We start from the raw sequence: 230,686 nt of genomic DNA, 5'->3' as shown, positions 1-230,686 counted from the left end.
CTCTATCCGATAACTTTGGAAAAATTAACAAAAATGTTGCGGTGGCAAGGTTTTTTAGACGCGTATGATGTGCGACTTTACTGTACCATTTCTGTTCAAATTTAACCAATAAAACATGAAAAAGCATTTCATTTTTTCGTTGATCGGGATAACTCTTTCGATCTTTTCCGGATTTGGTCAAAATAACGGGCGCGTAGCAAATTTTTCATATGGCAATTATGATTCTCCGGATTTTGAATCGTATTCTTTTTGGGTAGGCAGTAATAAAAGATCTTCCATTGATTATACATACAGAACAAAAACAGGAGACATTAAGCATTTAAAGTTAAAATACGCGGGCATTGATGTGTCTGATGGTCAAAAAGCATTTAAAATCATCTTTCCCAACGGATTACTTTTATACATTACTCTATCCGCCGAAGAGACACTGATGGTCAAGAGTGCTGACGGGTCTTATTCTAAGCATTTTAAATGGCTTTATGAAGGTCCCATTAATGGAGTCGGTACTTGGTGTGAACCATGTACTCAAGATGGAAAAGAATCCGTTAAACTACTCAAGATGTATTATTTCAAATAAAATGCCATCAAAATAAAGCACTTTTTACAGGCAATTGGCCTACACACATCGGTTGGTCAGTCAGACTATTTTTGCAGGAACAAAAAGGAGTCGCATAATCCATGACAGTTTATATGCCTTTTAGTCCGCCAAGTGTTATAGAAATTTGATTTTCAGCATTTTACCGTTTACTAAATTGTTGCTTCTTGCTTTTGGTTTTTTTTCGAAATAGTATAAATTAGGTGCCGACCTATTTGCTCCTTTCAAAAAAGAGGACGTATCACATTGCCCTACACCCCTAAAATATACCATGAATCACAACGACGATACAATCAACGCCTTGGGGCTTATTATCACATTTTTGGGTAAAATCAACTCTGACCAGTGTCTTAATAAAGCTTACAATCAGGTCATTTTGAGAGAGGTAGCCAAAATCACCAAAGGCAATATCAACGAACTTATGACAGAAGTTGACAACTTACACGCTCAATATGTATTTGATTCCGAAAAGGTATTTTCCAGCATTGTAAAATCCATTGAAAATCCGGATGAGTTGGAATCCCGGTGGGAAAATCTTTTTTAAAATACCCTTAAAATGGCTACTTCTTCTTTGTATTCAAGAAGCAAAGTTCAGGAACTGACGTTTTAAGTTGCCAAGGAAAAGTTTTCGAGTTTTACAGGAAAGGTATTGGTCTAACAGTATGATGGCCGGTTGGGTTGCGAGCAGCCGCCGACCGCCGCACAGGAAACAGATCAAATGTGCAGAGGGTTGCTCACAACCCGACCGAACGTCCGTTAACCGGAAAACGCTGGTTTTTGTGCTTCTATAAGTCCTCACATTCGCCCCTTTTCCAAAACACATTATAAGGCGTAAATAGTTTTGTAAACCGAGGCCTGTTGCTTTAAAAACTGTCATCTATATACGGCTAAGTTAAAGAGTAACCGCACAATAAGTATCAATAATTTTCTCAAAGGTAAAAAGGCAGGTTTAGGACAATCTCCGGAGTACATCCTATATATAATAAAAAAATGAACCTGCGCAGTAAAACTACCCAGGTTCATACCCACTTTACCCTAACTTTAAATTTCTCATAAAAATACACTTTTGTAGACAAAAAACAAGTTTTTATCGACAAAATTAATAGATTTTTAATTCTTGTTATATAATAAATCTGTCATCTTTATGCTTGTGTATCATAAAAATGACAGATCATATAAGCCCAATAAATAAAAATCTTCAAAATCACGCTCATTGAGCATTAATAGCTGTAACGTACCATTCCCGGGGTCATTGCACAAAGAAGCGGGTCACTCACTTTTGTTTCCTGAGTGATCAATCGCCCTTTTGCATCATATGCCTTTTCGATCAATGCGATCTGTTTGCGGGTATCAGGCATGTGCTCACCAATTTGACGACGATTACCTGCAAAGGTGTGCTCGAAAATTCGAAGCATATTGTCTTTATCACCATACCAGGTTTCACGAGTCAATACATTATTTTTATACTCATACGTTGTCCGGCGATAAAGCTTATTGAAATCATCGTAATAATTCTGCCCTATTTTTTTTCCATCCTTAAATTCATAAGCGATTCGGCCGGTCAATACTTTTTGTTCCGGATTATGCCGATTAAAGTACGTCCGTTCCTCTTTCAGTACTCCTCCTGCATACTCATATTCCGATTCATCATAAGGTGCCCAACCGGTGCCATAAATACCATATCGTATTTTTCGCGTCAACTCTCCATTTCCGTTATAGGTATACTCAACATAAGCTCCCTGCTCAAGTGTTCCGGAAGCCAATCGGTTCATATAATTGACACGTACCAACTTTCCGGCAGCATTGTAAACATAATGCTCTTCACTGTAAGGTTTATCACAATCAACAGCGCTGCAATAGGAAATTTTAACCCATGAAGCTTCGTCATTGTAAGCCCTGAGCGCGGGTTCAATACTAAACTCAGCAGAATCATTTGATTGACAGGAAAAAAGCCACAGAAGAGCTAAGACCGGCAGATGTATAATTTTTCGCATGGGAATAAGAGATAGAGTTTATTCCCAGACTCTTTTTGTGAAGAAATGGTTGGAATTACTCCGCAAATTTTAACTTAATCTTCCACTTCCAGAATTCCTCCTTTGAGATGAAAGATATTTTTAGTCTGAAATTCTTCGGCACGGCAATAATCTTTGGCTGCTACACGAGAGCGAGTGCCATTGGTGCAGACTACGATGAGGGTTTGGTAAGGAAGCAATTCCGGGCGGCGCTCCCGAATATCGCCCAAAGGAATATTGATACCGCCAATGTTAAACTCTTCAAACTCCCAAGGCTCTCGTACATCCACTACAATGCTGCCGGGCTGCTTAGCCATCGTTTCAGCTTCTGAAAGCGATATGTCTTGATAGGTATTCAATTTGTTTTCGTTTTTCATTTTAACGCTGCCGCTTCATCCATTGCACGGTTGTTTCGACGATCTCAACGTTAAAATGACGGTTGGCATACGCTTTATACTTGCCTGATTTTTGCAATTGCGTAGCTTCATTAAAGGAAGACAACTGAATAAAATTGTGATCCGTTTCTTTTAATAATTTATAGGTACCTTGATCGGGACGCACTTCATTCACAATCCGGGCAATGTTCTGAGCCGACTCATGGTCAATGGCTTTGCCGTCAAACTCCCCGTACATGGCTAACGTCGGTACTGCCGTCTGTGCCCAGGCTTGGACAAGATTGTATTTTTGCAATTCCGAAAAATACGTTGACTGACGGCCGAAAAAGGTGCCTCGATAAAACGAAAGCGGATTTTCTTTAGAAGTCAATATTGCCTCATAGTCAGGCTCCTGAAGGAGTTCTGTTGGCGTCTTACCCTGCACCAACCATTCATACAGCAAGGGCGTCAACATACGGGTATTGACCTCTATTGATTGCAGAGATTCGTTGTACAGCATGGGTTGTTTGCGAAAAACGTCAAGCATATGCTCAAACCAGGGCTTTATCACAGCACCATACACCATAATTCCCAACGGTTTGGAACCGGATTGAGCTACTAACAGAGGCGCCATTGTTCCGCCCATCGAATGACCGAATAAAAAAACGCGGCTACTGTCAACAAATGAAAGTTCTTTGAACGACGAAAAGGCAGTACGAAAAGCCGCCATTTCTTCCTCAAAGTTCAGTCTGCTGCAATCTTTGGTCCCGGCACTCTCCCCTACTCCGGGCTTTTCAATTCTAAAAACGGCGTACCCGGCTTTTACCCATCCATCAACCAATTTTTTAACGGGAGAAAGTGAATCGTTCGCAAAATCAATAGAATTGCATTCCAGCCCCTGAATATAAAATACCGCAGGAAAACGGGTTTTTCCTGCCGGTTTATGAACGATGGAACGTAAATAACCGCGTTGATAAGGAACCTCACCGTAAATAACTTCTCCTTTGGTAGATTCTTTAGGGCCGGCTACTACAAATCCAACAGCGCGGCTTTTTTTTCTGTTTCGAATGTAGGTAATTGAAATCGGCTCCTGCTCAAACAACATTTTCTCTAAATTACGAAAATCAAACAGGTACAATGAATCAGTATCGTTAACGGAAACCAAAATATCGCCTGACTGAATACCCAATTGGGCTGCCGTAAAACCGGGCACAACATTTTTTACTAAGATTCCACGGCTGTCAGGTAAATGCTGCAAACTCATCAGGGAGTCGGTTGCTTCTGTATAAGCAATTCCCAAACTTCCTTTATGCCGAAGATGTTGCGCATTAGCGGCAAACACGCCAAAAAGAATCGTTAAAAATGTAAAGCCAATTTTAAAATGCATCGAATTTTAAAGTTAATTGTTGACTGCCCGGTATTTTTTGCCCCGACAATAAACAAATAAAATGACATTTTATTTACTACAAAGGTCGTGCCTGAAAGGTGATTTCGGAGAGCAGGCCCACTGCATTGAAACGCAATATTGCTTTTTGAGCCGCTGATTTTTGGGTAATGTCATTACAATGCACGCCTTTTTCTAAAAAGTAAACGTAGAATTTTTGGTCGCGGGAAGCTAATTGCTGAATATCCGGACGACCTAATGCATATCCTACCTCGTCGATGTGCTTCCCCAAAAATTCATTCTGAACCTTCACAAATTCTTTTTCAAGCCCTTTTCTGACGTCTTTACATCCCCCACGGTCACTTCTCCATTTCACTAAATCTAAATTTCCAATTTTTTCAGGGGCGGAAGAACAGGAAGTAATGGTAAAAAGGAGAAAAAAAGATAGGGCAGTATAATAGCTGTTTTTGTTCATAATAATCAAATTCTAACGATAAAGGTAGGCCTAAAGGCTTTCCTGATACAGTACCTGCACCAATACCTGACCCACGGCTTTGAGCGTATTGGCATCAATATTACGCATATCATCTTCGTGCGTGTGCCAATCATCAAAGAAGGTTTTTTGGGGATTATTAAGTTGAAGATGAATAATATCCACCATTGGAATTTTGGCGGTTTCGTTCACGGGCAAATGATCATCGGTAATGGCGGCACCGTCTTGCTCTACAAAGTAAGAACTGTAACCTAATTGGCTCGCCGTATTCCAGATCATGCGGGTGATCTCATTGGCATATTGGTTCGAAAAAGCTTCTTTTGGAAAAGTAGCACCTTTTGCCCCTACCATATCGAGCAAAACGCCAAAATATGCCGAATAACCGGCAATGTGCTTGTTGGACGCCCAGTACTGAGACCCGAGGCAAAAGCCCGTAAATTTATCTTTGGCGACGGCAGAATTCCCTCCGTCTTCTACATCAAAAAAGATCAGATCTACGCCGACGCTCGGTTTTTGGGCCGCCTGTTGAATTGTGCGCGCCAATTCAAGCAATACTCCTACCCCACTCGCACCGTCATTCGCGCCGTCGATGGCACCGGTTTTGTTGACGGGATCTTCATCAGCCACGGGACGGCTGTCCCAATGCGATGCCAACATGATTCGTTTGGTGGCTTGCGGATTAATACTCCCGATGATATTCCGAGCGTTCAGCTTACGTCCGTCATAATGAGTGGCGGTAAATTTTTGTTCTGTCACGGTACAACCCAGGCGCTTTAACTCTGCCACGAGGTAGTCGCCGCAAAGCGTATGAGCGGTAGAATTGGGCACGCGCGGCCCGAACTTAACCTGCTTTTCCACATAGGTGTAAGCAGAATCTCCACTAAAAGAGGGGGCTTTCACCATAGTTGCAGCAGTTTCACCGGTGGTTGTTTGTTCGGAAGAAGATTGGTTGGAATTACAGCTGACCAAAACAAAGATCAGCGCTGAAAAGTACAATCCTTTTTGGATTTTCTCCATAAAAATGCGTTTTTTAATTCAAAGCATTACGAAATTCCGATGCTTTTACATTGACTTTTTTATTCAGCATCAAATGTAAGCAAGAACCGCTAATCAATGAACGAAACCCAAAAGATTGGTTACCTGAAATACAATTTATATTTCAAGGCCGGCTTTTCAATAATATGCCAGGAAAACCATGCCAGCGGCAAAACCAGAATAAATGCAAGTAATATCTGTTGCAGAGGGGACATTTCGTTTCCCCAAAACGAAACGATCGTTTGTTGAATGGGGTAGGCATATATGTAAATACCGTAGGAATAATCGCCTCTGTCGCCAAAATGATTGAGCGGGCCTTTTATAAAGGCCAGATACATTACTATATACGAAAGACTGAAATAACGAACCCACATAATGGTTGCCAATGGAAGATATCCCGCATCCGCAATCAGATACGTCAACATCCAAGCCCCCAAAGCGGCCAGCGCCCACCAACCATTCAGCACAATTACATGTCGATAAACATAGAAAAGCATCCCTAACACAAAATAAATCCCGAAATCAATCAAATGGAAAATATTCAAATGTATAATCGGCAAAATTCGGTTGCTCTGAAGGGTTTCAAAGAAAAAACAATAACCAATAAAAAAAGCACAAAAGGCCAAAAGAAACCATTGCCACTTTGACCGAAACAAAAAGACGACAACAACCACAAGAAAATACATGGTAAACTCATAGGCCAAGGTCCAAAGTGAACCGTTGGCTCCGGAATGATTGTTATGCTCAAAAACACCGGGAAGCGTTACGTGTGTATGAGGATACAGTTTAAGATTATCAAAAAAAAGATATGTCTTAAGGTTAAGGAGATAATCAGCCAACGGAAGGGTCGTTGTAATGCTCCCTATAATAAAAGCCGTAAATATAAGTGCAACCAAAAGCCCGGGAAAAACCCTCAGCACACGTTTCATAAGATAAGAGAATGAAGAGACGCTGTTTATTCTGCTGTGTATCACACAATAACCACTAATAACAAAAAATATACATACCGCAATGTGGCCGGAGGGGAAAAGCCCCAAACTCCACTGTTCGATGATATCCTGACGACCATTAAGAGGATATACGTGTCCAATAATTACCAGCGATGCCGCAAGAAACCTTATAAAGTGAAAATTATTTGATTGCATTCTAACTTATTAAATATTACAATAAAAGGTTATACAATAAACGACTGCCGGCTAAAAGAGGACACAAATTAAACTCCATAAGGACTTATTCGCGAGCCCATGTACTAAAAAATCAAAAATATGCCTATTTGACCCTTTTTTTAGGCTTTGCCAATATACCTACTATTCATTGAAATATAAATTATAAATATATCAGGCATAAAATATTAATTTAAGACAACCATTTACGCCGTCCTTTTGAGGCATACTTTAAGGCATATTAAGAAAGACGGAAGAAAACTCACAGAGGTTGTCTGTGTAGTTGAAATGATCAAAAAAAAGCATCTGACTGCCCTTGTTAAGGCAGTCAGATGCTTTTTAGTTTTGCCGGAAAATACCGGCTACTTGGCTCTTGAGATTATATTATTTGATTTTATCATAAATCAAGTCCGCAATAGCCTTCATCCCTTTGTCGTTGGGATGCTTCGCAACTCCCGGGTCTGCAAATAAACCATAAGCGTAATTACTGTCATCTTTTCCAATTTCAATCAAATTCACCCAATCATATCCATTTTCATCCGCTACTTCTTTGAATACGGCGTTTGTATTGGGAAAACCTTGCCAAAAAACACTGGTAATTACCACCCTTGCAGAAGATTTCTGCTTAATCATATTTATAAACCTGATAAGAATTTCCTTGTAAGCTTTGTTTGCTTTTCCATCCTGCATTGGTATTTCCCAATCTTTCACATTTTCGCCAAAACGCAAGACAATCAAATCGGTTTCCTCAAAGGTAGACTGCCAAACGCTTTTTTGGAAATCAAAATCATAATTGTAGAAGTCGTTCTCAATGCGGGCTGTAGGAAATATTTTTACTTTGGTATCACTATAGTTAGCCTGAAGGTATCGTTCCAGTGTCGACTTGTAGTCTTTATCGGGTGCAGAGGCCGCCATTCCCCAATTCCCCGTCCACCCGATTGGTTCATAAGGTCCATGCTGTGTAAAACTGTTACCGATAAGCAGCACCTGCTTATAAAAAATTTGGTAGGTATGCTTCTGAATCTCGGAAGTAGACGTACCAAGCCTTGTTCGAACCGAAAGGACCCCTGATTTTTTCAGGGCTGCTTCGCTCCCTGTTCTCCAGACAGTATCAGAGTCCCACATATACTCAAAAGTCAATTGCGACAATGTATTGGCACTCTGAATATTTAACCCGACAGGTATATCAAATGAGATCACCGTTCCGAAGGGATATTGTCCACTTTGCAGGCTAATAAGAGGAACAGGCAGAACAAGTGGATTAGGCGGTAATACAAAATCTTTTCCAACTATTTTTATCGTAAGAGGTATACATTTAGTATTGCTGCAATCTACAGTTTGAGCAGATGCGTTGAGGTGTAACAGTAAAAACCAACCTACTATGCCTATCTTCACGAAGTGAACCATGTTTATGCTCAGATTACGTATCATATATTTAACTCCGAAATAGCCCCACAAAAAACATGCCAAATCATAAATATCCCTTATAATCTCTATTTTCTCAGGCAAGCCCCCAAGCTTTCCCTATGATAATAAATGACTTACAATCTATCCACGAGCAAATCATGTTTTGATACAGAACTAATTGGGATACTACTGTTTGATTATTTTAATTACTTTTTCGACAGTATCAGCTATCAGTACTTGAAGTAAATAGATATTTGGAGAAATTCCAACGGATGTCATATCTATATAGGCAACATTGTCCGTGATCGTTATTTCTTTGCTACTCAGAAGGGTTGTTTGCCCCGTTAAAGAAACCAATTTAAACCGGACAACATTTATATCCAACAAATCAGGAAGTTTGAGATTACACACTTCACTACAGGGATTTGGGTAGACCTGCCAATCGGTTAAAGGCTGAGCCGTTTGTATCTTAAACCGAATCGTTGTCGCGCTCACTTGCAACGAATCATTAAAAGCAGTTGCTTCCAACGTATAGGTCCCCGCAATAGGCGTGAATCCAGTTGTTTCATCAAACAGCGCAAACGGAAAACGTTGGGCTATCGTGATCTTTTGGTAAGGTCCAGTCAATTTGAGCTGTACTTTTTTGACGGGAGCTTCGCAATTTGCGTAAATCGTGATTTTATCCGGGACTGAGGATTGCAGCAATATATCTCCATTTGACAATGGCCTGATAAGCCGACGCTCCCCGGCTTTTCCGGCCTGAATCAACTCAAAATTGATGGTTGCATAACGCACGTCAATTTTAAAAACAGCATTGGTTGCTGTTTCATCATCATCAATAGCTCTGATAGTTACCGTATAGGTTCCTGCCTGTAGGGCTACCCCCGAAATTTCATTGTTTCGAAACGACAGCCAAGAAGGCAAATTAGGTGCTTCTATCCTATCTATATAGCCATTAGTATCATAAAAAAGTGAATCAGGTACTTTATAGGAGAATTTCTGAGTTGAAAACAGTTGCACATTCGGCAATGGATAGCGTAAAACGGGCGGTGAGTTTTGAGTTCCCTGTACATCAACTCTTATCACAAACGGAATTTCTACCGAGTCTCCTCCATTGTCATATGCACGAATACCTACCCGATAGTTACCTAATACAGTGGGAGTTCCCTGTAACTCAGTCCCTGTAAATGTAAGCCAAGAGGGTAAACCGGCCGCTCCTACTTTGATGATCTGGCCGTCGGGATCGCTGAAAAGATTTGGTGATATCTTAAACCGAAAGGCTTTATTTCGGGCAATGACCTTTTCGGGTAACTGTTGTTTTGCAATAGGAGGTTTATTGATGACCTTTACTTTAAAGGAAGTTTCAACAAACGCACTGTCGTCGTCATACGCACGAAGCGTTACGGTAAAGGTGCCCTGTTCCTGCGGATAGGCCGAAAACTCTTTGGATGTATAGGTCATCCAAGGTCGAAGGCCGCTTGCCTGTATTCGCACAATAACCCCATCAGGGTCATCGAAATGATCAGGTTGGAATTGATAGAACACCAATTGCTGTAAGTTAGCTTCAAAATCAGGGACAGGTCGCTTGACCACCGGTTTTATGTTGATGTTGGTTACTTTAAGATTAAAACTCATCGTCACCGTTGCTCCCTCGTCGTCAGTGGCCCGCAGAGTTATTTTATTATCTCCCAAAATATCAGGCACATTTCCCGACAGCACTCCGTTTGTCAACCCAAGCCATTGGGGCTTTTCAATGGCCTCTATTTTGACAATATCACCATCAGGATCTGTGAATGCATCTTTTGGCAAGGTATAGTTAAAAGGTTTTCGGGGTTTGCTTCCACGCTCGGCAATTTGATTGGTAACAATAGGCAAAACATTACTGCTGAGAGGTTTCCAATAATCTTCCAATAAAATGTCCTCTTTCAACTCAATATGAACAGGTCGAGGATTGGACCCCACTTTTTCCAGCCATCTTTTTTCCACATTTTTCATGGTGGAGTCAAGCGCCTCGGTAAGGGTGTAGGAAATGGTTTCCGAAGGTTTAATATCATTCAAGGGAGTACTTACCCAACGGTTGGCCATCTCCCGAATCATTTGCATAGCTCCGACCTCGGGCGAAGAAGCCACTAAAGTAACCACCTTGCTCCCATGCTCAAAACATTCATTAAATTGACGAGCCAACAAGTCAGACGGGGTTTGGGAAGTAAAAAACACTTCGTTGAGTATCCATTGATTAGGGCTGTTTGAACGTATAACATCCGTGACCCAGCGGTGATTATAATATGGATCATTATGTACTTTGGTTCCATCTGCTTTTTGGTCCAAACTTTTAAAAGCATAAGAGACTAACATGGCCGAAAAATCGGCCGTTACCGCTCCATATTCATTGACTATTCTGTATTGAGGGTTTATTTGCTTTATACCGGCAATCGTTTGGTCAATGTAATTTTTAAGCTGTGAATGAGAGAATATGTACCAATCTTTACCAGATTTGGTCTGATAGGCAGGATATGGATTATAGGCCGTGCGGGGAGGAAACAGCGTCTGAAAGGAGGTGTATTTGGTGCCCCAATGATAATTAAGTTTATTGATCCGTTTATACCGTTTTTCGGCCCATACCCTGAATGAATCCAGCGAAGAATCAGAGTAATCAAAGCCGGCAAGGTATTGTTTGCTGCCTTCAAAATTGGTTTCATGTGGGTACCCCAATTCCTGCGTCGATAAGTTACCAAAGGAAATATACAGAATTTTGCCTTGGTTTTGATACGTATTGTATCGCTGACAAACCTCTCTGATGAAGTTTTGGGACTTAGCAATGGTAGGTTGATGAGAAAAACTGAAACAGGTTCGATTATAGACTCCCGACATAGGTCGCCCCAAATCATCCTTCATGGTTTCTTTGGACGTCCAAAAGCCGTCCAACCGGTAGGAAAGCCGACCTACAATGATCCGTAATGCTATTTTTGCGTTTGTTTTTGCAATGTATTCGATCTGACGGTCATACTGACGCCAATCCGGGGGAGATGTATTGTCTTTATAAACTTCATCCCATTGTATGGTAATGGCCACAAGGTTGCAACCGTTATTGATCGAAGCTTCAATAAGATCCATCCCCGCCTCCGGCCTCGGATCCAGGTTTAACAATTGCAGACCAACGTACCTTTGAGAGTCAGTATTCTGCGCAAATACCGCAGTCATAAAGCAAAAACACCCTAAAAATACGATTGCTCTCCGCCATTTTGTATCGTTACACACGATACCTGATCTCCAACTCCACATGCTGTTTTTATTGTTTTAAAAGTTTAAATACCTCCCAGGAGGAATCATCTTTTTGTAATTTAAGAAAATAAAATCCAGGAGGAAGAGCCAAGTCCGTTAAATTTACGGAAAGAAGTTGGTTAGTCATGGAAGTGGCATTAAGCATAACAGGCAAGGTTTGTCCTGCTGTATTTACCAGTTGTATCTTTTGAACAGTGACCTTGTCAGGCAGTTTGACATTAACAAACTGATTGCAGGGATTGGGATATAAAGCCCAATCCGCCAATGGTATCGGTTGTTTAGTGACCGGGTCAGTAGCTATTATTTGAAAACGATAGGTTATGGAAGAGATCAACTCCTTTTGAAAATACGCATTTCCTTTTAACTGATACGAACCAACGACCGTTGGAAAGCCGCCATCGCCCTTAAAAAGTGAAAATGGAGAACTTTCAGATTGCGCCTTTTTCGCGTGGGTTCCCGAAAGTTGAAGTTCAAATTCATCAAAAACCGCGTCGCAGGAAGCGTAAATATTGAGCAGCGGCGGCAAGTCAGACGACGCCAGCAATTCTGCGTTTTGCAGCCGTTTGATCAAAAATCGCTCACCGGGCTTACCTGCCTGAATCAAATCAAACGATACCACCGGATAACTGACTGTAATGGTAAAAGTGGTTTGTACCACCGCATCTTCGTCATCGTAGGCACGTACTGTAACGAGATAAACGCCTACTGTATCTGCCAAGCCCCTTATTTCTTTCCTGCCGAACTGCGCCCATCCCGGCAGTCCTGTGACTTCCAATCGACTGATGAATCCATCAGGATCGGCAAAAGTATTCTCGGGTATCGTATAGGTAAATGGCTGTTTATATACTCCTTTGGCAGGAGGAATGGCTTGCTGTACCATCGGTACCCGGTTGGTTCGACCGGTAGTATCTACGATAATGGTAAAGTTCGTTTCGATGCTTGCGCCGTCATCATCTGTTGCCCGGAGGACCATTGTAAAGCTTCCTGTTTGGGTAGGAGTACCCGAAAATACATTATTTTTAAAGGTCAGCCAGGAAGGCAATCCACTGACCTCAACGTTTTCGATGACTCCATCAACATCGTTAAATACTTCCGCTTTCAGTCGGTAGGTGAAATTGGTATTTACCTTACTGAATTTAGTCGGCATCATATGCTGTACCAAAGGAGGCTGGTTGATCGACCCCTGAAGTGTATCGGTCAATAAATCCTCAACCATTCTTATATTGACAGGTTTTCGGTTTGACTCGTGCCCCGATCGGTTGATCCATTCTCCATACACCCCACCGCTGTAATACCCGAACTCTACCACCCGGGAAAGCATATAGCTCATCTGATCCGCAGGACTGACCTCTGTAAAAGGTTTTTTCAACCACTTCTCGGCCGTTTCCCGAATGATAGGGCGTACTAAGTCAAGGGATTCCTGAGTGGCAATGACCATACTGACCCAATTCGCACCGTGCTCAAAATTTTCATCAATTTGTTTGACAATCAGATCAGGGCTTTGCCCCTGTTTCAGTACAGGGAACACCTCATTTAATACCCACTGTCCGGGAAGTACATTGCTGCGTAACAAATCAGTGGAAAATCGGTGGTCATATTGCAGGTCGTCGTTAATTTTGACGCCGTCTGTCGTACGGTTCAGATCTCTGAAGGCCAACGTGCCGCAAAAAACGCTGATCTGGTCAAAAACGGAACCGAAATCGGTCATGACCCGGTAGGTGCTGTTTACTTCCTTAATGGTTTGGGTCGTTTGTTCCACAAATTGTTTGAAAACCGCATGACGGAAAACATACCAATCACGGCCAGATTGTCTCCAAAAAACCTGTTCGCGATACTTTAAGGAAACGGGCGGAGTTACTTCCTCAAAACTGTGGTATTCCGTTTCCCAAAAAATATTAAGGCGGGCAATTTTTTTGTACTTGCGTGTTAACCAGATCCGAAATTCGTTCTGCATCGCCGGCGAGTAATCGAATACTGTAGGATAATTCCAGCCCTCCGGGGCATTTTCATGATAATATGCTGCCTCCTGCGTAGGCGTTGTCGAAACCGATACCCACGAAATGATGCCCTGTTGCTGTAAATTATTATACCGTTGACACACTTCTTTGATAAATGCACGGGCTTTTTCGACCGAAGGTCGGTGAGCATAGCTGAAATAAGTGGCACTGTAGCCCGAAACCAGTGCCTGCCCCTGCTGATCGCGCTGTCGGTATTCATTTTCCCAAAAGCCCTGAATTCGGCTCACATGTCTACCTACTAAAATACGAATGGCGATTTTTACGCCCAGCTTTTGGGCTAGGTTGATCTGAGTGTCATATTTTCGCCAATCGGCCTGAGAGGTGGATGTGGTATAGACCTGATCCCAATAAATGGTTAAATGAACAGCATTACAGCCCGCTTTAACTCCTTCTTCAAGTAAATCAAGATCAACATCCAACGAACGGTTGGTATTTAACATCAAAACCGCCAAATACCTCTGTTCGGCATTAGCGGAAGTCGGGTGGGCAAATAATAGCGAAGCAATCCAAAAAGCCCACAAATATCCATGCTGCAACTGCTTCATTTAGTTTAAGTTAAAGAATCTTCAAAGGCAATAAAAAGAAAAAGTCAGCAGCTGGGCAACTTCCGGTCAATTGCGCAACTGCTAACCCTGCTATACTACTTCTTACTGTAATTAGATTGTTTTCTTACCCGTTATACGGAACGTATAGGTATAAGCCGCACCCGTGCTGTCTTTGTCGTTGGATACGTCTTCAATGGTGATCGCATTTTTACCAATGGTACCGATTTTAACGCCTGTATCCAGCATATCAAATTCACCCGAAGAGCCTTCGATTTTCTTTAATTCAATGCCGGTAAAAGCTGAATTGTTCTTCTGGGTCTGACCGTTTGACAATTTTGCCGTTTCCGTGAAAGTCACCGTCACCATATTCGAAGAAGTTTTAGCAACATCCAATACCGCATTTACTTCATAGCCTATACCCGTGCTGGTGGTTCCTTTCAGCGGGTAATTGGTTGTTTCGGCATACTCTGATGAGGCAGAAGCATATTTGATAGCTTCGGTAAGTTTATCCACCGTATAACTTCCAATGACTTGCTCGGCGGGTTCGGGTTCGGGCTCAGCTTTTGAACAACCTGCTAACATAGCAGTTGTAACAAATAAGGCGGCGTAGATGTATTTTTTCATTTCTCAAAAGTTTGTAGAGTGGTTTTCCGTATTAATAAACGTAACAAAGTATAAAATTAGTCAATTATTAGCAAATAAAATCACCCGAAAACGGTTATTTTTCTATGTCGGAGTCCAAGAAACGTCTGATTTTGAACAACTATACTGCCCCACTTTCTCATTCCCACGACTCACATCAGTCACTGCCAATAATCATATTGTGCATAGCGCGCTGCCTCATCGGCCACTTCTTTTCCCAAAAGTTTGCTGACCACATAATAAGACATATCAATTCCGGCCGATACGCCGGCCGAGAGAATTACATTGCCGTTATCTACATACCGAACACCTTCCACTACCTCAATGGCCGGAGAAATAGCTCGCAAAGCATCCAATGCCTTGAAATGGGTAGTTGCTTTTAGGCCTTCCAAAAGACCGGCATTTCCCAAGATCAATGCGCCTGTACAAACAGAAAGCAGTAATTCAACGTTGGAAGCATGCTTTTTTACCCATTCCAATACCACCGAATTGTCCATCTCACGGCGACTCCCAAAAGGTATACCTTCCGGCGAATAGCCACCGCCACCGGGAATAAGCAGAATCTCCGGTTGGGGGCAATTGTCCAACAAATAATCAGGAATAACCGTAAGTCCGTTGCGTGCCACAACGGGAGATTTTTCAGCCACAGTGTAGACATGAAAAGGCTTTTCGGAAAAGGTTCGCAATCCTGTTACGCTGAAAACCTCATAAGGGCCGGCAAAATCAAGTACTTCTACTTCATCAAATAAGAATATAGCTACATTACGAGTCATTGTTGGCGTATGGTTTTATTTGAAAATAGAATTATACTGACTTTCAATTTCTTGGTTCATCCTGTCGCATTTTATCAGCCTTGACCGTAGCCCTTCTGCCAAAGGTAATTAAAACAACACCTGTCAAGACAACGCCTGAAGCAATCAATGAACGGGTACTTAGCTTTTCATTGACAAAAATCCATCCCAAGATCATAGCAACGACAGGATTAACGTAGGCATAGGTTGCCGTCAGCGTAGGCGGTGCATGATGGAGTAACCAAACGTAGGCTGAATAACCGACAAAAGAACCCATTACGATTAAATACGCAACAGCTATGTACGTTTGTTCGGTCATATTTTTCAACGCTGAAAATCCATGAGGCTCCAGAAACAAGCTCATTATCAATGAAAAAACGCCTCCTCCGAGCATTTGAATAGCGGTGGTTTGCATTTGGGGAGGCATGTCTAAATAAGGAGACTGCAAAGAGCCCCACGCCCACGTGACCGAACCCACAAAGACAAAAAAGGCGGGCAATAAGGGAATTTCGCGTTGAGCCAAACCCTGAGTGGGATTTAATAAAATATACATCCCAACCAATCCAATTCCTAAACCAACCACCGTGAGCCACGACGGTTTTTGCTTGGCAAAAAAGTAATAATCCAATCCTACCATCCAGCCCGGCAGCGTAGCGACAAGCAGGGCCACAAGGCCCGTAGGCATAAAACCAATGGCATAGGCCACCGCGCAATTGCCCACTCCGCTTAGCAGCATCCCTATCCAAGCCGCCGAAAGCCATTGTTTGAATGTCGGAATGGAATAACCTCTCAGAAGAGTAAATATAAAAAAGAGGATTCCTCCCAGTAAAAATCGAATGGAATTGGTCAATAACGGCGGAAGAACTTCTATAGCATAGCGCACTCCCAAAAAAGTCGATCCCCAAATCACATATACAATGACCAGATTGACCCAGAGTTTAACAGAAGATGATTGTTGCATCGCGTAAAATTACCGGAAAGGGCCGAACCAATTGTTATTTTTCAGGAATATTGCGCACAGGCATTCGACTATGCTAGCTGTTTTTCATTCCAATAACGGCCAACATTCGCCCCGTTTGCCCTTTTTCCAATCGGTAGGAGAAATAATCGGCGTTGTGTGTAATGGTTGAATAAGGGGATATTTCTATCTGTGCCGCCGGAATCCCAAAATTTTCTAACTGGGCAGCATTGGCCCGTTTCAGATCCACTAAAAACTTTTTAGTGACCGCGTCAAACCGTTTGAATGTGTCGGGGAATTGCTCCGCTACCTCCTCTCCCACTTCAAAAGCGCATTCATCAATGCAGGTTCCCACGTAGGCATAACAATCGCCGGGAGCCGTGCCGTATTCCCCATGCATGGTTTCGAGGGTTTTATAGACCAGTTGCGACACCGTACCGCGCCAGCCGGCATGAACCGCACCAACCACTCCGCAACGCGCATCATAGATAAGTACGGGCGTACAATCGGCAACGGTAACGCCAACCATGATCTCAGGGACGTTGGTCACAAGGGCATCAAACCCTTCGGCTCTTCCGGGTTCGGTTACCAGTTGGATCGTGTCACCATGTACTTGATAAGAAGAGGCTAAGGTATTTTCGGAAACGCCCAGTTTTTCAAAGAAAAGTCGACGATTCTCGCGAACATTTTCGGGTTCATCGTTGGTATTTATCCCTAGGTTGAGGGAAGAAAAAGGGGCAACGCTCACCCCGCCATGTCGCTTACTTTCAGCGGCAACGAGGTTGGGAAAGCGTTGAAAAATAGTAGGAGAATGAAAACTTGATTGATTAGTTTCCTGCATTTTTTTGAATCTCTCTAATTTTTGCCTCTATAAATTCTTTATGCTTTTTGAATTCATTAGTTGTAATTGTTTGGATTTCAGCTTCAGTTAATAATTCAAGAAAGGCCTTTTTGTATTTACCAACTAAATAAATATTAGATTTAAAATAAACGTCAATCCGGGTTTCATAAACAAGTTCTTTAGTTTCAATTTGTTTAAAATCACTAAAAGAGCAAACAAATGACAAACTATCTATATTATTGCTTATCATCAATTTAATGTCTTTAATTCCTCCATTTGGCTCTGTTATAACAAGGCCTTGTATATCAACATCATAAGCAACTTGAAATAAATTTTCATTTAAAATTACCGCATAATTTATACTCCTATAAAATCGCCTAAATTTTTCACAGGCAATCATTAGCTCATTGAAAAGAATTTTCAATGAATGACTATATACTCCCCGTATTTCACCTCGGTTTTTAATACTTTTTATTTGCTCTATTTCACCCTTTAATTTTCTCTCAAGCAACGCCAATTCCTTATCTAAGTCATCAGGTTCTTCAACGCTTTCACCTTTTGCACCTCGAATCATTGTTTCCAATGAACGTACTGTATTCTGTGCAATATATTCAAAAAATGGCTCAAGAATTCCGGCATCAGCCTGTTGCAGTACTGAATAGTATGAAGCTTTATCCTCTGTTTTAATAATAATCGGAGGAAATCCATTTTGCATTAAAATCAGATTCATCAAAATCCGGGCAATACGACCATTTCCATCATCAAATGGGTGGATTCTAATAAATCTATAATGAAATTCTGCTGCTAATACGATAGGATTGAGATCATTATCTGCTTGTTTATTTCTAAGCCATACTATTAAATCGTACATTTTAGAAGGAGTTTCCTCAGGAGTAGCAAAACGAAAGATTTCGCCGGTTTTAGTCAATACATGGTTGGGAGTATTTTTATAACTACCCACTTGTATAAGTTTTTTCGTACGCTCACCTAATGAAGTAATAGCCTCAACTTCATAAGGCTCTTTTAATAAAAGTTTATGAAGTTGGCGAATAAAATTTTCAGTAACAGGAACTTCCTGATGAACCAATTCTTCAACCCACTTAATTGCTTCATTATGTCCGGTTATTTCAAAATGGTCTTTTAATGGCTTCCCCTGAGCTGTAATTCCAAATAAAATAAGCGCCTTCGTTTCGCCATAGGTAAGACTGTTTCCTTCGATTTTGTTAGAATGATAATTCCAATCCAATCGAAATTTATCCATTATTACCGCCTCTTTCTCTTTATTAATTGGACGTAGTTTATCCAATTCGGCTTTCAATTCGATGGCTTTTTTTAAGAATTCCATTTCCGGTTTTGATAGAACTGACAAGCAATTTCAAACGTTTTACACGCCCCAGCTTCCCGGGTCTTCACGCCATTTGTTCAGCGTAGTCAATTGACCTGATTCAATATAATCTAATTTAAGCGCTTCTTTAAGCAGACTGTCATAATCTGTTAAAGTTACCAATTGTACATTTTTCTGCTTGAAGTTTTCGTCAGCAAGCGAAAAGCCGTACGTGAAAATGGAGATCATTCCCAGCACATCGGCCCCTGCTTCGCGCAGCACATCAACCACTTTAAGTGAGCTTCCTCCCGTCGAGATCAAATCTTCCAATACTACTACTTTTTGACCTGCCAACACACGACCTTCTATTTGATTGCCCATGCCGTGTTTTTTGGGTTCGGGACGCACATAAGCATAAGGTAAATGCAATACATCGGCTACCAATGCCCCTTGGGCAATACCTGCGGTAGCAACACCTGCGATCAGTTCGGCCGCCGGAAAATTGCTTTTGATAGCACCCGCAAGTGAATTTTTGATATAGGTACGAACTTCAGGAAAAGATAATGAAAGACGATTATCACAATAAATGGGAGATTTCCAACCTGAACTCCACTGAAAAGGCTGCTCGGGGCGAAGTTGAATGGCTTCTATATTTAACAAATAAGCGGCGATTTGACGAGCTACATCCGGACGATTGGCGGCTACAGTTGTTTGCATGAACGATCTATGAATGGTTTTAAGTCCGCAAAACTACGCATAAAAAAAGAATGGTTGGAACTGCCAACCATTCTTTTAAACAACAGGAAAGTAAATTTAATACGTTAATGACTCACCATTACGGCCATTTTGGCGTGATTTACTACATCTTCCGCAATGCTTCCATAGATAAAATGCTGAAAACCCTTGCGTCCGTGCGTATACATCACAATAATATCTGCGTCCGCTTTTTCGGCGTACTTTAAGATCGCTTTTTCAATGGAATCGGCTTCGATAATTTCAAAGTGGTAAAAACTATACCCTAATTCAAAAACCCATTTTCCGACTCTCTCCCGTAATACATCCGCATCAAACAGCTTTGTACCATTGTCAACGTACACAAAATGAGGTTTTATTTTTGCCGTATCCAACAGCGTCGAAGAGGTTTTAAAAAATTCTTCGTTTTCAAAGTCAACAGCAAAAACAACATTTTGAAACTCACTTATCGGCGATTTTACCACCAATACAGGGCAGGAAGTTTTTCGTACAACGTGCTCGGCATTAGAACCTTTTGTCCACTCCTTCCAACCGCTTGCACCCGTAGATCCCATCACGACCAAATCGACTTTTTGTTTAGCTACCGAATCGGCCAGCGATTCTTCCGGTCTCACTACTTTCAATCGGAATTCGACATTCCGGCAGGTTGGCCTGTCAATCATATCTTTAAGTCTGTCTTTTGATTCTTGGGTCAGATAACGATAGTAATCTTCTTTATCTTCATAAAAATCATTGTCGATCATTGTATATTCCAACGTAGGAAAAATCAAGCGTTTGAGCAAAATAACAGTGGCATCGTGTTTTTGGGCAATCGCTACGGCCACCTCAAGTGCATACTCAGAAACATCGCTTAAATCAATAGGAACAAGAATATTTTTCATGGTTTGAATGGAGATGTTGGTTCATACCGAAATTTCCTTCCTTTCCACGTTTTAAAATATGATTATCGGCAGCTATGTTTGCTGATTAATGTCACTAAATAAACAATTAATCAAAGGTGAAGTCGTTAGGAGAGATACATTTTGGGTTTTGATTTTTTCCCATACAAGCACCTTCTTATTTTTTCAATCAAACCATCTTACATATTACTTATGGCAAATATTCTTTGGGCAGATGATGAAATAGATCTATTAAAACCACATATTTTATTTCTTACGGGCAAAGGCTATACCATTACTCCCGTCAACAGTGGCTCTGATGCACTTGATAAAGTAGAACACGAACGATTCGATGTCGTTTTTTTGGACGAAAATATGCCGGGTCTTTCGGGCCTTGAAACCTTGGCCCAAATAAAACAAATGCGTCCCAACCTTCCCGTGGTCATGATCACCAAAAGCGAAGAGGAACGTATCATGGAAGAGGCCATCGGTTCACGGATCGCCGACTACCTCATTAAGCCGCTTAATCCCAATCAGATCCTTCTTTCGGTCAAAAAAATCCTGGATAATAAGCGTTTGGTCAGCGAAAAGACCAACATCAGCTACATGCAGGAATTTCGGCAGTTGGCCATGCAATACCAAGACCGCATCGGCCATGCCGAGTGGGTTGAACTCTATAAAAAGTTGATATACTGGGAACTGGAACTTGAGAACACGCAGGACAAAAGCATGGAAGAGATTCTTTCCACCCAGAAAGAAGAAGCCAATAACAACTTCTGCAAGTTTGTATTGGACAACTACGAAGATTGGCTCAATGATCCCAATGCCGATAAACCTGTCTTATCTCACCAACTCATGAAGCGTAAAGTGTTCCCGCTCATGAAGCAGACCGAGCCGTTGTTTTTCATTTTGATCGATAATTTACGCTACGATCAATGGAAGGTGGTTGAACCCTTGTTGACCGAGTTTTTTACGGTCGAAGAAGAATCCTCTTACTATTCCATTTTGCCTACTACCACCGGCTTTGCCCGTAACTCGATCTTTGCGGGAATCATGCCCAGCGAGATTGAAAAGCAATACCCTAACTGGTGGGTAAACGATGAAAACACGCCCGAAGGGGAAGAAGGGCTTAACAAACACGAAGAGGACCTGTTGCGGAAACAATTTGAACGCAACCGAATGCAGGTGCGGTTTTCGTACAATAAGATCATTAATCAAAACCACGGAAAGGCGCTTGTTGATAACCTTCCCAACCTTTGGAAAAATCACCTGAACGTTATCGTTTTTAACTTTGTGGACATGCTCTCGCACGCCCGCACCGACATGATGATGATTAAGGAGTTAGCTCCTGATGAGGCCGCTTATCGCTCCATCACGCGGTCATGGTTTCAGCACTCTCCAATCATGGACTTTCTGCAACGCATCGCTGAGAAAAAAGGACGCATCATCATCACCACCGACCACGGCATGACGCGCGTTAAAAAACCCGTCAAGATCGTAGGCTACCGCGAAACCAATACTAACTTACGTTACAAGCAAGGGAAAAATTTAGGCTTTGACGACAACAATCATATTTATGTTTGTCGCCGCCCGGAACGTTTGTTTTTACCCAAACTCAATGTTTCAACCGCGTATGTTTTCACCTTGGGCGATTACTTTTTCGCCTATCCCAATAACTTCAACCAATACGTAAATATGTATCGCGACACGTTCCAGCACGGCGGTGTTTCGATTGAAGAAATGATTGTGCCGTTCGTGTTCCTTAAAGCCAGGTAAGTAACTATTCTTTCCAACACCATCAATGCGCAATGTTTGTAAGGACATTGCGCATTGATTTTAACTAATGGGTTCAAAAGCCCCGGAGAATGTAACTTCCACTAAGGTTTGGCTTTTCCGATTTTCACACACTATCAGACATAATCTTTTGTCATTTTTTTACTCTGTTCACCCTCAATCAATATTCCGGTACCTAAACCGGGTTTTCATGTGCATACTCCGTTTTGCACAAAGGTCACTCTACTGTTAAGTCTTTTCCCAAATATCTAAATGAATAAAGGAATTAAATGCTCGAATTTTATTCAGCAAAGTTCTCTTCTATAAGCTATTTAAGCAAAAAATCCACTATAAATCGATCCAACAGCTATAGCTCAAAGCTAACAGGTATCTGCAAAAGGATATACTTTTTTGATACTAATTGAGTCAGTGCACGTCTAAAGGAAAATTTAGATGTGTATAACCAATGAATGAAAATGGTATTTTAGAAGTTAAAACGACAAAAAAAGGCAAAAATGAAAGAGCTGTAGGGTTAGATTTAGTACGTGCGATTGCCATTTTATTGGTCGTTATTCACCATGGCTTTTTTATCTTCCCCGTTAATTTTATACCCCTTCCGGATGGTGTTGATATATTTTTTGTTTTGAGCGGCTTCCTGATCGGTGGTATTTTGATCAGGAATTTAGAGAAGCGAAAACAGTTTTCTATAACCGACTTAAAGCTGTTTTGGCTCAGACGTTGGTTCCGTACACTTCCTGCTTATTGGTTTATGTTGTCGCTTAATCTGGCGCTTTATTTCTTATTTAATCTCCAAAATCAGCCCATAAAAAGCGTCTTGAAACAAGTGCTTTTGGTAGATAAGTTATGGCAATACGCCCTCTTTATTCAAAATTTTTTCAGTATCCTGTCTTCGAGTTTTTTTTCAGAATCCTGGAGTTTGTCCGTCGAAGAATGGTTTTACTTATTCTTTCCTGTTGTTCTGTTCATTGCTTTAAAAAAAGGGCTTTCATCATCGGGAGCAATGTCATTATCTATCCTGATAATCATACTCTTACCGTTGGCTTTCCGGTTTCTTTTTTCCGATTTTACTGAAAAAGGGAATTGGCTATTAACAAGAATGGTCGTTATTATGCGCTTGGATGCCATTGGCTTCGGCATATCAGCGGCTTATATCAAAGCCTATCATCCCGGACTATGGTATAAAATGGGGGCTTCAAAACTCCCGATGCTCATCGGTATTCTCGTCTTTTACCTGAGTATTTATGTCATTTACACCGGTAGTGTCTACGCCCACTCCGTCGCTTTTGTAAATCTCTTCTTTTATCCGGTCACCGCTGTTTCTGTCATGCTCATGTTACCTGCGCTCAGCAAAATAACGATAAAGAATACCCTATTGAAGAAAGGAATAACTTTTATCAGCCTTATTTCTTATTCAATGTACCTGATTAATTTATCCGTTATTATAAAGATCATCAAGCATTTCGCTCCTGCCTCTATGACAGACACGGGCAAATTTATTGCGTATGTACTCTATTGGGTAAGTACGATCGGTTTCGCTACTCTTATGTATCATTACATTGAGTTGCCATTTTTGAAACTAAGAGACAGGTACTTCAGGGATACTTGATTTGCCTTTATCCTTTTCTTTAATTCTGGCCTGATTTATTGGTGTCAAAAAAAATAATCAAAACTCCACCCGATAATTCACTACCGGCACCATGCCCAATTGAAATTGCTGCACAACCTGACGCTGAAGAACGTCGTAATAACTGTACGCTTCGTTTTTGGTACCTGACAGATTCTGAATATCAATTGACCATGTACGTGTAAAGTGCGGTTTATTGCGTTTCCAAAAAATGCGTACGTCGGGGCGGAAGTAGTCTTTCAGTTTAATGGTATACAACTCGGTGGCTTTATAGACCGTTTGCCCCGAACTTCGTGAAGCATCCGGATCAATCGGTGAGTCGCGGTAGCCGCCCAGCCACAAGATACGCAGATTGACACCAAACGTACGGTTGGGGCGACGATGAAACTCTTTTCCTCCCGCCAAACTAAACGTATGATTTCCATTAAAACGTGTACTGCGCTCTATGCCATCCTGCCCTTTGTAGGTAGAATTATACAATGAACCCGTAATGAGTGCGTAGAAATTATTTTGCAAAAATCGTTGATACGTTACTTCAATGCCGTAGTTGCGGCCTGTTCCTTTGTTTACGAGTTCGGCATCGGTAAATCCTTCCAACAGATTCAACGCCGAGAAAGCAGGCAATACGCGATAACTCACCACCGGGTCATATTTGGCAATTGGAACATTGTACAAAGATTGATAATACACCTCAACCTTAAAAGAACCCAAAAGCGAAAGGTTCTGCTCAAAACCCGCTACAAAATGATGGGCTTTGGTAAAACCTAAACGAACATTGGGAAATACTTCATTTCGTTGATCCGAATTTTTAAGCGACAGATACGTTTGCGGCAACTGCAATTGGCTATGCAATCCGTAAGAAAAACTGAAGGCGGTGCGTTTGGTAGCGCTGAAACGCAATGACGCCCGTGGTTCGAGCGAGTTGGTTTGATTATACGTATACGACAAAAAATGAATGCCCGCCTGCAAGAGCAATCGTGGTGCCAAGCGGCCCGTGACCGACGCATAAGGCTGAATGATCATCCCTTCCGTACTGCCCAACGAAATGCCTCGGTTCTTTATGTTCACCGAATCTTTTTGGTAGGTAAGTATGATTCCTTCCTGTAATTGCCAGTTGGCATTTAACTTATGCGTCAAATTAGAACTGAGCGAATAGCGCGTTTTTTTGAAGGCATCCAATTGAACAAAAAAGCGGGTAAAGTTTGCTTTTGACAGCACATACCCTTCGCGGCGTGTTTCCAGCCCCGATACCGCCAATACTGTTCGCAGGGTGGAATTACGGCCCAGTTTCAATTGATGCGTAACGCCCAAAGCGCCCATGCGGTTTTTAAATTCAATGTCAAAGCCGTCTTTTTCAAATTTCCACAGTGAGGTATCGCGTTCTGCTTTAAAAACATTGCTGCTTACACCTCCCATCCCGAAAACCGTGAAATGCCCGGCTTTTTGCGTCGGGAAAGAAAGGTTGAATGAAATATCCTGAAAACGAATGTCTTCACCACCGAATTTTACACCCATCACCGCCAATAATCCCGTAAACGAATAACGGTAATTGACCAAGTATGACGACTTATTTTTGCGCGAAATCGGCCCTTCGGCCGACAAATCAATGCCTATTAAGCCCGCCTGTCCCGTAAATTCATGTTTTTGGTCGTTGCCTTTTCGTAAATGTACATCCATCACTCCGCCCAACACATTGCCATATTGAGAAGGAAAAGCACCCGTCATAAAGTCGGCACGCTCCATAAGTTGAGCGCTCAGAATGTTAGTCCCTCCGCCCGATTGGGTCGGACGGTCGCTGAATGTACCTGCATTGCTCAGGTGGTTGGGATTGACGATCTCAACGCCTTCCAGACGCCACTGTGTACCGGTAGGCGAATTTCCCCGAATGACCAAATTATTGGCTTGGTCGTTGGCAGCTACTACGCCCGGAAACGAAGTAGCTAAACGGGCCGGGTCAAAGAACGTAGCGGCATAGCGCAACGTCTGTTCAATGGTAATACTCTGAAGGCTTGTTTGCGACACCGGGCGCGCCGTCCGTACAATAGTTTCGGGAAGTTCTTTGATGGATTCCTTTAATGCTAAGTTAACGATCTTCTCTTTGCCCGCCTCTACCAGAATCTCGGGAAAAATACGCGTTTCATAATTGATGTGAGACGTTTGAATGGTATATCTTCCAAGTGGCACGTCGGCAAAACGAAAAATGCCGTTAGAGTCGGTCACGGTAATTGTTTGGGCCGTAAGCATGACCGTTACTCCTTTCAGCGGTCGGTTGTTATCAACGTCCGTTACCACACCTCTTACCGTTTGCGTGAGCGTTGTTTGTCCAAAAACAGCGTGGGTAAAAAACAAGAAAAAGCTCAAAATCAGGAGGTTGCTCTGCTTAACAAAAATCATAAAAGGAGTAGATGTATATTTCATCAAGATACTTACGTTGTTTAAGGCAAAAATGTAAACTTAGCATTAAAGAATTTAGTTATCAATCAAAGTCCGAAACGATGAATCTCAAAACCACCGAAGCAAAGCTGTACTACGCCCTGTACGATTTTTTCGAAGCGGAAGGGTTTCGATTGTTGATGGACAAAAAACAATTTCGCAAAAATACACCGGCGGGCTTCACAAACATTATTTTTTCGGTATCAGAATACGAAAAAGAAAATGATGCATGGGTGGAGGTCCATATCGGGTGCCGCAATGAGCAGGTAGAACAGATCGCTCAACAATTTTTAAACTCCAATTCGGTCGATTTTCGTTCGGACGCCAATACCCTCATTATCTCAACCGGTAAATATAATAACGTAAACTATTTCCGCTACAAAATCCAAAACGATGAAGATTTGGCAGATGCCTGCGAATCCATCCGAGAATTCATGCAGTCGTCGGGATTTAGCTTTTTATCCACCATTAACAGCGTGTCTGATATAGACAGTTTACTAAATCTTTTGCCTCATAAACCATCCAAATTCTTATATAATCAGGTCCATCGCTGTTATAAAGGCATCGTGGCTGCCAAGCTTAACAACAGTCCTCAACTTGAGCGCCTTACCGAAACGTATCGTCGTTACTTGGCAAAATTCGGCAATGAGGCCGAACGGCATAATTATGAACGTCTTGTTGCCTACCTGAATTATTACGGAAAAAACTGACAGAAGAATCTGTCTTACACTTTTCCTGACCAAAGTCACTTTCGCAGACTGACTATCCTCATACGTTGACGAACGCCTCGGGCGCACTTTTGGGGAAATACAAATACCCATTGTATGCCGCAATCCGTTTTATCAACCGTTAAAGTAAGCTGCTATCACTGCGGCGCCGACTGTGAAGATACCGTTATAATGCATGACGACAAGCCTTTTTGTTGTGAAGGCTGCAAGCTTGTGTATGAATTATTACAGGAAAACGAACTTTGCAGCTATTACGATTTCACCAAAAACCCCGGTGTTTCTCCCGATAAAAACTATTACGCCGGCAAATACGCTTACTTAGATCTTCCCGAAGTGCGTCAACGTATCATCCAATTTACGGATGGTCGCCAAACGCACATCAATTGGTACCTTCCTCAAATGCATTGCAGTTCGTGCGTCTATCTGCTCGAAAACCTCCACCGTTTGCAGGAAGGGGTTATTTCAGCCATTGTCAATTTCCCGGAAAAGCGCGTACGAGTCATTATCGACGACAAAAAAATAAAACTGAGCCAACTGGCCGAGTTGCTTACGTACATAGGCTACGAACCCTACATCAGTCTTCAGGACGTTGAATCCGATCAAAGCCCCAAAACCAATCGTACCCGTTTGTACAAGATCGGGATTTCAGGTTTTGCATTTGGTAATGTAATGATGATGAGTTTTCCCGATTATTTCGGATTGGGAGCTACTCAATCAGATCAGCATTTACAAACCATGTTCAGTCTCTTTAGTGTGGTATTGGCATTGCCGGTTTTCTTTTATGGAGCCTCAGATTTCTTCGTATCGGCGTGGAAATCCATTCGCAAACGCCATCTCAACATCGACGCGCCCATTGCTTTAGCCATTTTGGTCACGTTTGTGCGCAGCTTGTACGAGATCGGTACGCAAACGGGCGTTGGCTATTTAGACTCCATGACGGGTATTGTGTTTTTTATGCTGTTGGGACGTTATTTTCAGGACAAAACCTATTCCGTCATTTCTTTTGACCGCGATTATAAATCGTATTTCCCGGTAGCGGTAACAAAATTAGGAGAAAGCGAAAAGGAGAAAGGAAAAAGTGAGAAAGAATCAAAGACGAAAATCGCCGGTAAAGATTCAGTCCACCACTCATTGATCACAAACCTCCAAGTTTTAGTTACAGATTTACAACCCGGCGATCATATTTTGATTCGTAACAAAGAATTGATCCCGACAGATGCACGTCTGGTGAGCGAACGGGCCATGATTGATTACAGCTTTGTATCGGGAGAATCAGATCCTGTTGAGAAAACCCGTAACGAACTCATTTACGCGGGTGGGCGTCAGATCGGTGGCGCGATTGAGCTGGAAGTGACCAAACGCGTTTCACAAAGTTATTTGACCCAACTTTGGAATAAAGATGCTTTTACGCAGAACAATCACAAAAAACAACGCGACTTGGTAGAACAGATCAACCGCTATTTTACATGGGCGCTTTTGGTTATAGGTATTTCAGGACTAAGTTATTGGGCGTTGGCGGGAGACCTGCCGCGCGGCATCAATGCCATCACGACCATTTTGATCGTAGCCTGCCCATGTGCGTTACTGCTTTCCGATACGTTTACGAACGGGAATATTTTGGGAATGTTCGGGAAACATAAATTTTACCTCAAAAACGCAAAAGTAATCGAAAGCTTATCCGAGATTGACACGGTCGTTTTTGATAAAACAGGAACGCTTACCCTTTCGGATACGGGTCATATGCAATTTGTAGGAATGCCGCTTACACCTTTTCAACAACGCCTTGTACGCACAATGTGTGAACAGTCTTCGCATCCTTTGAGTCGGCTTATTGCCAAATCGTTGGGGATGATTCCCAAGGAAGCCGCACTCACCGATTTTCAGGAAATAGAAGGGAAAGGGATTATGGCACATCTTGGCGACAATTGCATCCTGAAATTGGGCTCCGCCGCTTTTGTTGGACTCTCGGAAGCGCCTGTGATTAGTTCCAACGCCCATAGCCGAGTCTATTTTTCGTTCGGAGGTCAGCAGGTAGGTTATTATGAGATTCACAGTCAATACCGCGAAAATCTCAGGGAAACCCTTCAGGCACTTAAAAATAAAAATTACCAAACATTTCTTTTATCGGGCGATAAACCGACGGATGTCGAATTGTTGGGAAATTTATTTAAGAATAAAACCCATTTATATTTTAATCAAAAGCCCGAAGATAAGTTGGCATTTATTCAACAACTGCAACGAAAAGGGCGCAAAGTGTTGATGGTCGGCGACGGTCTAAACGACGCCGGAGCCTTAGTTCAAAGCGATGTAGGCATCGCTGTTTCCGACAATGTCAACAATTTCTCCCCTGCCTGTGACGGTATTCTGGAAGGAAGCCACCTTTCGTATTTACCCCAATATGTCAGGCTAGCCAAAGCAGGCAGACGCATTGTTGTTCAGAGTTTTATCATTTCGGTAGTGTATAATATTATCGGGCTGAGCTTTGCCTTAACGGGCACATTGGCACCTGTTATTGCGGCGATTCTGATGCCGGCAAGTTCAATTTCTATCGTCTTGTATACCACTCTTGCAAGCCGAATTGCCACGGCACGGGCACTTTAACGCAACAACCGAACAGCGGCTAAATTGATAAGTGAATTGACCAGAAATGCCAGAAAAAACGACATCGCTACCGAAAATTCCTGAAGGAGAAACGCCTGTAAAAACAGGAACGTCGTAAACCCAACGAGCCCGATCATGATACCTCTCAAGATGGTGATGGTGGCATTACTGCCCTGTAAATAGTGCGTAAAAATGGCCAAAATGGAAGTAATGATCGGAAAAGGAGTCAGGATACCGCTCCACGTAGGCCCCAGTGCTTTGGCAAGAGTGGTAATGGCCAATACAAAAAGGGTTGCCACCAACATCCGGAAAGGGATATCATATTTGGGAGGTTTCGCCCGTTGGCGGGGCGTTGTTTCAATCGCCGGAACAGGATAAAAGCGCAACGCTGCCACAATGCTGAAAATAGCTACGCCATAAATACTCCACAATGACAGATGGAGCATATCAAGCAAAAGCGCTGTTACCACAAACATCGTGTAAGAGATCAGAAGTGTCGGCAACCAGTTGAGATACTTTGAAACCAAGGCATAACAGTAACAAAAACCAACCAACGACACCACGCCCGTCAGGATACCGGGAATAGCGTGTATTCCGAAGGCAGTTCCCTGTTCCAGAATAAAAAATACCAGAATCGGCCCGGCCACCCACGGCATACTGCCAATAATTCCCCCGACACTATTGCCCCATTTTCGACTCACGAGGGTGATCATCCCAATAACCATCGGCATCATGGTCAATTTAAAAAACAATATATTCATCTAACATCTATTCAATACCGGCAAAGGTACGCAGAGAATGCGCACAACGTCACGCTAACATTCTTTTTGTGCTTAAAATATGCCCTGATACGCAGCAAATGCATTTTTCCTCCTAAAGGATCAAATGAGTATCTCAACTTCTCTGCACATCGACAAACCTGACCAAAGTCACTTTCAACCCTGATTTCGCTCATCTTTATTGGAATCCCTCAAGGCTACTTTTGAGCAAGCCGTTCGGAAATGATACTTCTCACGTATGCCCGGCCAACGAAAAATTCAACCTCTATGAGCGCACTCATTCTCCTTCTCTCCGTCAGCCTGCTCGTCGCGATCGGATTTCTAACCGCCTTTGTGTGGTCGGTTCGAAAAGGCCAATACGACGACGATTACACGCCCTCCGTTCGAATTCTGTTCGACGACAAAGAAAATAATTCATCTCCTCAATCATAAACTCCTCAATTAAAAAGTATGGAACCAATTTCCAAAACGACCGCCACTGTTGAAATGGAAGAGTTCACCTACGATAATGTCATTGTACGGAACTTCGCCATTGCCTCTATCGTGTTTGGGATCGTCGGCATGTTGGTAGGTGTGCTAATTGCTTTTCAGTTAGCGTTTCCTGCCCTCAATTTTGACACCTCGTACACTACCTTTGGCAGATTACGACCATTGCACACCAACGCCGTCATTTTTGCCTTTGTGGGCAACGGCTTTTTCATGGGGCTTTATTATTCTGCCCCCCGCATTCTGAGAACTCCCATGTGGAGCCCCGTATTGAGCAAGATCAGCTTTTGGGGCTGGCAATTGATCATCGTAGCTGCCGCCATTACGCTTCCTCTCGGTCTTACTACCGGCAAAGAATACGCCGAACTGGAATGGCCGCTTGACATTGCCATCGCAATAGTTTGGGTAGCGGGATTGATCAATTTGATCATGACGATGGTCAACCGCCGTGTTCAGCATATTTATGCGGCCATATGGTTTTATTTGGCCTCTTTCGTGACCGTTGCCATGCTTCACGTGGTCAACAGCGTTGAGTTGCCTATTTCTTTGACCAAAAGTTATTCATGGTACGCCGGGGTGCAGGATGCGCTGGTTCAATGGTGGTATGGTCACAATGCCGTGGCATTTTTCCTGACCACTCCTTATTTGGGTTTAATGTATTATTTCCTGCCCAAAGCCGCCAATCGCCCCATTTATTCGTACCGCCTTTCGATCGTTCACTTCTGGTCGTTGATCTTTTTGTATATCTGGGCCGGTCCTCACCACTTATTGTATACCTCATTGCCTGATTGGGCGCAGTCGCTTGGAACGGTATTTTCCATTATGCTGATCGCGCCGTCTTGGGGAGGAATGATCAACGGGCTTTTTACCCTTCGCGGTGCGTGGGACAAAGTTCGGGAAGATGTTGTGTTAAAATTCATGGTGGTAGCCGTTACTGCCTACGGTATGGCGACGTTTGAAGGACCCATGCTTTCCCTCAAAAACGTGAACGCCATTGCCCACTATACCGACTGGATCGTTGCTCACGTACACGTAGGTGCCTTAGGGTGGAATGGTTTTATGACATTTGCCATCATGTACTGGTTGTTTCCACGTCTCTACGGACGGCCTTTGTATTCACTTAAACTCGCCAATTTTCACTTCTGGATCGGTACGTTGGGAATTATCTTCTACGCTGTTCCGATGTATTGGGCAGGTTGGACGCAGTCGTCGATGTGGAAAGAATTTACGGAAGAAGGTTTCTTAAAATACCCTAATTTCCTCGAAACCGTCACTCAGCTTGTTCCCTTTTATATATTACGCGGTTTTGGCGGTACTTTATACTTAGTCGGTTTCATTGTAGGGTCTTACAACCTTGCTATGACTGCCCTAAAAGGCAAACTTATCAAAAGCGAGAAAGCACGTTCCGCTTCATTGGCTTCCATCTGGCACCAACCCGCCAATGAGTTCTGGCACAGCCGTATTTTTGAACGTAAACCTGTATTACTCACCGTTATCGCGTTGGTGGCGGTCATCATTGGTGGCGTGATCGAATTGGTGCCTACTTTCATGGTAGAATCCAACGTTCCGACCATTGAAAGTGTAAAACCGTATTCACCGCTTGAATTGCAGGGACGCGACATTTACGTTCGTGAAGGATGTTATACCTGTCACTCTCAGATGGTTCGACCCTTCCGCAGTGAAACCGAACGCTACGGTGAATACTCAAAAGCGGGTGAATTTGTGTACGATCACCCTTTCCAATGGGGCTCAAAACGTACCGGCCCTGATCTGCACCGGGTAGGAGCAAAATACCCCGATTCGTGGCACTTCAATCACATGGAAGACCCCACCAGTATGTCACCGGGTTCTATCATGCCTAAATATCCCTGGTTGATTGAAAATGAGCTTGATCTGACCACCACCCCGGCGAAGATCAGCGCCATGCGTACGTTAGGCGTGCCTTACGAAGAAGGCTACGAAGACAAAGCTACGGAAGACGCGCGGGCACAAGCCAATCAAATTACGGCGGGCCTCAAAAAAGACGGTATCAAGACGAAGTCTGACAAAGAGATCATTGCGCTGATCGCTTACCTGCAACGGCTCGGAACCGACATCAAAGCCGCTCCATAAACAGGACTTCGGTTGATGCCCTCCATTGGGTTGTGAGCAACCCAACCGGCGGTTTTGAGAATCGCAGCGGCGCACCGCCCGCCTGCACGACACGTGAAGCAGGTTTTTCAAAACCTGCCCCGAGGTTGCTCACAACCTCGTTTTCAAAACTAAAGAGGTTGTGAGCAACCTCATTAACAAAATAGTTTACAACAATGAAATTCAGAAACTATCTCCAAACAATCGACGGAGTGGCCATCTATCCGCTCATTGGGCTGCTCATTTTTACCGGGATATTTATAGGTTTGATTTGGTACATTATCCGTATGGACAAACAAACCATCCAAAAGATGAGCAATATGCCGCTTGAAGACGGCACCGTTAAGAATATTATTTCAACGATCCTGCTCCTGTTTGTGACTTCCGGCGCTTTTGCCCAGACCGAAGCTCCCAAAGCCGGCAATAAAGAATTGGTAACCTACCTCATTCTGATGATCCTGTTGTTGGTCATTGTTGCGGTAGTGGCGGTATTGGTTCAGGTATTATTGCTGCTGCAAAAAATATCATCCAAAACCCAACCCGCCGACAGCGCAGTTTCGGAAGACTTGCGCGGCGACAAAGCACCGTTGTTCAGTGCGCGTTGGTGGCAGCGTTGGACCGGCTTCGGCGTTCAGCTTCAGGACGAGCAGCGTATCCTGATCACAGGCCATGATTATGACGGCATTCACGAGCTCGACAACCGTATGCCGCCCTGGTTGGCTTTTCTTTTTCAGGGAACCATTGTATTTGCCATTATTTATCTGATCATCTATCACATTGCCGGCGTAGGTGATCTGCCAATGGCCGAACTGGAAAAAGAAACATTGATTGTCGAAGCTAAAAAAGCGGCTTTTCTGGAAAAAGCGGCCGCGAAGATCAACGAAAACACTATTTCTCTGCTCTCAGATGCCAAAACAATTGATGAAGGAAAAGCCATTTTTGCCGCCAATTGCGCCGCTTGTCACGCCGCCGACGGTGGAGGTGCGGTAGGTCCCAACCTCACAGACGAATATTGGCTGCACGGCGGCGGCATTAAAAATGTCTTCAAAACCATCAAATACGGTGTTCCTCAAAAAGGGATGATCTCGTGGGAAAAGCAATTGAATCCGCTCAAAATGCAGCAGGTGGCAAGTTACATTCTTTCAATAAAAGGGTCCAAAACCGCCAATCCCAAAGCTCCGCAGGGGGATGTTTACGCCGAAACGCCGGCAAAATCAGATAGCACCGTTGCGCTCAAATAATACCCCGGGCAGAAGAATGCGGATACTCGCACCTTCTGCCTACCCATTCACTTTTGACATTCTCTCAACATGCAACCCCTTGATACACACCCCGATATTGATGAGTCATTTCGTGATAATTTTGCGGCGGTAGACAATACTACCGGCAAAAGAAACTGGTTTTTTCCACAAAAACCGACGGGCAAATGGCATACTCGTCGCGTGTGGTTTACAATCTTTCAACTCAGCGTTATGTTTGGCCTGCCTTTTATCAAGGTAAATGGTCAGCCTTTATTTCTCTTCAATATCTTAGAGCGTAAATTTATCATCTTCGGACTTTTTATCGGCCCTCAGGACTACTGGTTGTTTGGGTTGATGATGATCTCTTTCTTCGTTTTTATTGTCTTATTTACCACGGTATTTGGTCGGGTTTGGTGCGGATGGGCGTGCCCGCAAACGGTTTTTATGGAAATGGTTTTTCGTAAAATAGAATACCTGATCGAAGGCGATTGGAAAGCGCAACGTGCCTTAGAAAAAGCGCCGTTCAGCGGTGACAAAGTCATTAAACGTATTTTGAAATATGGGACTTTCTTAACGGTCTCTTTTCTGATTTCCAATCTGCTCCTAAGCTACTTTGTTGGTATCGACGAACTTGAAAAAATTATCATTGAGCCTATCTCTGAACACTTAACGCTGTTTCTGGGTATCTGGGCTTTTACGATTATTTTCTTTTTGAATTTCGCATGGCTGCGCGATCAGGCCTGTACCGTCGTGTGTCCGTATGGGCGGTTGCAGGGTGTATTGTTGGACAAAAATTCGGTTGTCATTGCCTACGATTACAAACGCGGCGAACCGCGCGAGAAATTGCATAAAGGCAAAGCACGCACCGCCGGTGATTGCATCAGTTGTTATCAGTGCGTCAACGTGTGCCCCACGGGCATTGACATTCGCAACGGCACTCAAATGGAATGCGTCAATTGCACTGCCTGCATTGATGCCTGCGACAATATCATGGACAAAGTGGGGCTGCCCAAAGGACTGATCCGCTTTGATTCCGAAAACAACATTGCAAGCGGCAAAAGCAAATTGATCACAACTCGGACCATTGCCTACGCGGTTGTTTTGACGGCTTTGTGGGTAGCTTTAGGATACGCCATTTTGACCAGAGATGACACCGAAACAACCATGTTGCGCGTGCCGGGCTCACGTTACATCGAAAATCCCGACGGCACCGTCAGTAATTTATATACTTTCAAACTGTTCAATAAAACCAACCACCCAATCAATCCCGAAATGCGACTTCTCTTTCCAAAAGGAACGTTGAAATTTGCGGGAATTCCAAATTTACACTTAGAAGGAGCAGGCATGGTGGAAGGATCGGTATTTATTACGATTCCCAAAACAGCAATTTCCAATCGTCGAACGGAGGTCAAATTGGCAGTGTACGCCAACAATGAAAAGTTGGAAGAGTTTAAAACCACGTTCATTGCTCCCGAAGAATAATGGTTCAGTAAATATAGTAAACAATGCCTTTACAGGCCCATAAAGGCATCCAACATCAAAAGCTCTTCTGGGTCAGGAGCAACAACTCGCAATGAAAATCTCTTGGGGTACCGGCATTGGGGCATTGTATGGCTCTTTTGTCCTGATGATATTGGTGATGGTGGGCATGAGCGTAGTCCAAAAAATTGATCTGGTGACGGATAAATACTACGAAGAAGAAATTCAGTATCAGGGTAAAATTGATAAAGTTAAAAACACCGGACAATTGGCCACTCCGCTTACGTGGGAAGTAGCCGAAACGGGCATTGAAGTCAACTATCCGGCCGATTTGAAAAACATCAGCGGCGTCATTTATTTCTATTGTCCTTCTGACAATCGTAAAGATTTCAAAGTGAAGATACAACCCAATTCGCAATTCAGTCAGCATATTCCAACGCAAACTGTTCGGGCAGGTCGTTACCGAATTCAATTCGATTGGCAGGCAAACGGCGTAGGTTATTGGAACGAAGGAATCCTTAATTTGTAAAAAATCATGCTGTACCTCGCATTTTCAATGGGCCTGATGAGCAGTCTTCACTGCGTGGGGATGTGCGGTCCCATTGCTTTGGCGTTGCCGATACATCACCGTTCAACGTTGGGAAAAATGCTCAGCATTCTGACCTACAATGCAGGGCGGGCTTTCACGTACAGCTTATTGGGAATGGTGTTGGGTTTAGTGGGTAGTGCTTTAGATTTTGGAGGTTTACAACGTGGGCTTTCCATCGGCACAGGGGTTATTTTGCTCGGCACCGTCGCCTATTCATCTCATTGGATTGAACAACTTGCAACTCCCCTGCCCTTCCAAAAAGGCGTGCAATGGGTCAAAAAAAAGCTTGGAGTTTTGCTTTCACATCGAAGTTTACCCGCGTTATTTCTGCTTGGTATGCTCAATGGTCTGCTGCCTTGCGGATTGGTATATATGGCTCTCATAAGTTCTATCGCAATGGGTAGCCCTTGGGAAAGTGGGCTATTCATGGTACTGTTTGGCGCAGGAACGATCCCTGCCATGAGTGCCGTGGCTTTTGTAAAAACATTTATCTCTCCTAACGTAAGAAACCAAGTCCGCCGACTCATGCCGGTCTTTGTAGCGGCAGTGGCTATTCTCCTCATTGTGCGTGGTTTCCAGTTTTCAGAAACGCCATTGACCCCAAAAGCAAATCACCAAATTCCACTTTGTCACGGTCGATAAATCATTGTGAGAAGTATAGTTATCCCACAGGTTTTTAACTGTTCCTGACTATTATCATATTTTACTCGGCCAAAGAAATCCATTTTTGATAAAGTAACTTTTCAGTATTGATCATGGATACTCATTTCTTACAAAAATATAATGTTCCGGGGCCTCGTTATACCAGCTATCCAACGGTACCTTATTGGGATAAAACTCCCGTGACAGAAGCGCGTTGGAAAGATTTGGTTAAAGATACCTTTGAGGTAAGCAACGCAAATGAAGGCATCAGCCTTTACATTCATTTGCCCTTCTGCGAAAGCCTTTGCACCTATTGTGGTTGCAATACCCGGATCACGGTCAATCATAAAGTAGAGCATCCTTACATTGATGCTTTGTTGAAAGAATGGCAACTATATACTGACTTTTTACCCGCCCGGCCTCAACTCCGCGAAATCCATTTAGGAGGCGGAACCCCGACTTTTTTCAGCCCCGAAAACTTAAAAAGACTTATCAACGGCTTACTTGATAAAGCCACTATTCACCCCCAATATGAGTTTGGTTTTGAAGCCCATCCCGCCAATACCACCGACGAGCATTTACAGGTACTTTATGACGCAGGTTTTCGGCGTATCAGCATTGGTGTACAGGACTTTAATCCTCAGGTCTTAGAACTTATCAATCGTCCGCAAACCTATCAACAGGTTAAACATCTCACCGAAAAAGCAAGAGAGATCGGCTATACTTCCGTCAATTATGACCTGGTGTACGGATTGCCTCAGCAACGCGTGTGTAGTGTGGCACAAACCATCAGTCAGGTGCTCCAATTGCGGCCCGATCGCATTGCTCTTTACAGTTATGCACACATTCCGTGGGTAAAACCGGGTCAACGAAAATTTACGGAAGAAGACCTGCCCGATGCCGCCAAAAAATTGGCCATTTACGATACCTGCCGGGGAGTTTTGGAAATGGCAGGTTATGTCAATATCGGCATGGATCATTTCGCCTTACCAACCGATGGCCTTTCTGAAGCAGTTCTGAAAAAACACCTTCACCGTAACTTTATGGGATATACTACCGGCCAAACCCATTTATTGGTCGGGCTTGGAGTATCAGCCATCAGCGATTGTTGGTGGGGCTATGCCCAAAATGAAAAAACCGTGGAGAAATACTACGAGCGGCTGGCTTCCAACGAAATTCCTTTGTTCAAAGGGCATATACTTACGCGTGAAGATTTGATTCTGAGACGCCATATCCAACGGTTGATGTGTCAATTCGAAACTACATGGCACGATCCCAAAGATCAATGTAAAGAATTATATGACGCCCTTGCAAGATTGGAGGAACCCGAAAAAGATGAATTGATCATCATCGAACCATACCATTTAGCCGTAACTGAAAAAGGGCGAAATTTCATACGAAACATCAGCATGGCTTTTGATGCCCGGCTTTGGAATGACCTCCCTCAAACGGCTATTTTCAGTCAGGTATTTTAAAAAACTATCCCACGATACGAATGTAGGTGGCTTTTTCTTTTTAACCACAAACATGTAACTATCAATACGTTAGCCAACCGGATACCTATTGTTATATATACCTGTTCATTTAACGCTTGCAAAAATCACAATAACCTCCGTATTTGGTATGTTAGAAGTATTTATTCAGCAAACCCAAGCGATGAGAAGACACGTCGAAATGTTAAATGCACTTTTTAAAAGTGCAACAGAGGGAATTATTGTGGTTGATTCATGGGGAGAAATTCAATTGGTAAACCCAAAGGCCCAGGAATTATTCGGTTACGAAGAAGGTGAACTGCTCGGCAAAAAAATTGAAACTCTAATTCCCCAACGTTATGCAAAAAAGCACGTTGATCACCGCATGAATTATGCCCAACAACCCAAAGCACGAAACATGGGGGGCAATTTTGATTTGCAAGCCAAGCGAAAAGATAATTCCGAGTTTCCGGTCGAAGTAAGTCTGAGTCCTTTCAGTACCAGTGACGGCGATTATATCGTCAGCTTCATTATTGATATTTCACTGCGCAAAAAACAGGAATTAGCCTTATTGGAAGCACACCACCAGATCCAAAACCTGAATACAGATCTGGAAGAACGTGTTCAGCAACGTACGCGCGAATTGGCCGAAGCGATGGACGAACTGGAGCAATCAAAACAGGAAGTAATGCGAGCCCTTGAAAAAGAGCGTCAACTCAACGACATGAAAACAAAGTTTGTGACCATTGCTTCGCACGAATTTCGTACGCCTTTGGCCACTATTTTGTCCTCTGCTTCTTTGATCGGGCGTTATATTTTCAGCGAAGAAAATGATAAACGTCAAAAACACGTACAACGCATCAAGTCAACGGTAAACAATTTGACTGAAATTCTCAACGACTTTTTATCGCTCGGAAAATTGGAAGAAGGGCAAATACGCAATGTGCCCGTTGTGTTCAATCTTCCGGAGTTCTGCAAAGAGTTGGTGGATGAATTGCGTTCCGTTTGCAAAGAAAATCAACAGCTTCATTATTTCCATGAAGGCATTGCGGAGGTAACCATTGACCGACATTTACTAAAAAATATCCTCATAAATCTTATTTCCAACGCCGCTAAATATTCAGAAAAAGATATATTTTTAAGAACAAAACGGAATGAATCGAAGATAATGATTGAAGTGCAGGATCAGGGTATCGGTATTCCTGAACAAGACCAGCCTCATGTGTTTGATCGTTTTTTTCGGGCGCATAATTCAGGTACGATTCAGGGAACAGGCTTGGGTCTTAATATTGTGTATAAATACGTTCAATTGATGCAAGGAGAAATCAAATTGGAAAGTAAACTGAATACCGGCACCCGTGTGTATCTTGAACTCCCCACCTAATAGCTGATGAAAACTATTCTTTTAATAGAAGACAATCCCGATATGCGGGACAATACGACCGAGATCCTTGAGTTGGCTCATTATAATGTACTCACGGCCGAAAATGGCAAACAGGGAATCAAATTGGCGCAGGAAACCGCCCCTGACCTCATCATCTGCGACATTATGATGCCTGAACTGGACGGATATGGAGTACTGCATTTACTTACGAAAGAACCTGCCACAGCGAGCATTCCTTTTATATTTTTAACCGCAAAAGCTGAAAAAAATGACTACCGAAAAGGAATGACGTTGGGTGCCGACGATTACCTGACCAAACCATACGATGATGTGGAGCTGTTGAGTGCCGTCGAAACCCGTTTGCGGAAAAACAATCTTTTAAAAGTTGAATATTCTCGTACAGAAGATGGCCTGAATCAATTTTTGAATGAAGTAAAATCGTTTGAATCACTTAAAAAACTGTCAGAAAACAAGAAAACGAAGCTATTCAAAAAACGGGAGATTATTTATTCGGAAGGAAATTATCCAAACGCCGTTTATTTTCTAAAAAGCGGCAAAATAAAGAACCTGAAAACCAACGAATTCGGTAAAGAGTACATCATCGAACTGCATAAACCGGGCGATTTTTTCGGTTATTTGGATCTATTGGAAAATGCTCCGTATCAAGATTCGGCAGTAACGCTTCAAGACAGTGAAATAGTCATTATTCCCAAAGATGAGTTTAACTCTTTGTTGTACAACAATCGGGATGTAGCCACCAAATTCATCAAAATCCTTTCCAATGAAGTCCGTGAGCGTGAAGAGCGCCTGCTGAAATTAGCCTATAATTCCGTACGCAAACGCGTGGCCGAATCACTCATTATGTTGGCCAATCGCTATCAGGAAGATAAGACCAAGCAGTTTGCCATTTCCATCACCCGCGAAGATCTTGCCAGTATTGTAGGGACTGCCACCGAAACTGTCATTCGTACCTTATCGGACTTTAAAGAAGAATCACTCATCGAAATGAAAGGCAGCCTTATTACTGTGTTGGACTATGATAAATTAGCCCGAATGCGAAATTAAAATACCTATAAACAACGTCGGCAAGGACTGCGCGTCTGCGGCTCAAAACCTTGCCGACGTTATCTTTCTCACCAATATTATTTCTACCCCAGCGCATCAACTTCGAGCACTGCCTGCTCCCAACCTTCGGTCGCTTTGTCTATTTTTTGCTTAGTATCCGCATATTGACGATTAATTTCAGCCAATTTGGTTGGATTACTATAAACCGTTTCGTCGGCCAATTTAGCTTCTAATTCTGCCTTACGTTTCTCCAATTCATCAATCTCTTTTTCCAGTTGATTCACTTTATTTTGGAGTTGTTTAAGCACTTGGCTATTTGAGTTCCCATTTCGCAGCGGAGTGGATTGAGTAACGGCAGCATTTTTCGAGCTTACCGCATTCATAGAGGCCAAAGTGGTCATTACAGCTTCTTTTCCTTTCGTCTCTTCCTCTTCACCTCTTTCTTCCTGCCACCATTCGTATTCCTGGTATGTACCCGGATATTCTTTTACTTCCCGATTTTCGATATACCAAATTTTGCTCGCAATCGCTTCTACAAAGAAACGGTCGTGAGAAACCACCACAAACGACCCCTCGTATTGACGCAACGCCTGAATCAGGATATTGACCGACTGCATATCCAAGTGGTTGGTAGGTTCATCAAGCAGCAGAAAGTTTGCTTCTGATACGAGTACTTTTGCCAATGCTACACGCGATTTTTCTCCTCCCGAAAGCACTTTGATCTTCTTAAATACGTCTTCTCCCGTAAACAGAAAACATCCCAAAATGGTACGACATTCGGTTTCACTCTTGCTCGGGTTGGCATATTTAAGCTCTTCCAAAATCGTATGCTCTACGTTCAACGACTCCAATTGGTGCTGCGCATAAAAGGTAAACAGCACATTATGGCCCAAACGTCGCTCGCCTTCAACGGGTTCAGTACCGGCAATCACCCGTAAAAGTGTTGATTTCCCTTTTCCGTTAGCTCCGATGAGGGCAATTTTGTCGCCCCGTTCCATTGCAATGCTGGTATCTCTCAGGATTTCTTTTTCACCGTAAGCTTTTGATACATCTTCGAGTTGAAGCACATGGCGGCCCGGCTGGGTCGTGAATTGGAACCGAAAGTGTACTTTCGCATTTTCATCCACCACCGCCTCTACCCGATCCATTCTGTCCAACATTTTGGCGCGGCTTTGGGCTTGCTTGGCTTTGGTAGCTTTAGCCTTAAAACGCTCAATAAACCGTTCGGTTTGACGGATTTTGGCCTGTTGGTTTTCGTAAGCGCCTTTTTGTATTTCGTTACGAAGGGATTTTTCTTCGATATAGTACGAATAATTGCCGCCGTAATAATTCAATTTCTGATTGCTCACTTCCACCATCGTATCGCAGACGTTATCCAAAAATTCACGGTCGTGAGAAACCACGATCACGGCATTTTCATAACTCTGAACGTATTTTTCAACCCACTTAATGGAAGGTAGATCCAAGTGGTTGGTTGGCTCATCGAGCATTAAAAGTGAGGGCTTTTGGAGTAGGAGTTTCGCCAACATTACCCGCATTCGCCATCCTCCTGAAAACTGCCGCAACGGTTTTTGCAGATCTAACGTAGAAAAACCAAGCCCTTCCAAAATCTCTTCGGCTTTTGATTGGATGGTATATCCGTCCAATGCTTCAAATTCTTCCTGTATGCGTGAGAGTCGGTCGACCAGTTTATCTTGGTAATTGACCTCCATTTCGTGAATAACGGCGTCCATTTGTCGTTGAAGTTCGTTTTCACGTTCGAAGGCCTGCATTGCTACCGACAGAATTGAGTCGTCGCTTTGGTAGGAAAGCAAATCCTGGTTCAAAAATCCGATGGTACAACCGCCTGATTTTGAAATATGTCCGGCGTCAGCCTGATAGTTTCCAACAATTAAATGCAATAAAGTAGACTTGCCCGTTCCGTTCAGGCCGATAAGGCCAATTTTATCTTTGGGCTTAATGTGAAGTGATGCGTTTTCATATAACGCTCGGTCGCCGAGGTAATACGATAAGTTTGTTATTGAAATCATGCCGCAAAGTTAGTGTATTTTTTGCCTCTTTGCCCGACAAGTTCACACCGAATGAGAGTGATTCTTTCCAAAATCATCTTCTATTTCCCCAAAAATGGCACGAGTGAAATGTTAAAAACCCTGTTTTTAAGAAAAGAAGGGCTTTAAGGACTGAAATACAATTAGGTTGGTAACCATTCGTTAACAGAATCCAAAGAAGTATCAGAGATTTTATATCTTTGTCTGTTAAGTATTATCGAATGCTGTTTCCGACTCCTCAAAATAAGGTTAAGTCATCGCCGTTGCGCAACTATACTGCGTTGGTGGTGAAAAATAACCCCGATATTCTGCATCAATTTACCATTCGTTGGTCGTTTTGGCTGTTCAATACACCACTGCATGTAAAGCATCAAAATGCAGCGGAAGTATACACTTTTATTCTAACCGACGCTGCGACCCAAACAGAAGCCTACGGCATTTTTCATTTGTTTATCCAAAATCAGGAGGGAGTCAGTCCGTATCAGGCGTCGTTTGGTTCGTTTGAGATCGCTGAGCGGGTCAGTCATTCTGAATTTGCCGAGTGGCTGATCGGGATTGAAGAATTTGCAAAAACATTGGGAATTTCCGGTCTGCATATCAAACATTATCCTACCTGCTATAATCCATCGCGAAGTACTTTTATACGACGAGGGCTCCTGAGGCGGGGTTTTGAGCTGCGCCAAAGCACAGAAAATCAATTCATTGCCGTTACTAACAGAAGTTTTGACGACAGCCTGCATACTTCCGAACGTCGCCGTTTGCGCAAATGCCTGCGTGCAGGTTTTCGCTTTGAAGAATGGCTGAATCCGCCCCCGAAAGAAGTATATGCCTTTATTGAACAAAATCGGCAACTGCTGGGCTATTCACTTTCATTCAGCTTTGAGCAATTACAACTGTGGCTGAACATATTTCCTGAATACTTTCGCGTTTTTTGCGTAAAAGACGGTGATACGTTGGCTTCCCTTTCCATCACGGTGCGCGTTGGAGAATCTACTTTATATAATTTTTGCCCTGCCGACAATTTAGACTATCGTACTTATAGCCCTGCAGTCTTGCTCAATAAAGGCTTATACAGCGAATGTCAATACAAAGGAATATCTATCTTGGATTTAGGGGTTTCGGTCAATGAAACGGGTGCCTCCAAACCCAGTTTGAAGCGGTTTAAAGAGAATTTAGGCGCAAAGAATTGTGAAAAATATTTTTTTTATAAGAAGTTGTGAAACCTATAAGGTCTGATTATCGACGATGTCAGACCTTATAGGTTTGGTTTGGATTTGGGCAAAAATTACTTAGCAGCAACTTTCCCCCAAGTATCTTTCAATCCCACGGTACGGTTAAATACCAATTGCTCATCGGTACTGTCTGCATCCAAACAGAAGTATCCTTTGCGCATAAATTGGAACTTCGCTCCTACCGCCGCTTCTTTCAGGGCAGGTTCGGCATAGGCCGTAATGATCTGCAATGAATTAGGGTTGAAATGATCTTTAAAATCGCCTTCGGCGGTTGCCAGATCTTCAACGCTGAAAAGCCGGTCATATTCCCGAATTTCGACCGGAAGTGCTTCATTTACAGATACCCAATGCAGCGTTCCTTTTACGTTGATGCCGGAAGTATCACTGCCGCTTTTGCTGTTTTCAATGTACGTGCAATGCAATTCTACCACATTTCCTTCTTCATCTTTCACAAAGCCATCGCACTTGATAATGTAGGCGCTTTTGAGGCGCACCATTTGGCCGGGCGCTAAACGGAAGTATTTCTTGGGTGCCACTTCCATAAAATCCTCTCGCTCAACATAAATCTCACGCCCGAAAGGTATTTCGCGCGTACCGCCGGTTGGGTCTTCGGGGTTATTTTCGCTGTGACAAATCTCGACCTGACCTTCCGGAAAATTGGTAATAATCACTTTGAGCGGATCGAGCACCACCATGCGGCGTTCGGCTACTTTGTTGAGGTGCTCGCGAACGCAAAACTCCAACAAGCTGACATCAATCAAATTATCACGACGTGCTACCCCGATACGGTCACAAAACTCACGAATAGATTCCGGCGTATATCCACGACGACGCAATCCTGAAATGGTCGGCATGCGCGGATCATCCCAACCTTTTACGTGCCCTTCATTGACCAATTGAAGGAGTTTTCGCTTGCTCATCACCGTATAAGTCAGGTTCAGGCGCGCAAACTCATATTGTTTTGACGGAAATATCTCTAAATTTTCAATGCACCAATCGTACAGATCGCGGTGAGGCACAAATTCCAATGTACAAATGGAATGCGTGATCTTTTCAATAGAATCCGACTGGCCGTGGGCAAAATCGTACATGGGATAAATGCACCATTTGTCGCCGGTACGGTGGTGATGCGCAAATTTGATACGATAAATGACGGGGTCGCGCATGATCATGTTGGGCGCGGCCATGTCAATTTTGGCACGAAGTGTATGGCTACCTTCAGGAAATTCACCGTTTTTCATGCTGATAAACAACGCTTCATTCTCTTCCGGCGTACGGTTGCGGTATGGGCTGTTGGTGCCCGGCTCGGTAGGTGTGCCTTTTTGGGTCGCCATTTGTTCCGAGGTAGAATCATCTACGTACGCTAAGCCTTTTCTGATAAGTAACAGCGCAAATTCATATAAATGATCGAAATAATCAGAAGCATAAAATTCATTTACCCACTGAAAACCCAGCCATTTCACATCATTCTTGATAGAGTCTACGTATTCGGTATCTTCCGTAACGGGATTCGTATCGTCAAAACGCAGGTTGGTTCCTCCGCCGTATTTCTGAGCAACGCCAAAATTGAGACATATCGACTTGGCATGGCCAATGTGTAAATAACCGTTTGGCTCAGGCGGAAAGCGCGTTAGTACTCTGCCTCCGTGCTTACCGGTACGGAGGTCTTCCTCGATGATTTGTTCGATGAAGTTAAGTGATTTCTCTTCGGTGGATTCTTTGCTAATTTCACTCATGTGCTCTTGGGACTGGTAGTAATTCGCAAAAGTAGTATAATTCGTTCTCATCAAAGTGGCTTCAGCGGGGAAAAATAGGAGAAAATACCTAATTTTGCCTACTTTTTTAAACCTATGTTGATTCAAAGAATGAATAATACCCTCAAATTCGCCATTTACATTGTTGTTTTTAGTCTTATTTGGTTAGTTGGAGAAAAATTACTCGGTTATCAAAATACGATCATTGACTGGCTTCCTTTTACAAGCCTGCTCTGGCTGATACTGATTGGTATATTTTACATCATTTTTCTGCGCACCGCTCGTCGGGAAAATGCAAATGTAGACTATAAAACAAATGTCAGGTCATTATTCCTTCTAAGTATCTATTGGCTTCTTGCTTTTGGGCTTCTGAAATGGCTTTATTATCAATTCGTCAATCCTGATTATTTCAATGACGTTATCATCAGAGGACGTGAATGGCTTACGTTAAGTGCCACTTCGGAAGAAAACTTCGAAAATGCGACTCAGATGATGGAAGATTTTCTGCAATTACCTGTTTATTTGGGCACTACTACGGCAATTCAATTTATTTTTTGCCTCATTTATACCTTCTTATTTCCTGCTTTTTCCAAAAAGAAATAATTAAAAAAACTATTTTTAAGTGTAAACTCCCTGATTATTAGCTTTTTTCCGCTGAAAGTACCGAGCTTTTAAAACTATTTTTAGAAGAACGCAGTTTATACATAAGTTGAAAACGAAACTTACCCAAGGGCTTTGGTACCACGCCCAACGGTCGAGAGGGTGTTGCAGACAAACTTTCTGACGACTCCTCGGCGCGCTCGTATATACAACGCTGCAACATATTAACATATTGGAATGAGCAATCAACGAGTGGCTGTTTTTCGGAAAGCCAATTTCAATGCTGCGCATCGACTCAACAATCCGGCTTGGACGGAAGAGGAAAATTCGCGCATTTTTGGGAAATGTAATTTGCCGAATTACCACGGACACAACTATGAACTGATTGTCCGGGTAACGGGAGAAGTAGACCCGCAAACCGGCTACGTTGTGGATTTAAAATGGCTGAACGATTTGATCGAACGGTATGTTCTCGAAAAGTTCGACCACAAAAACCTGAATCTTGACACCGAAGAATTCAAAAATCTGAATCCCAGTGCCGAGAATATTGCAATCGTGATTTACAACATCCTGCGTGGGCATTTGGAGGCCACTTTTGATTTGAAAATAAGACTATATGAAACCGAACGAAACTTCGTGGAATACCCCGCGTGAAGAGGCTGATTTCGTTGATCTGACCATTGATGAGTGGGGCAATGACCACGGGCTGAGTGCTTATGACACGCCAATGCGTGAAGACGCTTTTGAACTGAGCGATGTAGAAAAAGTAGCTAAGATTGAGCATCATTTCCGTGAAATAATGGAAACGCTGGGGCTCGACCTAACCGACGATAGCCTCAAAGGAACGCCCCACCGTGTAGCAAAAATGTACGTACGGGAGATTTTCAGTGGGCTAAACCCCAAAAATAAGCCCAAAGCCACTCTCTTTGACAATAAATATAAGTACAACGAAATGCTGGTGGAGAAAGACATCAGTTTTTACTCCAATTGCGAGCACCACTTTGTGCCTATTTTTGGTAAAGCGCACGTTGCGTACATCTCCAGCGGCAAGGTAATCGGGCTTTCGAAGCTGAATCGCATTGTACAATACTTTGCCAAACGCCCCCAAGTGCAGGAGCGTCTGACGGTTCAGATCGGCAAAGAATTACAGCAAATTCTACAAACTGAGGATGTAGCCGTTGTCATGGATGCCAAGCATTTATGTGTGGCTTCGCGCGGAGTACAGGATGATTCAAGTACTACTGTAACCGCTTTTTACGGCGGCAAATTCAAGGACGAAGCAACAAAGAATGAATTTTTGAAGTATTTGTAAATTACTGAAAAGACTGAATTCTCAGGTAATAAAATAAGAAATCATTCCACTCCCATTAGGGTCAGAGCAGCGCGGGCTTTATTGTCCACGCTGTTTTTGTATTCATGCTTTGGATAATTCAGGGCTTGTTTGAAGTAATAAACCGCTTTGATTTTGTTGCCTTTTTCCTGATAAATATAGCCCAGTTGCAATGACGAAGTAGCGCCAAAATAAAGACTTTGTGACTGACTCAGCACAATGGCGCGTTCGTAATGGACAATGGAAGAATCAGCCTGATTCCGGCGCTGAAAAATCCTGCCCCAACGGTATTGAAATTCGGCTTTATCATACAGGTTCGTAAAAAACGGCTCCTGATATGGTTTCAACACCAAGGCCGCTTCGGACAAATAGCCGCCATCAAACGCCAAACGAGCTTTCATCAGGGTCTTTTGCTGACCCGAAACTTCTTTTTTTCGAAAGCTTTTGGCAAATTTTTCCGCAAATTTATCGGCTTCTACGTAGGTCGTACCAACCGTCAGCACGCGTTCCAAATAAGGCATGGCAATCGTTTCTTCTCCGTCTAACCAATGACTTAGAAAAAGTTTCAACTGTGTATCTTTCAGATAATTTTGTCCTTTATACTGAGCCAGAAAAGTTTTCAAATGTGCACGCGCTTCGTCGTATTGGCCTTTTTGGAGTAATATTTCCCCTTTCAAATAGTCCAAAAAAGGAAATGCTAAGTATTCAGTGCCGGTTGGACGTTGATTGAGCAGTTTTAGCGCTTGCTCGCCTCGTCCATCTTTCATCGAAATTGTGGTTCCAAAAAAATGCAGCAGTAAATTATCCTCTTCCTCGGCCACAAATGTCAAGAGAGCGGCGTTTTGCGGTTCAGAATAGCTGAGAATGTAAGCATGAAGCAACAACTCCACAAGCTTGGCTTCGGGCTCAAAAAGTTTATCTTTTTGGATAACGGCCTTGATCTCTCGCATTCCCTGTGGAATATTGCCGCGCAATCCGAGCAATTTTGTAACCCACTGATAATTTTGCGGAGCCGACCCGATCAATACGTGTAGCATCCCCAGCGACTTATACGTTGGAATAAAATCAGGGTATTTTTTAGCGTTTTCTTCCAACAACCGATATGCTTTGATAATATCCCAACAAGCGCTTACTTCCTTGCCAAACTTTAGTTTGATGAACGCCCAATGCAGACGAATTTCAGCTTCATAAAATCGCTGATAAGGAGAATTTGTCGGTAAATCATTCAGCCATTCGAGTCGTTTGTCTTGATTAGGTGCCAGTTGCTCAAAAAGCCGTTTTTCGTCACTCACCAACAAAGTGACCATGTCGGCGTAATCTTCCACATAAACGGCAAATGCCTTTTGCGAGCCTACATTTTTTTCTTTTTGCAATAACGCCTTTGCTGAATTGACTTTTAATTTAAAAACCTCGGCGTAAGCCTGTTGAAGATTGGGCGTGATTTGATATGGATTAGCTTGCCCGAAAACAGAAAAGGAAAATACGGAAGTAAAAAGAGATAAATAAGCAATGTCTCGGTATAACTTTCTCACAATTTAAAACCTTCTTTTTGAAGTAATTGCGCCAACGAAAACCGGTATTCTTCCAACAGGATGACATTCTTATCCCAGGTCGAAATAATGCCATCCTGTCCTGCTCGGGCCACGATTTGCTGCTGGATGCCCGAAAAGAACCAGATCACTTCCCGAACGCCAAAATCTAATAATTTTTTGGTTTTAATTCCGTAATAATCTACTTCCGAAATACCAAAATCAGCCGTATCGGCCTGTATATCAACTTCAATCACGGCCAAAGGCGGTATTTCAAAGTATTTATTCTTAAACGTATGATTTTGCAATGCAGCTTTATCATAAATCACAATGTCTGAAGAGATATTACTGCGCTTTTTAAGATGAAAACCTACCTCATTGGTAACGATAAAATATTTATTTCTATCAATGGTGTCAAACAGAAAATTCATCAAAACACCAATAATGATCGCTTGGGTATCACTTTCACCCATAATTTCTTCTACTGTTTTAAATTGATTCAATACGTCTTTGTAGCCCCGATAGTACATGGGTTTTCCATCGTATTCCTCATAAATCAATGATTTGGGAATTTCGTGTTTGGCAAACTTGGTTCGGATGCGTTTACGTTTGGAGTTGACTGCAACCATATCAGTTACTGTTTTTCTAAAATCAAAGATAGGAAAAATAAACCCCTACTCTACTTCTTCGATGACACATTTCTTCTGCTGAAACAGGAAGCTGTCGCCTTTTTGTTTTCCCATAAGCGATGCCCCTAACGGCGATTGTGGCGACACCACAATGACTTTTGTCCCGGCAATGTCAATCAATCCAACGCTAACCGCTACAAAAAAATAACCCGCCGTAGTTTTGACCAACGTGCCTAATCCTACGCGCTGAAAGTGAAATAACGGGTCAATTCGGTCAAGAACAGACCGCTCCTGGCGGATTTGGTCGTATAACTGCGCGTGACGGTCGCGCTCAATCTGCGCCATAGCACGTCCGGTTTCGTACTTGTCGCCTGCGCTGCTTTTGGTTTCTTCATTGGCCGAGCTTTGGGCAGATTGCATTGCATCAAGAGCGCCCTGCATTCGAGTGTCCAAGTGGGCTTTCAGCCGTTCTACTAAGGTTACTTTCATATATTGAGGCATCAGATGCCGGATAATGGAAATAAAATAGCAGACTTTTGATAAAAGAATCTTCTCGGCCCCTATTTTGTTGTCCGTTATCCAAAATATCCACAATTATTACAAACGGTGATTAATAATTTGATCATACATACCCGCAAAAGCCGACTGTTTCACTCCTTCCGAAGAAAGAAAATCGTGCGGAAAGCCCAGTTCAATTTTGCTGAGTTCATTCAGTCGGCTCATCATTTCTTCGGGAATGCCTGAATCAAGGCTTTTTAAAGAATCCTGCAATTGCTCCACGCGCCGGGCACCGATGACGGGCATCACGTTGGGAACCCGTTGACGAACCCAATTGATGGCTACCTGTGTGGGTGTTACATTTAATTCCTGCGCAATATCCACCACAGCCTGCGCAATATCTTGGCTACGGTCATTGCGACGAAGACTGTTTTCGGGTACACGCCCGCCTTCTCCTCGCAGGTATTTGCCCGTAAGCGCACCGCCACCGATCACCCCCCAAGGCGTTACGGCCATATCAAGGGCTTTAGCCATCGGCAAGAGATCACGTTCTGCGCCCCGTTGCAGCAATGAATATTCAATTTGCAAGGCCGCAAATTGGCTCCAACCGCGCAATTCCGCCAGCATATTTGCCCGCGAAATAACCCACGCCGGCGTGTCCGAAATTCCGATGTAATGCACTTTGCCGCTGCGTACCAAATCATCCAGCCCCCGCATTACTTCCTCTACAGGTGTCGTAAAATCCCACATATGTACCCAAAACAGGTCAATATAATCGGTTTTCAGGCGTCGGAGGCTTTCGTTCAGCGAGCGAACCATATTTTTGCGATGATTCCCCGCATAATTGGGGTCACCATCGCGGTCCATCAGTGTATATTTGGTGGCAAGCACAAAATGATCACGATCTGACGCGATGAAATCTCCCAAAAACTGTTCTGAGGTTCCTTCAGTGTAGCGGTTGGCCGTATCTATAAAATTCCCGCCTGCGTTGGCATACATGTCAAAAATTTTCTTACTTTCATGTTTGTCGGCCCCCCACCCCCATTCTGTCCCGAAGGTCATGGTGCCAAGACAAATTTCTGATACACGAAGGCCTGATTTTCCCAATAATTTGAATTTCATAGTAATGAAGTTTGTTTGGTAAATAATGCAAGGGCGTTGTCGGACGTTACAGTTTAAAAACTACTGATCGACAACTGCTTATTTTACCTGCTAACTGCGCTTTTGCTCAAAATTACGGATAAAACTCGGTTTATTATGTGTTTTCACAATTCGTTAACAGCCACCGTTGCCGAAGTAGAGCAACGATTTGAAGCCACTCTCGAAGCAGAGAAGGCTGATTTTCAGCCCGTATATCACGGAAATGGGTTTGAATTTCCGACTTGGCCGGTCATTACCGCGCAGGCTCCAAAAAGTCTTCAATTTTTCCGGTGGGGTCTCGTGCCGCGTTGGGTCAAGAGTAAGGAAGAGGCGGAAGAAATGAGAGCCAATACGCTCAATGCCAAAGCGGAAACGCTCAGCGAAAAGCCGTCGTTCAAGTATGCGCTTCAGCAATCTCAACGTTGTCTTGTTCCGTCCACCGGTTTTTTTGAATGGCAGACCGTTGGGAAACATAAGTATCCGTACCATATTGGATTACGCAATCAACCGATATTTGCCATGGCCGGGCTGTGGGAAAGTTGGCATAATCCCGCTTATCCGGACGATGTTTGGAATACCTTCAGCATCATCACAACGGAAGCCAACCCATTGATGGCTCGTATTCACAACACCAAACAGCGCATGCCGTTGATCTTATTGCCGGGCAGTGAATCCATTTGGCTTCAAAAAGAGTTGGATGATTCTGCATTAAAGGAAATTGCGCGTCCTTTGGACGACAGTCTAATGGAAGCATTTACAATAGGTCGACTGATCAGTAACCGTACTGCGGATTCAAATGTACCTGAAGTGGCTAAGCCGCACCTCTATCCTGAATTATCACAACAACAATTGTCTCTTTTTTAGCGTTTTTTAGAAAGGGCAACTATATTTTCCTCTAAAAAACATTGATTTAACCTAAACAACTCTCATTTTTATGCTACGGAAACTCTTTCTTTGGGCCTGTATTTGCGGGTTGTGTGTGGGGCTTTCTTCCTGTTTTCGTTCCTGGCGAAAAAATGAACGTGACCTGCGCAAACATTACGCAAACAAGTCTATTAAGCCCACGTATTATACCATTCAAAATGATAGTCTACGTTTGTTTGTTGCCACCACAGGAGCCGATACCTTACCTCCGTTATTGCTGATCCACGGTGCTCCGGGAGCATGGTATGGCTATCTCAATATGGTGGACGACAGCATATTACAAAGCAAATATCACATTATTGCCGTTGATAGATTGGGATATAATCATTCCAAGTTTCGGAAGAAAAGCTACGTTACCTCCATTGACTTACAGGCCCGGGCCGCGGCACTGGCTCTGTCATTGAATCATTCTCGCCAAAAAGGGGTGTTGCTTGGGCGCTCATTCGGGGCACCTATCGCCGCAAAGGTTGCTATTCTCAATCCGAATCGTTTCAACAAATTGGTCATGTTGGCCCCGGCCATTGATCCCGCCAAAGAAAAATTTTGGTGGTTTTCCAAGCCTGCCAAATGGTGGGTAGTGCGGGTATGGTTGCCACACCGAATCAATGTCGCATCCTTTGAAAAATTTGCCCATTCCAAAGAATTGGAAAAACTGGCATTGGAATGGCCGTTACTGCAAGTTCCCACTACAGTAGTACAGGGCGGAAAAGATTGGATCGTAGACCCTTCCAACCTTGATTTTGCCCGATTAAAATTGGCCGAAAAGCAAGCTCAATTTATCTTTTTGCCTGAAGCAGGACATTTAATTTCGCATTCACACCCCGATCTGGTACGTGAATTGGTAATTACTCCTTTTCAACGCACCGTAGCTGCCCCTGCCACTACAGGTGCTCAGGGCGGAAGCCACGAAGGTCACAAATAAAGTTATACGTATCTTGAAACAGGTAAGAATGGTTAGGATTACCAAGAGGAAGATTATTGGAAGCTAAGCTCCATTTTACCACTCATGGCCAAACCTGACCATTTTCATGATTATTTCAAGACTATTTGTTGTAACTTACCACCTTCAAATAATCCTGCTTTTTACTTTATGAAACGGTCATTTTACCTGTCCATTTTTCTTTCTATTGTATTTTTGGCAATCAGTGCCTCTTTCACTACCATCACAAAGCCGGAATATGCCAAAAAGAGCATTATTACGGCCTCCGACCAAACCTCCAAATATCTTCCCTATCTCAAGGGAAAGCGGATCGGAATGCTGGTAAATCAAACATCGATCATTGGTCAGAAACATTGCGTAGATAGCCTTTTTAAGTTGGGCGTTCAAATCAAAAAGATCTTTGGGCCCGAACACGGCTTCAGAGGCAACGCCAGTAACGGTGCTAAAGTTGACGATGCGCTTGATCCTGCTACGGGCATCCCCGTAATTTCATTATACGGCAAAAACAGAAAACCTACCAAAGAGCACTTAGCCGACGTCGATCTGATGATCTTTGACGTACAGGACGTTGGCGCGCGATTTTATACCTACATCAATACCTTGTCACACGTGATGGAAGCGTGTGCGGAAAACGACAAAGAATTGCTCATTTTGGACCGTCCTAATCCCAATGGCTTTGTTGTAGACGGGCCTGTATTGGAAATGCACCTGAAATCAGGCATTGGGATGTTTCCCATTCCTATTACGCACGGGCTGACCATCGGCGAATTTGCCCAAATGATCAACGGTGAAGGATGGCTCCCCAATAAATTGCAATGCAAGTTGAAGATCATTAAGGTGGCCAACTATACGCATGATATGCCTTACACCCTGCCGGTGCCGCCTTCACCCAATTTGAATACGCAGCAATCGATCATGTTGTATCCAAGCATTTGCCCTTTTGAAGGAACGATCCTGAGTCAGGGACGCGGCACATACATGCCCTTTACAGTTTTGGGTGCTCCTGCATTGAAAGGGAAATACGAATTTTCATTTAAGCCGGTCAGTCTCAAAGGCATGAGCGAAACGCCTTTGCATCAGGACACTGAATGCTATGGCTTAGACCTTCGCAACTATGATACTTCTATTTTTCTGAAAACCAAAAAATTGAACCTGAAATGGCTTGTGGAAATGTATGCCGCTTACCCTATAAAAGAGAAGTTTTTTGATATGAGTCAAAGCAAGCAAATGGGGAATTTTGACAAACTGGCCGGTACAGAAAACTTAAAACAGCAGATCATTGCCGGAAAAAGTGAAGAAGAAATTCGTAAAAGCTGGGAGCCGGGCTTGGGCAATTTCAAAACGATGCGCAAAAAATATTTACTGTACCCTTAAAAAAATTGTCCCTCGCAGCTACACAAACCCCTAAGGTAGCGCGAGGGAAGTTTTTTATCATAGGTTAAGTTGCAGTTGAAACAACTATGCAAAGTTATGCAAACTTCTTATTTTAATGCAACTTTTTTTGCATTTTTTTGCAAACTATTTTAAGAATCGTTTCCAATGTATACTTTTGGTATTTTCGGGAACTATTTGCACTTAACCTATGATAAAAGAAGAACGTCAGCGGCTCATTATTGAGAAGCTAAATCGCGACCAAAAAATTAACTTAGTGGAGTTGAGCCAACTGCTGAACGTATCCTACGACAGCATCCGGCGTGACGTTATTGAGTTGGAGGACAAAGGCTTACTGAAGAAAGTGCACGGAGGTGCCGTAGCCAATTCTTACCTATCCTTTAAAACAACACAGGGATTTGGCATCGACAATCAGGAAGTACTTCACCTGACCCGAAAGGCGCAAAAACTCTTTGAAAATCACCAAACGATCCTGATGGATGGTGGCACGACCAATTTTCACATCGCAGAGCAATTCCCCAAAAGCCTTGAACTGACCGTTATTACCAACAGTCTGCCGCTTGCCATTGTGCTGAATGAGCATCCAAAGATCGAAACCATCCTTTTGGGAGGCACTTATCACAAGCGTTATCAAATCACGGTGGGAAACGAAGCCATGCGGCAATTGGAGCATCTTCGAGTAGACTTATACCTAATGGGTTTCAACGGGTTAGATCCTCATGTGGGCATTACGCTTCGCAATTATGAAGAATCGGTTTTGAAACAAAAAATGGCACAATCCGCTAAAAAAGTAGCGATTTGTGCCATTACTGAAAAGATCCATACTATCGAGACCTACAAGGTCTGTGGCCTACACGAAATCGACTTTCTGGTGACCGGCTTGAAACCTTCCGATCCATTGCTGAACGATTTTCGCAGAGATGGAATTGAAATTATCTAAACCTTGCAAAAGATTGCAAGGTTTAGAGTAAATCCATTGATCAGGGAATGCCCAAGTCAGGGTTATTCTTCCGCTTCTTCCTCGCTGAGTTTTTGCACGAGCATTTTGTCGATACGACTCTTGTCCATATCAACAATTTCGAAGCGATAATCCTGCCATGTGAAATGCTCGCCGGTATCAGGAATATCTCTGAAAATGTGCAGCGCAAAGCCCCCAAGCGTATTGAAGCCCGTTAATTCTTTTTTCTTGTGGACAGTAATATCAAAATGATTGATAAAATCTTCCCACGGGAGTTGAGCATCTACAAGGAAACTGCCGTCTTCCCGTTCTACAATGCTATAATTAAACTCATCAGTTTCCGACAAATCACCCACCAAAGCGTCTAAAATATCATTCAGCGTCGCAATTCCGAGCATCGCACCGTATTCATCCACAATGATCCCAAAGTGTACGCGGCTCACTTTGAACTTTTCCAGCGCTTGGTAGGCTTTGTTGTTTTCAGGAATATAAAGCGGCTCCCGAGCCAATGAATCCAGTCGGGTAAGTTGTTCGTCTAAATCACCACCGAGCAGATCTTTTACGTATATCAATCCGACAATATTATCCACACCGTCGTTACAAAGTGGATAAACGGAATGTTTGGATTCCATGATTCGGGCTTTGTTGTCTTCCGGCTCATCGGCCGAATCCAGCCACGTTACTTCCTGCCGATTGGTCATGAGTGAAGTGATCTTCCGGTCGCCCAGATGAAACACGTTCTCCACAATTTCCTGTTCGATTTCATCGATCACACCGCCTGTGGTGCCTTCCTGAATGATGGTCTTGATCTCTTCTTCCGTGATGGCTTGGTTTTGCGGCGTGATCCGCAATATTTTCATGATCAAATCGCTGGATTTGGCCAATAACCAAATGAAGGGGGCGGTGATGTTGGAAAGCCAATTCATGGGTGTAGCCATAAACTTGGCAATTCCTTCAGGATTGGACATTCCTATTCGCTTGGGAACAAGTTCTCCCAAAACCAAGGACAAGTAGGTCACAAACAATACAACGCCGCCTACGGCAATAGAATGCGCATAGGGCTTGAGTAATTCGAACTGTTCGACGTACGCCTGAAAATCGGTCGTAATGCGTTCACCACTGAATACCCCGTTCAGGATGCCAATGAGGGTGATGCCGATCTGTACGGTAGAAAGAAAGCGATTAGGAGAGTTTGCTAATTCGAGTGCGTGTTTGGCCTGACGGTCACCGTTACGAGCCGCAGTTTCCAATTTAGACTTTCGCGAGGAGACCAGCGCGATTTCCGACATGGAGAAAATACCGTTGATGAGAACGAGTAGAACGATAACAAATAGTTCCACGTATGGGGATGGTTGGTACAATTGCAAAATTATCAAAAGTATTTGCTATCCAAAACAAACCCATTTGCTAATTTTGTCAAGATTTACGCCCCATACTCCCATGATTATATTTATCAAAGACCGTCCGGTTCGAATTTTAAGCGAAAAAGCAGCTCAGGGGCTCTCCAACAGTGGTAATTTTGACAAAATCATTGATGCTCACCTCGAAATGTTGAAGGCAACAAGTCTAAAAGGGCATTTACTCATTTTGAACGCCACACCGATCACTGCCGAAAAACTTTTTCATTTTTTAAATACTTCCGATCTCCCGGAACTGCAATCCATTTATTTGGTGCCCAAGGACCGCGAAGCTGTTGAGAAGCGATTGAAAAAAATGTATACCATCATCAAAGCTGCCGGCGGAATTGTGACCAAAGACAACAAAATGCTGATGATGTTTCGTCGAGGCGTGTGGGATCTGCCCAAAGGAAAACTTGACGCCGGAGAAAAATCAAAAAAAGCCGCGCTTCGGGAAGTGGAAGAAGAGACCGGCGTAAAAGCAGAACTCGTCGAAAAAACCTGCACCACCTGGCACACTTATACGCAAAACAACCAACTTATCCTGAAAAGAACCAAATGGTATTGGATGCGCTGCGTAGACGATTCCAAATTGGCTCCCCAACACGATGAAGGCATTGACCAATTGGCGTGGATGAGTGAACCGGAAGCCCGCAAAGCACTGGTCAATTCATTTAGCTCCATTCGCTACGTGGTAGACTGCTTTCTGGGACAGGAAGTGGATGTGGATTAAGTCGGGAACTGAAAACGGGGTTGCCCGCGCAATGCAAAACCGCGATAATGTAAATCGGAGCGCCGATGCGCCTGAAAAACAGCAGGTTGGAAACATCCGGCTGTTTTTTTTTATATTTGTGGTAACATATTGGTAACGCTTATGACAATTACTACAAGTATTTTAAAACGTAACTTGATACCGTACGTTATTTATCGGGCCAATCGAATTGCTACGAATTATATGACGAATATGAAGGACAACAACTTAACGGCTGACAAAAGGGGTTTGGCAAAAAGTGGGTTTAGTGTTTAAATGAAACTTTGTGCTTCGTATCAAGTTCAATGCCGGCAGACTGTTTAGTGCTTCCCAATCCGCTTCTTAGCCGAGCGTCAAACCGTCAGCAAAGGCGATCCAAACTCACGCTACCAAACAAACCAACCTTTCAACTACAACAATGCGACTTTTGGCTACATCGGTTTTTTGTTTACTGTCGAACTTTGCAGTGACAAACTATCAGAAAAATGAATTTACAAAACAACACTATTTTAGTAACGGGCGGAACAGGTGGTTTCGGATTTGAGTTTGCATCCAAATTGATTGCGTTAGGCAACACTGTAATCATTACAGGCAGAAATGCCGAAAAATTGGCGGAAGTAAAAAGCAAACTTCCGCCTGTGCATATTATCCGGAGTGATGTAAGCAAAGCCGATGACATTGCTAATCTGTACAATCAGGTTACGCAACAATTTCCCGACCTGAATATCTTGATTAATAACGCCGGTGAAATGCGAAAAATCAGTCTGCATCAGCAACACGCCCTTACCGACATTACTCGTGAGGTTGAAATCAACTTGATGGGTCCAATCCGTATGGTGCAACAATTTTTGCCACATCTTAAAAAACAAAAAAACGCTGCTATCCTAAATGTGACATCGGGCATTGCGTTGATGGCTTTTCCTATTTCTCCAATTTATAGTGCAAGCAAAGCAGGACTGCGTGCCTACACTCAGACATTAAGGGTTCAACTTAAAAATACCGACATTAAAGTGATAGAATTAGTTGCCCCCGGAAGTTCTACTCCGCTAAACGATAAATTTAAAAATGAGGACGGTTTTAGCACCGGTGCCTTAATGGCTCCTGAAAAAATTGTAGAGACTGCCATCAAAGGAATGAAAAATGATAAGGACGAGATCTATCCCGGACCGGCAAAATTAATGCGGGTATTGAGCCGAATTGCTCCAAAATTTTTAATTAAGCAAGCAGGCAAAATGGGTGCTTCTTATATGTACGGAAAATAATTACTGCAACTTTAAAAATTTCTAAAAATGAAAATACTTAGCATCATACTTATTTTAGCATCTGCATTTCTAAGTATCAAGCACGGTTGGGATGCTTTTCAACCTGCCACCGCCGAACAGGCAAAAATGATGGCAAACCTTGGCATCACCAAATCTGTAATGCCCTATTTTGGTGTATTTTCCATCATTGTAGGATTGATGTTGTTCTTTCCTCAAACATTTTTTTTAAGTAACGTACTCAATGCGATTACTATCGTATTGATAATGGCGTTGTCGTTAAAAGCAGGAGATTATAAAATGGCATTGATAGAAATTCCTTTTTTGGCCATGCCACTGATTTTGATATGGTTGAAGTATCCGTTTAAATTTTAAAAAAATAACTTTGTATAATGGCAAATACACCACCCTACAGAATAAAATCCATTATCGAAGGGCATCGGATGATGGGGCTTGAAAAACCTCATCATCCGCTTATCAGCATTGTGGATGTATCTCAATTTAAAAATCATTCAGACATCAATGCGGTAATCTTTGATTTTTATGCTGTTTCGTTAAAGCGGGGCTGTAACAACTTGTTGTACGGACAACAGAAATATGATTTTGATGAAGGTTTGATGGCATTTATGTCACCAGGGCAAATATTGCGCGGCGAAGAAGGTGGAATACCTCCCAAGCTTCGAGGTTGGATGTTATTCATCCATCCCGATTTTTTGTGGAATACGCCACTTGCAAAAAAAATAAAACAGTACGAATACTTTGGTTATGCAACCAATGAAGCATTGTTTCTATCGGACAAAGAAGAAACACAAATAAACGGCATCATTGAAAATATAAGAGAAGAATATAAGGCCAATATTGACAAATTCAGTCAAGATGTAATCATTGCACAGTTAGAACTTTTGTTCACTTACGCACAAAGGTTTTACGAACGCCAATTTATCACCCGAAAAATTACCAACCATAAAATAGTAGAACGATTGGAAGCTGTTTTGACCGACTATTTCAATCATGAAAATTTACTTTCCAAAGGATTACCCAGCGTTCAATTTGTAGCCGACACACTCAATATGTCCAGTAAATATTTAGGCAGTTTATTGAAGCAATTAACAGGACAAACCACGCAACAACACATCCACGAAAAGCTGATTGAGAAAGCGAAAGAAAGGCTATCTACCACCGAATTATCGGTAAGTGAAATTTCTTATGAATTAGGTTTCGAACATTCCCAATCATTCAACAAATTATTTAAGACAAAAACCAAACAAAGTCCACTGGAATTTAGAGCGTCATTTAACTGACCGACAAAGCCCCACCTTCACAAAGTCAAAAAACGTTATACTTGCTAAGAATGACAGAAGAAATTACAGTACGTCCGGCAACCCAAGCCAATTTTTGGAAGTCGTCGAACTAAATCATGGTGCCGCTAAAGATTGTTTTGAATGATTCAGCAGATGTTGTTACAACCAAACTCATTAAAAGGCGCTATCATCAAATAAACACAATATCCGTGATCAACTCATACCCAAATGAGTCATTGAGCGATTGAATGAGTTTGCGTTTGGCGATCACCAACTCGTTGGCCAACGGAGCCGAATCCAGTCGTAAGAACAGAATCTTATCTTTTACATAAATATCAGAAGTACGGGAGGCGATCTCTTTTCCCACCAATTTTTCCCAGTAAACTTTCACCGAAGACTCATCAAACTGCGGGCGAAGACGATACATCTCCAGCATTTTGTTGATGGCCTCTCCCACAGTAGTTGCCCCCGGACGCCGAGCTGCGTTCTCTTTTTTAAAACGATAAACCATAATTTTGGGTAAAGTTTCCTACACAAAGCTACGATAAGGCGCAGAAATTTGGGTTACGCTAACGAGTTTTTTCTGAATTATTTTGGATTAAGCCCGTTGCGCCGTAATATTGCACCATCAAGTCAGTTGCTTCTCATACGCACAGCGATTGATTTATAAAGAAGGGGGGAGAGAATAGGCTCCGCGAACCTCTGGCAACCTGTTTCCAAATACACGAGATAAGGTGCTAATTCCTACCTAAGCGGTCGCAAAAACGACCCTCAGGGGATATAAATCGAAACATTCATGTTAAGATTCCCGGAAAAACGAATGCGCTTTCAGCGCTGAATACACGCTGTCACCTTTTTATTAAGGTGAGCCGGGCAAGTGCTATCCCTTTGATTTTGAAAATGAAAAGCAACAAAACCACTTTTAATTGTTTTTTACCCTTGGCCATTCATCTATTCAAATATCCTTATACGTTTCCATTGGAACTGGGCGGCGAATTATCGGGCTTTCAGTTGGCATACACTACTCATGGTACGCTCAATGCCGACGGCAGTAATGTTTTGTGGATCTGTCACGCCCTGACGGGAAGTTCTGACCCAACCGATTGGTGGGATGGTCTGGTCGGCCCGGGATTGTACTATGATCCCAAGCATTGGTTCATTGTCTGCGTAAATGTACTCGGCTCACATTACGGTTCTACCAATGCTTTGAGTATCAATGCCAAAACAAAGGAGCCTTACTACCGCACTTTTCCGGACATCTCTATTCGTGATAATATTTACGCGTTTGAATTGCTCCGCGAAGAGTTAGGGATTCAACGCATTCATACCTTAGTGGGAGGTTCGTTAGGCGGGCAACAAGCCTTGGAATGGGCTATCATCAAACCCGATTTGATCGAAAATCTGGTCTTGGTTGCCACAAACGCCCTTCACTCTCCGTGGGGAATTGCATTCAATGAATCTCAACGAATGGCCATCAAAGCCGACCCAACCTGGCAGGAAGCTCGCCCCGATGCGGGCATCGAAGGGATGAAAGTAGCGCGTTCGATTGCGCTGCTATCCTACCGCAATTACGATACCTACGACTTTACTCAAGCCCGTGACAGCAACGAACAAACCGATAATTTCCGTTCTGCAACGTATCAGCAATACCAAGGCGATAAATTAGCCAATCGATTCAATGCGTTTTCGTACTGGACGCTGTCGCGCACCATGGATCTGCACAATGTAGGCCGCAACCGCCCGAGCGTTACGTATGCCCTTTCACAAGTACGGGCGCATACATTGGTGGTTGGTATCAGTTCAGATATTTTATTTCAACCAAGTGAGCAGAAATTTTTGGCAAGACACATTCCCGACGCTGAATACCAAGAAATTGATTCCCTATATGGGCACGACGGCTTTCTGATCGAATACAAACAGTTGAAACAGATATTACAGGCTTGGTCGGCAAAAGCGGTTCCGCAGGGACGTTAGCCGTTTTCGCTCATTAACTTTCTTTATAACAATGCTCAAAAAAGTCCTTCTTGCCGTATTATTTGTATTGATCGTGCTCGGTATTTTTTATCGGGAACTGATCAGTTATGGGTTTATACAGGCCAAAGGACAACTTCATATTTTGTTCAACACTCGCCCGGTGGCTGAAGTTTTAAAAGACCCTACTCTCCCCGACTCACTCAAACAACGGCTGAAATTAATCGGCGAGATCAAACAGTTTGCGGTAGATTCGCTCGGATTGGATTCTTCCGGAAGTTATACCGAATTTTATGATCAGGGAGGAAAACCTATTTTATGGGTACTTACCGCTTGCGAAAAATTCAAAATGGCGCCCAAAGAATGGAGTTTCCCCATCATTGGCACCTTTGCCTACAAAGGTTTTTTTGATACAACACGGGCTCACATCGAAGAGAAAATTCTCAAAGACACGGGTTATGACACCCAAATCAATGAAGTGTCGGCGTGGAGTACACTGGGCTTTTTCAAAGATCCTGTTTTGTCTTCCATGCTATACCGAGGCGAAGGAAGCTTAGCCAATCTTATCATCCATGAAATGACGCACGGTACATTGTTCGTCAAAGATAATTTAGAGCTAAACGAAAATTTGGCCAGCTTCGTCGGGGACTATGGTGCGGTTCGTTTTATGAATGCCAAATACGGCAAAAATGCCCCTCAACTCGAACGGTATGAGTTTCGCAAGCAATACAATGACGCGCTGAGTCAACACATTGTACGCGGTGCCAACCAATTGGACAGTCTCTACAAAAGTTTTATTCCAACGCTTCCTGCCTCCAAAAAAGACAGTTTGAAATTAGCCCGAGTTCGGCAAATTGTAACCAATTCCGATACACTTTTGGGAGGCTTAATTGGCAAAAAGTATCCGTGGCGCGGCAAAAAACTCCCCAATAACGCGTTTTTTATTGGGTACCTTACATACCATTCCCAACAAAATCAGTTCAATAAAGAGTTTACCGAAAAGTTTAAAGGAAACTTCCGTAACTATCTTTCGTACTTAAAAACGAAATACCCAACCTCGTTTTAAGGGCAATTTTGAACTTCTAAGCGCGTTTTATTGTAAAAATGGAGTGCATACGACTTGGTGTACCTAATTCGCCCGTTAAAAACCTTTGAACGTTTTTAATCGTACGTTTAGAAGAAGACCTCAGCGTAGTAATTGCCGTGCTAACAAAAACAATTAATTTATGCTTCGACACAGTGTCATAGCCATATTGGTTTTGCTTATTTTTCCAGCCTTTCATGCCAAAGACTCTTATCGCCGTGTGCCTCAGACAAGTTTTGGCGCAGGCGAGCATTTTGAATACAGAGTTCACTACGGAATTTTCAACGCGGCAGATGCGGTAGTAGATGTAAGCCCGCAAATTCATTACGTTAACGGCCGTCCCTGTTTTAAAGTCAACATTGTCGGTACAACGTTGGGCGCGTTCAGTTGGTTTGCCAAGGTGCGTGATGAATGGCAATCCTGGATGGATACTTCGGCCATTGTATCACAAAAATTTTACCGTAATATTCAGGAAAACAATTACCGCAAAGTAGAAACCACCGTATTCAACCATGCTACCGACGACGCCGTTGTGACCGATGAAAACGGCACTAAAAAGTTTGACGTTCCCGATCATATACAGGACGCCATCAGTGGCTATTTCTATTTAAGAACGCTGGATTTTACAAAGTTGCAACCAAACGACGTGGTAGATGTACCTACGTTTCTGGAATCTTCGGTTTATAAATTAAAAGTAAAATACCGGGGAAAAGATAACGTCAAAACGAAATTCGGGAAGATAAAAGCGTTGAAGCTAACGCCTATTATGCCTGATAATCAATTATTTAAAGGAGAAAACTCAATTCGTATCTGGGTTTCCGACGACGCCAACAAGGTTCCCATTAAGGTCGAAGTTGACCTTTGGGTCGGGTCGATGGTCATGGAGGTTCGTTCCTTCCGAGGTGCCCGTAACAACTTCAACTGGTACTGATTCGTCTTCGGCTTCCATTGTCCACCAAAAAGATTCTTCATCATTGCTTTGCTTTTCGTTCCACTCCTTGAACGAATCGTTGAATGTTTTCAGGTTGATGCACATGGTGTTATTATTCATTTAATCCTATAAAACATAGAAGACCATAAAAGTTCTCTCTATAATTTCTTATATGAACTTATATTCCTTATATGGGTAAAGAATAATTAAAAAGGAGGCTCTTCAGAAGGATTGGGCGGCGGAAAATTCATGGCTCCCAAATCATTGGCTTTACTGCGGAATGTCCCACCTGCGGCAGGCGGAGATGTTTCAAAAGAAGCAGGAATAGTGCCGGTGTTCAGAGGAGCATTATTACCGGGATTCGCAGAATAGTAACCGTCCAGATCGGTAAATTTTGTGTATTTACCAATAAAACGTAATTGAATGGTATCGAGTGAACCACTACGGTTTTTAGCAACGATCACTTCACCGATGCCTTGAGTCGAATTACCGGCTTCGTCTTGCGTAAATCCGTAATAATCAGGTCGATATAAAAACAATACCATGTCGGCATCTTGCTCAATAGAACCTGATTCCCTCAAATCGGACAATTGTGGCCGCTTATCGCCGCCACGGGTTTCAACCGCACGACTCAACTGCGACAACGCAATCACCGGTACATTCAATTCTTTGGCTAAATTCTTGAGTGCCCGCGAAATAGACGCAATTTCCTGTTCGCGGTTTCCTCCGCCTTTTCCCCCATCTCCCTGCATCAACTGCAAGTAGTCGATCACGACCATTTTGATATCGTGCTGTTGTTTGAGGCGGCGGCATTTGGCGCGCAATTCCAGGATAGAAAGCGCGGGAGTATCATCTATAAAAATGGGTGCACGCATCAAACGGTCAATGCGTTGGTGCAATTGCGTCCATTCGTGCGGAGCAAGATTTCCTTTTTTAAGTTTTTCGCTGTCAAGTTCAGCCTCCGCCGAGATCATCCTGTTGACCAACTGTACAGACGACATTTCCAACGAGAAAATCGCAACCGCATGATTGAAATCTACGGCTGCATTGCGCAAAGACGAAACTACAAAAGCCGTTTTTCCCATTGCAGGGCGAGCTGCCAAGATAATTAATTCGGTTGGTTGCCATCCCGATGTCAATCGGTCTAAATTTGTAAATCCGGATGCAATGCCCGTCAATCCATCTTTTTGTTCGCGCCGACGTTCGAGTTCTTTGAGGGCCTCGTTCATGAGCGTACCCATGTCGGCGTAGTTCTTCCGAATATTGGATTCCGAAATTTTAAAAAGCGACTGCTCTACCGTATCAAGGAGATTGAAAACATCAATAGTATCTTCAAAAGCGTCCTGTAAAATCTTGGATGCTACCGTGATCATCTCACGCTTCATGGCCGACTGCGCCACTACCCGGGCGTGGTATTCGATGTTGGCCGCAGAGTTGATCTTGGTCGTAAGCGATGTAACGTACTGTGCTCCTCCTACCACTTCAAGTGTACCGAGTTGACGCAATTGGGTCGTAACCGTCAATAAGTCAATGGGTTCTGAATTAGTAAAAAGGGTGATAATCGCAGTGTATATTTTTTGATGAGCTTCTTTGTAGAAACTCTCAGACTTTAAAATATCAATAACCGCATTGAGTGCGTCTTTCTCAATCATTAAAGCGCCCAACACTGCTTCTTCCAACTCAGTAGCCTGCGGAGGTAACTTACCCATACCTGCACCGCTTTCCAACCAACGATTGCTGGTATTGGCACGCGGGTTAGCCGCAGGCAGGTTTTTTCGAAGGAAGTTATGCGATTTATCAGTGTCCATAAGGCAAAATCTACTACAATGATAAGCCAATTTTTACGATTCTGAAAGTGCTTTTAGAAACAAAAATTTGGATTTTTCTTTAACTCATTGACAGCAAATGTTCTACAAAACAGATTCTGCCTTCGGAATTCCTGCAAATATTGTTTCTATCCGGGCCTGTACCAATGTATAATTTAACGCCGCGCAGGTCTTTCCGGGCTCGCGAATAAACAAAGCATTTTTGCCATTTTGGTAATTCCCCGAATATGGCATGTATGAGTCAAAGTTGTTTAACCGGCCAAACAATAATATACCGTACGTACCAACGGCATTGGCCAAATGCGCAGGACCGCTGTCAATACCAATAAAAAATTGTGCCCGGCGAATGATCTCGGCTGTTTGCAAAATAGAAAATTGGCCGCAAAGATTCAAATAATGTGAATTTGTGGTGTTTATAACATTTTTAAGACCGATTTCAGCCACATAATATCCTTTTTCCAGCATCAACCAATTCACCAATTTATGCCAGTTTTCCACTGACCAATCTTTGGTAGGATAATTGGAACTGCAATGAATCACGATCAGTTTTTCAGGAAGCCCTAATGTATCTACCTGTGCACGGTCTGCATCATCAATGTATACGCGGGGAGCATCGTCAACGATAGGTAATTCGGCGCATTGCTGGAAGATAGTAAGCAGATTTCCTTTCTCAAAATAGTTAAAAACAGTAATATCTTTTTGAGCAGCCACTTGATTTTTGTGTACATGTTCACTGATCGGATCACGATTACTCTGCCAAAACTCCAGGTTATGTACTCTATCAAAAACGCCTGATTCACACACCAATTTTCGCCGTAACACTGAAGGTTGCGCCCACACTTTATCTATTTCGGGATGTCTTTCCACCAATTCTTTGAACACAGGCCGAACAATCCACACAATATACGCATTGGGGGTGAGCGCTCGCACCTGACGGGCAATCGGCTCCGCAGCTACAATGTCTCCAAAATGTTCAGTACGAAGGATGGCTACCAATTTTTTTCGGCCCATAAACGAAATTTTAAGGGCAAAAAAACGTGCAATTGTCCCCCATGCCCGCACGTACTCACCCAATATATAGGTGTATTTACGATAACGATGAAGCCATAAGGCCTTGAAGGCAGAAAAATTCATAGAGAGTTAAGGCTTACTTCTGCGTTGTGTAAGGTAAGTGTCAACGCAAAATTAGGTTAAAAACGCATTTTTCGGTGCTGTTAGTATCTGTTTTGTTCGTTCCCTTTATTATTCGGAGTCTTTTAGGATACATTTTTAGCGAAAATCATACCACACCTCCAACAATGTTGTCTATTTTTGGGACGGTTCTTATCATTAATCAGCGATTCAAACTTTAGTTTACATTGATGGCAAATAAATTCTTTCTTCAGGCCGGCGCTGTTTTGGGCGTGTTAGGTGTTGCTTTAGGGGCTTTTGGAGCGCATGCGCTCAAACCCACTCTCGAAGCTTCCGGACGCATGGATACGTTTGAAACGGCCGTAAAATACCAGTTTTACCACGCTCTTGCCCTCGTATTGATCAGCATTCTACTCCAAAACGCGGCCATTACTTCCGCGAAATGGTATAATTGGGCAGGCTACTCATTTTTGGGCGGTGTTATTGTATTTTCAGGCTCATTGTATACCATCTGCTTTACAGGCATTAAAGCATTTGGAGCAGTCGCTCCCATTGGCGGCACGTTGATGATCGCAGGTTGGGTTTTGCTGTTTTTAGGCGCAATGAAACAGTAATAATTTTTCTAAAAGTTTCAATAAAAACGGGTAGGGAGAATGTCTCCCTACCCGTTTTTATTGAATTCAACCAAGTCGTCTATCCACCTAATGCAGTCATGTATTGCTGCAACAGGGTCTCGTATTTCTTGGCTTGTGCTTCCTGTTTGCCTTCACGACACGCGTTGGAAAGCGTTTGCAGGATGTACAATTGAATATTGGTGTCCTGATTTACACCGTGTTGCTGGTTATATTTAAGAATTTCTTCCGCACGATGACTCATCACTTCCGCAATTTCGAGCGCCTTTTTAGTTTCACCCAACGTAAATAGGTAGTTCACATAATTGGCCGTGATCTGGTCGTACGGAATGGTTTTATCCGGCATTTTGGTCAGGATAAAATTAAGTGCCTCTTTGGCCTTCGCCGTTTTTCCTTCACGAATCAACTGATCCACCAAACGCATAAAGGCAATGCGAGCCGAGAATGCCGGCGAACCTTTGTACGTTCCGTCGTAATAAGAATGAACGTTATCCAACTCTCTCCAGAATGTTTTCTTCATAAGGTTGTTGGCCATGATATCGGTGTTTACGTAACCATCTGACGCACCGGGAACACGAACGGGTAACAAACGATAGGCATACCCTTCCAACTGCATGAATTCTTTTAAATTCAGGTAGTTATCATTGGTCAATGTTCCTGAGAAATAAATAGGACGTTTCCAATCGTTGGTGGCAATAATGTCCAACATGATCAGATCCGATTTGTAAAGATCACGTTTGCCCATGGTCCACTGCATGGTGTCCTTCACGAATGTCGACAACTCAGGCTTCAGAATGTTCATCTTGCGAACTTCGTCCGGGTTGATGCCCAACACCAATACCGAAGATGGCAAAATGCTGGTCATTTCGCCGCTGGTCAACGGAACCTGAATGGCTGCATTGTTTTGTTTTACCAACGCCATGTATTCTTTGAGGTTAATACCGTTTTTGACGGCAGGCATCTCGTAAAAAGGCACAATGTCATTTTTACCCGCCGCGAAGTTTTCGTAGTCCAACGAGATCGGCAAAGGATCCGACTCGTACGTTTTGCGCTTCATTTGCCCAATGTACCAATCTGTACCCAACAAACTCAGGTTACATACCCGAACATCGGTACGGAAACCTTCCACTTCCTGTACGTACCAAAGCGGGAAAGTATCGTTATCACCACCCGTAAACAGGATCGCATTGGGAGCGCAGGAATTCAGTAAGTTTTTGGCAAAATCAACGGAGTGATAACGGTGACTGCGGTCGTGATTATCCCACCCTTTGGCGCCCATCAGAAGCGGTGCCGACAAACCGATAACGGTTGCCAAACCTGCACGTACAGGGGCTGATGGAAGGAGTTTGGTCAGAAAATCATAAATGAACATGACCCCCAAACCGATCCAGAACGCAAAAATATAGAACGAACCTACGTAGATATAATCCCGTTCGCGCGGCTCGACCGGCGGTGAGTTGAGGTACACTACCAACGCAATTCCCATCATCATGAACAGTAATCCGGTAACCAACAGATCCTGCTTACGACGAAATGCCTGCCCCACAATACCTAAAAGCCCCAATAAAAAAGGAATCATGTAGAAATTATCACGGGCACGGTTGTTTGCCATTACGTCCGGAAGTCCTTTGCTTGTATCCCAGGGACGCAATCCGCCGGCCCCTTCTTCATCGCTTTCACGCCCGACAAAATTCCACAGGAAATAACGCCAGTACATGTGGCCGAGTTGGTGCGAGAAGAAAAACGAAAGGTTATCGCCCATGCTTGGTTTTTGCCCTTCGGCCAATCCCAATTTATCACGGTACAATTGCGGGTGATTCATTTGGTTGCTGTGCACACGAGGGAAAAGCATTTGCTGGTTTTTCTCGTACACATATTCCGGACGATAATCGGCAATGATGTACTTACCGTTTGCTTTACGGTAAATAGGTTCACCGCGTTCCGAATTGACCGGACGAGCCGTAAATACCGGTCCGAATAACAACGGACGACTTCCGTATTGCTCGCGTTTCAGGTACGAAACGTAGCTGATCACATCGCTTGGATCGTTTTCGTTGATCGGAGGATTAAAGTTTGAACGAACCAATACTAAGAAATAAGAAGCGTACCCGATCAATACAAAGGCAAAAGAAAGCAATGCCGTATTCCACACTTCTTTTTCTTTTTTGGCGGTATAGCGAATTCCCCATACCAAAGCGCCGATAAACGCTACAATAAAGAAAACGATACCAACTGAATAAGGCGCACCTAACGTGTTAACGAAGAAAATCTCAAATTTTCCTGCCGTTGAAGGAAGCCACACAATGACGCCGGAGTTAATAATAACCAACACGATCAATCCACCCACAAAGGCAGCGATGCCGCCCCACATCGTAGGTGTTTTGTATTTTTTGAAATAATAAACCAAAGCCAAGGCAGGAATGGTCACCAAGTTCAATAAGTGGACCCCGATGGAAAGACCTACCAAATAAAAGGTAAAAATGAGCCAACGGTTGGCCGCGGCATCGTCTTCGATACGTTCCCATTTCAGAACGGCCCAAATAACGATGGCGGTAAAGAACGATGAAAGACCGTAAACCTCAGCTTCCACTGCTGAAAACCAAAATGAATCAGAATAAGTATACGCCAATGCTCCCACAAGTCCCGAGCCTACTACGGCAACGGTATCTCCCAAGCTGAGGTCTCCGTCTTTTTTATCCAACAGTTTCCGAGCCAACAACGTAATGCTCCAGAACAGGAATAAAATGGTAAATGCACTCGACATAACGGAAACCAAATTGACCCAATAGGCTACTTGGGTAACATCACCCATTGCCAACATGGAAAACAACCGTCCGATGAGTAAGAAAAGAGGAGCGCCGGGAGGGTGAGGTACTTGTAGCTTGTAAGAGCAGGCAATAAATTCGCCGCAATCCCAAAAACTGGCCGTACGTTCAACAGTGAGCAGGTAAGTGACCAGCGCTACTGCAAAAACAAGCCAGCCGGTTAGGGTGTTAATTCGATTAAATTTAGACATATAGTGAATATTGGATGTTAGGTTTTGGAGGGGAATTGCCGAAAAAAAAATATTCTTTTCCCCTTAATTATCCAAAGGCGAGCCAAAAATAGCAAATTCAGCCTAAAGGCTACGAACCTGCCTTCTTAAAAGTTGTTAAATGAAGCGTTATTGTCGAATTACGGTCAGAAGTTCACTGATCATCATAGCGGTTGCCCCCCAAACTTTATGGCCCTGAATATCATAGAATGGCGCTTCAACGGTAATGCCCCGTACATCAAGCTCGGTAAACCCCACAATGCTTTCGTCCATGAGTTCTTCCAGATTTACTTCCAATACGGCTTCTACTTCGCGGGGATCAGGATAAAAATCAGGCTTATACATTAATTTTCCTACCACGGGCAACACATAAAAATTACTGGGAGGAATGAACAATTCGGTGAGTTGACCCAATACCTGCACATCCGCCGCTTTTATACCGATCTCTTCCTGGGCTTCGCGCAGGGCTGTTCTGATGAGGTTTTCGTCGGTTTTCTCGTAACGTCCGCCCGGAAACGCCATTTGACCGGCGTGTACACCATCGTATTTAGGGCGCAAAATGAGGGGGGCAAAGATTTGGTCACGGTAGGGGTAAAACAGAATCAATACCGCCGAGCGTCGCGTTTTTTCGTTGGGCTGAACTTTGAGTTTCAATCGTGTTGCAGATGCCATCTTAACATGTGCTTCCGGCCCCGGCAAAGGTTGTCGGAGTTGGGTATCAAGCGTACTGATAAAATCGTTAAAAGGCATTGGCCGGTTTAGAAAGATAAAGAATCTGTTAACTCTAATTAGGCTAAAGTAATAGATAGTTCATAAACTAACCATTTTTGGAAAAACAATTTATCAAGCGTACTGTTTTTCGGAAAAATCAAAAACAATATACCAAAACGGATAGGGTTATTTTCCGTACCGATTTATCAACTGTTCGGCAACGAATGTACCGTCCAAGGCTGCCGACATGATCCCGCCCGCATAGCCGGCTCCTTCACCGCATGGATACAGGCGATTGGTTTGCACATGCTCGGCCGTTTCGCGATGACGCGGAATACGTACCGGCGACGAAGTGCGACTTTCTACGCCTATTAATTGACCGTTATTGGAAACATACCCATTCATTTTTCGGCCAAAATCCTGCAAGCCCTGCCGAAGCGGCTCGGCAATATGATCGGGCAGGTATTCACGCAAGTCCATCGACAAAAGCCCGGGCTGATAAGACGTATCCAATAATTCAGGAGAAGTTTTTCCTTTCACAAAATCCAACACGCGTTGCGCAGGTGCTGTTTGCCTGCCTCCTGAAACAGCACACGCTTTTTGTTCAATTGCTTTTTGCAGTTCCAACCCGGCCAGTGCTCCCAATGATTGATAAGGCTTTAGATCAATTTCTTCGATACTGACCACCATGCCCGAATTGGCAAAACGGGAATCACGACGAGAAGGTGACATACCATTGACCACCAATTCTCCCGGAGCGGTAGCCGCCGGCACAATGAAACCTCCCGGGCACATGCAAAAGGAAAAAACACCGCGTTGCACATTTTTATGGTGCGATTGTGTCACCAAACTATACGAAGCCGCCGGCAAATAAGCCCCGCGATCAGGACGATGGTATTGCAGAGAATCGATCAATTGTTGGTCATGTTCAATGCGTACACCAACGGCAAAAGGCTTGCTTTCGATCAGTACATTTTTGGCTTGACATAATTCAAAAATATCCCTTGCTGAATGTCCCGTTGCCAATATAACGCCAATGCCAACGAACTCACGCCCATCGGCCGTCACAACACCTTTTATTTCAGACTGTTGGTTAGTAAAAATAAAATCGGTGACTTTGGTTTCAAAATGCACTTCTCCGCCCGCATTGAGAATACTTTCGCGCATATCAGCAATGAGCGGCGGAAGTTTGTTGGTTCCGATGTGCGGATGCGCATCGTACAATATTTCTTCGGCGGCTCCGTGCGCCACCATAATTTCCAAGATTCGTCGTACGTCACCGCGTTTGTTGGAACGCGTATATAGTTTTCCATCCGAATAGGTTCCTGCACCGCCTTCGCCAAAGCAATAGTTGGAATCCGGATCTACAATATGGTCTTTGTTGATTGCGGCCAAGTCCCGCCGACGGGCGCGAACATCTTTTCCTCTTTCCAACACTATAGGTTTGTAGCCTAACTCCACCAATCGCAGCGCCGCAAACATTCCCGCCGGGCCGCAACCTACAATGACAACCGCAGGTTTTTGTGACACATCGGGGTATTCTTTTTGGTAAGAAATAACGGGCGGCGGCAGCTCATCCGCGTAAATATCAGCCTGTACATTTACTTTGATCTGACGCGAACGCGCATCAATAGATTGCCTGATTTTACGAACCGTCAGCGCGTCAGTAGCCTGAAGGCGAAGGGTTTGGACAATATATTGCTGAAAAGCCGTTTCGTCCAATGCCGTTTCGGGCGGCAGTGTTAATTGAAGTGTTTGGTGCATCGGAATGTGAAAGGGAGTTAACCTTTAATGGATGCAAAGGTACAGAAAAGGAACATCAGGCAGTAAATCCAACGCCGAAATCTATGAAAAACGCTTTATTGCTATTTCCGAAACAAATGCACTACCTCAATCATAATCAATATAATAATACCCCATTCCAACCGTGTACTTTCGCGATTTTGCATGAGATCGGTAAACAATGCTGATGTTTTACCGATAAACGTCAATAAGAAATGGCGGGCGGTTTGGTATATTCTGCCCGATTTTTTTTCATGTCAATTGCTTCGGCTATCCGGGAGGCTTCAACTTTCATGGTGCAGCAGCAATTTTAGGCCAAATTCAGCATTAAATGTGCTACTGTTCGCCAAAATCACCGTCAGGGGAGTGTAGACCTGTTGGAACTTCTCCTTCGACTTTTATGAAAACGATAATTACAAAACAATCCGGGCTCCGGCCATTTTCCTGTACATTTGAATACGCTTGAATTTCAGTCGCCCTACTTTGTATTTTTGAAGCCATTCATCGTCTTCTTTCAAAAAAAGACTTTCCTTCAACGCAGCACTGTTAAGTGCATTTTGGGCAATGGTTTTGTTGTAAATACTTCTAAAATAATAGTGATTGAATAAACGGTTAAATTCGGTAAAATAAATATCGGCAGTTCGTTTATCACCTTTGATTATAATCATATTTTCGTCATTCAATGTGGTTGAATTTTCACTGAAATTGGCTGATCCTGTAATCACAATTGGATTTTCGCCCAGAGGGTTGCTGAGCAAAAATTTGGAATGGACGTAGATGACGTGGCCGTTCAGACCCGCAATTCCCTGGTTGGTTTCTTTACTCCATCGGTTTAAATCGTCTTTGAGATAACTTCCAAAAGCCTGATAAACATTTTGGTCTATTTTTAATGGTACAAACTCATCCGGTTTTTCGGGGTTAGCCTTGTCTTCTTTCTCCAACAACATAAACACAATCGGAGAACTACTGTTATGGTCCAGTAACTTGCTCTTAAACAGCGTGTTTATACCAAAAGCAAGTGTAATGCAGGCAACATCCAAAGAGTCATCCAAGAGCTGAGCGTACATGTCCAGCATTTTTTGTTTGGTACGTGGACTGAACACAGGAATTATACCATTGGGAATTGTTGCTACTTCATCGGCAGTCAGGTCTTTTTGGAGCGCATCTATGGCTTTTTTAAAGTCTTTTCCGGAGGGGTCGTTGTGTAATAACTCCCAATATTGACGGTATTTCAGCGCAATTGCGCCGTCAATAACCCAATGGCCAACATTGGTGTGTCCAAAAATACCACCTTCCGAAATGTTAGTAGAGCCTGTCCAGACGGCTTTGGCCACGTTGTTACTATCAACAAAAACGGCAAATTTATTGTGTTGAATGTAGTTAGGAGATGCCTCCCTGAGTTTTACACGCGCTGCCGGAAAGTTCACTCCCCCGGGTCCGAGAAGTGTTCTCAGGTTGGCTTCACGCGGAAAGCTCTCGTGAAATTTGCCTTTTTTGTCAGTGTACTCATTCACTTTTGCATCAATAATAAGTTGTACGTCCACACCTCTGTCAAGAGCATCTTTAAAAAGTTGGACGGCTTCTTTGTAGTGGAATTCGTAGAAACACCCCAGTATCTTATCACCGGCATTGGCTTGCTCCAGAAACGTTTTTAACCCTTTCAACAAATCACGGCTTAACCAATCGAACGCTTTTTGTCTTTTACCGGCCGGTAATTTGTCGGGAGCAAGGTTGTCAAATTCGCGTTTATAAGCTTGACTGCTCATGACACCACGATTGAAAAAAATGTGGTGGTGGGCAGTAGCATCAAACAAATCTTCCGTTTTTACTTTTATAGCGATGGGGGCAGCTGTTCTATCCAAATTCTTTGGGCTTCCTTTGAAAGGGTAGAAAAAGTAAGTGTATTCGTGTTTTTCTTTGGTTGTAAAATCATCCCACACAAAACTTTGTATAGGTTGCTCAAAAGTACTCACTATTATATCAGTTGTAGGATTAGGAATGAGGGATTCAAAAACCTTAAACCCACGCATAAAATACCGTTCGTTTTCAGAATGATCTTCTCTTTCAACACCGAACCCCAGCAATCCATGAACTTGAGCAGGGTCAAAATCAATGGCAAATGATACCGTATTCACTCCTGTTACGGCATAAACCGTAAATCCGTTTTGTGTATTGGACTTAAATCTCATGGTTAAAACTGATAAAGGGTATAAAGCTGTGTTAATTAATATAGGTTTATGCTAATAACCGACGGTGCAAAAAGCTTTGCTATCATTCGTTAAATGCTCAAATAATTGGACAACTCTATATTATTTTTTACATATAAAGAAGGATTCTTGCCCGTAAATTCCGTGAAATCTTTAATGAAATGGGACTGATCGTAGTAACCGCATCGGTAAACCAGATCTTGCCAATCATCTATTTCCCACCGTTTTTGCGCCAGTTCATTGCACAAAAATCCAACGCGACGAATCCGAGCATAATACTTTGGGCTTACACCCACTTTCAGCAGGAATTTTCGTTCAAACTGCCGCCGACACACAAAAAGCTCGCTCATCAAATCGTTAATATTGACAATTCCGCGTTGATCAACGATCAAATTGGCCGCGTAGTCGGTGCGGTCAGGTTCGGATTTTTTCCGTAAAAGCTGAAGATTCAGAAACTGTTCAAGTAGCGTAACCCGTTCAGTAAGAGAATTAGCTTCTTCTATTTTGTCAGACCATTCGTCCAATTGCCGGCCAAGCACATCGCGGAGGTTGGTACGTTCGTCCGAAAACTCGTACATCGGCAGGCCAAATAAGGTATTTAAACCCGCAGGCCGAAATACGATACCCATCATGCCTATTTTCCCGGAAAGTTGCAATTGATAGCTCTTGGTTGCCTGTCCCGTCAGGAAATTCTTGGGGACCAACCCGCCATTTAGTTTTTGTGAAGTAACCCGATAGGGTGTTCCGTAGTTAAACACCATTGAAGCAAACCCGCTGGGCGGGGATTCGATAGACAACGCGCCGGACAGTAGTTTACTGCACTCCCATACGAAAAAACACTCTACTAACGACTGCAAATGAACAGGTGGTGAAAACTTTCGGTAAATCATGATTTACAATGCTTTACCGAAAGTTAAGATTTTCTACAGCCAACCCAAAGAGTTCAAATGTGAAATTATTAAACGGCCATAAAATCTTATGCACCGGTCAACTGGGCTACAAAATTATCGTGGTTCCAGTTAATGGTAAGATCGGTTATCTTATCATTTTCATCAAAACGAAACACAAAGATGTGTTCGCTGTTGAATTTCAATCCTTTGCTTGGCAAGCCCAAAAACGCCTTTTCCTGCGTTCCGAAAATGGCCACCTTGCAAATGACAGCATTATCTTCCGAATACATACTGTCAACGGTGTTATCCAAATTAGGAAAACAGTCGATGAGCAGGCTCCAAACGGTTTTCCCAAATTCTTTAAATAATCCTTTGCCACCTTCACCCAAAGGCTGAAACCAAACGGTAGCATCGGGCGTAGCGAGGTTGATCATGCGCTCGGTATCCAGCTCCTGATAAGCCGAAAAAAATTCAACACAAGTTCCTTTACGGGTAAGATCGGTAAGTGATTCAGTGGTTTTTAAAGTTTCCATGTTTGTGGTACGGACGACCCGTCCGCAGGGATGTGAAATTAAATGATTTAATAAATTAATGCCTTTTAGATAAGGCCTTATTTCGGATAATTAGGATGTACTTTTACTTTACGAATTTGGCGTAAATGCCTGTCTACGTGCCCCCATTGAAAAATCAATACCTGATGCATATTGCGGGGATTGGGCGTATTGGTGAACTCAAAATGCGCCCGCATGTCCACCTTCGAAGTTTCAATAAATGTAAGATTTACGGCATGATTTCGCAAAAAGAAGGTCAGATTGTTTTTACCCTCAATAAAACCCGTTGGTTTTGTAATGTCAGAGGCGTTATGTTTGGTATCTTCCATAATAAACTCGTTATAGTAGCTATCGGGTTTGCTCGAGGCATTGAGTTCAGGCTGAGGTGTGTTGCGCGTTCCAATGCTGATTTCTCGATTCCAGATAAGCTCCCACAACGCCAAATGCTCTACGATCTCGCCAATTGACCATCTATCCGAAGATTCATGGAAAGCCCACTGCGCAGGCGTTAGATCCTCAGTTTCTTTGACAAGTTCATCACGGGAACGTTTCATGTTGTCGAGGGTATATTTTCGGTCGGCCTCAGTCCAGAGTTTTGGCGGAGCCGTTTCCTGCGCCTTTGAAAAGTAAACGGTTGAAAGCAACAGGGCAAAAAGCAATAATTTTTTCATGGTTGTAATTGTTTTTGTTTGACGATGCAAAACTACTGCGCGGCTCTCTGCCTTAATTGTAAAAAAGCGACATTCTAAACTTATTGGGCTTTTACAAATACCTCACATTGCTTATCTGAAGGACGGTGAAGCTGCTATGTATACAAAAAGTATCTTTTTCATCATTTGCATCTATTTAAATTGATGATTCAAAATTGCATTGCCGTTTCAGGAAGTAATTGTAGAAATGCGACATTTCTATCGTATGGAGCGGGCATCCATCTATAGCACGCTATCACAGTAATAGGTGATTTTATTCGTATAACCAAGGCTAAATGTGACATTCCAATGATAATGTCGTCCTGATCATATACAGTAATGATTTATCAGTACATTCATCATGGAAGGATATAAACCCGAATACTATCGTTACCTACCTCATTTTCAGCCAAGCGGTGTTACCTTTTTCATTACAGGCCGATTGTACGGAAGTCTTCCGCCGGAAGCATTGGAGCGCTTAAAAGAAGAAAAAGAAGCTGCTTATCGCCGAATTCTAAGCGAAAGCAAAGACGAAGTGCAGCGAAAAGAAGAAATCAGCAAGCTGCACAAAAGACACTTTGCACAGTGGGATAATTATTTGGACACCAATCTCAAAGAGCCGCAATGGCTTAAGAACCCACAAGTGGTTTCTATTTTGAAAGAATCATTTCATTATTGGAACCGAAAGTCATATGATCTCGTCGCTTTTACGATTATGCCTAATCATTTTCACTTGATCATTGACACGACCGACGAATCTCTTTTTACGAAACCTCTGTATCGAATCATGCAAAGCATTAAAAGCTACACAGCCAAAGAAGCTAATAAAGTACTCAATCGCACAGGAACGTTTTGGCAGGAAGAAAGCTATGATCATGTGGTAAGAAACGGTCAGGAGCTCAACAATATCATTGGATATATTTTAGAAAACCCTGTAAAAGCAGGCTTAGCCCAAAATTGGCAAGCATACCCTCATTCTTTCATTAATGAAAACTATTGGTAATGGTAATGTGGTACGGACGGGTCGTCCGTTACGTTATATAAACCAAGCGCTTTTTTATTTTTATTAAACTACCGGCCAACTTTCTGTTTCCCGCTCTCGAATAAATTCTTTCTTTATTTTCAAAAAAACGGACGGGCCGGCGAAACGTCGCACCGCCGTACCACAATTATACTTTCAGGGCAGTTTCGTGTTTGATCTCGCTCATAACAAAGATGCTGTGTGTGTTGCCGATACTATCTAAAGCGCCCAGTTTTTCCATTAAAAATCGTTGATATTCAGGCATATCGTTTACTACCACTTTCAACATAAAGTCGTACTCTCCGGAGATGTTGTAACATTCCATTACCTCATCAAAGGTCATCACAGCCGATACAAATTTCTCACCGTTGGCACGACTGTGTTCCTTTAAAGAAACATTACAAAAAGCCACCAGATTTTTACCAATACCTTCCCTATTGACCAGTGCCACGTATTTCTTTATGATGCCCTCTCGCTCAAGTTTTCGGACACGTTCGTATACCGGCGTATAGGAAAGATTAAGCTGCGAAGCGAGTTCTTTGGTAGTTAACAGGGCATTTTTTTGAAGATACCGTAAAATGCCTCGATCGGTAATGTCTAATTTTAACATACAACAGATGGGGAATTAGTTGCGCATTTTTAGATAAAATATCTTACAAATAAAGAAGTTTTGACTAATATTATCTAAAAAGATCTCTGTTCTTTTTTACAGAATCGTCCGTTTTTTATAAAATCCCCATTAAGGGTATTATTTTCTACACTCATTTTTGGGCAATCATACTTTCTTACTTCAATTTTATCCAAGCATAACACATTGAATATCAATACACTGCACTAGCTCATTCAATTTTCGAAATTCATCAGGCATGTATTTTTATGCTATTTATGTAACACCAAACAGTTTATAAATATCATGAAAGCAATAACATCCTGTTTAATCGCGGCTTACGTCATTTTGCTGTCGATTTCTAGTGTGGAGGTAGCTTCTGCCCAACAGTCAACGAAGAAAAAAGCAACGACAACCAAAAAAGCCAAATTAAAGAAATCCCAAAAAGGAGCTTTGATCGGAGTGGGTGCCGGTGCAGTCATTGGCGGTATTATCGGAAAAAATAATAAAAATACGGCCATTGGTGCCATCATAGGAGCTACAGTGGGCGGTGCTGCGGGTGCAGTCATTGGAAACCACATGGACAAACAAGCCGAAAAGCTTCGTGAAGACTTAGGCAGTGTAGCCCGCGTAGAACGGGTAGGTGAAGGTGTTAAACTTACCTTCGACAATGCCCTTCTTTTTGACTTCGGTTCTTTTTTACTCCGCAGTGAAACCCAGGAAAGTCTGCGCAATATGGCTCAGACACTTAAAAAAGACCAACAAACGCATTTATTGGTTGAAGGTCATACCGACAACGTAGGGTCTGCTGAATTTAACCGAGAACTTTCTGATAAACGCGCCCAAGCCGTGTCCAATTTTCTGGTAGCTGAAGGGGTTTCGACAGAACGTTTTAAAGTGATCGGACAAGGTGAAGCCAATCCTATTGCGACCAACAGTACTGAGGTTGGACGTCAGCAAAATCGTAGGGTAGAAATAGGCCTTTATGCCAGCGATGAAATGAAAAAATCAGCTCAAAACGGAGCTATCAGTTTAAAACAATAACGACAGATCAGGCCTTCGGAAACTTAGCCTTTGCGAAGGCCTAATTACTGCATTTTCAATACAATATTTAATAACATTACTCTTACTCACTAAAATAATAAAGTCATGAAAATCAAATCCATTATAGTTGCCTCTTGCCTTTTTATCGGTCTGATTCAAACGGTAAAAGCCCAAGATGAAATCGTGTCACGTACCGGTATCAGAGGTGGTCTGAATATCTCTAACTTATATGTAAAAGACGTCACTGATCGCAGTCCGCGCTACGGATTTCACGCGGGATTATTTACGCAGGTGCCGCTTATCAAAGGCCTGCTGTATTTACAACCCGAGGTTGGTTATTCCACAAAAGGGCTGACTGCCCGTTATAATTTATTGAATAACAGCTTCAAAGGCGAGAATACGTTCAAACTCGATTATGCTGAAATCCCGGTATTGGCAACGGTTAAAGTGGGCAATTTTGTAGATATCCACGGTGGGGTCTACGGCGCATTTTTGGTGAATGCCTCCACAGAAAGTAAAAGCGACATAGGCTTTGCCGCAACGACGCTTAACCGCGACAATTTCAACAATTTTGATTACGGTCTTTCCGCAGGTTTAAGTATTTATTTCGGTAAGTTTTTGATAGGTACTCGTTATAACTACGGTCTCCGTCAGGTAGCCAACAGTACTGCTTCGGAACTATTCTTAGGAAGTGCAAAAAATTCAGCCGCACAGATATCATTAGGTGTTACGTTCTAATACGCAAAGATACTTATTACGGCACTACCCCGGTTGTTTATAACAACCGGGGTTTTTTATGTACTTCACATCTCGGATAATTTATCTATTTCATCAGTTCTTCATTTAGGTAAAAGTATATTCTGTTTTAGTCAGGAGGTCATTTTTCATATATTATCTATTTTTTTATCTGTAACTCCATTTATTATCTAAGAAATACCATAGTCGTTACTTTTGTCTTAATTTTGTACTTTACTTATATAGACAAAAGACACGGTATGCCTTTTCGGGCTTTTCTAATCGTATTGATTGCAATGAATGCATTTGGGCAGGAATTTCCCGTCAGCGAACGCTCCCGTGAGGTAACGGCAAGGGTAGCAGAGCCGCTGAAAAACGCATTTACAACCAATGGCCTTGTTTGGGGAAGTCCGGTTTTTCTCCGAATCTTCAAGGATACAAAACGTCTGGAAACTTGGGTAAAAAAAGAGGAACAATTTGTGCTTTTTAAATCCTATCCGATCTGTCATTTTTCAGGTCAGCCAGGCCCTAAAACAAAGGAAGGAGACTTACAGGCGCCGGAAGGTTTTTACGAGGTCAAGCCTTCCCAAATGAATCCTAACAGCGATTATCATCTGTCATTCAACTTGGGGTATCCCAACGTTTTTGACTTGGCCCAAAATTATACAGGAAGCTATTTAATGGTGCATGGAAAATGTGTCTCTGTTGGTTGTTATGCCATGACCGACGAGCGTATTGAGGAAATTTATACGCTGATCCAGAGTGCGTTCGAACATGGCCAGGCTTCGGTGGCAGTACATGCGTTTCCGTTTGAAATGACGGCGCAAAATCTGTCTCAGTATCACGAACATCCGTACGCAGAGTTTTGGAAAAATTTAAGTGAAGGTTATACCCTTTTTGAAAAAACCGCACTTCCGCCCCGCGTGAACGTGAAAGATAAAAAGTATGTTTTTGAGTGAAACTGCTCCAAAAGAGCAAAATATTTTATAGTAACATGCAAAACCCGAACATTCAGGAAATCCTAAAATCTCGTATCCTCGTACTTGACGGCGCGATGGGTTCGATGATCCAGCGTTATAAATTGACCGACGCCGATTATCGCGGCGAGCGGTTTAAAGACTTTCCGCACGAAGTACAGGGCAACAACGACCTATTGTCGCTCACGCGCCCCGATGTAATTCAGGAAATTCACGAAGCTTACCTCGAAGCAGGCGCCGACATTATTGAAACCAATACTTTCAGCGGCACATCTATTGCTATGGCCGACTACCACATGGAAGATCTGGTCTATGAACTCAACTACGAATCGGCGCGTTTGGCGCGGGAGGCTTGCGCCAAGTACACGGCCATGAATCCCGACAAACCACGCTTTGTGGCAGGTTCCATCGGCCCTACCAACCGTACCCTTTCACTCTCGCCCGATGTAAATGACCCGGGTTATCGTGCCGTTACGTTTGATGAGTTGGTGGAAGCCTATACCGAACAAGTGCGGGGGTTAGTTGATGGCGGAACGGATGTGCTTTTGATCGAAACAATTTTTGATACACTCAACGCCAAAGCAGCGCTGTTTGCGGTCGATCTCTTCTTCAAAAACACCGGAAAATCACCGTTGCCTGTTATGATTTCGGGGACAATCACCGATGCTTCCGGCCGGACGCTTTCCGGACAAACGACCGAAGCCTTCCTGACCTCGATCTCCCATATTCCATTGCTGTCGGTAGGTCTGAACTGCGCCCTGGGAGCTGACTTGATGCGTCCGTATGTGCAAACGTTGGCCCAAAAAGCACCTTTCATGACTTCGGCGCACCCTAATGCGGGCTTACCCAACGAAATGGGTGAGTACGACCAAAGCCCTGAAGAAATGGCGGCGATTGTCGAAGGATTTTTAAAAGATAATTTTCTAAACATCATCGGTGGTTGCTGCGGTACCACGCCCGCGCACATCAAGGCCATTGCTCAAGTGACCGCCAACTATCAACCGCGTGATGTTCCGGAAGCTGACCATGTTCAGAAACTGTCTGGTCTAGAGCCGTTTAACATTACCGAAAATATCAATTTCGTCAACGTTGGTGAGCGTTGTAACGTAACAGGTTCTAAGAAATTTGCCCGTTTGATTCGGGAAGGAAATTACGATGCTGCTCTTGCCGTGGCGCGTGAGCAAGTTGAAAATGGGGCACAAATCATTGATATTAACCTTGATGAGGGAATGATCGATGGTGTACAGGCCATGAATAAATTCTGTAACCTGCTCATGGCCGAGCCGGATATTGCCCGCGTACCGTTCATGGTAGACTCGTCAAAATGGGAGGTCATTGAATCCGGTTTGAAATGTTTGCAGGGTAAAGCCATTGTTAACTCCATTTCGCTGAAAGAGGGCGAAGAAAAATTCATTGAGTCTGCCCAAAAAGTAAAACGCTATGGCGCGGCGGTAGTCGTGATGGCCTTTGACGAGCAGGGACAAGCAGACAATTATGAGCGCAGAATTGAAATTTGCGAACGGGCTTATTGGATTTTGGTTAACAAAGTCGACTTCCCACCTCAAGACATTATTTTCGACCCCAATATCCTGACCGTTGGAACGGGTATTGAAGAACATAACAACTACGCGGTAGACTTTATCAATGCTACGCGCTGGATCAAAGAGCATTTACCTTATGCCAAAGTAAGCGGGGGCGTATCGAATGTATCGTTTTCGTTTCGAGGTAATGAACCTGTACGCGAGGCGATTCATACCGTGTTTTTGTACTATGCCATCAAAGCGGGTATGGACATGGGAATCGTGAACGCAGGCCAATTAGGCGTATATGATGATCTGCCTAAAGAGCTGTTGGAACACTGTGAAGACCTTATTTTAAATCGCCGCCCCGATGCCGCCGAACGCATGGTAACTTTTGCCGAAACGTTTAAATCAAAAGGCAAAGAAGTGGTAGTGGACAATGTTTGGCGCGAACAGACCGTTTCGAAACGTTTGGAACACGCACTCATCAAAGGCTTGACCGAATTTATTGATCAAGACGTTGAAGAAGCGCGTCAATCGTCTGATAAGCCATTGCACGTCATCGAAGGGCCGCTCATGGACGGGATGAATGTGGTGGGCGATCTGTTTGGCGAAGGCAAAATGTTTTTACCGCAGGTCGTAAAATCGGCACGGGTGATGAAAAAAGCCGTTGCTTACCTTTTGCCTTTCATTGAAGAAGAAAAGAAAGCCTTTCCGTCGGAAACAGAGGCTTCTATTTCTAAAATTTTGTTGGCAACTGTAAAAGGTGACGTGCACGACATCGGTAAAAACATCGTGGGCGTAGTATTGGGATGTAACAACTATGAGATCATTGACCTCGGCGTAATGGTGCCGACCGATAAGATCCTGGCTGCCGCCAAAGAACATAACGTAGATATCATCGGACTGTCAGGCCTAATCACGCCTTCGCTTGATGAAATGGTGGGTGTGGCGAAAGAAATGGAGCGTCAGGGCTTTAAAGTGCCATTGCTGATTGGCGGCGCCACTACTTCACGCATTCATACCGCCGTAAAAATTGACCCACATTATTCAGGGCCAGTCATTCACGTTTTAGACGCCAGCCGCGCGGTACCTGTGGCGGGAAAATTAACCCAAAACGAAACCACTTTTGCCGATACGTTGGCCGATATTAAGAAAGAATACGCCAAACTTCGTGAAGACCACGCCAAACGCCAACAGGTTAAAGAAGCGTTAAGTATCGAAGCCGCCCGTGCCAACAAAACGAAGATAGATTGGACGTCGTTCACGCCAACCAAACCTAAGTTTTTGGGCAACAAATACTTCTACGACTATCCGCTTGAGGAAATTGCCAAATACATTGACTGGACCCCTTTCTTCCAAACATGGCAGTTACACGGGAAGTATCCAAAAATATTTGACGATGCAGTTGTGGGTGCAGAAGCCACAAAACTCTACAACGATGCCAAGGCAATGTTGGCCGAGATCATCAAAAATAAATCACTGAAGGCCAACGCCGTCATTGGATTTTATCCTGCCAACTCCGTAGGCGATGACATTGTGTTGCACGATTTTGAAGAAGTGGAAGTAGGTTTTGCCGGACAGGGACAGCAAAAACGCACCGAATACCGCGTTTCAACGGTAGAACATTCAAGCTCTTCGGGATTTGCAATCTCGAAGAAAACGGAAGCGGATTTTCAATCCGCCCAAACCGTCCTGCATCACCTGCGCCAGCAAAACCAAAAAGCGGCCAATTTGCCGAATTTGTGCCTATCAGATTATATTATGCCGTTATCGGGTTCTAAACCCGAGTCAGTAAACGGTGGGATTACAAACCCCACCGAGCGGTCACAAACCGACTATATCGGTGCGTTCGCGGTCACAACAGGCATTGGAATTGAAACATTATTGGAAAAATACGAAGCCGACCACGACGACTACAACAGCATTATGCTCAAAGCCGTCGCCGACCGTTTGGCTGAGGCATTTACCGAACTCATGCACGAACGCGTACGCAAAGAATATTGGGGATATGTGAAAGACGAAACACTTTCCAATGAGGAATTGATCTCTGAAAAATACCAAGGTATTCGCCCCGCTCCCGGCTATCCTGCCTGCCCTGAACATACGGAGAAACGTACATTATTTGATCTGCTCGATGCCGAAGCACAAATAGGAATTCATTTGACGGAAAGTTTTGCCATGTATCCGGCGAGTTCGGTTAGTGGTTGGTATTTTGCCCATCCGGATTCGCGGTATTTTGCCCTTGGCAAAATTGCCAAAGATCAAGTACAGGATTACGCCGCCCGCAAAGGCATGACGCTCGAAGAAGCCGAAAAATGGCTTTCGCCCGTATTGAATTATGATTAGTAAAATCAACGCCACAAACAAAAAATGCACAGGGCAGGTCCTGTGCGTTTTTGTTTGTGGCCGGGTTGACGAATCTATAATTTTATAGTACCGTATTCTCCTTCTTCGTATTCTTTTCCCGTAACGAGTGCTTTGGCCATATTGAACAAAACAACCATTTTACTGGAAGAACTGTCCCAATATTCTGCCGAGTGTGGATCAACTTTAATCAATAATAATTCAGGATCGTCCTTTCCTTCCGGAAACCATACTTTGATCATCGGATTCCACAATTCGTCTATTTTTTTAGGATCATGCACGATTTTGGCCGCACCCATCACGCATACATACGTATTGTCGTCGGGTTGTGAGTAACACACACAGACATCGGGATTGTCTTCGATTTCATCAATTTTCTCTGATGATTCTTTCGAAAAAAACCAGATATTCCCGTCCTTATCCACATCGGATGTCCCCATTGGACGGCTGTGAATGTGTCCGTCTGCGCTGTGGGTACACAGCATCGCAACGCGGATATCTTTCACCATTTCTCTAAAATCTTCTTTGGTTTTGGCGGGGCCTTTTGAATTTTCCATGACTTTTCTGTTTGAATAATTAAACATTTACATCATCTTGCCAAAATAAGCATGCCATTGCATTTAGAGGCTGTTAGTCCCCAAAAACCGGCTAAATTTGGGCAAACCTTTCCACCCAAAATGACTTTTTATCAACAACAATTTATTGCTATCCGAGCCAAAGTGTTCCCTAAAGACTACTTATGCACACAAGTCATTCGGGCTAAACAATTCATTGACAGCCACTTTAATGACCCGATCGCATTACAGGACATGGCCAAAGAAGCCTATGTTTCTAAGTTTCATTTCTTACGGCTTTTCAAACTCATTTACGGAAAAACGCCCCACCAATACCTGACCGAAGTTCGTATTGAACAGGCCAAACTGTTTCTGCAAACCGATCTCAGCATTGCCGAGATTTGCTTTGCAGTAGGATTTGACAGCGTTAGCTCATTCAAAGGGCTTTTCAAACGATATACCGGCGTCACTCCCACCGCCTACCGAACCAAGCTTTCGTCTCAATCTCTCATTTCGCAGTCACCGCTACGATTCCTGCCTTTTTTCCTTTCGTTGAAAAAAAGCAATTTTCAAGACGCCCAACCCAACGGTAATTCTGACCTTTGTGTTTCTACTAACTAAACACAGCACAATGAAGATTCGACTTACAAGTCTTATGGTTGACGATCAGGAAAAAGCCCTTCGATTTTATACAGAAGTGTTGGGTTTTGTCAAAAAAACGGAAATCCCGATGGGAGAGCACAAGTGGCTGACGGTGGTATCGAGTGAAGAACAAAACGGGGTGGAATTGGTCCTCGAACCGGTTAGTTTTCCACCCGCCCAAACGTTTCAAAAAGCACTTTATGAAGCAGGAATTCCGCTCACAGCTTTCAACGTAGACGACATTGAAAAAGAGTACGAACGATTGGAAAAAGCAGGCGTCGTTTTCAGCATGAAACCCACCCGCATGGGCGGCGCAATGTTGGCCGTTTTTGACGATACCTGCGGTAATAATATTCAGATCTTTCAGGTGTAGCAGGTAGAGGTGGAACACTTTTTTAGGAATACTTGGAAAGTTTAAAAGACTTTCCAAGTCTGAAGAGGTTAACACCATATATCATTTCATTATGCTGATCCGAGAAGCAAAGTCGAGGGATTTACCGGTCATTCTGGACATCATGAACGAGGCTATTCTTAATACTACTTCCATGTATGCCTATGATGCTCATACCAATGCAACGCTGCATCAATGGTTCATCAAAAAGCGGCTGGATAAGATGCCGATCTTTGTGTGCGAGGTTGACCATAAAGCCGTGGCGTACAGCTCCTTCGATACCTTTAGAATATGCGACGCGTACAAATTCAGCGTCGAAAATGCCATTTACGTCCATAAAGATTTTCGCGGCCGGGGAATCGGGAAGCAATTATTGAATACGTTGATCGACCGTGCAAAAAAAGATGGCTACCATACGATGATCGCGGGAATCGATTCCTCTAATCAGGGAAGTTATCATTTCCACGAACAACTTGGGTTTACTGAAATGGGGCGTTTTCGTGAAGTGGGGTATAAGTTCGGCCGATGGCTTGATTTGGTTTTTATGCAGTTGATGCTGGCATAACAAAAACAGAACGCTGATGTTTAAGATTGTTATGAATCATAAATTACTCTTAAAAATCATGAACATCAGCGTTCAATTAACCTCAAACCGCACTTTGCACCCGCATTCGCTCTACTACTTCTATAATATGCTGAAGGGCAAAATCAATTTCTTCTTTGGTGGTAAAACGGCCTAAACTAAACCGCAGTGAAGCATACGCCTGATCGTCGGTAAGGCCCAAAATCTTCAGAATATACGAAGGTAACACCGACGCCGAAGTACAGGCCGAGCCGGTCGATACGGCAATGTCTTTCAGGCTCAAAAGGAGATTTTCGCCGTCTACGTGTTCAAAACAAATATTGGTCAAATGCGCCAAACGATGCTGCATATGTCCGTTGACAAATGTGTGAGGAATATTTGCTAAAATACCCTTTTCCAAACAGTCGCGCAGTAACGCGAGACGTGCGGTTTCACCGGTCATTTCTTTTTGGGCGATTTCACAGGCTTTTCCCAATCCCACAATTCCCGGCACATTGAGCGTACCCGAGCGGCGGCCGCGCTCATGCCCTCCCCCGTCCATCTGCGCGATGATATCTATTCCCTGTCGCACCGCCAACGCTCCGATGCCTTTGGGGCCGTACAATTTATGCGCCGACAAACTCAGCAGATCAATTCCTTCCTCTGCCATATCAATCGGCAATTTCCCAACGGCCTGCGTCGCATCAGTATGAAATAAAGCCCCGCCATTGTGTGCGATAGTTGCCAATTCACGGATCGGCTGAATGACGCCGATTTCGTTGTTAGCGTACATCACTGACACCAAAATCGTATCAGGTCGCATAACATCCGCCACCTGTTGCGGCGTGATAAGTCCATCAGTAGCAGGAATTAAATAAGTTACTTCAGCACCCAATTGCTCCAAATGATGGCAGGTATCCAATACCGCTTTGTGTTCTGTAGCAAGCGTAATAATATGTTTTCCTTTGTACGAATATCTCTCAAATACTCCTTTGATTGCCAAGTTATTAGCCTCCGTTGCTCCGCTCGTAAAAGCCACTTCTTTGGGGTTGGCACGGAGCAATTTTGCCACTTGTTTGCGCGCCGTTGCCACCGCTTCTTCGGCAGTCCAACCATAAAGGTGCGTGCGACTGGCCGCATTTCCAAAGTTTTCGGTAAACCACGGCAACATCACTTCCAACACGCGTGGGTCAACGGGCGTAGTGGCATTGTAATCCAAATAAACAGGCAAACGCATGAAGAATCGTTATTTTTTTACGAAAATAACGACAAAGACCTAAAAATCAAAAGAACGCCGTGAGGTGGTTAATTTATGATTGGCCGGCTATCTTTGCCCGCATTCCCAAACAATGAAAACTGTCACCCTTATTCTGCTGTATCTTTCGCTGCCCCTTTTCATTTTTTGGTGGGGTTGGTTTGATTGGTGGGTAGCACTGCCGCCAACGATTGCGTCAGTTTATTTTTACGGTATTTTTTGGCGTTCTTCGTACAATGCTATCTTCACCGGGTTTTCAAAAAAAGAGCTGATCATTCCTCTTGCCTGTCTGTTTCTTGCTTTTATTTGGACGTATCTCGCCGGTGTGGGCGAATTTCGACCTCAGCATTTTGATTATTACAAGCACAACCTGATTTTCAATAATTTAGTACGCTACGACTGGCCCGTTCGTTATGCCGACGGCTCTTACTTCTGCTATTATCATGCATATTATTTACCGCCGGCATTGCTTGCGCGTTGGGTCGGAGGCCTGCCTTATGTGCACTATTTTATTTTCGGTTGGACTTGGACGGGACTTGGGTTGTTATTTATCCTTTTGCATAAATTAAATGGTTGGAAATTGGTCGGATTATTTTTGTTTTTCAACAGTCCCGAAGCCATTTTACTCATCTATGACGCGTTCAAAGCGCCTGATTCTTTGGCTTTTCTCAACGATGTTTGGTACAATGACCATACCATTGAGTTGGTTCAATCACCGGGCGGACTTTTGTTTCACAGTTTTATAGAGTCGTTTATTGCCACGCCGCAACATGCCCTTCCCGCATGGTTGACTACCGGGACGCTGCTAATATTTTGGCAAAAAGAATCAAAGCCTACCCTACTCTTTTTACCTTTTGTTCTATTTGTTGTTCTACTCTATTGGTCGCCGTTGGTTGCAGTCGGCTTTCTTCCGTTGGCGATCTATTTCTTTTTTGTCAAAAAAACGGCTGATTATTCCACCGGTAACTATCCGCGTTTTGTCTTTTACACGTTGTTGATCGCTATTCCTGCCTTGGTATTTTATGCGGGTCATGTTTCTCTTAATGAGGCTCATGGCTGGTGGTGGATATTTTTCAAAACGCCCAAAGGCGTTGTTTTTTTACTTGTGTTTATCCTCTTGGAAATCGGGATTTGGGGAGCAATTATTGGGATTTTTTATAAAAATAAAGCGATCTCAAAACAGAACTTTGGGTTGTTGCTTTGTGCATTGTCTGTACTTTTGGGATTGGCCCTTTATCGTTACGGACATTTCAACGATTTGTCACGCCGTGCCTGTTTACCGGCGCTGCTCGTTATTTGTTGGGGCATCAGTACCCTTTCTTTTAAAAAGCCTTTGCTCTTTGCCACACTTATTCTCTGTACCTTATTACCACTCAAACAGCACCTTCGATGGTTCTATAAACGTCCTTATTCCGCCATTGCGGACAAAAAAATAACGGATTTCACCCCCTATCCTATTCATTATTTGCGTCAATACCATCAAGGTTCTTTTGATCCGGTAACGCAGTATTTAGGAAAAGCCGATGCGTGGTATCTGCGGTATTTTGCTCCTGACATTTCACCGACGCCAAAACAGGTAACCCGTGCTTTTTACTATTGGAAATCCTCCTTTCAACTCACTGAATATGAGAAACAAGTGCTTAAACGCTATGCTATTCAGCGGTTATACATCAAATTTTTTGACGTAGACTGGGATGCTTCAACGCGCCGGGCAGTACCAAAAGCAGCCATTCGTTTTGTCGAGAATCCGCTGTTAGAGGTTACCCCTACGGTATTTGTTACCAATCGCACGCTCGAAAAACTCTCGTGGGGTGGTGTGGATGAATTGGCAGAAAATATAACCAACAAGATCAACGATCTCATCCCACGAATCAACCCTGACTCGCTTTCTGTGCCGAAGGAAATCCAAATCGACTGCGATTGGTCTGTGGCGACCCGTGCCAAGTATTTTCGGTTATTGGTGCAACTAAAAAAGAAATTGCCTACTGCCACGCGCCTTTCTGCCACCATTCGTCTTCATCAGATCAAGTTTTACCGAACTACCGGCGTACCGCCCGTGGAGCGCGGAATGTTGATGTATTATAACATGGACGACTGGAAAAATCCCAAGACGGAAAACTCCATTTTAGACCTGACCGTTGCGGGGCGCTACGCCGATTATGTTTCGGCTTATCCGTTGCCCTTGGATCTGGTACTTCCTGTGTTTCGATGGGCGGTCGTGTACCGTAACGGGCGCTTTTTACGATTCGTCAACCACCTTACACACAAGCAATTATTGACAAATCGAAACTTTAAGAAATCGAAACTTCCCAACGCATACATTGCCCGACAAAACGGTACTTTTTTCGGTATTCCTGTACATCGCGGCGACCTGTTCCGGGTGGAAGAAAGTACCGTTGACAACCTAAAAATAAGTACCCAAACCTTAGTCCAAGAAATTCAAAATACAAAAGTTACCTTTGCGTTATATCACTTGGATTCCCTAAATCTCAGCTATTATGCCCTTCCAATTACCAACGTTTTCCTCCCCCAAAGGAACGAAATTCAAGACCCGATTCAACAACTATTTAAAGCCTTCCGCTAAAACAATTGCCGTGCTTTTACTGTTGGCATGTGCCGGCGGCCCCGCTGATCTAAACGAATTTACGAGCTATTTTCTCCCCGAAAGTGCCATCACATTGGCCGGCGACGGACGCTATCATTATACCCAACAATTTCTGTATCTGGACGAATACAGCGATTCGCTTCGCCTCGACGAAAATACCAACGCCGAAGCTTGGGCCACTTATGCAGGCGTTTCCAATGAAACCGCCTACAACTATCTTTACTCCGACAAAACGGACAATACGCTTACCAATCGCCTGTTGCTGAAAGGCAACAAAGCCGCAATTGCATACCTGCAATTGGCAAAAACAGCCGACAATGCTTATCGACCTGCCACTTATTCATGGGAAGAAGGCAGCAAGGATTCGTTGGTTTTGGTAGAATCTTACGAAAAAGCAAAACAAAGTGCCCGCACCGCTACCGATGGCTTTTTGAAGGAACGCTACGGCTTTCAGGCGGTAAAATTGGCCATGATGCTCCAACAACCCGACGCCTGTGTTAAATTATACGACGAACTGATCAAGCCACTTAAAACCAAAACATTCATCAGCGATTGGGCCTTCGCCCGTCGCGCGGGAGCAAGTATGGCAATGGGCGATACAGCCAAATCCATTTACGAATTTGCACAAGTATTTGAACGTTGTCCTTCACGCCGCCGCGAGGCCGATCTGAGTTTGCGCATGAAAGGCATTACGTTTCAGGAAAAAGCCTTAAGCTATTGTCAGAATGACACCGAAAAAGCTGCTGTATACGCGCTCTGCGCCATTCAACCGTTTGAAGAAGGTTTACCTTTTCTAAAAAAAACGGTAGAGCTGAATCCCAAAAACAGCCTTATTGAACTTATTGCTGCACGTGAGATCAACAAAACCGAATATTATTCATTGGGCGAAATTCCTTATACCGAAGATACACTGGCTTTTGAAGCGCACCGCAAAGATTCTCCTTCATATTTCGAAGAATTAAAATCATTTACGGTCGACTGTGCCGAAAACAAAAACCTCAACAATCCTGCATTTTGGTACACGGCTGCCTCGTATTTGGCGTACGTGAACAAAGAATATGATCAAGCCGGCGAATATCTGACCAAAGCGCAGGCCCAATCTACACAAAACGAGTTCCTAAAGCAGCAAATGGTTACTCAGCAAATGTTGCTTTTGATTGCTAAACAGGAGGCCATTACGCCCGAATTTGAAATGCAGGCCATCAGTATGTTGGAGCAATTCAATGGTTCCGACAATTTCCGTTTGGTCAACGCCTATACACGCGCTTGCGGCTTGCTCGCTAAAATGTACCGAGGTCAACCAATTGATGAAAAAAAATCGGGCGGTTTTCTTTCGGGTTGCAGCAAAAAATCAGGCGATGTATCCTCTGCGAATTTGGCTAAAGCATTTTTGTTGGAATCAGCATCCAGTTGGCAATCTCGCCCTCAAAACGGCGATGCATATGTGCCCGTTTTTGCGACCAATAACGACCGATACGCCGTCGAAGACAGCGCATCCACGGAGACCATTGAGCAAGTAATTCAATACTTGCAAGGGCCTTCCCTCACCGATTTTGACAAACGTTTGATAAAATTATCGGGCGTAGATGCAAACTACCTGTATGTAGTGCTGGGGCGTAAATACCTAAATGAACATCAATACGCCAAATCCGCCGCTGCTTTCGAAAAAGTAAATCCTACTGCCTGGACTGCCGAAACCTCCGTTTTTCCGACCTACTTCAACGAAAACCCCTTTCACCTTTCTCCCAATAACGGCGAAAATCCAACCCATACGCTCACCCCCGCCACGTTTGCGAAACGCATGGCTGAGTTGGAAAGCCAAATGAACAAAGGGGATGCTAAGGCAGCCTATCTATTGGGCTGTGGGGCTTACAACATCGGGTATTGGGGCAACAGTTGGATTCTTTCTCGCCGCCAGTGGAGCAGTACGGAATACCAATACATGTACCCGCCACAAGATCTCTCAGGTCAGGACTATTATGTAATGACCAAAGCGCGTACCTATTTTGAGAAAGCCATGCAATCCAAAGACACAGAATTGGCCGCCAAGGCAGCCTTTGGAGCGGCGCTCTGTGAGCAAAGTGCTTTTTTTATCTACCAAGCTGCTGAAGGTCGCGATTTGGGCTACGGCGAAGACGAACAAACCGCCTTCCAAAAACGCATGAATACGGAAGAAAAGAAACGCCTCGGCAAGTACTTTGCCCTGTTGCGCAGCAAGTACGCCAACACCCAATACACCAAAGAGGTGTTGGAAGAATGCAGTATATACCGCGATTTTGTGGGAGGCGAATAAATTTCTATTTGCCTTATCAACTGTAAAACAGTACAGTTACCTTCAAAACGCGATTATTACGAATAAAATCGCATATTTTTTTTACAAAAAAAGTTGCGTTATAAAAAGCACTTTCCTACCTTTGCAGTCCCAAATCAATAGGGAAAGCGACTGACACGGTGATGTAGCTCAGTCGGTAGAGCAAAGGACTGAAAATCCTTGTGTCGGCGGTTCGATTCCGTCCATCACCACTTAACCCGCCTAGAAGCAATTCTATGCGGGTTTTTGCTTTTAGCTACCATATTTGATACCGATTTTGGCATGGTAAAAGGCGAAAAATACTACTATAAAAAGTGCAAGTTTCGTAATGGGAAACGTGCTTTTGTAGATTTTTGGGCTTTTGATCTTGAAACCAACTCTTTAAAGAAGAAACGGGTTTTTTGTCCTGCAAACATCACAGGGAAAGCAAGGGAACTTTGGGGCAAGCAAACCAGCGACTACATAAACGGTTTACTTGAAAAAGGGTTGCACTTCCCCAAACAACAAAGCGAAGAACCTGCACCGGAATTAGTTATTTCCCAGCGACTACCGGAAGTAACCATTGTGGAAGCCATTGAAAAAGCATTGCCTATAAAGTTGGCAGAATTGCGCGGTGCTTCAAAAGATAGCTACGATTCAACTGTCAATAAGTTCAAACGTTATCTTGCCTCTAAAGGGCTGGAAAAGGCCAAAGTCAAAACGTTTGATTATAGTAATGTCATTGAGTACCGAGCGCACCTGATTAACGACTTAGGGAATGTTAACCGGACCGCCAACAACAATATCATAAATTTGGGGGCATTGTTTGAAATTATCAAAACCCTTAAATTTATTGATGTTGACCCGTTTGAGAAAGTAAAGGGGCTACCCGAACAAGATACCGAAATTCACGAAGTTTTCACGAAAGAGCATCAAACCATCCTTGAAGATTGGATGATTCAGAATGATCCTATTTTATACCTGTTCACTCGTTTTCAGTATCACGCCTTTATACGTCCAAAAGAAATAAAAGCCTTGCAGGTGAAAGATATTAATTTGGAGCGTAGAACTATCGTTGTCTCGTCAGGTATCGCCAAAAACAAAAAGAACGGCATTGTGCCGATAAATCAAACGCTCTATCAGGACTATTTAAGCATCTTGGCTACCTACCAAAATAAAGCCCTGCCCAATAATCTCATTTTTGGTAAACTATTGACCTTGTTTGTTAAAGAGCCTCTATCCGAAAATTACGCTTACAATCGACATTGCAGGGCTTTAGAAGCGTGCCATTTAACTGAATACGAATACACTTTATATAGCTGGAAACATACGGGCGCGTGTCGAGCGATTGAGGCAGGTGTGAACGTTAGAAAGTTACAGGGATTGCTACGCCATTCAAGCCTTGAAGAAACAGACAGATATTTACGGTCGCTGGGTATATCCCTGCAAAATGAAAAGCTAAATGAAACATGGTAGTAGCGATAAATCAATGATAAAATGATTACTTTAGCTGGATATATTATTCCATTGATAAAATGTCCAGAAAAGTTAAAACTGCAATAGAATCATTTGAGGATTTGCGTTCTCAAATCAGCAAAGTATCCGATTGGGGAAGTTATAATATATGGGAGACTCAACTAAACGAACATTATAGGCAGTATTTTGGGGTTGACACTCCTATTATAAATAATTTAAAAAATTTAACTTATAGTTTTACCTCTGGCGACTATTTTGATAGTAGAAAGTTTTCTCAAAAGGCGAATCATTTATTAGACACTTCAATATCCCTCCTAAAAACTCATGGTGTAGCGCCTAAGCTTAATTTTATACATAAAATTAACAATGAATGGCTGATTGCAATTATTACAGTTATTATACCGATATTAATAGGAATAGGCTTTAATTTTGGAATCAAGTATCAAAGCTATGATTATGCAGTTGAAAAAATGAAAATTCAAAAATCTTATGATTCTTTGTTGGTAGAACATAAGAATTTAAAGCTCTTGTTATCAAATATAATTTCTGATTCTACTAGTCATAAGCATATTTTGGGAATAAAATAATTTTAAGTACCTATTATTGAATAATTTAAACTATTGAAGGAAAAATGAAAGTATTTATAAGCTGGTCAGGAGATAGAAGTAGGCTTGTAGCTGAACTTTTAAATAATTGGCTACAACGTGTTCTTCAAAACATAAACCCCTGGCTATCTACAAAAGATATTGATCGAGGCTCATTATGGTATACTTCTATTGCTGGTCAACTTGCAGAGACAAATAATGGTATTGTTTGTTTAACAAAATCAAATATTAATAAGCCATGGATACTTTTCGAAGCAGGAGCATTAGCTAAAGGATTACCTTCAAATCGGGTTTTTACATTTTTAATAGATCTAGATGCATCAGATGTATTTGACCCGCTAGCTCAATTTAATCACACGATTCCTACCAAACAAAGTGTTTATCAATTAGTAAGTTCAATTAATCGTGGTTTGGTACTTAATAATCAGGGACTAAAGGATGAAGTGTTACAAGAAGTTTTTGATACGTTTTGGCCTAAATTTGAGGAGCAATTCAGAAAAATATTAGAGGATACAAATGAAGAGGGTAGTGTTACAGTTGAGAAGCCTAGTGGTGATGAAGTTCTAAATGAAATTTTAACCTCTGTAAGAGCTATGGACAGACGTCTTCGTAAAATTGAAGATAAAAGCTACAGCGCTGCAACTAGTAATACAGTATATGAAGACTTAGATAAAACTCTTGATCTTCCTATTGAGGTTCTTGATTTAAGACAGGTGATAATAAAATTTTTGAAATCAGTGGGAGTAAGTACCATTAGGCAAGTAGTCAATTTAGATATTGGTACTTATCATTCATTGTCTAAATCCGGAAAAGATGAAATTTTGGGTGCATTGCAAAACATTGGCATTACTCCACATTGGGTTAGCTTATTTACGTAATTTATAGAAATACTAATCACATAAAAGCCCGTACAAGTTGTACGGACTTTTATTTTCATTTATGGAAAAACTTACAACAAATACTATCCTGTACAGCGTACATTAGGCAGTACACCACCGTTATTATTTTTAAGCGTATTGAAAGCACCCAACAAACCGCCTTCATAGCCGTTTTGGTTGTAAATATCGGCCAGCGAGTAAGACAGTAAATCCGTTCTTTGGGGCGTTTGTACGGGCTTATCCCAATCGCCCGTACTTTGCAGACGGTTACGGGTTTGCTTAAATACTTCCCAGCCCTGACCGCCTCCGCTATTGTCGGGGGTATGGAAAGCAAAACTTAACAGGTTTGCGCCCTGTTGGATACTTACGCGGTGACGGTCTGCCAGTTGGTCAGCGTTTGCACCATCGGCGTTAGTCCATTCAACCGCCCAAAATTTACCGGTTCTTATTTTCCAGTCCTGACAAAGTGCGGCGTTAAATTCGGGACTGTCAAAAATTCGCGGATTGTTCTTAATAAACTTGATGGATGGATGGTTGGCGATATTTTCAAAGTCAAATGAACCAACACCCCTATGGCTTCCAATGAAAAAACTACCTGCGTCGTATCCCATTCGCCAGCCGTTAAACTCATTGCAAATGGCATGAAATTTTTCCTTTAATTGCGAGGACTCATAGCGCAAATAATCCAGATTTTGCATTTGATTCAAACCACCGCTTTTTTCCGTTTCGATGGGTGAAAAATCACCCTGCCAAATGTAATTATAAACAAATTCCTGTGTATGGTGACACGTTGGCAAACAAACGGGTATCATTTGCGCGTCCTGAAACGGTCTAAACTCGCTTTGTAGTTTATTGTGCCAGTTATAAACTTCGTTCCATTTGGTAGAAGCAAAAGAGAGTTGATAGGTTGCACCCGTTAAACGGTTTCCGTTCCGGTCCTGCATCATATCTGCCTGTGTAAATACACTACCCAATATTTTGCCCGTAATTTGTATATCCGGTTTTAAAACAATATAAAGGCCATTGTCAGCGGCTACATTGGCAAATTCTATATAGGGCGCAAAATCGTAGTTGCTTTTGCCTTTAAAGGTTTCGGAAATAGGAACAACCAATTGAATGGTATCTAATCCCTCTGCTTTTGTCAATCGGCAACGATTCGCCCAATTATCCGTGTCAATCACCATCAGCATTTTATACACCCGTAACGGGTCAAAATACATCTGTTTAACGCGGTATTTTTTACCCGCCGTTCTTGCGCCTGTGTCGGTGGTAACTTTCGACTTTTGATAGTAATACCAAATCAGGTACACTACTAGAGCAACTCCCAACGCGATAAAGAAAACCCGATTCCTGCTTACAAATCGGGTTAGTTTTTTTAGTGGCTTTGCCATTTTTTCAGAGAATTAATAGTTAATTAATTGACAAACTGCCATCCTACTACGTTGTCGTCCGTATTATCGCTTGAGCTGATTACAAAGGACGCTCCTGCTGTTCGAGCCGAAACCCGATAGGAGGCGACCTTTGCGCCGGATTGACTCGTAATCATAACGATACTGTTTGCAGTTACGGCGGTCGTATTAACCGTCGCTGTACCGCCCGCTAACGCAACTATGCCGGCCGCTGGTGCTGCTCCAGCTGTATTTATGTTCAGCTTGTCGGCTTGGACGGTCTTAACAAAAGCATTTTTCCAACGTGCATAACTTTCACCCAAATTCAAATCGTCGGTCGTTTCGGGACTAAAACGGCCATCCGTGAAAACAAAACCTTTGTTCGTCGTTCCAATCCGTATAACTCCTGCAATTGCATAACCGATTTTACCCAATAGCGTACCATCACTTTTAGTAATCTTCAACATATCATAATCACTCACATCTGATATGATTGAAAAGGGGTTTATGCTAAAAAAACGCATTGCACCAATGAGTTTTTTAGTTATTCGCGTATACCAGCCGCTTTGTTCATTTATAACGACGGGATGCTCTACAAAGCCGCCAATTGTATTGTTGATGGTAAGAATATTATTCTGTATAAAGACGTTAGGGCGGTCGCTCATCGTTTGCAAATCGTCGCCGTTTTGGATTAGAACGTCCATAGGTACTAAGCGGGTTGTATAGCTTGCGGCGGTCGGTACATAATAGCGTCCCATTTGCTTAACCCTTGCTTGTGTTGCGCTGATATAATCCCAAATCTGTAAACGTCGGTCCGGGTCTACCTGCAACATACCGCCTACGTGAATGTCCGTTAAAACGAGTCCTGAAATGACCGTTATAATGCCCGTTCCTGAATCATAACTAAAATTTACGTTGGCAACTTCCGGTGTACGTTCCTGATAAAAGTGTACATGGTTGTCCTGTATTGAAAGATTCGCAGGTTGATACGCGCCCGTTGTTTTGCGGAGAATAATAGCCGAATAGGTGCTTAAATTCTGGAAATAGTTATCATTAAGAATGAGACCGGTACCGAAACGGTCGGCACGAACGGCGCAACCGTCAAAATAGTTGTGACTGATAATATCACCTACCGACGTTTCTAAAACATCAATACCAACCGGTCCTTTCACGCCGTAGAGGTGATTGCCTCGTATGAGATTGTTGCCGCCTCTGGTAACAATGGGCGTTACTACGTTGATAAGATAGGTATTGTTAATAAACGCATCTCCCTGAATGTCAATAAAGTTAGGAGATGGTGTTGCGTCTACATAGTTACGTACGTAACAACCATCAATGGTAACATCGTAAGTATGCAACTCTGTCTTTATGAATTGGCTGATTTCTGAGGCCCGGACTTTGTTGAACTTCACAGAAATAGACGTATCAGCCACGTAGAAAGCGTTTCGATTTGCAATGCTGTTGGCTTTTCCATAGATCATCAAACTTTCAAAATCCACGTTTTCACAGTCTGCCAAACGAAAAAGGTACTTATCAGCAGTAGCGGCCAGTCCGTCACCAATGTAAAATGTACCGTTCCGAATCGTAAACTGTCCCGCTTTGCGTCCCCCGATAGTGGGCAAGGTTAATTCCTGACTTATTTTGTAGCAACGACCTCTTAGGTCGATCACAGGGAATCCTAATTCTGCCGAATAATTGGCGCTTACTTGGTCGAGTTTTGCATAGTATTTAGCAAACGCAACCAAATAATTTTGAAAGCCTACCCCGTCCTCATTAACCCCATCACCTTTGGGGCCAAACACTTCAGGATATAAATACGTATCAATAACCCGTTTCAGTCGTTGCCCGTTGTTCGTTACAACTGTCAATACATCATCCCCCGGTGTTGTGGTATCTGCCGCGTCAAGTTTGTAATTACCTTCTTTCAAATCGTCTTTCAGGTAGACAGCTTGATAGTTGGTCAGCACGGAATTGGGAACTGCTTTCATTTCCGCGAGGCTGTAACCCTTTCCGGCACTATCGCCTTTTAATGTTGACACTTTCCACCAGTTAGAATTATCATGGATTTCATACTCTCTGTCAGGGTCAAACGGAATACCTGTATTGCTCAATTTCTCCCATAATGTACCGGTCGTTGTGTTTATCCAAAAATCTCCCTGTGAATAGATAGATTGATCCGGGCCGGGATTAGTTGTACCATAATAAAACTTTGGTGCCGGTGTTCCTGCCGGACCTTGTACCCCTTGCGGTCCGGCTGCGCCCGTTTCTCCTTTTGCTCCCTTCAAAGGATTTACAACGGGTTCCATTTCAGGTTCTTTGTTGTTGGGAGTAGTTTGCACTACTTCTTTTTTTTGCTTAGACGCAAAAAAAACTATCAGAATAATGACAGAAAAAACAAAAAAAAATGTCTTGTTCATGTTGATGAAGTTTGAAGGATAAAACAATAGGTAGCGGCTTAGGCCGCTACCATTGACCAATTAACCCACCGCTTCGGAAACCATCCGAAAATCTTTAAAGGCTACGATTGTTTCAATCAATGAGGTTGCCGTTTTAATCACCTGCTCACATAGGGCGCGGGTTCTTGGTGTCAACTCCATGTCCATTTCGTCGGCCACTAAATGCGTAAGCGTTTCGCGCTGGTCGCTCGTCAGGTTCCTGAATCCATCCCAAACGCCTTCTAAATTATCAAAGGCGGGTTTGATAACAGGAATCACCCGAAACACTACGGGAATGTCTTTCAGGTTTACTTTTCCATCCTGCATGATCTGGAAAATTGCGGCAATGAAACGCGCCAGAAAGCGCATAAATTCGGTTACTTCGTAGTTCATTGAATTGTAGGTTTTTGAGGTGAAATGTAGGTTTTTCGCATCTCTGCGTATTTCTTAGGGTCGATTGGTATTGCGTCGCTGTACCAGTCATAAGCGCCAATAAGCAGGTAGTACGGCCTGATTTTTTCCATCACGCCATCGGTTTTACCTGCTACCCTGTTGACGCTGTTGGCATTGCTGGTATTTCCTTCGATAGTGACTACATACGCGGGATAGGCTTGCTTTAATACACCTACATGGTAGCGGCTGAACTTCATCAGTACGACCATTCCCGCCCGTAATTCCTTTACACTTTCAGCGGTGGTTTTGGCTCCCAGCTTTACCCCTTTTTCCCGTTTCCAGGAAAGGGCTACGGCGGGGCTGGTATTCTTCGGTTTGAGTCCCGCCAGTAAATGCCAGCTATACACAGCGCAACCGCAATACGGGGCTTTCCAGCGGTTCAAATCCTTTGCTACCGTTGCGCGGTAAAAGTCAAAAAGCGGATCATCATTATTGCGGGTTCTCTCTATCGTTCCTACGTCTCTTTGTGCAATGTCTACAATCACCTGCTTTTGGGCTACTGCATCAAAATTCCCAAAAACAGCAACGCATAGATAAGCATACGTACAGAACGTTTTAAGAGAGAAAGCGTACATCGTTGAAAGGGTGTTAGGTTATTGAAATCGTTGTCAAAGCCAAATTCGGGACGAATAAAAGCAGTAGCGTAAAACCATTCTTTGCGGTCGGTAACGAGCGTAAAGAGTTCAAAAAACATCTTGCCGATGAGAAATACCAGCAATGTAATTCCCGCCTTTTCGATAGCCAGCGCGCCCAATGGTGTGATAGTATCGGCTAACTTAGCCGGCACAACTACGCACGCTTTGAATAAGAAAAAAAGTAAGGTGAATTTTACAATCAGGTCGGTCAAAAGATTGTCTCTGAACTTTCGGAAAAGGATTTTAAAATCTTCCTTCCAGCTTGATTTCGGCACGGGTTTAAACGTATTGTATTGGCTTTCAACCGTTTCAACCATGTACTTTTTAAAGCTTTCGGCGGTTACGTTGTACTCCGCTTCCAGTTCTTCAAACCCGATTTCGTTTTTTATGTAACGGTCTAAAATCTTCCGTTTTAAGGGATAGTCGAGGGTTTCAAAAGTTCTCATTTGCGGTGATAATAGAAGTAGACAATGATTAAAACAAAAATCAATAGGTAGGCAGTAGTTTGCGATACAACGGGTACATTACCCGCATAGCGTTTAATCATCGCTCCTACATCGCCAATGGTGAAATATCCCTTATTATCCGTATCAAACGCCTTATTTCCCGAATAGCCTGATGATCCTGAACGAAACAGAACGGTACTGTCGGGTAAGCCGGCTTTTGCGGGTAAAAAGACAATCATGTACAGGTCTGTGAGCGAGTTAACTTTTTCCCCTGCCTTCCAAAAGGCTAAGTACTTATCAACATAGTCCAGTTGTTGCACCCGCGACATAGCGGCTAACACGGCCTGTGTTGTCTTGAGTGTAGCGGCGGTGTTTTCTCGAAAACCGATTAATCCCGTGGCTCCGTTGCCGTGGTTGCCTGTGTTAAAGTTGATGGTGCTTTCAAAGCGCATAACTATCATCAGCCAGTCAGGACGAAAACCGTATTTAGCAGAAATTGCCCTTACTTTATCGGTAAAGGCAGTACGTATTGAGGCGGGTATGTTGACTTCGTAAATCATGGGATAACGGAGGTAATTAAACGTTCTTCAATACAGATATTCACAGGAATACCCAACCACCAAGAGACTTCTAAAATCAGGAATTTAAATGTTTGCATTTCGGCATTGACGGTGGTTAAACTGCCTACTAAAGCGGTCGAAATCAATTCGCCTTTTTTGTAGACCTTTACCACATTGTCAAAAAGCGGATTCCATTGGCCGTTGGCATTCTTTTCTACCGCAAAGCCAGTTACATCGTCCGCTTTTGCGTAGAATTTTCCCGTTACACGACTTGCTTTATTAGCGCGTCGAAACAGCAGGAAAAGCAGAATCAAGATAGAAACCGTTGCGAAAATTGCCTGATTCTTATTCATGGTGTTAGACGTAATTGGTGATACGGATAGCGGACTTAAGTACGTACCCTTTGGCCTCAAACAAATCAAACCAGCCGTACTTGTAGGTTACCACTACATAGCGGTACATTTTACCATCACTGTGTTTGAAATCGCGTTCCGACAAATAACGGCCTACGGTTTGCCCTGCGGTGTAACTTCTTTCCACCTTGCTGCTGTCATTGTAGTTTAACACGTTGACATTTGTAGCGGCCTGTACGTAGCGGGGTTTGTCAGGATCAACGGGAATCGGATTAGTGCCGCCGCCATTGGAATTAACCAATGACATCCATTTTTCAAAATCACCCTGTAACTCATCACGCAAACGGTCTAACAATTCTTCTCCAAACTGCTTTTGGTAGGCATTGCGCACGGCATTTAAGTCTTTGATTTGAACGGCTAAAGCAAACAATTTTTCTTCGTCCGTTCCATCTACATCAATCAGCGGGAAACCCAATAAAGCACCTTTTGGGTTACACGCCTGACGAATCAAAAATGCTATCTGTGCGTTGGCATCCCCTGCAATTGCATCGTATGCTTTCTGACGCTGATACAGCCTGATTGCACGGCTTAACATATAAACCATGATAACCACGAAAGCAAATATCAAAACATCGCGGCGCGTAAGTGAGAGAGAATTGTTAGAGGCCATTGCTTAGAGTAGGGTAAAGTTTACATAAAATCCCCAGCGATTTCCATAGCTAATGAAGCCATGTCCATCATAGAGGGCTTTTTCTTTTTGCCTGAAAGCGATTTGATTTTTCCGATTGTGTTCTCACTGAACAACTTGCGGAACATTTGCGGATTTTCAGACATAAAGGCGGTCAAATGGTCGAGGGCTACCGTAGCTTCTTCCTTCGGCATGGTCTTTGACATCGTTTCGAGAAAGTTGGTAATAGCGGCCTCTACATTTGCTGATTGTGTTACGGGGGCATTGTTGGTTTCCATTGTACTACGGGTTTTTGGTGAATAATTGGTTTAAAATGATTGGGTTTAACTAAAGAATTTCTTGGCATTAGCGGCCATTCCCGCCACGTTACCAAAGTCGTTTTTGAGGCGTGACAATGCAGTTTCGTCGTTGCTGTCGTCTTCGTCGGTTAGTTCGTCGATTGCTAATGCGACTTGTTCTATACGAGCCTCTATTTTGTCGAGCCGTTTGTCAAACTGTTCAATCAATACCCCATAGCGGGCATTGTCGGCAACCAGCTTTAACATAAAATCGCTTTGAGAGTTGCCACCCGAAAAGCCTTGATTTCCTGACATTGTAGTAGCGGTTTTGGTGAAAGAGAAATTATAACAGCCACGGTCTAAACGTTCGGTTTTGTGTACACATAGCTTGTATTTTCCATCCGAAAGCATCCCGTAAAACTTTTCAAACTCTGCTGTTCCGTCACCGCCATCGCCCGTAAAATCGGCTACTTTTTTGTCTTTGGAATCGTAAAGCGTCCAATATTTGTGATTAGGATATGCGCGTATAAAATCAGAAGGGTGCATAGTTCTAAAGGAGATAGATAGGCCGCTCCCGTTTAGGTTAGCGGCCTATGGTTAGCGTTTGCCTCTTACTTTGGATGCTCCGGCGGTGCGTTTCTGAATCGCCTGTTTTTGCTTGTCGGCTTGCAGTTTTTTGCCGTTTTCGGCTTGCACTTCTTTGAGGCGTTTTTCGTAGCGCGCCCATACAGCGGGGCTTGATGACGCTTTAGGGCGTTTTGGCAATGATTTGAGTTTGACAGCCATTTTTAGTATCGAATTTTGAGATTAAAGTATCGTTTTATGATAGGTCAGGAATAAAAAATATATGTACTCCTACCCTTTCTTTTCAGCGGCTACGCGTTCCTAGCGGCGCTTTCTGCGTTTTTTACCGCCTCCGTAGTTGTTATACAACCAGATCAACCCCAGAATAATACCCAATACAATCAGGATCGTAAGGGCGGGGTTTTGGGTTGCAAAGTCCTGTGCCTGTTCCCAAAGCGTTTTTGAGGTTGGAGTACCTGAACCGCCTGTACCGCCATCGCCACCCGTTGCGGCATTTGCTCCGCTGGAAAGTGTACCCGCCATCCAAGCATCCAAGTTGGTGCTGGTAATGATGTTCTTATTCGTCGGTACGGTGGTTATGTTCGTACCTTTTACGCTAAAGAGCGTTACCGTACCATCCCATAGACGGAGAAACGCGACGTTCGTCGGGGCGTTGTCGAGGGTGATGTAACCGTCTACATCCAACAAACCATCGTCGGCGGTTTCCATCAGGTTTGAGTAGTTTACAACTTCGGCAAGTTGTACTCCTGTTGCACCTGTACGGATTTGGTTAACAATGGAAGAACGGGAAAGAAACAGGTTTTTGTTGTCTGTACCTGCGTTTCCGTCGTGGTCGTGACGGACAAAAAGAAACTCACGACCGCTTGCGGCTTTACCCAAGTACACAACGCCCGTTCCGTTAAGTCCGGGAGTTGCACCTACGTTAAATCTGAGTGAATTTGCCATTTTGAAAAAAAATATAGAGTTTGTTGAAAAAGTGAAATTTGCGCGTCTGTACGGATAATGGTCTACTTCTTATTGCCTTTGAATACGAAGTAAGCCAGCACCAAAAATGCCACTACCCAGCCCAAACCTGAAAAAGTACTTGAGGTTTGTGTACCACTACCCGTTCCCGTGGTAACAGGCGTGTAAGGATCGTAGGTAGTACTGTTGTTTTTGATACCCGTTGGAAAAAGCACCTGCAAGACGTTTATAGCACCGCCTAAAATCTTATCGAAAAGCCCTTTATTTCCGCTACTGCCGGTAGGGTAATAAATGTCATTTTCGTAGATACCCAATGCTTCCGGGTCTTGGTAGCGTGTACCGTCGTCATTGAATCGGCCTATGATTTCGCCACGGCCATTTAATGCTAAAATCATAGTTGGGGTAAAGTTATAATTTGCGTATAGTCAACAGGGAAACCCAGCCCAAACGCCCGTACCTGCCCTTTAAAGTTGATTTTAACGGACTTAGAGGCGTTTTTAAGTTCGGGGAATATGTTAATCAAATTGACAATCGGAATAAACCAATCCGCGTAAACGGTCGTTTCTCCCAGCGCCGCAATGGTCTGCGATTTGAGAGCGTAGGCAGTACCCAAATAGTTAGCGTTGTAACCCGCTTGCAGGTTCAAGCCTGAAATGGTGATGCTTTCAGGATTGGCATTCAATACCCGTATCGGTAAAGTAAAATATACCGACGCATCACGTAAAGCAAAATTGCGCGGCAAACCCAGCGAGAAACTAAGGTTTGAAGCGGCAACGGCTTTACGCCAGTAAAACCAAACTACGGCCAATAGAATAACCACCACGGCCACGGTATAAAATCGTTTATTCATCGCATAATCAGGATTATAAGCACCAACACAAAGACCAATGCTACCCACGTCCAGACATTAGACGTTTTTGTTCCCGTCGAGGGCGTAACGGGTGTATTCGGATTGGACGGGCTGGGTGATCCGTTCGTAGGCGGGTTATAATTGGGGTAATTTTCCTGCGGGGTTACAATCGGCGAATTGGGATTAACCGCCCGTTGACGGTCGTTTTGTACCCGCGTGAACAGCATTTCATACGTGTACTCTTTTGCCAGCGTCACATACGTACTATAAATTGACTCCGTAAAGAATATTGGCAGAAAATAGTCTGGACGAACCGCTATGTTCCAAAACAAAATCAATTCATAGGCATCATAAGGCGCGTCTGTCTCACTCACCCTGCGTAGCTTCATCAGGATATTAACCACCCGTTCAATCGTTGGTGTAACATCATTGGGATTCAATTGCGCCCAATTGTCTACGTTTTGAAACACCTGCAAAATCTCTTTCCACGTTGCATTATCGTTGGGTATTTCGCGGATGCTGATTTTGCTCGTATTGTTGTCTACCGAAAAATACTGACTGTATTTCAGGTAAATAGCATTCGTTGAAATTACCCCAATATTGGAATTGGGATAAATATTTTGGGGTAAACCGCCTAGTGTTACGTTTGCCATGTTAATTTTTCCGTTTGCGTTTAACTGCCTTATACACGGCTATCATTGCCAGAATAAATACCAAAACCCACAAAAGCGTTGTATAACTTGTGCTATCACCGCCCTCTTTATTCCCGTTTTCCAGGGCTTCGGGTACATTGGTTTCAGGAAAGGAAATCGGCGTACCGTCTTTCTGGAAAAAATACACATCGCTCTTTAAGGCGTTAATAGGTATATAGCCCATTACATTAGCTATTTTCCAGTTTCCCAAAAAGGTTTTACGAGTCCAAAGACAGGCTACACATTCCACTTCCAAGAATTGCACATCGTTTTTGGTGATAAGTTGACCGGTACTTTTTCCGATCTGGTCAGCTTTCACCCAAGCGCGGTAAGTGTTTTGTTTAAGCTGTACACGCTGAATAATCCAGTCTTCGGAAATTACGGGTTCACCGTAAATCTTTATACCGTCTCGCAAGGCAAAAATGGTTGTGTCTTTTTGTATGTCCATCAGCGGGAAAAATAAATAATGAGTACCAGAACAATTGCCAGCCATACGATAGGGCTGGTTGCTATCTCTTTAATTTTCAACTGCGTAAGATTACTTTTCGCAGTCTCGTACAGTTGCGCGGCGGCGGTCGCTTTTGCCTTTATCTTTTCGACTTCGGCAATAGCGGCGTTGATTTTTTCGGTACGACTTTTCTTAGTAAGGGCATCGTAGACATAGGCCAAACCCGCCACGACATACCCGTAAATATTCGTACTTGCAATGCCAACGGTTTGTGCTATACCGATTACGTTTTTTTGGATTTCTTCCTTTTTCAGGACAATTCCGTACAGGTTAGCGGCACGTTCCATTTCAAGCAGATAAATGTTTACGGTGTTCACGCTTTCGGTGACAATGAAATTTAACAGTCGCTTACGTTCTTCATTGGTTGCGGTTTGTGCATCCTGATAAAGTGCCTGTAATTGTTCGACTTTATAAATGACTGCCATTGGCGTTACTTTTTCTCAAATTTCGATATGTTTTGTTAAATTTGGAGACTGACAGGATAGGTGTGGAAAGTATTCGAAAGTAGTAGTAACCGCTGAAAAGAAAATGAATAGCTTTTGGTCAAAAACGGACATCGTTGAGTCTTATGGTTGTAAACAACTCAAACAATTTGAGCGTAGAGTTCCTAAAGAAGTGTTGGAAAAAATAGGATGGAAAAAGGGAAACCAATTTTTTACGCCTAATCAACTGCGAATTTTATTTGAAGCTATTGGAAAACCCTTAGAAAAAGCCGAAATCCGTTGATTTTCGCGGCTTTTTACCGCTTTTTTTACCACTGATATTGCCGATTTTTGGAAAGTTCGGGCAAAGTAAGTGACTAAGTGACTATTTCTTATTTAATAGTCACTTGACAGTCACTTTATAGTCACTTCAAATTACCGAAGTGACTATATAGTATACTCTGAAAATCAGCATTTTAAAGTCTTATAGTTACTTTAGTAACTTAGTATTACATAAAATTTAACTAAAAACAGCTAAGTATCTGACACTCAGAACAAAGGCCACATTTTCTTTTCAGCGGATAAAAAGTAACTTCAAATGATAGCAAGTGACTTCATTGATAGTATTGAAGTGACTAAAATTTATATATTTGCAGAGTTATCAAAACCGTGAATCTGTATTCATAATGTAATTTGTACAAATTAGAGAATAGATGAAAAAACCATTTTCATTACCAAAGGAATCTGATTTTTTACTAGTGGTAGGCTTACCTTCAACAGTTACAATCTTCACTCTTCTGTATTTTCATATTGATAGCCTTGATGCGCTCGTAAGTTTTGTTAAACAATACTCTACTACTATAACAATAATATTATTAGTTTCTGCTAGTGGATTACTAACACTTTTTGGGGTTATTTCAAAAATTGCACAGTACCTTGATAATAAAAATTTAAATAAAACTGAGCCTAATAACCCAGTAGAGACATTTAACCAAGAGACAGTAGACAAAATAATAGGCGAATCTATTGCTTTAAATAGAATAGTAGTTAGTGGACTTAATGAAGATCAACTCAGCGAGATTAAAAGCTCTATTTCGGAAGAACTTATAAAAAGATTTAAATCGTTAGGCGAACAAGAAGCTATTAATAAACTAATTTTTAACGATTTAAATAATACCTTAGCCGAGAATAAAAACTCTATTGAAAGATTAGGGAGAAATTCAAATGTAAACTTGATTATTGGTTTTGTTTGGTCTTTCGTCAGTATATCATTAATTATCAGCTTACTAATAAACGGGAAAGTGTTTACATCATTTTTAGATTACTTAATGTATTATATTCCTAGAATATCAGGGGTTATATTTTTTCAAATATTTTCCTTCTTTTTTTTAAGATTATATAAAAGCAACTTAGAAGATATAAAATATTTTCAAAATGAGTTAACAAATTTAAATTCTAAAGCAAATGCCCTTAGGATTGCGCATCTTTTAAATAGAACAGAAGTTTTGGATGAAGGATTGAAGGTGCTTTTTTCTACAGAACGAAACTTTAGAATATTAAAAGAAGAAACAATGCTAACAATAGAGAAGGCAAAAATTGAGAACGAAATGGATTCTAAATTGATTTCTTATTACAAAGAATTCATAGACAAGCATTTCTCAAAAGAAGAAAAAAAGGTTGAATAGTATATAAAAGAAAGCAACTGTCATTATTCGATAATAGCAGTTGCTTTCTTTTATATTTTATACCAAACAATTTCTAATCAGTTGATAACAGTTCTTTTATCCTTGCATCACGACTTTGAAACACATATAACATAAGGCTGTTATCGGGTTCATCATCGTGTAACATACCTGCTAAATTCAGAGCCAATAATATTGCATCGGCATAGTCGTGAACTTCCTGAATCCTTTGGTTTAGTTTGGTCTTATCCTGACCGTGGCTGCTTGGTAGTGTGTCCATAATAGATTTTTGGTAATGGTTTAGGCCGTTAAGAGGATATATTTTCAAGTAATATATACTCTTACCTAAACGGTTTGGAAATCCTGTTTCTTATTTCCTAACATTTCAATTCGGTTCACATTAACAGTTAAGTTAAAATGACTTCTTTATCTTTTTGATGGTAGCATCAATTACGTGACGTAATACTGTTCCCTTCGTGTTTCGGTCGAGTAAGATAAGTTGCCGATTCTTTACGGAAAATAAAGCAAAACCGGTAAGGCCATAAGTTGCCAATAATTGTTCTAATTCGTTACCTAAACGATTTTGTTCTTCGGTTGTGAGTTGTGGTGTCATTATGCTATTTGTTAAGTAAGGTGAAGAAATGATAATTTGATGTTGTTAAAGTTTTCAAAACAGTCTTTTCGATATGGAGTACATATTACCAAATCAGGAAATTTTACCGACGTAGGAACAGAACTATAAGGCCGTGTAACTTCAAATTCCGAAAGCGTTACAAAATGCTTTAAATCGTTTATTTCAATAAAACTTTCAAGAATCATTAATTCGCATTTTAACGGCATTGTTTGGAGCGCAACAAAAAAAGGAGTTCTATGCAGAGGCCAATAAAAATCCTTTCCCTTAGTTAATTCAAACGCCTTTTTTCGCCTGTAATATTCGTCACTGCCTGTTATTATTATTATGCTATTCATTGTTTTAGTTGATTTTGAGGTTCTGCAATTTGTTTTGATTTCAACTGTTGTTCGTACTCTTTTAACAATTCTTGAACTAATTCAGGCTTTTCCTTCATTAGCCAGTTCAGAAAGGCTTCACGCTTAAAAAGTGAATCCATTGCAGTAGCAAGGATTGAAAAAAAATTTGGCAGATTTTCCATTTCATTGCTCAATGTGAAACCATCGTTTTAAATTCTTGTGCTTTAGCTTCCACTTCAAACTTTTTATAATAGTGTTGTTTCAGTTCTGTTACTTCAATGTCACCTGTTATTATCTTCTTTAAAAAAACCTGTAACACACATGAAAAAAAACCACCATCCAGTATGATTTTTCTGTCAATTCCTTCGACTTTTTGACTAATAGTTATCTCTAAATCTTGCTCTTCCATTCGTTTAAAGTGCTTGTTTTAATTTTTAGTTTTTTAATTTGAAGGGCATAGCATTTTAAATTCCCTCTATCAGGGTCACTTTTTTTTGCCGCTCCCATTTTCTTTAATTCCTCCCCTATTTTCTTCGGGCCTAAACGTTCTTTTGTAAAAGCCGATAAATAGTTGATTACGTCGGTTGTACACATAAGTTCAATATCAGTATCATTAGGACTGGGTACACTGAAATGAGTATGTAACATTTCCAGTTCAGGCGATGAATAGCGGAAATTTTCCATTTGTTCACCAAAATATTCGGCTAATTCTGCCTTTGTCCACCAATACTGAAAGCCTGATTTAAAAAGTATGAAGGCATCTAACCAAACACCATCCATATCAATCAATTGGGCTTCTTTTATGTCGATGGATTGAACCGCAAACGGCAAATAGCGGCGGTTTTCATCCTCACTTAGAAAGTCTTCACCGTTGATAGATGCAACGAAGTTTCCTAAACGTTGGATGTTTTCGGCAAACTTGGCATGAGGTCTACGTATTGAGTTTTTGCCCTGTGTAATTAGGGTTTTCATTGTCTCGTTATCCTTCTTTATCAGATTACGTAATTGGTCGTCAAGGTTGATAATGAACTTTTCCCCCAGCATGATAAAAATGTCTTTATTATCCAAATTCAAGTTGATTTTACCTGTATAGAGGTATTCAGCCAGTTCAGTCGGACAAAGCATATTTAACCACGTTGTCTTAAAGGCTCCCTGTGATCCTGTCAAAACGATACACGTTTGGTTTTGGCAGTCGTTGGCTTTAGGGTCATTGAATTTGATTTCATCAACAAACACTTGTGCAACACTTGCCACCAGCCAACGGGTAAGGGATAATCTAAACGTTTCGGGATTTTCAACCGTCACGGTTGCGGCCAGTGCATCAATGTAGCTTGTGCCTTTATGATGTTTGTGGTTTTCGTACCATTTCAAAAAATACGCTTTGATTGGATGGTACTTTGGGGTGAAATCAGATTTAAGGATGGAAAAGACTTTTTCGGGGCTAGGGGCTTCGTTATATTCTTTGTCTAAGAATCGAACCATACTGTTTAGAGCATAGTCAGTCATTGGCACAAAGCCACGTTCGGGGGCTTTTTTTTCTGCATATTCAATAAGGTTTAAAATGATATTGTAGCGAAATTCAAAATGCTTTTTCAGCCACGCTTCGTAGCGTTGCTGTTTGGTCTTTGGTTCTGCCATGAGGGTACAGATTGTAAGAAGTCGTTAAAATCGTGGTAGTTAGGGTAGAGATTTTGTGAAGCGTTTATTAAAATTTGGTCTTCACAGAGATATTTCTCCAGCTTTTCAAATGCTTCAAACCCTGCTACATCATTGTCTAAATAGGATTCTACCACCGTGTATTTGTGAAGTTCTTCAATGACCTTCATTGAAAGCATAGCTGTACTATTCAGGATGATAGCTGAACAATAAGGCTTAGTAAGTTCGTGATAGGTCAGATAAGAAAGGAAATCGGTAAACCCTTCAAATAGCAGTACCGTCTCGTTATCGTTGGTATGATAAGTTGTAATGGTTTTCTTTTCACCTACAAAACATTTGAATACATTTCCATTGCGGGTAAGACATCTCATTTCATAACCGCCTTTGTCATTGCAAAAGCCTATTCCATAGAAATGCCCTTTTTCCGTAGAATAGTGTACCTCATTAACCCATTCCTTAGCAATATTTACATTAACACTCCTATTTTGAAAGTAATATATCAAATTTTGAGATGACAAGGGTAAAATTTTTTTGATAACGCCGTAGGGTGTTTCCGGTTCACGTTGCTTCAATTGTGCTGGTTCGTTCATTACTTCAAAACCTGTAAACGCTAATAATCGGGTTACAGCGGTTACAAAATCAACCTTGTCAAGTTCCCGAACCAAACGGATTGAATCCCCTTTTCTGTCTGTGCTAAAATCTGTAAAACAGTTCTTTGCGGGATTAACGTTGAACGATGGTGTATTTTCTTCGGGATTGAACGGGCTATAATATACATATTCGCCACCTGATATTTTAACGTGTTGGTGGCCTTTCGAGGCTAGCCATTCCACAATTGGAACGTCTTTAGCTTTCTGTTTTTGTTGGTTTGTAATACTCATTTGCTTCTATTCGGGTTATTAGTGATCCTAATATTCTGGCCTCATCTTCATTAATAATTAGACATACACCTTTATCTCTATCGGCGTGAAAAAAACGACTTCCATCTGTTTTTCCACCTTTTGAAATCGGTGCTTCTAAGAGTGTACGGAATAAGTACGTTAAAGCCTGTGATTCATCATCATTAAGGGTTACAATTCTCATTTTACTAACAGTCTGATTTTGTGAAGAATAATAAGCTTATCATCAGTTGGGAGAGCATTATTTAGCACTCCCTTTACACCGTTTACAACCTTTTTTAATTGGTCGTTTTCTTCCTGCAATTGTCGTAATTTCTCGCCGTATGCGTGTACTACGCTGGCTTCTGTACTGCTCATAATGACATTCCAAAAAGTTGAGGGATTGGCAAACCAAATTCTTTGATTTCTTTCATACGGTCGAGGTCGAGAAAGAAGCCACATTTATGATTAAAACCGATAGCATGAAACTCGTGCATATATCCAATGTCGTAGGTTGTATTTGGGTATCGGTCTTTTTTTAGAGACTTTCTAACATTTACTTCTGTTAAGTCCCAACGTTGGCAAAGTCCAGCTAAAAGGCTCTTTTTCTGAACCGGGTTCAAATCCTCATTAAAAACCTGTTGCAACGTTCGCATTTTGATTGCAGTAGGCATTGGTTGTGTTTTCATAAAATTTTACCGTTTAGTAATTCATTATTTGAATTTGACAGTCAAAATACGTATTTTGATATTGCAATATTAAAATATTATATATTAACTATCAAATTTCGATATATATTTTTTCTAAAATGAATGATCTACACTTAGGACAACGGGTAAAGAAGGTAATCGAACGCTCTAGCGACACTATAAAAGAAGCAGCTATAAAGCTGGGAGAAAGCGAACCAAATATTTATAAAAAGTTCAAAATGAAGGATTTAAGCACCGAATTTATAAGGCGCGTTGCTAATCAATATCGTGTTCCATTTAGTTCCTTTTTTACTGAAAGCCAATATAATAGCACGTCACAATTAAACGACTCTAATATGACTCAGAGCCAGAAACTAAACAATTTTGATATGACAGAAAATCAAATATTGAAAGAGCGTCTAAAAGCAAGTGAAGAAAAAATTGTATTGCTATCCGAACAAATCGAATTATATAAGAAGCTGATTAAATGATACCTTATTTGATACCAAAACTAAGATACCATAGATACCAAAACGTAACAAATTGTATATCAGTAGCTTTAAAAGCGGTTATCGTGCTGTCCGTCCATCACCACAAAACCTTGAAAAACCCCGAAAACAGCCTGTTTTTGGGGTTTTTCGCGTTTGCAACAAATTTCGGAATGGTTAAAAGGGATCAGTCGGAAAAGTTGGGGGGCAGCTAAAAATGTAGTTGTTTTGCATTGAACCAATATTGACTGCCTTGCAAGAATCTTACTTATCCTTAGTTCGTTTTCTATTACCTGAGGGGCTCCTCGACTATTTCGAACTTTCTAAAATCGTTGAAGGCCTGACGGGTCTTCACATCTATCTGCAAGAAAAGAATCTGCCACCCGGCGAATACAAAGATCAGAAATTAGAGTCCAAAGGTTTTCTGCCTGAGCTATATATTCAAGATTTTCCCATTCGTAATCAGCGTGTTACACTTTGTATTAAACGCCGTCGTTGGGAAGTGAAGGACACGGGCGAGATTATCAGCAGGGACTGGGATATAGTGCAACAGGGAACTCGAATGACCAAAGAGTTCGCTGCTTTTTTAAAAGCAATGTATTGATAATCATCCTGTCAGTTGTTCACAGTTGGGCAAATATTTCCATTTGGATGGTAAGCAACTTCAAGAGCAGTACAAAAACCATATCAGCGATTATCAGGATTGGAAGCAACGTGAACATGCCGCCGACTGGCTTTTGTATGCTGAAAATATCGGTTCGCATCTAAGCATTGATGAGACCTCACTTTCCAATGGGGAACTGTATACGATTGTCACCAATAAGGCGGCCAAAGGTCGTAAAGGTTGTTTGGTAGGGAACACAGGCCTCGTCCGTCATTGAGGTTTTGAACAAGATTCCAAAGCGTATTCGGGTCAAAGTTCGAGAAGTGACACTGGACATGGCGGCCAACATGGGGCTGATTGTCAACCGGTGTTTTCCAAAGGCATCGAAGGTTATTGACCGGTTTCACGTCCAAAAATTAGCCTATGAGGCGGTTCAGGCGGTCAGAGTCAAATACAGATGGGAGGCACTTGATCAGGAAAATCAGGCGATTGAAACTGCAAAGCAAAGTAACTTGCCTTATCAACCTGAAATTCTTGTTAACGGTGATACAGTCAAACAGTTGCTGGTTAGGAGCAGGTATTTGTTATTCAAACATCATGATAAGTGGAGCGCTTCACAAGTTCAACGTTCAAGATTGCTTTTTGAGCGTTACCCGATTATCGAACGAGCCTACCGATTGGCAACCGAGTTAGGAACCATTTTTCGAGCTTGTACATCCAAAGAGCAGGCCTTCAAAAAATTGGCGCTTTGGTACAATGAAGTCGAAGAGTGCGGCCTTGATTCTTTTAAAACCGTCGCAAGGTCTATTCAAACACATTATTTGGACATCCTAAACTTCTTCAATAACAGAAGTACCAATGCTTCGGCAGAGTCTTTTAATGCCAAAATCAAAGCATTTAGGGCGTCTTCCAGAGGTGTTCGGGATATTGCATTCTTCCTCTTCAGACTGACAAAATTATATGCTTAGCTCCCCCAAAAATTCAGCTTGATCCACAACATAATGTATCAATACATTTCAACTAGGGTATAATGTACAAGAATCCGTCCGGCAATGCCGGACGGATTCTTGTACTAGAAAGGCATATTTATTTTTTGCGTACTGTGGAGAAACTAAATGAAGACAACTCAACAAGGTTCCCCGCAGAATTGATTTTATAGCGGGGAGAGCCTTTTCTAACGTTGAGTAATTGTAATTCAAATATACCGACTTGGCAAATCCAATCGACAAGTCCCATAATAATGTTATCCAACGGTAGGTATTTGGCATAAAAAAATCCGCAGGGCAGCGCCTTACGGATTTAAGAGTTCACTCAACGTTATGAGAAAATGACAGTATTAACTGTATTTTCTTCGGTAAGATGGTCGTTTTTATTTATAGTGTCCAATTCTGTCATCAAATAGTTATCAAACGGCACTTGTCATCCCTTGATCGTACCAAGTCAAGATTGATACCTGACCGAATAGAAGTGAAGTAATTGATTAGGTCTTCCAAAAATGGTTTTTTTATAAAAAAATACCCCGCAAGAATGTAGTTCTGCAGGGCTAAGCACTCCAAACGTTGAGTATCGTATCGCAAATATACTAATTGGGTAAAATATACCGAAAAAAATCCTTGAAATTATTGCCAATTAATACTTATTGTTTTAAAAACTGATATTTGTCAGGTTTTTTACTGTAAAAGTTTTTATAGATTTGCCCCTCTTTTCCGAGCAAGAAATCAAGATTTTATTTTTTATAACGTTGAGTATATCTTGCAACCCTGCATTGCGCTGCTTTGCAGGGTTCTTTGTACTTGGCCTTCTAACCGTTACTTCTAATACCCCTTCTTATATGATGCCGGGAAGACTCCTATAGTATTCTCAAACGCAACAATATATTCCAATGACCGCGTTGTGCCGGTTGGATTTTCAGTAAATCTATAAAACTCTTCGTCTTGAACCCTTGCGCTTTAGCGGAACTGTACCTTAAAGGCAGGAGTTTACAGACAGGTTCGTTGTATTTAGCCCGGAAAATGAATAGGAATAAAAACTTTTACGGTTTCGCCAAAAAATAATTAGTCGTATTTTCGAAAACAGCACCTTGCTCAACTAATAAGCCTTTACATTTTTGTACTCCCATTGTATTTGCTAGCAGTATGGTATGTCCTGACTTTATAGTTACATTTTGCGTCTCATCAGGTATCGCGCCGCACGACCAAACTGTTGGGTCTGTCCAATTGCCGCTTTTTAAGGTGTAAATAGCAGTAGCAGCGTTTAGCGTAATTGTATTTGAGAGTTGTTGAGAAGTTAATACGGCGCTGTATTTTAAAAAACGACCGTCTCCGGCAGATGAATATGCACACCCATGATTTTCGTCTGTAAACGATGAACTCATCAAGTTTTGAAAGCCTGAGATTCCTAAGGAATAAGGAGTCCAATTCACTCCTCCATCCGTTGTTTTAAACGTTGTATTCACTCCTCCATTATTAAAATCATTACAGGTAATCCAGCCGGTAGAAGTATTAAAGAATTTTACATCGACATGCTCAAACCCTTCTCCCACAAGAGTGGTGATCCATGTGTTGCCTCCATCGGTGGTTCCGGAACACCTTCCCTCATGATTCACGGCCCAGCCTGTTTGATCATTAACGAAATATACATCTGTATACCATGGTGTGGCTGATGTGCCGGAGGCTTGCAATACCCAACTTGTTCCACCATTGGTTGTCTTTAAAATGGTATTGTTTTCTCCTACTACCCATCCTGTTTGTTCATTTACGAAAAAACAGGCAAATAGATTTTTTGTTGTTCCTGAATTTTGAGTGGTCCAATTTACTCCACCGTCTGATGTCTTAACGATTTTTCCACCCCATGCAACAGCCCATCCGGTTTGTGCATTTACAAAATGAATGCCGGTCAGATCCGGACTGTCGGGAGCGGTATAGGTTGCCCATGTTGTTCCGCCATCCGTTGTTTTTTTGATCTTACCATCGCGATTAACGATCCATCCGGTCTGTGAATTGATAAAGTAAACATCTACGAAGGTACTTGTACCGCCATCAATCAAAGCAGAGACCCAGGTATCTCCCCCATCTGTCGTTTTGGCTACGACTCCTCCTTTCTGATAAGAAGAACCAACGGCATATCCGATTTGACTGTCCGGAAAATGCATTTCCCAGTACTGTGGCGAGATGCCCAGACTATTGCCTGTGTGTGCAACGGGCATCGAACGGGTAGCCCATGGATTAGGGTTATTGGAAACGGTAGTTGCGGTCAATTGATAATTTCCCAACACAGAAGTCTGATACACACTTTGCGTAGCACCTGAAATGGGAGAACCGTTAAGTGTCCATTGCAAGGTTGAATTGGCCGGAATATTGGAGCCCGTTAAAGTAACGGATTGTCCATTGCATATAATCGTGGTATTAGTTGTAATTGTAGGTGTTTGGCTTATTGCCTTCAGTAGGGAGCATACCAATAGAAGAAAGAAAAACAATGTAAAATTTTTCATACGTTGAGGGGTGGATGATAACTCAAAACAGGGGTCGCAAATATATAGATTTTGCAATTACTAACTATCTACACTCTTATTAACTTTATCGGTAAATTATACATTGAAGAGAAGACCCGCTTTTGGTAGTAAAGAAGACAATGATGTCGGAAAAAACCTTAATTTTTCATATTCTGAATTGATTTTTCCACTGATCAACAGTATAAAGGAGCAGCAGAAAGACTTGAGAGGTTGGAAAAAGAAGTAAGTGAGCCCGGGAGTTAAAAATGCAGGTAGAGGTGCCGGCCAAGACGATAAATTCAAAACAGTAACTAATTATGATACAGGTAACACTCACATTGGAAGAAAGTAAGCAGTCACTCGCACTGCTTAACTATTTGGAAGTATTGGATTTTGTGAAAGTAGAGTATACCACCACAGCCATCACTACGGACTTAGGTGAGGAAGATATAATTATCGACGATACAAAACACGGGTATGCCCTTGGCAATGCCTCGGCTGACTGATTATCAATCAATGCAGCCTCAAATACTAAAGTTAACACTCGAACGATTAAAGGAATTATGAGATTCCTGTCTTATGTAGGCAGTGAGAATACTACGCTGTAATATTTGTACGGTGCAATTGGCTAAAATGTTGTGAAACAAGCGGACGGGAGCATAAAACCGTACTCTAAGGAGGGTAGACCTTAACGTCGAAGGTATCTTAGTTAAAAATACCACCGCTTCTCTGCTAATTGCTTACGGCCATGACAATGTATAAAAAGTTACAGGAACAAAGGGAGGAACTGTATGCCCAACGGACAGCTGCTCAACGAAAGAATCAGGCAGTTGAAGCCAAAAAAATATTGTCGGAAATAAGGCGCATTAATCGTCGGCTGAGGTTAATTTATAAGGCCGGGCTTACAAAAGAATGACCCAATTATCTTTTTGGATGATTCTTTCCAAGACAGACTGTTATTGGTTGGTAATCAAAGGCTTTTGCCTGTTTTTTTGCTTGAAAGAATCCCGAACATTAGCTGTCCGGGATCTCCTCATTACCTAACCCATAAATACTGTCTGACACAAAGTAAAGACGCCAATATCGTGCCAAAAAAAGAGCTTCGCCGTTGGGATATTCAATAACTCCGCATTAATCTCACCTTTTGAAGAAAAAGCCCGTATTTTAAAAGATATTTTTTGTGTTTTAAATTAAAAACTGATTAATTGTGCCGATAAACAACGAGATTTTGTCGACAAAGCACTAAATTTGTTAAGCAATCGGGAGATTCAGCCAACAGAAGCGAAGCGACGTGCCAGCATACTTTTTTCAAGATTAAAATATTAGAATTTCATAACCCTATTTATCTCTTCAGCCTTTACCCAATCTAATCAACCTTCAATGAAAACTTTAGAAAACTTGGTACGCGCCTTTACAGGAGGCCTGCTATTGCTCTGCTTACTTTTAACGAGCCCTCTTATTGTCCCCTATTTATTTCTAAAACTCTTTCATTTTAGGAAAGAGTTGGAATTGGGTACGAAAGTTATTTTTTGAAAGTCAGGAGATTATGAAAGTAACTCAGCTGTGAGGAAGATGGGGCTTATATCATGAAGTTTAACAATCTGCCACTCCGGTGACAAAACCGCTTTTTCTTAGCCAATTCGCATTAAATCCGGCATTTTCCGGCGAGAAATTTTTTTGTGTCGGTAGCAAGAACTTTTTAATTGTGGAAATCGTAGATACAATTCTACTTTTCAACAGGGGCTCAGGAAAAGAATTTTGTAATTATAGTACACTGATTGGCGATACAAATGATATATAAGCAGGCACTGATCAATAACCGGCCCAAAACGTTGACCGAAGTTGTTGCCAATTTGGTGGAGTACTGGGGATATACGCAAAATCTTAAACATGACATTGATTCTCTCTTAAATGAATTTACCGATTGGTATGCAAATACCCCCCCTACCGAAGATATAAAATCGCTTGCAGTGGCTTTTGCAGACTTTCTCGAATGCTGCCGGCAATCAATGGAATTTCCCTGCGATAAAGCTTATGAATAATTACGGTATCTATTTAGAAGCATTGGTACTCAAAAACAACCCCACAGAAAATGTATCCTGCGGGGTAAGACTGGATTAACGTTGAGTAAAATAGATAGGCTAAGGTACAAATTCAATAAATGCTCCCGACAAGTCCCATAAGAATGTGATTCTGCGGTAAGTCTGTATAATAAATTTGCGTAAATAATTTGGTAAAAAAAAAGTTTTGTTATTTATTGAGGAAAAATTAGAATTTAATTCATAACGTTGAGTATAGTTTGTAACCCCGCCGGTGCTGCCGAGCGGGGTTCTTTTTTATTGATGGGCTGGCAAATAAGTGCATTTGATCGGCAACAACTTTGAATTGAGTAAAGCGCAAATTAAGCGGCTCATCAGCTCTGTGCACTTTTGTATTTCCCATTGGAGAGGTTACTTATTGCCGTTCGAATTAACTATCCAAACACTTATTTACTTCGTTGTTAAATTGTATATCATCCAATTCACCCTTATCGTGCATCTCGTTAAGTAGTTTCAGCCATGCAGAGCGGGTATGGGTTATTTCATCGTTGGCCGCATGAATCTTGTATTGGCGTTCGGCTTCGAGAAAGGCTGCATGCTGTCCGTTTGAGTTGATAATTTTAAGACCGTTTATTGCTTTGAGCGTTTCACGTTCCCGATTTTCACGCATTGGCTTGTGAAGGCCATCGGTTTCAGCGCGAGTGATGTAGCGGGGAGGATGCTTCCATTCTCCAAAAATCAGGCATATCACCCAAGCGATAAAAATCAAAGCTAAAAGCATGTATGTGTTATTTAGCAGTTTACAACGTAAAAATACCAAAAAAATCAGTAGTAATTTAGCTCTGCTTCCGAATTATCAACAAGCTTTGGGGCTTGTTTTTTTTCGTTTTGATTAACACCTACACGTCGTCGGATTTATGTTCATTGAGAGGATTGGTAGGAGAATTAACTGCTATGGTTTATTTTTTGTACGCTATTTATACCTATTTAATCGGTAAATGTGTCCTTTCGGCCGATTTCGATAGCCTCTTTGAGCCTCCTGACCGTTATTTGCATAGCCGACAATCTATCCACGATGGACTGTAGGTTAAAAATGAACAAATAGTATATACACCGTATCTGCTTTGCAGATGCGGTGTTTTTATATCATTCTCATTATAGTACCAAAAATGGGGGTGGATTGATTCTTAAAAAACAAGCCTGAAAAGATTTTGTATATTGCTTGCTCTTTAGCTCTGCTTATGGATGAACTCGATAATTATTTGCCTTCGGATACTATTTGTCCCATTACCGGTTTACCGATTGTGCCTGTTTTGCCTAAGGATGCGCTGTATGGCCTAAGCTATGTCATTCCGGATATTAACCGTAATTGTCTTATCCGGATCAGTACCGGCGTACTGATTGACCCGGAAATCATGGGAGTGCTGCGGCGATTTAAAAAGCAGTTCGGTATAAATTTACTGATGAACAAAACGGTGGAAATTGTGATTACAACGGAAAACTATCTGGCGTTCGTGGCACAATTGTCGGCGAATTGATTTTTATGGTCAGTCGAGCGGTGGCTAACCTTATAAAAGAAACATCTCCGGTTTGATTAGCTCCAAGTATATGCTTTGAGCCATTTTTATTCATTCCGACCAAAATACCCATCTCCAAAAACAGCTTTTTTAAGACTTTGATTATTTAATCTACTTAGTATTTATAACCGGATTTCGTCTATTGAATGGCGGCGATAGTCTCGAACACATAAATGTGTTAAAGCTTACGCCTAATTTTAAGGTTTATAATTTATTTAGGTTAAGATAATTTTTACACCGCCTTTGCCATGCAGCGGCGGTGTTTTTTATAGCAGCTGTGTTCTTCCCTAGCCCCTGTTATAGATACTGCTTCTCTGAAATAAATAAGATACAATATGTAAGGCAGAAATTCATGAAATCAAAAAAGCCGCACAATACCATTGTGCGGCTTTTGATAGCACTTTACCCTACTTCGAATATTGATATTTAACATACGAATATTTTTGTTTTGCAGTTGCGTCAGATGAATTTATTTTACAAATAAACGTCGGAAGAATGAGTTTCAACTTTGACCGGGTGCTGTTTTCTTTATTTAAAGGCTGATGGCAACCTTACTCACAGGATGGTAAAGGATAGTTTCGTTCCAATTTAGTGCAATTATTGTACTATATCAGGAATTATTTTACCTTTACAGTACTCTCATTATCTATCTGCTTAAACAATTACCTGTCAAACTCTTCTCCTTTTTACGATAGGAAAATCGGGGAAGAGTTTGATTTTATTTTGTTCTCAGATGCCGTATTCAAAAACAAACACCGCCCCGGCAAAGCTGAAGCGGTGTAAAAATCATTATCTATCTACTTAAATTAATTAAGCAACTTCAAATTTAGCTAACAGAGCGGTAATTGCAATAAAAGAAGGATATACGGAAATAGTCTCGGGAGGGATAGTAGTGTCCGGCGGGGGATATGCTCTTTATATTATTGTGCTTAACTATACTCTTTGAATCCTTTTTGACTTATTTCTGCAATTTTATATATTCGGGAATTGAATACTTGATTAATACACGGCCTCTGCGCTTGTGGGGGCGGTGTTTTATCGGCTACGTAGTGATATTTCAATTGAGTAGTAAAGAAAATGTAAAAAAGAAACTATGAATCGCACCATCACAACAGAAAATCTGGATTATCTAAATGAGTATCTGCTTGATTTGACCGATGCAGAGTCGGACGTAACCGGCTTCAACACAAAAGAGCTGATTTTAACCGCGAGAGAGCTGATCAATTTTTGGAAAGCCTACGAAGGGAAAAGCCCTTCGCTTGATTATCAAAAATTAGACATGGCACTCTCAGGCAGTTTTAAAAATGCCTTTATTAATTACAAAGATATTTATAGAAGCCTGATTGCGGAATACCCGGCGGCGGTCAAGCGCCAAAAAATAAAAGACCTTATGAGTATGCGCATCGGAGACATGACCGGTTACCAGTTCGAGGAGCTGTTAAAGCAATTGGGGCTGATTTCAGGGTATTAAATTCAATTCGCCTTCGAACGGCGCTTTAAAAAAGGCATAACTTCCGGCAGCATAGCATCCATACTATCTTACATAATTTGTAATTTGCTATAAATCAATTAAATAGGTATTGTGCTATGCTATGTTCCTTACCGGTTATGTTGCGCGGTCAATATACAGTTGACCGGTGAAATAGAATATAAAAATTTATAAGAGATTAACGACCGTTAAATAATAATTAACAGGTATCTCTCTTTTTTAAATATAAAAATATGTAGTTTTATTTTGATTATTACGGCTTATGTCGTTAATTTTCATAACGTTGAGTATTGCTTAAACCCGCACGGTTCTACCGTGCGGGTTTCTTGCTTTTGTGTAATTAGTTAAAATTCAATAGATTATGAGGTGTTTTTACTGTTGTCAGTCAAAATCCGTACTATGGATCAGTAGATAAATAGGTTTATCCGTCATTAAGTCAATCCGGCCGATAAAAAGGTAGAATTCACGTTTTTGAAATAAAGCAAATACTATTGCTTTATTTCAAAAATTTCCATCATTGTACGGTCTAATTTTTCAAGGCGTTTAGAAAGATTACGGCTAAAATTGCCGTCACTTTGCAGAAGAGAGTTCTCGATGATTGCTGTATCAAAAGGGCCGGATTCGAGCATATCACTGACCGTTACCTGGTATTTTTCAAATAATATATCGATCCTGAATCGTGCTTTTGCAATGGTTGAGGCAGGTGGATCAATGAGCCAACCGCTCAAAACTTCATGTTCTTGAAGAGTATCAAAACACACGTATTTCTTAGCCTCTAATTGTTCCCTGACTGTTTGTGCGATAATGGGTTCGTCCATGTCTTTAACATCAAATCTCTCAGTCCAGAAAATAGCATTGTTCCGTGCTACAAAACGCCCGTGCGAAAAGGTTTGGGCGTAAGTAATGAGCGGGAATAAGAGAAAAAATAAAGATCGGATGAGCATTTTAAAATTGCCGGGATTTCTTTTAAAAGAACGCTTTTCTTTACTAATACTTGCAGCTCTTCAACGTCAGGCAGTCGGAAATTGTGTCGGTTCTCATTAAATCAATAGTCGATTGTTTGAATTTCGCAGGTAACAGTGTGAAAAACGATACGTCTTGGCGACTTGCCTACAGTACATTTGTTACTTCATTTTTAACATTTAAAAGTATGGAAGAGACCCGATTTTATGTAGGCATGTGGGTAACCAAAGATGGATATATCCGCCACGAGTTATTGCCCAACGGACGTTATGACGAAGCTCGCGGAAACCGCCAAAGCGCTTATCAGGGAAAGTATAGTATCACAGAGAACCATATTGACTACGTAGATGATACGGGTTTTACGGCAGACGGAGATTTTAAGAACGGTATTCTGTATCACGCCGGAATGGTATTATACAAAGAGGAGTAAACGAATTATATTTCTGTTTTTTATAGCTCTAAAAAAAGCAAAGAAAAGGTAAGACCGAGTGAATACAATAAAAGCCGAACCACTGAAATTTGAAGCGGTTGTCGGACTACAGGTAAGTTTGACCATGTATACTTTCCCGGTTTTATACTTCCAAATAATTCGGGGTCTTTCCACGCTAAAAACCAATCAAAAATCATAACACTGAAAGCGGCAATACAGGCTGAGCGGATCAAATTAATGCTTAGATAAAGCACGGAAAATTCGGTGCTGATGAATTTTAAGGCAAAAGTAAGCGTAAGAATAATAAGAATAATGGGCGGCAGCAGCGCGATAAGGTGGTTTTCTTCGGTATTTTCCCAAGCCGATACCGAAGTTTGTGCAGATGGAAAGTCTTTTTTAAACTCCAGGAACTTTTGATTTAAAGATTCCAGCAAAAAATCCCTGAACGATTCGGCGTGAATGCCATAAAGTATTTCGATGCTTTCAAAGGTAATCAGACCGTCGTTGTATTCTCTGTACAGTTGATTTTTAAGATCATTGGGAAGGTCTTTGAAGTTTTTCATGACATTTAATGGTTTGGAAACGCAAAACAATTGGTATGAAAGTGTATGGGTTGGTATTAAAAAGACGATTATTGAACACAAAGGGTTGTCATACAGCAGTCATTTTATCGTGGTAATGAGAAAGAAGCAGCGCAGCCAATGAGCTTTATTATTCCATTTAAGAGAATTTCTCAATGCGACTGCCGAAATGATTGTTCTGAAAGCTGCTTCATGCTAAATCACGGGAGTTTTGTAATTTGCGATGGAATGGCAATTTTGAAGAAGATCTCCGGCACATGAAAAATACGGTCACCGAACGTGATAATTTAGTCAAGCAGATTCGTCGTATTAATCAATACGATGCGGTTCGGCGTTTTTTTAAGTTATTGAAAGAAATGATCGACAGTCTGGACTTGCCGCCCAATTCGGGGCAGATCGCGTTTACGATCAGCGAAAAACACCCTCGCATTACGGCCAATCTCAATAATCATACAACCTTACAGATTTCGGGAAAAAAAGAGAATGTAAGTTTTGGGTTATTGTTTAAAAAAGAACTTTTGAACAAAGCTCCGCTAAAAGCCGGTAATATTATTTTTGAAGATAAAAGCACTTCGGATTATAGTTTGGGATGGATCAAATACAGCGATAAACATTTGCTGCAAAACGAAAGCATTGTGCAATACTGGATCGATTCATTGCAGGAATTGAAACAAATGGCTGCCTCTACCAATCATCGGGAGTTGCACAATAACGCCATTTATCAGGCAGCGGAAGATGATGCCTTTAATTCGGAAGTACTTGGGTTGGCTGAAAAAAGATATGCGTCAGCAGATGGCAAACTGACTGTTCTCGATCCTGAATCAGAATACAAAATACCTATTCAAAAGCCTCAGATTCCGCTGAATTACATTCTTTACGGCCCGCCGGGAACGGGCAAAACGTACGAGATTCAGCAACTTTGCCAACCGTATGCTCATACCTTCGTAACGTTTCATCAATCCTTTAGTTATGAGGAGTTTGTGGAAGGAATTAGGCCTGAAACCATTGGCGACAAAATCAGCTATCGAGTACGGAAAGGCATTTTTTATGAGGCTTGTTTAAACGCGATTCGAAAGGCAGATTACCAAAGTTTTGACGGCTGCATCACCGATACCAAAGAAAACCGCAAAGCGAGATTTGAACGCGCCGAGCCTGTGTTTATCGTCATTGATGAAATCAACCGCGCCAATATTTCCAAAGTATTGGGTGAACTCATTACCCTCGTAGAACCATCTAAACGGTTGGGTGCCGAAAATGAATTATGGCTAACGTTGCCCTATTCGCAGGAACGCTTTGGGGTACCTCCCAATCTTTATATTCTGGGAACAATGAATTCGGCCGACCGCTCCATTGCCTTGTTGGACACGGCCCTGCGTCGACGCTTTTATTTTGCTGAGCGCCCGCCCAATGAAACAATGCTCGAAGGGAAGGCTATCGAGACGACTGATTTAGGAAAATTGTTGAGAACGCTGAACGAGCGTATTGAATTTCTGCACGACCGAGATCACGTTATCGGACATGCTTATCTGTTGAACATCAATACCTTTGAACAGCTTTGTGAAGTGATGCGCGATCAGATCATTCCCTTATTGCAGGAATATTTTTACGATGATTGGCGCAAGATTCAATTGGTTTTGGCCGATAATGACCGTTGGGGTAAACCCACAGATCGTAAATTGATTCAGGTAAAAAAACAATATACGTCCTCCCTCGAACGAGAGCTTTTTGGTGAAGATCTCGAAAATGCCGAAAATATAATTACGTATAAACTAAATCCTGCCTTGGCGGAAGGGCGTTTTGAGGAACTTCCGAAGGATATTTTCAAATGGATCTATGACAGAAATAACTGATTGTTATTGGTTGGTAAAACAAGCGCGTGAATGTTTTTAAAAGGATAACTGTTAAAAAAACAGATACATTTTTGGCATATATAATGAACCTTAAAATACTGTCTTTTGGCATTGCCAAAGAAATTATCGGCCAACTCGAATTATCGGCCCAATTACCTGAAACGACTACCGTAGCTGATCTGAAACAGTTTTTGACGCAGCAATTTCCTGATTTTCAGAAATTAACCTCATTGCGGGTTGCGGTCAATACAGAATATGCCGACGATGCTGCGCTGCTTCATCCCAACGACGAGATCGTACTCATTCCTCCCGTCAGCGGAGGGTAACATGTTTATCTCCAACAGCATATACAATTTATTAACTACTTATCGCTACTCTGTGAAACTCATCGAATGTCCACGGGATGCCATGCAAGGGCTGACCGATTTTGTTCCAACGGATACAAAGATCAATTATTTAAATCGCCTGTTGCAAGTGGGTTTCGACACACTTGACTTTGGCAGTTTTGTATCACCCAAGGCCATTCCACAAATGCGTGACACGGCAGAAGTGGTTGAAAAACTGGATTTGTCTGCTACAAAAACCAAATTATTGGCCATCGTTGCTAATGTACGAGGCGCCAAGGATGCGGCTGTTTTTGAGCAGATTACGTATTTAGGGTTTCCTCTGTCGGTATCAGAAACATTTCAACTCAAAAATACCAACAAGACCATTGAACAGGCATTTGGAGAAGTAGGGGAAATTCAAAATCGCTGTTTAACGTCCAATAAACAATTGGTTGTTTATCTTTCAATGGGTTTTGGCAACCATTACGGCGACCCTTACAGCCCTGAAATTGTGGAGCAGTTTACGGAGCGATTGGTGGGAATGGGCATCAAGATCATCGCGCCTTCGGATACCATTGGAAGCAGTACCACCGACGACATTAAGACATTGTACGGACATTTGCTCAAAAAATTTCCCGACGTAGAATTTGGGGCGCATCTTCACGCAAAGTCAAGCCACGTTGCCAAGAAAGTGAGAGCAGCTTACAAAACAGGCGTACAGCGCATAGACTGCGCCGTGCGGGGTTTTGGCGGTTGCCCGTTGGCAGAAGATAAATTGGTGGGAAACTTAGCTACTGAATTGGTGGTTAGTGAGTTAAATCAATTAGATGCCCAACTCACCATTGACGAATTGCAATTGGCCCAAGCCATGTTGGCATCTCAATATGTTTTTGGGTAAAATAATTTTATGAACCTTGCGCCATAAAATGGTCATGTAGTGTCATTATTTTGGCCTCTTCTTCACCATTAATGACAATCATGACTATCTCCTGACTAGTTAATAACCACTTTCTGACTGATCTTCGCTCTCTTATAAAGCGGTACGGTGCTGCATGGTTCACCAAACATAAGTGTTTGAGCAACAGGCTGTAACTTGCGCGTTATTTCTACATATGCGGCGGTTGGAACAGGATGTTTGCTGCACCCTTTCACCACAACGCGAGCATCACGATATTCTTCCGGATTGATTTGATTGATAGCATCAAAATAAAGTTTTTCTTCCAGATCGTTCAAATCGCCAAAAACAACCGTGTTTGCATGAGGCCCCAAATGCAAAGCGAGCAGCATATACGCCCACGTAGGAATAATGGCATCTTCCGTGCAGGTCACAGCTACATTTTTGCCTTCGTATTGCGACCAATCGTGGTTCTTTAAAAATTCACGGAAGTCTTTCTCTTTCAGGATCATTCCCATGAAGAGATTGTCTTTTAAATCGTACAGTATGCGCTCTCCGTGGTGATAATAATCTTCCAGATCTAACGTAATGAGGCCGCTTTTGGCAACGCGGTTAATGATTTCTTCCATTTTGTTGAATAGTATGCTTTGCGTTTAAGGCAACACAGATTTCGGATTGAAAGTTTTTCAATGTGCCCTATAAACTGCAAATTTGTTATTCTGCAAGGAATCCAAAAATTACCGGTAAAAAGCATTTTTCAGGTGCTTTCATGCATGAAATAGAGGCTAACAGCGCTACAAATGCTACCTTTGCAGCGTAAAAGTTTGGAAGAATGAATTTTAGTGAAGTCTTAGATAAACATTCTATTTTTAACGTTGTTGCCCAATGTTCTAAAGAACTTGGCGTAGACGCCTATGTAATAGGAGGTTACGTACGTGATCTGATTTTAAAGCGTCCCTCCAAAGACATTGATATTGTATCTGTCGGAAGCGGAATAGAGTTGGCCGAGGGAGTGGCAAAAAAATTGGGCGTGCATGTTAACGTATTTAAGAACTTCGGAACGGCTCAATGCAAAGTAGGTGAGTTGGAGATTGAGTTTGTGGGCGCAAGGCGCGAATCCTATCGAACAGAATCCCGCAAGCCAATTGTGGAAGATGGCACTCTTCATGACGACCAAAATCGTCGAGACTTTACCATCAATGCTATGGGTATCAGTCTTAATGCCGAAAACTATGGTGATTTGATAGATCCTTTCAATGGCATTGGCGATCTGCGAAAAAAACTCATTCGGACGCCGTTGGATGCTGAAATTACCTTTTCTGACGACCCGCTTCGCATGATGCGGGCCGTGCGTTTTGCTTCTCAATTGAATTTTGACATTGAACCGGACACATTTGATGGCTTGGTAAAAATGGCTGAGCGCATTGATATTATTTCAAAAGAACGAATCAACGACGAACTCAACAAGATTATCCTCTCAGCAGTGCCTTCGTATGGCTTTAAATTATTGCATCAGGCAACTATTTTAAAGCGCATCTTTCCCGAATTTGTAGAACTGCAAGGAGCTGAGTACCAAGATGGAAAGGGACATAAGGATAATTTTTATCACACTTTACAGGTACTGGATAATATTTCCAAAAATACGGATGATCTGTGGTTGCGTTGGGCGGCGATCATGCACGATATTGCAAAGCCCGCGACCAAGCGCTTTGATAAAAAGGTTGGTTGGACTTTCCACGGGCACGAGGATCTGGGCGCACGTATCACGCCACGTATTTTTCGACAGATGAAGTTGCCGATGAACGAAAACATGCGATTTGTGCAAAAACTCGTTCGACTCCATTTGCGCCCCATTGCTTTGTCAAAAGAAACAATTACGGATTCCGCATTGCGACGATTACTTTTTGATGCCGGGGCTGATTTGGAGGCGTTAATGACCCTTTGTCGTGCCGATATTACTTCCAAAAACCCCGAAAAAGTCAAAAAGCATTTAGCGAATTTTGATAAAGTAGAGCAAAAACTCTACGACCTCGAAGCTCGCGATCAGATCCGAAATTTCCAACCGGTCATTACGGGCGAAGTCATCATGGAAGCTTTTGGTCTGAAACCTTCTGCCGAAGTTGGTATCATTAAAACCGCCGTTCGCGAAGCTATTTTGGACGGTCTTATTCCCAACGTATATGAACCTGCCTTTGCGTTTATGTTGGAAGAAGGTAAAAAAATGGGCTTGACGGCGGTGAATCCATAATTCCAATGACCGTTTCTATAGACGTTGAACTCCTCTGGAGTTCTTAATTTGTGAAGGTATTTTTCTTTTGATAGACGTTGAACTCCTCTGGAGTTCTTAATTTGTGAAGAGTATTTTTTTTATAAATGTTGAACTCCTCTGGAGTTCTTAATTTGTGAAGAGTATTTTTCTTTTGATAGACGTTGAACTCCTCTGGAGTTCTTAATTTGTGAAGAGACGTTGAATTCTTCTGGAATTCTTAACTGCTAAATGTGACATTCCTGCTTCATAACGTCATAACCTTAAAACGTTGAATAACGACACCGGAGGTGTCAAACGTTTATAGAACTTGTGGGTAATGAACGACGACACCATCGGTGTCGCACAAAAATGTTTTATGGCGAACACCTATTCCAAAATTTATTTACAAATTGTTTTTGCAGTCAAAGGGCGACAATCGCTTATTCACTCTTCATGGGAAGAAAGATTGTACCGCTATTTAACGGGCGTTGTACAAACGAAAGGACAAAAAATGCTTTCAATCAATGGAGTAGCCAATCACATTCATTTATTGATTGGCGTAAAGCCGGATTGTTGTGTCTCAGATTTAGTACGAGAGATAAAGAAATCATCAACGCAGTTTATCAATGAAAACCGTTTTGCACAGAGTCAATTTGCCTGGCAGGTAGGTTTTGGCGTATTTTCATACCATGAATCAATGCTTGATAAGGTGATTCGGTATATAGAAAATCAAAAAGAGCATCACAAAAAACACACTTTTAAGGAAGAATATATTGCTTTCCTTAAAGCGTTTAACATTGACTACGAAGAAAAATATCTATTTGATTGGCTCGAAGATTAATACCGATTACTTCGATTTCATCATTGGCATTTCGTCAATTCCCAAGGTTGTTAAAGTTGGATTTAAGACATGAGGGGTAATGGTTACTTTAAATACTTTGTGTCCCGCCACGTCGAAGTCGCACGTGTATTTTCCTTTGGCCTGCAAGCTTCTGTAGACCGCTGAGTAATTGACTTTGAGCGGCCAACCATTGAGCGCTAATTGCGCTGAAATATTTTCAATGGTCTTTTTCAGATTAGAAAAATAGGTAATGAACGGTTCACGTTGGCGTAAATTGCTGAGCGAACCGATATAAGTGATACGTACTTCGTAAATGGTTTGTTGGAGCATTGACCGTATTTTTTGGCAAAAAATTCACCGAGAATAATTTTTGTCAATTTTATGAAAAATTATTCTATTATTTTTCAGGGCATAAACTTTTTTTACCGTTGTGGCGTTTTTACCTTAGTTGCGTTTAAAAGAAAAAAAGCCGCTGATATGTTCAGCGGCTTTCGTTTTTTATAAACTTCAAAAAGGCAGAGATTTTCTCTGTATTCTAATTCACATCTTTGCCTTCCTCCAATTTCTTTATCATTGTTGCCACACTGTTTTTGTTTAACTCATTAGGGGCCTGGGGCAGGGCTGCTTTCATAAGATCAAGGGCTTTTTTATACTCACCATTGGCTGAATACGCGCGAGCCAAACCAACATTCGTTGTAAATTGATTCGGGTTTTTGTCGTAATTGGCTTTAAAAACATCAAAGGCTTCCTTGTTGCGTTTAGCTGCCAAAAGAGTACGGGCATATTGGTGCAACTCATTCATATTGCCAAACGGGATGGCTTCTTTCATAAGTACGTCTGCTTCGGCGGTTTTATTCATTTTCAACAAAACCCCCGCTTTTGCGCTTAATGTTTGAAAATTCTTTTGCCCGATAAAAGGCGCTGAAATCCCCTGATCTGCCCACGCAAGGGCTTTCTCCAAGGCTACATTGTTTTGAACGCAGTAATTGGCGGCTTGTACAAATGATTGCCACGCAAAACCGGGCGTAGTGCGAAGTTCATTTTCGAAGCATGCGATCTGAGCAGCGTGAATATCCGTTTCTACTTTGAACGGTATCCGGCGTTTTTCCCATTGTAACGCGATGGTCGCACCGGTTTCAGTTTGGTCTGTAAATTCATATTTCAGCCACTCGACATTTTTGTCCAAGGCTTGATTTTTGACCGTTACGCGCAATGCATCCTCGGCAGGCTCATAATAAAAACTTCCCCACGAAGTATGGTTTTTGGAAAAAATGATCGTCGTTTCCTGCTCGCCAAGAATCATATGAATACCATACGTACCCGCTGCCAAGTCTTTTCCTTCGACCTTTACGGGATGAGAGAAGGTAATAGTGGTGTTTTCATTTGCGCCTGCCCGCCAGGGAGCCGCTTTGCTGGTACCGAAACCCAAGTCAATCAAGCCATAATGCGCAACGGGAGTCCCCCAAATTTTGCCTTCCCGGCCTTTCACGCCCGGACGGTCGTAATTGATGGTGATTTTAGTCAGGCCGATCTGTTCTGATACAGAAGCTTTTTTGTTTCCGCCGCCCGGCGCGGTTGTGAGTTGTCCTTGAGAAAAAGCCTGTAATGTGAGTAATAATAAACACGCGAAAAAAGTAGATTTTAGTTTCATGGTTAAAGTTGTTTGAAGATTACTGCGAAGTACTTCAAAAAAAACCATGAATAAATCCCCCTTTTCGCGTGATTTATTGGGCATTAACCGGTAAATATCAGTCTTTTGCCAAAAATAAATCGGTTAGAGCCAATCCCAGCCCTGACGATATTCGCGGGATAATAGCGCGTTTGCTTCACCATCGTGACGGAATTTCTCTTTTTTAGCATTCCAGTGCAATTCGCGCCCCAGACGCCAGGAAATAAGCCCTAAATGCATAGGAAGCGTCATTTGACGGGCATATTCAAGGTTAGATTCGGGCTGAGTGCGTGTTTTGACCGCGTTGACAAAATTTTGCTGATGGCCCGGCGAACGCGGAATACTGAGCGGAACGGTCTCAACATCTTTCATGACTATTCCGCCGATGTTAATTTCGCGGGTATTATAATCACACACGAGTGTTCCTTTATCTCCTTCAAAATAAGCGCCAATGGCCGGATTGGCACCACTTGGCACGTTTGGAGGAGGCGTAGAAGTCCAGTAAATTTTCAGGTTTTCGAATTGGTAATCTACGTCGATCCATTTAGGGGTGTTGCCAATGCCTTCGGACACTTCACCTCTGGCACTGACGGTCGTTAGATTCTGCGGATTGAGCGACCACCATACGACGTCGGCAATGTGGCACCAAAAATCCTGATAAACTCCGCCCGAATAATCCAGAAAATAACGATAGTTAAAATGACAGCGTTCCGGCGTATATTTTGAATAAGGCGCAGGACCGAGCCAATAATCCCAATTGAGCGTAGTAGGCGGTTCTTGATAGTTGGCCGGCCCTAAGATCGGCGGTGGTCCTGTTTTCCATAATCGCACGGTATGCACATTGCCGATAACGCCGGAACGAATGATTTCAACGACGCGGTGATAATTGTCGCCGGCGTGGATTTGGGTTCCCAATTGAAAGATACGATCATGACGTTTGAGCGATTTAAGCATTTTTTGACCTTCCCGTACACTGTATGCCAACGGCTTTTCGCCATACACATCTTTGCCGGCTTCAAATGCCAGAATCGCGACCTGAGCGTGCCAATGGTCAGGTGTAGCGCAGGTGATGGCATCAATGTCTTTGCGTTCCAGAATCCGACGAAAATCGCTGTAAACTTGGACTTTAGAATCAGGTTGCAAACCTACCAGCGTCTTTTGCGCAGTGGCTAAGCGCGTTTCGTCCAGATCACATAGCGCTGCTACTTCTACATCCGGCAATCCGGCAAACCATTTCAAATGTTGAGTCCCCATTCCTCCCAAACCGATGTGGGCTACGCGGAGACGGTCACTTGGAGCAACTTTACGCGTAAAACCTGAGAGAAAAGGAAGGCTGAGGGCAGCAGCACTGCTTTGTTTTATAAAACGGCGACGGTTGAGGAGATGAGTCATAAAGTTAGTCAAGGGTTTTCTGCTTTCAAAAGCGTGAATTACAGCTATTCTTACTATGGAAAGAATTGAATATATAGAAAAACGGGCTGTGAACTAGTGGGTTTAACGAATAACAACAAACCCGGAATGCCCCCTTTTTAATTTACTGTCTACTTCCTAACTTGCGTTTACAATAAATAGAAACAAAAACAGTAAGAGATGTCACAGAAATTCTCACCGATTATTAAACCCGCTGAATTAACAGCGTTAACGCAGGAAAATAAACCGATCATTATTGACGCTCGGGCAGGTGCCGGGGCTAAAGAAAGGTATGCCGTAAAGCATTTGGCAGGAGCAATGTTTGTTGATTTGGAAAAGCAATTGGCCAATGTACCAACTGACGCGTCTAACGGAGGGCGACATCCTTTGCCTGATCTTACTGATTTTGCACACGTCTTAAAACAACTCGGTATCGGGCCGGAGAGTCATGTAATCGTGTATGATGACAAAAGCGGGGCCAATGCCGCCGCCCGTTTTTGGTGGATGCTGAAAGCCATCGGGCATTCCAACGTGCAAGTGCTTGATGGTGGAATGGATGCAGCCGTTGCTGCCGGTTTTCCCGTTAGTTCAGAAGAAGAAACGCCGACAGAACCTGCAAAAACGTACGATAGCCTTCAATGGCTGTTGCCAATGGCCGATATCTATGAAGTGGAAAAAGTGGCGCAAGACAAAGACTATTTAGTTATTGACGTACGTGACAAAGACCGTTTTGATGGTAAAGTCGAACCTATTGACCTCATTGCCGGTCATATTCCGGGAGCTGCTAATATTCCGCTTACAAGTAATTTGGACGCCAACGGCTTTTATCTCTCACCGGCCGAATTAAGAGAAAAATATGAAGAAGCACTGAGTGGGAAAGATGCCGACCATGTCATTGTACATTGCGGTTCGGGCGTAACGGCCTGCCATACATTGCTTGCGATGGATTATGCAGAGATGGAGATTCCCAAACTGTATGTAGGTTCTTGGAGTGAATGGTCAAGAAATGACCTGCCAATGGTGACATTAGATAAGTAAGAGTAGCTCATTATCAAACCTTATAGGTCTCGCTATTATCGTTAACGAGACCTATAAGGTTTAGCTTTACTCCCAAATCACCTCGATTACTTCATTTTTCAGATCAACCGTCGTGTGAGTTTCGCCTTCCTGCCGTTGAAGGATTACCTGACCGTCACGCACACGTACAACTTCTTGCGTTAGAACGTGCATTGAATTCTTTTTATGAAAAAGAGAAACCATTTCTCCCGCGCCGGGAAGTTTGAGGGTGTAGGTAGTACCGGTTGCTTTTACTTCGTGCGCATACATTGTTCCGGATTCGGCGGGATTTTGCAACAGCGCCAATGCTCGTGAAGCCAAAGGTACGCCGTATCCTATAAAATTATTCCCATAAGGATACAAATGGGCTGATTTTTCAATGAGGCTGATGAGTTGTTTGTTGGTCAACGTTGGATTGGCCTGCATCATGCAAGCTGCAAACCCCGTAATGACGGGAGCCGACAAAGACGTCCCATATAGCGAAAAACAGGAAACATTTGGCTTCAGGTAAGGTAAAAATTCGGGACCAATGCTACTGTAACCAATGCGATTCCAATATCGTTGATTAGTGGCTCCCACGGCCAAAACTCCCTGAGCATCAGCGGGAGTGGAGATGATGCGCCAACTTGGATCGTCGCCTTCATTGCCTGCCGATACGATCACCAAAATCCCCTTCTTATCGGCGGCTAATTGCGCTGCCCGGCTGATAACGCTGGTTTTACCGTCCATCTGATTGATTTGATAATTATCATTAGGGTCGGTAAAACCTTGGGCATATCCCAATGAGGTATTTATCAGGCGTACGCCGAGGCTATCCATCCATTCCATCGCGGCTACCCAATTGTCTTCTTCGCCGCGAAACTCGCGGGTGCCATGGTCGGTGCGGGCCAGATAGAATTGTGATTCAGTAGCTAATCCATTGCTTTCGGTGCGGCTGGTGCCGGAAATGGCGCCCATTACTTCTGTACCGTGAAAATCGGAGAATGTCTCGGCAGTTGTGTAAAATTTATCAGAATACGTTAACGGTGGGTTAACATAGTCGCGCTTGTCCAAGATGGCTTTGCGGTCAAAAATGTGTTTCAAGAGGCCATTGGAAGGCGCTTCCAGAAAACCGGCGTCTATCACACCAATGGTTACGCCTTTGCCATTCAGACCTGCTTTCTTAAATTCGTCGGCCTGTACCTGCGTCATGACGGGCGCCATCGCGGACCGGCGATTGGGTTGGGTTTTGGCAATGTAAAACTGCCCGTTGATGGGTTGTACGTTGCTGACAAAAGAGAGCGATTGAACATTTTTTAACTGTTCAGGCGTAAGCCGGGCTGAAACCGCATTGAACCATTTAGATACAGTGAGCGGCTGACATTCAACGGCTTGCAGTTGGTTTAGGTATTCTTTTTTAACAGGCAGGTCTGTTTCGTCAAAGGAAGTAAGTCCTTGTTGGAAGCGATTTTGAAGCGTTTGGGGTGAAACAGCGGGCGCATCGTTCCCATTTTTATCTTTCAAAAAAATCCAGTACTTTGTCTGCGCCAAACAGCTAAATGAAAAAGACAGCATCACCAACGCCGCTATCGTCGTTCCAATTTTTTTCATCCTGAGTAAGTTAAGAAAACGTATGATTCCCTAAAATTGCTAAAAAATCACACAAAGTTCACAAAAATTTCATAAAAGAATACAAATGTTTTCGACAAATACCTACGCTTCGCGCCGCAACAAACTCAAAAGCCAAGTTTCCGATGGTTTATTGTTATTTTTAGGAAATGAAGAATCGGGAATGAATTATACCGATAACACGTATCATTTTCGTCAAGACAGCACCTTCCTTTACTATTTTGGACTCGACAAAGCGGGCTTGGCGGCCATCATTGACGTTGAATCAGGGGAGGAATGGATCGTGGGGGATGAAATTACAATGGACGATGTGATCTGGGCCGGCCCTCAACCCACATTGGAAGAGCAGGCTGCACGGGTGGGAGTTGTCAAAATACTCCCGAAATCAGAACTCGGAGCTAAAATAAAAGACAGTCTGAGCACGGGCCGTACGGTGCATTTTTTACCTCCGTACCGACCTGAGCATACGATCAAATTGAATGAATGGACCGACCGGTCTTTAGCCGAAATTTCTCAAAAGGCGTCATTGGAATTCATTATGGCGGTGATTAATCAACGTTCTTACAAAACAGACGAAGAGATCATTGAAATGGACAGAGCGGTCAATATTTCGGGGCAAATGCACATCAATGCCATTCGGGCTACACATGCCGGCAAGTATGAATACGAGATTGCGGGCACTGTTCACGGTACGGCGCGGAGCGGCGGTGGAGATTTGGCGTATCCGATCATTCTATCGGTAGATGGGCAAACGCTTCACAATCATTACCACGGCAATCGCCTCGAAAGCGGTCGATTGGTATTGGGCGATTTTGGTGCCGAAACGGCAACGCACTACGCGGGCGACATTACCCGGACGTGGCCCGTTGACAAAACATTTACCCACCGGCAAAAGGAAATTTATCAGATCGTGTTGGATGCCAACATGAACGTGATCAATGCTTTACGTCCCGGTATAAAATACCTTGATTGTCATTTGATCTCTTGGCGGACCGTAACGGAAGGTTTAAAAAATATGGGATTACTTGAAGGAGAAACCGACGAAATGGTCGCCTTGGGTGTGCCGGCCCTGTTTATGCCACACGGTGTCGGACACATGATCGGGATGGATGTTCACGATATGGAAAATTTGGGCGAAAATTATATAGGCTACCGTGAAGGCTTAGAACGGAGTAAGCTGTTGGGATTGAAGTCGTTACGATTGGCCAAAGAACTGGAGGCGGGTTTTGTGCTGACCATTGAGCCCGGTATTTATTTTATTCCCGAATTGATTCAGTTATGGGAAGGCCAAGGGAAGTTTCAGGAGTACATCAAGTACGATAAACTCAAAGAATATTACGACTTTGGCGGCGTGCGTATTGAAGATAACTACCTCATTACGACCGACGGAGCTAAACTCATCGGTGATCCGATTCCCAAAACCATCGCTGAAATAGAGGCATTACGTATCTAAAGTAATTAAGAAATTTCTTACCTGTTAACTGTCATGTAAAGTCGCAAAGATGCTAAGATATTGCTATCATACATTTCATCTCTGCGGCTTTGCGTGAATAATTGTGTCGTATTACTTACTGTTTTAAAATGCGCTACGAAGCAATAGATTCTCAATTAGTTACAACCAATCGCCAACGACTTTATAAGCTCTTAAAGCCCAAAAGTCTGGTGGTGTTGAATGCCAATGATCCCATGCCGACCAATGCTGACGGCACGATGGGTTTTAAGCAAAATTCAGATTTATTTTATCTTTCAGGAGTTGATCAGGAAGAAACCATTTTAGTGTTGTTTCCCGACCATCCCGATCCCAAATTTCGGGAAGCTCTGTTTTTGCGGGAAACAAGTGAGCTTATTGCCATATGGGAAGGTGAAAAACTGACCAAAGCGCAGGCAACTAAAGTCTCCGGTATTCAGCGTATTTATTGGATGAACCAGTTTGAATTGATATTCAGTCAGTTGGTCTTTGAAGCTGACTATGTGTACCTCAATACCAACGAACACGCTCGGGGCCCCGGACAGGTACAAACGCGGGATGCGCGCTACATTCGCGATTTTAAAGACAGATATCCTTTGCATCGCTTGGAACGATTGGCCCCGCTGACTTATTACCTTCGGGCGGTCAAACAGCCGCAAGAAATAGATCTACTCAAAAAAGCCATTGATATTACCAACGACGGATTTCTGAGGGTGCTGAATTTTGTTAAACCGGACGTGTGGGAATACGAGATCGAAGCTGAATTTATTCATGAATTTACCCGAAAACGTTCCAAAGGTTTTGCTTATGGCCCTATCATTGCTTCGGGAAAAAATGCGTGCGTGTTGCATTACATCGAAAACGATCGACAATGCAAAGACGGCGATATTTTGCTCCTTGATGTAGCGGCCGAATACGCCAATTACAACGCCGACCTAACACGCTCCATACCCGTCAACGGTCGTTTTACGCCGCGCCAACGGGAAGTATATGATGCAGTATTGCGCGTAATGAAAGCGGCTCGCAGTCTGTTGGTTACCGGGACGTTGCTGGATGATTATCAGGCAGAAGTAGCCAAAATAATGGAAAGTGAATTGCTTGGATTGGGACTTTTAACCAAGCAGGATATTGAAAAACAAGACCCCGATTGGCCTGCTTATAAGAAGTATTTTATGCATGGCACATCGCATTTGCTGGGGTTGGACGTCCACGATGTGGGTAGCCGTTACCGCGCTTTTGCCCCCGGTATGGTTTTTACATGCGAACCGGGTATTTACATTAGAGAAGAAGGTTTGGGGATTCGCCTCGAAAACAACATTTTGATTACCGCCGACGGAAATATTGACCTCATGGCTCATATTCCCATTGAAGCGGAAGAAATTGAAGAAATTATGAACAGATAGCCGGTAAAGTTCTTATTTTTAGTGATTTATATTGAACTACGAATGGGTAATTTTTTTACGGAAGATGTTATAAAATTGCTTATCGCCGCGGGCTTGGGTGCGTTGATTGGCGTAGAACGCGAATACCACAGCAAATCGGCCGGTTTACGCACTATGATGCTGATCGGCATTGGTTCTACATTGTTTACAATAATTTCGTCTAAGATGGGAACCGATGCAAGTCGTATTGCGGCGAACATCGTGACGGGCATAGGATTCATCGGCGGTGGGATCATCTTTCGTGAGAATAATCGCGTGGTGGGTATTACAACCGCCGCAACAGTTTGGGCTACTGCGGCGTTGGGTATGTGTGTAGGAATTGGCGCCTACGAAATCGCAACGGTATCATCGGGTATTGTTTTGTTGGTATTGTATGCGCTGTTGCCTGTCCAAGGTCTTATCAAACGCCGCAATCAGCTTCGCAATTACCGTATTGTGCGTAAGTTTCAGCAAAAAACTTTAAAAAATTACGAGATACTTTTCAGGGAATTGGGGTTGGATGCCAAACGAGGTGTGCAGAGTCGGATAGGAGATACCATTACAGGAACATGGATAATTCAGGGTTCTGAACGACAGCATGAAAAGTTGACCCGAATATTATTGAACGATCAGGAAGTACTGGAGTTTGATTTCTAGCCGTAACACCGTTAAATAAATTGTTATCGGTATGGTTTTTACTCCTGCCTGTTTTTTTTGTATTTTACCCTGAAGTAATTTCTCGTTACTGAGCCTTCCGAATGAATATTTAAGAACGGCCGGAATAACACACCATTTCAGGATAACTGACCCATTAAATATGCAGCCAATAATAGAGTCCGGTATGATTAAACTATTTCTATGATTATGACCTCCGAAAAACGTAGTGCATTAGTAATTGGGGCTACAGGTTTGGTAGGAGCGAAGGTAGTGGCAAAACTATTGTCTTCTGAGAAATACACTCATGTCAAAGTCCTGGTACGTAAGCCTTTCGAAAGCGATCATGCTAAACTGGAAAGTATTATTTTTGATTTTGATCATCCCGATCCGTTGCTCGCTCAGGCCGATGACGTATTCTGTTGTTTGGGAACAACCATGAAAAAGGCCGGCTCCAAAGACGCTTTTTATCGCGTGGATTATACCTACCCTTACGAGATCGCAAAACTGGCCCTGGCCAACGGAGCAAAGCGTTTTTCCATTATTACAGCCATGGGCGCGGATCGCAGTTCTCTATTTTACTACAATCGGGTGAAGGGTGAAATCGAAGAATCGTTGAAAAAAATGGGGTACGAAACGTTACTTATCTTCCGACCTTCGCTGTTGGTGGGAAAGCGTGCAGATACGCGTTTTGGAGAGGTGGCCGGAGAATGGCTGATGAAGGTTTTTCAATTTATCATTCCCGCCAAATACCGATCCATTGAAGCAGATAAAGTGGCCGAAGCGATGGTTTCCATTACCTCAAGTAACGTAAAAGGGACGCTCGTATACGAGTCTGATCTGATGCAGGAATTCTGATTTAAACATGTATTAACCCTCTTTATATCCGTGTCGTCTGCCATTACTATTCGCCAAGCTGCTGAAAGTGACGTTATTACCATTTACGATTTCATTTGTGAATTGGAAGAAGAACGTTTGGATTTTACGGCTTTTCAGGGAATCTTCAACCGAAACCTGCAAAATCCCGACTGTCATTATTTTTTGGCATTCGATGATACTGTCTGCGTTGGATATGCGAGTGTTCATGCGCAGTGGCTGTTGCACCATTGCGGGAAAGTTGGTGAAATTCAGGAAATGTTTGTCGTGGCGAATTATCGTTCTAAAGGCGTAGGAGGTTTATTAATGCAGGAATTGATGAACGTGGCCGAACGTGAGAATTTCAAAATTCTGGAAGTGACGGCCAATAAAAAGCGCGTGGAGACACATCGCTTTTATGAACGTAAAGGCTTGGAACCGACACATTTTAAGTTTGTAAAAAAGTATGGATAATTTGCCGGGTCTCTGCATCTTTACGTTAAAACGCAAGTAGATAAATGAGACTGTTGCCGATCATCCTTTTCCTTCCCTTATGGACAATTGCCCAACTGAAACCATCGTTTGTTGAGAATCGCATTTTGCGCGTTGAGCATTTTAAAATGGGCGATTCTTCCGTTCATTCTTACCAACCGCTTCCTTTATTTTCTTATGTATTGAATGATAAATACGCTACCACCGAGCGTACTGTTTTTCAATCCGATAACGAAAAATTGACGTTTGTTTTAGAGAATAAACTGAGTGTAACGTATGAAGCTCGCCCATCAGACGGGCCTGCTCCTGTGATTATTACGTTTATCAATACCTCTGCCGATACCCTTCGCCTTCGAAACGTGGTTCCGTTTGGTGAATCCGATTCGCACGTTTATGTAACTGGACTGGGAAATCACCCGTTGTCGCGGGCGCATTTATTTCGGCCCGGTTTTGCGCCGGTCAATGTTATTTTGCCCGATAATGCGTGGGAGTTGGGATTTTCGGCGGTGCAAACAACCCCTCCTCAATCCTTCGAACCGTCGAGCCGCCCTCTAAGGGAGGAAGTTAGTGGAGTCTGTGCATTAATGCGGCGTGTAAAATGGGAAAATGCTACGCGTCGACGTTTTGAAACCATCCTGCCACCCAAAGGAACCGTAACATACCATCTTTGGCTGGAAACCTACACGGGCAATTGGCAGGAAGGAATGCGTGAAGTATTCCAAAAAAGAAAGTTGTATGATCTCCCGCAATTTGACAATGCTCTTTTTGAACGTCCTGATCTGCAATGGATTCGTAAAAGCTATGTTGTTCATTTAATGATGGCTTGGGACCAACGCTTTACGCTTGGTGCCGGTTGGGGAAAGGGAATCCATGAGTTTGTTAAACGCGGCAAATCCCTCTATGGCGGCGATGACGTGATTGGCATTTGGCCGACGTGGCCCACGCTTGGATTGGATCAGAGGAACCAATTTGATCTGTTCAAAGACTTGCCAGGCGGTTTGCCTAATCTCAAAAAGATGGGGAGTACGTTGCGTTTGCAGGGCACAAAATTGTTTTTGTGTTATAATCCGTGGGACGAATCCACTCGCGATGCCAACAACCCCAAAGCACATTTAAAAGGACTTTCGGATCTCATTGCGGCCACAGCTGCCGATGGTGTGGTGTTGGATACGCGCGGCAGCAGCAGTAAAGAATTGCAGGAAGCCGCTGACCAAATGAAAAAAGGGGTGGTAATGTATAGTGAAGGAATGGCCATTCCCAAAGATATGCCCGGCATCGTGGCCGGACGGGTACACAACGCATTGTATTATCCGCCAATGCTTAATCTCAATAAATTTATCAAGCCCGAATTTGCCATTTTTCGCGTCGCCGAGCAATTTAAAGAGCGTATTCGACGAGAATATGCGACGAGTTTTTTCAATGGATACGGCACCGAAATCAATGTATTTCAGGCCGGTACGCCCGATTGGGCCGAGGAAGACTATCGCTTTTTAGGACAGACGACGCGCATTTTACGGGAAAACAGTTCGGTGTTTTTGAATAATAACTATACGCCACTCATTCCCACAACCCGCGATGGTATTTTTGTAAACAAATGGCAGGATTCTACCAAAACACTTTATACCATTTTCAGTCTGATTCCCGAAGGCTTTAATGGACCGTTGTTTGAGGTAAAGCCTCGGAAAGGGTACCATTTCGTCGATTTATGGAATCACCGCGAACTAACACCAATCTTTCAGGGTGGCAAGTGGTATGTCGAAGTCGAAACAGAATCTTTTCATAAAAAATATTTAGGGACAAATAATGAAGGTGCAGTGGGGTGCGTAGCAGAAATGCCTAATGTAATTGAAGGCATAGAAGATATGATTCCAATTTGGGTTAACCAAAAAGGCAGTCTTCGTTGCTTTATTGACAATCCAAGTTATGAAACTAAGTTTATTGAAAAAAAGGCGCTTGGTAGTGATTCACCACATGGATTTAATAATACCACCTATTGGGCAATTTTTCCGGATTCATTGCATAAGTTTTTTGGCCGTTTTCCTCACAAAGTGATCATTCAATTTTTTGACACTCATAAAGTGATGTTAGATGAAATGGTTGTTGAAATAGACATAAACAAACCGAGAAAGTTGTATCAGGCAGAAAGATCTGCTTACATAAACAAAAGTTTAGAAAAAGAATTTAAAGAACATTATAACCCATTAGATCATCCGCAAAATAACGAAGTCTTAATTTCTAAAGGCCACTATCGTCACACTACTACCCACGGTGATGTGTTTTTGCCCTATCCTGAAAAGGACACAACAACGGATCGAATAAGTGGATTTTTAATGGATAAAAACTTAGTGACCAACAATGATTTCAAGAAGTTTTTGACTACCTCAAAATACAAACCTAAAGATCCCGCCAACTTTTTAAAACATTGGAAAAACGGACAAATTCCTAAAGGGGAAGAAATGAAACCTGTGGTTTATATTTCACTCGAAGATGCTCGTGCCTATGCCGGATGGGCGGGAAAGCGCTTGCCCACGGAGCGTGAATGGCAATATGCAGCAGAAAAAGATTCTTTGGTAAAAACGTCGGCAAGGTTCCAAACCTTGCCGACGTTAAACCTGCCGACGTTGAATGATTTACAAGGTGTTGTTTGGCAACTAACCAACGATGAATACCAAGTCGGTCAATATCGCTATATCATGCTGAAAGGCGGAAGTTATTTCAAGCCTTTGTCGAGTTGGTGGTACGTGCAGGGCGGCGCTCAACCGCTTACGCATCAACAGATTTTACTGCGAGTATCAGAAGGATTTGAGCGCAATGCTACGGTGGGTTTTCGGTGCGTAAGGGATTAATTCTTTTTCATTTCAGCGCGACGCATCGGCATAGCATCAATGAGACCAAAGAGTTGCTCGGGTTTGACGGGTTTGCCGCTGGTGAGTTTGATTTCGCCATCTTTGCCGATCAGCCACATACAAAAATGATTTGGCGCGTATTTAAATCGCTCTTTTAGATGAAGGCTGTCTTCTGTCGACAAATCAGATTCGATGCAGTCAATGACGTATAAATCGCGTTCCGATAAGTCTTTCCCCACCTCGTTGAGCCACTTTTTTTGAAGTTTATATTCAGCCTCTGATACCTTAGGACAGTAGACTACGATAACCCGATTTTTCCCAATTATCCTTTCCAATTTATTCTCCAAAGGATCTTGGAAGAAGAACAAAAGACTGTAAATGGCAAGGGTGAATAAGTGCATTCCGGTGATTTTTAGAGATGAATTGATTATTTTCTATCCCTCAATTCGTATGCCAAAATTGAGTTTTCGACAATTTCATCCATTACCAACGGAAAACTTATTTTCAGGGACATAGAATTCGGGGTTTTATGTCTTTATACTTATAAATAAACCGATAAACTGATATGTTTAAACAATTTCTTTCCGCTATGCTTCTTTTTGCCGCCGCTCTGACGGCTTCTGCGCAGGATACCCGCTTGTACGAAACACGAATTTACTATACCGAGCCCGGTCGGTTGGAGGCATTATTGACTCGTTTTCGTGATCATACGACAAAAATATTTGAAAGCCACGGCATGACAAATGTGGGCTACTGGGTGCCGTTGCATGAGGAAAACAAACTTATTTATGTGCTTTCGTATCCCGACCGCGCCGCCCGTGATGCTTCGTGGAAAGCCTTTGGCTCCGATCCTGTGTGGAAAAAGGCCCAAAGTGAGTCGGAAGCAAGTGGTAAAATTGTGTCGAAAGTGGAAAGCATTTTCATGAAAGCGACCGATTTTTCGCCAAAGATCAAATCGTCTGAAAGCAAAAAAGAGCGGGTGTTTGAGCTACGTACCTATACTACTACTGCCGGAAAATTGCCCGATCTGTTGACCCGTTTCAGAGAACATACCGTAAAATTGTTCAAAAAACATGGCATGACCAATGTAGCCTATTGGACTGTGGACGGCAAAGACGATACATTGATCTATATCTTGGCACATCCGAGCGAAGAAGCCGGTAAAAAAGCATTTGAAGATTTTCGTGCTGATCCTGTGTGGGTAAAAGCCCGCGATGAATCGGAGAAAAATGGAAAACTCACAACCAAAGTGGAATCTGTGTACATGAAAGCAACAGATTTCTCAACTATAAAGTAAACGTGCCGTTGGGTCCTCAGACCCAACGCTTCGGTTTCTCAAAACCGAAAGTGCGCAAGGTTTTGAGAAACCTGTGCGACAGTTTTGAGAAACTGTCTGCACACTTTGATACTAAAATCCCTCCTTACATGAAAAAAGTACTTGTTGTTTTGGCATTTGGTATAGCTCTTGCGAGTTGTAACAATTCTCAAACATCGGATAATCAATCTGCGGTTTCGGATTCGACAGCGGTAGATACTGTTGTTGTTCCCCAAAAAGATTCGCTGAGTGTATATTTGCCCGATATTAAGGCATCATTACCCGAAGCGCAAACGGTGGAAGTCAAAGACGATCCTGTATTTTTTAAAACGAAATCGTATAAGGCAATTCCATTGCAGACCGTTTTGGATCAATTTCTGCCTGCTTACAAGAGCTTGGATATCAAGCAGACACAGATCGTATTTGAATGCGAAGACGGCTACAACCCTTCAATGTCGTTGGAAAAAGTATTGAGCAAGAAGTCTTATCTGGCAATTTCTGACGTGGAAGCTCCCAAAGGGCAGGAATGGATAAATCCTAAAAAGGGTGATCATGAAATGAAAATAGCGCCATTCTACGTAGTATACACCGACGTTCCGGCCAAAGATGTGACCTATAAATGGCCTTATAACTTGGTCAAGATCAGCTTATCGGCTGCGTCGAAAGAGTTGGCGGTGTTGTTCCCCAAAGAAGATGATACACAGGTAAAAGGATTTGAATTGTTCAAGGTCAATTGTTTGACGTGCCATTCGCTTAATAAAGTAGGCGGCAAGATGGGCCCGGAACTCAATTACCCCAAAAGCGTGACGGAATATTGGCAGATCGATCAGATCAAACAATTTGTAAAAGCGCCGACTTCTTTTCGAAATGAATGCAAAATGCCCGCCGTTACGCACTTATCGGACAAAGAATTGGATGAGATCGTCAATTATTTGAAATACATGGCAAAGCATAAAGTATAACACTGTTAAAGCCCAATCCAAGCTTCAGGCAACAGATTCTGCGTATTAAATCGCTCCGTAGAAAACCATTTTTGCGGGGCGATTACTATTTTGTCAGGACGCGGATTAAGCCAAGCGCCCCACCAACTGAATGTACTGTTGGCAATGATATGATGCCGGCAATGAGCCATCAGCCATAGATCTTCATGGGCTGAATTGCCTTCCGAGAAATGCATTGGAAACGGGGCAATTAACTGATCTTTAACCCATTCGATGTCGTCCGAAAAAATAAAAAAGTGAGGGTTTGGCACTTGATGAGTAATATGCTTAATCGCCCGTTGGTAATAATCCATTTCGAGCGGCTTTAGATACCGATTAGCTTTGGAGGTTTTTGCATAATCGCCGCGCCGAATATGAATACTCACTGACGAACAACCGGCTACCTTTTCTTTGAAGCGTTGAGAATGAGAAGAAAGTGGAAGTTTCAAGCTGAATTCTTGACGAATGAGTGATGAAATAGCCTTAAAATACTTTTCCGATTGCCAATAACCGTCCAAATAATGGCTGCTTTTAATGGACAAAACCGGTGAGTAAAAATGAAAATACGGTTCTTTAAAATAACGAGCGGGTTTGATGCCGAGCTTTCGACCCATTCGTTGTAAAAAATGATGAGGACTTCCTGCCAGTGTTTGAATTTCTTCTTTTGTGGCCTGTTCCGCTTGAATAGTAAAGGCACTCAACGCAAAATTTCTGCTTGTCCAATCGGATGTTTGGGCAAGCAATGATGTGTCCAATTTCAATTTCGTTTGATTTATGATCGCCAGATGTCGCCCTAAGGCATATTGGAAAAGTTGGTTGCCCAACCCACCGCTAAGTTTTACGATGATCATAGAATACAACCGGAAGGAGAGGAAAACTTTGAAATAATAAAGCACAAATGTAAGCGGCAGGCGCGAATTATGACAAATGTCAGCTATTTAAAATAATTCTAAATAGTTTTTGGTTTTTGAGTTTTAGCCTCTACATTTGTGCCATTATTTATAATAAGTCTAATTAATAATTACGATTTTCCTATGAAAAGTATCTATTACATCATTGCCACCCTCCTGTTGTTGGCAGCGTTTTTTTCGTGCCAAAATAATTCAGGCAGTAGCCAAACCGGCGAAACTGCCGGAGCGGGTGACAAAAAGATCGGCGTCCTGTTAGTAAACCACGGCTCAAGATCAGAAACGTGGAGAAATGAATTATTACGTTTAGAGAAAAACGTTACCGATTCTATTTTACACTCAGGCGATGTAAAGGGTCTGAAAACGGCTTTTATGGAATACACCGAGCCGTCTATCGCTACGCGACTGAAAGAGTTTGATAAAGAAGGATTTACGGATATCGTCATCATTCCTGTTTTTCTTACCGTAAGCCCGCATACGTTTGAAGATATTCCGACGATCATAGGTCAGAAAGAAGATCCTGAGTCGAAGGAAATGCTGAAACTGGAAAAAATTGAACGCTATACGCCCAAAGCCAAAACGCACGTTACGCCTACCCTTGATTTTACCAATGTGTTGAAAAACAATGTATTGAAGCGAGTAACCGCGCTTTCCAAAGAGCCTGAGAAAGAAGGCTTGGTGCTGATCGGATACGGCGATGAAAAATACGAGAAAGAATGGATCGACCTGTTTAACAACGTGGCAGAGTTTGTAAAAGAAAAAGTAGGCATTGACCAACATACCTACGGCTGGTGCGGGCACATTGCTCACTATAGTTCCGATAAAACAAGCGAAGCGATCAACGCTGTGTTGGCCAAAAAAGAAAAAGCGGTTGTGATTCCGGTCTTGGTAGCGCACGATGAAATGTTCCAGATCAAGATCATCGGCGGTGGTATCGAAAAAGTAAAAGACAGCAAATCCAAAGTGTCTTACAAACCCGATTCTATTTTGCCGGATACAGACATTGAGAAGTGGGTTACGGATGTAGCCAAAGAATATGTTGACAAAGCCAAGGCTGAAAAGTAATGGATTGGTCAAAGAAAAAGATAAGACGCCTCAACATTGCCACTCACCGAGATTTGGGCTATTTCTTCTCAGCGCTGATTATAATTTATTGTGTTTCAGGGATCGCGCTCAACCACGTTGATGATTGGAATGCTGATTTTATTATCACCAAAAAAGAAATAAAGCTCAATAAGGCGTACACTAAAAGCGACATTACGGAGCAGCAGATCAGGAAATTTAACGCGATGGTAGGAGAAGAGAACTATAAATTGTTCGATTTTCCTACTTCCGATCAGGTTAAAATATACTATAAAGATGCCTCGTTGCACCTGAATTTTTCTACGAAAACAGGCTTGTACGAAAGTGTGAATAAACGACATGTTTTTTATGAATTCAACGTCATTCACCGCAACAGTCTCAAACAGTGGAAATGGGCGTCAGACATTTTTGCGGTGTTATTGATCCTGATCACGGTGACCGGGTTGTTTATTCTCAAAGGTAAAAACGGACTTGGGGGCAGAGGTAAATGGTTGATCATCGCCGGAATTGTTCCACCTGTTATTGCCATCATTCTGGTGTATTTAAAGTGAAATGTATGAAAAAGAACCTATGGAGTCTGCTTTTGTGCCTGTTTGCCTTTACCCCTGCCTTTGGGCAAACCGGTAAAGTAGAGGGTGTCGTTAAAGCAAATTCAAAAGAATTGCCCGGGGCTTCTGTTCGGCTTAAAGATACCAAGTACGGCCAAATTACAGCCAATGACGGAACCTTTACGTTAGAAGCACCGCAGGGGAAATATACGTTGATTGTTCATTTTATCGGACATCAGGCGCTTGAAAAAAACATTGAGTTACGGGCGGGAGAAGTGGTGAAATTGGGAGCGTTGACGCTGGACGAGCAAATAGCCGGTCTGGCGGAAGTGGTTGTTACGGGCCAATTTGAGGCGCAATCGGTACGAAATTCTGTCTATCAGGTTCGAACCATCACCAATCAGCAGATCCAATTACGAGGTGCTACCAGCGTTCAAAGCGTTTTGAATACCGAGCTTGGAATGCGGTTTTCGAATGATTTGACACTGGGTACTACCGATGTGCAACTGATGGGAATGTCAGGCCAAAATGTAAAAGTATTATTGGATGGCGTGCCGTTGGTTGATCGAGGCTCTACCCGGGAAAGTATCGGCCAGATCGACATTAACATCATAGACCGCATTGAAATAGTGGAAGGGCCGATGTCGGTTTCGTATGGAAGTGATGCCCTTGCCGGGGTTATTAATATCATCACCAAAAAGGGTGAATCAAATGGCCTTTGGACGCTTACCGCGCGCATGCAGGAAGAAACGGCAGGTTCAGAGTACCAAGCCTTCAACGGAAAAGGTACTCACAATGAATACGTTGGAGTAGCGTGGCAGAAGAAAGGATTGCAGGTGTCCGGCAATTTTACGAGAAATTTCTTTGGCGGATGGCAGGGCAGTTTTACCGGACGCAAAAAAGAATGGATGCCCAAGGAACAGTACCTCGCTACCGGAGGTATCACCTACCGTACTGAAAAATGGAACGCTTGGTACCGCTTCAACGGTACGTATGAGAACCTGAAAAGCTTGGGAGATACCTATATCAGTAACCAAACCAATAACCTTTCGGCTACCGATCTGTATTTTATTACCAAACGTGCTTTTCACCAATTTCAAAGTGAATACCGTTGGAATCAAAAGAACAGTTTTACGGCGGTAGCCTCTTATACTGACTACAGCAGAGCGACTCAAACCACTGACATAGACCTTGTTCGAGATAGACGTACCCTTTCGCTTACGGGTTCTCAGGACAAATCTATTTTCCAAACCACCTTTGCACGCTTTACGGGTCAACATAAATTCAGTTCGAAGGTTTCGCTCCAACACGGTTTGGAATTGAATTTCAACAGCAGTTCGGGAGAACGAATTTTGGGAACGCCTTCCATCAATGAGTTTGCTTATTTTGCTTCTACCGAACTGAAAGTGACACCTCGGATAAACCTGCGTCCCGGATTGAGATTTATCCGAAACTCAGTGTATAACGCGCCTCCGGTCATCCCATCCATCAACACCAAATTTGTCTTGGGAAAAGGATTGGACTTGCGTATGGCCTATGCACGAGGATTCAGATCACCGGCTTTGCGTGAATTGTATTTTACCTTCTTTGACAGTAACCACTCCATCAGAGGAAATACCAACCTAAAGGCTGAAAATTCAAACAGTTTCAATGCTTTCCTTTCTTGGCAAGCCATTGAAAAGACTTCTATGCGCCTGAATTCTACCTTGGGAGGATTTTATAACCAATTCCAAAATCTTATCTCTATCGGGACCGACCCTACGAATCCTCAGGTGTCTACGTACCTCAATGTGGATAGTTATAAGACGACAGGGCTTACCTGGAACAATACGCTTTATTGGGGCAATATTCAGGGCAGTTTGGGCTTCTCGCGCATTGGGCGCTATAACAGCTTTTCGAGCAGTGAATCTTTGCCGGTCTTTATTTGGTCAAATGAGGTAACGACAAATCTGCGCTACACGGTACCTAAAATAGCAACGACACTGAGTCTGTTTTACAAGTATACGGGCAAGCAGCCAAGCTACCAATCTATTTCTACCGCCAACGGACAACAGGTTCGTCTGGCCGAAACCGCAGCCTTTACTACTGCTGACTTGACCGTTAACAAGGTCTTTTTCAAGAATTATACGTTGGTAGGCGGCATTAAGAACGTGTTTAACATTACCCGCGTAAACAATTCAGCCATTGATACCGGAGCCGCCCATAGCTCAACGGGAGCCATTCCGATGTCGTACGGACGATCTTTTTTTCTGGGGCTAACAGCCCAATTGACCACACACTAAGGTGTTTTTTACTAAAAAATGTAAACTGTTATTAAAATGAAACGAGTATCCACCGGAATTTTATTTGCATTTGGTATGCTGGCCTTTTCAGCCTGTAAAGAAGAAATTGCCCTGCCGGATAATTTAGCTGCTTTCACCACTGCCACGCAGGGAATTGACGCTGAAGAAGCTACTGTTCAGATTGCTTTGAGCAGAGCCACAGACGTAGCGATTCCTATTACGATACAATTGACGCCTACGTTGGTTACGTACGACAAAGAATTTGTGACCGAGCCGGCCGCGACCAACAATATTGTGACGGCTACTGTCCCGGCCGGACAATCGAGTGTTTCAATAAAAGTAAAGAAAAAAGCAAACGTTTTCCTGAACGGTGATGAAAGCCTCACGATGAAAATCACGTCTATAGGTACTCCTGTTTTGGCAGGGGTGAATACAGAAACAAAATTGAGCTTTGCCGCGATCACTTCGACCGGAAGCAAACTGACGGGAGAGGGAAAAACGACCGAGTCAAATTATACGAATAACGTATACTTTGATCTAAGCGCCAATGCGACTACGCTTTCTGCGAGAAAGAGCTGGAATTTAGGCTTTTACCACGGAGGTCAGTACCGCGTTATCTTAAATCCCGGGTATCAGTCTTCGGCAGCACCTACGACAAAAACAGACATTGGCACTGTAACCTTGGCAGATACTGCTTCTGTACCTGAGCTAAACTTTGCGCCCGGCGGTGATGGCACGTTGGCTTTAGCTGATTATTGGGATGGCGATCTTACCAAAACTGTTTTTGCAGAAGTGTCGGCTACCGACGCTCAAAACAAAGTTTATTTGGTAAGTTTTGAAGGCAGCAAAACAAAAGACAAGTGGTTTAAAGTAAAGGTAAACCGTAACGGAGAAGGTTATAAAGTGCAGTTTGCAAGAATTGGCGAGACAGCCATCAAAACCGTAGATATTGCAAAAAATGCCGATTTCAATTTCAGCTTCCTTTCGTTGGAAACAGGCGCAACCGTAACTGCCGAGCCTCGCAAGATCAATTGGGATATCCAATGGGGATACAGTACGTCAAACGCCGGTACGACTCCGCCAACTCCTTATTGGTTTCAGGATTTTATCCTGTTGAACTACGCCGCAGGGGCCGAAGCGGCAGAAGTGTTGGAAAGCACCGTAACGTATGATGCGTACGCCGAAGCTAACATCGCTACTTCGACTTTCTTAAAAACAAGAGATGCGATCGGCAGCAAATGGCGCGTAACCAGCGGTGCTACGCTAGGTATCAGGCGTGATCGTTTTTACGTGATCAAAGATCCATCAGGCAATGTCTATAAACTTAAATTTGTAAGCATGGGCTTGGCAAGCGACGGCGGCGAGCGCGGTAAACCGGTGATCGAATACAAATTGGTTAAGAAAAAATAACCACAAAAAAGTTAATAAAAAAAGCCGTACGGTGTACGGCTTTTTGTGTATTAGTTAGTGTGGGTGGTTTCCGATAGTGCAGGCGGTTTCTCAAAACCGCCGTCGGGGGTTGCTCACAACCCAATGTGACGGATTGCTGAGTGTTTAAATAATTGTTTACATGAGGTTGTGAGCAACCTCAACGCAGGTTTTGAGAAACCTGCTTCACCTAATGTGCCGGCGGTTTTGAGAAACCGCCGGTGGAGTTGTGAGAAATTCAAAGCAGCATATCAAATACGTTCATTGACTTTTGATACACTCTCATTTAAGTTTTGTATCAGCAAATGATATTGTTCTGTACTTTTCTCCCAAGTATAAATTCTCTTTACTGCCGTTTGACCCTTTTGTCCCAAGTGTTTACAGTTCAGCGGATGATTCAAAAGCCACTGCAATTTTTTCATAAATTCCATCTGATTTGTAAAACATAACCCACCCTCCAACTCTGAAACAGCCCCCACATCCCGACATAGAAAGGGCACTCCGACCGCCATCGCATCCAAAAGCACCAACGGCTGCACTTCCGTGTAGGTAGCGGAAACAAATACATCGGCAGCATCATAGGCGGCTTGAATTTCTTCCATGGTAAGCTGTTCAAGCAAATAAACAGTTTTGTTTAAGCGATTACCAACGGCTTGTTCCAAGTTCTGAGAATACGCGTTAAAATGGCTTCCTATAAACACTAAAATCGTATTCTCAGGAGATAACTTTATAAATAATTTAATAAGCTCACGCTGACCTTTTTCCCGACTGTAGTTCCCCACACAGAGAAGTATTTTAGCATTTGGAATTCCAAAATTCTCCTTAAAATCAAACGCTGTCGGTTGAGAGAATGCAGGATTGGCTCCGTTGGGAATAATAGAAAAATTGCTGATTCCAAGACGTTTTGCTTCCATCACATCCCACATTCGTTGTTTGTCATGCTTTTCACTTAAAAATACGTAGTGGTCAAAAAGGGTTAATTTCTGAGAAAAATGCCATGCTTTAGGGCGATCAAGCAACCACCGAAGCCACCCTTTCAGTCCCGGATAACGAAGGTGAATGGTGGTTCCGTGGCTAATAAGGATATTCTTACCTTTGATTTGGTCAAGAACAGGAATCGCCAATTCCGAAATCCACGTTTCCCAACAATGGAAGAAGAGGACTTCAAAATTTGATTCGATCAAAAAACGTTGGTACGCTTTAATAGTTCTGCGTTGGGTATACTTGGTAAAACGATTATAGTGAATGGGAAACGTTATGATTTCAAAAGGTGCATTACGAGGTTGGTCGGAAGGTTGTGTTACTATCGTTATTTCATATCCCAAACGGTGCAATCCGAGGGCCTGTTGATAGGCTGCTTGGGCAATGCCGTGTGTTTCGGGATAAAAGCCAAAAGCGGCGATCAGAATTTTTGTAGCCAAAATATGTTAAAGAAAAAGTTCTTTAACATAGACTGAAAAACGGTTGAAAAGTGACGTGAAAATGGAACGCTGATGTTTACACTGTATTTATCTTTAACTATCACGCAAAGCCGCAGAGGTGCAAAGAAGTTGACTGTCATGTATTTATATCTTTGCACCTCTGCGGCTTTGCGTGCATAATTCAGACCCAAAAATCTTAAAAATCAGCGTTCGGAAATGAAGCTATGAAATATGATTTTTCCAATATTTCAACTCCTCTTCAATGAAATGATTGACTAAGTCAAAATACATCTTTTCGATGGCGTCAGGTTGCAGACCTGCGGTAATCGCCCACTCACGACGTTGCAGCAACATGGCCTTAAATCGTTCGGGTGCTTTTACGCCTGCTTCCGATGTTTTGAAAGGAGCGGCGGCTTTGACGTATTCAAACCGCTTGCCTAAAAGTTGGATAACCTGCAGGTCAATGGCATCAATTTCAGTACGAATATCCTGCATATTTTGGCATTCATTGGGTTGTTTCATAGGAATAACGTTAAAATAAAAAATCCCCCTTCACGCGTGGCAAAGAGGGATCTATGAATTTGTGACTGAATCGACTATAATTTATACCTCATTTTGACCACTTCGCGCTCGTTCAGGAAGCGCCATTTGCCGCGTGGAAGCTCTTTTTTGGTAAGACCTCCGTAAACGGTGCGATCAAGTTTAAGCACTTCGTATCCTAAACTTTCAAAAATACGACGTACGATACGGTTACGACCGCTATGAATCTCAATGCCAACGACCATCGCATCGGGCGTCACAATGGCCAGATCATCGGGTTTGATGGGGCCGTCTTCCAAGTCAAATCCTGCTTTGATCTTTTCAAAATCTTCGTTCGTGATGGGCTTATCCAACTCTACCTGATATATCTTTTGAATTTCGTTGGAAGGGTGCATCAGCTTTTCGGCCAATTCGCCGTCGTTGGTCAACAGCAAAAGCCCGGTGGTGTTTCGGTCCAAGCGACCTACAGGATACACACGTTCTTTACAGGCACCTGCAATCAGTTCCATCACGGTATGACGGCCTTCCGGATCGTCGGTGGTAGTGATGTAATCTTTAGGTTTGTTAACGAGGATATAGACCATTTTTTCGGGATTCAGGATACGGTTGCCGTATTTTACGATGTCACCCGGATTGACCTGATAGCCCATTTCAGTGATTACTTTGCTGTTGATGGTGATTTGACCCGATTCGATCAATCCATCGGCTTCACGGCGCGAACAAAGTCCGGCGTTGGCAATGTATTTGTTGAGGCGTATTTGACCATCGTCGTGTTTAGGCTGGTTTTTCTTCGCATAACGCTCTTCTGCCTGTTTGAAATCATAACGGGGAGCTTCCTTGAATTCACCTACACGACGTTGTTCTGCATCACGTGCTTGTTTCTCGTTGTCGTCCGTTTTCTCGTTGGTACGAGGACGTTTATCAGTTCTGTCAGAAGAGCGTTTTTCACGGTCAAACGAACGTGTATTATCACGATCTGTTTTTTCGAATGGTTTTTTGAAAGCAGTTCTTTCGCCGCGTTCCGGACGATCTCCACGCACGGGGCGGTCGTCACGTTTTTCGAATGGCTTATCGAAGCTGCGTTTTTCGCGGTCAAAAGGTCTTTCGCTGCGGTCATCCCGTCTTTCAAACGGTTTGTCGAAATTACGTTTTTCGCGATCAAATGGTTTTTTATCGTCTCCTGAGCCTCTTTCAAACGGTTTATCAAAATTCCGCTCGCCGCGAGGTTTGAAATCATCTTTTCTTTCGAATGGTTTTTTGAAAGCGGGTCTTTCGCCACGTTCCGGACGGTCACCACGTTTTTCAAACGGCTTGTCGAAACTGCGCTTCTCACGGTCAAAAGGTTTGTCACCACGTTTTTCGAATGGCTTGTCAAAGCTTCTTTCACCGCGAGGCTTGAAATCACCTTTGTTTTCGAAAGGTTTATCAAATGGTTTTTTAAATGCAGGTCTTTCGCCGCGCTCGGGGCGGTCGCTGCGTTTTTCGAATGGCTTATCGAAGCTGCGTTTCTCACGATCAAACGGTTTGTCACCACGTTTCTCAAATGGCTTGTCAAAACTTCTTTCGCTGCGCGGTTTGAATTCGCCTTTTTTGTCGAAGGGCTTGTCAAATGATTTTTTGAAAGCGGGCTTATCGCTGCTGCGTTTTTCACGGTCAAAAGGTTTGTCGAAGCTCTTTTCGCTTCTGCCGCGAGGGGCTTTTTTGTCGAATGGCTTGTCAGCCGAGGAAGTTGCGTCCTTTTTGTACTTGTTGTAAAAAGGCGTAGCGCCCGGTGTTTTGCTGTCTTTTTTCATTGGGCTTGCAGTATCACTACTGTAAATAATAAATTATGTAAACGATTATTTGGTAAATTCTGATTTTGACGAAATCGCCTGATAATCAGCTATGCAAAGTTACAAAATTTTGAGGGAAGATGTTTTTTTAGGATAAATATATCTCAAAAAAATGATTTTGGACGTTTAATCAAAAATCCATCCAATCCCGATAACTTTTATATTCTTGTGATGCTAGATCGTGCACCTGTTAAACCGCTTTGGACGCCCACACGTTCCTTCATGGAACAATCCAATCTCAAAAAGTTTCAAAACTGGCTATTTGTTAAAAAGGGATTGTACTTCAAAAACTATCACGACTTATGGGATTGGTCGGTTACTGATTTAGACGACTTTTGGGAAAGTGTTTGGCAGTTCTGCGAAGTTAAGTCGCACAGCATGTATTTTGAGGTGCTGATCGGTGGGAATAAAGATTTTATCGGAACACAATGGTTCAGAGGAGCTACGGTTAATTACGCCGAACATATTTTTCGTCATAAAACCCCTGCCCGCCCGGCCATTCTGTTTCAGAATGAGCGAGAACCGCTGCGTGAACTTTCCTGGCGGGAGTTGGAAAAACAGGTAGGTGCGGTGGCGGCGTATCTTCGTCATTCAGGCGTTGGAGTTGGCGATAGAGTGGTGGCTGTTTTGCCCAATGGCCCGCAGGCAGTGGTGGCTTTTTTGGCGACCAATTCGCTTGGCGCTGTTTGGTCGAGTTGTTCACCCGATTTTGGCACGTCCGGCATTCTGGACCGCTTTCAACAAATCGAACCAAAAGTATTGATTGCCGCCGATGGATATACGTATAATGGAAAGGCATTTGATAAACTGCCTGCCCTAAGGCAGCTCATCGGACAGTTGCCTACGCTCAAACGAACCGTTTTGGTGCCCTACCTGAACGCTGATGCGCAATTGCCCAAAACGGACAACTGGAAAGAGGTCCTGAAAACGCCTTTTACGTCGCTTGAGTTTACGTCCGTTCCATTTGACCACCCTTTGTGGGTCGTGTATTCTTCGGGCACGACGGGTAAGCCAAAGGCCATTACGCATAGCGTAGGCGGGTGTTTGTTGGAACACCTGAAAGCCCTTGTCATTCATCAAAACGTCAAGGCCGGCGACCGCTATTTCTGGTATTCAACCACGGGCTGGATGATGTGGAATTATTCCGTTGCGTCTATGCTGGCCGGCGCTACGTTGGTGATTTATGAAGGAGCCGTTCAGTTTCCTACTATGAACGTGTTGTGGGATCTGGCCGAAAAAGCTAAAATCAATCATTTTGGTGGTGGTGCGGCTTTCTATTTGGCTTGCATGAAAGACAATGTAAGTTTGCAAGGCTATAAATTCAACCACCTCCAAAGTATTGGCTCTACGGGCTCGCCTTTGCCTGCCGAAGGATTTGAATGGATATACCGGAATGTTAAGAAAGATGTCTGGCTGATTTCGCTCAGTGGCGGAACGGATATTTGCAGCGCCTTTGTGGGTGGTTGCCCTATGTTACCTGTTTATTCGGGCGAAATTCAGTGCCGTTTGCTGGGCTGCAAGTTGGAGGCATATGACGAAGCGGGCAATTCTGTTCGCAATGAACTTGGCGAAATGGTTATTACTCAACCAATGCCTTCCATGCCCATTTATTTTTGGAACGACAAAGACAATCAACGCTATCGGGCCAGTTACTTTGAAAATTATCCCGGCGTTTGGCGGCACGGCGATTGGATAAAGATCAATGAACGAGACAGCGTGATCATTTACGGGCGCTCGGATGCCACCCTCAACCGCGACGGCGTACGCATCGGCACCGGGGAGGTGTATAGTGCCGTCGAAAGCGTAGACGAAGTGACTGACAGTTTGATCGTTTGTTTGGAGCAGGGAGGAGGAAAATACTTTATGCCTTTGTTTGTGGTGCTTTCCAAAGGCCATGAATTGACGGACGAACTAAAGAAAAAGATCAGCCTGCAACTCCGCAGTCAATACAGCCCGCGCCACGTACCTGATGCTATTTATGAACTCCCCGAAGTGCCTTATACCATCAGCGGCAAGAAAATGGAAGCACCCGTCAAAAAGATATTAATGGGTACAGACCCCGCCAAAGCTGCCAGCCGCGATACAATGCGTAATCCTAAAGCATTGGATTTCTTCGTGCAGTTTGCCCACGTAAAAGTGTAAAATAGAACATTTTTGAGTATACCGATCATATGCCTCGCAGTTGTTTGACCCCATCCGGGGTCAAACTTGTTATTCGGATATTACGCTGTTGGATTTACTTTACTGAGAATTTTTCGGTCGATATAAAATGTACCGAACGGAATAAAGCAAGCCAACAGCACTTTCCAGGTAGTGGTTTTGAATTGCCATTTTTGCTCAATGCCTACACTGAGCGTGTTGAAGATGAAAAGCAGAAACAAGATACCGTGTACGGGGCCGATCACCTTGACCAAAACGGGATTGCCGTAAAAATGTTTAGCCGGTACGGCAATGCCTATCAAAACAAGTAGTGAAATTCCTTCAAGCAGACCGATGATCCTTAGGCGACCAACGGAGGTGTTGAGTAAATTTTTCATAGTTAAATGGCTCTGAAATAAGGTCGATTGGCGAAAGGGGAGAAAGGCCAGGGAACGGCAATGAAGATGATAAACAACGCAATTGAGAACCAAACCAGCATTGTCTTGAACTTCTCGCGGTCGGTTGGTTTACGTTTTGCCATTGCTGAACCGATGGTGATAATGACCACCGAAGTAAACATCAGTAAGATATGAACAATGGCGAAAAAAGCCATGTCAGTAATGTGAATGGCCTCTTTCGAATGACTGAAAAAATACGAAATGATAGGGCTGGTAAAGTACAGCGTAAAACCAAGCATAAGCTGAATGTGCGAAATAGTGGCAGTCCAATGACGAACAGCGTTATCAGTCTTTGTAAAATTTCCGCCCGAACTGTAGCCTTTATAGGCACGAAATATACCATACAGGAGGCCGGTCAATACAAGCCAACGGAACAATGAATGGAAAAAGAGAAGAAATGAATACATAGATAGATCGCCTTTTTGATGGTACAAAGGTCGGGGTAAGAAAAATAAGTGAGTAGGACAGATAACGTGAGTTTTAGGATTTTTCAATCATTCGTTGAAATTGAACAGGCGTCACACCTTCCTTCTTTTTGAAAAAACGACTGAAATACGAAGGGTCGGCAAAACCCACTTCCATTGCCACTTCCTGAATGGAATAGCTGCTTTGATACAGTAACACCTTCGCTTCCAAAATAATGGCTTCATCGATCCAGTCCGTGGGGGATTTTCCCGTAATAGCTTTGACAGATTTATTCAGGTGATTGGGCGTAATATGCAGCAACGAAGCGTAATCCGTGACCAGGTGCTTGATTTTGATCTCTGAAAAGAGCGCTTCCTTAAAACGATAGGTAATGTTGACGGCCCGGGACTGCGAGCTGTGAAAAACGGGCTTATAGACTCGATTCAACTCACAAAGCAGGGCAATAAAATAGGAAAGAATGATATCCGAATTTTTCAGGCCATTGGCCGAGTATTCGATAAATAATCTTTGAAAAAGAGGTAACGCAAACTCGGAGGCGAGGGGGTCTAAAGTGATACGAGGATTGCCCCAAACCCGTAAAAACTCGAAATCTTTAAGCAAATCATTTTTACCGAATTTCCCGATGATAACATCGTTGTGGAAATTGCACAGATAGCCCTTGTTGATGTCAAAATTACTGAAGGAAAATACCTGCCCCGCCGGCACCACCAGACATTCATCCTTGAAAATTTTATAGGTTTCGCTCCCAATAGTCATAATAGCTTCGCCTTCGGTGAGATAAATAAGGGTGTGGCCGGTAGCGCGCGTGGGCGGAATGGGCAGCTTCATCAGCCGAAGCATGTCTTCTACTTTTACGATAAAAAACTTTCCGTAATCGGTTTTCAGCAATGCGTCCAATTGCTGTTGAGAAGTCATGTACTTCTTCCGAAATGATTCGGTATCGTAGGTCTTTATGGACGTTTTTGACACAAGGCGATTCGTTAATAATTCACAAAAATAAGGTTTTTCAGGCAGTTCAACTACCAAATAATGCTTGGGCTGAGATTGGGTAAAATTGTATTTTTTTTGTATTTTTGAAGTATGAAAGTTATCTCCATTCTGGTTCCTGAAAGCGCCGTTTTGGCCAGTATAGCCGACCCTCGCTATATGTTTACGGCGGTCAATGATTTTCTTCAAAACGATGGAAAGCCGCCATTGTTTAAGGTTCAATTGGTCGGGCTCAGCAAAGAAGTCAAGCTGAGTGACGGTATGTTTTCGGTACATACGGATTTGCTTTTGGACGAGGTGGAGTACAGCGATCTTGTCATTGTGCCGGCCTTGAGCGGGAACCTGAAAAACGGTATTCGCATCAATGCCGAAATGTTGCCTTGGATCGTGGAGCAGTATGAAAATGGAGCCGAAGTAGCATCGCTGTGCATCGGAGCTTTTTTGCTTGCATCTACGGGTCTTTTGGATGGCAAAGCCTGCTCAACACATTGGCTGTATGTCAATGAATTTAAGACTATGTTTCCCGAAGTAAATGTGGTGGACGATAAGATCATCACAGAGCAAAACGGTATTTATTCCAGTGGTGGCGCTAATTCTTATTGGAATCTTCTGTTGCATATTGTAGAAAAATACACCGACCGCCGAACCGCCATTTTGGCTTCCAAGTTTTTTGCGATTGACATCGGTCGGAACAGCCAGTCTGATTTTGTGTTGTTTCAGGGACAAAAAGACCATGAAGACAAAGAGGTGAAGAAAGTGCAGGAATTCATCGAGAAAAACTTTATGGATAAACTGTCGGTGGAGCAATTATCGGATATGTTCGGCATGGGGCGTCGAAGCTTTGAACGTCGTTTTAAGAAATCAACCTGCAATACGGTGGTAGAATACATTCAGCGCGTTAAGATCGAAGCCGCCAAGCGTCAGTTGGAAATAGGCCGAAAAACGGTCAATGAAGTGATGTACGATGTTGGATACATTGATAATAAGGCCTTTAGAGACGTCTTCAAAAAGATAACAGGAATGTCACCCATCGACTACCGCAATAAATACAATAAAGAAGCCTTCGTGTACAAGTTTTGAGTGTATAGAACGCTGATTGTGATGATTTTTATGAAAAAATTATGTTTTGAGCATAACCAATCATAAAAATCATCACAATCAGTGTTCCAACTTTTCTTCCTAAATAATACACTGAATTTTCATGAAATATTGCAATTGTAAATAATTGTCACTAAAATTGTAAGTGAAATAATAATTAGTAAAACAATTATAGTTAAGCTAATATACGCTCATGGAAACACTCATCACAGATTTTGAGACTTCTTCAACAAATACCGCTGATTTTTTGCCGCTCAACGGCACCGACTATATAGAATTATACGTAGGAAATGCCCGACAGGCGGCGCACTATTTCCAAACGGCTTTTGGATTCCAGCCGCTGGCGCACGCAGGACTCGAAACAGGGCTTCACGACCGTGAATCGTACGTAGTTGTACAGGATAAAATACGACTGGTACTTACCTCTCCCTTAGTAGGCGATACATACATTGGGAAGCACATTGACACCCACGGTGACGGAGTAAAGGTAGTGGCGCTCTGGGTAGACGATGCCGCTTATTCTTTTGAACAAACCGTCAGTCGTGGCGCAAAGCCTTACTTTGAGCCTGTAATGGAGGAAGATACCTTCGGGAAAGTGGTGCGTTCGGGCATTCATGCTTACGGTGATACGGTACACGTTTTTGTGGAGCGCAAAGAGTACAAAGGGCTCTTCCTACCCGGTTTTAAACCTTGGAATCCTGCTTATCGCCCGTCAGATACAGGGCTGAAATTTGTTGACCATATGGTGGGAAACGTGGGTTGGAACGAAATGTTGCCTTGGGTTAATTTTTACGCCAACGTCATGGGATTCAATCAGTTGGTTTCTTTTGACGACAAGGATATTTCTACCGATTATACCGCCCTGATGAGCAAGGTAATGAGCAATGGAAACGGCCGGATCAAATTTCCCATTAACGAACCCGCCGAAGGCAAGAAAAAATCGCAGGTGGAAGAATATTTGGATTTTTACGGCGGGCCGGGAATCCAGCACATTGCTGTGGCAACGGACGATATTATTCATACTGTTACAGAGTTGCAAAATCGCGGCGTTGAGTTTTTACAAGTGCCGGGCACTTACTACGATGACTTATTGAGCAGAGTAGGACATATCGACGAAGACTTGGCACCATTGCGTGCGTTGGGCATTTTGGTCGACCGTGATGAGGAAGGGTATTTGCTGCAAATTTTCACCAAACCCATTATGCCGCGCCCTACGTTGTTTTTCGAAATTATTCAGCGCAAAGGCGCTAAATCGTTTGGGAAAGGAAACTTTAAAGCATTGTTTGAAGCCATCGAACGGGAGCAGGAGTTGCGCGGAACATTGTAGTCGGAGATCATACGTTCAATTACTTTAGCCATGAACCAATCCTATCAAAAATATACCGTCGCTGACCAACGAATGTGGCGGATGTTGTTCGAACGTCAGATGGCGCAACTACCTGCGATCGCAAGTCGTGCCTATTTGGAAGGAATTGACAAAGTAGGTTTTGTTGCCAATCATATTCCTGATTTCGACACTGAAACCAATTCTCGCCTGCGCACCCTGACGGGCTGGGCCGTGGAAGTCGTTCCCGGGCTGATTCCTCAGCAGGATTTTTTTGAATTTCTTTCCAATCGCAAATTTCCCGCTTCTACGTGGCTGCGCCAACCCGATCAATTGGAATATTTGGAAGAACCCGACATGTTTCACGATACGTTTGGGCACGTACCGCTGCTGACGAATCAGGCCTTTTGTGATTTTATCGGCGATTTGAGCCGCGTTGCGTTGCGATTTATTGACGTGCACGAGGCCATTGCCCAAATCGGACGTTTGTATTGGTACACCGTAGAATTCGGACTTATTAAAGAGGATGGGCAAACCAAAATTTACGGAGGAGGAATATTGTCGTCGGCGGGAGAGAGCGTGTATTGTTTGAGTGATGCAATTCCCAAATTTCCGTTTGATGTTCGTACACTTTTAAACACTCCGTACCACATTGATCGCTATCAGGATCATTATTTTGTGATTGATTCGTACGAGCAATTGTACCGCTCCGTCCCTGATATTGAGGAGATTCTATCGGAAACGTACTTGGTGGCAGGATAAAATATGAAGATTTTTGGCAAAATATTTGTTTAAAACTGCACTGAACCACTATATTTGCGGCTCAATAAACGAAACGGTCTATCAATTGTCAGTTTATTGTTCAGCCTCCCGGAGAGATGGGTGAGTGGCTGAAACCAGCAGTTTGCTAAACTGCCGTACTCGCAAGGGTACCGAGGGTTCGAATCCCTCTCCCTCCGCTTGCCTGCAAAGGCAGGAATCGGGATGTAGCGTAGTCCGGTCATCGCGCCTGGTTTGGGACCAGGAGGTCGCAAGTTCGAATCTTGCCATCCCGACTTAAAAGAGAAAGCCGCTGAATCATATGACTCAGCGGCTTTCTCTTTTAAGAAGAAATACAAAAAGATAATTCGGCATATCTTGGATCAAATCCAAAAGTTGTGGAGAGCGTGGATTTTTTTAGGTTTGTGCGTTTAATCAAACCAATCTGTTTTGGAAAGTTTTCTGCCTATCATTCAGTTTCTGTTGCCCGAGTTCATTTTAGAGAATTTCGAATTGACGACCATTGACCGCCAAGATGATATTTTCCACCTTCATCTAACGGAGAAAAATACCGACGATCAAGACCTTGAGCGGAAGAATTTGTTATCGAAAGGGTTCTTTCCTACCATTACAGTCCAAGATTTCCCCATCCGCGGGCATAAGGTCTTTTTGCACATTAAGCGCCGCAGATGGCTCACTACCCAAACAGGCAAAGTAGTTTACCGAGACTGGACAGAAGTAGGCAAAGGGACGCGAATGACAAGTGAATTTGCACGGTACGCCGCGCGGGCTTTTTTAAAAGAAATCAGTCGATACCAATCCGAATAGCGTCAGCACTATTGGAGGTTTCTATGGCGTCAATGGGCGAGCTTTGCTGCGTCACTATCGTGATTTTCAGAGTGGTTTTAAGAATTGGAATCAAAAAAGTCATGCTGAAAAATGGCTTCTATACCCTCAAAATTTGGGTGTCCACTTATCGATCGATGAGACAAGTCTCTGCAATGGAGAGTTTTATACAATCCTGACCAATAAATCAGCGAAGGGCTGCAAAGGCAGTATTGTAGCGATTGTAGCAGGGACAAAAGCGGAAGAAATAATCAAAGTTCTGCATAAAATCCCTGAACGTCATCGTAAAAAAGTAAAAGAGATAACCTTGGATATGGCCGGTAACATGGGACAAATTGCAAAGCGATGTTTCCCCCGGGCAGTTCGTGTGATTGACCGCTTCCATGTTCAAAAGCTGGCTGTCGAGGCTCTTCCGGAAGTGCGGATCAAACACAGGTGGGATGCCTTAGATGCTGAAAATGAAGCCATAGAGCAAGCTAAAGTTACACAAACTGAGTATGAGCCGGAAGTATTGTCCAATGGTGACACAGTTAAACAGCTATTAGCCCACAGTAGGTATGTGCTCTACAAAAAAGTCTCCGATTGGACAGAAAGTCAGAAGCAAAGAGCGGAGTTGCTTTTTGATCGTTATCCTGACTTGAAAAAAGCGTATGAGCTAACGATGGCTTTGGGACATATTTTTGAGCATACCAATGATAAACTGTATGGATTGGCACGACTGGCCAAATGGCATGATCGGATCGCTGAAGCGAAAGGTACGACAATCAGGATTTAAAGCCTTCAATACGGTGGCGCGTTCCATCCAAAATCATTACGAAACAATTCTAAACCGCGGCGGCGTACCGCTACTTTGATAACCGAAGTACGAATGCTTCGGCCGAATCTTTTAATGCCAAGATTAAAGCGTTCAGAAGTCAGTTCAGAGGGGTAAGAAACGTAGAATTCTTCCTGTATCGTTTAACTCAATTATAGGCTTAATCCAAGTTGCTCCACAACTTTTGGATTTGATCCCTAAGTTGCTCCACAAATTTTGTACTTGATCCAAATTCAGCTTGATCCACAACACCGCCTTCCCGAAACACGAAAAACCCGTTTCCATGCTGTTTGCAGCATAAAAACGGGTTTTTGTAAACCATTGTAAAATAAAACGGGTGACGAAGAAGAGACTCGAACTCTTACAGGCTAACGCCCACTACCCCCTCAAAGTAGCGTGTCTACCAATTCCACCACTTCGCCATTTCCTTTGTTTGGGGTTGCAAAAGTAGTCGTATGAAAATTAATTCGCAAGTATTAGGTCAAAGAAATTAACTTTTCTATCGCCTGCTTAATGTTCTCTCGTACTTCAATAATGCTTGCTTCCATCATGTAACAAGGCGCCGTAATGATTTTCAACTCTTCGTCTATTGCCACCTGCCGTACCGACGCCATTTCAGCAACCTGACCAATGGATTGCATCCCTGCAGAAATGGCCGCGATGTCGTATGGTGAAGCTTCATTTATTGTGCCTACACTCAAATGTGCGTGAAATTCTGTACCTTCCAATGCTTTTGCAATGGTAGTAGGGCTCATACACAAGCCGGCAATGGGTTTTCCTTGGCGTACTAACTCTATGATAAGTGTTTTGACTGACTCCAAAATAGGCCCTTCCGGGCCTTGAAATGCCCATTTGGTAATATTTTTAGCAGTTCCAAATCCACCGGGCATCACTAAACCATCCAATTCTGCAGCTTCAACGTCGGCAATGTCCCTGATCGTGCCACGAGTAATGCGCGCCGACTCAATCAGTATATTACGGGTTTCGGGCATTTCCTGCCCTGTGATGTGGTTTAGTACATGGTGCTGATTTACGTTGGGAGCAAAACAAACCGCTTCAGCACCAATCTCGGCAATTGCTAAAAGCGTAAATACTGATTCATGAATCTCAGAACCGTCAAAAACGCCATTTCCGTGCAATAAAACGCCTATTTTCTTCATAGTTAGTAAAGGAATATATCATTATTTTTCAAGTTCAAAGGTAAAATTAAGAATTCAAATGAAGAATAGTAACTGCTGAAAATACAAAATAGCTTTGAAAATTATATCCCTAATGCCAACGCCTGCATGGTGAGTAAGCTGCAATCAGGCAGTAAGCCTCTCAAAAAAACGAGTTGGATATTTTCGCAAAAAATTTATAAATGAATAGTCGTAAAAAGATAGTTAGTTGTAATGATTTCATAACTTTTGTGATAAATTGATCGGTTTGGAATGAAGGATAGTAAAGGTATCATTATCCCACGCGACTAAGCAAGCGGCATGACGTGCAGCAAGGGGCTTTTGCTACTGAAACGTAGAACACTTACAGGAGTTGTTTACTTATAAAATGCCCCTATTTTGCAATAATACAGCTTTTTTATTATGGACACCTCTACATTGATTCCAATTACCTTACGTGCCTATCAAAACCTGAAATACCTTTTGATATGCCTATTTGTCGGAGTACTGCTGCTTTGGTCAATGACCTTCTATTATGATTATCAAAGCGACCTTTCGATACTGCCGCAGTTCAGGATAATCAATGACTTCGGAGTATCTTTTTTCTACAGTTCTTTATTTGAAATTATCTCTTTCCTTATTTTTTTGAAAATAGCGCAGGAGTACCTGCGCCTTTTCCAAATGACCCACATCACGCTTACCTTCAAAGATGTTTCGCTGTATGAACTCTATTTTTTGCCTTGTATACTCATCTCCATTGTCATTTTTATACCCATCACTAATGCGCTGAGATATATCGCGCTCTCCTTCCCTGACTATTCGTGGGATGTCTATTTCCCGACCTATTTTTTTCAGCTGAGCATGGTTGAAAGTTATCTTCCTCTTTTCATCCTGTACGGTTATATTTACCTGAACGTCAATCTGTTTTTGGATTACAAAGAATGGCGAAAACAGCAGATATTTCTTCCGGATTCCCCTATTCCTACGCTCCGCTCCTACCCTAAAGCCATTGAAGCATGGGATGATCAGGGGGAAACCATTGTATCATTACAGGATATTATTTATTTTGAAGTTGAATCAAAAAACTATTTTGCCTATACCAAAGGGCGGACGTATAATATCCGTAAGAATCTCTCTGAACTGGAAAACGAGCTGAATCCTCAGCATTTTTTCCGAGTCAATCGGGCCGTCATTTTGAATCTCAGCTTTCTGAAAAATTACGCATTTTGGGAAAACGACAAATACATTGTCAGGCTTAATGACAGCAAAACGGAATTTGTCATGCAACGCTCAAGAGTAAAAGAACTGAAAGAACGCCTCTCGGGTAATTTTCCTGAATAAAAGGTTCTGTTGCTTACCAACTTCTAAATAATTGGATAGGGCATTTTTAAGTATTTGTAAAAACTTGCCGTAAATTCGTCCCGATTTTTTTCTACAAACTACACCTTACACAATGCACTATTTTAAACTAACATTGGCAATTTTGTGTACATCCACCCTTTTTGCCCAAACAAAAAAAACAACATCTACTACAGAATCGTTGGCTCGCCCTAAGCTTGTAGTAGGCGTGGTGGTAGACCAAATGCGTTACGATTATTGGTATCGTTATTATAATAAATACAGCGAAGGAGGCTTCAAACGCATGCTGCGCGAAGGCTTTAACTGCCGAAACCACCATTATCATTATGCGCTTACCGTGACCGCCGCCGGCCACGCTTCTGTTTATACCGGCTCAACACCGGCCATCCACGGGATCGTGGGCAACGACTGGTATGACCGCAAACTCGGCAAAGGCATGTATTGTGTAGCCGACAGCACGGTTCAATCTGTGGGCACAACCACTACTGCCGGTAAAATGTCGCCAAAGAATCTATTGGTCAGCACCATTACTGATCAGCTCCGCATCGGAACCAATTATCAGGGAAAAACAATTGGCGTAGCCATTAAAGATCGCGGGGCCATTCTTCCGGCCGGTCATACCGCCAACGGTGCGTATTGGTTTGACAGCAAAACCGGCAACTGGATCACAAGTACATTTTACATGAACGATCTGCCGCAGTGGGTTAAAGATTATAACGCCAAAAAGCGTCCGTCGGAGTTGATGAAGCAAAACTGGACTACGCTTCTTCCGCTTGACCAATACACCGAAAGTACCGCTGACGACCAACCTTACGAGGCAAAATTGGCAGGTGCTAAAAAATCGGTTTTCCCGTATGACTTGGCCGGCATAGCGGGCGATGCGTTCGGAATTTTGGCAAGTACTCCTCACGGAAACACCATCACGAAAGAGATTGCGCTTGAAGCCCTCAAACATGAGAACTTGGGCAAAGGTCCCGCAACTGATTTTTTAGCCATCAGCTTTTCTACCCCTGATTATGTAGGTCACGCATTTGGCCCTAATTCGGTAGAAGAAGAAGATATTTACCTGCGCCTTGACCGCGATTTTGCCGAAATCATGACCGCGCTCGACAACCAGGTAGGAAAAGGCAATTACCTGTTTTTTATCTCGGCCGATCACGCCGTGATGGATGTCGTAGACCTGTGGAAACAGCATCGTTTGCCGGCGGGCCGTCTTAACATTGGCCAAATGGTCACTGCGGCAAAAACGGCATTGAAAGAGAAATTCGGTGATGGAGATTATATTACTATCTCTGAAAATTATCAGTTATACCTCAATCATGCGACACTCGAAGCGAAAAAAATAGAAGTGGAAGATGTTTGCAAAGTGATTCGTAAAACACTTATTGATTATGACGGAATTGCCGATGTACTCAATCTCCATGATCTGGGTAATGCCAATATCAATGATTATTTGCTTACATTATATAAAAACGGTAATCACGCCAAGCGCAGCGGCGACATTCAGTTGGTGATGGAACCGGGATGGATGTCGGGCACCGTAACGGCTACTCATGGTGCACCGTACAATTATGACACCCACATTCCATTGTTGTTTTACGGATGGGGAATTACGCCCGGAGAAACGTTTAGCCGCACTGCCGTAGCTGATACTGCCCCTACCGTAGCTGCGCTGCTTAAAATTTTAGAGCCCAGCGGAAACATCGGCAAAGTAATTGAGGACGTTATGAAAAAATAAAACTTCTGACTATCAAAGACATCAATTCTCTATCAAATAGGTTACTGAATTTAGTTGCAGGATATTTTGTTAAAAATTTGACAACAAAAGAATTTTTCTTATCTTTCGAATAAGACCTTACCCAATATATTCAGGATATGCAACCAGAATTCGAGGAAAGACAACCGGATTGGCGGGACTCAGTGCAACGATTTGAGGTAATGCTAAAGAGCCATGAACGCCAATTTTTTGATTTAGATACCTATGAACACATCGTGGAGCATTACATTGGAGAAGGGAATTGGGAACGTGCCCTGCAAGCCTGTGAGTTTGGTCTTGAGCACTTCCCCTACTCGCTCGAATTAATGCTCGACAAGGCTCACCTTCTCGCTCAGAATCAACGGTTTGATGAGTCTATCAGCTTACTCGAAAGAGCGGCACTCTTTAATCCTCACGACTTAGATGTTCTGTTCATGCAGGGAGGGGTTTACAACATGATGGGCGAATATGAGCAGTCGGTAGAGGTGTATGAAAAGATGCTCAATTTCATTGAAGAGGACGAAAAAGACGATATTCTGTTTCAGATCGGGCAAGCTTACCAAAACGGCGGCAAGTACGAAGAAGCCATCGAATACTATAAAAAAGCACTCGAACAAAATCTTGAAAACGAGAATGCGCTTTATGAACTCGCTTTTTGTCTGGAGATCACCGGGCAAATGGAAAACAGCATCGACTATTACAATGAGCTGATCGACCGTGACCCTTATTCTTCCAATGCCTGGTACAATCTCGGCATTGTGTACAGTAAGCTTGGACGGTATGACGAAGCATTGCATGCGTATGATTATGCAACCGTTATCAAAGAGGATTTTGCATCAGCTTATTTCAACATGGCCAATGCCTACATGAATCTGGAACGGTATACCGAAGCCAAAGACGCTTATATACTCACGCTCAAGCACGAGAGCCCGTCGGCAGATCTTTATTGCCACATGGGAGCGAGTTATGAAAAGCTGAAGGATTTCGGAAAAGCGCTCGAAAATTACCGTGAAGCACTCAAGCTTGATAAAGAATGGGATGAAGCATGGTATGGCGTAGCGGTATGTTTGGCGGTAGAAGAAAAATGGATCGAATCACTTAATTGTATTCAGAAGGCCATTAAACTCAACGAGCATATTGCCGACTACTGGCTGATGTTGGCTGACTTAGAATACAAAATAGGTAATTTCATTTCCAGCAACGAAGCTTTTGAGAAAGCCGCCGAACTTGAACCTGATTTTGAAGATGTGTGGCTCAAATGGTCATTGGTATTATTTGATCAGGGCCAGTTTGACCGGGCTTACGAAATCATTCAGCAAGGCATCGACGATATTCCTGACAACGCAAGTTTGTATTATAGAGCCACTGCCTACCTTTTACACGCAGGCGATTATCGCGAAGCGATTCTGAATCTTGAAGTAGCACTTGCCTTGGATTATGAGGCTCACGAGCAGTTATATGATTTCTTTCCTGAATTGGAAAAGCAAAAAGCATTGTTCAAATTGATCGAACAGTACAAAAAATAGAAAAGGGGCTTAGGCCCCTTTCTTATTTCAGTTCCAACACCCACGCCGTCATGGCAGGGATTTTTAAGGATGCAAGTGAAGGAACCGCTTCTTCTGTTAACACATTTTTGGCCGATGTAAAACCCTGCATTCGCTCGGCAAAACGAGCCGTTTCCAAGGTGGTAGCATCCGGATTTGTATTCATTATGACCATGATAGTTTTTTGTGCATTGTAACGAAAATATACGTAAAAGCCATTTTGAGGAACAAACTGCGTGAATTTTCCGCTGTGCAACGCGGGGGTATTCTTACGGTAATTTGCCAGTTTTTTCACAAAATCAAACGCTTCATTCTCACGCGCGCTACGCCCCGAGGCCAAGAATTTATTTTCGTTATCTGATTTCCAACCTCCTGCAAAATCTTTTCGCACTTCGGCATCGGTCGGGTTTTTGAAGTTTTTCATCAATACCTCGGTTCCGTAATAAAAATGCGGAATGCCGCGCGTGGTCAGCAACCATGCTACACCTAACTTATATTTATTAAAATCTTCGCCAATGACCGAAAAGAAACGGTCAGTATCATGGTTTTCCAGAAAGGTCACCATTTTGGAAGGGTCCTGATACAGAAAATCCTGCGATAACGCCTGATACACGCGATTGATTCCGCTGTCCCATCCAAACGATTCTTTCAGACCGTCGTTAATGGCCGCAAAACTTGGGAAATCACACGTGCCGGGCTGATTACATTGAAAAGGAAATTTTACGTTGTTTCGTACAAAATAAGACAATGAAGCAGGATTGGTCACCCAAGTCTCTCCAAAGATCAACAGATTGGGATATTCATCCAACAACGCCTGATTGCAGCGATTCATGAAAGGCATGTCGTTGTACTTATACGTATCAATGCGCCAACCATCTACGCCAAACTCTTCGGTACTCCAAAGAGCGTGTTGAATAAGATAGGTTGCAAAGAAAGGGCTGCGCTGATTTACATCGGGCAAAAAGGGCGTAAACCAACCGTCTGTCAGGTATTTACGGTCAATTTCGGCACCGTTCGGATCAGGAATGGCCTGTTCTTTATGCGTTGTTCCGGTATACGAAGGCCAAGTATTGAACCAATCTTTGGTCGGTGGATCTAGAAACATCCAATGATCTTCCGAAACGTGATTGTAAACCGCATCCTGAATAAGTTTCATGCCGCGCCGATGAAGGGCAGCAGAGAGTTGTTTATAGCCTTCATTTCCGCCAAAACGACGGTCAATTTTGTAGTGATCGCTGAAATGATACCCATGATAAGCGGCCTGCGAATTGCCGTGTAGTTCTTTTTTGAGTGTAGTGTTATTCTCAATGACGGGCGTATTCCAAAGCGTCGTTACCCCCAACTCCTGTAAATAATCCAAGTGAGTGATGATTCCCTGAAAATCGCCGCCGTGGCGTAGAAAAGGGACATTCTTATCCGCTTTTGTATCCAACATATCCGCAAACGAGTCGTTAGATTCATCGCCGTTGGCGAAGCGGTCGGGCATGAGCAGATAAACAAAATCAGAAGAATTGACGGTAACAGGTTTGTGGTGTTTTGTTCCCAACACATACTTTTGGGTAGTTTTCGCGTCTCCGTCCGCAAACACCAGAGTCATTGTACCGGCTTTTGCCGTTTTTGCAATACTCAAGTCTACAAACAGGTAATTTGGGTTTTCAACTTTGTGCGTTTTGACAATTTGAATGCCCGGATAACTTACGCTTACCGTGGCTCTGCTGATATTTTTGCCATAGACCAGTAGTTGCACGTTAGGATTTTTCATTCCGACCCACCAGTTAGAGGGATGGATTTTCTGAATTTCGAGAGATTGAGCGATCAAAACAGTTTTCGCCAAAGCCAGTACAAGGCTTAACGTCAAGCATTTAGTAAATTTCATCATAGGAATAATTATTTTAATTCTCAAAAATAAGCAAAAAATCTACCTAACCATGCGCAGACGCACATCGTAACGGAAAGGCTACGGGAAGCTCTTAGGAAAGCGGATAAACCGTCGTTGAAAATTGTTGACGGTATTCGCTGGGGCTTTGGTGCGTAAGTTTGCGGAAGGTTCGGTTAAAATGGGACAGATTATTGAACCCGCACTCGTAGGCTACCTCCGCCACATTGACATTTTGCAAAAGCATGACCCGCGCATGGTTAATGCGGTAGTCATTGACAAACTCGGTGAATGTTTGATTGGTTATTTTTTTGAAGTAACGACAAAAAGCGGGTAAACTTAAATTGACGGTTTCGGCCACATCATTTGGGTCAATTTCTGTTTGAAAATGCGTTTCTACAAATGCATAGATCTGCCGTAATCGTTCGGTTTCTTTGGGCGGTACATCGGGACTTTTATCTTCTGAATGCAGCAGTTGATAATCGGTTGCCAACGCCATTTCCTGCAATATCCAAAGCAAGCTCATCATACGTTCAAAGCCCGTTTGATGCAGCATTTGTTGGATTTTTTCGCCCACTTTCCGTTTCGTTTCCGCGCCGAAAGCCAGCCCTCTTTTTGACTTTTGAAAAAGCAATTGGATGGATTCCATCTCTACATTTTTCAGAAATTCTTTTCCCAGAAAATCTTCGCGCATTTGTATTACAAATTCCTCAAAGTCACTGCTTTGCCCGTAAGCAAAATTAAGATGAGGGATATTTGGCCCGATAAAAACCAACTCACCCGCTTCATAGCGCGATAAATGCTGGCCGATCTGGCGGCGCCCCTTGCCGGCAGGAATATAAACGATCTCATATTCAGGATGATGGTGCCAATATACGCGACAACTTTCTTCATCAGTTGCGTGGTACAATCGGAAAGAATTTCCGACGGTAGGCTCAATTTTTTCAAATTCTAAACGGGCCATTTTGCATATTTTAACACATAATTACAAAAAAAAGTCAATGAAGTACCGGAAGTGGCAAACAAAATCGTAGCGTCGGACTTAAAATTGGCCGTAAATTTGTATCCTATTAACTCATTCATCGATTCGGATGTTTTTGCGTTTCAACGACATCCCACTTTTTTACACTTATGTCTCAACTTGCAGTAATATTTGACATGGACGGCGTCATTGCCGATACCAACCCCACCCACAACATAGCCTGGCGTAAATTTTTAGACCGTTATAAAATTGTTCCTACGGAAGACGATCTGCAAAATCACATGTACGGCAAGCATAACAGCTACATTCTCAATTACTTTCTGAAACGGGAATTACTGACCGAGGAGCTTTTGCGGCTACAATTTGAAAAGGAAGCGTTGTTCAGAGAATTATACACAAGTATCGTTCAACCGCTGCCGGGACTCTTGGCGTTTTTGGCAGATCTAAATAAAAACGGCGTAAAAACAGGCATTGCTACATCAGCACCGGTTGAAAATCTGGAAATGATGGTAGCGCAAATTCCGTTTTTGAACGAAGTAATGAGTTCCATGCTTTCTGAAAAAGATGTCAGCAATCATAAACCGCACCCTGAAGTATACCTTAAAAGTGCCGAGCGTTTGGGCGTTTTACCTTCGCAATGTGTGGTGTTTGAAGACTCTGTTTCGGGGGTCAATGCAGGGTTGGCCGCAGGTATGAGAGTAGTGGGCGTAACCACATCCCATACTTCCGATGAACTGCCTCCGTGCAGCGCCTACATCAGCGATTATACCACTCTATCGTTCAAATTCATTCAGCAGCTAATGAATCAGCACGTTAGCATTAACTCTTGATAATCAAAACAATGCACATTGACCATTTGGCTATTTGGTGCCATGACCTTGAACGAATGCGGTCTTTTTACGAGCTGTATTTTGGCGCGGTTTCCAATGAAAAATACATAAACGAAAAGAAAAAATTTGAGTCCTATTTTCTATCGTTTGAAGAAGGTCCTCGGTTGGAGATCATGCAGATGGTCAACATACCGGCGCACGCAAACGATGTTTATGCGCAGTTTACGGGGCTTACTCATTTTGCCGTTTCGGTGGGAAGTGAAGAAAGCGTAGACCAACTCACCGAGCTTTTACGAAGTGACGGCTACGAAGTGGTCGGAGAACCGCGTCGAACGGGGGATGGCTACTACGAAAGTGTGGTTTTTGACCCCGAACAAAACAGAATTGAAATTACTGCTTAATAAAATGACTACCCACTTAAAAACCTATTTTACCCACAGCAGGAGTTTGGCCATTGGAGCCATTTTTGCCTCGGTGGGCTTTCTGTTTGGCAACTGGGTAACGTGGATTCCGTACGTAAAACAAAAGTTTGCGTTGGACGATGCCGAACTGGGATTGCTGTTGTTAAGTCTGCCCTTTGCCAGCACGCTCACCAATCCACTTTCAACGGTCATTATCAACCGATTCGGTATGCGGGCTACTACCATTTGGGGGCTGGCAGCAATGGCCGTTGCGTATTCGTTACCCGTCAATGTTCCTTACCTTTGGATGACCTCGGCGGGATTGGGGCTCATGGGAATCGGCATTGCTTTCACCAACGTAGCCATGAATACCTGCGTTACGTCCATTGAGCGTCAGGACGGCATTTACATCATGTCAACCTCACACGGTATGTTCAGTGCGGGCGGAATGTTGGGTTCGGCATTGGCCAGCGTATTGATGGGTCTGAAAATCTCTCCTGCATTGCATATTGCGGGGGTATCTGTTTTTGTACTTTCGGTAGCTATCATTGCCCGTCCCATTGTCATGAGTATTCATGAAGAAAAACGAACGAACGAAGAAGGTGCAAAATTTGCGTGGCCCAATCGGGTGTTGATGGGAATGATCGCTATTTCTCTTTGTACCAACATTACCGAAGGAACCATGTCTGATTGGACAGCGGTATACATGCGTGACGTGGTCAAATCAAACGACTTTTTTATCGGCTGGGGATTTGCCTGCTACGCCCTCTTCATGGCTTCGGGACGGTTCATCGGCGATTCTCTTATTCCACGATACGGCAGTCGTAAAGTACTGGTTGCGGGTGGAATGTTGGCAGCCGTTGGAATTATGATCGCGGTACTTTTGCCCCATACATTTACTGCCATTCTTGGTTTTGGAATGGTAGGTGCCGGTGTTTCTTGTGGCGCACCCATTTTGTACGGCAGTGCCGCACGGGTGCCGGGCATGGCCAAAGGGGCCGGCCTTGCTACCATGAATACCTTCAGCTTGGCCGGTTTTTTGGCCGGCCCTGCCATCATCGGTTTGGTTTCCAACGCACTCAGTCTTTCGTTTGCGATAGGTTTAGTCGCAATTTTAGCGCTTATTTGGTCTTTTCTATCAAGCCGAGCAAATTTGTATTAACCCCACTGAAAGCAGAAAGGTTTGACAAGCTTTTCTGCTTTCGCTACTTTTGGTCCTTCAAATGACATAAATTCAGAAAGGCCCATTTTGCTCACTACCCAATCTCTCTCGTTATCGCTCCCTGTTTGGCGTATTTTATACGATTCTCTTCCTATTCCCGCTACCAAGCAATTATTGATTCTTGAACTGCGCGATAAAAACCAACTTAAATGGTGTGTTTTTGATTGCGAAACATGCTCACTGCTTTGGGAAAAAACATTTTCGGAAACAACCTGGTGGACCGGCGCCATAGGGTTTTACTCAGGCATACTTTTACTTCACGAATATTCCGGAAGCGACCAACCTGCTCCCAAAAAACTTTTTGCCATAAATGCTTTGACAGGAGAAGTGAATTGGGTAGTGGAAGGCAGTAAATTTGAACAAACGGACGGTATAAATCTTCAAACGTCCCGTCTGCGCCCGGAGAGCGCTCCCATCATAGAACAAAGGTTGCTTTCGACGGGGTTAACGGCTGATTTCCCCGTAGTTGTCACCAAAATTCCCGTTGCACAATGGCAATCTCCCTTGGTTTACGATGAGCCAAACCAATATTATTCTGTAATATGTCGATTTATTGAGAAAATAACGGGAAATACGCCCGAAAAAGCGATAAATTATGGTGAAATTTCTGGACATGTATTATTTTTTTACTACTTTTACTCCGCTAACGCTATTACTTTATCCCGGTCTCTATTGGTAGTAAATTCGACGAAGACAGTTCTACTTCACGACACGATTCATTCGGAGGTGGAGAGCGCAGCTTTCGGCGAATATTTGTATGATAATCACCATGTTGTTTTTTTAAGAAAAGTTGACGAAATTACTGTAATAAAATTGCCCAGACCATGATAAAGCGCGCCGGATTTTGCCTTGTAGTGTTAGGATTATTGTGGGGAAAAGCTGCCTTTGCAACCCCTTACCGCTCTTCTTTGACTGATACCACCCGTACTGAGACCAAAAACGGTCAATCATATATTCTTCATAAAGTAGAATCAGGACAAACGTTGTACGCCGTGATGCGGAAGTACCAAACAACGATCAAAGCGTTGAAAGATGCCAACCCCGGAATGAAAGATAATCTGATCACGGGGCAAGTTGTGCGTGTACCTTCTGCGGCCCGTTCTTCTACCCCAAAAAAAGAACCTGAAAAAGATAAGCTTGTACTGGATTATGAGCTGAAACCTAAAACGGAACCTACTGTCGTTGTAAAAGAGGAAGAAAAGCCGAAAGCAGAGCCTCCAAAAGAAGAAGAGCCGAAACCGGCAGAAGCGGTTGCTGAGAAAAAACCGGAAGATCTAAACAACACAAAGCCGGCCGTAATTCCGGCTAAAACAGGAATTCATAAAGTAGAAGGCGGGCAATCGCTCTATGGGATTGCCGTCAAATACGGAGTTTTGATGGCAGACATTCGACGTTGGAATGGCCTGACTTCCGACCAATTACGATCAGGGCAGGAATTAATTGTGGCTGATCAGGCTTACCAAGACTACCTAAAGAAAAACAAAATGGATTCGGTTAAATTGGCCGATGCTAAAAAATCGAACGCCGAAAAGACTCCCGTTCCCATTCCTCGTCCCGAAGACCCCACCAATTCCAATCTGCCGGAGCCAAAAATCGCCAATACCGGCAAGCGCATTTTGGAAACGGGTGTAGCGGAAGTATTGGACGGCATGGACAGCAATAATAAATACCTGGCACTGCACCGTACGGCTCCCGTTGGCTCATTGATCCAAGTCAAAAACATGAACAACAGCCAAAGCATCTGGGTAAAAGTGATCGGCAAATTGCCCGATATCAGTGCTAACAATCGCATTATCATTAAACTTTCGGCTCGGGCGCAGGAAAAACTTTCGCCCGGTGGCCGTCAATTTATTGCCGAAATCAGTTATTTAGCCCAATGATGTTTGCCAAAAAGGCGCTGTTTATCATTAACCCAAAGTCAGGCACCCGATCAGACCAACAACGTAAACGCATTCAATTTTTAATTGAAGAACACGCTTCGAGGTTTTTTAAGGTAGAAACTGTCTTTACCTCCCATCCTCATCATGCAACTCAGGAAGCACACCGAGCCATTCGGCAAGGGTTTGATTATGTGGTTGCAGCAGGAGGGGACGGAACCGTCAATGAAATTGCGAAAACATTGATCAATTCGCCCGTAACGCTGGGAATCCTTCCGCTTGGCTCAGGAAATGGGCTTGCGCGTCATTTGGGCATTTCAATGGCCATTGAGAAAGCGCTTCGACAGCTTTGTGCGCAAAAAACAATGGAAATCGACGCCTGTTTCCTCAACCAAATGCCTTTTTTTTGCACGGCCGGCGTTGGCTTTGATGCGTACGTTGCGGCTCAATTTGCTACCTACAGCAGCCGTGGATTGCAACGCTACGCTCAAGTATCCTTCCAATCTTTCTTCCGTTATAAAGCAAAAGATTATTTATTAGAGCTTGACGGTCAGGAAATTCAATTGCCCGCTTTTGCCGTTACTTTCGCTAATGCCTCACAATACGGAAATAATGCTTACGTAGCTCCGCAGGCTAAAATTGATGATGGTTTGATAGATGTTTGCCTGTTATCTCCTTTTCCCAAACCTTTAGCCCCCATTATTGCCGCAAGGCTTTTTCAGGGCACTCTTCCCCAATCTTCTTACGTCCATACGTATAAAGTCAGAAAAGCAAAAATCAGCGCATCTGAGAAATTGCTGATTCATTTTGATGGGGAGCCTTTACAGTTGGAAACTAATGAGTTGACTATTACGATCCAACCGAAGTGTCTGAAAGTTTTAGTGTAAAACGCAGAATGCCGGATTGAGTACCTCTACGCATTTATTTTAACCGGCACGCAAAGCCGCCAAGATGCTAAGGCAATGTCTCTTATGTATTTATATCTCTGCGCCTTTGCGTGAATAATTATATCGTATTACTTAACTGTGCTTTTTCCCGCCAATGTTTACTCAAATATCTTCAACAAACCGGCCACTGTTTTGTCTGACAGCTCAAACATCCATCCCGGAAAAATGCCTAATGCAAACGCCATAAGAACCAACGGGATCAGCATCCATTTTTCTAAATTATTCAAGTCTGACAAAAACGGTATTTCTTTGGCATTTTTGGCCCAAGGTTTTCCAAAAAACATCCGCTGAAACGTCCACAGAAAATAGGCGGCCGCCAGAATAATTCCCAATGTTCCTAAAGCAGACAACCACGTAGGTAATCTGTCAGACTGAAAACCGCCCATCAACGTAAACAATTCACCAATAAATCCTGAGAAGCCCGGCAAACCCAGCGAAGCAAAGAAAGTAATACCCGTAATAATGGTGTATAAAGGCATGAATGAGATCAGCCCGCGATAATTATCAATGAGTCGATTGTGGGTACGGTCATACAATACCCCTACCAACAAAAACAACAACGACGAAAGTATCCCGTGACTCACCATTTGGTATACAGCCCCGTTGATTCCTTCGGCGGTTAGCGAAGCAATGCCCAATACCACAAAACCCATGTGCGATACCGATGAATAGGCGATCATCTTTTTCAAATCGTTCTGAGCCAAGGCATTAAAGCCCCCATACACAATTGAAATAACACCCAATGCCGCTAACGTAAAGGCATATTCGTTGGCTGCATCCGGAAAAATCGGGTACGCAATTCGTAACAAACCGTATCCCCCGATCTTCAACAAAACGCCTGCCAACACAACCGACACCGGCGTTGGAGCTTCAACGTGCGCATCGGGTAACCACGTATGCAACGGTACGATGGGTAACTTAATGGCAAAACCAATAAAAAGCAACCAAAAAGCCAACATGCGTGAAGGCATTCCTATAAGTGTAGTCTCACCGCTTACACTAAGGATGCTGTCAGGCAAATAATTACGTCCATCGGTCATCAGTCGCAGATCAAAGGTATGAACCAACGTTTTGGTCAATTCCGATTCATAGGGGTCAATAACTGATAAGTAAAGACCAATCATCACGATCAGAATTAACAACGAGCCAACCAGTGTATACAGGAAAAATTTGATGGAAGCATATTCGCGACGCGGCCCTCCCCACAATCCGATCAGGAAATACATGGGCAAAAGCATGAATTCAAAAAACAGAAAAAACAAAAAGAAATCCAACGCTAAAAAGCAGCCCACGATGCTCGTTGTAAGCAAAAGATATAGGGAATAATAGGCTTTTTCGCGTTTCACAATGGAGAACGAAGAAAAAACACCCACCATCATGACGATAGACGTTAAGATAAGCAAGGGCAAACTAATGCCGTCAACGCCTAAAATATAATCAATGGAAACCGTTCCCAAACTTCCCAACGACAGGGTTATCCAATCGGCTTTATCCACCATTTGAAAGCCCACAGTTTCGGTAGAAAAAAAGTAATAAATTACCGCCGTGACCGGTATTTGACAGGCACAGAAAAAGACGGCAATCCATTTGAACAGATGTTTCTGAGAATTGGGCAGTAATGCAATAACTACTGATCCAACCAACGGATGAAATGTAAGGAATGAGAGCAGATAAGGAATCATAATGTTACGTTAGCCATTACCCAAAATCGGCATTTGTTGCCGATAGCTTAGAAAAACAAAAAAATTAATACTAAAACACCCAAAAGCATCACTACAAAATAGGATTGAACACTGCCGTTCTGTAAGTTACGGATACGATTTCCCAAAAAGCCGGCCAGCCAAGCCAAGCCGTTCACAATGCCATCCACCACTAATCGGTCAAATCTACCTATTGCATGAGCACCGATCACGGTAAGATACGCAATCCAATTCACGATTACATCAATGATTCGCCGGTCTGCCCAATGACTCCAACGCGCCATTGATTGCAAAGGAGCAATTAGGAATACGTGTCGGTCGGTTACTTCTGAATGCTCATGCAGCCATTTTACGCTGCCGGTGATTTTTCCGAACAATGCTGTAAAAAGCGATTCAATGGAAGTGTGTAATCGTTTCAGTACCGTAATTGCGGCGGGAGTTTGAGTCGCCATCGTTGAGAAATAGCCTCCCACCAAGCCAATTGCCACAACTGCTATTGATAGCAATGCCACCATTGCATGTGAACTTTCGGTTGAATTAACGCTGAATACCTGAAAAAACCATCCATGCGCCGCATCCAATGGGTTAAAGGAAAACCATACAAAAAAAGACAAAATTGCCAATAATATAATGGGAATTTTCATGAAAGTATCGGCATCCTGAATGCTGTGTTCCTGATGCGTTCCTCCTTTAGTCCCACCTAAAAACACCTGTTTCCACTGTCTGATCACGTAAAAAGCGGTTAGTCCCGCTGATAGTAATCCTGCAACAGGAATAATCAAAGCGATGCTGTCGTATTGATTTGCCCACAAAAATGCGCCAATCAATATAGCATCTTTCGAAAGAAATCCTGAAAAAAGCGGTAAGCCCGCCAGTGCAGCCGCACAAATCGTATATGCCCAAAACGTAACGGGCATGGCCTTTCGAAGTCCTCCCATCTGCCGCGTATCCTGTGTATGAACGGCATGGATGATTACCCCCGCGCATAAAAACAACCCTGCTTTGAAAAAAGCATGGGTCAATAAATGAAACAACGCTGCTTCTTTGGCCCCAACGCCCATTCCCATCACCATTAAACCCAGTTGAGAAACCGTAGAATAAGCCAAAAGCTTTTTAATATCTGTTTGAAAAATAGCCTTATAAGCGCCAATCACCATCGTAATTGTCCCAATAATCGTGACCACTATTAATGCATCGGGCGTCAAAAAGGGATGAATTCTTCCGAGCAAAAAAATGCCGGCAGCCACCATAGTTGCGGCATGGATAAGCGCAGATACCGGCGTTGGTCCTTCCATCGCATCCGGCAACCAGGCAGAAAGCGGAAATTGGGCCGATTTGCCAATGGCTCCGCAGAATAACAACACACCTATGGCGGTAGAAAGCGCGGGAGAAGGCAGCGTAAATAGATTTGATAAAGTAGAAAATTCTGTCGCTCCCAATTGCCAAAAAAGAAGTAAAATACCTATTAAAAATCCCGCATCACCAATACGATTGAGCAAAAACGCTTTTTTGGCAGCCCATACGGCACGGGGTCGTTCGTACCAAAACCCAATAAGTAAATAAGACGACAGGCCAACCAATTCCCAAAATACGTACATTAACAATAAGTTTCCCGCCAGAACAATGCCCAACATCGAAAACACAAAAAGCTGCAAAAAAGCAAAATACCGCCAGCGAGCGGGATCATCGTGCATGTAACTTATTGAAAACAATTGAACCAAAACCGCCACAAAATGCACCACTACCAGCATCAGAAGCGTTTGATTATCCAATAAAAAGGAAAGTATCATTGGCTTTCCTTTGATAAAAAACCAATTGACCGAATATATCTGTGATTGGTCGAAGGATTGATTTGCTATAAACAAAGAAATACCCAGTCCGATAAAGGTAAGGGTCGTTCCAATATATCCGGCCGAATTATTGACCCGCTTTTGTAAAGAGAACAGGCCAATAAAACCAATAAAAGGGAAGACAAGTACAAAAATCAAATAAAGAGACATCAGGGTTGAGGCGGGACCTTTTCGGCAAATATCAGGCAAATCGGGTGTTTTTACAAAAAAGGACCAAAGGTTTACTTCATGCTATAAGAATTTCTTTACTCCGTTGCTCTTTTAATTCCCTCAACAATGAGCTCCGGATCGCTCCAGGGCACAAAATGATTCATATTTTCTTTCCAGATCGTAGTCACTTTTACGTGGGGAAGTTGACGTTTGATAAACTTTGCGTTATCGGGTGCCACCAATACATCCTTGCCGCCCTGCACCACTACCACCGGGCAGCGAATTTTATGCCAAAGCGGGCTCATTTTTTTCAGTTCACTTTCTAAAGGCAACAATTCATCGTTACTGCTCCTGAAAAATGAGGGTATTGCCCACCGCAAAGGGGTATATTTCAACGGATAACGGTACCAGTTAGATGGCTCCAATGAAGGGTCGACCGAACCGGCCACGATGACCAAGGCTTTGATATATTGCGGGTATTGAATGGCCGCTTCCACAATGATGGGGCCGCCGTACGAATGCCCCACTAAAATAACGGGCTGAGATTGGCGTTTAAGGATAGGCAATAACGCTTCCGCTTGATTTTGAAGTTCATCTTCAGCACCTTCTGCCTGCGATTCTCCAAAACCGGGTCTGTCTACCGTCATTAAATGGTAATGGGCCAATAAAAAGGTGTCTTTCAAAAAAGCTTTGAAATTATCCCAAGACCCCGGCGATCCGTGGACAAACAGCAATGGTTGTTGCAACGAATCTCCAATGTCAACGTAATGTAATTGCCGACCCAGTGCCTGATAGAAATGTCGCTTGGGCTGATAACGACTGTTGGCAAAATAATTGTGCATGTCTTTATCGTTCATTCTGCTCGTAAAACAGGAAGAAGCAACGGCCGCTAACACATATAAAGAACATATGATAATGAGTATTTTTCGGTATTTCATGGGTATATTTGGAAGAGTTATCTATGGATTAACCAATTATAGATTTTTTTAGTTAAGAATTAAATAAAAGAAATTGTATTCTCGTATGTATTCCGATGATTTACTATGGAAAACACATACTATCAACTTTACTGATCAGCCTAATGCTTTTGGAAGCATTGGGGCAAAGAGTGCCATTGGATAGTATCTCGAAAGTTCAAATCGATGCCCCTACGGCCAAAGACACGGCCTTTGGGCTTCGGGCTAAAAAAGTAGTTCCCAAAACCATTTACAATTTTCTGTTTCGCGATATCTATAACAGTACCAACGCCGGAACTACGGTCAGTGAAATCGAAGAAAATCCGCATAAAGCATTTGAAGGGCGTTGGATTCGTAAAGTGTTCGTCCACAGCTCGGACGTATTTGGCTATAGTGTTTATGACACCCTGCGTGGTCCTAACAACTGGCTTGACCGTGTCGGCAATCAATTTCACCGCAGTACCCGAGAGTGGGTTATCAGAGATAATTACCTGTTTTTTGAAGAAGGCGACGTCATTGACCCCGAAAAAATCAAGGACAATGAACGTTATTTACGACAACAAGGCATTTTTCACGATGCCCGAATCCTGATCGTGCCTTATAAAAATGCCAAAGACGCGGTCGATGTACACGTTTATACCCAAGACGTGTGGTCGCTGCTTCCGGACGGTTCCGCTTCCGGACTCAATAATTTTTCGTTTGGGTTGGAACAACGGAATTTTCAGGGAATGGGCCATTTGTTTAAAAATTCCATCGCATACAATGGCAATGACCCACGTCAAAAACTCGAATATGCAGGGCGATACGTTATTCCTTCTTATAAAAGAACGTTCATCACCGGGCAGGGAATTTTAAATCTGCAACGAGATCAAAAACAACTTGGGTTTAAAATATTCCGGCCTTTTCTGACCCCTCAAATGAAATATGCCGGCTCCATTGAGATCAGCTACAACAATTTACGCCTTTACGAATTTACGCGCGATTCTCTCTCGGGGCTTTCTGTTCGTAATTATTTCTGGTCTCAATACACATTATTTGATGCTTGGATCGGACGATCATTCAAAGTGTTTTTTGGCGATGATAAACTCCGCGAACGTGCCCGATTCGTGATAGCGTTACGACACACTCGTCAAACTTTTTATAACCGAGGGCGAGCGGTGACCGATAGCACCAACCAGCTTTTTCAAAATACTCGCCCTACCCTGTTCAGTTTTGGATTTTCCAATCGACGTTATAAACGGGATTTGCTCATTTACGGTTTTGGCCGCACAGAAGACGTTCCTTTGGGTGAAATGGCAGCGCTTATTTACGGAAGTGACCCCGCCGAATTGGGCGAACGAAAATACATCGGTGTGAAATTTTCTAAAGCCCGTTACATGAAAGCCGGCTATTTATATAGCTTGATCAATCTCGGAACCTATGTAAAAAAGGGCTCTACCGAACAGGGAGTTTTCAGTACTGAAAACAATTATTTTTCTCCTTTACATACTATTGGAAAACGTTGGTATGCCCGGCATTTTCTAAACGTAAAATTCGGGTGGGGGTTCAATCGGTTTCAGAATGAATATTTTAACCTAAGCGGAAACGAAGGAATTCAGGGAATCAGCAGTGATGAAATGCGGGGTACCCGTAAATTGGTCATTGGGGTAGAAAGTGTCCTTTTCAGTCCTATCAATTTCTTAGGATTCCGGATGGCCCCTTTTGTATTTTCAACTTTTGGTTGGGCTTCCTTCAAAGGTCAACGGCTGTTAGACACCAGCCCTTTTCGCAGTTATGGTATCGGTTTTAGGTTCCGAAACGAAAATCTTACCTTTAATACTTTTCAGATACGACTTAGTTATTATTCCGGCATCCCCAATATTGGCCAACCATTAAGAGTCGGTTTTGAGGGAGTTACTCCCCTTCGATTACGGGATTTTGATATTTCTGCACCGGAAATCATTCCTTTCAGATAATTTTTTTTAATAAATGTATTGACATATAATGTAATTACATTTATATTTGCATCGTCAAATTTGATGAATGCATTATGTCTATTGAAACCGACATCAAACAAAGTAAGTTCAGAAACGCTTACCACAAAATGGCACTCAACTTGATCTATACGACGAGTTGGTTGTCCAACAGTCAGGCGTGCCTCTTAAGACCATTTGATCTGACAACGCAACAGTACAATGTATTGCGGATTTTAAGAGGCCAATACCCCGATCCGGTCAGAGTTAATGACATTATTGAGCGAATGCTTGACAAAATGTCAAATGCATCACGTTTAGTGGACAAACTCTTGGCAAAAGAATTGGTGAAACGCACTGAGTGCCCACACGATCGCCGCGCCGTTGACGTGGTCATTACGGAGGCCGGTCTCCAAGTTCTTGCTGAAATAGATACAATTCAGGGAGAATGGGAACAAAAACTCCAAAACGTTACGGAAGAAGAAGCAACCCTTCTGAGTGATATTTTGGATAAACTAAGAGGTTCAGTATAACTTCAAAAATAGTTATACCTCTTTAAGCATTGTAAATAAAACTATACAAAATCCATCAAAAAAGTCTTTTAATTTAATTTTTAAATCGTTTAAAATCCCACAAGTAAAATGAAAACAATCAAAATGATTGCAAGTGTGTTGGTAGCCGGTATGATGATGATCAACTCTGCTATTGCAACCGAAAAAACAGCCTCTAAAAAAGCGGTTTCTTTCAAAGTTGATGCTTCTAAAAGCGCAGTAAAATGGCACGCCAAAAAAGTAACCGGCGAACACTTCGGAACGATCAATTTAGCCAATGGCGTATTGACCGTAGATGGCACTAAAATCACCGGCGGTTCTTTCGAGATCGATATGACAAGTATCAAATGTGATGATATTACAGATGCAGGTTATAATGCAAAATTGGTTGGACACCTTAAGTCGGAAGATTTCTTCTCAGTAGAGAAAAATCCAAAAGCTATCTTCAAAATCACCAAAGCAGAAGGATCAGGGGCTAATTACACACTTACCGGCGATCTTACCATCAAAGGAATTACGCAAAGTGTTTCTTTCCCTGCCACTGTTAAAGCTGATGCAAAAGGAGTAACTGCCACTTCAAAAATTACACTTGACCGTACAAAATGGGATATCCGTTACGGTTCAAAATCATTCATTCCTAACATCGGTGACAAAGCCATCTATGATGATTTTGATCTTGATGTAACGCTGACAGCCGTAAAATAAGCGCTGTCAAAGTCTTTAAATTATGCTTACAAAACCCCGTCCAAAAAAGTCGGGGTTTTGTTTATTTCAGACGTACTATTTTTTCAGAATATGCGTTATTTAAGCAAGCATGCAATTCCGCTAGACCGCAAACTGCACACTTCATGAAAAGCCTATTCTGCCTATTAACAGCCCTTTCAACTTTTTGCTACACTCAAGCCCAAACTTCCCAACCGGAGGAAGAGGAAGAAGATGCATTTGTATGCCATTATTTTGGCTACAAACAGCTTCAAACACCCAAAGAAATTTGCAATTACCTGAGCTTTCGCTCCAATCAACACGCCGAAGAAGTGGTCGATCAAATACTTCGTCAGGTAGGTTTACTGCGTAATTTCGTGGTGGTAGAATGCCCCAATACCGAAAACTGCTTCGCCACGGTGGTGGATGGGCAACGGTATATTGTTTATGACGGAGCATTTATGAAGCGCGTCGAAAATGTGACACATACTGACTGGTCGGCCATCAGTATCGTGGCACACGAGATCGGTCACCATTTGCAGGGCCATACCATCGATGGAAAGGGAAGCCGTCCACAAAAAGAATTGGAAGCAGACCGATTCTCCGGTTTTGTGATGCAGCGCCTTGGTGCATCGCTTGACGAAGCGCTGGTTGCCATTAAAACCCTCGGCGACGACAAACCCACGTATTCTCACCCCGCAAAAGTAGCGCGTGTGGAAGCCATCCGTCAGGGTTGGGTTGATGCGGCAGGTATGCTCTCAACAACGGCAGGCCGTCCTTCCACTTCAAGCGGTTCTCAAGTTGCTAATCGTACTGCTCAGTCTACCGTACCAACCGTTACTCCTTCCCGACCGGTAGTGGTTACTCCAAAGGAAGAAGAGCCGGAAGATGACAATGTAGGATGCGTTGCGGGCAACTGCGACAATGGTCTTGGCATCTATATGCATGAAAGCGGTGAACGCTACGAAGGTGATTTCAGATATGGCAAGCGCCACGGAACAGGTGTTCAATATTATCCTGACGGAATGATGAAATACAAAGGCGATTTCCGTACCGATCAACGCACCGGATACGGAGCCTATTATTTCCCGAACGGCGATAAATACGTAGGCTTGTTTCAAAACAACCTTCCGCACGGAAAAGGCACTTATTACTACGCTGACGGTGACCGATTTGTGGGAATTTATGAAAACGGCAAACGAAACGGACAAGGCGCATTTTACCACCGTGACGGCCGGCGTGAAGCAGGAATATACTCTGCCGATGCGCGTGTAAAATAGGGAACTCCCCTATTGTGTTACTTGACCTCATTCTATGGATTTTGGGAAATTAGAAGATATTTCAAAGGTTGATTTCACCTTACCGCCTGACCATCCTTTTACCGGTCAAGTGCTTGCTCATTTCAAGGCTTCACCTCCCAAATCACCGACTTGTTTTATTGGCCCTCCCATTTGGGCCAATAAAGAATGGGTCGGAAAAATATATCCCACAACTGCCAAAGAAAAGGACTTCTTATTTCATTATACACGCCAGTTCAATTCCATTGAGCTCAACGTCACCCATTATCAGATTCCAAGCGAAGCCACTATCCAACGTTGGAAAGAAGCGGCGGCTCCCGGGTTTCGTTTTTGCCCTAAATGGCCTCAAACCATCAGTCATGAATACCAATTGAAGGGCGTTGATCACCTGAGTCATGAGTTTACGACTGCTGTTTTGGGTTTAGGTGAGCACTTAGGAACCACCTTTTTACAACTGGGTCCTGCTTTTGATACCTATCAATTTAAAACATTAGAGCATTTTCTAAAACAACTTCCTCTTGATTTTCCCATTGCCGTTGAATTTCGTCATCCGGATTGGTTTTCCAACAATGCTATTTGGCAAAAAACCGTTGAAATGCTTTATGAGTTGGGAGTTGGAACCGTAATGTCCGATGTGGCAGGTCGGCGCGATGTGCTGCACATGAGCCTTACCACCCCAACTGTTACGTTACGTTTTGTTGGTCACGAACTCCATCCAACGGATTATACCCGCGTAGATGCCTGGGTGCAACGCTTAAAAACCTGGTACCAACAGGGAGTTCAAACCGCTTATATTTTTGTCCACTGCGGAGAAAACATCAATGCTCCGGAACTTACCAAATACTGGATCGAACAACTCAATAAGCATTGCGGGCTATCGCTACAACCTCCCCGCATCCAGCCCAAAGTGGTGCAGGGTTCGCTGTTTTAGTCATTAAAATCAGTGGTGTAACTATTCAGATACTCAGGCTTCTACTTATTTTATTTTAAAAAAACGGTCAATCAACGCAACCGTAGGCAATCTATGCCCGTAAATGAATGTAGGAACATATTTCTTTACTTACACTAACTTTTATTGAACATGAAACAGACAACCATGAAAAGAGGACAGTTCTTACGTGAATTAGGCCTGAGCGGGAGTGCGTTAATGGCTTTTTACTGCATGGGAACTACCCTGACCGCCTGCTCTACAGGCAGTGACGATCCAACACCCGGTACAGGCACCAACACAGGAACGACTTCCGGTCTTACAGGAAATGCTGATTTAAGTAAAGGAGCGATCAGTTTTACCCTTGATCTAACCAACAGCAATTACTCAAAACTTAAGACCATCGGCGAATATCTGATCGTAGGAACTGTAATTGTAGCCAATGCCAAAGGCACTATTGTTGCTTTAACTAAAGTATGCACACATGAAGGCTCACCGGTTCAGTACCGATCTGCTCAAAATGATTTCTATTGCAATAACCACTTTTCAGAATACAGCACAACCGGAGCCGTAGAAGTAGGCCCTGCCACCAAAGCTCTGACTACCTATACCGCCAAATTAAGTACCGACGGCAATATCTTGACCGTAACTGCGTAATTTTCGCTCGTAAAAGCTATCCTTATTCTTCAATTAGCCAAGTAACCTAAATTTTAAAGTATGAAAGCACTTGCTCCGGTAGTTATAACGTTGTTGCTGGCGAGTTCATTGAACGTAAACGCGCAGGAAGATCTAACGAAAATGCTCGAACAAAACGAGACCAAAACAACAGATTATACGACCGCTACTTTCAAAGGAACCCGCATCATCAACGGTCACTCTGTCGAAACGGTCAAGAAAAACCACATGGATTTTATCATTCATCACCGTTTTGACCGCCTTAATTCAGGAGCATATAATCTTTTCGGTCTTGATTATTCTACTGTTCGGTTAGGTTTTGAATACGGCCTAACCGACAATGTCACGATTGGAATAGGTCGTAGCAGTGTTCAGAAAACCTTTGACTTTTTTGCTAAAGCAAAATTACTTCGTCAATCTACCGGAGCAGGAAATGTTCCTTTCACAGTAACGGGATTTGTAAGTTCGGTCATTGAAACACAGGACAAAACGCTTTCAACCCAAGACAAAACGTCCTATTGTACTCAACTCTTGATCGCCCGTAAATTCAGCGACCGTTTGTCCCTGCAACTTAATCCGACGTTTTTGTACCGTAACCGAGTAGCAACGGCGGCTCAGGAAAGAGCCCTTTTTGCGTTGGGATTTGGCGGACGAATGAAATTGAACAAACGTCTTTCCTTAAACGCTGAATATTATTGGGCTTTTCGTGAAAAAGATTTGGAAAATACCATCGGCGATAAGTACGGAAACTCACTCGCCCTTGGCGTAGATATTGAAACGGGCGGGCACGTTTTCCAACTTCATTTCACCAATTCATCAGGAATGGTTGAAAAACAGTTTATCGGCGATACCTCAGGCAGTTGGAGCAAAGGCGATATTCGTTGGGGTTTCAATGTTTCGAGAACTTTCAGTTTTGACAAACGCGCTAAAGGAATGATGAAATAATTTATTCCATTCAGTTTACACTCATTTGGGTTAAATTTAAAATGCCATGAAAACACTCTTTTTAGTCATTTCGACAGCCTTATTTATTCAGGTAAAGGCTCAAAATCTGTATTCAACGAGCAATGGTGAAACGAGTTTTTTTTCGGAAACACCCGTTGAAAACATTACCGCCATCAACAAATTCGGGCAGGCGATCCTGAACACCTCTACCAACGAGGTTGTGGTACAGATGAACATGAAACAGTTTGATTTTCCAAACAAGCTCATGCAGGAGCACTTCAACGAAAATTACATCGAGTCGGCTAAATATCCCAAGGCAGTTTTCAAAGGTAAGATCAACGAAAAAATAGATTTTTCCGCCAACGGCACCTACGATATTTCGGCCACCGGCGATTTTACCCTGCACGGCGTGACCAAATCGCGTACGTTAAAAGGCAAAGTCACCGTTTCTCAGGGAGCAATCGCCATTGCAACCGACTTTGAAGTAGCCCTGACCGATCACAACATTGATGTGCCTAAAGTGGTATTTATGAAAATTGCGCAAACAATTCAGGTAAAAAATAAATACAACCTGGCCCCGTACGTAAGTAAAAAATAGTAACGCCTCGGTGTTTGCAATTCTTGAAAGTACAGTATAGTTTTGGCCTTCTATTCTTTGATGAGTGGTAGTATTCTACTGCTCATTTTTTTGTTTCTCTCAATCATCATTTTTCCACTATTATGCAAAAAGTAAAGTTTTCACTCGTTTTAGCAGCTGTAACGCTGATGTTGACTTGTGGCTTCGTACAGAAAAAAGGCAAATGGCAAACCCTTTTCAACGGCAAAGATTTCAGCGGCTGGCATGCTTTCAACAAACAGGGGCAACCACTCTCCGACAAATGGCAAATTGAAAACGGCGCCATCGTTTTGACGGGAAGTGGCGGCGGTGATTTGGTCACTGATGCTGAATTTGAAAATTTCGAATTGGAAATGGAGTGGAAGATCTCCGAAAAAGGAAACAGCGGCGTAATGTGGGGCGTTGTAGAAGACAAAAAATATTGCTGCCCTTACAGCACCGGCCCTGAAATGCAGGTGCTCGATGATGAAAGACACCCTGATGCAAAGGCGGGTAAAAACGGTAACCACAAAGCCGGCTCCCTGTATGACATGATTCCTCCGGCCGATTTTGGTGCCGTAAAACCTGCGGGCGAATGGAATAAAGCTAAAATGAAAATTGACAAAGGACAAGGCACTTTCTGGCTGAACGGCAAACAAACCGTTACTTTCCCGACAAAAGGGCCTGAATGGGATGCGTTGGTAGCCAACAGTAAATTCAAAACGTGGGATGGTTTCGCGAAATTCGCAAAAGGTAAAATTGCGCTTCAAGACCACGGCAATAAAGTGTGGTTCCGCAACATTCGCGTTCGCGAACTTTAGAAATCAGTGATCGTTTGTAGTTTATCGTTCAGGCAAACACCTTAAACAATAAACTACAAATGATACCCTTTTTTGTTATCCCAACATCACTTCTTCAGAAGCTCCGGTCATGGAGAAACCTCCGTCGTGAAAGAGGTTTTGCATGGTTACCATGCGTGTATAATCCGAAAACATCATCACTACGTAATTGGCGCAATCGTCGGCAGAAGCATTTCCGAGGGGTGCCATTTTTTCGGCAAATTCATAAAATTTGTCAAACCCGCCAATGCCCGAACCGGCCGTAGTTTTGGTCGGTGATTGCGAAACGGTATTTACCCGAACGTTTTTCGCTTTTCCATAACGATACCCGTAGCTGCGGGCAATCGACTCCAAAATGGCTTTGGCTTCGGCCATATCGGTATAAAACGGAAAGGTGCGTTGAGCAGCCATGTACGTCAAAGCCACTACGCTTCCCCACTCGTTGATCGCATCCATTTTCTCGGCCACTTGTAAAAACTTATGGAATGACAACGCCGACACATCAATGCTTTTGAGGAACCAATCATAATTCAGATCGCCGTAAGGGCGTCCCTTACGAATATTGGGCGACATACCGATGGAATGCAGTACGAAATCCACTTTACCTCCCAATATTTCCATTGACTTGGTATAGAGATTTTCGATTTCTTCCACCGAAGTAGCATCTGCAGAGATGATTTCAGCCTCGCAGGCATCCGCCAATTTTTTAATTTCGCCCATACGCATCGCAATAGGCGCATTGGTAAGCGTAAAAGTTGCGCCTTCGGCTTTCGCTTTCATTGCCACTTTCCACGCAATTGAGTTCTCGTCAAGCGCACCCGAAATGATGCCGCGTTTCCCTTGTAAAATTCCGTTTGCCATTTTTTGTTTTAAATAAAGTTAGGGGTTAAGAAGTTAAAAGTTAGGGTTACTTCTCTTAGTCCTTCACTCCTTTTCCTTAACCATTACAGAGCGGCAAAGTAACAAATTTTTAGGCAAATAGTCGTTAATTTTGTACTCTATAATAGTATACACTTCCCTTTTATATACATTCGTAAACCAACCGATAACCATTTATCTTTTCCATGAAAATGCTTCTTATCGTCTATTTGTTTGTGGGCCTTTTCGCTTGTCAAACTCAGGAAGAAAACAGTACGGCGGATGCTTCTTATATGGTTGAAAATCCCTCACCACGAGCAAAAGAGGCCGCGCCGATCCCTGAAGAACCGATGGCTCCCCCGCCCCCACAGCCGGAAATACCGCAACAGATTACTACTCCACCCAATCAGTCGGCAGCGAAACCTATTGAACGCCAAATCATTAGAAATGCCAATGTCAGCTTTCAGGTGGAAGAGGTCAATAAATCATCCAAAAAAATAGAAGCGACTGTAAATCAACTGGGTGGATTCATTTCTTCGTCGGAAGAAACCCGCACTGCTGATCAATTGAGACATAGCTTAACAGCTCGCGTCCCGGCGGCGAAACTGGATACTTTTCTGACGTTACTACTGAAAGAATCTATTTATACCGAAAGCAAAACCATTACTTCCGAAGACGTCACCAAACGGTATGTAGACCTCGAAGCGCGCATAAAAGCCAAAAAAGTAACCGAAGAAAAATACCTTGAACTCCTGAAAAAAGCACGTAATGTCGATGAAGTATTAAAAGTAGAAGCGCAATTAGGTCAAATTCGGGAAGACAGAGAAACGCGGGAAGCCGAGCTGCGTGAGTTGAAAAATGACGTTGCCATGAGTACCGTTCAGGCATTTCTGTATCAAAAGACCGAAAGCGCCAATGAACCTTCTTCTCCTTTTTACGTAAAGATTTGGGACAGTTTTACGGAAGGTTTTACACTGCTCAGCGGCACTTTCCTCGCCTTTTTTTACATATTGCCTCTATTGGCGGCTTTCAGCTTGATTGTTTGGTTATTCAGACGTTGGTGGAGAAAACGCAAAAAACAGGCTTAACCGCTTTTACTCAGGAATATATCCTCTATCAATCAGTTCCTGAACAGGATCGGTCAAGAGATAGGTTGTGCCATTTTGCAGCAAATACGTCTGATCGGCAATGTCCAACACTTCCCGGTAAAGATGATCTGTAATGAGAATTCCTTTTTGAGTTTTTTGCGCAACGATCAATTCTTTCAACAACTCGACATAAATGGGTGAAAGGCGCGAAAAAGGTTCGTCCAGCAAAATGAATTGAACGGGCGAATAAAGAATCAATAATGTCTCCCAAAATCTCCTTTCTCCACCCGACAATTCGCCAAAACGTTTATTTTTAATCCCTTGCCATTTTTCATTTAATGAAGCGTCAACCAAAGCACCATAGCGTTCAAACGCTTTCTGCACCTGCATGGAAGGAGGCGTAAGCGGATGCTGCGGCAAATAACGAACAAGGTTTTGCTCCCGGTAAGGATACTCAACAAAGCGCTTATCCCAACGGACTGATTTATAAACCGGTTTCAGCGTGCCAAAGATTATTTGAAGCAGGCTTGATTTCCCGCAGCCGTTTCTTCCCAAAATAGCCGTTACTTCTCCAAAAGGCATTTTAAGGTAGATACTTTGCAGAATTTTTCGTTCACCAAATGCAAGTTCGATGCTATCGGCCTCTAAACATCCTGAAAACGTCATAGCGAAAAGAGAAATTTAATCAATGCCAATGCGCCAAAAAACAGGAGCATATCCATCAAAAAAGCGCCAACAAAAAGGCGAGAAACAGCGTACCCCAAATTTTGATAAAAAAGATAGGTATGCTTGGAAAACGCCTGCATAAGGTACCAAATGACGGCATAAGAAGCCAATTTGAGCCAAAAGAGCGGCGCAAACATAAGCCATACTTCATTGTTTATGGGCGCACCGGCCACGAGCCATCCTCCCCAGGCAACAGCGTTGCTGAAAATCCAAAACTGACGGTAAAAAAGCCAAGCACAGGAAAGCATAAAATGAAGATTTTCGGCAAGCTACCAAGCAGTCTGACATGTTTGAAGTACGTTAAGAAAATTTAACGATTTCTACCCTCAGAATTCGTGTAAACATATACCCTTTTGTAAACCGATACCGCCATTTAACATAAACCCCTCTCTCTACCCCACCAAAACCGTATTTTTGTTTGTTGTGAAAACAACCAAAACAAGGTTAAAATCGTATATGGCTTAAAAGAGAGTAAACCTTTGTTTGATTCTTTCTTTACCCATTCAATCTCAACATCACTTATTTACCCAATCGTTTATGTGGCAGTTCATTAAATATGTTTTTGCAACCATCGTAGGTTTGTTCATCTTTTCGTTACTGGGATTCTTTTTATTCATCGGATTAGCGGCGGCGCTCGGTTCTTCGGAAGAAAAAACCACCGTTGAAAAAAATTCTGTTCTCAAACTTAATTTGAATAACTCCATTCAAGAGGTTTCCGTCGATAATCCATTTGCCGAATTTTCCGGTGGACAAGGAAACGTTATTGGCTTGTTGGATATTAAATCCGCCCTTGCCAACGCAAAATTAGATCCTAATATCAAAGGAGTCTATTTAGATGTTCAATACCCAATGGTTGGTTGGGCGTCTGCCGAAGAGATCCGCGATGCGATCATTGATTTCAAAAAATCGAAGAAGTTTGTGTACGCCTACGGCGAGGTTATGACTGAAAAGGCGTATTACTTAGCTTCCGTAGCCGACAAAATCTACCTCAACCCTGCGGGCGGAATGGAATGGAACGGCCTCAGTGCTGAATATGATTTCTATAAAGGAACGCTTGATAAACTGGAAGTAAAACCGTTGATCTTTCGGGTAGGTGAATACAAAAGCGCCGTAGAGCCTTTCTTCCGTGAAAACATGAGCGATGCGAGCAAACTGCAAAATCAGGTTTTGATCAACACCGTATTTGATCATGCCGTTGAGAATATCTCTAAATCCCGTAATATTTCTGTCGCTCAACTCAAAAATCTGGCCGACTCACTGGCGATCGATTCGCCGCAGGATGCGCTCAAGTATAAACTCGTGACGCATGTGGGTTACTTTGATGAAGTTGAAACTTCTCTGAAAAACGAGCTTAAATTGAAAGAGGATGATAAGATCAAATTTGTCACCCTTGGCAAATATACCAAAGCGGATAAGCTCGTAAAAGAAGGCCCCTCAGACAAACGGATTGCGGTGATCATTGGAGAAGGTGCCATCATGTCGGGCAAAAGTAACGACGGAAATATCGGCTCCGAAACCATCATGGAAGAACTTCGCAAAGCGCGTAAAGACAAGAAAGTAAAAGCCGTAGTACTCCGGATCAATTCGCCCGGCGGCAGCGCTCTGGCTTCTGATGTAATGTGGCGCGAAGTACAGTTGACCCGTAAAGAAAAGCCCGTGATCGCTTCCATGTCAGATGTAGCGGCTTCCGGCGGTTATTACATGGCCATGGGTTGTGACAAGATCGTGGCTCAGCCCAACACCATCACAGGTTCCATTGGCGTCTTTAGTGTACTGTTTAACTTCGAAAAAACGTTCCGCAATAAATTGGGCATCACCTTCGACCGCGTCAATACCAATGCGCACTCCGATTGGCCTTCTGTAACGCGTGATATGACTCCTTTTGAGAACGATCGCCTCCAAAAAAGTACCGAGAACATTTACGCCATATTTACGCGCAAAGCCGCTGAAGGCCGAAAAATGCCGCTTGCCAAGCTACAGGCATTGGCCTCAGGCCGCGTGTGGTCGGGCAAAGAAGCCAAAGCCAATGGATTGATCGACGAATTTGGCGGGTTAGACAAAGCTATTCAAGTCGCAGCTCAAGCCGCTAAATTGAAAGAAGGCGACTACCGAGTGAAATATCCTGCGGAAAAAAACATGATCGAGCAGATTTTCTCTAAACTCACCGGCGACGCTGAAGAGCAACTAATGCAACAAAAACTGGGTGATTTTGCTCCTTATCTAAAAGTACTTAAAAAATTACAACAGATGGAAGGCGCTCAGGCCCGCTTGCCGTATGACATTGTGATAAAATAATTGAAATAATTTTACCCATAAAAAAGCCTCCGATACCATTTTTATCGGAGGCTTTTTTATGCCCATTCAATAAAAAAAAGTCCCGTATAAGCGGGACTTTTTGGAGCGAAAGACGGGGTTCGAACCCGCGACCTCGACCTTGGCAAGGTCGCGCTCTACCAGCTGAGCTACTTTCGCGTTTTAGCGTTATTGGCAAGCCTTTGCTTCAAACGGGTTGCAAACATATTAAACACACCTTTTTTTTCCAAATAATTGTTTGAAAAAAATTAACCAAAAGAGGTGTATTCTTTTCAGAAATAATTACAGAAATGAAACTGCAATTCGAACTATTCCAATATTCGGCATTTTCATTTTTCCAAAACAGACCTAGCTTCCACAACATTCATTCTCCTAACAATCAAATAATTAAAGCGCATTACTTAAAGCAGAACAAAATTAAAGGCCTTTAATATCCTTCTCTCCGAATTGCAGTTTTTGGTGGTATAAGAAAAAGGAATATAGTCTGTAAAACGCAGCTTTTTTTCGGCCACAATCTGTATCGAAGTTGTACCCGGTTGTACCCGAACATGAGTATACAGACAGACTTTAGAAGGATTTTTCAGATAGAAAGCCCTTGAAAATCGAGGACCTTATCAGACCTCCCGGACAAGTTCTGAAACGAGTTTTTCTTTCCGGATCTCATCAGAAAGAATCAAGAAGCAGTATGCCTGTTTATCTCCAATCTGCCATTTTCTTTCCTTCTTCTTCAATCCGGAGAATCTAAGGTTTTTATACACTGCTAAATCTTAAAAGGGAAAAACACCGTAGGTTATAATAGCAGTTTCAAAAACGACAAAGCATCATCTATTAGTAGTGAAAACTGCATTTTTTCAAAATTTTTCCAATTGTAAACTATTCAGCAATGCAAAATTCACACAGCGCATCCATGAAATCCAGCGGAAGACGCACCTTTATTCGTAATGCAGGATTATCCACCGTTGCGGGGGCGGTCTTTCTGGCCGGTTGCAACAATGACGATGACATGACACCGTCGACAAGTACCGTTGATCTGGGTTCAGGTGACGTAGGAATTTTAAATTATGCCTATGCACTCGAACAATTAGAAGCAGCTTTTTACACTCAGGTCGTTGCTACTCCTTATACAGGAATAACCGATGCTGAGAAAACGTTGTTGACAGAAATCCGTGACCACGAAATTATTCACCGCGACTTTTTCAAAACCGCTTTGGGAGCAAATGCCATTGCAGGATTGGAAGTTAATTTCTCCGCCATCGATTTCACCAGTCGTGCAAGTGTGTTAGGAACCGCCAAGATATTTGAAGATACCGGCGTACAAGCCTATAACGGAGCGGGAAAATTGATCAAAGACGCCAATTATTTATTATTGGCAGGTAAAATTGTTTCTGTTGAAGCGCGCCACGCAGCAGCTATTCGTGATTTGCTCTCGCCTAATACCGCATTATTTGCCGGCGATGACATTATTGACAGCAATGGACTTGACAAAGCAGTAAAACCGGCCGACATCCTTGCCGCCGTTCAGCCTTTCGTAAAAACAACCATCAGTGGTGCAAATCTTCCAACTTCTTAATTCTAAAAAAAACAGACATGAATATCTTCAATATAATTTCAGAAATCGAGAAAGTAGACGCAGACGTCTACGAAAGACTTGCCCATATTTCACGCCGCAGTATGTTTAATACCATAGGCAAGAAAGTTTCCGCATTTGCGATCCCGACTTTAGTGGCTACCTCTCTCAGCAAGGCATATGCCACTACCCCGGGGGCTATTGATGTGCTCAATTATGCATTGACGTTGGAATACCTCGAAAATGAGTTTTATATAGCCGGTAACAATGCCAGTGGTTTGATTCCTGCGGCTGAAAAGCCAATCTTTACCCAGATCGGGAAGCATGAAACTCAACACGTAGCATTCTTATTGGCAGCTTTAGGCACAAAAGCAGTGGCAAAGCCTAAATTTGATTTTACCTATAAAGGAGCGTTTGCCGATGTTTTGAGTAACTATAAAACATTTGCCATCGTTTCGCATGCATTGGAAGATACCGGTGTAAGGGCTTACAAAGGTCAGGCAGGAAACCTGATGACCGCCGAAGACAAACCTTTACTGGAATACGCTTTACAAATTCACTCCGTTGAAGCGCGTCACGCCTCTGTGGTAAGACGATTGCTTAATACCAAAGGATTTGTAGCAGGTGCCAAAGGTTGGATCACCTTGAACCAAGGCAGTCCGGCAGCAGTATATGCCGGTGAAGATAACACTACCCAAGGCGGTGTAAATCTTGAAGGACTGGCCGGTAAATCAAAAGAAGCGGTTACAGAAGCTTTTGATGAGCCTTTGACCAAAGAAGCAGTATTAGCGATTGCCACTCCTTTTTTAGGATAGGATCGGTTCGTATACGCTGAATAAATTTGGCGAGCCCCTTATGTTATTTCTCAAGGGAAATGGCATAAGGGGCTCTTATTTTTTACTATAACAACTGATTTACCTGACTCCACTGTTCGCTGACTATTGACCGGCGGTAACCTTTACATCCCGGAACATGAACGGATTATCACTGATTCTCAACGCTTTCCCGCTGACAGTCGTTATATTCCTGAGAATGACCTCTTTCGTTTTGACATAGGGAAATTTTTCACGGTAGGAATCGTTCGTCATTTCCGAATTGAAATTTGAGAAAATAGCAGGCCCTTGGTAATTTTCCGGATGTCGGGAATCGTCAATACGAAGATTTTCAATGGTGATTCGTTCCGGCATATAGCATGTGTAGCCAAAATCATGCTGACCTGAATAGGATCCGCTGATCAGAGAAGCATTGATTGGTTTGCCGTCTGCCGGCACGAAGACACAGTTGCGGATCACCACCTCTCCCTGCCATGTACTGCCGTAGTCGGGGCGCAGGTTGACGATGCTCCTGCCGCGAATGGTGGAATTCTCTACCAGTAAGACACCGCTGCCAATGGCATTGATTCCCATGTGCCCGAGGGTCGAGTTGCGGATGGTGGCATTGGCAACGCCTTGGTGGGCATCAAACCGCGAGAGGGTACAATGATCATAAAGAAGATTTTTACAGAAGTTAGAACCCAGAATGCCCCAGTAGGTATTGTCGTTGATGTCATTGGTTTGGCTGCAATTCACGAAGGATATGTTAAGCGCACGGTTGACAGAAAGGTCGTAAGTGCCCATGGAGACAGGCTTATCTGCCGCACCAATGGTGCTATAGGTTCGGTGGCCGGTCAGAATAGTGTTTTTTACTGTTACATAGGCGCATTCACCGATGTTGATGAAGCCTCCATAGGGCGCACCGTGGTCTTCTTCGCCCTTTATGTGGTGCTGTAGCCCTTCCAGCAGCACATTGGACCGTCTGATGGCGATGTTTCGGTTATAATAAGTATACTTTGATTCAGCTTTATTGGCAATGGTGGTGAAACGTCCCCCGGTGATCTTCAGCGGAGTTTGGTCAATGGGCAGTGCAGTGATGTCTGTAATTTGGTCGAAATCCCAGATGATCGGGGCGTTCATATCTACGTTACCGTTTTTGTCAACAACAAAGATATCGGTCTGCGAAGAACCATTGTTTTGGTTAAGCCCAAAGCGAATGTATTGCTTTACGTTAGCATTTGTAACCGTGATGAGACAGGGACCGGGCAAAGACACATCAATTTTTTTCTGATTTCTCTTGAGTGAAGGCAGCATTTCCGGTTTAAACGATTTGAGGTCTGAACCTACCATGAAAACAGAAGCATTGCGATTTTGCACCTCGGTGTCGTCAATAATGAAGGAGGCCGTGCCGAAGTCAGTTTCAGTTCGAATGACCGCGGTGCGCTCCTTGCCTCCAATGTAATAAGTAGCGCCCTCGTCTGCTTTCACCAAAAGGCTGTGCAGGTTGGCAAAGGCATGGGTCGCAGCGATCGCGTCTATATCATCGGTTTTACCATCGCCTTTAGCGCCGAATTCACTGTAACGAACCAATCCGGCGGCTTTAAATTTAACGACATCCTTTGGAGCTACGTTCACCTGCAATTCTCCGTTTTCATGGGCGGATACTTGGGTTTTCCCCTTTTCGGATGTGATCACTACCTTTTCAAGGGGCTCTTTATTCTGTCCCTGTGTTACAATTGCACTAATTAAAAAGAGAAACGTCAGGAGCGTATGCTTTATCATAAGAGTTAGCTTGGTATTCATTAATTGCAGAAAAGTTGGTGAGATTGTCGGAATATTACTTGGTGGGTAAAGTTACATAAAAACCGGATATGGCTGGCTAACTTGGTTTGTGCGGAGCTCAATGATCAGCCGGCTAATGAAAGATTTTATCTTTCGAGTTTTGGGGATGTGTATTTATTCTCTATTAATTAGCTTCAGGGCAAAGTTTAGCTCTGTATCCACGCCATGCAGTATATCTTCAATGGCAGGCTCAACCCGGTAATCCGGAATTACTCCCCTCCCTTTTGTATAGGTTACTGCATTAACCGTTTTGGTTAAAGGCACTCCAATACTGATATGAGTGTTTGGCAACGTTAATTTTGTAAAAGACCTTGAAGTGGGGCCTTCCATTGCTCCACCGGTTTCTTCGCCAACAAACACTGCTCTCTGATGTGATTTCAGAAAACTACAGACTACTGCAGCCATTGATCCCGAAGCACCGTTTGCCAACACAATTAATTGACCGGTGAAATGATTCTCCTTGGGTTGCTGCTCCAGCAAAAGGGGCATCCGGTGACGATAGTATTCTTTCCTGATCCGGTAATTACCGGTAGCGTTTTTATAAAAAATGGAATCGGCTAAATATAGCTCTTTCCCATTTTCTAAATAGTTACTTACCGGGGGTAGGCCGACATATTTTTTCTCAATATAATCAAGATGTCGATAGGGCTTTTTAAGCAAGTAAGCAATAAGTTCCTCACCCGTATTGTCTCCTCCTTCATTATTTCTCAGATCTAAAATCAGATAAGGTGTTTTTTTGAGCTTGAGCTCATTAAAAACAGTCGAATAAAGCGAATCGAAATTTTGCTTAAACGCTCGTCGATGCCATCCCAGAAAAGAACTGATCTTTAAATACGCCACTTCTTCTTTCAAATACTTAAACGTAAGAGGTGTATCAAGAACCCTTCGCTCATTATAAAATTTTCTATATTCTTCCCTCGTCAGACCATCAACCACCACCGTTCGTTTGATTGAAGGTTCGTCAAGCGGAATATACTCCAAACGGAAAGAAGTAACTTCTTCAACAAATAAAGGATAATTTAAATCAAATAAATTACCCTCTTGGGTAGTCGAGTAATCTTCTAAGTGCTTGACATCAAATGTTTGGATATAGCCATCAGAAGGAATAGACGGCAATAACAGATTTAGTATCTCTTCCATTGGCCGGCCGTTGATCGAAATAAGCTCGGACCCTAATTTAATGGGAGATGGGTTAAAAGCACTCTTTAAAATATAAAATCGGCGATTGATTATCTTGAAGGTAAATGGAAAAATCTTAACCTTGTTGAAATAGTGGTGAGTGAAATAGTTCGGCGAAAGTTTAGGAATCAGATGTTCATCGTTTATGCGGGCACAGGAAAGTGCAATAATTCTATAAAATTCCTTTTCACCCATTGGTCTGTTTAGTAAGTCAAATTGTTTGTCCAGGTAAGCATTGACAGTAATCGAATCAGAATAGCGGTATAGGCTGGGATATGTAGTTTCCAGGGTCTTTCTAAAGATCGAAAAGTCTTCCTGTAAAGCCTTAGGTAAATATTGTTTAGGGCTGGCAGAGCCCACGGCCGCCTTGTTTTGTGCCGGCGTATTTATTGACAAAACCAGTAGTATAAGTAGGCAGTAAAATTTCATGGCAGTTGAGTTGGGAATAATTTAAAGTGGAAACTTTCAGGCTTTCACAAGGTTACAGGAAGTTTTAAAAAATATTTCGGAAGTGAAAGTTCATTAAGTGTCCGCCTTAAGGAGACGGCTCCGGAAATAAGTTTGGTAAGTTTCAAATGGTTGTATTTTACTTCCATCAAGTTTGCCACAACATTTGCTTCATTGACCACATATCCCGCATCAATTGCACCATTGGGAATTGAAACTGCGTTAAATTGCAGGAACAGCATAGCGAAATCGAACCGACAGGAAATACATTTCACCGGCTCTCGTTTTTGTTAAATTGCGTTTCCTGATTAATGTAACCGATACAAAGTGGAAACCTTCAAAAAACAATCTATTTATCATATCATTGGTGGCATTGCCTTCCTCTTTTTGCCATTGATTTTATCACCCCGCCCACCGGAGGAGATCGGCCCTTTCTTTTCCCGCCCAACCTTGCGTGATCTGATCGCTCACGGTTTGATGCTGCTGTTTTTTTATTACAATTACTATGTGCTGATCCAACGCCTCTATTTCCGGAAAAAGTACCTGAACTACACCCTTATCATTATCCTTGGCTTTGTGCTGATCATTGTGCTGCCGTCGGTTTTGACCGGCTACAATATGTTGGACACGAAGGAATTCCCTCAAATGACTCCTAAGAATATCCATTCCGGTCATTTCATGCCTCCCAAACCCTCCGGCTCTCCTTTTTTACAGGAAATCCGCCACCATATCTACCTTTTCGCGGTAGTCATTCTTTTTTCTATTCTCTTGCAGGTCAATAATCGCCTGCTTCGCATTGACAAAGAAAGAATCGCCGCTGAACTGGCCCATTTAAAGGCGCAGATCCACCCGCATTTTTTATTTAATACGCTCAACAGTATCTACGCACTGACCATCCGGAAAGACGATAAAGCCCCGGACAGCATTGTAAAACTGTCAGAATTTATGCGCTATCTTCTCAAGGATGCCAACGAAAGCGAGGTAGCACTGGAGAAAGAAATTGACTACATCACCAATTATATTGATTTGCAGGTTTCGCGTTTAAGAGATTCGGTGAGGTTAAATTACCAATTGGAAGGTAAACCAAAAGGCAAAAAAATAGCCCCGCTGCTGCTGTTTTCATTCATTGAAAACGCCTTCAAACACGGCGTGAACCCCGATGAAAATTCGGAGATCAAGATCAGTATTCACATTGACGGTGACTTAGTTCAACTATCGGTAAGAAACAAAACGGTTAAAATGCGCGGACGGGAATCTTCCACTAATATCGGACTGGCAAATACCAAAGAGCGTTTGCAGCTTTATTACCCCAACAGACATACGTTAGACATTGAGCGTACCCCTGATTATTTTAACGTACAACTCTCTATTCAGCTGACATGATAAAAGCAATTGCCCTGGATGATGAACGGCCGGCTCTGGAGGTAGTGGAAGCATTTTGCGACCGTATTGACTTTGTTGAACTGAAAAAAACATTCTCCAAAACCGGTGAAGCCCGTTTGTACCTGGAAGAGAACCCGGTAGACCTGCTCTTTTTGGACATTAATATGCCGTCGGTCTCGGGCATTGATTTTTATAAAAGCATTCCCCACCCGGCTATGGTGATCTTTACCACCGCCTACTCGGAATATGCCGTGGAAAGTTATGAGGTAAAGGCTATGGACTATCTGCTGAAGCCCTTTACCTACGAGCGGTTTTTGCAAGCGGTCACCAAAGCACAGGAGCACTATAAGCTCCTCAGCCAATCGGCAGATCAAAATGACAAATTTCTTTATTTCAGGGTGGACTACGGTCTGATTAAAATCGCCGCCTCCGATATTCTGTTTATTGAAGGTCTGGATAATTATTTAAAGATCCACCTTGTCGACCAAAAACCGATCATTGTACGCCTGACCATGAAGGCCATGCTTGAAAAATTGCCTGAGCACCTTTTTGTCCGGGTGCACCGATCCTACATTGTATCATTGAAAAAAATTATCTCCCTACGAAACAGGATCATCCGGATAGCCGATGAAGAAATACCGCTCGGCAATAGCTACGAAGATGAATTCAAGGCTATTTTCGGCCCTTTTTGAGCGCATTATTTTTCGTTCATTTTTACCCCTTTTACCTCATTAGCCACAACATTGGGTGGATTCACCACATTTTTTTTCGGTTTTCCGGAACCGGTGCGTTATACCGTCTATACATCCAATCATTTGTCTCATTCTCACATTAACATCTCTGAATCCATGAATTTCAAAATGAAATTTTCAACCCTCTGTGTCATCCTGTCGGTTGCGTTCATTGTCTCGTGCAGCAAAAATGAGGATACGCCAAGTACCACCTCGGCTACCATCACGGCCCTTTCCTGCGGGACAGCCACTTTTTCCGCTACCTCAACTTCCGGCACGGCTTATACCGGCACAGCAACGATTCCCTATACCGGTGGCAACGGAATAGCCTATTCGGCGGGCAGTGCCATCGCGTCGACCGGTGTCACCGGACTGACGGCGACCCTTCAGGCCGGCACGCTGGCCTCGGGAGCGGGCAATTTGGCCTATTCAATCACCGGTACCCCTGCGTCGGACGGAACGGCCGCCTTTGCCATTTCGTTCGGCGGAGTGAGTTGCAGTCTGGCCCTAACGGTTGCCAAAACATCCACCGGGACAACGGATTGCAGCACGGCCACGACGACCGTTGCCAAGGTCGTGTGCGCGGTAGAAGCTTTCAAGGCAACGCTGTCTGCCACCCAACTTTCTACCGTTCAACTTACTCTAACAAAGGCAAATGCCATTAAATGGTCAAACCTGCCGGGCGGGGTCAGTATCCGAAACGGTATCGAATTCAGTACGCTGAATGCCACCCAGCTGGCTGCGGCAAAAGCGATCATCAGGGCCGCCTCGGGCACCACTGCCAACGAAGGGTATGATGAGTTTTCGCAAATCAATGCCGCCGATGATGTTTTGGGTACCAAGGCCGGCAGCGGCTATTCCTCCGGAAAATACATTATTGCGTTTTTGGGTACGCCAAGCGTGACCGGAACCTGGATGCTGCAATTCGGTGGTCACCACTATGCCCAAAATATCACCTATAATGCCGGAGCCGTTGTCAGTGCAACGCCTTCTCATCAGGGAATAGAACCCAAAACGTGGACGAGTGGAACGACCACCTATGCTCCCATGGCGGTGGAACACGATGCCATGGCGGCCATGTTGGCTTCCCTCTCGGCTGCCCAGCTCTCCATTGCCAAACTTTCCACTACTTTCAGCGATGTTGCTTTGGGACCGAATAAAGACGGACAATTCCCGGCAACCAAGCTTGGGTTAGCGGTAAGTACGTTGAGCGACGCTCAAAAGCTATTGGTACTGGCAGCCATGAAACCTTGGACGCAGGATGTGGATGATGCGACGGGAACGGCTCTGCTCAAGATCTATGAAACCGAGCTGAGCGGTACGTACATTGCCTATTCCGGCAACGCAACGCTGACCAACAATGCCGACTACGTCCGTATTGACGGCCCCGGTGTTTGGGTAGAATTCGTGTGTCAATCGGGAGTTGTGTATCAGAACGAGATCCATTACCACTCGGTCTACCGTGATCACACCCGAGATTACAACGGATTATAATTCTATTAACTCCATGAACAGCTTTCATAACAGCATCAGTTGCCTAAAGCGGCGACTGATGTTCATTACCCTTCTCGGCAGCTTTTTAACGGCACATTCCGCGCTTGCTCATCCGATGCCTAATTCCATCGTGTTGCTGGATGTGCGTCCGGATAAAGTATTTGCCGAATTGCAACTCCCCTTAAATGAGTTGGAGCTCGCTTTCGGCCACCAAGTCAACCAAAATCCCGGAAAACTGGTCGAACGTTTGGGACCTGAGTTAAAAAAATACATTATTGCTCACATTCGTCCTGTCACCGGTAACGGTATTGCCTGGACTGTTACGGTTGATCAGCTGGAAGTTCAGCAGGTTCAGCAAAGCCCCGGTGGTCCCTATTATGAACTGATGGTGGAACTTTGGATGATACCGCCCAAGGGAACCACTACCCGTGATTTTACCTTGAATTATGATGTCATTCTGCATCAGGTCGCGACACATTTTGCCTTGATTTCCGTTCGCCGGGATTGGGAAGCGGGTTTATACGGAGAGAATCCCGTTCAACTGGGGGTCATCGATTGGGATATACGAAATAATGTCATTCATCCGCTGAACGTATCGCTCAAAGGCGGTGGGGAGTGGAATGGTTTTAAGCAGACCGTACTTTTGGGAATGCACCATATTGCGGAAGGGACCGACCATTTATTGTTCCTGTTGGTGCTTTTACTGCCCGCTCCTTTGTTGGTCAATCGAAAACGCTGGGGTACCTATGGGGGTATCCGTTACAGCTCGGTTCGGTTGCTGAAAATAGTAACCTCTTTTACCATTGGTCACTCCATTACGTTGATCGTCGGCGCTTTGGGATGGTTCTCTTTTCCGGGACAAGCGGTCGAGATCATCATTGCCTTCTCCATTATTATCTCCGCCATTCACGCCCTTTGGCCGATCTTTTCCGGAAAAGAAGCGTACGTGGCTGCCGGCTTTGGCTTGGTGCACGGTATGGCCTTCGCCGGTACATTGCTCAACCTGAATCTGGATACTTTCCATTTGGGAATCAGTATTCTGGGTTTCAATGCCGGCATTGAAGTCATGCAACTGGTCGTCATTCTGTTTATTTTCCCCTGGCTGCTGATCTTAAGCCGTCAATCAGCCTATCAATTCATTCGGGTACCGGGTGCCGTTTTATCGGCGGTTGCGGCCATGGGATGGATGCTGGAAAGAATAACGTCAAGCCCCAATTCAATCACCTTCCTTACCAACCGATTGGTGGCTTATGCTCCATGGCTTGTTGTTTTTCCGGCGATAGCCGCAGTGCTTAGTATGTTAAAAAAAAGGGCGGCGAAGACTCAAATTATCTGACCGGCATTACATAATTGATTTTCATTTTTTACCGGCAACCTAACTGCTTATTCTCTATGAGGGCCTTTTTCTTATTACTTTCGTTTTCCCCGGCAGGAATGGTTTGTATAAAAATCAGGAATACAGTTACCAATTAAGGTTGACATATTTCAGGCCAGGCTCCGATTTCCTGCCAAAACAAGACCGTTTAAATTAGAAAAGAGGCCAAGATACCCTTTTAAAGGGGTATCTTGGCCTTGGGCTGTCCGATTCAAACATGAGCTTTAAGAAGAATATTCGCCAAACGCTGATGTATTTTTGAAAGCATATACGAACGGCGCAACAGAAAAAACGCCGTCGAATTTTATCGGTTCACGCTTCAGGCACTTGTTTTTGGATGATCGTATACGTTACTTTTTTATCATTTAGCCAACTTCAATACAAGAACTGAATAGGCCGGAAGGGTGAGTGTTACTACTCCTTTTTCCAACTTAGTATCCGCAAAATCTTTTACATTCACTTTATTAGGTTGGTCAAATGTATTGTGATCGCTGATAGTTGCTGAAGCAAGAATCCGGCCGGATATTTTTGAAAATTCTTCTCCCCTCAAATTAATACTTACCTGGTGTGGTTTACGATAATCAATGTTGGTCAGCGAAATATTCAAAGCTCCCGAAGCATCTTTAGAAGCCGATACCGAAACCGCCGGCAGTGATTTTCCCTGAAACTCATACGTCGGTGATTCAATGTTCAGGGGGACAAGTTTAGCCTCCTGATGCACATTGTACATCTTCATCACGTGATAGGTTGGCGTAAGCAGCATTTTCTCTTCATTGGTCAAAATGACCGATTGCAAAACATTTACGATCTGAGCCAGATTGGCGCCGCGAACACGATCTGCATGATTATTAAAAATATTGAGTGTCATTCCTGCGATCATGGCATCGCGCATGGTATTTTGCTGATATAGAAATCCCGGATTGGTGCCCGGTTCTACATTATACCATCCGCCCCATTCATCTACGATCAAAGCAATCCGTTTTTCGGGATCGTATTTATCCATGATCGTGCTATGCCCCTTAACAAATTCTTCCATCAGATAGGCTTCTGACATCGTTTTAAAATAGTGTGCTTCCGAGAATCCAACCGAAGGGCCTTTTTCCGTCCAACTCAAAACCGAATAATGATGCAGGGCTACACCGGCGAGCATTTTATGAGGAATGTTTTTCATTAAGGTCTCCGTCCAGACGTAATCTCCGTCACTTGCTCCTGATGCGATCCGGTAAAGTTTTGAGGTATTGTCCCAATCCGTCATGAAGGTGGCATACTGACGATAAATGTTGGCATAGTACTCAGCCGTCATGTTGCCTCCGCAGCCCCATGCTTCGTTACCTACGCCCCACATTTTTACACTCCACGGCTTTTCACGACCATTTTGTTTACGAAGTTCCGACATCGGACTTCCGCCGGGATGATTTACATAAGTTACCCAGTCGGTCAAATCTTTAACACTTCCGCTGCCTACATTGCCGGCTAAATAAGGTTCGGCACCGATACGCTCGCAAAGGTCCAGAAAATCGTGGGTACCAAAGCTGTTATCTTCCGTGACACCTCCCCACCAAACATTGACCATTTTAGGCCGGTTTGCTTTAGGACCGATACCATCCTTCCACTGATACGTGTCGGCAAAGCAACCGCCCGGCCAACGAAGATTAGGTACTTTGAGGTCTCTCAGCGCTTGGATGATATCATTTCTGACCCCGGCGGTATTGGGTATTTTAGGATTCCCTTCGCCTACGTATATCCCCCCGTAGATACATTTCCCGAGATGCTCCGCAAAGTGCCCATAAATATGCTTATTGATAGTGGTTTTCGCCAAATCTGTATTTAGGGTAATTTTGGTTTGAGCTAAGGTGCTTGAAAAGATAGCCCCCATACAGATCAAAAGAATGATTTTTTTCATAAGGATCAATGTTTTTCGAATTAGCGTCTTTGGTCGTTTTATACGTTTCGTCGGGAAAAATCGAATACTCACGGATAGGTGTTTATTTGGCCGTCCCGATCACTTTATAAAAAGCAGGTTTAGGCTGATTATCTCTGTCAAACAATAATGGGTAATTGGTTCTGCCCCTGATCGGCCAACCGTTCAACCAACTGTTCCCATCGTTTACACCCCAAAACGTCACGCGGGTTACCTTATCTTTGTGTTTGAGAAATAACTTGAAAAGAGCTTCGTAATCAGCCGCCAGCTGCTGTTGAACGTTGTCGGGCAAACCTGTGGTGTAGGGGTTTGATTCGGCATTATTCGCCATGCGTTGACCAACATCGGCGCCTTGAAAATTGCGGGGCAGCACCTCAATATCCAATTCTGTAAACATTACTTTTAACCCCAGCGCCGAGTATTGCAGGATGCTTTCTTCAATATCCTTGAATGGCACTTTCCCTACGTGCCAATGCCCCTGAATCCCAACGCCGTCGATGCGGGTGCCGGCGGCCTGTATTTTCTTAATGAGGTTGATACAGCCCGCCCGTTTGGCCGGCTGCTCATTGTTATAATCATTGTAGTACAGTTCTACGTTGGGGGCTGCTTGTTGCGTTAGTCGAAAGGCTTCGGCAATGTACCCTTCCCCGAGGTAATCCAGAAACACCGTTTTTCGCAAGGTACCGTCTTCATTCAATGCCTCATTCACCACGTCCCACGAAAACACGCTGTCTTTATAGCGGCCGGCAACGGTTTTGATGTGGTTTGTAAAAAAAGTCTGAATCGAATCTTTGCTGTGAATCCCACGAATGAAGGACGGCAATTGACTGTGCCAAATCAGCGTATGCCCGTTGATTTTGATGTTGTACTTTTTACCGAATTCAACCAGTTTGTCGGGCACAACAAAATCATAGGTATCCCAGTTAGGGTGAATCAGTGCCGATTTCATGACATTTTCGGGAGTGGCCATATTGAACTGACTCACAATGAATGCGGTCATCTTGGGATCGCGCTCTTCGATTTGCCCGTTATTCAAGGCCGTCCCGATGCCAAAATCTTTTTTAAAGGTATCTTTTAACGACGGAATAGATTGGGAAAACCCGGAGACAGCTCCCGTCATCAGAATGGCCGTACTTACAGCCCTAACGTTTTTCTTCGAAATCATGGGATTAGTGTGTTAATTATGAATAAAGAAGCACCATTTAATTGGTTATTTTTTGTGCAATCAAATGGTGCAGTTTCCTTACTGTTTGGCAAGCTTCATCTCACCACGCTCACTTTTTACAACCAGCTCTTTTTCAGAAACCAATTCGCCGGTATAACTCATTTTACGGTCGTTGAAAGAGATACTGTACGAAATTTTCTTACCATCCACTTTGCCCTCTTCCAAGGCTGCCTCACCAAATTGAGTTTTCCACGTTCCCGTTAACTTGTCACCTTCTACTTTAAAGGTATAGGTTACTTCAAAAGTGCCGTTTGGAGTTTCACGGCTGCCTTTCCAGTTGCCATCAATGGGGTTTTGAGCAAATGCCGCTAAAGTGGCAATGGATAAAAACAGAGAAAAAAATAACTTTTTCATTGTAAAAAATTGGGATTTTTGGTTTAACATTTATTTAAAAAGTAACTGCGAAAACTCGAATAAATCATGCCGCCAAACAGGCCACGAATGCCCGCCTGAGTACTCGCTATATTTGTATTTAATGCCCATTTCGTCAAACTTTTTCATCATGATTTGGCAATTTTGGTGGGCAATATCTTCCTTGCCTCCCATCGAAATCCAAAGATTTTTCAGATTACCGTTGATGGTTGACGCATTATTTTTCATGAATTCGTACTGAGGGTCAGAGAGTTTGGGGTTATTGGCCCACCAACCCGAACTGAACACGCCCAATGACGAGAACATAGCGGTATTTTTAATACCCGCATACAACGTTTGCAAACCACCCATTGAAAGACCCGCCAAAGCTCGGTTTTTGGCATCGGTTTCCACTCGAAAATTGCTTTCCACGAATGGAATGGCGGCATTTTTGAGTTCGTTTTCAAACGCTCTGAGTTGTGGTTCGCCAAAGCCGGCCACTCCGCCGCCATTACCATAAAAATTACCATCGAGCATAGCAATTACCATCGGCTTGGCTTTTTGTTCGGCTATAAGATTATCCAAAATCAAATCCGTGCGACCTTGCGTAGCCCACCCGCGTTGGTCTTCTCCACCGCCGTGTAAAAGGTACAAAACGGGATATTTTTCGGACGACTTGTCGTAGCCCGGCGGCGTATAGACGTACATTTCGCGCCAGCTGTTGGTGGCTTTGGACAAATACTTTTTGATACGAATATCGCCGTGCGGAACGTCCTTCAACGCATAAAAGCCACCTTCTTTGTACGGAATTTCGATGCCGCTTGCCTGACGACCCATGCCGTAGAACGTTTCGCTTGCCGGGTCAACAACGGCTACGCCGTCGATGATCAATGAGTAGTAATGAAACCCTCGGCTGACGACGTCGGTGGTAACATTCCAGAAACCACTCGTGTCTTTGACCATGTCGTATTTTTTACCCAGATCCACCTGAACTTTTTGAGCATCAGGAGCTTTTACTTTGAAAACCACTCTGTTGTCAGGTAAAATCTGGGGATATTTTACGTTACGAATGTTCGTAGAGGCTGGAGTCCCAAGCACCGTGTATTGCTCCAGCGAACCCGTATCGACGGGTTTAAACAAAAACTGTGAAAACATGTACAAACCGTTTTTCCAAACTTTAAAATCGTGTCCGCCCGCTTCCAAGTAATAAATATGCGGAACGTCGTTTTGATACAGATAATCGTGGGTGCGTTTGCTGAATCCGATGAGTCCGTCGGCATCACCGCACGAAATAAAGAGCAGTTTCAATTTCTTCTTAGCAGCTTCTATATCCGGCACCAATTCCTGCGGCACTTTGGTATTGGGAGCTGATGAAAATCCGCCTACCCACGAGAATTTATCCAAATTGCCCAACCCAAAATTGAGCGACTGCCCGCCCCCCATCGAAAGACCGGCGATGGCACGGTTGTCTTTGTCGGTGAGCGTTGGGTATTTTTTTTCGATAAATGGAATGAGGTCGTTCAACAGGTCTTTTTCAAAGGTGGCAAAAGCCTGAACTTTGTCGGTAGCCATGATATTGCCCGTGGCACGGTCGTCTTTCATGGCACGGCCATTGGGCATGACCACGATCATGGGTTGTATTTTGCCTTCTGCGTAGAGATTGTCCAAAATGTTTTGGGGACTTGCGCCTTTGAACCATTCTTTTTCATCCCCACCGATGCCGTGCAACAAATAAAACACGGGATATTTTTTCTTTTTGTCAAAACCGGGCGGCGTGTAAACCAACGTTTTACGCATCGTTCCCACCGTTTTGGAATCGTACTGCACCGTATCTATTTTGCCTTTGGGTATGCCCATTTTTTCCTGTTCATAGCCTTTTGGCATTTCTTTTTCCATTTTTTGCGCAAAAGCCATACAACTGCACAAAAGAAGGAACACAACGATTGAATTTTTCATCATTCTGAGGTTAAAAGGACTTTAAATGATTATTTGAAAAGCAAAGGAGCCATGGCGAGCAAGCTGCGTCTCCACGTCAGAAACTCATGACCGGTTTTGTCAGATACGTAAGACACGGCGTTGAATCCGGACTCTTTCAATTTGGTTGTCGCCTCCAAAATCCTTTCTGGTTTTTCTTTACTGCCGGCACTCAAAAAAATCAGTTTGACTTTCGATTTGTCTTTGATGTCTTCGGGCGCATACATGCCGCCGCTTAACAAACCATAATAGGCAAAAACGTCCGGTTTATTGAGGGTGATGGTTTTGGTTTCCATACCGCCCATACTCAGGCCGGCCATCGCTCTGTGCGATGGTTTGGCAATCGTTCTGAAATTGGCATCCACGTAAGGAACGAGTTCGTCGATCAAAACGGTTTGGAAAGGTTCAATTTTGAAATCCTTCATTCTGCCCCATTTCACTTCATTGGTCATGCCATAGGTATTTACAATAATAAACGGCTTGACTTTCCCTTCGGCAATCAGATTATCCATGATCAAATTTGCGTGGCCTTGGTTCATCCATGCGGTTTCGTCTTCGCCCCAACCGTGTTGCAGGTAAAGGACCGGATACTTTTCCTTTGTGTTTTTTTCATAACCGGGTGGGGTATACACAAAGGCTCTGCGTGAGGTATTGGTACTTGGCGATGGAAACAGCACTTGCTGCACATTACCGTGCGGTACGTTTTTCAGCGCATAAAAATCTCGGTCGTGGGCGGGAATTTCAATACCGCTTTCCCAACGGGTAGAGCCATAGAAGTTTAACGTACCGGGGTCGTTGAATTTACCACCATCAATGTTCACATTGTAATAGTGAAAACCTTCGTCCATCGGGCCCTCGGTGGTGCCCACCCATGTTCCATCATCGGCTTTTTTGAGTTTTGTACCGCCTCTGCCTCCTAAGCCCAAACTCACCCGTACGCTGTCGGCAGCGGGGGCTACTATTTTGAAGCGTGCATACCCTTGCGAATTGACCATGGGGTATTCCTGTCCGGGCTGATTAAAGGTTGAAGGTTTGAAATCTTCTACTACGGAAGTTGGTGATTGAGCGAAGCAAATACTGCCGGATAAAGCAGTAATGAAAGCGATTTTTGTGAGTGTCTTTTTCATGTTTATGGGATTGAATAATGTTGAAAAACTATTTAAAAATCTCTTGGAGAGACGTTGCCAAAAACAATTTACAGTTCATCCACGTATGTCCGCCCGATACAATCAGTGGCTTTACATTGATTTTCTTTTCATTGAACATCGCAAGATTTTGCTTCACGCTTTCGTACAGAAAATCTTCGGTTCCTACGCTGACGGTGAACAGTTTCAGTTGTTTATTTATTTTTTCGGCATCGGGTGTCCAATCGGTAAAGTTCTTTTTGAATTCGTCGGTGGCGGTGTACGGGGCATACGAGCAGATGTAGGCAAATTTATCGGTATTGGTTAAACCAATGTTTAAAGTCTGACCGCCTCCTACAGAAAATCCTGCTACAGCGCGGCCTTTGCTGTTGGTTTGTACGGGATAATTAGCTTCTATAAATGGAATGATGTCGTTCACTACGTCTTTGGTAAAATCGGGCATTGGAGCCGGACGAACGTTTCCGTAGGGCATTACAATGATCATGGGTTTGGCTTTGCCTTGTGCAATGAGATTATCGGCAATGAAGTTGGCCCGCCCTACTTTGGTCCAGGTTTCTTCCGTATCTGAGCCCCCGTGAATGAGGTACAAAACAGGATATTTGGTTTTGCCGGAAGCGTCGAAATTCGGTGGTGTGTAAACCAATAACTGTCGGGTTGTATTCAAGGTTTGAGAGTTATAATACCGGTAAGTAACCTTGCCATGCGGTACGTTTTGAAGGCTGTGAACCAAAGGTTTGTCACCTTTTACGTCCACGATGCTCCGCTTGAATCGTTCATTGGCAAAAATGAAGGTGTTACTTGGGTCGGCTACTCCCACCCCGTCAACGGTAAAACTGTACGGATAAATATCGGGCGTGACGGGAGGCACCGTGACCGTCCAAATTCCCGAGGTATCTTTTGAAAGCGAAACAGGTTCTTTCAAAAATTCTCCGGAAAGTTTTACTTCACGCGCTGTTTTGGAAAAATACGTAAACGTGATGCTGTTGTCAGCATGTACGTTGGGTGAACTGATGACCGGCGGGCGCTGCTGAGCCAACGCACTTATGTGAACCAAGAGCAAGGACAGGGAGAAAAAGAAGTATTTGTTCATGTGGTTCAGATGGTTTAGTTGAACAAAACGGGCAACGTTTCGTTAAGATACTTCTTCACATTCATCCACGTATGGCCGCCGTCGGTGACGTAACTTTTGAAGTTTACTTTCTTGGCTTTCAGGTAATCTTCAAACTCAACAGTGCCTTTGTAAAGAAAATCATCCGTCCCGATGCCCGACCAAAGCAGCTTGAAATCTTTGTTGGTTTTAGCGGGGTTCGTCGTGATATTGGTAAAGCTTTTATCCATCTCGGCAGGGGCAATGTAGGAGGCATAACTGCACACGTACGCAAATTTGTCTACGTTGTTAAAGGCCGTACGGAGCGTTTGCCCACCCCCGCGCGAGAAGCCGCCAATGGCGCGGTTATCGCGGTTATTGAGGGTACGGTAATTTTTCTCGATATATGGAATGACATGAGACACAAGGTCTGTCTCAAACAGTTTCATTCGGCGGAGGGCATCGTCCCCATCGCGGCTCATCACATCGGCTGGTTTGTCTTTGCCTGTTTGTTCGGCAATTTTCGCCAACGGATTTCCGTAAGGCATCACCACAATCATGGGTTTGGCCGTACCTGCGGCAATCATGTTATCGAGCATCAGGTTTACTTTTCCCACTTTCCAGAAGGTCTCTTCGGTATCGGTCGTACCGCTGATGAGGTAATAGACGGGGTATTTTTTAACGGTTTCTTTGGTGTATCCCGGCGGGGTATAAACCACCACCGTTCCCATTGACCCTTCTACCGAAGGATAGTATTCGTAGGTAACAGAACCGTGGGGCACGTTTTTCAACGCATAAATGGCCGGTGCATCCGCAGGGATTTCGACCAAACTGGCCTTAAAACGTTCGTTCGGAAAAAAGGCGACATTGGCCGGGTCCATTACCGTAACGCCGTCGACTTTAAAGCTATACGGGTAAATGTCGGGTTTGATGGGGCCGACGGTAACCGACCAAACGCCTTCTGCATTTTTGGTTAAAGGTACGTCCGCTTGCCCAAACTGGCTTCCACCCAATAGCACCGTTTTTGCATTAGGAGCTAAGTATGAAAATGTTACGGTTTTGTCAGAATTTACTTTGGGGGAAATCACAAAGGGACCTCGCGGTGGCTGGGCCAATCCTGCAAATGGGACAAGAATCAGCAAAAGAAGTCTTATCTGTTTAAAGAATACATGGGTTTTCATCGTACATCCGGTTAGTGAAGGGTTATTGATTTTTTAAAAGGTTATTTTGCAGTAATTACATCCAATTCGGCATAACCGGAGGCAGATCGTTCCTGTGTATTTTTCAATGCGATAAACTTGATATATCGGGCGGTGACAGGGGCAAAGGTTTTGATTTGCCAAAAAGGGCTGTTTTTAATGTTTGAAAATTCACCTTCACTAACGACTTTCCATTGGGTATTATCCTGCGAAACTTCAAATCGGTAATGGGTAATGATGCTTGCCTCTTCCCACCAATTTTGGGCAGGAAGGTATCGAAAGCCCTCCAATTGCTCGGTTTTACCCAAATCTATCACCAACGCTGCCGGCATGGGTTGGCTTCTTTTTTGATGCCATGAAGTACCGGGATTGCCGTCAAGCAGTTTAGTGGCCCCTGCTTCTTCGGTACTTATTACTTTCCAGTTTTTGCGAGAAATATCAAATTTTTCCTCACTTGCGATGCTGCTTTGTTTTGTAAAGGGGTTGTACGAAATGGCCTTCACTTCTACTTTATCATCCGTAGTTTTTATCGGCGACGTGTATTTAGCCGATTGGGCAGTAGGATTGCTTCCGTCCACGGTGTAGTAAATTTCTGACTCCGAATCTCCTGAAACAAAACTGACCAACCCCTCTTTATCTCGGATGATGGAGGGAGGTGTGAGAATGATAGGGGCCTTATATACTTCGATATTGGAAATGAGCGGACTGCTTTTAGCCTCCAGCACGTTGAATCGCAGTTTTGTTGCTTCCACTGTCGGAAACCGGAGGATTCGTTTATACCCAATGGTCGTCTGTTTGGCAATTTGTACCCAGTTTCCCTTGACCAGCGCCTCCAAACTGAACGATTTTACCCGTTGTCCCAATTGGATAGGCTCCTGCACTAAAAAACGGTTAAATGAAGTAGGCTTTCCAAAGTCCAATGTCAACGAGGCCGCTGTAATGTTCTCATCGGTCGCCCAATAGGTATTGGCATCAGAATCAATTACTTTTTCTGCCCCAAATCGCGTGCTTTTTCCCCGTGTCTCATTGGCTGAAACCACCGCCTTTTTGGCAAGATTTAGGGCAAATGCTTCTTTCAATGCTTTGGTAAGTCCCTGAACAGCTTTTTCATCTTTTTCATGAATCAGACCGTTGGGCATAATGGGGAAATTGAGCAGCAGCGTACCGTTTCTGCCGACCGAATGGTAATAAATATCCAGCAATTGGGGTAACGTTTTTACTTTTCTGTCTTCTCGTTCGTGATAGAACCATTCAGGACGAATGGACGTATTTACTTCACCGGGCACCCAGGCATTTCCATTTTCTACGCCATGCCTGAGCATATCTTCGGGCACATCACCCGTGGCATTCAACAGACTCCAGTTGGTTTCTCCCACGTAGCCGGATTCGGTTCCTACCCAACGCAGATCAGCCCGGTCTCCGCCATCGTTCCAGATAACAATGTTGGGTTGCAGTTTACGAACCAGTTTGTAGGTATTGGCCCAGTCGTAATAGGTTTTAGCGTCAATTTTTCGGGTTTCATTGGCACCGCCATAATACCCGGAACCACCGTTGGCACCGTCGAACCATACTTCGAAAACTTCGCCGTAATTCGTAAGTAATTCCGTAAGCTGATTTCTGAAATAAGTGATGTATTCGGGTTTGCCATAATCGGGATGATTTCGGTCCCACGGCGACAGATACACCCCGAATTTCAGCCCGAATTCTTTACAGGCATCGGACATTTCCCGGACTATATCGCCTTTGCCATTTTTCCAGGGCGATTTTTCCACCGAGTAATCGGTGTATTTTGACGGCCATAAACAAAATCCGCTGTGGTGTTTGGCGGTAATAATGACGCCTTTCATGCCTGCTTCTTTGCAGATTCTTGCCCACTGTCGGCAATCCAGTTTCTCAGGGTTAAAAATCTTTGGGTCTTCATTCCCCAAACCCCAAGCCATGTCGGTGTAGGTATTCACGGAAAAATGCACAAAAGCATAGTATTCCATTTGCTGCCAACGCAATTGGTTTTCCGTGGGTAATGGCCCAACAGGCTTTGGCGGTTCATTCTGAGCAAAAGCAAAAAAGAATGAAATGCAAAAAAATAACAGAACAAAAAGCCTTTTTTTCATACGTGTACCCAATGTTTGAATTTTTATTTTGCCCATTCTTCCCCTTCGGGCGTTCGTCTCCATTCAAAGTATTTATCCAATACTTTCATGGCATCTTCACTTGGGACAGAACCCATAAATGCTTTTTGCTGAAAGTACATGACCCCGGGCTTTTTGGGAGAAAAAGCCTCCCATTTTGGTAAATTTTCACCATTAGGATTGCCGTTTTTTGCAAAATTTGTCCAATAATTCATGATTATTTCAGACAGTTCCCCATCGGTTGAAGTACGGTTTTGGTCGGCGGGATTGAGGTTACCAAACACAAAACCTACATCCTGACCATGAGGTGAACCGTAGCCAAACTTGGCAGAACCGACCGGGTACTCAGGGTGTTGGTCTAAATAGTAATAGAAAACCTTGTCTTTTGATTTTTGGGATTGAAGATTGGCCCACGCCCAGGTTTGCCAGCCAAAGGCAGCGTCACGCGCTAAGTCTCGTGCTGTTTTGGGGACTGTATTTTCGGCAACGGGATATGCTTTTATCAGTTTTTCGGCAAAAGGCCCGTACCGCTTATTAGCTCCCTCAATATAGTCTTTAGGGGTTTTGGGAGGCATAAAACTTGCTCCTTCGTCGGAGTTATACCCGATTAAAACAGGAGTAGAATTATACTTACCTTTTTGGTACAGCATGTATTGGTCGCCGGGGATGACGTATCCATCGACAATGGGCCAACCTCCCGGATTACCAAAACCCGATGGGAGTTTGTCGGCAGGCAGGGAGCGTAATTCAGCCAACGATTTTGCCCCTGCTTTTTCCATAAACTCAACTCCTTGTTTTTCGGCCAAGGCCGGAAGCTTCATGTTTTCGCCGGGGTAAGTAGTTAGTCGGTGCGGGCCAAACGACCCGCCGCTTTGCGAAATCGCTCCCTGAAAAAGCCCTTTGGCAAGAGGCGAAGCACACAGCATGCTCACGGCAATTCCTCCGGCCGATTCGCCGAAGATGGTTACTTTGTCAGGGTTGCCCCCAAAAGCTTTGATATTTCTCTTGACCCATTGTAAGCCCGCGATCATGTCCAGCAATCCATAATTTCCCGACGTTTTTTGTGGGGTTTCAGCACTCAATTCCGGATGAGCCAAAAAGCCCATTTGATTGACCCGATAGGCAATACTGACCAGTATTACGCCTTTTTTAGCCAATTTTTCGCCATTCGTTACCGGCTCGGAGGTAGCGCCAAAGCTAAAGCCGCCACCGTAAATCCAAACCATGACCGGAAGGTTTTCATTAGCCGTTTTGGCGGGCGACCAGATGTTCAGATACAAACAATCTTCGCTTTTTCCTGAAAGTGGATTTCCGCCCTGATAGGGGGCAGGGGCAAATTGAGTGGCGTTTTTAACCCCTTCCCATTTGGCCGCCGGTTGAGGTGCTTTCCAGCGTAACTCGCCCACGGGCGGGGCGGCAAAAGGAACCCCTTTATAAACGGAAAGGCCATTTTCGGTAGCGCCTTGCAGTAAGCCCTCCTGCACTTTTACGGGGGCGGGCGGAGCAATGCTGCTTTCGTCGATGTCGATTTTCTTGCCTTGTGAAGCCAATAGGGCCGCTGCGTACCGTTTGCCAAAGATGCGAATGCCTTCACTGCTGAAATGCAGTTTGTCAGGAACCGCCGGTAACCCTTTGGAAGAAACGACGATTGCTTGCGGAATGACTTGGGGCAACGTGGCAATGATACTATTCATACTTGCACATTTGCCGCCTTGGTCGGCATTGACCAATTCTCCCGCCAACAATGGAATAGAATTGGGCGCTAACTGTAAATCAGCCAGTAAGTCATCATAGATTTTTTTGACTTTCATCGGCCATTGTTTATCCCCCGTATTCGACTCGCCCTGATGCAGTAAAATGCCTTTGATAACGCCTTCTTTCTGAGCTAATTTGGCCATTTCAACCAGTCGTTCGTACGGGTTTCCACCGTATTGATTGGCCATGTTGATCATCCACGGTCTTTCTTTGGCCGAGGTATCAAGGTACATTTTGTAGTCTTTTTTATCAAAAATCTCAATTTTACTTCCTGCCACAGCTACATGCACGAAACCTATTTTGACGTTTTGAGGCAGATTCGCTACCAACGTTCTTCCAAAATAATCGGCGGGAGAAAGACGGGTATTGCAGCGACAAAGCGGTGGTTTGGCCGTGTACCAGTTGCCTTTTGTCCGCCCCAATTCAGGACAATCTACCGCCGCCAGCAAGCGCAGTCGGTTGTCCACGGTCGTATCTTGTGGCTCGATTCTGGCCGGACCTTCCATGTTAGACTGCCCGATGCAAAGATAAATATGGAAGTTGGGGTCTTGGGCTTTGGCGCTCAAGAGTCCAACGAAGTAAAGGGTCAAAAACAAAAGTAAGCGTTTCATTAGTAGTAAGTTATAGGGTTTTCAACCACAAAGGACTCAAAGGATGGCACGATGAACACGAAGGTTACTTTGAGAAACTTTGTGTCTGCTTAGTGAACTTTGCGGTTAGAAAATAAACGTTTTATCACTTTTTTTGAGAAATCGTGTCCTCAATGCGGAAATAATCAAAATCGGCAAAACCGCCTGTGGTTTGGGTGGCATAGTTGAAAAGTCCGAAACGATAGCCCATGAAATGCGGTATGGTATAAGGCATTTTCAGTGGCTCGCCGATTTTGGCCCAAGCTTTCCCGTCGAGGCTGTAATAGAAATGGGCAATGTCGGCGCGGTTTCTGAAATTACATTCGGCTTTGAAATAGACGGTGGTTTGGGCAAGCGGAATTTGCTCAATTTCAATGGGTCTGCCCGTATTGGCACTCACCATAACGATTGATTTGCTGCCTTTTTCAACTCTGACCCCCACTAAACCGTAGTTTTTCTGCAATAATCCCATGCCGGCAAAATCGCCTTCTTTCATGTTGGAAATATCCAACGCCGTCGAACCCGCAGATTCAGGGCCGATGGTACGCTGGGTCAAGGTGTTTCGGGCCAACACAAACGAGGTATCCAACCGACCCGTTTTCAGTCGTAAAAAGCCTTTTCTATCAGAAACCGACCAAAGCGCATTATCAGGATTATGATTCCATTGCCAAACCAACGGCAAAGCAGCCTCCCCTTTTTTGCGCGTAAAATCATCGGAAGCCACGATGCCTGGAATCAGGGATTTGTTGGCGGGCAAATCAAGTGTTTCGGGGACTTTGCCGTTTTCGCCCAACACCGGCCAGCCGTCTTCCCATTTGACAGGAACCAAATACGGAATGCGCCCCACACCGCCAAAATCGCGGAACAAATAGGCGTACCATTTGCCATTAGGTGTATCAATCAATCCGCCTTGCGCCACGCCCAAATCCTGCAATGCCACGCGTCCTTCCCACGGCCCCGTAATTTTATCGGCGCGATGAATCAAGACGGTACGCATTCCGCCACGTGGCCACGAAATGTTAAAAAGATAGTACTTGCCGTTGACTTTGAATAACTGTGAACCTTCCGCCGGAAGTCCCCCGCCGGTGCCCGAGGGCGTACTTGCATTTTCGATAAGAACCTGTTCGGTCGTGCCTTCTTTTACACCCGTCACCTCCGCATTGAGTTCTACGATTTTGAGTTTGCCCGCGCCATAAATCAGGTAATTGCGACCGTCATCGTCAAAAAACAGCGTGTGGTCATGGTAAGAGGGTTTGAACGTTGCTACTTTCCAAAGCCCTTTTTCGATGTCTTTGGTGGTATAGATGTACGTTTTACCGGTGGTTTGGGCAAAGGTTGTTACGTAATATGTACCCTTATGATAGCGAAAACTGCTCGCCCACGAACCGCGTCCGTAGGTGCTTTTGCCATTGGTCAACGTAAGCGCATCGACAGTAGCCAAGGTATCGTAGGCGTAGCTGACCAACTGCCAATTGACCAGATCCTTCGATTTCATGATCGGCAGGCCCGGACTCATGTGCATGGTGGTACTGCTCATGTAGTACGTGTTTCCCACCCGAATCATGGCCATGTCGGGTACGTCGGCAAAAATGATGGGGTTGTGAGCTGTTTGGGCAATTGCCTGAACTGTCATCACTATTCCGATCACCGCTATAAAAGCACAATGGAAGCAACGTTTTATCATCGGTTTGAAAGGCTGTCGGTGTTAAATTGACACAATTTATTTTACGCTTTATCTCTTGATTTTTCTATACTTATTTTACCAATCTGATTTGATAAAAACGAGGGGTCGGCCTGCCGTTTTCGGATACTATTTTAAGGCTAATCACCTCATTGTCATCAACTTTCAAGACAATCGCTTTGTCTTTCATCGCGCTAATTTCTGCCGCTCGTTCATTGATAAACAAGCCCACATCTTCCGTTTTCAGATTCCCCGAAAAATGGATTTCCAGCGATTTTCCTATCAGGTCTTTGTTCTGTAATTGATACGAAATATAGGAGCGGGTATTTCGCCAGAATCGGCCGTCATCATCGTAGCCGGCATCGCTTTTTTCACCTTTATAGAGATGGTCCACTTCGGGCTGCTGTTCACCGCAATTCACCTTATCAACCGTTCGGGCTTCCAACGCAAGGGCTTCAGTTTCCTGCTGCCGTTGGGTTGCTTTTTGGGCATCGAAACCCGCCTGCGTAAACGTTTGAAAATACATTTGATAACGGGCATCGTGTACTTCATAAAAAGGTTGCAGCGTCAGTGAATCGAGTCGGAATGTCAGGTTTCCGACCGACGTTAGTTTTGAGAGATACGAATCGGCATTGCCAATCAACGCATACGCTTTATCAATGGGGTAAAGTTTTCCTTTTGTTTCATGTCCCATGCGACTATCGTCAGCAAAGAGACCGGTTAAATCTGCAGTAGAAGTCTTGGCCGCCAGCACAATCGGGCCATGCACAAATGCCGCCCAGTTGGATTGGTCGGGCAGGTATTCCAGATGAGTAGAGGTGGTAAAACGCACTGATAGCTTATCGCCCGTTTTCCATTTTTGCTGAATACTGATGTAATTGGAAGGATGAGTGTTCGTCGGGTGCGGTTTTCCATTGACTAGCACCTCCACGTTGTCGGCCCATTTCGGGTAGCGAATATTCAACGTAAAAGCCTGAGATTTAGCCAATTTCAATACCAATTCAGACTGATTTTTATACGGAAACTCTGTTGTTTGAATCAACTGAATGTTTTTGTCTTTCCAGTTTAAGGCCGAAGGAATGAACAGATTGACAAACAGATCATTGGCCGTATGACTGTAGATCAATTCGCCGTACTTCGTGTGATTTTCCAGTCCGGAGCCTACGCAACACCACATGCTCGTTTCGGGTTGTGAATAGACCCGATAATGATTGGGTCGAATAGGAGTGAAATAGACAAATCCGCCTTTTTGAGGATGCTGACTCGACAGAATATGATTGTAGAGAGTGCGTTCATAAAAGTCCAGATAGCTTGGGTCATTTTTGTCCAAAAACAGAGCTTTGCTCAGGCGAAGCATGTTGAACGAATTGCAGGTTTCGGGTCCTTGGTTCGATTTAAGCAGCGTGCTGAAATCGTTCGTAGGGTTAAAATGTTCCCGTACGCTGTTTCCGCCAAAGGCCACGCTGCGTGTTTGCGAAACATTTTGCCAAAAATAACGCGCCGCCTCCGACCAATCTGCGTTGCCCGTGAGCATGGATATTTTCTCAAAACCGATGACCTTCGGAATCTGCGTATTGGCGTGAAGACCGGTGAGTTTATCCTGTTTTTGCAGTAACGGATTCAGAATAGCGCGATGCGAAATCCGTTGCGCCGTTTCGAGGTATTTTTTATCCTTCGTCAGGATATACAAATCGGCAAAGGCTTCGTTCATGCCACCGTGTTCGGTGCGGAGGATCTGCTGAATTTGGTCATCGGAAAGCGGCCGGATGAGTTCGACAAACCAATCGCCCAAGCCTATCAAAACATGTTTCGCCTGTTGATCACCGGCGTATTCATAGGCATCCCGCAAGCCGGCAAACAGCTTGTGGATGTTGTACAGCGGCACCCAGGTGTTGTTTAACCCAAAACTGCTGCCATCAATATCTCCTTTGTGGATCCGTTCCCAAAACACCTTTCCCTGCGGAATGCCGCCCACGTATCCATTGCCGTTTTTGGCCTGACATTGAGCCAGTTGGTCGACCATATAGTCGAGCCGTTTTTTCAGTTCGGCATTACCAGTAGAAGCATACATCATGGCCAGCGCCGATAGGTAATGCCCTCCAATGTGTCCGTCCAATCCCGAGCTTTCCCAGTTGCCATAGCGATCGGCTTTCAACGGCAAGCCCGCGTCAATGAGGTAAGGAGCCAAGAGTTTGTCAGGGTTCAGCGACAGAATATACCTGAGGTCAACATCCTGCGCATTCTTAAAGGCACCGCCCGTAACCTTTACCTCCTGCAACGAGAAGGATTGCATTTGCCCCAACGCCGAGAAGCTGAGCAGGAAAGTCGCTATAGTATGTAAATAAGTCAGTTTCAAAACGGAGAGTGTTTTTATTTCAACATTGAGTCGTTTCCGCTGTATTTCAAATACTTAAATGTTGCTATATTATCGCTTTTTTCACCGTTTGCAGTAGCATACATAGCATACACATTGCCAATAAATCCACCTGATACTTTGGTAGATAAGTGCTTACCATCTAAGTTTTCGGCAATGATTTTGTAATTTTTACCGCTTTCAGAAATTTCAAAATCAACTTTATCGGCTTTTGAAGTTATTTTTAAACTCAATTTGCCATTTCCTACAGGTAGCGTATTTATCAATTCTACCTCTTTTTTGCGATGCACACTTTTGTATAATTCCACTTGTGTTTTACCATCTTTGATGGATTTTGCCAAAAAGTAAAAATGGCTTTCGTCTTGATAAATCACCAAACCCGCCTTTTCTTTTTCAGTTTTTGGAGTAAAATTCAACTCTGTTTCAGCTACTGAATACATGTGCTGCTGGCGTTTGGCCACAAAAGATGGATTGCCCAACTCTGAGATAGTTTCAGGCTTGAGTGTAAGCGTTAGACCATTTTTAGAAGTTTTAAATGAACTACTATCAACAGTTCGCAAGTGCATTAGCGAAAGGTCGAGTCCTTTGTCGAACTTTATGGTATAAGCAAAATTGCCGTTTTGTGGCAAAGCACCTTTTTGTTTTACTTCTTTGATGTTGGTTTGGTATTTGTACTCGATGGCTTTTTCGCCGTGTTCAATCATTGGCCAATCGTTTACCCAAGTGAGCGGAGCAATGAACATTTCACGACCGGTATTGTAATAATCACCTTCGTAAGGGCGAACAGCTAAGAAAATTGAATACCAATTGCCATCGGGACCTTCAATAAACTGAGCGTGTCCCGCCGAAGTGATCGGGTTAGGTCGGTCGGCCGGCAAACCTCGTTGGGTCAATACTGGGTTTCCTTCATATGGCACATAAGGCCCCCAAATATCTTTGCTACGCAAAGCCACTTGTGAGTGATTGACCGAAGTTCCGCCTTCGGCACAATACAGTATGTACCAATCGTTGCGTTTCAAAATGTGTGGACCTTCAATCCAAACCGGTTTTTTGGTAATATCCACACCACCGTTTATCAATTGCTTTTTTTCTCCGATAGTTTTTAAGTTTTTGTAATCAAACTCATACATCTGAACTGTGCGATGACCCGGGTAAAGTGGTTTATTATCAGGAGCATCGCTGTTATAAACCACATAAGCTTTATCGGTGGCTTCGTCAAAATAAATGGAAGGGTCAATACCTCTTACTTGGGGCATTTTTACGGGATTGCTGTAAGGGCCGGCAGGATTGGTGGCAGTCACCACAAAGTTGCCGTCATGGTCAATATCAGTGCAAGTTACGTAGTATATGCCTTTGTAATAAGTAATGGCAGGAGCAAAAAGCCCACGGCTCATCCGCTCGCCCATGAATTCCATTTGTGAAGGACGGTTGATGACATTTCCGATTTGTTTCCAGTTTTTCAGATCACGGCTGTGCATGATCGGCAAACCCGGGAAATACGAAAAAGTAGAATGTACGGAATAATAATCAGCTCCCACTTTGACAATGCTCGGGTCGGGATAAAAACCGGTCAGGATGGGGTTAGTCAATGTAACGGATTGGGCTGAAACAGTGTGGCTTAATGCAAAACATAAGGCCGCAAGCAAAACAGAGAAACTATTTTTGAACATTTTTACAGGGAGGTTAAAATCAATTTTCACAAGTTATATTACTGAGCTACAAGTGTATACACTTTTCCGGCTTGGGTTGGTATATCGTACAGTTGCGTTTCTTTCAGGTTGGGAGCAGTTAAGTTGGCAGTGGGTGAAATGATTGCCTTCGGCGTTTCTTCCACGGTATAAAACGGATTAGGATTTTGACCCGCTGCTTTTTTCAGCGTTCCTCCGCTACTCAATTTCAGGCCATTCGCTGCGCGTAGACGAAGATTGCCACCCAAGGTAGATTTCACTGCGACCTTGGTCAGTTTTCCGTTTTTCCACTCCATATTCACTACCTCAAAACCACCAATGGCCCGCAGTCCGGTGATACTGCCCGATTGCCATACATCCGGCAGGGCAGGCAATAAATGAACTGCCCCGTCGGCACTTTGCATGAGCATTTCGGTAATACCCGATGTACACCCAAAATTTCCGTCGATTTGAAACGGTGGGTGCGCATCAAACAGATTGTTATAGGTTCCCCCTCCTTCTTTGGTGACGCCCAATGGCGTAAGTTGGTTTTGAATCAGGCTATAGGCATGATTTCCATCCTGCAAACGGGCCCACCAGTTGACCTTCCACCCCATACTCCAGCCGGTAGATACATCTCCGCGATGAATCAGCGTGGTGCGGGACGCATTGAACAGTTCGGGTGTGCGATAGGGTGAAATTTGAACGGCAGGGAACAGCCCATACAAATGCGAAACGTGACGGTGATGATCATTAGGGTCGTCTACGTCATCCAGCCATTCCTGTAATTGGCCGTGTTGTCCCACGTGCATCGGAGCCAAGCGACCACGTAATTGCCTGAGTGTATCGACAAAAGCAACATCTTTTTTCAGGATTCCGGCAGCCCGGATAGCAGTACTAAAAGCGTCAAAAACGATTTGATTGTCCATCGTTGTTCCGGCATCCAACGACGAACCGGCATGGGCTTTCGGCGCGTTTTCGGGTGAGCTGCCCGGGTTGATGACCAGCCAATGATATTTTGGATGTTCAACTAAAAAATCAGCATAAAACGCAGCGGCTCCTTTCAGGATCGGATAAATTTCAGTCAAAAACGCCTTATCACCGCTGTACAGATAATGTTCCCAAAGGTGTTGGGCGGTCCAGCCACCTCCCCCCGTCCACATACCCCAAAAGGCTCCGTCGATAGCGCCCGTCGCCCGCCAAATATCGGTATTGTGGTGCGCCATCCAGCCTTTTGCTCCGTACATGACCCTTGCCGTTTCCTGCCCTGTCTCCGAGAGCTCTTTCACCATTTTCAAAAACGGTTCATGCAATTCAGCCAGATTGGTTTTCTCAGCCGGCCAGTAGTTCATTTGCGCATTGATATTGATAGTGTACTTACTGTCCCACGGTGGATTCATTTTATTATTCCAAATCCCCTGCAAATTGGCCG

210 protein-coding genes, 5 tRNA genes and 1 riboswitch (1 of these 216 running past the window's edge) are annotated in these 230,686 nt (G+C 43.3%); of the genes, 109 read left to right on the top strand and 106 right to left on the bottom strand.

Features of this window, described 5'->3' with window-relative positions:
* Positions 1–115 precede the first annotated feature (115 nt).
* Both ACQY73_RS33900 and ACQY73_RS33895 read left to right on the top strand, forming a co-directional pair.
* Positions 116–577 (top strand): hypothetical protein, encoded by a 462-nt coding sequence (locus ACQY73_RS33900; protein WP_428659211.1) that lies wholly within the window; start codon positions 116–118, stop codon positions 575–577.
* Between the two features lie 289 nt (positions 578–866).
* On the top strand, positions 867–1,139 hold the full coding sequence (locus tag ACQY73_RS33895; protein WP_428659208.1) for a hypothetical protein: 273 nt from the start codon (positions 867–869) through the stop codon (positions 1,137–1,139).
* A 676-nt stretch (positions 1,140–1,815) separates the two neighbouring features.
* Here the strand turns inward: ACQY73_RS33895 and ACQY73_RS33890 are convergent.
* The 16 genes from ACQY73_RS33890 to ACQY73_RS33815 all read right to left on the bottom strand — a co-directional run bounded on the left by ACQY73_RS33890 (position 1,816) and on the right by ACQY73_RS33815 (position 20,498).
* Positions 1,816–2,589 carry a hypothetical protein gene (locus ACQY73_RS33890; RefSeq protein ID WP_428659205.1) on the bottom strand — a complete coding sequence of 258 codons (774 nt, stop codon included), beginning with the start codon at positions 2,587–2,589 and terminating at the stop codon, positions 1,816–1,818.
* Positions 2,590–2,663: 74 nt separating this feature from the next.
* Positions 2,664–2,984: a rhodanese-like domain-containing protein gene (locus ACQY73_RS33885; protein WP_428659202.1), complete on the bottom strand. Its 321-nt coding sequence runs from the start codon at positions 2,982–2,984 to the stop codon at positions 2,664–2,666.
* 1 nt (position 2,985) lies between these two features.
* Positions 2,986–4,368, bottom strand: a complete 1,383-nt coding sequence (locus tag ACQY73_RS33880; protein ID WP_428659199.1) for an alpha/beta fold hydrolase — start codon at positions 4,366–4,368, stop codon at positions 2,986–2,988.
* A 76-nt stretch (positions 4,369–4,444) separates the two neighbouring features.
* On the bottom strand, positions 4,445–4,840 hold the full coding sequence (locus ACQY73_RS33875) for a hypothetical protein (protein WP_428659196.1): 396 nt from the start codon (positions 4,838–4,840) through the stop codon (positions 4,445–4,447).
* A gap of 30 nt (positions 4,841–4,870) precedes the next feature.
* Positions 4,871–5,875 carry a M28 family peptidase gene (locus ACQY73_RS33870; RefSeq protein WP_428659193.1) on the bottom strand — a complete coding sequence of 335 codons (1,005 nt, stop codon included), beginning with the start codon at positions 5,873–5,875 and terminating at the stop codon, positions 4,871–4,873.
* Between the two features lie 119 nt (positions 5,876–5,994).
* Complete coding sequence (locus ACQY73_RS33865; RefSeq protein WP_428659190.1) at positions 5,995–7,038, bottom strand: acyltransferase family protein; 1,044 nt, start codon at positions 7,036–7,038, stop codon at positions 5,995–5,997.
* A 402-nt stretch (positions 7,039–7,440) separates the two neighbouring features.
* Entirely contained in the window at positions 7,441–8,487 is a 1,047-nt protein-coding gene (locus ACQY73_RS33860) for an SGNH/GDSL hydrolase family protein (RefSeq protein WP_428659187.1), read from the bottom strand.
* 162 nt (positions 8,488–8,649) lie between these two features.
* Entirely contained in the window at positions 8,650–11,745 is a 3,096-nt protein-coding gene (locus ACQY73_RS33855) for a putative Ig domain-containing protein (protein ID WP_428659184.1), read from the bottom strand.
* A gap of 7 nt (positions 11,746–11,752) precedes the next feature.
* Positions 11,753–14,308, bottom strand: a complete 2,556-nt coding sequence (locus ACQY73_RS33850) for a putative Ig domain-containing protein (protein ID WP_428659181.1) — start codon at positions 14,306–14,308, stop codon at positions 11,753–11,755.
* A gap of 111 nt (positions 14,309–14,419) precedes the next feature.
* Positions 14,420–14,932 carry a hypothetical protein gene (locus ACQY73_RS33845; RefSeq protein WP_428659178.1) on the bottom strand — a complete coding sequence of 171 codons (513 nt, stop codon included), beginning with the start codon at positions 14,930–14,932 and terminating at the stop codon, positions 14,420–14,422.
* 179 nt (positions 14,933–15,111) lie between these two features.
* Complete coding sequence (locus tag ACQY73_RS33840; RefSeq protein WP_428659175.1) at positions 15,112–15,723, bottom strand: DJ-1/PfpI family protein; 612 nt, start codon at positions 15,721–15,723, stop codon at positions 15,112–15,114.
* A 43-nt stretch (positions 15,724–15,766) separates the two neighbouring features.
* Positions 15,767–16,702: an EamA family transporter gene (locus ACQY73_RS33835; protein WP_428659172.1), complete on the bottom strand. Its 936-nt coding sequence runs from the start codon at positions 16,700–16,702 to the stop codon at positions 15,767–15,769.
* Positions 16,703–16,775: 73 nt separating this feature from the next.
* Positions 16,776–17,540: a peptidoglycan editing factor PgeF gene (gene pgeF, locus ACQY73_RS33830; RefSeq protein WP_428659169.1), complete on the bottom strand. Its 765-nt coding sequence runs from the start codon at positions 17,538–17,540 to the stop codon at positions 16,776–16,778.
* Entirely contained in the window at positions 17,527–18,885 is a 1,359-nt protein-coding gene (locus tag ACQY73_RS33825; RefSeq protein ID WP_428659166.1) for a Fic family protein, read from the bottom strand. The genes pgeF and ACQY73_RS33825 overlap by 14 nt, the downstream gene beginning before the upstream one ends.
* Positions 18,886–18,924: 39 nt before the next feature.
* Positions 18,925–19,581 (bottom strand): orotate phosphoribosyltransferase, encoded by a 657-nt coding sequence (gene pyrE, locus ACQY73_RS33820; RefSeq protein ID WP_428659163.1) that lies wholly within the window; start codon positions 19,579–19,581, stop codon positions 18,925–18,927.
* A 104-nt stretch (positions 19,582–19,685) separates the two neighbouring features.
* The gene (locus tag ACQY73_RS33815; protein WP_428659160.1) at positions 19,686–20,498 is read right to left on the bottom strand and encodes a universal stress protein; all 813 of its coding nucleotides are present in this window, start codon (positions 20,496–20,498) and stop codon (positions 19,686–19,688) included.
* A gap of 210 nt (positions 20,499–20,708) precedes the next feature.
* Between ACQY73_RS33815 and ACQY73_RS33810 the strand changes: the two genes are divergently transcribed.
* Positions 20,709–22,271: a PglZ domain-containing protein gene (locus ACQY73_RS33810; protein ID WP_428659157.1), complete on the top strand. Its 1,563-nt coding sequence runs from the start codon at positions 20,709–20,711 to the stop codon at positions 22,269–22,271.
* A gap of 463 nt (positions 22,272–22,734) precedes the next feature.
* Complete coding sequence (locus tag ACQY73_RS33805) at positions 22,735–23,895, top strand: acyltransferase family protein (RefSeq protein ID WP_428659154.1); 1,161 nt, start codon at positions 22,735–22,737, stop codon at positions 23,893–23,895.
* Between the two features lie 57 nt (positions 23,896–23,952).
* On the opposite strand, the gene ACQY73_RS33800 is transcribed toward ACQY73_RS33805, so the two are convergent.
* On the bottom strand, positions 23,953–26,331 hold the full coding sequence (locus tag ACQY73_RS33800; RefSeq protein WP_428659151.1) for a TonB-dependent receptor: 2,379 nt from the start codon (positions 26,329–26,331) through the stop codon (positions 23,953–23,955).
* Positions 26,332–26,408: 77 nt separating this feature from the next.
* Here ACQY73_RS33800 and ACQY73_RS33795 point away from each other — a divergent pair, with 77 nt between their 5' ends.
* Together ACQY73_RS33795 and ACQY73_RS33790 are read left to right on the top strand one after the other, a co-directional pair.
* Positions 26,409–27,056, top strand: coding sequence for a hypothetical protein (locus tag ACQY73_RS33795; RefSeq protein ID WP_428659148.1), 648 nt, complete (start codon positions 26,409–26,411; stop codon positions 27,054–27,056).
* A 114-nt stretch (positions 27,057–27,170) separates the two neighbouring features.
* Positions 27,171–29,675 carry a heavy metal translocating P-type ATPase gene (locus ACQY73_RS33790; RefSeq protein WP_428659145.1) on the top strand — a complete coding sequence of 835 codons (2,505 nt, stop codon included), beginning with the start codon at positions 27,171–27,173 and terminating at the stop codon, positions 29,673–29,675.
* On the opposite strand, the gene ACQY73_RS33785 is transcribed toward ACQY73_RS33790, so the two are convergent.
* Complete coding sequence (locus tag ACQY73_RS33785; protein WP_428659142.1) at positions 29,672–30,436, bottom strand: hypothetical protein; 765 nt, start codon at positions 30,434–30,436, stop codon at positions 29,672–29,674. The two genes, ACQY73_RS33790 and ACQY73_RS33785, sit on opposite strands and share 4 nt — an antisense overlap.
* Before the next feature lie 285 nt (positions 30,437–30,721).
* On the opposite strand from ACQY73_RS33785, the gene ccoS reads away from it, so the two are divergent.
* The 9 genes from ccoS to ACQY73_RS33740 all read left to right on the top strand — a co-directional run bounded on the left by ccoS (position 30,722) and on the right by ACQY73_RS33740 (position 40,942).
* On the top strand, positions 30,722–30,886 hold the full coding sequence (ccoS, locus tag ACQY73_RS33780) for a cbb3-type cytochrome oxidase assembly protein CcoS (RefSeq protein WP_428659139.1): 165 nt from the start codon (positions 30,722–30,724) through the stop codon (positions 30,884–30,886).
* An 18-nt stretch (positions 30,887–30,904) separates the two neighbouring features.
* The gene (gene ccoN / locus ACQY73_RS33775; protein WP_428659136.1) at positions 30,905–33,052 is read left to right on the top strand and encodes a cytochrome-c oxidase, cbb3-type subunit I; all 2,148 of its coding nucleotides are present in this window, start codon (positions 30,905–30,907) and stop codon (positions 33,050–33,052) included.
* 194 nt (positions 33,053–33,246) lie between these two features.
* Positions 33,247–34,311 carry a cbb3-type cytochrome c oxidase N-terminal domain-containing protein gene (locus ACQY73_RS33770; protein WP_428659134.1) on the top strand — a complete coding sequence of 355 codons (1,065 nt, stop codon included), beginning with the start codon at positions 33,247–33,249 and terminating at the stop codon, positions 34,309–34,311.
* A gap of 69 nt (positions 34,312–34,380) precedes the next feature.
* Entirely contained in the window at positions 34,381–35,793 is a 1,413-nt protein-coding gene (gene ccoG / locus ACQY73_RS33765) for a cytochrome c oxidase accessory protein CcoG (RefSeq protein WP_428659131.1), read from the top strand.
* 91 nt (positions 35,794–35,884) lie between these two features.
* On the top strand, positions 35,885–36,319 hold the full coding sequence (locus tag ACQY73_RS33760) for a FixH family protein (RefSeq protein WP_428659128.1): 435 nt from the start codon (positions 35,885–35,887) through the stop codon (positions 36,317–36,319).
* A 6-nt stretch (positions 36,320–36,325) separates the two neighbouring features.
* Positions 36,326–37,021, top strand: a complete 696-nt coding sequence (locus ACQY73_RS33755) for a sulfite exporter TauE/SafE family protein (RefSeq protein ID WP_428659125.1) — start codon at positions 36,326–36,328, stop codon at positions 37,019–37,021.
* Between the two features lie 113 nt (positions 37,022–37,134).
* Positions 37,135–38,496, top strand: a complete 1,362-nt coding sequence (hemN, locus tag ACQY73_RS33750; RefSeq protein ID WP_428659123.1) for an oxygen-independent coproporphyrinogen III oxidase — start codon at positions 37,135–37,137, stop codon at positions 38,494–38,496.
* A 148-nt stretch (positions 38,497–38,644) separates the two neighbouring features.
* Positions 38,645–39,877, top strand: coding sequence for a PAS domain-containing sensor histidine kinase (locus ACQY73_RS33745; RefSeq protein WP_428659120.1), 1,233 nt, complete (start codon positions 38,645–38,647; stop codon positions 39,875–39,877).
* A 6-nt stretch (positions 39,878–39,883) separates the two neighbouring features.
* Positions 39,884–40,942, top strand: coding sequence for a response regulator (locus ACQY73_RS33740; protein ID WP_428659117.1), 1,059 nt, complete (start codon positions 39,884–39,886; stop codon positions 40,940–40,942).
* An 83-nt stretch (positions 40,943–41,025) separates the two neighbouring features.
* On the opposite strand, the gene ACQY73_RS33735 is transcribed toward ACQY73_RS33740, so the two are convergent.
* Positions 41,026–42,972, bottom strand: coding sequence for an ABC-F family ATP-binding cassette domain-containing protein (locus ACQY73_RS33735; protein ID WP_428659114.1), 1,947 nt, complete (start codon positions 42,970–42,972; stop codon positions 41,026–41,028).
* A gap of 218 nt (positions 42,973–43,190) precedes the next feature.
* Between ACQY73_RS33735 and ACQY73_RS33730 the strand changes: the two genes are divergently transcribed.
* Entirely contained in the window at positions 43,191–44,210 is a 1,020-nt protein-coding gene (locus ACQY73_RS33730; RefSeq protein ID WP_428659112.1) for a GNAT family N-acetyltransferase, read from the top strand.
* A 65-nt stretch (positions 44,211–44,275) separates the two neighbouring features.
* On the opposite strand, the gene ACQY73_RS33725 is transcribed toward ACQY73_RS33730, so the two are convergent.
* A complete protein-coding gene (locus tag ACQY73_RS33725; protein ID WP_428659109.1) occupies positions 44,276–45,958 on the bottom strand; it encodes a glutamine--tRNA ligase/YqeY domain fusion protein in 1,683 nt (560 codons plus the stop codon).
* 114 nt (positions 45,959–46,072) lie between these two features.
* Between ACQY73_RS33725 and ACQY73_RS33720 the strand changes: the two genes are divergently transcribed.
* The 3 genes from ACQY73_RS33720 (at position 46,073) to folE (ending at position 47,888) form a co-directional block, all read left to right on the top strand.
* Positions 46,073–46,579 carry a DUF4199 domain-containing protein gene (locus tag ACQY73_RS33720; protein WP_428659107.1) on the top strand — a complete coding sequence of 169 codons (507 nt, stop codon included), beginning with the start codon at positions 46,073–46,075 and terminating at the stop codon, positions 46,577–46,579.
* A 234-nt stretch (positions 46,580–46,813) separates the two neighbouring features.
* Positions 46,814–47,230 (top strand): 6-pyruvoyl trahydropterin synthase family protein, encoded by a 417-nt coding sequence (locus ACQY73_RS33715; protein ID WP_428659104.1) that lies wholly within the window; start codon positions 46,814–46,816, stop codon positions 47,228–47,230.
* On the top strand, positions 47,193–47,888 hold the full coding sequence (gene folE, locus ACQY73_RS33710) for a GTP cyclohydrolase I FolE (RefSeq protein ID WP_428659101.1): 696 nt from the start codon (positions 47,193–47,195) through the stop codon (positions 47,886–47,888). Before ACQY73_RS33715 ends, folE begins: the two co-directional genes overlap by 38 nt.
* 41 nt (positions 47,889–47,929) lie before the next feature.
* Here folE and ACQY73_RS33705 read toward each other — a convergent pair whose 3' ends face one another.
* The 4 genes from ACQY73_RS33705 to ACQY73_RS33690 all read right to left on the bottom strand — a co-directional run bounded on the left by ACQY73_RS33705 (position 47,930) and on the right by ACQY73_RS33690 (position 51,684).
* Positions 47,930–49,438, bottom strand: a complete 1,509-nt coding sequence (locus ACQY73_RS33705; RefSeq protein ID WP_428659098.1) for a tetratricopeptide repeat protein — start codon at positions 49,436–49,438, stop codon at positions 47,930–47,932.
* Positions 49,435–50,064 carry a Uma2 family endonuclease gene (locus ACQY73_RS33700; protein ID WP_428659095.1) on the bottom strand — a complete coding sequence of 210 codons (630 nt, stop codon included), beginning with the start codon at positions 50,062–50,064 and terminating at the stop codon, positions 49,435–49,437. Before ACQY73_RS33700 ends, ACQY73_RS33705 begins: the two co-directional genes overlap by 4 nt.
* A gap of 45 nt (positions 50,065–50,109) precedes the next feature.
* Complete coding sequence (locus ACQY73_RS33695) at positions 50,110–50,553, bottom strand: transcription elongation factor (protein ID WP_428659093.1); 444 nt, start codon at positions 50,551–50,553, stop codon at positions 50,110–50,112.
* Between the two features lie 108 nt (positions 50,554–50,661).
* Positions 50,662–51,684 carry an aldo/keto reductase gene (locus ACQY73_RS33690; RefSeq protein ID WP_428659090.1) on the bottom strand — a complete coding sequence of 341 codons (1,023 nt, stop codon included), beginning with the start codon at positions 51,682–51,684 and terminating at the stop codon, positions 50,662–50,664.
* Between the two features lie 135 nt (positions 51,685–51,819).
* On the opposite strand from ACQY73_RS33690, the gene ACQY73_RS33685 reads away from it, so the two are divergent.
* The 4 genes from ACQY73_RS33685 (at position 51,820) to ACQY73_RS33670 (ending at position 55,898) form a co-directional block, all read left to right on the top strand.
* Positions 51,820–52,566 carry an SOS response-associated peptidase gene (locus tag ACQY73_RS33685; protein ID WP_428659087.1) on the top strand — a complete coding sequence of 249 codons (747 nt, stop codon included), beginning with the start codon at positions 51,820–51,822 and terminating at the stop codon, positions 52,564–52,566.
* Between the two features lie 70 nt (positions 52,567–52,636).
* Positions 52,637–53,548 (top strand): alpha/beta fold hydrolase, encoded by a 912-nt coding sequence (locus ACQY73_RS33680; protein ID WP_428659084.1) that lies wholly within the window; start codon positions 52,637–52,639, stop codon positions 53,546–53,548.
* A gap of 168 nt (positions 53,549–53,716) precedes the next feature.
* Positions 53,717–54,940: an exo-beta-N-acetylmuramidase NamZ family protein gene (locus ACQY73_RS33675; RefSeq protein ID WP_428659081.1), complete on the top strand. Its 1,224-nt coding sequence runs from the start codon at positions 53,717–53,719 to the stop codon at positions 54,938–54,940.
* Between the two features lie 208 nt (positions 54,941–55,148).
* Entirely contained in the window at positions 55,149–55,898 is a 750-nt protein-coding gene (locus ACQY73_RS33670) for a DeoR/GlpR family DNA-binding transcription regulator (protein ID WP_428659078.1), read from the top strand.
* A gap of 62 nt (positions 55,899–55,960) precedes the next feature.
* Here the strand turns inward: ACQY73_RS33670 and ACQY73_RS33665 are convergent, their stop codons facing one another.
* Positions 55,961–57,256, bottom strand: a complete 1,296-nt coding sequence (locus ACQY73_RS33665) for a hemolysin family protein (protein ID WP_428659075.1) — start codon at positions 57,254–57,256, stop codon at positions 55,961–55,963.
* 100 nt (positions 57,257–57,356) lie between these two features.
* On the opposite strand from ACQY73_RS33665, the gene ACQY73_RS33660 reads away from it, so the two are divergent.
* The 4 genes from ACQY73_RS33660 (at position 57,357) to ACQY73_RS33645 (ending at position 60,624) form a co-directional block, all read left to right on the top strand.
* Positions 57,357–58,046 (top strand): NUDIX hydrolase, encoded by a 690-nt coding sequence (locus ACQY73_RS33660; protein WP_428659072.1) that lies wholly within the window; start codon positions 57,357–57,359, stop codon positions 58,044–58,046.
* Between the two features lie 503 nt (positions 58,047–58,549).
* Positions 58,550–59,326: an SDR family oxidoreductase gene (locus ACQY73_RS33655; RefSeq protein WP_428659069.1), complete on the top strand. Its 777-nt coding sequence runs from the start codon at positions 58,550–58,552 to the stop codon at positions 59,324–59,326.
* Between the two features lie 27 nt (positions 59,327–59,353).
* Positions 59,354–59,698 carry a hypothetical protein gene (locus tag ACQY73_RS33650; protein ID WP_428659066.1) on the top strand — a complete coding sequence of 115 codons (345 nt, stop codon included), beginning with the start codon at positions 59,354–59,356 and terminating at the stop codon, positions 59,696–59,698.
* Positions 59,699–59,715: 17 nt separating this feature from the next.
* A complete protein-coding gene (locus ACQY73_RS33645; RefSeq protein ID WP_428659063.1) occupies positions 59,716–60,624 on the top strand; it encodes a helix-turn-helix domain-containing protein in 909 nt (302 codons plus the stop codon).
* Between the two features lie 190 nt (positions 60,625–60,814).
* Here ACQY73_RS33645 and ACQY73_RS33640 read toward each other — a convergent pair whose 3' ends face one another.
* Positions 60,815–61,135, bottom strand: a complete 321-nt coding sequence (locus ACQY73_RS33640; RefSeq protein ID WP_428659061.1) for a DUF721 domain-containing protein — start codon at positions 61,133–61,135, stop codon at positions 60,815–60,817.
* Positions 61,136–61,285: 150 nt separating this feature from the next.
* A riboswitch (SAM riboswitch) is annotated at positions 61,286–61,411 on the top strand.
* Between the two features lie 113 nt (positions 61,412–61,524).
* On the opposite strand from ACQY73_RS33640, the gene ACQY73_RS33635 reads away from it, so the two are divergent.
* From ACQY73_RS33635 to ACQY73_RS33625, 3 genes are all read left to right on the top strand, one after another.
* On the top strand, positions 61,525–62,598 hold the full coding sequence (locus ACQY73_RS33635) for a homoserine O-acetyltransferase family protein (protein ID WP_428659058.1): 1,074 nt from the start codon (positions 61,525–61,527) through the stop codon (positions 62,596–62,598).
* A gap of 31 nt (positions 62,599–62,629) precedes the next feature.
* Complete coding sequence (locus tag ACQY73_RS33630) at positions 62,630–63,661, top strand: aminopeptidase (RefSeq protein WP_428659055.1); 1,032 nt, start codon at positions 62,630–62,632, stop codon at positions 63,659–63,661.
* 160 nt (positions 63,662–63,821) lie between these two features.
* Positions 63,822–64,610 (top strand): DUF3108 domain-containing protein, encoded by a 789-nt coding sequence (locus ACQY73_RS33625; protein WP_428659053.1) that lies wholly within the window; start codon positions 63,822–63,824, stop codon positions 64,608–64,610.
* 206 nt (positions 64,611–64,816) lie between these two features.
* On the opposite strand, the gene dnaB is transcribed toward ACQY73_RS33625, so the two are convergent.
* Together dnaB and ACQY73_RS33615 are read right to left on the bottom strand one after the other, a co-directional pair.
* Positions 64,817–66,418 carry a replicative DNA helicase gene (dnaB, locus tag ACQY73_RS33620; protein WP_428659051.1) on the bottom strand — a complete coding sequence of 534 codons (1,602 nt, stop codon included), beginning with the start codon at positions 66,416–66,418 and terminating at the stop codon, positions 64,817–64,819.
* Positions 66,419–66,520: 102 nt separating this feature from the next.
* The gene (locus tag ACQY73_RS33615; protein WP_428659048.1) at positions 66,521–67,570 is read right to left on the bottom strand and encodes a glycosyltransferase family 9 protein; all 1,050 of its coding nucleotides are present in this window, start codon (positions 67,568–67,570) and stop codon (positions 66,521–66,523) included.
* Positions 67,571–67,797: 227 nt separating this feature from the next.
* Between ACQY73_RS33615 and ACQY73_RS33610 the strand changes: the two genes are divergently transcribed.
* Positions 67,798–68,181: a DUF423 domain-containing protein gene (locus tag ACQY73_RS33610; protein ID WP_428659046.1), complete on the top strand. Its 384-nt coding sequence runs from the start codon at positions 67,798–67,800 to the stop codon at positions 68,179–68,181.
* 79 nt (positions 68,182–68,260) lie between these two features.
* Here the strand turns inward: ACQY73_RS33610 and ACQY73_RS33605 are convergent, their stop codons facing one another.
* The 7 genes from ACQY73_RS33605 to ACQY73_RS33575 all read right to left on the bottom strand — a co-directional run bounded on the left by ACQY73_RS33605 (position 68,261) and on the right by ACQY73_RS33575 (position 78,045).
* Positions 68,261–71,215 carry a glycosyltransferase family 117 protein gene (locus ACQY73_RS33605; protein WP_428659043.1) on the bottom strand — a complete coding sequence of 985 codons (2,955 nt, stop codon included), beginning with the start codon at positions 71,213–71,215 and terminating at the stop codon, positions 68,261–68,263.
* Between the two features lie 147 nt (positions 71,216–71,362).
* A complete protein-coding gene (locus ACQY73_RS33600) occupies positions 71,363–71,983 on the bottom strand; it encodes an NUDIX hydrolase (protein WP_428659040.1) in 621 nt (206 codons plus the stop codon).
* Positions 71,984–72,130: 147 nt separating this feature from the next.
* Positions 72,131–73,708, bottom strand: coding sequence for an NAD(P)/FAD-dependent oxidoreductase (locus ACQY73_RS33595; RefSeq protein ID WP_428659037.1), 1,578 nt, complete (start codon positions 73,706–73,708; stop codon positions 72,131–72,133).
* A gap of 431 nt (positions 73,709–74,139) precedes the next feature.
* Positions 74,140–75,915, bottom strand: a complete 1,776-nt coding sequence (locus tag ACQY73_RS33590; RefSeq protein ID WP_428659034.1) for a phospholipase D-like domain-containing protein — start codon at positions 75,913–75,915, stop codon at positions 74,140–74,142.
* Between the two features lie 89 nt (positions 75,916–76,004).
* Entirely contained in the window at positions 76,005–76,823 is an 819-nt protein-coding gene (locus tag ACQY73_RS33585; protein ID WP_428659032.1) for a DUF6597 domain-containing transcriptional factor, read from the bottom strand.
* Positions 76,824–76,909: 86 nt separating this feature from the next.
* The gene (locus ACQY73_RS33580) at positions 76,910–77,356 is read right to left on the bottom strand and encodes an ester cyclase (RefSeq protein ID WP_428659029.1); all 447 of its coding nucleotides are present in this window, start codon (positions 77,354–77,356) and stop codon (positions 76,910–76,912) included.
* 77 nt (positions 77,357–77,433) lie between these two features.
* Positions 77,434–78,045 (bottom strand): DinB family protein, encoded by a 612-nt coding sequence (locus ACQY73_RS33575; protein WP_428659026.1) that lies wholly within the window; start codon positions 78,043–78,045, stop codon positions 77,434–77,436.
* Positions 78,046–78,424: 379 nt separating this feature from the next.
* Here ACQY73_RS33575 and ACQY73_RS33570 point away from each other — a divergent pair, with 379 nt between their 5' ends.
* A complete protein-coding gene (locus ACQY73_RS33570) occupies positions 78,425–79,066 on the top strand; it encodes an REP-associated tyrosine transposase (RefSeq protein WP_428659024.1) in 642 nt (213 codons plus the stop codon).
* A gap of 166 nt (positions 79,067–79,232) precedes the next feature.
* On the opposite strand, the gene ACQY73_RS33565 is transcribed toward ACQY73_RS33570, so the two are convergent.
* Positions 79,233–79,694 carry an Lrp/AsnC family transcriptional regulator gene (locus ACQY73_RS33565; protein ID WP_428659021.1) on the bottom strand — a complete coding sequence of 154 codons (462 nt, stop codon included), beginning with the start codon at positions 79,692–79,694 and terminating at the stop codon, positions 79,233–79,235.
* A gap of 303 nt (positions 79,695–79,997) precedes the next feature.
* Here ACQY73_RS33565 and ACQY73_RS33560 point away from each other — a divergent pair, with 303 nt between their 5' ends.
* The 4 genes from ACQY73_RS33560 to metH all read left to right on the top strand — a co-directional run bounded on the left by ACQY73_RS33560 (position 79,998) and on the right by metH (position 86,316).
* Positions 79,998–80,735 (top strand): OmpA family protein, encoded by a 738-nt coding sequence (locus tag ACQY73_RS33560; RefSeq protein ID WP_428659018.1) that lies wholly within the window; start codon positions 79,998–80,000, stop codon positions 80,733–80,735.
* Between the two features lie 105 nt (positions 80,736–80,840).
* Complete coding sequence (locus tag ACQY73_RS33555) at positions 80,841–81,473, top strand: porin family protein (RefSeq protein WP_428659016.1); 633 nt, start codon at positions 80,841–80,843, stop codon at positions 81,471–81,473.
* Positions 81,474–81,766: 293 nt separating this feature from the next.
* Positions 81,767–82,429, top strand: a complete 663-nt coding sequence (locus ACQY73_RS33550) for a L,D-transpeptidase family protein (RefSeq protein ID WP_428659013.1) — start codon at positions 81,767–81,769, stop codon at positions 82,427–82,429.
* A gap of 35 nt (positions 82,430–82,464) precedes the next feature.
* On the top strand, positions 82,465–86,316 hold the full coding sequence (gene metH / locus ACQY73_RS33545) for a methionine synthase (protein ID WP_428659010.1): 3,852 nt from the start codon (positions 82,465–82,467) through the stop codon (positions 86,314–86,316).
* Between the two features lie 74 nt (positions 86,317–86,390).
* Here metH and ACQY73_RS33540 read toward each other — a convergent pair whose 3' ends face one another.
* The gene (locus ACQY73_RS33540) at positions 86,391–86,891 is read right to left on the bottom strand and encodes a pyridoxamine 5'-phosphate oxidase family protein (protein ID WP_428659007.1); all 501 of its coding nucleotides are present in this window, start codon (positions 86,889–86,891) and stop codon (positions 86,391–86,393) included.
* A gap of 120 nt (positions 86,892–87,011) precedes the next feature.
* Here ACQY73_RS33540 and ACQY73_RS33535 point away from each other — a divergent pair, with 120 nt between their 5' ends.
* From ACQY73_RS33535 to ACQY73_RS33525, 3 genes are all read left to right on the top strand, one after another.
* Complete coding sequence (locus tag ACQY73_RS33535) at positions 87,012–87,509, top strand: AraC family transcriptional regulator (RefSeq protein WP_428659004.1); 498 nt, start codon at positions 87,012–87,014, stop codon at positions 87,507–87,509.
* A gap of 10 nt (positions 87,510–87,519) precedes the next feature.
* Positions 87,520–87,903 (top strand): VOC family protein, encoded by a 384-nt coding sequence (locus ACQY73_RS33530; protein ID WP_428659002.1) that lies wholly within the window; start codon positions 87,520–87,522, stop codon positions 87,901–87,903.
* A 91-nt stretch (positions 87,904–87,994) separates the two neighbouring features.
* Positions 87,995–88,486: an N-acetyltransferase family protein gene (locus ACQY73_RS33525; protein WP_428658999.1), complete on the top strand. Its 492-nt coding sequence runs from the start codon at positions 87,995–87,997 to the stop codon at positions 88,484–88,486.
* An 82-nt stretch (positions 88,487–88,568) separates the two neighbouring features.
* Here ACQY73_RS33525 and ACQY73_RS33520 read toward each other — a convergent pair whose 3' ends face one another.
* Positions 88,569–89,720, bottom strand: a complete 1,152-nt coding sequence (locus ACQY73_RS33520) for a cysteine desulfurase family protein (RefSeq protein ID WP_428658995.1) — start codon at positions 89,718–89,720, stop codon at positions 88,569–88,571.
* Positions 89,721–89,832: 112 nt separating this feature from the next.
* On the opposite strand from ACQY73_RS33520, the gene ACQY73_RS33515 reads away from it, so the two are divergent.
* The 6 genes from ACQY73_RS33515 (at position 89,833) to ACQY73_RS33490 (ending at position 97,592) form a co-directional block, all read left to right on the top strand.
* Positions 89,833–92,322 (top strand): hypothetical protein, encoded by a 2,490-nt coding sequence (locus ACQY73_RS33515; RefSeq protein WP_428658992.1) that lies wholly within the window; start codon positions 89,833–89,835, stop codon positions 92,320–92,322.
* Positions 92,237–94,636: a hypothetical protein gene (locus ACQY73_RS33510; RefSeq protein WP_428658989.1), complete on the top strand. Its 2,400-nt coding sequence runs from the start codon at positions 92,237–92,239 to the stop codon at positions 94,634–94,636. Before ACQY73_RS33515 ends, ACQY73_RS33510 begins: the two co-directional genes overlap by 86 nt.
* 157 nt (positions 94,637–94,793) lie before the next feature.
* Positions 94,794–94,866: transfer RNA gene (locus ACQY73_RS33505), tRNA-Phe, on the top strand.
* A 34-nt stretch (positions 94,867–94,900) separates the two neighbouring features.
* A complete protein-coding gene (locus tag ACQY73_RS33500; protein ID WP_428658986.1) occupies positions 94,901–96,109 on the top strand; it encodes a tyrosine-type recombinase/integrase in 1,209 nt (402 codons plus the stop codon).
* A gap of 59 nt (positions 96,110–96,168) precedes the next feature.
* Entirely contained in the window at positions 96,169–96,696 is a 528-nt protein-coding gene (locus ACQY73_RS33495; RefSeq protein WP_428658983.1) for a hypothetical protein, read from the top strand.
* Positions 96,697–96,740: 44 nt separating this feature from the next.
* Positions 96,741–97,592 carry a toll/interleukin-1 receptor domain-containing protein gene (locus tag ACQY73_RS33490; RefSeq protein WP_428658980.1) on the top strand — a complete coding sequence of 284 codons (852 nt, stop codon included), beginning with the start codon at positions 96,741–96,743 and terminating at the stop codon, positions 97,590–97,592.
* An 83-nt stretch (positions 97,593–97,675) separates the two neighbouring features.
* Here the strand turns inward: ACQY73_RS33490 and ACQY73_RS33485 are convergent, their stop codons facing one another.
* The 17 genes from ACQY73_RS33485 to ACQY73_RS33405 form a co-directional block, all read right to left on the bottom strand.
* Entirely contained in the window at positions 97,676–98,983 is a 1,308-nt protein-coding gene (locus ACQY73_RS33485) for a hypothetical protein (protein WP_428658977.1), read from the bottom strand.
* Positions 98,984–99,006: 23 nt separating this feature from the next.
* Positions 99,007–101,397 (bottom strand): hypothetical protein, encoded by a 2,391-nt coding sequence (locus tag ACQY73_RS33480; protein ID WP_428658974.1) that lies wholly within the window; start codon positions 101,395–101,397, stop codon positions 99,007–99,009.
* Positions 101,398–101,457: 60 nt separating this feature from the next.
* Complete coding sequence (locus ACQY73_RS33475) at positions 101,458–101,808, bottom strand: hypothetical protein (protein WP_428658971.1); 351 nt, start codon at positions 101,806–101,808, stop codon at positions 101,458–101,460.
* On the bottom strand, positions 101,805–102,443 hold the full coding sequence (locus ACQY73_RS33470) for a hypothetical protein (RefSeq protein ID WP_428658968.1): 639 nt from the start codon (positions 102,441–102,443) through the stop codon (positions 101,805–101,807). The genes ACQY73_RS33475 and ACQY73_RS33470 overlap by 4 nt, the downstream gene beginning before the upstream one ends.
* Complete coding sequence (locus tag ACQY73_RS33465) at positions 102,365–102,949, bottom strand: hypothetical protein (protein WP_428658965.1); 585 nt, start codon at positions 102,947–102,949, stop codon at positions 102,365–102,367. Before ACQY73_RS33465 ends, ACQY73_RS33470 begins: the two co-directional genes overlap by 79 nt.
* Positions 102,946–103,509, bottom strand: coding sequence for a transglycosylase SLT domain-containing protein (locus ACQY73_RS33460; protein ID WP_428658962.1), 564 nt, complete (start codon positions 103,507–103,509; stop codon positions 102,946–102,948). The genes ACQY73_RS33465 and ACQY73_RS33460 overlap by 4 nt, the downstream gene beginning before the upstream one ends.
* Complete coding sequence (locus tag ACQY73_RS33455) at positions 103,506–103,862, bottom strand: hypothetical protein (protein ID WP_428658959.1); 357 nt, start codon at positions 103,860–103,862, stop codon at positions 103,506–103,508. The genes ACQY73_RS33460 and ACQY73_RS33455 overlap by 4 nt, the downstream gene beginning before the upstream one ends.
* Positions 103,863–103,866: 4 nt before the next feature.
* Positions 103,867–104,532: a hypothetical protein gene (locus ACQY73_RS33450; protein ID WP_428658956.1), complete on the bottom strand. Its 666-nt coding sequence runs from the start codon at positions 104,530–104,532 to the stop codon at positions 103,867–103,869.
* Between the two features lie 20 nt (positions 104,533–104,552).
* Entirely contained in the window at positions 104,553–104,828 is a 276-nt protein-coding gene (locus ACQY73_RS33445; RefSeq protein WP_428658954.1) for a hypothetical protein, read from the bottom strand.
* Between the two features lie 45 nt (positions 104,829–104,873).
* Complete coding sequence (locus ACQY73_RS33440; protein ID WP_428658951.1) at positions 104,874–105,374, bottom strand: hypothetical protein; 501 nt, start codon at positions 105,372–105,374, stop codon at positions 104,874–104,876.
* A gap of 51 nt (positions 105,375–105,425) precedes the next feature.
* Entirely contained in the window at positions 105,426–105,614 is a 189-nt protein-coding gene (locus tag ACQY73_RS33435; protein WP_428658948.1) for a hypothetical protein, read from the bottom strand.
* 99 nt (positions 105,615–105,713) lie between these two features.
* A complete protein-coding gene (locus ACQY73_RS33430) occupies positions 105,714–106,358 on the bottom strand; it encodes a hypothetical protein (RefSeq protein WP_428658946.1) in 645 nt (214 codons plus the stop codon).
* Between the two features lie 62 nt (positions 106,359–106,420).
* Positions 106,421–106,771, bottom strand: a complete 351-nt coding sequence (locus ACQY73_RS33425; protein ID WP_428658943.1) for a hypothetical protein — start codon at positions 106,769–106,771, stop codon at positions 106,421–106,423.
* Complete coding sequence (locus ACQY73_RS33420; protein WP_428658940.1) at positions 106,768–107,226, bottom strand: LEA type 2 family protein; 459 nt, start codon at positions 107,224–107,226, stop codon at positions 106,768–106,770. Before ACQY73_RS33420 ends, ACQY73_RS33425 begins: the two co-directional genes overlap by 4 nt.
* A complete protein-coding gene (locus ACQY73_RS33415; RefSeq protein WP_428658938.1) occupies positions 107,223–107,879 on the bottom strand; it encodes a hypothetical protein in 657 nt (218 codons plus the stop codon). The genes ACQY73_RS33420 and ACQY73_RS33415 overlap by 4 nt, the downstream gene beginning before the upstream one ends.
* 1 nt (position 107,880) lies before the next feature.
* Positions 107,881–108,366, bottom strand: coding sequence for a hypothetical protein (locus tag ACQY73_RS33410; RefSeq protein ID WP_428658936.1), 486 nt, complete (start codon positions 108,364–108,366; stop codon positions 107,881–107,883).
* Positions 108,366–108,851: a hypothetical protein gene (locus ACQY73_RS33405; protein ID WP_428658933.1), complete on the bottom strand. Its 486-nt coding sequence runs from the start codon at positions 108,849–108,851 to the stop codon at positions 108,366–108,368. Before ACQY73_RS33405 ends, ACQY73_RS33410 begins: the two co-directional genes overlap by 1 nt.
* 103 nt (positions 108,852–108,954) lie before the next feature.
* On the opposite strand from ACQY73_RS33405, the gene ACQY73_RS33400 reads away from it, so the two are divergent.
* Entirely contained in the window at positions 108,955–109,152 is a 198-nt protein-coding gene (locus tag ACQY73_RS33400; protein ID WP_428658931.1) for a hypothetical protein, read from the top strand.
* Positions 109,153–109,561: 409 nt separating this feature from the next.
* Positions 109,562–110,533, top strand: a complete 972-nt coding sequence (locus tag ACQY73_RS33395; protein ID WP_428658928.1) for a hypothetical protein — start codon at positions 109,562–109,564, stop codon at positions 110,531–110,533.
* A gap of 73 nt (positions 110,534–110,606) precedes the next feature.
* Here the strand turns inward: ACQY73_RS33395 and ACQY73_RS33390 are convergent, their stop codons facing one another.
* The 8 genes from ACQY73_RS33390 to ACQY73_RS33355 form a co-directional block, all read right to left on the bottom strand.
* Positions 110,607–110,810, bottom strand: coding sequence for a hypothetical protein (locus ACQY73_RS33390; protein ID WP_428658925.1), 204 nt, complete (start codon positions 110,808–110,810; stop codon positions 110,607–110,609).
* A 132-nt stretch (positions 110,811–110,942) separates the two neighbouring features.
* Positions 110,943–111,143 carry a hypothetical protein gene (locus ACQY73_RS33385; RefSeq protein WP_428658922.1) on the bottom strand — a complete coding sequence of 67 codons (201 nt, stop codon included), beginning with the start codon at positions 111,141–111,143 and terminating at the stop codon, positions 110,943–110,945.
* Positions 111,144–111,495: 352 nt separating this feature from the next.
* Positions 111,496–111,681: a hypothetical protein gene (locus tag ACQY73_RS33380; protein WP_428658920.1), complete on the bottom strand. Its 186-nt coding sequence runs from the start codon at positions 111,679–111,681 to the stop codon at positions 111,496–111,498.
* Positions 111,682–111,689: 8 nt separating this feature from the next.
* Positions 111,690–111,908: a hypothetical protein gene (locus ACQY73_RS33375; protein ID WP_428658917.1), complete on the bottom strand. Its 219-nt coding sequence runs from the start codon at positions 111,906–111,908 to the stop codon at positions 111,690–111,692.
* A complete protein-coding gene (locus tag ACQY73_RS33370) occupies positions 111,890–113,137 on the bottom strand; it encodes a VapE domain-containing protein (RefSeq protein WP_428658915.1) in 1,248 nt (415 codons plus the stop codon). The genes ACQY73_RS33375 and ACQY73_RS33370 overlap by 19 nt, the downstream gene beginning before the upstream one ends.
* A complete protein-coding gene (locus ACQY73_RS33365; RefSeq protein ID WP_428658912.1) occupies positions 113,092–114,036 on the bottom strand; it encodes a CHC2 zinc finger domain-containing protein in 945 nt (314 codons plus the stop codon). Before ACQY73_RS33365 ends, ACQY73_RS33370 begins: the two co-directional genes overlap by 46 nt.
* The gene (locus tag ACQY73_RS33360; RefSeq protein WP_428658910.1) at positions 114,002–114,238 is read right to left on the bottom strand and encodes a hypothetical protein; all 237 of its coding nucleotides are present in this window, start codon (positions 114,236–114,238) and stop codon (positions 114,002–114,004) included. The genes ACQY73_RS33365 and ACQY73_RS33360 overlap by 35 nt, the downstream gene beginning before the upstream one ends.
* Positions 114,239–114,407: 169 nt before the next feature.
* Entirely contained in the window at positions 114,408–114,722 is a 315-nt protein-coding gene (locus tag ACQY73_RS33355) for a hypothetical protein (protein WP_428658907.1), read from the bottom strand.
* A 119-nt stretch (positions 114,723–114,841) separates the two neighbouring features.
* On the opposite strand from ACQY73_RS33355, the gene ACQY73_RS33350 reads away from it, so the two are divergent.
* The 4 genes from ACQY73_RS33350 to ACQY73_RS33335 all read left to right on the top strand — a co-directional run bounded on the left by ACQY73_RS33350 (position 114,842) and on the right by ACQY73_RS33335 (position 116,782).
* Entirely contained in the window at positions 114,842–115,213 is a 372-nt protein-coding gene (locus ACQY73_RS33350) for a hypothetical protein (RefSeq protein WP_428658904.1), read from the top strand.
* A gap of 250 nt (positions 115,214–115,463) precedes the next feature.
* Entirely contained in the window at positions 115,464–115,814 is a 351-nt protein-coding gene (locus tag ACQY73_RS33345) for an ISAon1 family transposase N-terminal region protein (RefSeq protein WP_428658901.1), read from the top strand.
* Positions 115,815–115,839: 25 nt separating this feature from the next.
* Complete coding sequence (locus ACQY73_RS33340; protein WP_428658898.1) at positions 115,840–116,091, top strand: hypothetical protein; 252 nt, start codon at positions 115,840–115,842, stop codon at positions 116,089–116,091.
* A gap of 4 nt (positions 116,092–116,095) precedes the next feature.
* Entirely contained in the window at positions 116,096–116,782 is a 687-nt protein-coding gene (locus tag ACQY73_RS33335) for an ISAon1 family transposase (protein ID WP_428658896.1), read from the top strand.
* Between the two features lie 1,064 nt (positions 116,783–117,846).
* Here ACQY73_RS33335 and ACQY73_RS33330 read toward each other — a convergent pair.
* Positions 117,847–119,304, bottom strand: coding sequence for a WD40/YVTN/BNR-like repeat-containing protein (locus ACQY73_RS33330; protein ID WP_428658893.1), 1,458 nt, complete (start codon positions 119,302–119,304; stop codon positions 117,847–117,849).
* 317 nt (positions 119,305–119,621) lie between these two features.
* On the opposite strand from ACQY73_RS33330, the gene ACQY73_RS33325 reads away from it, so the two are divergent.
* Entirely contained in the window at positions 119,622–119,810 is a 189-nt protein-coding gene (locus ACQY73_RS33325) for a hypothetical protein (RefSeq protein WP_428658891.1), read from the top strand.
* Between the two features lie 1,284 nt (positions 119,811–121,094).
* Positions 121,095–121,346 (top strand): hypothetical protein, encoded by a 252-nt coding sequence (locus ACQY73_RS33320; RefSeq protein ID WP_428658889.1) that lies wholly within the window; start codon positions 121,095–121,097, stop codon positions 121,344–121,346.
* Between the two features lie 427 nt (positions 121,347–121,773).
* On the opposite strand, the gene ACQY73_RS33315 is transcribed toward ACQY73_RS33320, so the two are convergent.
* Positions 121,774–122,124, bottom strand: a complete 351-nt coding sequence (locus ACQY73_RS33315) for a hypothetical protein (RefSeq protein ID WP_428658886.1) — start codon at positions 122,122–122,124, stop codon at positions 121,774–121,776.
* Between the two features lie 460 nt (positions 122,125–122,584).
* Here ACQY73_RS33315 and ACQY73_RS33310 point away from each other — a divergent pair, with 460 nt between their 5' ends.
* Positions 122,585–122,881 (top strand): hypothetical protein, encoded by a 297-nt coding sequence (locus ACQY73_RS33310; RefSeq protein WP_428658884.1) that lies wholly within the window; start codon positions 122,585–122,587, stop codon positions 122,879–122,881.
* A gap of 1,132 nt (positions 122,882–124,013) precedes the next feature.
* Complete coding sequence (locus tag ACQY73_RS33305; protein ID WP_428658881.1) at positions 124,014–124,391, top strand: hypothetical protein; 378 nt, start codon at positions 124,014–124,016, stop codon at positions 124,389–124,391.
* A 506-nt stretch (positions 124,392–124,897) separates the two neighbouring features.
* Here the strand turns inward: ACQY73_RS33305 and ACQY73_RS33300 are convergent.
* Entirely contained in the window at positions 124,898–125,353 is a 456-nt protein-coding gene (locus ACQY73_RS33300; RefSeq protein ID WP_428658879.1) for a hypothetical protein, read from the bottom strand.
* Between the two features lie 206 nt (positions 125,354–125,559).
* Between ACQY73_RS33300 and ACQY73_RS33295 the strand changes: the two genes are divergently transcribed.
* Positions 125,560–125,802, top strand: coding sequence for an Atu4866 domain-containing protein (locus ACQY73_RS33295; protein ID WP_428658876.1), 243 nt, complete (start codon positions 125,560–125,562; stop codon positions 125,800–125,802).
* 20 nt (positions 125,803–125,822) lie between these two features.
* Here the strand turns inward: ACQY73_RS33295 and ACQY73_RS33290 are convergent, their stop codons facing one another.
* On the bottom strand, positions 125,823–126,365 hold the full coding sequence (locus tag ACQY73_RS33290) for a hypothetical protein (protein ID WP_428658873.1): 543 nt from the start codon (positions 126,363–126,365) through the stop codon (positions 125,823–125,825).
* 275 nt (positions 126,366–126,640) lie between these two features.
* On the opposite strand from ACQY73_RS33290, the gene ACQY73_RS33285 reads away from it, so the two are divergent.
* From ACQY73_RS33285 to ACQY73_RS33275, 3 genes are all read left to right on the top strand, one after another.
* On the top strand, positions 126,641–128,233 hold the full coding sequence (locus ACQY73_RS33285; RefSeq protein ID WP_428658870.1) for an McrB family protein: 1,593 nt from the start codon (positions 126,641–126,643) through the stop codon (positions 128,231–128,233).
* A gap of 83 nt (positions 128,234–128,316) precedes the next feature.
* Positions 128,317–128,559, top strand: coding sequence for a molybdopterin converting factor subunit 1 (moaD, locus tag ACQY73_RS33280; protein WP_428658867.1), 243 nt, complete (start codon positions 128,317–128,319; stop codon positions 128,557–128,559).
* 52 nt (positions 128,560–128,611) lie between these two features.
* Entirely contained in the window at positions 128,612–129,457 is an 846-nt protein-coding gene (locus tag ACQY73_RS33275; RefSeq protein ID WP_428658865.1) for a hydroxymethylglutaryl-CoA lyase, read from the top strand.
* A gap of 95 nt (positions 129,458–129,552) precedes the next feature.
* On the opposite strand, the gene ACQY73_RS33270 is transcribed toward ACQY73_RS33275, so the two are convergent.
* Positions 129,553–130,083, bottom strand: coding sequence for a DUF2480 family protein (locus ACQY73_RS33270; RefSeq protein WP_428658862.1), 531 nt, complete (start codon positions 130,081–130,083; stop codon positions 129,553–129,555).
* A gap of 203 nt (positions 130,084–130,286) precedes the next feature.
* On the opposite strand from ACQY73_RS33270, the gene ACQY73_RS33265 reads away from it, so the two are divergent.
* Together ACQY73_RS33265 and tnpA are read left to right on the top strand one after the other, a co-directional pair.
* Positions 130,287–131,702 carry a CCA tRNA nucleotidyltransferase gene (locus ACQY73_RS33265; RefSeq protein WP_428658859.1) on the top strand — a complete coding sequence of 472 codons (1,416 nt, stop codon included), beginning with the start codon at positions 130,287–130,289 and terminating at the stop codon, positions 131,700–131,702.
* Between the two features lie 376 nt (positions 131,703–132,078).
* Positions 132,079–132,543: an IS200/IS605 family transposase gene (tnpA, locus tag ACQY73_RS33260; RefSeq protein WP_428668585.1), complete on the top strand. Its 465-nt coding sequence runs from the start codon at positions 132,079–132,081 to the stop codon at positions 132,541–132,543.
* Positions 132,544–132,549: 6 nt separating this feature from the next.
* Here the strand turns inward: tnpA and ACQY73_RS33255 are convergent, their stop codons facing one another.
* The 3 genes from ACQY73_RS33255 to ACQY73_RS33245 form a co-directional block, all read right to left on the bottom strand.
* Positions 132,550–132,873: a hypothetical protein gene (locus ACQY73_RS33255; protein ID WP_428658856.1), complete on the bottom strand. Its 324-nt coding sequence runs from the start codon at positions 132,871–132,873 to the stop codon at positions 132,550–132,552.
* Positions 132,874–133,078: 205 nt separating this feature from the next.
* Positions 133,079–134,194 (bottom strand): DUF2911 domain-containing protein, encoded by a 1,116-nt coding sequence (locus tag ACQY73_RS33250; protein ID WP_428658853.1) that lies wholly within the window; start codon positions 134,192–134,194, stop codon positions 133,079–133,081.
* Positions 134,195–134,317: 123 nt separating this feature from the next.
* Entirely contained in the window at positions 134,318–135,604 is a 1,287-nt protein-coding gene (locus tag ACQY73_RS33245; protein WP_428658850.1) for a Gfo/Idh/MocA family protein, read from the bottom strand.
* Between the two features lie 198 nt (positions 135,605–135,802).
* Between ACQY73_RS33245 and ACQY73_RS33240 the strand changes: the two genes are divergently transcribed.
* Complete coding sequence (locus ACQY73_RS33240; RefSeq protein ID WP_428658847.1) at positions 135,803–136,660, top strand: sulfurtransferase; 858 nt, start codon at positions 135,803–135,805, stop codon at positions 136,658–136,660.
* A gap of 66 nt (positions 136,661–136,726) precedes the next feature.
* Here ACQY73_RS33240 and ACQY73_RS33235 read toward each other — a convergent pair whose 3' ends face one another.
* Positions 136,727–138,268, bottom strand: coding sequence for a S8 family serine peptidase (locus tag ACQY73_RS33235; protein WP_428658844.1), 1,542 nt, complete (start codon positions 138,266–138,268; stop codon positions 136,727–136,729).
* An 85-nt stretch (positions 138,269–138,353) separates the two neighbouring features.
* On the opposite strand from ACQY73_RS33235, the gene ACQY73_RS33230 reads away from it, so the two are divergent.
* The 6 genes from ACQY73_RS33230 to ACQY73_RS33205 all read left to right on the top strand — a co-directional run bounded on the left by ACQY73_RS33230 (position 138,354) and on the right by ACQY73_RS33205 (position 146,022).
* Entirely contained in the window at positions 138,354–139,739 is a 1,386-nt protein-coding gene (locus ACQY73_RS33230; protein ID WP_428658841.1) for an aminopeptidase P family protein, read from the top strand.
* A 128-nt stretch (positions 139,740–139,867) separates the two neighbouring features.
* Positions 139,868–141,157 carry an aminopeptidase P family protein gene (locus tag ACQY73_RS33225; RefSeq protein ID WP_428658838.1) on the top strand — a complete coding sequence of 430 codons (1,290 nt, stop codon included), beginning with the start codon at positions 139,868–139,870 and terminating at the stop codon, positions 141,155–141,157.
* A 42-nt stretch (positions 141,158–141,199) separates the two neighbouring features.
* Positions 141,200–141,832, top strand: a complete 633-nt coding sequence (locus ACQY73_RS33220) for an MgtC/SapB family protein (RefSeq protein ID WP_428658835.1) — start codon at positions 141,200–141,202, stop codon at positions 141,830–141,832.
* A gap of 207 nt (positions 141,833–142,039) precedes the next feature.
* Positions 142,040–142,687 (top strand): NAD(P)H-binding protein, encoded by a 648-nt coding sequence (locus ACQY73_RS33215; protein ID WP_428658833.1) that lies wholly within the window; start codon positions 142,040–142,042, stop codon positions 142,685–142,687.
* A gap of 30 nt (positions 142,688–142,717) precedes the next feature.
* Complete coding sequence (locus ACQY73_RS33210) at positions 142,718–143,158, top strand: GNAT family N-acetyltransferase (RefSeq protein WP_428658830.1); 441 nt, start codon at positions 142,718–142,720, stop codon at positions 143,156–143,158.
* Positions 143,159–143,202: 44 nt separating this feature from the next.
* Positions 143,203–146,022, top strand: a complete 2,820-nt coding sequence (locus ACQY73_RS33205) for a formylglycine-generating enzyme family protein (protein ID WP_428658827.1) — start codon at positions 143,203–143,205, stop codon at positions 146,020–146,022.
* Here ACQY73_RS33205 and ACQY73_RS33200 read toward each other — a convergent pair.
* Positions 146,019–146,423, bottom strand: coding sequence for a DUF4174 domain-containing protein (locus ACQY73_RS33200; RefSeq protein ID WP_428658824.1), 405 nt, complete (start codon positions 146,421–146,423; stop codon positions 146,019–146,021). The two genes, ACQY73_RS33205 and ACQY73_RS33200, sit on opposite strands and share 4 nt — an antisense overlap.
* A 164-nt stretch (positions 146,424–146,587) precedes the next feature.
* On the opposite strand from ACQY73_RS33200, the gene ACQY73_RS33195 reads away from it, so the two are divergent.
* Both ACQY73_RS33195 and ACQY73_RS33190 read left to right on the top strand, forming a co-directional pair.
* The gene (locus tag ACQY73_RS33195) at positions 146,588–147,319 is read left to right on the top strand and encodes an NIPSNAP family protein (RefSeq protein ID WP_428658821.1); all 732 of its coding nucleotides are present in this window, start codon (positions 146,588–146,590) and stop codon (positions 147,317–147,319) included.
* Positions 147,320–147,447: 128 nt separating this feature from the next.
* On the top strand, positions 147,448–148,299 hold the full coding sequence (locus ACQY73_RS33190) for a c-type cytochrome (protein WP_428658818.1): 852 nt from the start codon (positions 147,448–147,450) through the stop codon (positions 148,297–148,299).
* A gap of 5 nt (positions 148,300–148,304) precedes the next feature.
* On the opposite strand, the gene ACQY73_RS33185 is transcribed toward ACQY73_RS33190, so the two are convergent.
* On the bottom strand, positions 148,305–149,168 hold the full coding sequence (locus ACQY73_RS33185; RefSeq protein WP_428658815.1) for an alpha-1,2-fucosyltransferase: 864 nt from the start codon (positions 149,166–149,168) through the stop codon (positions 148,305–148,307).
* A gap of 183 nt (positions 149,169–149,351) precedes the next feature.
* On the opposite strand from ACQY73_RS33185, the gene ACQY73_RS33180 reads away from it, so the two are divergent.
* From ACQY73_RS33180 to ACQY73_RS33165, 4 genes are read left to right on the top strand one after another with little or no spacing between them, the layout of a single operon-like run.
* Positions 149,352–150,290: a sirohydrochlorin chelatase gene (locus ACQY73_RS33180; protein ID WP_428658812.1), complete on the top strand. Its 939-nt coding sequence runs from the start codon at positions 149,352–149,354 to the stop codon at positions 150,288–150,290.
* Positions 150,290–150,859, top strand: a complete 570-nt coding sequence (locus ACQY73_RS33175; RefSeq protein ID WP_428658810.1) for a PepSY-associated TM helix domain-containing protein — start codon at positions 150,290–150,292, stop codon at positions 150,857–150,859. Before ACQY73_RS33180 ends, ACQY73_RS33175 begins: the two co-directional genes overlap by 1 nt.
* A 5-nt stretch (positions 150,860–150,864) precedes the next feature.
* A complete protein-coding gene (locus tag ACQY73_RS33170) occupies positions 150,865–153,138 on the top strand; it encodes a TonB-dependent receptor (protein ID WP_428658808.1) in 2,274 nt (757 codons plus the stop codon).
* A gap of 36 nt (positions 153,139–153,174) precedes the next feature.
* Positions 153,175–154,548 (top strand): HmuY family protein, encoded by a 1,374-nt coding sequence (locus tag ACQY73_RS33165; RefSeq protein ID WP_428658805.1) that lies wholly within the window; start codon positions 153,175–153,177, stop codon positions 154,546–154,548.
* Positions 154,549–154,817: 269 nt separating this feature from the next.
* Here the strand turns inward: ACQY73_RS33165 and ACQY73_RS33160 are convergent, their stop codons facing one another.
* The 3 genes from ACQY73_RS33160 to ACQY73_RS33150 form a co-directional block, all read right to left on the bottom strand.
* Entirely contained in the window at positions 154,818–155,987 is a 1,170-nt protein-coding gene (locus tag ACQY73_RS33160; RefSeq protein ID WP_428658802.1) for a glycosyltransferase family 4 protein, read from the bottom strand.
* A gap of 222 nt (positions 155,988–156,209) precedes the next feature.
* Positions 156,210–156,509, bottom strand: a complete 300-nt coding sequence (locus ACQY73_RS33155) for an isochorismate lyase (RefSeq protein ID WP_428658800.1) — start codon at positions 156,507–156,509, stop codon at positions 156,210–156,212.
* Between the two features lie 74 nt (positions 156,510–156,583).
* Positions 156,584–158,320 carry a pseudouridine synthase gene (locus ACQY73_RS33150; protein WP_428658798.1) on the bottom strand — a complete coding sequence of 579 codons (1,737 nt, stop codon included), beginning with the start codon at positions 158,318–158,320 and terminating at the stop codon, positions 156,584–156,586.
* A gap of 210 nt (positions 158,321–158,530) precedes the next feature.
* Between ACQY73_RS33150 and ACQY73_RS33145 the strand changes: the two genes are divergently transcribed.
* Positions 158,531–160,501: an acetoacetate--CoA ligase gene (locus ACQY73_RS33145; RefSeq protein WP_428658795.1), complete on the top strand. Its 1,971-nt coding sequence runs from the start codon at positions 158,531–158,533 to the stop codon at positions 160,499–160,501.
* An 80-nt stretch (positions 160,502–160,581) separates the two neighbouring features.
* Here ACQY73_RS33145 and ACQY73_RS33140 read toward each other — a convergent pair whose 3' ends face one another.
* From ACQY73_RS33140 to ACQY73_RS33130, 3 genes are all read right to left on the bottom strand, one after another.
* A complete protein-coding gene (locus tag ACQY73_RS33140; RefSeq protein ID WP_428658793.1) occupies positions 160,582–160,896 on the bottom strand; it encodes a DUF3817 domain-containing protein in 315 nt (104 codons plus the stop codon).
* Positions 160,897–160,898: 2 nt separating this feature from the next.
* Complete coding sequence (locus ACQY73_RS33135) at positions 160,899–161,363, bottom strand: hypothetical protein (RefSeq protein ID WP_428658791.1); 465 nt, start codon at positions 161,361–161,363, stop codon at positions 160,899–160,901.
* Positions 161,364–161,436: 73 nt separating this feature from the next.
* Positions 161,437–162,351: an AraC family transcriptional regulator gene (locus ACQY73_RS33130; RefSeq protein ID WP_428658789.1), complete on the bottom strand. Its 915-nt coding sequence runs from the start codon at positions 162,349–162,351 to the stop codon at positions 161,437–161,439.
* A 111-nt stretch (positions 162,352–162,462) separates the two neighbouring features.
* Between ACQY73_RS33130 and ACQY73_RS33125 the strand changes: the two genes are divergently transcribed.
* The 8 genes from ACQY73_RS33125 (at position 162,463) to ACQY73_RS33090 (ending at position 167,368) form a co-directional block, all read left to right on the top strand.
* Complete coding sequence (locus tag ACQY73_RS33125; RefSeq protein WP_428658786.1) at positions 162,463–163,449, top strand: GlxA family transcriptional regulator; 987 nt, start codon at positions 162,463–162,465, stop codon at positions 163,447–163,449.
* A gap of 211 nt (positions 163,450–163,660) precedes the next feature.
* The gene (hppD, locus tag ACQY73_RS33120) at positions 163,661–164,794 is read left to right on the top strand and encodes a 4-hydroxyphenylpyruvate dioxygenase (protein ID WP_428658784.1); all 1,134 of its coding nucleotides are present in this window, start codon (positions 163,661–163,663) and stop codon (positions 164,792–164,794) included.
* A gap of 30 nt (positions 164,795–164,824) precedes the next feature.
* Entirely contained in the window at positions 164,825–165,553 is a 729-nt protein-coding gene (gene phhA / locus ACQY73_RS33115; protein ID WP_428658781.1) for a phenylalanine 4-monooxygenase, read from the top strand.
* Between the two features lie 110 nt (positions 165,554–165,663).
* Positions 165,664–165,750 (top strand) — tRNA-Ser (locus ACQY73_RS33110).
* 21 nt (positions 165,751–165,771) lie between these two features.
* Positions 165,772–165,846 (top strand) — tRNA-Pro (locus ACQY73_RS33105).
* Between the two features lie 154 nt (positions 165,847–166,000).
* On the top strand, positions 166,001–166,378 hold the full coding sequence (locus ACQY73_RS33100; RefSeq protein ID WP_428658778.1) for an ISAon1 family transposase N-terminal region protein: 378 nt from the start codon (positions 166,001–166,003) through the stop codon (positions 166,376–166,378).
* A gap of 10 nt (positions 166,379–166,388) precedes the next feature.
* A complete protein-coding gene (locus ACQY73_RS33095) occupies positions 166,389–167,171 on the top strand; it encodes an ISAon1 family transposase (protein WP_428668583.1) in 783 nt (260 codons plus the stop codon).
* A gap of 122 nt (positions 167,172–167,293) precedes the next feature.
* Positions 167,294–167,368, top strand: a complete 75-nt coding sequence (locus tag ACQY73_RS33090) for a hypothetical protein (RefSeq protein WP_428668580.1) — start codon at positions 167,294–167,296, stop codon at positions 167,366–167,368.
* Positions 167,369–167,548: 180 nt separating this feature from the next.
* Here ACQY73_RS33090 and ACQY73_RS33085 read toward each other — a convergent pair.
* Positions 167,549–167,632, bottom strand: a tRNA-Leu gene (locus ACQY73_RS33085).
* Between the two features lie 54 nt (positions 167,633–167,686).
* Positions 167,687–168,370, bottom strand: a complete 684-nt coding sequence (elbB, locus tag ACQY73_RS33080) for an isoprenoid biosynthesis glyoxalase ElbB (RefSeq protein ID WP_428658776.1) — start codon at positions 168,368–168,370, stop codon at positions 167,687–167,689.
* A 420-nt stretch (positions 168,371–168,790) separates the two neighbouring features.
* Between elbB and ACQY73_RS33075 the strand changes: the two genes are divergently transcribed.
* From ACQY73_RS33075 to ACQY73_RS33065, 3 genes are all read left to right on the top strand, one after another.
* Positions 168,791–169,708 (top strand): LytTR family DNA-binding domain-containing protein, encoded by a 918-nt coding sequence (locus tag ACQY73_RS33075; protein ID WP_428658773.1) that lies wholly within the window; start codon positions 168,791–168,793, stop codon positions 169,706–169,708.
* A 112-nt stretch (positions 169,709–169,820) separates the two neighbouring features.
* On the top strand, positions 169,821–171,464 hold the full coding sequence (pafA, locus tag ACQY73_RS33070) for an alkaline phosphatase PafA (RefSeq protein ID WP_428658770.1): 1,644 nt from the start codon (positions 169,821–169,823) through the stop codon (positions 171,462–171,464).
* 137 nt (positions 171,465–171,601) lie between these two features.
* Positions 171,602–173,008: a tetratricopeptide repeat protein gene (locus ACQY73_RS33065; RefSeq protein ID WP_428658767.1), complete on the top strand. Its 1,407-nt coding sequence runs from the start codon at positions 171,602–171,604 to the stop codon at positions 173,006–173,008.
* A 22-nt stretch (positions 173,009–173,030) separates the two neighbouring features.
* On the opposite strand, the gene ACQY73_RS33060 is transcribed toward ACQY73_RS33065, so the two are convergent.
* Both ACQY73_RS33060 and ACQY73_RS33055 read right to left on the bottom strand, forming a co-directional pair.
* The gene (locus ACQY73_RS33060; RefSeq protein ID WP_428658765.1) at positions 173,031–174,905 is read right to left on the bottom strand and encodes a glycoside hydrolase family 13 protein; all 1,875 of its coding nucleotides are present in this window, start codon (positions 174,903–174,905) and stop codon (positions 173,031–173,033) included.
* 91 nt (positions 174,906–174,996) lie between these two features.
* The gene (locus ACQY73_RS33055) at positions 174,997–175,866 is read right to left on the bottom strand and encodes an AraC family transcriptional regulator (RefSeq protein ID WP_428658762.1); all 870 of its coding nucleotides are present in this window, start codon (positions 175,864–175,866) and stop codon (positions 174,997–174,999) included.
* Between the two features lie 167 nt (positions 175,867–176,033).
* Here ACQY73_RS33055 and ACQY73_RS33050 point away from each other — a divergent pair, with 167 nt between their 5' ends.
* From ACQY73_RS33050 to ACQY73_RS33025, 6 genes are all read left to right on the top strand, one after another.
* Positions 176,034–176,714: an HAD family hydrolase gene (locus tag ACQY73_RS33050; RefSeq protein ID WP_428658759.1), complete on the top strand. Its 681-nt coding sequence runs from the start codon at positions 176,034–176,036 to the stop codon at positions 176,712–176,714.
* Positions 176,715–176,725: 11 nt separating this feature from the next.
* Entirely contained in the window at positions 176,726–177,115 is a 390-nt protein-coding gene (locus ACQY73_RS33045; RefSeq protein ID WP_428658756.1) for a VOC family protein, read from the top strand.
* A 4-nt stretch (positions 177,116–177,119) separates the two neighbouring features.
* Positions 177,120–178,277: an MFS transporter gene (locus ACQY73_RS33040; protein ID WP_428658753.1), complete on the top strand. Its 1,158-nt coding sequence runs from the start codon at positions 177,120–177,122 to the stop codon at positions 178,275–178,277.
* An 87-nt stretch (positions 178,278–178,364) separates the two neighbouring features.
* Entirely contained in the window at positions 178,365–179,165 is an 801-nt protein-coding gene (locus ACQY73_RS33035) for a DUF4905 domain-containing protein (RefSeq protein WP_428658750.1), read from the top strand.
* A complete protein-coding gene (locus tag ACQY73_RS33030; protein ID WP_428658747.1) occupies positions 179,162–180,217 on the top strand; it encodes a LysM peptidoglycan-binding domain-containing protein in 1,056 nt (351 codons plus the stop codon). The genes ACQY73_RS33035 and ACQY73_RS33030 overlap by 4 nt, the downstream gene beginning before the upstream one ends.
* Positions 180,214–181,101, top strand: a complete 888-nt coding sequence (locus tag ACQY73_RS33025) for a diacylglycerol/lipid kinase family protein (RefSeq protein WP_428658744.1) — start codon at positions 180,214–180,216, stop codon at positions 181,099–181,101. Before ACQY73_RS33030 ends, ACQY73_RS33025 begins: the two co-directional genes overlap by 4 nt.
* Before the next feature lie 158 nt (positions 181,102–181,259).
* Here the strand turns inward: ACQY73_RS33025 and ACQY73_RS33020 are convergent, their stop codons facing one another.
* The 3 genes from ACQY73_RS33020 to ACQY73_RS33010 all read right to left on the bottom strand — a co-directional run bounded on the left by ACQY73_RS33020 (position 181,260) and on the right by ACQY73_RS33010 (position 185,799).
* A complete protein-coding gene (locus tag ACQY73_RS33020) occupies positions 181,260–182,843 on the bottom strand; it encodes a complex I subunit 4 family protein (RefSeq protein ID WP_428658741.1) in 1,584 nt (527 codons plus the stop codon).
* A 47-nt stretch (positions 182,844–182,890) separates the two neighbouring features.
* The gene (nuoL, locus tag ACQY73_RS33015; protein ID WP_428658738.1) at positions 182,891–184,861 is read right to left on the bottom strand and encodes an NADH-quinone oxidoreductase subunit L; all 1,971 of its coding nucleotides are present in this window, start codon (positions 184,859–184,861) and stop codon (positions 182,891–182,893) included.
* Between the two features lie 95 nt (positions 184,862–184,956).
* On the bottom strand, positions 184,957–185,799 hold the full coding sequence (locus ACQY73_RS33010; protein WP_428658735.1) for an alpha/beta fold hydrolase: 843 nt from the start codon (positions 185,797–185,799) through the stop codon (positions 184,957–184,959).
* Positions 185,800–185,942: 143 nt separating this feature from the next.
* Between ACQY73_RS33010 and ACQY73_RS33005 the strand changes: the two genes are divergently transcribed.
* The 9 genes from ACQY73_RS33005 (at position 185,943) to ACQY73_RS32965 (ending at position 194,284) form a co-directional block, all read left to right on the top strand.
* Positions 185,943–187,772 (top strand): hypothetical protein, encoded by a 1,830-nt coding sequence (locus ACQY73_RS33005; protein WP_428658732.1) that lies wholly within the window; start codon positions 185,943–185,945, stop codon positions 187,770–187,772.
* A gap of 74 nt (positions 187,773–187,846) precedes the next feature.
* Positions 187,847–188,302, top strand: coding sequence for a MarR family winged helix-turn-helix transcriptional regulator (locus ACQY73_RS33000; RefSeq protein WP_428658729.1), 456 nt, complete (start codon positions 187,847–187,849; stop codon positions 188,300–188,302).
* 108 nt (positions 188,303–188,410) lie between these two features.
* On the top strand, positions 188,411–189,025 hold the full coding sequence (locus ACQY73_RS32995; protein WP_428658726.1) for a YceI family protein: 615 nt from the start codon (positions 188,411–188,413) through the stop codon (positions 189,023–189,025).
* A gap of 143 nt (positions 189,026–189,168) precedes the next feature.
* A complete protein-coding gene (locus tag ACQY73_RS32990; RefSeq protein WP_428658723.1) occupies positions 189,169–190,302 on the top strand; it encodes a hypothetical protein in 1,134 nt (377 codons plus the stop codon).
* 34 nt (positions 190,303–190,336) lie between these two features.
* Positions 190,337–191,251, top strand: coding sequence for a DUF72 domain-containing protein (locus tag ACQY73_RS32985; protein ID WP_428658720.1), 915 nt, complete (start codon positions 190,337–190,339; stop codon positions 191,249–191,251).
* A gap of 150 nt (positions 191,252–191,401) precedes the next feature.
* Positions 191,402–191,905, top strand: coding sequence for a ubiquinol-cytochrome c reductase iron-sulfur subunit (locus ACQY73_RS32980; RefSeq protein WP_428658717.1), 504 nt, complete (start codon positions 191,402–191,404; stop codon positions 191,903–191,905).
* A gap of 60 nt (positions 191,906–191,965) precedes the next feature.
* Positions 191,966–192,868, top strand: coding sequence for a DUF5777 family beta-barrel protein (locus ACQY73_RS32975; protein WP_428658714.1), 903 nt, complete (start codon positions 191,966–191,968; stop codon positions 192,866–192,868).
* Between the two features lie 46 nt (positions 192,869–192,914).
* Entirely contained in the window at positions 192,915–193,466 is a 552-nt protein-coding gene (locus ACQY73_RS32970; RefSeq protein ID WP_428658711.1) for a YceI family protein, read from the top strand.
* 122 nt (positions 193,467–193,588) lie between these two features.
* A complete protein-coding gene (locus tag ACQY73_RS32965) occupies positions 193,589–194,284 on the top strand; it encodes a 3-keto-disaccharide hydrolase (RefSeq protein WP_428658708.1) in 696 nt (231 codons plus the stop codon).
* A 75-nt stretch (positions 194,285–194,359) separates the two neighbouring features.
* Here the strand turns inward: ACQY73_RS32965 and ACQY73_RS32960 are convergent, their stop codons facing one another.
* Positions 194,360–195,163: an enoyl-ACP reductase FabI gene (locus tag ACQY73_RS32960; protein ID WP_428658705.1), complete on the bottom strand. Its 804-nt coding sequence runs from the start codon at positions 195,161–195,163 to the stop codon at positions 194,360–194,362.
* 203 nt (positions 195,164–195,366) lie between these two features.
* Here ACQY73_RS32960 and ACQY73_RS32955 point away from each other — a divergent pair, with 203 nt between their 5' ends.
* On the top strand, positions 195,367–196,248 hold the full coding sequence (locus tag ACQY73_RS32955) for a DUF4349 domain-containing protein (protein ID WP_428658702.1): 882 nt from the start codon (positions 195,367–195,369) through the stop codon (positions 196,246–196,248).
* 6 nt (positions 196,249–196,254) lie between these two features.
* On the opposite strand, the gene ACQY73_RS32950 is transcribed toward ACQY73_RS32955, so the two are convergent.
* Complete coding sequence (locus tag ACQY73_RS32950) at positions 196,255–196,914, bottom strand: ATP-binding cassette domain-containing protein (RefSeq protein ID WP_428658699.1); 660 nt, start codon at positions 196,912–196,914, stop codon at positions 196,255–196,257.
* Complete coding sequence (locus tag ACQY73_RS32945; RefSeq protein WP_428658696.1) at positions 196,911–197,222, bottom strand: hypothetical protein; 312 nt, start codon at positions 197,220–197,222, stop codon at positions 196,911–196,913. The genes ACQY73_RS32950 and ACQY73_RS32945 overlap by 4 nt, the downstream gene beginning before the upstream one ends.
* A 289-nt stretch (positions 197,223–197,511) precedes the next feature.
* Here ACQY73_RS32945 and sppA point away from each other — a divergent pair, with 289 nt between their 5' ends.
* Positions 197,512–199,269 carry a signal peptide peptidase SppA gene (gene sppA, locus ACQY73_RS32940; RefSeq protein ID WP_428658693.1) on the top strand — a complete coding sequence of 586 codons (1,758 nt, stop codon included), beginning with the start codon at positions 197,512–197,514 and terminating at the stop codon, positions 199,267–199,269.
* Between the two features lie 101 nt (positions 199,270–199,370).
* On the opposite strand, the gene ACQY73_RS32935 is transcribed toward sppA, so the two are convergent.
* A tRNA-Gly gene (locus ACQY73_RS32935) sits at positions 199,371–199,446 on the bottom strand.
* A 724-nt stretch (positions 199,447–200,170) separates the two neighbouring features.
* Between ACQY73_RS32935 and ACQY73_RS32930 the strand changes: the two genes are divergently transcribed.
* Together ACQY73_RS32930 and ACQY73_RS32925 are read left to right on the top strand one after the other, a co-directional pair.
* A complete protein-coding gene (locus tag ACQY73_RS32930; protein ID WP_428658690.1) occupies positions 200,171–200,857 on the top strand; it encodes a ferritin-like domain-containing protein in 687 nt (228 codons plus the stop codon).
* Between the two features lie 17 nt (positions 200,858–200,874).
* Complete coding sequence (locus ACQY73_RS32925; RefSeq protein ID WP_428658687.1) at positions 200,875–201,669, top strand: ferritin-like domain-containing protein; 795 nt, start codon at positions 200,875–200,877, stop codon at positions 201,667–201,669.
* 123 nt (positions 201,670–201,792) lie between these two features.
* Here the strand turns inward: ACQY73_RS32925 and ACQY73_RS32920 are convergent, their stop codons facing one another.
* Positions 201,793–203,448, bottom strand: coding sequence for a hypothetical protein (locus ACQY73_RS32920; RefSeq protein ID WP_428658684.1), 1,656 nt, complete (start codon positions 203,446–203,448; stop codon positions 201,793–201,795).
* Positions 203,449–203,622: 174 nt separating this feature from the next.
* The gene (locus tag ACQY73_RS32915; RefSeq protein WP_428658681.1) at positions 203,623–205,116 is read right to left on the bottom strand and encodes a S41 family peptidase; all 1,494 of its coding nucleotides are present in this window, start codon (positions 205,114–205,116) and stop codon (positions 203,623–203,625) included.
* Positions 205,117–205,461: 345 nt separating this feature from the next.
* Here ACQY73_RS32915 and ACQY73_RS32910 point away from each other — a divergent pair, with 345 nt between their 5' ends.
* From ACQY73_RS32910 to ACQY73_RS32895, 4 genes are all read left to right on the top strand, one after another.
* On the top strand, positions 205,462–206,517 hold the full coding sequence (locus ACQY73_RS32910; protein WP_428658678.1) for a sensor histidine kinase: 1,056 nt from the start codon (positions 205,462–205,464) through the stop codon (positions 206,515–206,517).
* A complete protein-coding gene (locus ACQY73_RS32905) occupies positions 206,514–207,209 on the top strand; it encodes a LytR/AlgR family response regulator transcription factor (RefSeq protein ID WP_428658675.1) in 696 nt (231 codons plus the stop codon). The genes ACQY73_RS32910 and ACQY73_RS32905 overlap by 4 nt, the downstream gene beginning before the upstream one ends.
* A 168-nt stretch (positions 207,210–207,377) precedes the next feature.
* Positions 207,378–208,742, top strand: coding sequence for a DUF3500 domain-containing protein (locus tag ACQY73_RS32900; protein WP_428658672.1), 1,365 nt, complete (start codon positions 207,378–207,380; stop codon positions 208,740–208,742).
* Between the two features lie 13 nt (positions 208,743–208,755).
* Positions 208,756–210,078 (top strand): HupE/UreJ family protein, encoded by a 1,323-nt coding sequence (locus ACQY73_RS32895; protein WP_428658669.1) that lies wholly within the window; start codon positions 208,756–208,758, stop codon positions 210,076–210,078.
* A 400-nt stretch (positions 210,079–210,478) separates the two neighbouring features.
* Here the strand turns inward: ACQY73_RS32895 and ACQY73_RS32890 are convergent, their stop codons facing one another.
* The 13 genes from ACQY73_RS32890 to ACQY73_RS32830 form a co-directional block, all read right to left on the bottom strand.
* Positions 210,479–212,020, bottom strand: coding sequence for an alpha-N-arabinofuranosidase (locus tag ACQY73_RS32890; RefSeq protein WP_428658666.1), 1,542 nt, complete (start codon positions 212,018–212,020; stop codon positions 210,479–210,481).
* Between the two features lie 82 nt (positions 212,021–212,102).
* Positions 212,103–213,203: an endo-1,4-beta-xylanase gene (locus ACQY73_RS32885; RefSeq protein ID WP_428658663.1), complete on the bottom strand. Its 1,101-nt coding sequence runs from the start codon at positions 213,201–213,203 to the stop codon at positions 212,103–212,105.
* Positions 213,204–213,281: 78 nt separating this feature from the next.
* Positions 213,282–213,617, bottom strand: a complete 336-nt coding sequence (locus ACQY73_RS32880) for a hypothetical protein (RefSeq protein ID WP_428658660.1) — start codon at positions 213,615–213,617, stop codon at positions 213,282–213,284.
* 30 nt (positions 213,618–213,647) lie between these two features.
* The gene (locus ACQY73_RS32875; RefSeq protein ID WP_428658657.1) at positions 213,648–215,573 is read right to left on the bottom strand and encodes an alpha/beta hydrolase-fold protein; all 1,926 of its coding nucleotides are present in this window, start codon (positions 215,571–215,573) and stop codon (positions 213,648–213,650) included.
* 26 nt (positions 215,574–215,599) lie between these two features.
* Positions 215,600–216,715 carry an alpha/beta hydrolase-fold protein gene (locus ACQY73_RS32870; protein WP_428658654.1) on the bottom strand — a complete coding sequence of 372 codons (1,116 nt, stop codon included), beginning with the start codon at positions 216,713–216,715 and terminating at the stop codon, positions 215,600–215,602.
* Positions 216,716–216,743: 28 nt separating this feature from the next.
* Positions 216,744–217,823, bottom strand: coding sequence for an alpha/beta hydrolase-fold protein (locus tag ACQY73_RS32865; protein ID WP_428658651.1), 1,080 nt, complete (start codon positions 217,821–217,823; stop codon positions 216,744–216,746).
* 14 nt (positions 217,824–217,837) lie between these two features.
* Positions 217,838–219,001, bottom strand: a complete 1,164-nt coding sequence (locus ACQY73_RS32860; RefSeq protein WP_428658648.1) for an alpha/beta hydrolase-fold protein — start codon at positions 218,999–219,001, stop codon at positions 217,838–217,840.
* A 41-nt stretch (positions 219,002–219,042) separates the two neighbouring features.
* On the bottom strand, positions 219,043–221,130 hold the full coding sequence (locus ACQY73_RS32855) for an alpha-L-fucosidase (RefSeq protein WP_428658645.1): 2,088 nt from the start codon (positions 221,128–221,130) through the stop codon (positions 219,043–219,045).
* 23 nt (positions 221,131–221,153) lie between these two features.
* Positions 221,154–223,514, bottom strand: coding sequence for a carboxylesterase family protein (locus tag ACQY73_RS32850; protein ID WP_428658642.1), 2,361 nt, complete (start codon positions 223,512–223,514; stop codon positions 221,154–221,156).
* A gap of 124 nt (positions 223,515–223,638) precedes the next feature.
* On the bottom strand, positions 223,639–225,165 hold the full coding sequence (locus ACQY73_RS32845) for a glycoside hydrolase family 43 protein (protein ID WP_428668578.1): 1,527 nt from the start codon (positions 225,163–225,165) through the stop codon (positions 223,639–223,641).
* Between the two features lie 121 nt (positions 225,166–225,286).
* Positions 225,287–227,569 carry a beta-L-arabinofuranosidase domain-containing protein gene (locus tag ACQY73_RS32840; protein WP_428658639.1) on the bottom strand — a complete coding sequence of 761 codons (2,283 nt, stop codon included), beginning with the start codon at positions 227,567–227,569 and terminating at the stop codon, positions 225,287–225,289.
* 14 nt (positions 227,570–227,583) lie between these two features.
* Complete coding sequence (locus ACQY73_RS32835) at positions 227,584–229,257, bottom strand: glycoside hydrolase family 43 protein (RefSeq protein ID WP_428658636.1); 1,674 nt, start codon at positions 229,255–229,257, stop codon at positions 227,584–227,586.
* Positions 229,258–229,295: 38 nt separating this feature from the next.
* Positions 229,296–230,686: the 3' portion of a glycoside hydrolase family 95 protein gene (locus ACQY73_RS32830; protein WP_428658633.1), read on the bottom strand. 1,069 nt of this gene lie beyond the right edge of the window; only the last 1,391 of its 2,460 coding nucleotides appear in the window; its start codon lies beyond the right edge, outside the window; it ends in the stop codon at positions 229,296–229,298.

It is taken from the genome of Runella sp. (assembly GCF_965279615.1).
Lineage (GTDB): Bacteria > Bacteroidota > Bacteroidia > Cytophagales > Spirosomataceae > Runella.
The sequence above is the reverse complement of the archived record's forward strand: the minus strand, read 5'-3'. Positions and strand labels throughout refer to the sequence as shown.

Bases quoted from the DNA above. Each gene is read 5' to 3' on its own strand.
- hppD (WP_428658784.1), top strand. From the start codon at position 163,661: ATGGAAACACTCATCACAGATTTTGAGACTTCTTCAACAAATACCGCT.
- ACQY73_RS33050 (WP_428658759.1), top strand. From the start codon at position 176,034: ATGTCTCAACTTGCAGTAATATTTGACATGGACGGCGTCATTGCCGAT.
- ACQY73_RS33825 (WP_428659166.1), bottom strand. From the start codon at position 18,885: ATGGAATTCTTAAAAAAAGCCATCGAATTGAAAGCCGAATTGGATAAA.
- ACQY73_RS32835 (WP_428658636.1), bottom strand. From the start codon at position 229,257: ATGTTCAAAAATAGTTTCTCTGTTTTGCTTGCGGCCTTATGTTTTGCA.
- ACQY73_RS33155 (WP_428658800.1), bottom strand. From the start codon at position 156,509: ATGAAACAACCCAATGAATGCCAAAATATGCAGGATATTCGTACTGAA.
- ACQY73_RS33855 (WP_428659184.1), bottom strand. From the start codon at position 11,745: ATGTGGAGTTGGAGATCAGGTATCGTGTGTAACGATACAAAATGGCGG.
- ACQY73_RS32875 (WP_428658657.1), bottom strand. From the start codon at position 215,573: ATGATGAAAAATTCAATCGTTGTGTTCCTTCTTTTGTGCAGTTGTATG.
- ACQY73_RS33585 (WP_428659032.1), bottom strand. From the start codon at position 76,823: ATGATTTACCGAAAGTTTTCACCACCTGTTCATTTGCAGTCGTTAGTA.
- ACQY73_RS33150 (WP_428658798.1), bottom strand. From the start codon at position 158,320: ATGAAAAAAGACAGCAAAACACCGGGCGCTACGCCTTTTTACAACAAG.
- ACQY73_RS33165 (WP_428658805.1), top strand. From the start codon at position 153,175: ATGAAACGAGTATCCACCGGAATTTTATTTGCATTTGGTATGCTGGCC.
- ACQY73_RS32905 (WP_428658675.1), top strand. From the start codon at position 206,514: ATGATAAAAGCAATTGCCCTGGATGATGAACGGCCGGCTCTGGAGGTA.
- ACQY73_RS33445 (WP_428658954.1), bottom strand. From the start codon at position 104,828: ATGGAAACCAACAATGCCCCCGTAACACAATCAGCAAATGTAGAGGCC.
- ACQY73_RS33245 (WP_428658850.1), bottom strand. From the start codon at position 135,604: ATGACTCATCTCCTCAACCGTCGCCGTTTTATAAAACAAAGCAGTGCT.
- ACQY73_RS33400 (WP_428658931.1), top strand. From the start codon at position 108,955: ATGAATAGCTTTTGGTCAAAAACGGACATCGTTGAGTCTTATGGTTGT.
- ACQY73_RS32870 (WP_428658654.1), bottom strand. From the start codon at position 216,715: ATGAAAAAGACACTCACAAAAATCGCTTTCATTACTGCTTTATCCGGC.
- ACQY73_RS33415 (WP_428658938.1), bottom strand. From the start codon at position 107,879: ATGGCAAACGTAACACTAGGCGGTTTACCCCAAAATATTTATCCCAAT.
- ACQY73_RS33185 (WP_428658815.1), bottom strand. From the start codon at position 149,168: ATGATCATCGTAAAACTTAGCGGTGGGTTGGGCAACCAACTTTTCCAA.
- ACQY73_RS33555 (WP_428659016.1), top strand. From the start codon at position 80,841: ATGAAAATCAAATCCATTATAGTTGCCTCTTGCCTTTTTATCGGTCTG.
- ACQY73_RS33515 (WP_428658992.1), top strand. From the start codon at position 89,833: ATGAAAACTGTCACCCTTATTCTGCTGTATCTTTCGCTGCCCCTTTTC.
- ACQY73_RS33845 (WP_428659178.1), bottom strand. From the start codon at position 14,932: ATGAAAAAATACATCTACGCCGCCTTATTTGTTACAACTGCTATGTTA.
- ACQY73_RS33005 (WP_428658732.1), top strand. From the start codon at position 185,943: ATGCTTTTGGAAGCATTGGGGCAAAGAGTGCCATTGGATAGTATCTCG.
- nuoL (WP_428658738.1), bottom strand. From the start codon at position 184,861: ATGTCTCTTTATTTGATTTTTGTACTTGTCTTCCCTTTTATTGGTTTT.
- ACQY73_RS32845 (WP_428668578.1), bottom strand. From the start codon at position 225,165: ATGACAGTTCAGGCAATTGCCCAAACAGCTCACAACCCCATCATTTTT.
- phhA (WP_428658781.1), top strand. From the start codon at position 164,825: ATGAACCAATCCTATCAAAAATATACCGTCGCTGACCAACGAATGTGG.
- ACQY73_RS33240 (WP_428658847.1), top strand. From the start codon at position 135,803: ATGTCACAGAAATTCTCACCGATTATTAAACCCGCTGAATTAACAGCG.
- ACQY73_RS33565 (WP_428659021.1), bottom strand. From the start codon at position 79,694: ATGTTAAAATTAGACATTACCGATCGAGGCATTTTACGGTATCTTCAA.
- ACQY73_RS33610 (WP_428659046.1), top strand. From the start codon at position 67,798: ATGGCAAATAAATTCTTTCTTCAGGCCGGCGCTGTTTTGGGCGTGTTA.
- ACQY73_RS33075 (WP_428658773.1), top strand. From the start codon at position 168,791: ATGGACACCTCTACATTGATTCCAATTACCTTACGTGCCTATCAAAAC.
- ACQY73_RS33805 (WP_428659154.1), top strand. From the start codon at position 22,735: ATGAATGAAAATGGTATTTTAGAAGTTAAAACGACAAAAAAAGGCAAA.
- ACQY73_RS33520 (WP_428658995.1), bottom strand. From the start codon at position 89,720: ATGCGTTTGCCTGTTTATTTGGATTACAATGCCACTACGCCCGTTGAC.
- ACQY73_RS33285 (WP_428658870.1), top strand. From the start codon at position 126,641: ATGAAAAATACGGTCACCGAACGTGATAATTTAGTCAAGCAGATTCGT.
- ACQY73_RS33040 (WP_428658753.1), top strand. From the start codon at position 177,120: ATGACTACCCACTTAAAAACCTATTTTACCCACAGCAGGAGTTTGGCC.
- ACQY73_RS33025 (WP_428658744.1), top strand. From the start codon at position 180,214: ATGATGTTTGCCAAAAAGGCGCTGTTTATCATTAACCCAAAGTCAGGC.
- ACQY73_RS33850 (WP_428659181.1), bottom strand. From the start codon at position 14,308: ATGAAGCAGTTGCAGCATGGATATTTGTGGGCTTTTTGGATTGCTTCG.
- ACQY73_RS32965 (WP_428658708.1), top strand. From the start codon at position 193,589: ATGCAAAAAGTAAAGTTTTCACTCGTTTTAGCAGCTGTAACGCTGATG.
- ACQY73_RS33735 (WP_428659114.1), bottom strand. From the start codon at position 42,972: ATGATTTCAATAACAAACTTATCGTATTACCTCGGCGACCGAGCGTTA.
- ACQY73_RS33890 (WP_428659205.1), bottom strand. From the start codon at position 2,589: ATGCGAAAAATTATACATCTGCCGGTCTTAGCTCTTCTGTGGCTTTTT.
- ACQY73_RS32850 (WP_428658642.1), bottom strand. From the start codon at position 223,514: ATGAAACGCTTACTTTTGTTTTTGACCCTTTACTTCGTTGGACTCTTG.
- ACQY73_RS33720 (WP_428659107.1), top strand. From the start codon at position 46,073: ATGTTGATTCAAAGAATGAATAATACCCTCAAATTCGCCATTTACATT.
- ACQY73_RS32900 (WP_428658672.1), top strand. From the start codon at position 207,378: ATGAAATTTTCAACCCTCTGTGTCATCCTGTCGGTTGCGTTCATTGTC.
- ACQY73_RS33685 (WP_428659087.1), top strand. From the start codon at position 51,820: ATGTGTTTTCACAATTCGTTAACAGCCACCGTTGCCGAAGTAGAGCAA.
- ACQY73_RS33770 (WP_428659134.1), top strand. From the start codon at position 33,247: ATGAAATTCAGAAACTATCTCCAAACAATCGACGGAGTGGCCATCTAT.
- dnaB (WP_428659051.1), bottom strand. From the start codon at position 66,418: ATGGACACTGATAAATCGCATAACTTCCTTCGAAAAAACCTGCCTGCG.
- hemN (WP_428659123.1), top strand. From the start codon at position 37,135: ATGGATACTCATTTCTTACAAAAATATAATGTTCCGGGGCCTCGTTAT.
- ACQY73_RS33525 (WP_428658999.1), top strand. From the start codon at position 87,995: ATGCTGATCCGAGAAGCAAAGTCGAGGGATTTACCGGTCATTCTGGAC.
- ACQY73_RS33480 (WP_428658974.1), bottom strand. From the start codon at position 101,397: ATGAACAAGACATTTTTTTTTGTTTTTTCTGTCATTATTCTGATAGTT.
- ACQY73_RS33490 (WP_428658980.1), top strand. From the start codon at position 96,741: ATGAAAGTATTTATAAGCTGGTCAGGAGATAGAAGTAGGCTTGTAGCT.
- sppA (WP_428658693.1), top strand. From the start codon at position 197,512: ATGTGGCAGTTCATTAAATATGTTTTTGCAACCATCGTAGGTTTGTTC.
- ACQY73_RS33255 (WP_428658856.1), bottom strand. From the start codon at position 132,873: ATGCTCCAACAAACCATTTACGAAGTACGTATCACTTATATCGGTTCG.
- ACQY73_RS32925 (WP_428658687.1), top strand. From the start codon at position 200,875: ATGAATATCTTCAATATAATTTCAGAAATCGAGAAAGTAGACGCAGAC.
- ACQY73_RS32985 (WP_428658720.1), top strand. From the start codon at position 190,337: ATGGATTTTGGGAAATTAGAAGATATTTCAAAGGTTGATTTCACCTTA.
- ACQY73_RS33715 (WP_428659104.1), top strand. From the start codon at position 46,814: ATGAGCAATCAACGAGTGGCTGTTTTTCGGAAAGCCAATTTCAATGCT.
- ACQY73_RS33870 (WP_428659193.1), bottom strand. From the start codon at position 5,875: ATGGAGAAAATCCAAAAAGGATTGTACTTTTCAGCGCTGATCTTTGTT.
- ACQY73_RS33020 (WP_428658741.1), bottom strand. From the start codon at position 182,843: ATGATTCCTTATCTGCTCTCATTCCTTACATTTCATCCGTTGGTTGGA.
- ACQY73_RS33450 (WP_428658956.1), bottom strand. From the start codon at position 104,532: ATGGCCTCTAACAATTCTCTCTCACTTACGCGCCGCGATGTTTTGATA.
- folE (WP_428659101.1), top strand. From the start codon at position 47,193: ATGAAACCGAACGAAACTTCGTGGAATACCCCGCGTGAAGAGGCTGAT.
- ACQY73_RS33835 (WP_428659172.1), bottom strand. From the start codon at position 16,702: ATGCAACAATCATCTTCTGTTAAACTCTGGGTCAATCTGGTCATTGTA.
- ACQY73_RS33230 (WP_428658841.1), top strand. From the start codon at position 138,354: ATGTTTTCGACAAATACCTACGCTTCGCGCCGCAACAAACTCAAAAGC.
- ACQY73_RS33795 (WP_428659148.1), top strand. From the start codon at position 26,409: ATGAATCTCAAAACCACCGAAGCAAAGCTGTACTACGCCCTGTACGAT.
- ACQY73_RS33380 (WP_428658920.1), bottom strand. From the start codon at position 111,681: ATGGAAAATCTGCCAAATTTTTTTTCAATCCTTGCTACTGCAATGGAT.
- ACQY73_RS33365 (WP_428658912.1), bottom strand. From the start codon at position 114,036: ATGAGTATTACAAACCAACAAAAACAGAAAGCTAAAGACGTTCCAATT.
- ACQY73_RS33900 (WP_428659211.1), top strand. From the start codon at position 116: ATGAAAAAGCATTTCATTTTTTCGTTGATCGGGATAACTCTTTCGATC.
- ACQY73_RS32920 (WP_428658684.1), bottom strand. From the start codon at position 203,448: ATGATAAAGCATACGCTCCTGACGTTTCTCTTTTTAATTAGTGCAATT.
- ACQY73_RS33725 (WP_428659109.1), bottom strand. From the start codon at position 45,958: ATGAGTGAAATTAGCAAAGAATCCACCGAAGAGAAATCACTTAACTTC.
- ACQY73_RS32960 (WP_428658705.1), bottom strand. From the start codon at position 195,163: ATGGCAAACGGAATTTTACAAGGGAAACGCGGCATCATTTCGGGTGCG.
- ACQY73_RS33745 (WP_428659120.1), top strand. From the start codon at position 38,645: ATGTTAGAAGTATTTATTCAGCAAACCCAAGCGATGAGAAGACACGTC.
- ACQY73_RS33690 (WP_428659090.1), bottom strand. From the start codon at position 51,684: ATGAAATTCAAATTATTGGGAAAATCAGGCCTTCGTGTATCAGAAATT.
- pgeF (WP_428659169.1), bottom strand. From the start codon at position 17,540: ATGCAGGAAACTAATCAATCAAGTTTTCATTCTCCTACTATTTTTCAA.
- ACQY73_RS33815 (WP_428659160.1), bottom strand. From the start codon at position 20,498: ATGAAAAATATTCTTGTTCCTATTGATTTAAGCGATGTTTCTGAGTAT.
- ACQY73_RS33440 (WP_428658951.1), bottom strand. From the start codon at position 105,374: ATGCACCCTTCTGATTTTATACGCGCATATCCTAATCACAAATATTGG.
- ACQY73_RS33760 (WP_428659128.1), top strand. From the start codon at position 35,885: ATGAAAATCTCTTGGGGTACCGGCATTGGGGCATTGTATGGCTCTTTT.
- ACQY73_RS33320 (WP_428658889.1), top strand. From the start codon at position 121,095: ATGATATATAAGCAGGCACTGATCAATAACCGGCCCAAAACGTTGACC.
- ACQY73_RS33410 (WP_428658936.1), bottom strand. From the start codon at position 108,366: ATGGACATACAAAAAGACACAACCATTTTTGCCTTGCGAGACGGTATA.
- ACQY73_RS33270 (WP_428658862.1), bottom strand. From the start codon at position 130,083: ATGGAAGAAATCATTAACCGCGTTGCCAAAAGCGGCCTCATTACGTTA.
- ACQY73_RS33540 (WP_428659007.1), bottom strand. From the start codon at position 86,891: ATGGAAAATTCAAAAGGCCCCGCCAAAACCAAAGAAGATTTTAGAGAA.
- ACQY73_RS33680 (WP_428659084.1), top strand. From the start codon at position 52,637: ATGCTACGGAAACTCTTTCTTTGGGCCTGTATTTGCGGGTTGTGTGTG.
- ACQY73_RS33675 (WP_428659081.1), top strand. From the start codon at position 53,717: ATGAAACGGTCATTTTACCTGTCCATTTTTCTTTCTATTGTATTTTTG.
- ACQY73_RS33530 (WP_428659002.1), top strand. From the start codon at position 87,520: ATGAAGATTCGACTTACAAGTCTTATGGTTGACGATCAGGAAAAAGCC.
- moaD (WP_428658867.1), top strand. From the start codon at position 128,317: ATGAACCTTAAAATACTGTCTTTTGGCATTGCCAAAGAAATTATCGGC.
- ACQY73_RS33170 (WP_428658808.1), top strand. From the start codon at position 150,865: ATGAAAAAGAACCTATGGAGTCTGCTTTTGTGCCTGTTTGCCTTTACC.
- ACQY73_RS33660 (WP_428659072.1), top strand. From the start codon at position 57,357: ATGATTATATTTATCAAAGACCGTCCGGTTCGAATTTTAAGCGAAAAA.
- ACQY73_RS32990 (WP_428658723.1), top strand. From the start codon at position 189,169: ATGAAAAGCCTATTCTGCCTATTAACAGCCCTTTCAACTTTTTGCTAC.
- ACQY73_RS33485 (WP_428658977.1), bottom strand. From the start codon at position 98,983: ATGGCAAAGCCACTAAAAAAACTAACCCGATTTGTAAGCAGGAATCGG.
- ACQY73_RS33310 (WP_428658884.1), top strand. From the start codon at position 122,585: ATGGATGAACTCGATAATTATTTGCCTTCGGATACTATTTGTCCCATT.
- ACQY73_RS33615 (WP_428659048.1), bottom strand. From the start codon at position 67,570: ATGAATTTTTCTGCCTTCAAGGCCTTATGGCTTCATCGTTATCGTAAA.
- ACQY73_RS32855 (WP_428658645.1), bottom strand. From the start codon at position 221,130: ATGAAAAAAAGGCTTTTTGTTCTGTTATTTTTTTGCATTTCATTCTTT.
- ACQY73_RS33390 (WP_428658925.1), bottom strand. From the start codon at position 110,810: ATGGACACACTACCAAGCAGCCACGGTCAGGATAAGACCAAACTAAAC.
- ACQY73_RS32930 (WP_428658690.1), top strand. From the start codon at position 200,171: ATGCAAAATTCACACAGCGCATCCATGAAATCCAGCGGAAGACGCACC.
- ACQY73_RS33580 (WP_428659029.1), bottom strand. From the start codon at position 77,356: ATGGAAACTTTAAAAACCACTGAATCACTTACCGATCTTACCCGTAAA.
- ACQY73_RS33330 (WP_428658893.1), bottom strand. From the start codon at position 119,304: ATGAAAAATTTTACATTGTTTTTCTTTCTTCTATTGGTATGCTCCCTA.
- ACQY73_RS33290 (WP_428658873.1), bottom strand. From the start codon at position 126,365: ATGAAAAACTTCAAAGACCTTCCCAATGATCTTAAAAATCAACTGTAC.
- ACQY73_RS33420 (WP_428658940.1), bottom strand. From the start codon at position 107,226: ATGAATAAACGATTTTATACCGTGGCCGTGGTGGTTATTCTATTGGCC.
- pafA (WP_428658770.1), top strand. From the start codon at position 169,821: ATGCACTATTTTAAACTAACATTGGCAATTTTGTGTACATCCACCCTT.
- metH (WP_428659010.1), top strand. From the start codon at position 82,465: ATGCAAAACCCGAACATTCAGGAAATCCTAAAATCTCGTATCCTCGTA.
- ACQY73_RS33000 (WP_428658729.1), top strand. From the start codon at position 187,847: ATGTCTATTGAAACCGACATCAAACAAAGTAAGTTCAGAAACGCTTAC.
- ACQY73_RS33865 (WP_428659190.1), bottom strand. From the start codon at position 7,038: ATGCAATCAAATAATTTTCACTTTATAAGGTTTCTTGCGGCATCGCTG.
- ACQY73_RS32950 (WP_428658699.1), bottom strand. From the start codon at position 196,914: ATGACGTTTTCAGGATGTTTAGAGGCCGATAGCATCGAACTTGCATTT.
- ACQY73_RS33635 (WP_428659058.1), top strand. From the start codon at position 61,525: ATGAAAAGCAACAAAACCACTTTTAATTGTTTTTTACCCTTGGCCATT.
- ACQY73_RS33250 (WP_428658853.1), bottom strand. From the start codon at position 134,194: ATGAAACTAAAATCTACTTTTTTCGCGTGTTTATTATTACTCACATTA.
- ACQY73_RS33430 (WP_428658946.1), bottom strand. From the start codon at position 106,358: ATGGCAAATTCACTCAGATTTAACGTAGGTGCAACTCCCGGACTTAAC.
- ACQY73_RS33300 (WP_428658879.1), bottom strand. From the start codon at position 125,353: ATGCTCATCCGATCTTTATTTTTTCTCTTATTCCCGCTCATTACTTAC.
- ACQY73_RS33465 (WP_428658965.1), bottom strand. From the start codon at position 102,949: ATGAGAACTTTTGAAACCCTCGACTATCCCTTAAAACGGAAGATTTTA.
- ACQY73_RS33200 (WP_428658824.1), bottom strand. From the start codon at position 146,423: ATGCACTTATTCACCCTTGCCATTTACAGTCTTTTGTTCTTCTTCCAA.
- ACQY73_RS33395 (WP_428658928.1), top strand. From the start codon at position 109,562: ATGAAAAAACCATTTTCATTACCAAAGGAATCTGATTTTTTACTAGTG.
- ccoS (WP_428659139.1), top strand. From the start codon at position 30,722: ATGAGCGCACTCATTCTCCTTCTCTCCGTCAGCCTGCTCGTCGCGATC.
- ACQY73_RS33385 (WP_428658922.1), bottom strand. From the start codon at position 111,143: ATGACACCACAACTCACAACCGAAGAACAAAATCGTTTAGGTAACGAA.
- ACQY73_RS33375 (WP_428658917.1), bottom strand. From the start codon at position 111,908: ATGGAAGAGCAAGATTTAGAGATAACTATTAGTCAAAAAGTCGAAGGA.
- ACQY73_RS33010 (WP_428658735.1), bottom strand. From the start codon at position 185,799: ATGAAATACCGAAAAATACTCATTATCATATGTTCTTTATATGTGTTA.
- ACQY73_RS33630 (WP_428659055.1), top strand. From the start codon at position 62,630: ATGCTCAAAAAAGTCCTTCTTGCCGTATTATTTGTATTGATCGTGCTC.
- ACQY73_RS33370 (WP_428658915.1), bottom strand. From the start codon at position 113,137: ATGGCAGAACCAAAGACCAAACAGCAACGCTACGAAGCGTGGCTGAAA.
- ACQY73_RS33800 (WP_428659151.1), bottom strand. From the start codon at position 26,331: ATGAAATATACATCTACTCCTTTTATGATTTTTGTTAAGCAGAGCAAC.
- ACQY73_RS33190 (WP_428658818.1), top strand. From the start codon at position 147,448: ATGAAAAAAGTACTTGTTGTTTTGGCATTTGGTATAGCTCTTGCGAGT.
- ACQY73_RS33125 (WP_428658786.1), top strand. From the start codon at position 162,463: ATGAAAGTTATCTCCATTCTGGTTCCTGAAAGCGCCGTTTTGGCCAGT.
- ACQY73_RS32975 (WP_428658714.1), top strand. From the start codon at position 191,966: ATGAAAGCACTTGCTCCGGTAGTTATAACGTTGTTGCTGGCGAGTTCA.
- ccoN (WP_428659136.1), top strand. From the start codon at position 30,905: ATGGAACCAATTTCCAAAACGACCGCCACTGTTGAAATGGAAGAGTTC.
- ACQY73_RS33670 (WP_428659078.1), top strand. From the start codon at position 55,149: ATGATAAAAGAAGAACGTCAGCGGCTCATTATTGAGAAGCTAAATCGC.
- ACQY73_RS33645 (WP_428659063.1), top strand. From the start codon at position 59,716: ATGGCAAATACACCACCCTACAGAATAAAATCCATTATCGAAGGGCAT.
- ACQY73_RS33055 (WP_428658762.1), bottom strand. From the start codon at position 175,866: ATGGCCCGTTTAGAATTTGAAAAAATTGAGCCTACCGTCGGAAATTCT.
- ACQY73_RS33145 (WP_428658795.1), top strand. From the start codon at position 158,531: ATGCTAGATCGTGCACCTGTTAAACCGCTTTGGACGCCCACACGTTCC.
- ACQY73_RS32880 (WP_428658660.1), bottom strand. From the start codon at position 213,617: ATGAAAAAGTTATTTTTTTCTCTGTTTTTATCCATTGCCACTTTAGCG.
- ACQY73_RS33215 (WP_428658833.1), top strand. From the start codon at position 142,040: ATGACCTCCGAAAAACGTAGTGCATTAGTAATTGGGGCTACAGGTTTG.
- ACQY73_RS32860 (WP_428658648.1), bottom strand. From the start codon at position 219,001: ATGAAAACCCATGTATTCTTTAAACAGATAAGACTTCTTTTGCTGATT.
- ACQY73_RS33880 (WP_428659199.1), bottom strand. From the start codon at position 4,368: ATGCATTTTAAAATTGGCTTTACATTTTTAACGATTCTTTTTGGCGTG.
- ACQY73_RS33355 (WP_428658907.1), bottom strand. From the start codon at position 114,722: ATGAAAACACAACCAATGCCTACTGCAATCAAAATGCGAACGTTGCAA.
- ACQY73_RS33135 (WP_428658791.1), bottom strand. From the start codon at position 161,363: ATGTATTCATTTCTTCTCTTTTTCCATTCATTGTTCCGTTGGCTTGTA.
- ACQY73_RS33350 (WP_428658904.1), top strand. From the start codon at position 114,842: ATGAATGATCTACACTTAGGACAACGGGTAAAGAAGGTAATCGAACGC.
- ACQY73_RS33600 (WP_428659040.1), bottom strand. From the start codon at position 71,983: ATGCCTTTTAACGATTTTATCAGTACGCTTGATACCCAACTCCGACAA.
- ACQY73_RS33295 (WP_428658876.1), top strand. From the start codon at position 125,560: ATGGAAGAGACCCGATTTTATGTAGGCATGTGGGTAACCAAAGATGGA.
- ACQY73_RS32890 (WP_428658666.1), bottom strand. From the start codon at position 212,020: ATGAAAAAAATCATTCTTTTGATCTGTATGGGGGCTATCTTTTCAAGC.
- ACQY73_RS33575 (WP_428659026.1), bottom strand. From the start codon at position 78,045: ATGAAAAAATTATTGCTTTTTGCCCTGTTGCTTTCAACCGTTTACTTT.
- ACQY73_RS33840 (WP_428659175.1), bottom strand. From the start codon at position 15,723: ATGACTCGTAATGTAGCTATATTCTTATTTGATGAAGTAGAAGTACTT.
- ACQY73_RS33535 (WP_428659004.1), top strand. From the start codon at position 87,012: ATGACTTTTTATCAACAACAATTTATTGCTATCCGAGCCAAAGTGTTC.
- ccoG (WP_428659131.1), top strand. From the start codon at position 34,381: ATGCAACCCCTTGATACACACCCCGATATTGATGAGTCATTTCGTGAT.
- ACQY73_RS33740 (WP_428659117.1), top strand. From the start codon at position 39,884: ATGAAAACTATTCTTTTAATAGAAGACAATCCCGATATGCGGGACAAT.
- ACQY73_RS33325 (WP_428658891.1), top strand. From the start codon at position 119,622: ATGATACAGGTAACACTCACATTGGAAGAAAGTAAGCAGTCACTCGCA.
- ACQY73_RS32865 (WP_428658651.1), bottom strand. From the start codon at position 217,823: ATGAACAAATACTTCTTTTTCTCCCTGTCCTTGCTCTTGGTTCACATA.
- ACQY73_RS33560 (WP_428659018.1), top strand. From the start codon at position 79,998: ATGAAAGCAATAACATCCTGTTTAATCGCGGCTTACGTCATTTTGCTG.
- ACQY73_RS33895 (WP_428659208.1), top strand. From the start codon at position 867: ATGAATCACAACGACGATACAATCAACGCCTTGGGGCTTATTATCACA.
- pyrE (WP_428659163.1), bottom strand. From the start codon at position 19,581: ATGCAAACAACTGTAGCCGCCAATCGTCCGGATGTAGCTCGTCAAATC.
- ACQY73_RS33860 (WP_428659187.1), bottom strand. From the start codon at position 8,487: ATGATACGTAATCTGAGCATAAACATGGTTCACTTCGTGAAGATAGGC.
- ACQY73_RS33225 (WP_428658838.1), top strand. From the start codon at position 139,868: ATGCGCTACGAAGCAATAGATTCTCAATTAGTTACAACCAATCGCCAA.
- ACQY73_RS33195 (WP_428658821.1), top strand. From the start codon at position 146,588: ATGTTTAAACAATTTCTTTCCGCTATGCTTCTTTTTGCCGCCGCTCTG.
- ACQY73_RS33655 (WP_428659069.1), top strand. From the start codon at position 58,550: ATGAATTTACAAAACAACACTATTTTAGTAACGGGCGGAACAGGTGGT.
- ACQY73_RS33695 (WP_428659093.1), bottom strand. From the start codon at position 50,553: ATGAAAGTAACCTTAGTAGAACGGCTGAAAGCCCACTTGGACACTCGA.
- ACQY73_RS33810 (WP_428659157.1), top strand. From the start codon at position 20,709: ATGGCAAATATTCTTTGGGCAGATGATGAAATAGATCTATTAAAACCA.
- ACQY73_RS33265 (WP_428658859.1), top strand. From the start codon at position 130,287: ATGAATTTTAGTGAAGTCTTAGATAAACATTCTATTTTTAACGTTGTT.
- ACQY73_RS33790 (WP_428659145.1), top strand. From the start codon at position 27,171: ATGCCGCAATCCGTTTTATCAACCGTTAAAGTAAGCTGCTATCACTGC.
- ACQY73_RS32980 (WP_428658717.1), top strand. From the start codon at position 191,402: ATGAAACAGACAACCATGAAAAGAGGACAGTTCTTACGTGAATTAGGC.
- ACQY73_RS32885 (WP_428658663.1), bottom strand. From the start codon at position 213,203: ATGATTTCGAAGAAAAACGTTAGGGCTGTAAGTACGGCCATTCTGATG.
- ACQY73_RS32970 (WP_428658711.1), top strand. From the start codon at position 192,915: ATGAAAACACTCTTTTTAGTCATTTCGACAGCCTTATTTATTCAGGTA.
- elbB (WP_428658776.1), bottom strand. From the start codon at position 168,370: ATGAAGAAAATAGGCGTTTTATTGCACGGAAATGGCGTTTTTGACGGT.
- ACQY73_RS33755 (WP_428659125.1), top strand. From the start codon at position 36,326: ATGCTGTACCTCGCATTTTCAATGGGCCTGATGAGCAGTCTTCACTGC.
- ACQY73_RS33235 (WP_428658844.1), bottom strand. From the start codon at position 138,268: ATGAAAAAAATTGGAACGACGATAGCGGCGTTGGTGATGCTGTCTTTT.
- ACQY73_RS33060 (WP_428658765.1), bottom strand. From the start codon at position 174,905: ATGATGAAATTTACTAAATGCTTGACGTTAAGCCTTGTACTGGCTTTG.
- ACQY73_RS33065 (WP_428658767.1), top strand. From the start codon at position 171,602: ATGCAACCAGAATTCGAGGAAAGACAACCGGATTGGCGGGACTCAGTG.
- ACQY73_RS33570 (WP_428659024.1), top strand. From the start codon at position 78,425: ATGGAAGGATATAAACCCGAATACTATCGTTACCTACCTCATTTTCAG.
- ACQY73_RS33605 (WP_428659043.1), bottom strand. From the start codon at position 71,215: ATGTCTAAATTTAATCGAATTAACACCCTAACCGGCTGGCTTGTTTTT.
- ACQY73_RS33590 (WP_428659034.1), bottom strand. From the start codon at position 75,915: ATGAGATTTAAGTCCAATACACAAAACGGATTTACGGTTTATGCCGTA.
- ACQY73_RS33435 (WP_428658948.1), bottom strand. From the start codon at position 105,614: ATGGCTGTCAAACTCAAATCATTGCCAAAACGCCCTAAAGCGTCATCA.
- ACQY73_RS32895 (WP_428658669.1), top strand. From the start codon at position 208,756: ATGAACAGCTTTCATAACAGCATCAGTTGCCTAAAGCGGCGACTGATG.
- ACQY73_RS33510 (WP_428658989.1), top strand. From the start codon at position 92,237: ATGCCCTTCCAATTACCAACGTTTTCCTCCCCCAAAGGAACGAAATTC.
- ACQY73_RS33175 (WP_428658810.1), top strand. From the start codon at position 150,290: ATGGATTGGTCAAAGAAAAAGATAAGACGCCTCAACATTGCCACTCAC.
- ACQY73_RS33180 (WP_428658812.1), top strand. From the start codon at position 149,352: ATGAAAAGTATCTATTACATCATTGCCACCCTCCTGTTGTTGGCAGCG.
- ACQY73_RS32995 (WP_428658726.1), top strand. From the start codon at position 188,411: ATGAAAACAATCAAAATGATTGCAAGTGTGTTGGTAGCCGGTATGATG.
- ACQY73_RS33640 (WP_428659061.1), bottom strand. From the start codon at position 61,135: ATGGTTTATCGTTTTAAAAAAGAGAACGCAGCTCGGCGTCCGGGGGCA.
- ACQY73_RS33315 (WP_428658886.1), bottom strand. From the start codon at position 122,124: ATGCTTTTAGCTTTGATTTTTATCGCTTGGGTGATATGCCTGATTTTT.
- ACQY73_RS33470 (WP_428658968.1), bottom strand. From the start codon at position 102,443: ATGTACGCTTTCTCTCTTAAAACGTTCTGTACGTATGCTTATCTATGC.
- ACQY73_RS33475 (WP_428658971.1), bottom strand. From the start codon at position 101,808: ATGAACTACGAAGTAACCGAATTTATGCGCTTTCTGGCGCGTTTCATT.
- ACQY73_RS33425 (WP_428658943.1), bottom strand. From the start codon at position 106,771: ATGATTTTAGCATTAAATGGCCGTGGCGAAATCATAGGCCGATTCAAT.
- ACQY73_RS33885 (WP_428659202.1), bottom strand. From the start codon at position 2,984: ATGAAAAACGAAAACAAATTGAATACCTATCAAGACATATCGCTTTCA.
- ACQY73_RS32945 (WP_428658696.1), bottom strand. From the start codon at position 197,222: ATGCTTTCCTGTGCTTGGCTTTTTTACCGTCAGTTTTGGATTTTCAGC.
- ACQY73_RS33460 (WP_428658962.1), bottom strand. From the start codon at position 103,509: ATGATTTACGAAGTCAACATACCCGCCTCAATACGTACTGCCTTTACC.
- ACQY73_RS33360 (WP_428658910.1), bottom strand. From the start codon at position 114,238: ATGAGAATTGTAACCCTTAATGATGATGAATCACAGGCTTTAACGTAC.
- ACQY73_RS33405 (WP_428658933.1), bottom strand. From the start codon at position 108,851: ATGGCAGTCATTTATAAAGTCGAACAATTACAGGCACTTTATCAGGAT.
- tnpA (WP_428668585.1), top strand. From the start codon at position 132,079: ATGGCGAACACCTATTCCAAAATTTATTTACAAATTGTTTTTGCAGTC.
- ACQY73_RS33495 (WP_428658983.1), top strand. From the start codon at position 96,169: ATGTCCAGAAAAGTTAAAACTGCAATAGAATCATTTGAGGATTTGCGT.
- ACQY73_RS33030 (WP_428658747.1), top strand. From the start codon at position 179,162: ATGATAAAGCGCGCCGGATTTTGCCTTGTAGTGTTAGGATTATTGTGG.
- ACQY73_RS33785 (WP_428659142.1), bottom strand. From the start codon at position 30,436: ATGAATATATTGTTTTTTAAATTGACCATGATGCCGATGGTTATTGGG.
- ACQY73_RS33140 (WP_428658793.1), bottom strand. From the start codon at position 160,896: ATGAAAAATTTACTCAACACCTCCGTTGGTCGCCTAAGGATCATCGGT.
- ACQY73_RS32955 (WP_428658702.1), top strand. From the start codon at position 195,367: ATGAAAATGCTTCTTATCGTCTATTTGTTTGTGGGCCTTTTCGCTTGT.
- ACQY73_RS33875 (WP_428659196.1), bottom strand. From the start codon at position 4,840: ATGAACAAAAACAGCTATTATACTGCCCTATCTTTTTTTCTCCTTTTT.
- ACQY73_RS33625 (WP_428659053.1), top strand. From the start codon at position 63,822: ATGCTTCGACACAGTGTCATAGCCATATTGGTTTTGCTTATTTTTCCA.
- ACQY73_RS33045 (WP_428658756.1), top strand. From the start codon at position 176,726: ATGCACATTGACCATTTGGCTATTTGGTGCCATGACCTTGAACGAATG.
- ACQY73_RS33220 (WP_428658835.1), top strand. From the start codon at position 141,200: ATGGGTAATTTTTTTACGGAAGATGTTATAAAATTGCTTATCGCCGCG.
- ACQY73_RS33205 (WP_428658827.1), top strand. From the start codon at position 143,203: ATGAGACTGTTGCCGATCATCCTTTTCCTTCCCTTATGGACAATTGCC.
- ACQY73_RS33550 (WP_428659013.1), top strand. From the start codon at position 81,767: ATGAATGCATTTGGGCAGGAATTTCCCGTCAGCGAACGCTCCCGTGAG.
- ACQY73_RS33305 (WP_428658881.1), top strand. From the start codon at position 124,014: ATGAATCGCACCATCACAACAGAAAATCTGGATTATCTAAATGAGTAT.
- ACQY73_RS33595 (WP_428659037.1), bottom strand. From the start codon at position 73,708: ATGCACCAAACACTTCAATTAACACTGCCGCCCGAAACGGCATTGGAC.
- ACQY73_RS33700 (WP_428659095.1), bottom strand. From the start codon at position 50,064: ATGGTTGCAGTCAACTCCAAACGTAAACGCATCCGAACCAAGTTTGCC.
- ACQY73_RS33650 (WP_428659066.1), top strand. From the start codon at position 59,354: ATGAAAATACTTAGCATCATACTTATTTTAGCATCTGCATTTCTAAGT.
- ACQY73_RS32915 (WP_428658681.1), bottom strand. From the start codon at position 205,116: ATGAAATTTTACTGCCTACTTATACTACTGGTTTTGTCAATAAATACG.
- ACQY73_RS33455 (WP_428658959.1), bottom strand. From the start codon at position 103,862: ATGAATAAGAATCAGGCAATTTTCGCAACGGTTTCTATCTTGATTCTG.